This window comes from Streptomyces sp. CC0208 (assembly GCF_003443735.1).
Classification (GTDB): domain Bacteria; phylum Actinomycetota; class Actinomycetes; order Streptomycetales; family Streptomycetaceae; genus Streptomyces; species Streptomyces sviceus.
On record NZ_CP031969.1, the window covers coordinates 1 to 228,901 of the forward strand.

The window sequence follows — 228,901 nt, forward strand, 5'->3', positions numbered from 1 at the left end:
CCCCAACACCCCACTGACCAGCACCAATACACCAACCACCCGACCACCAACACCGACTCTCACCACCACCGACCCCACACCGAAAGGCCGCAATCAGCGCACCCACGGCCAACGCCGCCGGCGACACATCCGTCATCACGGTCGTCCCCGCACACCGTCCTTCTTCCGAGTCCACCGAACATCTCGTCCAGGAAATCCGCAAAGAGACCGAACACAACGTCCTGGTCACCGGGACCACGGCCCTCAACATCGACTTCTCACAGAAGATGAACAGCGCACTGGTGCCCTACCTCGCGCTGGTCGTAGGGCTGGCGTTCATCCTGCTCATGATCGTATTCCGCTCGGTCCTCGTGCCCCTCAAGGCAGCGCTGGGCTTCCTGTTGTCGGTGACCGCCGCACTGGGCGCCGTCGTGGCCGTCTTCCAGTGGGGATGGCTGGGCTCCCTCTTGGGAGTCGAGCAGACCGGGCCCATCGTCTCGATGATGCCGATCTTCATGGTGGGCGTCGTCTTCGGCCTGGCCATGGACTACGAAGTCTTCCTGGTCACCCGGATGCGCGAGGCCTACGTGCACGGCGAGCAGCCCCACACGGCGATCGTCACCGGCTTCAGACACGGCGCGCGGGTGGTCACAGCTGCCGCCGTCATCATGATCGCTGTCTTCGCCGGCTTCATCGGCTCGGGTGAGCCCATGATCAAAATGATCGGTTTCGGACTGGCCATCGCGGTGTTCTTCGATGCCTTCGTCGTCCGCATGGCCATCGTTCCCGCAGTCCTGGCTCTGTTGGGCCAGAAAGCCTGGTGGCTGCCCCGTCGACTGGATGCGCTACTGCCGGACATCGACATCGAGGGAGCAAAGCTCTCGAGCTCGTTCGCACCCCTCACATCTACCGACCTTGACGCGACAGTCGACGAGCGCCCAAAAGTCGATCAACGCGTTGCTTCGTGAAGCCGAAGACTTAAGTCCGGCTACCGGCCATGGCCATAGCCGATCCGGAACCACAAACGGGGCCTCTGGCAGACGGGTTCTCGACAGACCCGGACCGGCCGGAGGCTTCGCTTGTCTGTCGCGTCGGGCTCTGATGTGTCCGCATTCACTCCGTGCTTCTCGCGGTCCAAGTCCAGCGCAGAAGTGCTGAACGGGGACGATCGTCTCCTCAGTACGGTCAGCCGCGACGCGCATCGCACCGGCGCCATCTGGCCCCACCGTGTCGACGGCGCCTGCCCGGCGAGGAGCGTCATCCTCGACCATCGCCTCCGGTGAAGCCTGCCGATCCACGGACTCGCATCGTGAAGCGGTGCACCCGGGTTTGCCGAATGGGACCGACGGCTCTGCCGGCGCATGGCGAGGGAATGAATTCACACGCGAGGTCAGCGAGCGTAAGCAACCAGGCCTATCCAGGCGACGGTTGGACTCACATTCATCCCGCCTACCTTTCGAGCGTTCTCCCACTGCCAGACCTGGCTTCGGTTTCTTCCTTCAGCCTGTCGCCGCCGTGAGGTCGGTCAGTCGCCTCAGGAGGTTCTCCACGGCATCGAGGAGCGGGTCGCCGTCTGTCCCGGTGTGACGGGTCAGGGCGATCTCGACCTCCGGGAGGGCGGGAAGTTCATCGGTCGCCGTCCCCGGTTCCACGTTCGCCGGGAGCAGCGCGGTGGCGCCGAGGCCGGCACGCGCGGCGGCTTGCACTGCGCCCAGAGCCGTGCTCTCGAAGACGACGTCCCATCGGATCCCCGCGGCTTCCAGGGCGTCGAACACGGGAATCCGCCAGCGGCACGGCTGGGAGAAGAGCACGAGCGGCAGTGGGTCCTGGCGCAGGTCCAAGGTCCGCGCAGCCGACCAAGCCAGCGGGAGGCGTGCCGTCCAGCGAGGCGCCTCGGCCAGGTAGAAGGGGTCGCACAGGGCCAGTTGGATCCGCCCCTCGGCGAGGGACTGCTTCATCAGGGGTCCGGAGCCTGTCACCAGTTCCAGCTTGGCGCCCGGGTGGAGGCCACTGAAATCGCTCAGCGCCTCGACCAGCGACGGCGTCACGAAGTCCTCCATCAACCCCACACCACAGTGTCCGGTGACGACCGGGCCGGCCGCCGCGAGCCCCTGAGCGGACAGGGCGAGGATCCGCTCGGCATAGGGCAGGAAGATCTCTCCGGACTTGGTCAGGGACACACCGGTCGTCCCTCGGTGCAGCAGCCGCTGGCCCACGGTGCGTTCGAGCCTGCGCAGCTGGTTGCTGAGAGCGGGCTGGCTGTGACCGAGGGCCGCGGCGGCCCGGCTGATGCTTCCGGACCGCACGGAGCTGACGAATGCGCGCAGCAGTGCCGTTTCGAGATCGTGGGCCATAACGACATGCTATGCCCCCTCTGTTCAGGGGAAGGGTTCCGCTCGTTTCGCCCCATCGGTAGCTTCGCTCTATGCACTACTTTCATGTCGATGTCTTCAGCGGAACGCCTTTCAGCGGGAACAGCCTTGCTGTTTTTCCCGGTGCAGCAGGCCTGAACGGATCCCAAATGCAGCGGATCACCGAGGAAATGCGCCACTTCGAATCCATCTTCCTGGATCAGAAGAATGAGGCGGGCGACGCATGGCGGGCACGGGTGTTCGATCTCAGTGAGGAGCTGGATTTCGCCGGACATCCGGTCATCGGGGCGGCAAGTGTTCTGCATGCCATGGCGGGCGGCGACACCAGCCGTACGTGGTCGCTGGAGCTGAAGGCGCGCACGGTGGAGGTGGTCAGGGAGCGCCGTGGCCACGGGAGGTACGCGAGCGTTCTCGACCAGGGCCCTCCGCAGTTCCTCGGGCGGCCCGTGCTGAACGACCTGTCCTCCTGGTTCTGCCTGGACGAGGAGGACCTCCACGCCGAACTGCCTCCCGAGATCGTCTCGACCGGGCTGCACTATTTGATCGTTCCCGTACGGACGGGAGCGCTGAAGCGGGCCAGGATCACGTCCGACATCACAGGACCACTGGGCCAGGTCGGAGCGCAGTTCGCCTACCTTCTGGACGCCGACGCCCTGGAAGGACGGCACTGGAACAACGACGGCGTCGTCGAGGATGTGGCCACCGGCAGCGCCGCAGGGTGTGTGGCCGCCTACCTCCGCCGGCACGAACGGCTCGGGGACGGCGACCAGCAGGTGCTGCGCCAGGGCCAGTTCTGTGGCCGCCCCAGCGAAATGACGATCAGCGCCCACGGCGGTCCGCAGGCCATCACCTCCGTCCGCGTCGGCGGAGAGGTCGCCGTCGTCGCCCAGGGGCGCCTTGAAGGGCTGCCGCAGTGACCGGCGGACCCGCCTACTTCGGGCCGCACGAGATCCGCAGCACGGTCGGCTACGCGGACGTACTGGAGCCCGTCGCTGCCGCCCTGCGTGACTACAGCCGCGGGCTCGGGGACGCACCGGCCGCCGTGTTCGCCCCTGCCGGCCCCGACGGCGACGTCCACGTGAAGTCGGCGTGGCTGCCGGGCCGGCAGGTCTTCACCGTCAAGGTCGCCTCGTGGTTCCTCGAGCGTGCACGTCGCGCAGGAACGCCCGCGAGCGGCGTCATCGCCGTTTTCGACGCGACGACCGGTGACCTGCGTGCGCTCCTGGACGACGAGCACCACCTCTCGGACATCCGGACGGCCGCCGCAGGAGCCCTCGCCGCGCGGATGATGGCGCGGCGCGACTCCCGCGTCCTGGGGGTCATCGGCACCGGCACTCAGGCTTACCTCCAGACGCTCGCCGTGGCCGACGAACTCCCGCTGCGCGAGGTACGCGTGTGGGGACGGCGCGCGTCCCATGTCCAGTCGCTCGCGCCCGCGTTGCATGCCAGGCGGCCGGATCTGCGCGTCATCGGTGTGGACAGCGCCCAGGCCGCATTCGACGGCGCCGACGTAGTGGTGACCGCGACCTCCAGCACCGAACCGCTGGTGGGCGCGTCATGGCTGACACCCGGACTGCACATCAACGCGGTGGGCGCCGACGATCCGACGAAGGCGGAGCTGACGTCCGACAGCCTGAGGCGTGCGGACCGGATCGTGGTCGACAGCCGTGAACTCACCGCCATCCACGGCGATCTGTCACGGCTTGCGGAAGAGGACCGCCGGGTCTACGCGGAACTCGGTGAGGTCCTCGCCGGAACGGCACCCGGCCGGGAGAACGACGAGGAAATCACCGTCTGCAAGCTCATCGGCCTCGGCGTCCAGGATCTGGCCGCCGCGGAAGTCGCTCTCAACATGCTCGGCGCACCCCGGCGTTCCCCAGAGATTCCTGCCCACGCGCGGGAGGTTCACCGGCAGACGGCGGAGGCGGGCACGCCAGCGGTCACCTGAACTCCTGCCGGCGAACTCAACGCGGCCTCCTGGCCGGACAGGTGCGAAGCCACAGGTCTGGTGTCCTGGCACAGCGACCCCGGGCAGCCAGCAGTGGACGCACCTCATGGACGGCCCGGGCGATCGTTGAGCGGTCCACGCCGTAGAGAACAGCCGGAGCTGTATGAAGAAGCTGGAACCGCAGGGCGATCAGGGTGGCGATGATCCGGTCGGTGAACACCCACTGATGGTTCGCCCCGGCTCCGACTGCCCTCGGACGGCCGCGACCCCTGCGGTTGTGCCTCGGATGCCATCCACGTATGAGCCAACTCGCCGATCAGCGGGCCGAGTCAACCGTGATGAACGCCGGTGAAGACGGGATGGGACAAGGGCCCTGCGGCCAAGGTGTTGCGTGATATGAACACCCAACCCGCACGGCCCCCATCACGTCACGGCGCACCCGCTGCGACTGCCGCGCAACATGCCGTCGATCTACTCTCCCTCGCTTGCGGTTGCGGCGACGCGGGCGGCTCAGCAGGTGTCGAGCGCGCCCACGGCCGCACGGACGTGGGCCGGCCCGAGACGCGGCCGCTCTCCGGCGCACCACCAGGAGAGCTGCCCCTCCACCTCGCGCGCATGCATGCCCAGGTTGTGTTCGACGCACAGGGGCCAGGCCTGCCCCAGACGCTCGGCGACGGTATCCTGCGCGGCGTCGGCGACGATCGCCAGGGCATGAGCGAGGTCTTCGGCCGCCTTCGGGTACAGGTGACCGCCGTGCCACTCGCCATTGGCCAGCGCAACGTAGACATACTCCGGCTCGCCCGCCTCGTAGGAAGGCTGGGCCAGCAGTTGCAGGGGCCCCTGCTCAGGAAGAGTCACTGCCAAGTCCCGGTGCAGGAGCGCAAGAGCCTCGTCCCACAAGGGGTACTCGCCCAGCCGGACGCGACGGAGCCCGGGACTGTCGAAGAGAGCATGCATAGGGCCATCCTCCGCTACGGATGGCCGACCCCAATCGCGCACCAGGTCGTTAGGGGGGACACACCGGCCCCCCTTTCACCGACACCGCCGACCGGCTTTCAGCACGGCACGCCCTTGCGGCGGGCATTCATCTACGGAATCAGAACGATCTTCCCCGTGGTTCGACCCTCCTCGCCCAGGCGGTGGGCGTCGATCACCTGATCAAGAGGAAATGTGCGATCGATGTGGACCGTGAACCGACCTTCTTCGGCGAGAGAAGCGAGGGCTTCCAGGTCGGCCCGATCAGGCTCCACCAGCATGAAGTCAGCTCGGAGACCGTTCTGCGCGGCCCATTGAACTGTGTCCGCATCGGCGCCGTTGAGTGCGACGACTCGGCCACCGGGCACCAACACCTCAGCCAGGTCCCGGATCTGCCCGGCGATGGTAGCCAGAAGGATATCGACGTCTCTCACCTGGGAGCTCACTTCAGAGCTCCTGTAGTCGATGACCTCATCGGCGCCAAGGCCCCTGACGAAATCGTGCTTTGCTCCGCTAGCGGTCGCGATGACGTAGGCACCGTGAGCCTTGGCGATCTGAACGGCGAGGTGGCCGACGCCTCCCGCCGCGGCCGGAATGAGCACCCGCTCTCCCGCAGCGACCCCAGCCACCGCCACCAGCGCCTGCCAAGCGGTAAGACCCGCTAGGGGAAGGCCCGCCGCTTGGACATGGCTCATGCTGGGCGGCTTGAGAACAAGGTGTCTCGACGGAGCGGTCACGAACTCCGCGTACGCTCCTGCCTCGGCCGGAAACCGTGGCATTCCAAAGACCTCGTCTCCCGGCCTGAAGCGCGTCACACCGGCTCCGACGGCCGCCACCACTCCTGAGACGTCCCAGCCGACAGAGAAGGGCGGTTCGCCCAAGCCTCCCCCGGTGCGCACCTTCCAGTCGACCGGATTCACGCCGGCGGCCTTCACCTCGACCAGGACCTCTACCGGCCCAGGTTGCGGCACATCAACCTCGACAACCTCGAGAACATCCGGACCACCCAATCTGCTCTGCATTACTCGGCGCATGTATCCATCGATATCAGGCCGACACCGCGGACAGGTGAGTAGCACATACTCAACATCCGCCTCCGCCAGTCCTTCAGATCATGCCGATCCCAGGAAGAACACTCCCGTCGGAAACGTCCAAGGTCGCCAGACGCGTTGCGTCTGCGGCGATGGAACCCGCTGTCCTGCGGGTTTACTTCCGGATGAGCGGTGACTCAGGTGCACTGAGGGGCCCGACCACAGGATGAGCGCGTTGACCGAACGGGCCAGGAGCGCCGTCGAGCCGGGGGGCCGCGGGCGCGGCCGCGTGAAGAAGGACTCCCTCGTCCCGGACCGAAGCACTACTAGAGCGACGGCTACGGCGCGTCCGTGCGCGCATGCTGGCCGCTCTGGCGCCTTGACTGCCCCGCCCGTCGGAAGGCGGGCGGGGTGCCGGCAGGAACGGCTCCTTCGCCAGTGTGAGGCGGTGGCTTGGGGGGTTACGGCGGGCCGGTGTCATTCGGCTCTGATGTTGTCCACGTACACGGTGCCCTTGGTGGCTGCACCGCTCCCGTGGACGAGGTAGAGATTGAACGCGGTCACCTCGGCGAGGTGAGCCGCATCGAGCACGGCTCCGGTGTGTTCGGTGTCCCAGGGAGCGGGTGTGAATTCGCTGAAGGGTGCCCGGACGTCCTGCCCGCTCGTGTCGGACAGCGGTATCTGGTACCAGAAGTCGACGCCGTCGGCGACGATCTGGAGTGCCCCGCCGTTTGCGGAGCCGTCGCCCCGCAACCACAGCGCAAGGGACGTGAAGGCGGACCAGTCAGCGTCGAGCGGCTTGCCTGCGCCGGTGTACTCGGAGCCGGTGAAGTCGTACGCGTAGGCCAGTCCGTAGGAGCCCGAGGACTTGTGGTCGGCCGACAGGGTGAGGGTGTGGGAGTTGACGTGGGTGTACGCCTGGCTCAGGGCGGTGTTGTCTGCGGCGTATCCCTCAAAGTCGTCGACCCAGCCGACGGGCAGGGGTGTGAGCTCGCCGAGGAGGACCACGGCTGAGTCGGTGAGCGTCTTGCCGTCCAACCGTGTGCTCACGGTGAGGGTCACTGAGCGGTTGTTGCGCAGGGCCGGGTCGATCGTCCAGTCGCCCGAGTAGAAGCCGTCGGTGTCGAGGCACAGTTTTCTGGCGCGTCCGCCGTTCACGGAGTAGGTGACCTGGCTCGCCCTCGCGGGTGTGACACGCACGCGGATGGTGGTCCTGGGGGCGGCTACGCGCTGACGGTCTGTAGGGGTCACGAGGTGCAGGAAGGGGGCGTTTTTGACAGCGGTGGTGTGAGCGGAGTACACCCCCCGGAGATCGGCTGCGAACAGGGTGTAGGGGTCCTGTTCGTACTTTACGAAGTCCGGGAACAGGAGGTGGCCCGGGTACGGCACATAGGCGCGCTTGGTGCCTCCGAAGTTGGCCCAGGTGAGCATGTACGTCACCTGGCGGGCGAGCGGGTCCGCCTCGATGGCTTGCGCCAGCTGGGTGAACCACTGCTGGTTGCGGACCTCGGTGCCGCCCTCCCCGAACTCGGTGAAGGCCGGGGCCTTGCCTCGCTCGTTCGCCAGCCGGACCACCATCGCCAGATCCTTCACCACTGCGTCCAGCCAGGGGGTCGGTCCGGCGTTTTCGTCGTACGAGTCGAAGCCGAGGACGTCGACGAATCGGTCGCCGGGGTAGGTCTTCAGGTAGTCGGCCGGGTCGCCTGCGAAACTCGAGTTGGGCGAGTAGGCGTAGAGCAGGTTGTGGACGCCCCTGGTGTCGCGCAGGTACTCGACGGTGTAGCGGAACAGCTCGATGAACTCGGCCGGGGTGGTGTGGCCGGCGCCCCACCAGAACCAGGCTCCGTTGTTCTCGTGGAAGGGGCGGAAGACGACCGGGATGGCGGTGCCGTCCGGGCGCAGTGCGCGTTTGACTGCCTTTGCGATGCGGTCGAGGAAGGCGTTGAAGTGTGCGTGCTTCGCGCCGCCGGGAAGGATCTGGCTGACCACTCGGCCCGTTGTGTCGTGGAAGTTCTTGCCGGTGACGAAGTTCGGCATGTGAGCGCTGAGGGTGTTGATCCCGCCGCGTGCGTCCCCCTGCCGGATGCACCGGCTGAGCGCGGCGATGTTCTCGGCTTCGCTTGCGCCCTCGGCGCCGGGACGCTCGTCGCCGTCGAGGATGAGGGTGTCCCAGCCGAAGACCGCGGGGTAGTCACCCACTCCCGCTCGGGTGTCGGACGCCCTGCCGTTGGGGGTGGTGAAGGTGAAGCCGTAGGTGAGGTCGTGTTGGTGGCCGAACAGGATGCCTTTGCCCTGCTGCCGCTTCAGATACGCGAACAGGGCGCGGGTGGCGGGGGTCGCCTCGTCGTCGACGATCCGGACCGGTGTTGGCGTGCCGGCGAGCGGCGTGGGGGAGGTCGCCGCGGCGGCTACGGTTGTTCGGGTGCCGGCTGCTGCGGCGACCGCGGCTCCGAGGAGGATGAACGTGCGACGGTTCAGGGGAGAGCTGGGCATGTATGTCTCCGTTTGACGTGGCGGTCTCTCGCCGAGGGGAGGTGATTCCCGGGGGGCCGGGGTGCACCGCCCGAGGGGTGTCGTGGGCTGGCCGCGTGTATCTCGAACAGCCTTGGGTTTGCAGGGTAGTTGGGAGGGAAGCTCCAGCGCTTCGAGCGCCGCCGGTTCATGCTCTGCGCCGGTCTGTCGCGCGCGACAGTGTGGACAGTGGCCGGGGCCGGCGCCCCTTTGACCGGTCGGGTCGTGGTGGCCGGGCGGGGCCCGGGCGAGGGTGGTGGTCATCATGACCGGCGCGGCCGACCGGATCGGGTACGTCACCCGGCAGCGTTGCGCACAGTTCGTCACCCGGGCGTAGGAACTGATCGTGCAGGTTGCGAGGCGCAGTTCGCTCTGGGGACATGGCGTTGGAGATCGAGCCGATGAGGTCGGTGGGCGGTTCGATGCGGAACGGCACGGATGACCTGATCACGGTGACGGGGTCGTTGCAGATGTTCGCGGACGGCATCGGTGCCGAACGTCGGGCGGTGGAGGGCTGTGGCACTGGTCGACAGCATCAGGGCAGGGCCCACCGCCGTGGCCGGCGAAATGCGTTGGTGAAGGGAAAACGGTCATAGTCATCGGAAAATTGGCCACCTGCACCGTCCCCTGCACGGCCGCGCCCGCAACGATCTACAGCGAGATCGGGCTGGGCAGCAGGGGACAACGCGTCCCGGTCACGGTCACGGCCGGCGCCGGAGTCCACTGGGGCTTGTCAGTTGGATGGCGCGCAGGGCACAAGCCGCCGCTCTGGCCCACGCCCTTCGTCCAGGTCGGCAGAAGGTCGACGGCGGCGCCGGCGTGGCGGCCGCGTGCGGTATCCCGATTCAGGCCGTATCACTGCCGGCGCGGCCTGAACGGCGGGAGGCCGCTGTTGTCGTGGGGTGGCTGTGACGGCCGCAGGCGTGTCAGTCACCGCCAGGTCGTGATCGGGGGTTGTCCGGTGGTGGGCGCGGGCGTGTTCCAGTACTTCCTCTACGCCCTCAACGCCTTTCGCGTGCTCCTCATCCGCGGCGCCCACGCCCCCTCCCCCCTCCGCGCGTCCACACCACGGGCCCCACTACCCGCCATTTCCTCGACCAAGTCATCCACGTGAGTTGAAGAGCACCGCCCTACAAGCAGCGGTCCTCGAGTCCGCGGGCTGATCCGGTGCGGGTCTCCGGCCGGGCGCTGCAGAACGGGAAGCCGAGCGGTGGAGCGTGGGAGGGCGAGTCCTGGCGGATCAGACGCTAACTCAACAAAGCCAGGGTAACTATGCAGAACTTGAGCCTTCTATAGAGAGTTGCTGGTAGTGTCACAGGAACTCGATAAGAGGGGGAATCTGATGAAGGTGACCGTGTTCCAGTTCGAGGGGACTGCCGAGGAACTGGATGCCTCGCAAGTACTGAAGGAACTGACCAACCAACGCCGTGGCCCCGTTTCGACAGCCCCCGAAGGCGGCCACGACAGCCAGACGCTGCCGGCTGGGATTCCAGGAGTGGCCGACGAGGGCCAGGAAACGGTGCGTCAGTTGCTGGGCCGCAGCCCGGCTCCAGGTCTGTTCATCCGGTTCCTTAAGGAAACGACCCGGTGGGACAACGTCGGTGTCTACGGCATCAAGCGCAAGAACGCGCTCCCCGACGCCCCGCTGGACTACAGCCGCTACCTGCGCCTGCGCCGGCAGGGGTCACAGTTTGGCGGCTTCGCCTACGTCTACGCGGAGTACAGCACCATCAACCTCCGGCTCAACTACAGCCGGCAGCAGCTCGACGACCTCGGCATCAAGTCCGCCCGGACCCTCACCACCGGCCACCGGGAGTACCGCGTCAGCGTCGACCTCACCGACGAGACAAGCCTGGCCGACGCCCTTCAGCTGGCCGAGCTGGCCTACCAAGCCACCTAAAACCAGACCCTCCACGGGCCGAGACCGGCAGGAAGCCGTCGGGAAGTGCAGGTGGCCTGCCCGGATTCCGGTACACCAACGGCAGTGCAGGGCCCGTTCGTGCAGGGCCCGTTCGTGCAGGCCCGGAGTCCGAAGCCGGAGGGCGTGGACAGAGCGCCGGCGTGCTGCTGGTCGACGGGCTTGCGCCGCTGACTCTCCGTCCCGGCACAGTGCCGGCCATCGACATTCCCGCTCTGCGGCTCTGCTCCACTTGGCCGCAACCCCCGGGGGTTGACGATGCTCTCCCCGCCGTGTCCGCCTGCTGCACCCCCGGAGTATCGACGATGACCGCGCCCCGTTTCCCCGGCGTCCTCGGCATGACCGCCGCGGGCCTGACAGCGTTCGGCGATGCCCCGGTGCGGGTCGCGTTCACCTTCGCGCTGCCTGGCCTGCTCACGGCCGTGCCCCGGAGCATGGGCGAGGTGCTCGCCTGCATCTCCCGTTTCCGGTCAGAACCTGTTTTCCGGCCCGTGGGCTGAGTTGGACGGGGCGGGCGTACTGATCAGCCGCCCGTGACGGCCAACAGGAGTCCGGAGGCGATCAGGCCCGCCTCGACGAGGAGGACGAAGATGTGGGCGGGCAGCCGGTCGACGATCTTCTTGCCCGCCCAGGCACCCGCCGCGCCGGCCGGGGCCAGGGCCAGGCCGATGGTGGCGCTGGTGGCGGTGAGCACGGCGGCGGCGCTGAAGACGACGAGTTTGGTCAGGTGCATCACCACCGCGGAGGCGGCCTCGGTGCCGATGTAGGCGCCGCGTATCAGGCCGCGGGCGAGGAAGAACGGGGCGACCATCGGGCCGACCGAGCCGACCAGCGCGGAGCCGAACCCGGAGGCGGCACCGACGGCGGCGAACGCTTTGTCGTCCAGTCGGGCGGCGTGCGGTTTCCAGCGCCGCCAGGCGACCATGACCAACAGGAACACGCCGATGAGGTGGGTGAGCGCGGGCAGCGGGGCGGTGGCGAACAGCGCCGCCCCGGCTGCGGCGGCCGGGGCGGCGCCGATGGCGAAGATGCCGACCAGGCGCCGGTCGATCTCGGTCCGGTTGAACCACACTCGGCTGCCGTTGCTTGCCAGCTGGGCGACGGTCAGCACAGCGACGGCATCGCGGGTGCCGAGGACGGCGACGAACACCGGCAGCAGCAGCACCCCGCCGCCGAACCCGGCCACCGCCGACAGGGCCGCGGTGGCGAACGTTGCGGCGACGATGGCGATGGCCTGTAGTGCTTCTCCCATGCCGGTGATTGTTCCGTCAGCCTGAGCGGCGGCGGGAGGCGGGGCGAGAGAGCAGAACCGGGTCGTCTCAGGCGGCTTGCGCGAAGGGGGGCGCCGTTGTGGCCGGCTTGGCGGGACGGCTCTGCCGACGCGTGAGCCGCCTGGTCATGAGGGTGATGGCGGCCCAGGTGCTCAACATTTCGGAGTGCTGGACGAGCCGTTCGTAGTCGCGTGCACGGCGGCGGGCGTGCATGATCCAGGCGAGCGACCTCTCGACGACCCACCTGCGGGGCAGGACGACGCACCCGGTGGTGTCCTTGGGGCGGCTGACGGTCTTGATCGTGAGGTTGAGGTGCTGTTTGGCCCAGGACACGAGCTTGCCCGCGTAGGCGCGGTCGGCCCGGACGATGGTGATCTCGGGGTGCATGAGGCGCAGCCGGAAGAGGACTTCCCTTTGCCGGGGCGGAGTCGTGCAGGTCGGCCGGGGTGACCATGACCGGCAGGGGCAGTCCGCGAGTGCGGTGCCGACCACGAGGTGGCGCTTGCGGCCGGTGATCTTTTTACCCGCGTCGTAGCCGCGGCTGTCCTTGCCGACGGTCTCTGCGGCCTTCACGGACTGGGAGTCGATCACGGTGGCGACTGCCCGGGAGCCGTTGCCCGTCTCGCGGCGGATATGTCCGGCGAGCGGGTCGCGGATCTGGCCGACGACACCGGCCGCGGGCCCAGCGGGCCAAGAAGCCCCAAACAGTCCGCCAGGGCGGGAAGCCAGCGGGTAAGGCCCGCCATTTGCAGCCGGTGTCCACGACATGGCGAATCGCGTCGACGACCTCGCGGCGGGGATGCTCCTTTGGCCTGCCGCCGCGGCTGGTCTCGCAGGCCGGGGCGGGCAGCAGCGGTTCGAGCAGGGCCCGTTCGGTGTTGGTGGTGTCCGGGGGGAACGGCGAGGGCGCATGGCGGGGCCTTCGAAGGGCGCGGTGGGACCGCGCACCGACAGACGGCCCCAGCGCAGGTCAGGAGCTGACGACGAGGTCGAGGGCGGATTCGATGGAGTTGAGCCGCACGGTGATGTGCTCGACCCACTTGCCGCCCGGGTAGGCGCCGGCGTGCGGGGCGATGGTGCCGGTGACGAGCCGGCGGAACCCGGCCGGCTCCTCCCTGACCACAGCCCGTTCGCAGGCTTCCAGGGCGGCCCGCTCGGCACCGCGCTGACAGCCGTTCGCGCGGGTCCAGACCAGCGGCCGCCATCCCTCCTCCCCCGCCCGGTCCTTCAGCAACGCGAATCCGGACCGCACTAGGCCGGCAGACAGATCGCCCGCGCATACCCGCTGAGGGAACAGCAGACCGGCGGGTCCGGTCTCGAACAGCACGAACCGGACGGTGTCCCATGTGCCGCCGGGCGGCATCACCTCGCCGCCGCGAGGCTCGGTGTCGGCGTACGCCTGAATGTGCTCAGTCGCGTACAGGTGAACGTGTTCACTGTCCTTGCAACTGAATCAGCTTTCCCGCCGGTACGCGCCGGGGGCCAGCCCGTGCATGCGCTTGAACGCGTTGGCGAAGGCGAACTCGGAGGTGTATCCGACCTGGGCCGCGATCGATCTCAAGGGCGCTTCCGTCGCCCGTAGAAGGCGGGCTGCCGTGGTCAGTCGCCACCAGGTCAGGTAGCCGAGGGGCGGTTGACCGATCATCGAGGTGAAGCGCCTGGCGAACGTTGCCCGCGAAAGGCCGGCTTCCGCGGCGAGTTTCGCCACGGTCCAGGGCGCTGCCGGGTCGCGGTGGACGGCGTGGAGGGCGGCGGTGACCGCCGCGTCGTTGAGTGCTGCAACCCAGCCTGTGGTGCTGTTGCGGGTGGGCTGTTCGGCAAGCCAGATGCGCAGGATGTACATCAGGAGCGTGTCCAGGAGCGCGGGGACGGTTGCGCTGGTGCCCAGGCGCGGATTGCCCACCTCGGCAGCCAGGAGTTGCACCGACGCGTGCAGCTCGGGGTGGCGGTCCCGATCGGCAGGCAGGTGGATCAGGTCGGGCAGGGTCAGCAGCAGGGGGTGGGTTCGGGACGGATCGAGCCGGTAGGCACCGCAGAGCACCACGGTGGCCGGGCCACCCTGACCGAGCCGGTCGACGCTGTCCGACGCGTAGGGCCCGGCCAGCTCAGCGTCGTCGGGGGTACAGGCAGGGGCAGTGACCACGGTTGCCGGGCCGTCGGCCAGGGTGTGCCCGCTGCCGTGCGGCAGGAAGAGCACATCGCCCGCACCCAGTTGGACCGGTGCGGCGTGCGGGGGCAGGAGCCAGCAGTGGCCCTCCAGGATCACCTGGAAGCCTGCCGAACCCGGTACGGACGCGAACTGCTGTCCCCAGGGTGCATGCCATCGCACGTACGCCGACCGGGGCCGGCCGGTCCGCGCCACCGTGATCACATCGCTGAGCACATCCATGGGGCGAGCGTACGCATGAGACGCACACGCATGAACAGGTCACCCTGACGCATGGATCGTCTCCGTATGCGGCCCGTAGGTTCACTCCATGAAGATGAAGACCGCGCGTATCCACGCGTTCGGCGATGCGTCCGTGATCCGTTACGACGACGTTCCGCAGCCTCGACCCGGCGCCGGTGAAGTGCTCGTCCGCGTCGCGGCGACTTCGTTCAACCCCACCGAGGCCGCGTTGCGCGCCGGGCTGCTGCAGGTGTTCCTTCCCGTGGATCTCCCCTACACGCTGGGCTGGGACGTCGCCGGCACGGTTGCCGAGATCGGCCCGGGGACCGAGGGGTTCGCCGTCGGCGACCGCGTCATCGGGCGGCTGGAGGGTGCCGGTGCGGCCGCCGAGTACGTTCGGGCGCCGGGTGAACTGCTGGTCCCGGCACCGGCGTCCGTTCCTCTCACGCACGCCGCAGCCGTGCCGGTGGCGGGCCTGACAGCCTGGCAGGCGGTGTTCGAGCACGGAAAGGTGACCGCCGGCCAGCGGGTCCTGGTCAACGGCGCGGGAGGAGGGGTCGGCGGCTTCGTGATACAGCTCGCCAGGCACACCGGGGCCGAGGTGATCGCCACGGCCAGCGCCCGCAGCGCCCAGGCAGTCCGGCGACACGGGGCGAACCACGTGATCGACTACACCGCCGGGCCGGTCGCCGCAGCGCTCGACGGCCCAGTGGACACCCTGCTCAATCTCGTTCCGCTGAGCCCGCACGATGCCGCTGCTCTGGCATTTGCGGTACGGCCGGGCGGGCAGATCGTCTCGATCGCAACACCTGTCGAACCGCCTGCCGACGCCGGGGTGAGGGCGATGCACATGGTCGCCCGCAACGACGTGGTGCAGCTGGCGGCACTCGTGGAACTCGTCGACGCGGGTGAGGTCGCACTCGACATCAGCGCATCACACCCGCTGGCCGACCTCGCGGACGTCCACCGCCTCGGTGAAGCCGGCCGGATCCGCGGCAAGGTCGTCATCATCCCCTGAGCCCGACGCCGCACCCTGTAGCCGCCTCCCCAAGCCACAACTCGGTGGGCACGTTCACGTGTACGCAGCTGAGCACATTGGCGAGTACGCCGACACTCGGGGCATGCCCGAGGCTCGGGGCATGCCTGCTCGCCTTCACCATGCGGGCCCGCACCACCTCGACGATGCCGGCCTCATCGACGTCACCCGCGTCGTCCTGGACACCGCCCCCGTCCGGGCAAAAAAAGGGGGGTCGAACACACAGGCCCGAGCCCCGTGGACCGGGACAACCCGGCTTCCAGGATGCGTCCTGTCGGACGCGAACGGACCGCCCCTCCTCGTCGGCGTCCCGGCCGGCAACACCCACGACAGCAAAGGGCTAAGCCCATGGCCGAGGGCCACCAAACGCAACACGACCCCTACCGCGGACGGCACTTCACGCCACAACGGCTGCACGCGGACAAGGCCTACGACATTCCCCACCTGCGGAGATGGTGGTGGGGCAAGCACATCAGCGTGCCCATGGCCCGCAAAAGAGTCGCGTCCAGCGAACGAAGAGAGCACGCCGGAGATGGGCGATCGAGCGCACGATGTCGTGGCTGTCCCGCTACCGCAGACTCAGCCCCCGCTACGAGCGCGACCCCCGCAACTGCCTGGCCTTTCCCGGACTTGCCGCCGCACTAAATCGCGAGGCAGCCGACGCAGATAGCAACCGGGCTGGCTCTGGTCACCTGTGTGCGGTCCAGGCCGGGACCGCCGGGCGTTGTGCGGCCGACCCTTCAACCGGACTACGTCAGGACGAGAGGCACGGTGATGGTGAGGTGTTCGTCGGCGGTTGGCAAGGCGGCGGCAAGAGCGTTCATACGAGCTGCGAGGTGGCCGATCACCCGCCTGGTCAGTTCCTCGTCCCACTGCGCTGTGCCTTCCGGCGGCAGGCACATCTCCTCCCTGGCAGGGGGGTTGTCACCGAGATAGCGCGCGGTATCCATGTTGACGACCCAACAGGCCAGCGCGATCTTCACCTGCCCGGGTGCCGCCCACTGCGCCCGTATGTGGGCGCACATGCTGAAGTCGTCCCCGCCGAATGTGACCGTCGTGGAGAACGACCTGCCACGGGGGTACTGCCGTATCAGCTTGAGTATTGCTGGTTCCACAACGGCTCGCGCCATAGGTTCCGCATACACCGTCTGCCCCCCCCTGCCGAGCCTGGCCTTCAGCATCCCAGACGGGGCCTGCGACGAACAGATCGGCTGCCGTCCCGACCGTTTCCCCTCCACGGGAACGCTGTGCACCTCGTGGGCATGCAACCGGCGCCGCACGCTGCGGGATGGCTGTTGGCCACATTCGGGACATGGCGTGACGTCGGTCTTCAGGTCTGGCCCGGGTGGCCGGCTGCTGCGCAACAATCGCGGGGCAGCCCGCTAGAGTTCGCGGCGACCTTCGAACGAAGCGCATTCGCCAGGCGCCTGGCTGCGGCCGGCTACCCCTGGCAGCACCTCGTCCTCACCAACGTGGCCGCGCTCGCCCTGTCCGCCGCGGCTGTCTCGGCCTACGCCACCGCGCTCTCGTTCCTGCCGACGTGCGCGCCATACCTCCAGCCGACCCCGGTAACCAGCCTTCGCCTCCCCACCCCTCACACCTATGCCCCACGCTGGCGGCCATCGTCACCCAGCGCGCACCACGGTGGAGTCCACCCAGCGGACGGTGTCCGGCATCGCCACCACAGCCAGGCATGGGAGTGCCGCAACCGGAACAGCGCGTCGAGCGTCGCGGCGCGCGGCCGCGTTCGCCGATCCGCTTCTGCCGCGAGCGAGGCCCGCGTGACCGCCCGGCAGGGGCCGGCGCCGCCCTGCATTCTGGAATCGCCGCCGCTGCTTGCCCAACTCCTGCCTGTTCACCGCCTTGGACTTCAGCTTCCGGGGCCGCATCCAGATCAGCTGCCATCCCAAAGGCTCATCGGGCTCGGGCTCGGGCTCCTGGTCCTCGTTGAGCGCGGCAGCCATCCACGCGCGGGCCACGCGGGCGCGTGCGAGTGCGTCGCCGGGATTGGGGCTTCCGGGGTGCTCATGCGACTCCCCCTGTGGTCCGGCCCGGTGTGTGCTGGGTGCCGGGCTGGCGGGTGTACGGCTACCCGGCTGCCGCCGGGGGTGGGCGGCGGCCGTGGCCGGGGGCGCGCTCCCGCTTGCCGTCCTGGATTCCGGCGGCCAGCCGAGCGGCGGCTTCGGGGGTTCGGCGGGACTGCTCCAGGGGCGCCTGGCGAGCCCGAGCTACGGCTGCGCTGCACCCCGAGCCTGATCCGCACCCAGTTCGGCGGATCACCGAACACCCGCTGATACGTCGGCCGCTGACGCTCGTTCATCTCGTCGAGCGCCTGCGGATGCCCCCGCCACAGCAACTCCAGCGTGATCACCGCGTACGAGTGCCTTGTGTCTGCAGAGGCCGTATGCGGATGAGCCAGCGTGCGATTGAGGAGGTGCGTCGGTGGGGACACTTTCGTGCCGCACATAGCCGGGCGGGTTGCATCCCGGAGAGTCGATATGACCAAGCTCACCTCGCTGGTGCCGGAGGCAAGGCATCCGCGATCATGGAGCTCACAGTGGCGACCCGATGAGCCAGATCGCTGGCAGGGACGTCGATGAGCTCGTAGCCAAATGCGCGATAGCTCTCTTCGTGGATCTTTTCGAAAGCCAGTGATTCCTGAAAACTGATCCGCCGGGCTGCGGTCGGCTCGCAGAAGCCCACATTGCGAACGAAGAACACTTGGCGCTCGTAGACCCCTTCCGAGGTGATCCGTTCGAGTTCCGCGGCCAGCGCCGGGGACACCGGCCACCCCAAGTAGGTGGTGAGGGCGTGGGTGCAGACCGGTGATCGGTCGAAGACCTGAAGAGAACCGGTGGCCTCCAACTGTCGCTGCCGCTGCAGAGCCACGATCTCGTCGATGAAGGACGGGCGTGTCCATGGCTGGTCGTCGCCCAGCGCCTGTGCTCGTGTGATGACTGCCGTTGCTGCCTCCTCGACAACCCCGTATCCAAACTCGTCCAGGCACCGCAGGATTGATGTCTTGCCCGCGCCCGGCGTGCCGGTGAGAACGTACCGCCGCATGATTCGAGAACCCTTTCTTGCAGGTCGGGACAGGCTCACTGGTCCGATTTGGCCTCTGGCCGAAGGCAGCAAGCACAGTGGAGTCCTGGAGATGGGGTGGGGGACACAGGCGGATCCTCGAACGGCTGATGTGCCGGAGACGCCTCTGAGAGCCGAGGCGATGAGCAAGGCGACCACGGCCAGATTGCTCAACGTCCTGCTTGGTACCAGTACATCCTGTCGGCCAGCGTCTCGGCAACCGTCGCTGGTACGCCGTGGTCGCAGCGCAGTACGTGACTTGGTCCTCGTCATCCCGCCGGGTGGCGCGATGACTTCGGGAGCCGTCCCGCCGGGGGCGGTCACGACTGGCTTTGGCGTGGGTTTCGACACCGCCTGTCGCCCAGGGACGACACCGCCCGGTGCTGGCGGAGAGTAATAGCGACGAGATTTGACATCACTTCGGGGCTTGCGATGGGAGGATCGGTGTGCTCCTCGTAGTGAGGGGGCGCCGATGCCGCCCAAGACCAAGGTCGATCACTACGCGGCCATCGCCGACCGCCTTACCTTCGGCGGCAACCTCACCCAGACCGGCACCGACTCCTACCGCCTCGCCATCACCCAAGCCGCCGGGCACAACGCCGGCAGATGAGCTGCGACCTCTCCGTCCATGACGGATGCAAAGGAACTGGTGCCTGTCGGGGTCGTGCAGCCGGGTTACAAGGTCGACTCCTGGCGGCCTGCGCCACTGTCGTCCAAAAGGCCGAACATCGGCAGACAGGGCGGCAGCCCGACGACCGACACCGGGACATGCTGGTGCACCTGCCAGCGGGCTCGCGTCAGTCTCAGCCGCCGCATAATCGCAGGTTGGCCACGCACCACATGCCGCTCGACCCCGTCGAGTTCGTAACCGTGTTTCATGGATACGGTGAACGAGGAGGCGTTGTCCTCGAAAGCACCCGACATCGCCTCGAGTGCGTTCAGGCCGACAAAGGCCAGGTGCAGCACTGCGGCACGCATCTCCGTACCGATCCCTTGCCGCTGGAACGGTGCCCCGAGCCAGGAGGCAGTGCTCACCTCCCGCAGCATGGCAAAATCCCGGGCCGCGATAGTCTGCAGGCCGACGACCTGGTCTTTTTCAAAGACAACGAGGTTCAGGGCCCAGTTCTCAGGTGACCAGTTCCCCCTGCGCAACCAGTGGTGCTGCACCACCGAGCGCGCCCGGTCCGCTGGAGGCAAATCGGTCCACGGCACGAGGAAGGGCATGCGGTCCGGCTCGTGGACGCCTTCTGCCGCAAGCTCACCCAACTCGGCAAGCTCATCCTCGCTGGGCAGTCGCAACTCCAGACGCGGGGTACTCAGACGCAGTCCTACCAAGGGCCAGTGGTCAATCAGCATGCGTCATTGTCGAAGACGAGCGCAGCCCCGGTCATCTGAATTCCACGCGCGGCCAGACACGAGGTTCGGCCTGTGAGTCACCGGCTCGGCGGGCGACGCACACCCAAGTGGTGTCAGTTCCGAGACTCTGGCTCAATTTCCGTGATCGCATGGCTGTGAGTGACACCGGTTGGGTAGGCAGCGACGCTTTTCCGTATGCGCGCCCGGATTTCGACCCAGAGCTGCTGACAGACAAACGAGTCTCAGTCAGCAAGGTCTCTCGCTTCGTAGCTGGCCAGCCCCAGGGCAAGCAGGGGCGGCACCAGTGCGTTCAGATACCAGGCCATGTCCGTGAGGGCTGGTGCTCCGGAGAGGCTCCGCCGGTCGATCGTCGGGATGAAGGAACAGTGCGATCGGCCAGCATGAAAAAGTAGTTGGCCGCCGGTTTCTGCAGTTGATTGATAGATGCAGACACCGACGTGGTGGTCGACGTTGGTCGGTGAATCAACCAAGGTCAGGACCTCAGCTGCCTGGTCGGTTGAAGCCGACTGCCAGTCGAACAGGCCGTCGTGGTTGACCACGTAGGAGATACCAAGCGGTTCCTGCAGCGACCACCCCTCACTGGCCAGAGCTCGCAGCACGGCGTCTACGGTGACGGCGCGTGCGAACACGAGATCGATGTCGGCGGTCCTGGACATTCGCGGCTCCTGCGGTGGGGTTGATCGCTGTCGGAAGCATTTCACCTGTTGGCATCCGTCATGGAGCGAGGAGCACTCGTTTCCGCAGGGTGCGAAGCCGGCTCGGCCGAACATCTGGCGCTGGAGCATCTTGATGCAGTTAACGTGCCCTTCCACGACGCCCGAGCTCCAGGGCAGCGTGAGCCCGGCGGTGACCGCAGCCCCGTCACGATCGATGCCGGCGGCGAGGGTGTGGAGACCGGGCAGGTCGTCCTGGCGGACTGCGTCGAGCCAATCGGGCAGCCGTTGGCCCTGCCGCTCGGTGAGGATCTGGGCGAAGGAGCGGACATGTCCGGTGAGGGCTTCCAGTTCGGGACAGTGGGCCAGGACGGCCTCGAGCCGCAGCTGATCGACCTTGGAGAGGGAGTCGGGGTGGCGCAGGATCCAGCCGGCGACGGTGCGGGGTGAGGGCGGGGGTGCGTTGCCCGGATCGGCCGAAAGGCGTTTGGTGCGGAAGTAGGCGCGAACTCGCTGGTAGCTGGCTTTGTAGCCTAGTGGCACGATCTCCTCCCATGCCTTCCATGCGTTGGTGCAGCCTTGGTTCCAGCGGTCGTCCAGGTAGGGCTTGTACTCGTCGAGGACGGAGGGGCGGCCCTGCCGCTGGCCGTGGAAGAGGTCTTTCGGGGTGGTGGCGTCGGCGAGGAGCTTGACCGGGCGGTAGGTCATCCCGAGCTGGCGTTGGATCGCGCGGCGGCTGTGGCCGGCCGCCAGCAGGGCGTGGACGGCGACATGGTTGGCCCGGGTTCTGTCGGCGAACCGGTGGCCGGTGGGCCACGGCGAGCCAGAGGGGTCAGCTAGTTCATCTGCTTCCTTGACCTGTTGGGATGGCTCAAGTGCGGTGCCTCGAAGGCAGCCCCGCTGGTCGGCGACGCACCGTTCGGCGGCTTCGCTGAGGTTGTGCCACAGGTGCCAGCGGTCCGCGACCTGCACTGCCTGCGGTGCCCCGACGGTGGCGCGTTCGGCGAAGAACGGAGCCCGGTCCCGGCAGACGACCTCGATCCCTGGCCTCTTGGCCAGCCAGGTGGCCAGGCTGGATTCCTCCCGGTCTGGCAGCAGGTCCACCGGCCGTCGCGTTTCGACGTCGACCAGCACCGTGCCGTAGTGCCGGCCTTTGCGCGTCGCGTACTCATCGACGCCGACCACTCTCGGGGCTGGCAGATCCGGTTCGGGCAGCGCCTCGACGAGCCGCAGTACGGTGCTGCGGCTGACGGACACTCCAATGACGCCAGCCATCCGAGCTCCCGCCCGGCCGGCCAGGGCCAGGCCGACCGCCGCGATCGTCGAACGCAGACGCTCGGTCCACCGGCCGTACCTCCGGGTCAGTCCCGGCACCTGCTCAACGAACGTCCGTCGCCCGCACGAAGCGACCGGGCAGGCGAAGCGGCGGACCGCAGACAGAGCACCACCCGGCGCCCCGCGCTGGGAACATCCGTAGGAAACCGCAGATAGGAGCTATGAACCCGGATCGACCAGTTCCCGCAGCCGAACACGCCGAACCGGCCGTTGTGCTGCGGGCCTCGACTCGTATCGTCTAGTTGCTCACGTCCACCGACACCACCGGCACGTCCGCGATCGACGGAAACAGCAACTCCTCCAGCCGGAGGACCACTTCTTCCACGGTCCGGAACTGTCAGGTACCCGAGGTCACCACTGATCATTTTCGGGCGACTTTCAGGAGCCCAACACGACCATGAACCGTGACTCAGCGTGCGCAGGTCACGGAAATTGAGCCAGAGTCAGTTCCGATGGACATTCACGGGCGCGTTGATCAACAAGCGGTCGCCGAACTCACCGACAGGCGGTGTCGCTGTCATCCATGTCGGATCGGGCGCCAATCCGCGTCCGTCCTGGATCCTTGGTCCTGGCCCGGCTTGCGGTGGTGAGTGTTCCGGGCAGTTTCGCCCGCAACACTCACGACACCAGAGCAGCAGCCGGCTTACCGGGCGAGTTCAGTCGGTTCGTCCAGTCTCGTCAGCTTCCGCGGGTTTCTGACCAGGTAGACCCGGGTGACCTGCCCGTTCTCCACCACGAGGCTCACCGCTGTGGCCAGCTCGCCGTCGATCTCGATCCGGCCGGCAGGTGCGCCGTTGAGCCACACGGCCGTCGTCGCGAGCGCGGCCACTTCCACCCGGTTCGTGCGCGCGAGCACCTTCGCCACGAGCTCGACCCCGTGGATCGGAGCCAGAGCGGCGGCCGCCAGCCCGCCACCATCGGCGATCAAGACCACGTCCGGCGCCATGACCTCCACCAGCTCCTGCAACTGCCCGGTGCGCAACGCGAGCAGGAACCGCTCCACCACGGCCCGCTGCTCCGACCGGCTCACCTGGACCCGCGGACGCCGGGCCGCCACATGCTCGCGTGCTCGCCGCGCGATCTGCCGCACCGCGGCCGTGGACTTCCCGATGGCTTCGGCGATCTCGCCGTACGGCAGCTCGAAGACCTCGCGGAGCACGAACACCGCCCGCTCCGTCGGCCCGAGCGTTTCAAGGACGGTCAGCATCGCGATCGAGACGCTCTCCGCGAGCTCTACGTCCTCGGCGACATCAGGGCTGGTCAGCAGCGGTTCCGGTAGCCACTCGCCGACATAGTCCTCGCGGCTGCGTGCCAACGTCCGCAGCCGGTTGAGCGCTTGCCGCGTGACGGTCCTGACGAGGTACGCCCGCGCTTCGCTCACTCGCGACTGGTCGACCTCGGCCCACCGCAGCCAGGACTCCTGCAGCACGTCCTCCGCGTCTGCCGCGGAGCCGAGCATCTCGTAGGCGACCGTGAACAGCAGGCTGCGATGGGTGACGAACGGGTCCTCGGTCATACCGTCGACGCCACGCCGGACGTCTCAGGACGCGCGGCCAGCGGGATCTCGCAGGCATCGGAGTAGCCCTGCGAGGTGATCCCATGCGCCGTGTTGCACCTGGCCGCCAGGTTGGCGAAGCCGATGAACACGGTGAGTTCGACCAGCGCCGCCGGGCCGAGCCGGCCGAGCAGACTCGCCGACAGCTCATCGGTGACGGTCGTCGGCGTGTTCGTCATGGCCTCGGCGTACTCCATCACCTCCCGCTCCAACGGCGTGAACACCTCCGACTCCCGCCAGCGCGGCACCTGGCTCGCCTTGGCCAGGTCCAGGTTCTGGTTCAGTGCCGCGAAGTAGTTGATGTCGAGGCACCAGCTGCAGCCGACCTGTGCCGCGACGGCCATGTGGGCGAACGTCTTGAGGCTCGCGTCGGCCGCGTCCCAGGTGCCCACCTTGGCTGAGAACTCCTGGTTGGCCTCGGCGAGTTTGGGGTTGTTCCACAGCACCTCGTGGGGCTCGGGCACGCGACCGAGCTGCTTGATCAGGTTTTCGCGAAGCTCGGCGGGGAGCTCGGCCTTCGGGACGCGTAGCGCCATGGTGTTCTCCTTGGACGTTTGCCTGTGTGGCATGAAGACACCACCGGGCCCGCGAATGTGACACCCATCATCGCCACTGCTCATCGATCGTCAGCGCGCACAGGCCGACCCGCAGTCACTACGTCAGCAGGAATCTTCGCGGCAAGCCGCAACCGGTCGGCCCCCGCCCGCCGTCGGCCCGTGCCGTCACGCGCTGGCTCCTCGCCCACCCCGACGCCCTGCCCGAAGGCGACTGACTCCAGCCGCCGGTTGGAGCTGGTGCTGAGCGTAGTAGTTGGTCTCGTGCTCGTGGTAGCGGCGGCGACGGGAAGCAGCGGGCATGGCGGGCTCGGCAGAGGTGATCGGCGGGACGAGTGCTGTTTGGAGAGTTGGGCGAGGGTGGCACGGACACCGGTGAGCTGGGCGGTGGCGAGCTGTGCCCACTCGTCGTCGGGGTAGCGGGCCAGGTGCGGATCGAGCGTGCCCGTGATCACCCGGGTGAGCCGGCCGAGGATCTGCCGGAACTGCCGCTTGTCGTTGCGGGCTGGTCCATCGACTCGCGGCAGGCCCCCTCTCGGAGCCAGCGCCGTCCTCCCACAGCTGGAGGGGACCGAGACCTCGGCGGCGACGGCGGAAGCCCTCCGTGGCAGCCCGCACATCCCGCGTGCCCTTCCGCTCCTCCTCGTACTCCGGTCCCGGTGGTGAGGTGAGGGCCGTGGAGAAACTGAGTCTCCAGTGCCCGTATGAGCAGTGGAGAAACCAGGGAAATCGACCGTGTGTTCTCGTATTCGCCGGGCACGAGGAGCAGCGGAGGTTGATAACTATGGTTCCCCTGCTTGTCGTTCTTCTGCTGGCCCTAATCCTCTTCGGCGCGGGCTTCGCGCTGAAGGCCCTGTGGTGGCTCGCGGTCATCGTGCTGGTCGTCTGGCTGCTGGGCTTCGTCATGCGCTCCGCTGACACGGGCGGCCGCAAGGGCCGCTGGTATCGCTGGTAACCCACCACTCATCAGCGGCACGTCTGTGGGCTCCGGAGGTATCCGGAGCCCACAAGCATGTCCCGGATCAGAACATCTCATCGGTGAAACCCTGCGCCTCCGAAACACCGGACCTCAGCTTCGTCACCGCGGAATCCGACGGGCTGGCAAGGGAGCAACGTTCACCTTGCGCCTGTCTCTGGGAGACGTCTGCGGAGCCGGCAGGTCTGCGTCCTCCGCTGAACTCCATCGCCCTATCCCTGAGCGGCGGTGATGAGCAGGTCGCGGTCGCGAAGGACGCCGAGACGTGCGCTCAGTGTGCGTCGCCCGCTCCCGAGACGGCGAGGGGAGGTTCACCGACGGTCGTCGGGCCCTCGTGCATGCTCCTGCTTGTCATTTTCCCCGCGCCGTTCAACATCCAGTGAATTCGGCGGCGAAGAGCGACTCCGGCGAGATGCCAAGAGCCCTGCCAGGACCGCGCGTCGGCCGTGCGCCATCGGGGCGGCTCGGACCCTCCGGTCCAGACGTACGTCGCGGCGCACGGCCGGCCACTACCGCAAGCTCGGCACGGACGTTCGCATCGGTGCGGTGGTCCGCGTCCAGGGGGCGAAGCTCGTCCCCGCGTCGTGCGTCTCCTCCTCGTGGTGGATGGGTCTGCCCGACCCGGTCAGGGGTGTGCCCGTTCCGCCCCGTCGGGTGGCGATGATCTCCGCCGCGATGGACAGGGCCGTCTCCTCGGGTGTGCGGGCGCCGAGATCGAGGCCGATCGGCGACCGCAGCCGGGCCAACTCCCCGTCGGTCAGGCCCGCTTCACGCAGCCGTCGTTCCCGGTCGGCGTGCGTACGCCGTGAGCCCAGCGCGCCGACGAACGCGGCCGGCATCCGCAGGGCCGCTTCCAGCAGGGGCACGTCGAACTTGGCGTCGTGGGTGAGCACGCACAGCACCGTGCGCGCGTCGGTCGCGGTGCCGCGCAGGTAGCGGTGCGGCCAGTCGACGACGACATCGTCGGCCTCGGGGAAGCGGGTCGTGGTGGCGAAGACGGGGCGGGCGTCGCACACGGTGACGTGGTAGCCGAGGAACTTGCCCACCCGTACGAGTGCCGCGGCGAAGTCGATCGCCCCGAAGACGATCATGCGGGGCGGCGGCACACTCGACTCGACGAGCAGGGTCAGTCCGCCGGGGCAGTGCGAGCCGTCCGCCGACAGCTCGACCGTGCTGGTGCGGCCGGCGTCCAGCAGGGCGCGGGCTTCACCGGCCGCCGTACGGTCCAGCTCCGCGTGCCCGCCGAGTCCGCCTTCGTACGAGCCTGCCCCGGACTCCGCCCGGGAGGGCCGGGAGGGCTCCCCCACCGCTTCGCTCGGCCGCACCAGCAGGGCTGTGCCGAGGAGATGGGCGGGACCGCGTACGACGCGGGCGAGGGCTGCCGGCTCGTCCCGGACGGCTGCCGACAGGGCCGACCGGAGCACCGGCCGCGCGGGCGCGTCCGTGCCGACCGGGGTGACCATGATGTCGATGATCCCGCCGCAGGTCAGGCCGACCGCGAAGGCGTCCTCGTCGCTGTATCCGAACCGTTCGACGAGCGTCTCGCCGTCCTGCAGCGCCTGGACGCACAGGTCGTACACCGCTCCCTCCACGCAGCCGCCGGAGACGGAGCCGATGACCGTGCCCTCACTGTCGACGGCGAGGGCTGCGCCGGGGCCGCGCGGGGCGCTGCCGCCGACGGCCACGACGGTGGCGACGGCGAACGCGCGGCCCTCCTCCATCCAGCGGTGCAGTTCCCCGGCGAGGTCAAGCACGGACACCTGCCATCAGGACGCGGTCGGGGCGGATCGGCAGGTCCCGGTGGCGTACGCCGGTCGCGTGCCAGACCGCGTTGGCGACGGCCGCGGCGGCGCCCACGATGCCGATCTCCCCGATGCCCTTGATGCCGACCGGGTCGTCGGGGTCCGGGTCGTCGATCCAGTCCGCCTCGATGGCCGGAACGTCGGCGTGGGAGGCGACGTGATAGCCGGCGAGGTCGGCGCCGTAGTGGCTGCCCAAGGCACGGTCACGGACCGCCTCCTCGTGCAGGGCCATGGAGATGCCCCAGGTCATGCCGCCGACGAACTGGTTGCGGGCGGTGAGCGGGTTGACGATCCGGCCGGCCGCGAAGATGCCGAGCATCCGGCGCACCCGGACCTCGCCGGTGGCGGGGTCGACGGCGACCTCGGCGAACTGGGCGCCGAAGGAGTGCCGTTCCGCCTGGGCGAGGGCGCCGATGGCCTCCGTGGTGTCCGAGCGCACGGTGATCCCCTCCGGCGGGATGTCGGCGCCGAGGGCAAGCCGCTCCCGCAGTTCCCTGGCGGCGATCGTGACCGCCCAGGCCCAGGAGCGGGTTCCCATGGAGCCGCCGGCGATGAACGCGGGGCCGAGGTCGCTGTCGCCGATGCGCACCCGGACGTGTTCCGTCGCGGTCTGAAGGGCGTCGGCGGCGATCAGGGTGAGCGCGGTCCGGGCGCCGGTGCCGATGTCGGCGGCGTTGATCCCCACGGTGTAGGTGCCGTCCGCCTCCGCCGTCACCGCCGCCGTGGACGGGCCGGCGCCGGCCGGGAAGGAGGCGGCGGCCGTGCCGGTGCCGAGCAGCCAGCGTCCGTCGCGGCGCAGACCGGGGCGCGGGTCGCGGTCGGCCCAGCCGAACCTCCGGGCGCCTTCCCGGAAGCAGGCGATGAGGTTGCGGCCGCTGAACGGCAGCCCGGACACCGGGCCCGTCTCGGGGTCGTTGCGGGCGCGCAGTTCGATCGGGTCGAGGCCGCACTTCACGGCGAGTTCGTCCATCGCCGACTCCAGCGCGAACGACCCCGGTGCCTCGCCCGGCGCGCGCATGTACGTCGGGGTCGGCACGTCGAGGCGTACGAGCCGGTTGGCGGTGTGGTGGGCGTCGGCGCCGTACATGGTCCGGGCCGGGCCGGCGGCCGACTCGACGAACTCGTGCACGGTGGAGGTGGCGCTGAGGGAACGGTGCTCCAGCGCGCGCAGTCGGCCGTCGGCGCCGGCGCCGAGCCTGAGGCGCTGCCGGGTGGGGCTGCGGTAGCCGGTGAGGGAGAACATCTGACGGCGGGTCATGACCACGCGGACCGGGCGCTGCAGTTCGGTCGCGGCCATGACGGCGGCCACCTGGTGGGCGCGGATGCCCTTGCTGCCGAAGCCGCCGCCGACGTGTTCGGAGCGCACCCGGACGGCGGACGGGTCGAGCGAGAACATCTGCGCGAGTTCGCTCGCGACCCAGAAGGTGCCCTGGTTGGAGTCGACGAGTTCGAGCCGGCCGCCGTCCCAGCGGGCGGTGGCCGCGTGCGGCTCCATCATGGTGTGGTGCTCTTCCGGGGTGGTGTACTCGGCGTCCACGACGACGGCGGACGCGGCGAGTTCGGCCTCCAGATCGCCCTTCTCGATCACCGCCGGCATGTGGCTGTCGATCGCGTAGGCGTCGGGGTGCTCGCCGGTGAAGTCGACGTCGTGCGGCTCCTGTTCGTAGTGCACCACCAGCGCTTCGGCGGCCTCCCGGGCCTGTTCGGAGGTCTCGGCGACGACCAGCGCCACCGGCCAGCCCGCGTACGGCACCCGGTCGTGCTGGAAGACGGTCGCGGTCGGGTCCGGGACGCCCAGCAGACCGACGTAGCCGGTCTCGACCCGTGGGGCGTTGCCGTGGTGCAGGACGGCGACCACGCCGGGCATGGCGAGGACGTCGGCGGTGTCGATGGAACGGATACGGCCGCGGGTGACCGTGGACAGCACCAGCCAGCCGTGCGCGAGGTCGGCGAACGGGATCTCACCGGCGTAGCGGGCGGCTCCGGTCACCTTGTCGCGGCCCTCGACGCGGGTGTGCGCGGTGCCGACGGCGTTCTGGCGTGCCGTGGGGGCGGTGGTCATCGGGCGGCCTCCTCGGCCAGTTCGGTCAGCACGGCCACGACGAGATTGCGCATGAGGGTCACCTTGTATGCGTTGTGCGGCAGCGGTTTCGCCGCCGCGAGTTCGGCGTCCGCGGCGGCGGCGAAGGTCTCGGCGTCGGCAGGCGCCCCGGTCAGGACGCGTTCGGCCGCCGTCGCCCGCCACGGCCGGGACGCGACCGCCCCGAAGGCGAGGCGTACGTCGCCTACGACGCCGTCCCGGATGTCGAGCGCGGCGGCGATGGAACCGATGGCGAAGGCGTACGAGGCACGCTCGCGCACCTTGCGGTAGCGGGATCGGGCGGCCACCGCAGCAGGCGGCAGGGTGACGCCGGTGATCAAGGCGCCCGGCGGCAGCGCGGTCTCGCGGTGCGGGGTCTCACCGACCGGCAGGTAGAAGTCGGCGAGGGGCAATGTGCCGGGGCCGTCGGCGGTTTCGTACGACACGACCGCGTCGAAGGCGGTCAGCGCGACGCCCATGTCCGAAGGGTGGATGGCCACGCAGTGCTGGGAGGCACCCAGGATGGCGTGGTTGTGGTGCTCGCCCTCGATCGCGGGGCAACCGCTGCCGGGCACACGCTTGTTGCAGGGTTTGGTCACGTCGGTGAAGTAGCCGCAGCGGGTGCGCTGGAGCAGGTTGCCTCCGACGGTGGCCATGTTGCGCAGCTGACCGGAGGCGCCGGCCAGTACCGCCTGCGCCAACGCCGGGTAGCGGCGGCGGACCTCAGGGTGGGCGGCGAGGTCGCTGTTGGTGACGGTGGCGCCGATGCGCAGGCCGCCGTCCGCCGTCACCTCTATGCCGTCCAGGGGCAGTTCGCGGACGTCGACCAGGCGGGCCGGCCGCTCGACGCCGGCCTTCATCAGGTCGACGAGGTTGGTGCCGCCGCCGAGGAAGCGGGCGCCGGGGTCGGCGTCCAGCAGGGCCAGAGCCCCGGAGACATCGACGGCCCGGTCGTATGCGAACTCCCTCACGCTGCCGCCTCCTCGGTTTTCGCTTCCGCCGCCTGGGCCACGGCCTGGACGATCGACACGTACGCGCCGCAGCGGCACAGGTTCCCGCTCATCCGTTCCCGGATCTCCTCGGCGCTCAGGGGTGGTGGTCCGGCCTCGGGGCGGACGTCGTCGGTGACGGCGCTGGGCCAGCCGGCCGCGTGTTCCTCGATCACCGCGATCGCCGAGCAGATCTGGCCGGGTGTGCAGTAGCCGCACTGGTAGCCGTCCAGATCGAGGAACGCCTGCTGCACCGGGTGCAGCCGGTCGCCCTCTGCCAGGCCCTCGACGGTGGTGATCTCGCGTCCTTCGGCGGCCACGGCGAGTTGCAGACAGGACACCGTCCGGCGCCCGTCGAGCAGTACCGTGCAGGCGCCGCACTGCCCCTGGTCGCAGCCTTTCTTGGTACCGGTCAGGTCGAGCCGCTCGCGCAGGGCGTCGAGCAGGGTGGTGCGATGGTCTACGGGCAGAGTGCGCTTCTCGCCATTGATGTTCAGGGTGATGTCGCTGGACGTCGACGAGGGGGCTGGGGCCATGTTCAGCCTTCTTTCACGTGTCCCGGACACGTCGGGGCGTCAGTCCGACGCTAGAGTGAGCTCAAGCGGACAGCTGTCCGCTATTGGTTCGAACGTAGTGGACAACTGTCCGGTTCTCAAGGACCGCTTTCGGACACGAGCCGCCGAGGAGGACGAGTGCCGCAGAGGAACGACCCGCGCCTGCGCTCGGACGCGCAACGCAACCGCGAGCGCATTCTGGAAGTGGCCCTCACCGAGCTCTCCCGGGCCGCCGACACTCCGCTGAGCGCGATCGCCAAGAAGGCGGGCGTCGGCCAGGGCACGTTCTACCGGAACTTCCCCAACCGCGAGACGCTCGTCCTCGAGCTCTACCGGCACGGAGTACAGCAGATCGCCGACACCGCGTCCGTGCTGCTGGAGACCATGGAACCCGACCGCGCGCTGCGGGCGTGGATGGACCACCTCGCCCGGTTCGCCATGACCAAGGCGGGCCTGGCGGAGGCGATCCGCCAGGCCCTGAGCACCTCGTCCGGGAAGGCGGCGAAACCGGGCCACACCCCGGTGACCGAGGCCGCCGACCTCCTGCTCCGCGCCTGCGAGGAGGCCGGCACGATCCGTCCCGGCGTCACTCCCGACGACTTCATGCTGGCCATCGCCGGCCTGTGGCAGCTCTCCCCGCACGACGACTGGCAGCCGCAGGCGACACGCCTGCTGGACATCGTCATGGACGGACTTCGCGCGGGGGCGCCCGGACGCCGGGGCCTGTCCGGCGGATCAGGCCGGTTGTAGGCAACAGCGCCTCGTGACACGGGTGAGCGGAGCCCGGTGCCTCCAGCCGCGAGGCGGAGGAGGCAGGCGGAGGAGACAGGCGGAGGAGGGAGGTCCGCTACGAACCACGCGCCGACCTTCACCAGGGTCTGCTCGGACTGACCTGCAGCCTCATCTGCCCAGACTCTCATTGTCCCGTGCCGGCGGCCTTCGGCCGGTCGGGCCGCGCGTGGTCGGCGGCCGACGCCGGCAGCGCCACCGCCCCCCGATCGCGGCAGCCGCGAGCGCGGCAGCGGAGTAACACGGGCGGTCACCGTGGAAGAAGACACAAGGCCCCCACGCTGTACGGGCACCGCCCGTCCCAGAGCCCCGGCAGCGGGGCGGGTGGGAGGGGCTGCTGGGAGGGGCTGGTGGGAGGGGCTGGTGCGGTGTGCGGGTAGCGGCCGGTCGGCCGCACACCCACACCATGACCGGGCTGTGCAGGTCGTGAACCCCGATACGAGCACTCCGTTACTTTTCGCCCACATTGCTGCAACTCTCGCCTGTAACCTCAAATCATGCGGTGTATGCATAAAGTTGACGCCCCGCCATGCAGAGACCCCGTACCGGGCTTGGCCGTCCCCCGCGACCGCCAGGACACGCCACCCCAGCCATTGCGGGGCCCTCACCCGAAAGTGCGTAACAGCCCCGATTCTGTGACGGTGCCGGTGCCTACGGGCGGCTGATCACACGCGGCGGGCTTGCAGTTGTATTGGTCGGAGAAGACGATGAGCCGCCGATGACGCCGTCGGCGTGACATCGCCCGGCAACCGCAACCACCTGCGGCCATGCGCGGCTCTCCCCCTGCACATCCATCCGCTGCTGAAGGAGACCGACGTGAGCCTCGCCTTCGACCACCACACGCCGCAGACCTTCGTCGACCCCTACGCCGCCGACCCGGAGGAAAGCGCCTGGCCTCCGGCCGCCGGGCAGGACACCGACTGCCTGCTGCCTCCGCCCAACCCCGCCGAGCGCCTCAGCATCCCCATCACCCCCCGCGACCAACGCCGCCTGGCCCTGCACGCCGCACTCACCGCCGCCGGCATCCCGCCCCGACCCGAAGACCGCGACGCCATCGACCAGCTCAGCACCCTGTCCCCCAGCATCAACACCACCCTGCAACGCTGGCTGAACCACACGTCATGAAAAGGTGGGCTAATGGCTGGCGCCAACTCGTGGTCACAGTCATGGCGTCGCGGGCTCACGTCTGCAATCCACGCCCGTACGCGGCCCGCAGCGCCGTGACCGCCTGCTCGTAGGTGTCGGCCTGGGTGTCGATCGTCAACTGCACACCCGGCCCGCTCCCACTACCGGAGCCGGTGCCGTCCTCTCGTAGCCGGAAGGGACCGAGACCCAGGCGGCCGCGGCGGAAGTCGTCCGCGGCGGCCCGCTGGGTGAGGGTGAGTTGGCCGCCCGATGGCCGTTTGAAGCCGGTCGTGACCCAGGGGCCGGCACCTTGGTAGGCGCGGTCGGCGAGGATGGGGATGCCCTGACGCTCGCAGGTCCGGATGATGCGATGGGTGCGGGCCGCGGTCAGGTCGTGGGCGCGGCCCGGCAGTGCGGGCGAGATCCACAGCACCTCGCCAACGGGGTCGGTGACGATCTGGACGTTCACGCCGTGCCGACGGTGCTTTGCCGAGCAGTCAGCTCGGCTGTCGCCGACGCGGTCGCACTCGGCAAGGGTCCCGTCCAGCAGGACGAACTCCGGATCATGCTCGCGCAGAGTTTTGAGCAGGCCCGCGGCCCGGTCGGCGAGCAGGCCGGTCACGGCGGTGACGTACGCATGGGCGGTGCCGACGGATATCCCGAAGCCGGATGCGATCCGAGTGAGGGTGTCATGACGGCGTAGGTACACCAGAGCCACGAGCGCCCGCTGGTGCGGCAGGAGTTTGCACCGTCGGCCACCCTCACGGGTGACGATGAGCATCGTGACCCACTCGACCAGAGCGTGAGGCAGGTCGAGTGCGGCAGAATAGGGAACCAACGAGGCTCCTGTGCCGGTGGGATGAGACTTCGAACACCTCCCCCAACGGCACGGGAGCTTTGTACGTTGCGGCCCTCACCACAGCCTCACAAGCGTCACCCGATCAGTGGCCACGCTGAAAACCCTCCGTGAACGGAAAGGGAACCGAAGCCCACGGGGCGGTGGCCATACGGGCGAGCGGATCGCATTCCGCCCAATGAAGCTGTGTCGAGGGTATTTTGAGCGGACTCCAATCCGATCTTCTCAGGGGGTAGTTACTCATGCGCAGAATCGTGAAGATCAGAACCATAGGGATGTCAGCCATCGCCATGGCCGCCCTGGGAGCGACCTACGCGGGAGCCACTGCGAGTGCCTCGCAAAGGGTCGCCTCCGCGTCCGCCGCTCCGGGCGATGTCTACAAGGCGACGGCAGTGCACTCCATCGGGACGACGGACACGCAGGTCGTCGCTCTGTCGCTTCCTGCTGGGACGTACACCCTGACCGGTTCCGCCTTCCTCATCTACGCCGACAAGGCGAATTGCAGGGTCACCGGTGGCCCCAACATGACCACGCCTCGCGGCAGCGGCTACAACGAGGCTTCGCTGAGCGCGACGGGGACGGTCACCCTGGCGGCGGCGGGAAAGGTCCAGCTGCTGTGCAACAGTGAGAAGGTCCTTGCCGCGCCACAGGATCCCGCGGCCAACGGCACGCTCGTGGCCGCCAGGGCCGGGCTTTTCGTAGATCAGGGAACCGGCGCGCAGTAGTCCCCGGGCGCCGCAGCCACACTCCAGTCACAGTCAACGCTGGCGCGGCGCTGTCCCCCGGCGGCCGGCGCAGCAGGGCCAGACAGACGCCGGCACTGCCGGGCCACACCCACGGCCTGACCACGGCCCGCACCCATCACATCATCCGGACCTGCGAGCGTCAGGGCATCCCCATCCTCGCCGACCGCGCCTACCAGGGCGCTGGCCACTGGGTCACCAACGGCTTCAAACGGCCATCGGGCTGTCAACTGACATGCCACGGTGGAAGTCCTGGCAGATCTTCCGCAGATCCCACCTCCGCCCCAACGGCATGACCGTCATCACCAAACCTGTCCTCACCCTGGAGAGCCAACGCTGAAAAGGCTCAGCGTGTCCCCTCCCCGAACCAGGTCATGAAGCGGGTGTGCTCTTGGCCGCACCGGTCGGCGCCGGAGGTTTGGGCACGGCTCGGGCTGAAGGTGGAGCCGTACGGTCCGGAGGTGAACGCGCAGGCTTCCCGCACAGGTTGGAGGGCGTAGTAGCCGAATGCGGCCAGTGCTGCGACCAACAGGGTCGTCAGCCAGTAGCGGCGCGCTATCGGGGAAGGCATGCGGTGATGGTAGCGGCGCGCTTCGCGCGGGCTGAGCATGCCCACTGGTCGGCGCCCTCCCAGGCTGCCCGCCCGTCTGAACACCGATGCCGTGCTTTCACCGGAGCGCCTGCGCAACGGGCCATGCGCACCTGGCACGCAGCAGGCTTCGAGGTCGGGCTGAGCACGGTGTACCGGCACCATCACGAGGGGCTGGCACCCGCTGACCGAACTGCCTCCCCCTCGAAGACGCCGCCCGAAGCGTGTAGCGCAGGGCGGTGCGCTGCCAGGGCGGCCAAGACGGCGAGTTTCATGTGCGTCTGAGGGTGGGCTGGCCGACCAGCAGGCAGGACAGCGGGGAGTCCTGGTCCATGCCCTGATTGGTGAGCATGCGGATGGCTTCCAGCTGTTCGTAGGACATCAGGTGGGCCTCGTCGACGACGAGGACGGGAGTGCGTGCGCGTTCCTCGCGTTCAGCCAGCAGGACCTTGCCGGTCTGGACGGTCAGACGGGATCCCAGGTGGGAGGGGGTCTGACCGAAGGTGTTCACGATCACTTCGTGGATGCCGCGGACCCCGATCATCGGGTTGGGGATGTAGACGACGCTGTATTCGACGGGTCGAGGGCGTCGAGGCAGGTGCGGACGGAGACGGTCTTGCCCGCGCCGACCTCGCCGGTGACCACGCCGATGGAGCGTTCGGCGATGCACCAGGAGATGCGGGCGACGGCCTGGTTGTGGGAGTCGCTGGTCGGCGGCATCGAGGAGCAGCTAGCCGGTCAGCTGCCAGGCGGTGCGCTGGGCTCCGTCAGTGGGCGGCGGGCGCTCTTGAAGTCGAGCAGCAGGCCGTCGACAACGAGGTCGGCGTCGGCGGTGATCTGGGCGCCGGCGAACGTCGGCCCGCCGGCGCAGTTCTCGGGCAGCAACTCTTTGATTTGCGGCCGTACTGCGTTCACGGCGCAGCAGCACTGTCAGCCACGCTGCACACCGGCCGGGCGTTTTTCGGGGGCTATCTCAGCCCGCCCCACGAGAAGATCGACAGTCACGCTGCGTACGCGACCACACCAAGTGGACCAGAGGCCGGGAAGTGACAGCAGATGTTCACCACTTCGGGAGGCACCTGGTGCGCCTCCGGATCGAACTGCTTGAGCCTCGTGACATCGTTGTGATGCCTTCGCGGCAGGCGTCACACCACGTCAGGTGCGCTCTTCTGGGCGGGATCCTTGGATGCCGGGTGATCCGGACCGCCGGCCGGGTCGGTGGCACGCAGGGCCGCTTCGACTCGGCGGTTGTTGGTCATGGACGCTGTGACGGCCGTCATCGACAGGAGAAGGACGGCGGCGGCGTAGAGCAGGGTGCGGATGTCGTAGGCGGTGGCCAGCCAGCCGCCGAGGAAGGCCCCGATGGGGGCGGCGCACATGGCCAGCATGCGGGAGGTGGAGGCGACCCGGCCCATGAGGTGGGCCGGGACGATCGCCTGGCGGAGGGAGGGCCCGAGCACCATCGTGGCGCCCATGCCGGCCCCGCAGACGGCGAGCGCCAGCCCGGCCACGTACGGGTTCGGGGCAGCGGCCAGGCCCAGGATGGCAAGCCCTTCGACGGCGGCTGTGCAGGTCAGCGCGGTGCCGGTGCCGAGTCGTCGGCCGAGGTAGGAGGCGATGCCTGCACCGAGCAGGCCGCCGGTGGCCTCCGCCGTGAGGAGCAGGCCGAAGCCGTAGGTGTCGATGCCGAGGCGGTCGTGCGCGAAGAGGGCGAGGACGGTCTCCACAGCGAGGAAGGCGACGTTCCCGACCGCCGGGCGGAGCGCGAGCCCGAGCAGCAACCGGTCCCGGAAGACGTACGAGGCCCCGGCCCGCGCCTGCCGAAGCAGCGACTCGTGGACCTTCGGCACGGGCCGCGGCATGGCGGGAAGCGACCGTACGAGCAGTGCGGAGAGCATGAACGACACCGCGTCAGTGAGCAACGGAACCGCCCGCCCGAGCGCGAGCAGCGCACTGCCCGCAGGCGGCCCCGCGAAGCCGGACATGGCGGTCTGGGCTCCGCGCAAGCGAGAGTTGGCTCGTTCCAAGAGTGCGGGGTCGCGGCCGAGTAGATCCGGCAGATAGGCCGTGGCGGCCGTGTCGAAGAAGAGTCCGCCGAGGCCGAGCAGGAAGGCGACGGCCGCGAGCAGCGGAATGCTCAAGCCGTCGAGCGCTGCCGCTGCCGCCGGTATCGCGAGCAGCACCGCACGCGCCGCGTCCATGACCCACATCGTGCGCCGGCGGTCCCAGCGGTCCACCAGCGCACCGCCGAGCACCCCGAAGAGCAGCCACGGCAGCGTCCCGGCGGCCGTGACGACGGCGAGCGCCATCGGATCCCGCGTCAACGTCAACGCGAGCAGCGGCAGCGCGGCATGCGACACCCCGTCACCGAGCGAGGACACCGTCTGCGCAGTCCACAGCCGTCCGAACCCGGTCGGCAACTTCCGAACGCCTGAGGTCACTTGGCGCCCCCCTCAGCCTGCTCACGCCGCGCCGGGTGAAACAGTGCGAAGACGAGTGACGCGTCCGGCAGTGACGGATCGGACAGCTCCCGGTACTCGTCCGCCAGTGCCTGCAGCTGCGCCCCCAGCTCCGCGAACTGCTCCTCGGTGAGCCGCAGATGCGCCATCCGTACGTGCCGCTCGCCATCCACCGGCGACGCCTCCAGGTCCGCCACCGCATGCCGCATCAGCACATCCGGCCCTCCCTCGCCCGGATCCGGCAGCACGATCGACCGCGCGGCCATCGCGTAGTACCGCTCGGTGACACCCCGCACCTTCCGCGTCCGCACCACCTTCACCAGGCCGGCCCGCTCCAGCAGCCGCACGTGATAGCTGGAACTCCCCTTCGCAAGGCCCACCCGCTCGGCGAGCTGCGTAATCGTCGCCGGCTCGAAGCGAAGCACGGCCATGATCCGGTGGCGCGTGAGATTGGAGACGGCGCGCAGCTGCTCGTCCGTAGTGACGTGAAACGTCTCGGGAAGATCATCGGTAGGCATGCGAGCAATGGTCAACGATCCTTGACCATTGCGCAAGGGGATTTAACGCGACCCTCCAGAATCTGCTGTCCGGCGCGCGAGATCTTCTGTCGAAGCCCCCACACCCGCTGCCGATCCGGGCGCTGTGGCAGATCAGACCGAGATCAATCTCAGCGGCACGTCCGTTCCTCAACATGCCTCGGCAGAAATCGAACGACCGCTGGCAGTCGTGCCTCCCGAAGCGAGGTTCTGGCACAACTTCTGTGCTGTGGGGCTGTTGCGGAGCGTGACTGGTGACGGGCCCCGGTGGCGTGCGCCGGTGAGCGATCGTGCAGGTTGGAGACATGGCCAGTCGCGTTGAGAAGTACCTCGCCCATCTTGATCGACTTTCCGGAGGAAGGGAGCCCCGCTTCTTCCCTGTCGAGTCGACCAAGCAGGGGCTGCGGGACGTGACGGAGATCGTTTACGACAATCTGCCGGACGGGCTTCTCACGGCGCTCACCTACGGCTTGTCGCTGGCGGAGCATCCCGATTGGCAGCACGGCTCGCCGGAACTCTGCCTCAGCGTGAACTCGACCAACGTGATCTGGGCCCACGCCGTGGGCTTCCTCGCCGAGCAGCTGCGTGGAACCTGCCCATTCAGTTACGGCAGCACGATCAACTTCGGTGAGCGCATCGTGCCCGAGTCAGAGATGACGGCATTCTGCGTGTTCGCGCCACTGGTCCTCGACAGACACGACTACCTGGGCATCGACGTCGGCATTCCGGGACACGAGGGCCACGACGTGATCAACATCCAAGGGATGTACCCCATCCACGAGGTCGAGCGGCAGTTCATCAACGAGTACGGGCTTGAAGCCTTCTGGAAGAGCGACTGGGAGCCCACCAACGTGCTCCGGCGCCCCGCGATCTGATCCGGGGAGGGCAGCTGGTGGACAGCATCAGGCGAGCAGGACTCGCTTGCGAAGGAGCGCGAAGCCGGCTCGGCCAAACATCTGACGCTTGAGCATCTTGATCCGGTTGACATGCCCTTCGACCGCGCCCGAGCTCCAGGGCAGAGTGAGTCCGGCGGTGACGGCGTCGAGATCGCGGTCAATGCCGGCGGCAAGGGTGTGGAGGCTGGGCAGGTCGTCCATCTCTCCTCTCCCGTCTCTCCCGTTGTTCGGCGTGCCGCTCGCGGCGGCCCTGCGAACGCTTGAGGGGGTCGTCGACACGGTCGCGTACGCCGTTCTTTCGCTCATCCCCACGCAGGCCGTTTTTCCGCTCATCCCCAGCTAGTAAGCCAAGCCATTATGCGAAGCGCTCCGGAGGTAACAGATCCCGGGGCGCTTCGCGGCCTTCCATCAAGGTCCCCACGGCGCGGTGGACAGACGGACCAGCGGTTTGCGTCGCCAAGAGGTGTCACGTGACGCGAGGCAAAGTGCGGCGGCCATCACACAGTGTCATAGTCGATCACACAGAGTCCCACAGAGGAGCCGTGCCGTGTCGAATATTCCTGACAGCCTCATGTTCACCGCGAACCACACATGGGTCCGCGACGAGGGCGGGCTCGTGACAGTCGGCCTGACTGACTACATCGTGCAGGATCTCTCGGACGTCGTGTTAGTAAAGGTGCCCGAGGAGGGCAGGACCGTCCGGGTCGGGGAGACCATCTGCGTTGTGGAGTCGACCGAGGCTACCCACGAGGTCTACTCCCCGTTCAGCGGTGAGGTAATCGGGACGAACGTAAGCCTCGAAGCGTATGCCGACTGGGTGAATCATTCCCCCTACGACCAAGGATGGCTGTTCAGAATCAAGCCGATGGATGGTGCCCCCACCCTCAACCTCCTCGCCGCCGCCGAATACGAGAGACTGGTCGGCTGACCACCCTGCCGCACAGCACCCGCCGCCCGACGCCTCAGGTTCCAGCGTCCTCTCCGTTGGGGCCGGTCCAGCACGGCGAGCGGGTCGACGTCGGCAGTGCCGCGCCGTACTCCAGCTCCATCCAGTCGCCAGCTGGCCCACGGAGTCCAGCAACTCGGCCAAGTCCCCAGGGTGACGTCATCCGCCGACCCGCTGCCAGACACCCGCGGCGTACGCCGCTTACTGGCCCTGGCGCCCGATGGCCTTGTGGTCCTCGACGTGGATCGCGGCCGCGCTCATCGCCGTGGCGTGCGCATTCCGCCGCGACAACGACTGGCCCGAGTTCGCCGCCCTCACCGCAGTCACCATGCCGTGGACCGTGTCTTTCCTGACCAGCTGGATCCCCGAGCGCATCAGATTGACCGAGGCAAACGATCGGCCCCGGACCTCCTCCATGGCACCATCCATTCGGCGAATACCGACAGTGCCGCGATCTCGGCCAGCCGCAGACGTCCGGCCCGGAGGAAGTCCTGCGCCGGTCAGCTCCCCCCTGCGACAACTCCCCGTACAGCGCCCCGGTCCCGGGTTCCACGGCCGACCCCACCGCGTCGGTCTCCTGGGCGCCGGGCCTGCCGCCGCGCACGTCCACCGCGGCGCCGGCACCCCCCTCGGGCTCCAGCACCACCGCGGCGCCGGTGAGCCATCCGTCGCCGGTACGCGTCGCGTGACCCACCCGCAGCCCTCGTCCGGACCGGGCCGGTCAGGCGACCGGCGCTCGCACCGCCGTCTCCCGCTCCCGGGCCGTCGTGCGCGCCGTCAGTGTCTCGCCGGTTGCCACCGTCAGCGCGCAGACGAGACCAGCTGAGAGCACCGCCCACTCGCCCAGGAACATGCAGCAGATCACCAGCAGGGCCGCGGTCGGCAGTACCAGCTGCTGGGCGATGCCCACCCTGAAGTAACGCGAGTGCAGTGCCCAGACGGTGAGCAGATACAGCGCCGTCGGCAGGGTCACGGCCGCCGACGCGGACAGCGTCGAGATATGCGCCTTGCCCACGGACTGCTCGACCGCCACTTCCAGACCCGCACCGATAGCGGCCGCCGAGGCGAAGACGATGTAGTGGCCGTAACCCCACAGGAACGCCTGCTTGTTGGATCTCAGATGACCGTGGATCGGCACCGCGAAGTAGATCCACCAGGCGGCGAAGATGATCAGCAGCCCGCCCGCGGCGATCGGCAGCAGTTCGCCCAGCGCGTCCTGCTCGTCGATGCCCGTCTTCACGGCGACCGTGGCAGCCGCGATGGTCTCGCCGAGCACGATGATCGTGAACAGCCCGTACCGCTCGGCGATGTGGCGCGGGTGCCAGGACGTGGGCTGGACCTTCTCCGCGTACGCCGGCACGCACATCTCGAGGACCGCCATCACCACGAACACCGCGACCAGGGTGTCCTCGGGCAGGACCACGAGGCTGAGCCAGCCGATTTGGCACAGCACCACCCCGCCGGCGTACCGCAGGGCCACCCTGCGCTCCCTGCCCTGACTCGACCTGGCCACGCGCAACCATTGGGACACCGAGGCGAGCCGCATGATCACATAGCCCGCCACCCCCGCCCGGTACTCGTGGTCCTCGAACGCCCGGGAGACCGAGGCCGCGAGCACCAGCACACCGGCGATCTGGATCAGCGTGACGACCCGGTAGAGCACGTCGTCGTTGTCGTAGGCCGAGGCGAACCACGTGAAATTCATCCACGCCCACCAGATGGCGAAGAACACCAGCGCGTAGTTGAGGATGCCCTCGCCCGCATGACCCTCGGCGACCGCGTGCACCAACTGGATGCCCGCCTGGGCGATGGCCACGACGAAGCACAGGTCGAAGAAGAGCTCCAGCTGGGTGGCGGATCGGTGTACCTCACCGCGGTCACGGGCGGAGAGCCTGCGCAGTGGGCTGCGGTGCGCGGGCGATCGGGGGGAGTCCGGCGCGGGAGTGGAACTTGGCGTCATGAAGTCAAGCACAGCAGATGAGGCACTTAATCTCTTGCCCAGCGTGGTTTTGTTGGTGGGGTTCTGGCAACGCTTGAGGGCCTGCGGTGGGAGCATGGACGTGCACTGCGGGATGAGGCTGCGATGGCGCCACCGAAATCCAAGACCGAAGCGACCTCCGGCTTCGCCAACCAGCGCCGCCGCCCAGAGCGACAACGACCAGGGAGCCGAGGGCGTACACAAGGCCGACATCGCCACCGCCGCCGAACTCGGCAAGCGCGTCGTCGAGGTCGCCCGCGTCTACGCCACAGGCCGCACCGCCCTCGCCTGGCCGGTGTCGGATTCAGGACGGCGCGGGCGTGCTGCGGGCGGCGCCGCTGCGCAGGGCGTCGTTTTCGAGGGCCGGCCGGCTGATGGCCTCCGCGTACAGGTGTTCCGGCGGGCCGACTTCTCCCCACACGCCTGCCGCGTCGGCATCAGGTACCGCTCCAGGTGACGCACCCGCAGCACCCGCAGCTCCTCCACCCATCGCGGCGGTTCCGTAGGCCCGTTGACCGTGGACACCTCACGGTCCCAGCTCGTGTCCTACAGACGAGGTCCACACTCGTCGCGACGACGCCACCACCCGTACGCCGCCCGGTCATCCATGGACGCGTCGCGCCAGTCCCGCCGGCCTCGCGCGAACCACAAAAAGTCGAAGTACGTACGCAGATCCCGGGCTAACCAGATGACTACAGCTTTGGCCAGCTGCCCAACGCGAGATTCGCGACTTGCAGCAACTCAGGGCGGGAACTACCACTCGCGGCCTGGACGGCTATCCCATTGGCGACCGTTCTCAGGTAGAGCGCAAGCAGATGAGGATCTGTGGAAGGCGGAAGGTCACCGGCGTCCATCGCCTGTTGAAACCGGCGCGTCAAGTGGGCTATCCCCTCCTCACGCCATGCGATGAGTGCGTCTCGGACCGGGCGGCTCTCATCCCCGGTAGCCAGCGCACCCAGCACGCCAAGACAGCCCGCGGGCAACCCCGGCACGGTCGCCGCCTCGACCGTCCCGTGCAGCACGGCGGTGGCCACTGCTCGACTGGTGGGCTCTGTCAGAGCTTGAGCGAAGTAGGCGGTCAGGCCCTCGGTGTACCGCTCCAGCGCCTTGTAGAAGAGGTCTTCTTTGTTGCCGAACGCCCGGTACAGGCTGGGGCGGCTGATCCCCATCGCTTCGGTGAGGTCGTCAAGGCTGGCGCCCTCGAAACCCTTTGACCAAAACACCAGGACGGCACGATCGAGCGCCTCGTCGATGTCGAACGCGCGGGGCCTGCCAGGAGGGGTCGGTGTCGTCGAGGTCATTTCTTCATCCTACCCCTTCGGTACCGATCGGTACGGATGTGCTAACGTGTTGCGTACCAATCGGTACGCAATAACGAAGGGTGGCATCGTGTCACAGATCGTGCTCATCACTGGCGGAACCTCAGGCATCGGCTTGAGCCTCGCCCAATCCTTCGTGGAGCTCGGGGCGTCCGTCGTCGTTTGCGGGCGTTCGCAGGCAGCGCTGGACCGATTCGCGCAGGCACACCCGCAAGCGCTGGCCGTGCGGGCTGATGTGACGGACGCAGCTGACCGGGCAGCGCTGTTGCAAGCAGTCGCTGATCGCTTCGGGCGTCTGGACGTGTTGGTCAACAACGCCGGTACGTTCGAGGAACGCGACTACGCCGCCGGCGAGAACCCCAATGCGACTCTCGATGCCGAGGTGGCGTTGAACCTCACCGCCCCCATCCACTTGACGGGTGAAGTGCTCGAGCGATGGCCATCGCCCGACGCGATCGTATTCATCACCTCGGGGTTCGCTTTGGTCTCGCCCACTCGCGCGCCTACCCACGGCGCGGTGAAGGCCGGCCTGCACGGCTTTGCGGATGGCCTGCGCCGTCAACTCGCCCCGCAGGGCACCCATGTCCTCGAGGTCCTCCCGCCATCCACGGACACGCCCATGAACGCCGAAGCCACGGGAAAGAAACTGACTCCCGCACAGGTGACGGCGGTCACGATGAAAGCCCTTCGACGCAGGCGGAACATGGCATTCCCCGGCCAGACGAAAGTCATGCCCGCCATGCTGCGCATCGCGCCGGGCACACTACGACGCGTCGTCGCCGAGCTCTGAACCCCCATGGAAATCCTTCCCCCGGCAACACCTCACCGAGTGGGCCGAATGGACTCCCGTCTCCCGCGAAACCGGAGGCAAGCAGCCGTTTCAGCCTAACGACCTCGTGCACGGTTGGCCGTGGCACGTCGAGGTGTGTGGCGTTGTCGGTGTTCAGGCTCGAAGGCCGTAATCGGGGGTGGCGGTCTGCTGGTGCGAGAGCAGTCCGGCGACGGCTTGGACGATGTCGCTCATGTGCTCGCGTCGGCCAAGGTGTCGGGCCAGAGCCCGCCAGTTCTTGAGGTGCGCGATGCCGTGCTCGACGCGGATCCGGCGTGAGGAGTGCGCTTTGCGCGCGAGGTCGTGCCGTTCCTCGTACCAGGCGGGAGCGTCTTTCTTGAACTTGCGATGTGGTGGCGTCACCACCCGCTCGCCGCTCTGTGCTCCCATACCCTGATAGCCGGCATCCGCGAGGATTTCCATGAACTCCGTCGGCCAAGAGCTGGACCAGGCCCAGCTGCTGGGCCTGGGTGATGTCACGCCTACGCCTGCGTGGCTGGCACCCTGGGCGGCGATGCCCTTCTCGACAGCCACCTCCCCATGCTCGACCTGATCGAGCAACTGGCGAACGACTACAAAGCCATGGACCCCTCCGACTCCCGCTCTGCCGGCCTGGCATACGCGCTGCGAGTCCTTGGCCAGTCATACGCAGAACACCCCGCCTACCAGCAGGAATGGCGCCCGTAGCCTTTCAAGGAGACAGTCCCTAGCACCCCTCTTGGCGGGGGCCGGTGGAAGCCAGGGGCTTTCCGCCAGCCCTGGACCCGCTTCCATCGGCGCTCCGCGACGCGCACCGTCTCACTGCGGGAGGCGGGCGGCCCGGTGCAGGTCAGCGGTCGGCGAGCGGTTGGGGCTGGACGCCTAGGTACACGGCAAGCTGGAACCTTTGCGGGCGAAGATGACCAAGCTCGCCGCCCGGGGCTGGCTGCACAAGCAAGGTGACGGGCGGTTCACGGCACGCCCGTAGGCGCGCGGGGTGGGCCCGTAACTGACGGGCCCCCGACGGCAATGGGGATCGCCCTCCTGCTGGAGCACTAACGGCCGCTGAAGAAGTCGGTGAGGGCGGTGGCGACGGCCTCGGGCTGCTCCTCGGGGATGTAGTGACCGGCGTCGGGCACGATGGTGCCGGTCACGTTCTCGGCCCACGGGCTGATGGAGGCCGCCATATCCGGGATCGAGCCGTGGCTGCTGGAGATTCCGAGGACGGGCGCGGTCAGTCGCCGTTGCTCGAGCGCCGCGTGGTTCTTGCGGGCGGACTCGGCGGCATCGCGGTAGTAGGCGAGGCCGGCGCGCAGGCCGCCATCGACGGCGAGGGCCGCGCCGTAGTGGTCGAGCTCTGCTTCCTCGAACGCGTCGGGCGCGAGGGACTTGGTCTTCAGGAACCAGCTGATGTACTCCCGCTCGCGGCCTGCTATCAGCGTCTCGGGAAGATCGGGCACCACGTGGAACGCGAAGTGCCAGGTCTTGAACGCCAGAGTCGGGTCGAGGGGGATCGCTTCCGGCATGGTGATACCGGGAATTCCGGCGTCGAGCAGCGCGACCCCGTGTAGTCGGCTCTCGTAGTTCAGGGCGAGGGAGAAGGCGACCCAGGCGCCGATGTCGTGCCCGGCGAGCCAGTAGTCCCGCACACCGAGAGCGTTCACAGCGGCCTGGATGTGCGCGGCGACCGTGTGCGTGTCGTAGCTGAGCTCCGGATGCTCGGAATTGCCTTGGCCCGGCCGGTCGATCGCTATGACCCGGAACCGATCGGCGAGAGCAGGCATGACCTTTCGCCAGGCCCACCACGTCTGCGGGAACCCGGTGAGCAGGACGACGGCCGGCCCGTCCGGCCGACCGCCTTCGACGGCGTGCAGGCGGACGCCGTCGGCGTCGACCCAGCGGTGCGTGAATCCGGCCAGGTCATGCAGGGGCAGGGCGGGGACGGGGTTGGTCATGGGAATCCTCCATCGAGGCGGGTGGACCGTGATTCGACGCTAGCACGTCTTGAACTGATCAGTTCAAGATGGGAGGATCGGCGGCATGGCAGGCAAGAAGCAGTTCGACATGGACACGGTGCTCGACGCCGCGATGATCCAGTTCTGGCGCTCCGGCTACGCCGACACCTCGCTCGACGACCTGTCCCGGGCGACCGGCCTGAACCGCAGCTCGATCTACTCCTCGCTCGGCGACAAGGACACGCTCTTCCTTCGCTGCCTGGATCGCTACGCCACGCGCTACGGCGACAAGTTCGAGGTCGCCCTCTCGTGCGCGGCCGAGGACCCCGTCGCCGCCGTCCGTGCGTTCTTCGATGTCACCCTGAGGCGCATCGCCGACCCCGCCGTGCCCGACGGATGCCTGATGGCCCAGTCGGTCATGGCGAGTCCGGCGCTGAGCCCAAGCGTCGCAGAGCATGCCAAAGAGTTGTTCGGCCTGCAGCGCCCGCGCCTGCGCACCGCGCTGAAGGCTGGCGGAATGTCCGACGAGAACGCCGAGGACTTCGCCGCACACGTAGCGGCCGTGAACCAGTCTCTCGCGGTGATGGGGAGGGCCGGGGCGAGCCCGGAGCAACTCCGGGCGATCGTCAGTGTGACTGTCGACGCGCTCGCGCGGGCGCTGCACCGATGATCAAGGTTCTCGAAGCCTTTGATCAGGACAGGGGTCGCGTTCGCGTGCCATCGCCCCTGTCGGTGTGCTGCAGCGCCACTGCCAGGGCCTCAACTCCGCCTGCCCGGATCCGGAACCACAGCAGGACCTCCCTGGCGGGGACGTTGAGCCGGATACCCGATCCCCGCCGGGTCCGCGGCCGTCGCTACCACCTGGGCTCCCTGCTCGCGCTGTGCCTGGTCGCCGTGCTCGGCGGAGCCAGGTCCCTGGCCACCATCGCCCGCTTCGCCGCCGATACCAACTCCAGCCTGCGCGAACAGCTCGGGCTCGCCTCCAGCACACCGAACGCCTCCACACTGGGAGGACTCCGCGCCAACTTGAAAGACGAATGGGTCCGCGAGTTCGGCTGAATGCTCGACGACCTCGGCGAGGATGCTAAGGAGCAGGAACGCACGAAGGCGGGCTCCTCACAACTGCGCCAGGCTCTTGACCAGACCAAGTACCAAGTGCGGGAGTGCTACGGTCCTCCTCCTTGCCCCGGACTCGCGGCCAGTGTGCCGACGGCCGGTCGCCCTGGCCGATCACCTGGTCCAGGCCGGGCTGCGGCTCGTTGCCAGAGTCCGGAAAATCGGCGAAGTTCGCCCCATCTCATCGCCGTGATCGGGCCCGGCACTGCCACCGGCGATGAGCTGTCTTTCGTGTGCCTTCGGTCAGACCGGAATTCACCTCTCTGCGCGTGCGACCGCTTCCGCGAGCAGCGCGGCGATTTCGTCGGTGTGGGAGAGGTGGGGGGAGTGGCCGGAGGGGATGTGCAGGCTGTGGGCGGCGTTGAGGGCCCACTGCTCCTGGACGGCGGGCGGCAGCGCCGGGTCCTGGGTGGCCACGACATAGGTCAGGGGGACGTCGGTGGGTGCGGCGCCGAGTTTCTCGGTGAAGGCGTGCAGGCCCTGCCAGTTGAGGCGTTTGACGGCCTCGGCGGTCAGGGCGGGGTCGACCCCGCTGAAGATGGACTGCTCCGCGTCTCCGGCTTTGACGGCGAGACGGTCTGGGGAGTGGATCCAGGTGGGTGGGAAGTCCCCGCCCATCCACTCCATCATTGAGGTGCCGGGCTCCAGCGCGAAGGCGGCGATGTAGACGAGTTCGGTGACCCGGTCCTCTTCGGCGGCGGCCCAGGTGGCGGGGACCCCGCCGTAGGAGTGCGCGGCGAGCACGACGGGGCCGTCGACGGCCTTGATCTCGGCGCGGACCTGGGCGACGTCCTCGGCAAGTCCCTGGGCGGCGGCGCTGTCGGGGTTGCTGCTGGGCAGTTGCACGGCACGGGAGGCGATGCCGCGGGCGGTGAGCCGCTCACGCAGCGGGTCGAAGATCCACGGTGTGTGCATCGCGCCGTGGACGAGTACGACGGTCGGGTTCATCAGGAGCATCCTTCAGGTACGAGCGGTGGTGCCGGGTGGGGCGTTTCAGACGTTCATGGCGTCGCGGACGAGGGCGGTGTCCACGAACTGCTCGAAGCGGACGATGAGTCCGCCGCGTACGACGAAGTGGTGCGCGACGCGTACGTCGATCGCCTTGCCAGTGGCCTTGTTGACGGCGGTGTAGCGGGCGAGGACAACAACGTTCTCGCCGTCGACGACGTAGGTGTCGTCGTGGGCGGTCCAGCCGTCCCAGTCCTGGCCGAGCTGTTCCATCACGTTGGCGGTGACGCCGTCGGGGGCGCGGTAGGTGCCGGCCAGCGGGAAGCCGGCCATCTCCGTCCACTCAACATCAGGGGCCAGCGTGGCCCGCAGGGCTTCAAGGTCGCCCGCGGCGGAGGCCAGGTACTGCCGGCGTACGACGTCGGCGGGGGCCGTGGAGGTCGCGAAGTCGCTCATGGTCAGCCCCACTTCATCTCGCCCTTGGCGACCTTCGCGCCGATCTGGGCGGCGATCAGCATGCCGTTGTCCGGGTAGCGCTTGACCAGTGCTTCGGTCAGGGTCGCGCCGTCGGCGGCCTTGGCGAGTTCCTCCTCGAAGGCGAGGAGGTAGTCGCGGGTGGCGGTGATGGCGGAGGCGTCGGCGGCCGTGCCGGGCAGACGGTGGCCGGGCACGACCAGCTGCGGGTCGAGGGCGGCCATTTCGTCGAGCAGGTCGATCCAGGCGGTGCGGTCGTCGGGGGTGGGGGTGTCGGCGACCCAGACGTGCTCCTGCTGGAAGAGCAGGACGCCGCCGAGCAGGGCGCCGTGCTCGGCCTGCCACAGGTAGTGGCGGTCGGGCAGGGCGGCCGGGCCGCCCTTGAGCTCGAAGCGGTGGCCCTCCAGGGTGAGGTCGCCGGTCAGGGGCTGAAGGTCGACCAGGCGGGTGGGCAGGTTCGCCCCCAGCGCCGCCCATGCCTTGAGCTTGCCCTCGTAGGAGTGCTGGATGTGGTCGATGACGAGCGGGGTCGCGACGAACCTCGCCTCCGGGAAGGCGTCGGCCAGGACCTCGGCGCCGAAGTAGAAGTCGGGATCGGCGTGGGAGACGAAGACGGTGGTCAGCGTCTTGCCGGAGTCGAGAATCTCCGCGACCAGGCGGTGGCCGTCGGCGCGGGTGAAGGCTGCGTCCACCAGCAGGGCCTCCTGCTCGCCGGTGACGAGGGTGGCCGTCTTGTTCCTGCTTCCAGCCGGGAAGTCCAGGTCCAGGACCTTGAAGGACAGGGCGCTCATGCTCGGCTCCTTGCAGGGGTCGGGGGCAGTTTCAGGAAAGAGCCGCGGATCGGCAGCGGCAACCTCAGCTAAAGGTCCAAACACCGATGGCTTTGGGCAGGGGTAACCCGTAGCGTCTTTCCGGAACGATCTCCACCCTTTCCTTCGAGCCCATGCCCTGCAAGGTGGAAGGAGGACAGGCTGTGGTGAAACGGCGACAGCCTCAGGCGCCAACCTCGGCGCCCTGCGGAGGGTGGGGAAGACATGGGTCAGTTGGTCATCGGGCCCCTCAGCGACACCCTCGGCAGGCGCCGTCCCCTCCTGACCGGCCTGACCGTGTACGTCGCGGCGAGCCTCCTGTGCGCCGTCGCCCCCAATCCCACGGTCCTCATCGGCATGCGCCTGGTCCAGGGCCTGGCGGGCGCCGCCGGCATCGTCATCGCCCGGGCCGTCGTCCGCGACCTGTACGACGGACTCGCCGCCGCCCGCCTGCTGTCCTCGCTGATGCTCGTCTCCGGCACCGCGCCGATTCTCGCCCCCGTGCTCGGTGCCCAACTGCTGCGCCTGACCTCCTGGCGCGGCGTGTTCGTCACCCTCACCCTGCTGGACCTGGCCATCCTCGCCACCACCGCGACCCTTCTGACCGAAACCCTGCCCACCGACCAGCGCCGACGCGGCGGGCTCCCCGACACCCTGCGCACCACGCGCGATTCCTCCTCTTCGCCCTCAACTCAATCGGCATGGCCGCCACATCCGGGTTGATGAGACGTCAGAAACTGAGGCAGGAAAGCGAGTTGGTCATTGAGGGGGGCTGACGCGGAGACAGGCGCGACTTCCAGCGATCAGGAGATGTCGAGTCCCTGATCACCACGGCGGAAGACCGCGCCTGCCCGCTCATCCTTGCTCTGGCTGACGTACGGCAGGGTTATGGCCGGTCGGAGCCGCCACAGCCTTGCCGTACGGCTGCTTGGGGCTGCTCAGTAGCCGACCTGGAAGGTGGCGTCCTGTAGTTCGGTGGCCGTTGAGACCGGGTCGATGCGCAGGGTGAAGTCCGCCGTGTGCCGGATGTAGCGGGTCGGGTAGTTGTACGAGCGGAACGACGCCCAGGAGGAGTCGGCGAGCCCGGCCGTACGGTAGAAAGTCGCGTCCGCGGAGAAAATCGACGTGCCGTCGTTCTCGTCGAGGCGCAGGGCAAAGTAGGAGTGCCGCAGATAGCGGGCTGGGTAGTTGACCGACTGGAAGGACACCCCTGACGGGTCGGCAAGGCCCGGCACCATCTTCCACTGGGAGTCGGGGAACGGGTCGAAGGGATACTCGTCTATCCGGCCGGCGAAGTTGATGTGCCGGACGTAACGCGCCGGGTAGTTGTACGACTTGAGCCGGTTCCAGGCGGGGGTGCCCCACTTGGCAATGAGGTTGTCGTACTCGGTCGGGGTGATCGGGCGGATGCCGCTGTGGTTGGAGTTGAGCGGCTGGGTGTAGAGCTTCTGGTCCACGGGCGTCCAGGTGCCGGAGGCCAGATCACTGCTCTGCCAGGCATAGGAGACGCCGCTCGGCGTGTACGTGTGGCACCACAGGTACCAGGTGTTGGACGTCAGGGACTTGAAGACCGTCGGGGCCTCGGTGCCGCCGTGGCTCACCGCTGTGCTGAACGGGGTGAAGCTGCCGGGGCTGAGGCTCGTCGAGCGGGCGCCGACCACGGTGCCGTTGCCGTTCCTTTTGTAGTACAGGTAGTTGACGCCGTTCACGCCCACGGTGAGGTTGCCGTCGATGACGTCGAAGCCGGGATCGAAGAAGACCTGGGGGTTCGTCGTCGTAAGGAAGTCGGTCGTGTAGCTGACCATGATGACGTTGTGGCCGCTGCTGTTCACCGACGAGTAGAGGATGCCGTACTGGCCACGGGAGGCGTCCCAGAACGCCTCCGGGGCCCAGCTGTGCGTGTTGGTCATGTCGTGCAGCTTCAGCAGTCGGTAGCCGGTGAAGGTGCGCAGGTCGGTGGAGTCCCAGACGTGGATGTAGACGCTGTTGCGGCCAAAGTCAGCGCCTTTCAGGTCGGTCGCGACGACGACGAACGTGCCGTCCTGCTTGCGCAGGAGGAACGGGTCGCGCAGACCGCCGGAGCCGAGGGTGGGGATGGCGACGGGGGCGTTCTGGTTGAGCGGCGTCCAGTGCAGGCCGTCGGTGCTGAGGGCTAGGTGGAGGTTGTAGTCCGCCTCCAGCAGGGTGGTGGACTCGGTGAAGTAGACCATCGCGTATGCCGAGTCGGCGGCGTGGGCGGTCCCTGCTCCGAGCGTGAGCGCGCCGGTCGCGGCGAGCGGGACGGTTGCCGCCATGCCGAGGACCTGTCTGCGGGATGGGTGGGTCATTGAGGCTCCTGGGGGATGAGGCCTTTGGTGGCCTCCTCGGCGGGGTAGGGAGGTTCGCCACAGAAACTGTCTGCGCAAGGTGGGCCCGGAACTGCCCTCGCCGGCAGCCGGCGGCGCTATTGGCCCTCCGGGGCGGTCTCGACCTTCTCTGCATCGAGCACGAACGCAGCTTGCAGCAGCTCGTAGACGTGCCTCTCTGCTGTGTCCCTCATCCGCACGGGTGAGGGACACAGCAGACAGCGAGACAGACAACGGTGGCGAGAAGGACGAGGGCATTCACGAGCCTGAGCGCAGGCTGATGCTCCACGTGCACGTGGTTGCGTGAGGAGACTCAGCAGGTCAAGAGGCGGTGCGCTGTTGGAACTGCTGGTTGCTGCCGGTGCCGCAGGGCCACTGGATGAGGCGGGCACCGTTGGCGGTGGAGCCGTTCTCCACGTCCAGGCACTTGCCGCTGTGCCGGGCCACGAGGTGGTAATAGCCGTTGCCCTGGTCCTGCAGGAGCCACTGCTGGTTGGTGCCGGTGGTGCAGTGGTACTGCTGCACATAGGCGCGGTCCGCGGTGGAGGCGCCCGCAACGTCCAGGCACTTGCCGCTGTGCTCGGCGATGACCTGGACATAGCCGCCGCCGGCGTCCTTGAACCGCCACTGCTGGTTGAGGCCGCCGTTGCAGTCCCACTGCAGCACGTCATAGCTGTCGGCGGCGGAGTTGTCCGCGACGTCGAGGCATCTGCCGCTGTGCCGGGCGACGAAGTTGTAGTACGGGCCGCCGCCGACGCCGGTGACCGTGCCGGCGGCCGGGTCGATGGCGACTTGCGGGTACCAGGGCAGGTTCATGGTCCGGCTGGTGGGGAAGGTCAGCGGCAGCCAGACGTACTGCGAGTCGTTGACAGTGCCGCCCATCGAGTTGCCCCAGCGGTCGCCCATGTACAGGTACGAGGTGCTCGAGGTGCCCTGGATCGGCAGGACGTAGGCGGTCTGGGAGTCGTAAGCCGTCGCGTCCCCGACGTCCCTCATGGCCGTCCACGGGCCGGTGAGGCTGGTGGCGGTGGCGTACTTCTGCTGATTGGGATTCCAGCCGCTGGTGCCGGAGGTGAGCATGAAGTAGACGCCGCCCCGCTTGAACAGTGCGGGTGCCTCACGGTAGTTGCCCGGCCAGGGGTTGGCGACCAGGGTGTCGTAGCCGGTGTAGTCGGCGGTGAGCCTGTAGATGTGCAGGTCGGCATTGCCGGCAGCGGCGGTGATCTGGTACGCCGTGCCGTCGTCGTCCTTGAACAGCGTCTGATCCCGGGACGTCGTACCGGACGGCGGGCGGAAGCTGCCCTTCCACGTGTAGTCGCCATCGACAGTGTCAGAGACGGCGACAGCGGCTCGGGCCTCGGTGTAGTCGCTGCCGTTCTCCTTGTGCATCCACATCACGAACTTGCCGGTGGTGCTGTTGTAGATCACCTTTGGCCGCTCGATGTTGGCGACAGCCAGCTCGGGATCACTGGCCGGAGTCAGGACGTTGTTGCGGAACTCCCAGGTCTTCAAGTCCGCGGACCGGTAGACCGAGACGGCCTTGAAGGTGTTGTCGGGGTGGCGGTTCTCACCGAACCAGTAGTAGTACGAGCCGACCTTGATCACACCGCCGCCGTGGGCGTGGACCACGGCTCCGGTGATGTCGGTGAACTGGGTCGCGTTGGTCACGGTGACGGAAGCGGCCTGCACGGGCGCACCGGCAGACAGGAGCCCGGCCATACCCAACAGTAGGGCGGACATGAACAAGCAGGCACGACGGAGCATACGGTCCGTACCTTTCGTGTGGCGCTCGGCCACTCAAGCAGGGTGTGCGAGGCGATAGAAGAGGGTGACCAGCCGTCACGGCCGCCGCAGGCCCCAAGGCCTCAGCACTCAGGGGGCTTTCTGAAATGTAAGAAGCCGTGTGTTTCCGTTGAAGAAGGTAGGGGCACGCCAGGAACCCCGTCAACACTTCGATACATCCAATGTCTGAACCATGCGACCAGAGTCCGCTTGGACGGTCTGTCGAGCTCACGCAAAGAATCGCGTCACAGGGCTAGACAGAGACATCACCCATGTTCGTTAATCCATCCGATGTATCAGTTTGCAGCAGGCCATTGGTCTGAGGCTCTTACGGGCCTGTCCCACTGCCTGAGCCGCACTGCTCCTCCCCCATGCCCACAGTCGCCGATACCAGGCGGGGTTCGGACGAACGAACAGGACACCACGGTGCCGGAATCCATCTCACGCAGATCAGTTCTCGCCGGAATGGCGGCCATGACGGTGGCCGCCACGGTCGGTTCAGCCGCGCTGGCGACGCCCGCGTACGCGGCAACTGCCCCCACCCCCCTGCCGCTGCTTCCGCTGCGGATCCCCCAGGTCGACCTGGCCCTCGAGCAGCAACCGGACTCCAAGATCCAGTGGCTGATGGACGCCAAGCTGGGCATGTTCATCCACTGGGGACCGTACGCTGGCCCGGCCAAGGGCGAGTGGTGGATGCACAACGGGCCCGTCACGCCGGAGAACTACCGGAAGTACGTCACAGACGCCACGAGTGAGCAGTTCACCGCGGACGCCTACGACCCGGCGGCCTGGGCGCAGCTGGCCAAGGACTTCGGGGCGAAGTACACGACGCTGACCACCCGTCACCACGACGGGTTCGCGCTGTGGCCGCTCAACCACCCCAACGCCTGGAGCTCCGGGCAGGCTCCGCTGAGCCGTGACTTCGTCAAGGACTACGTCGCCGCCGTCCGGGCGGCCGGGCTCAAGGTCGGCCTGTACTACTCCCCCATCGACTGGCGCTACCCCGGCTACTACGACGTCACCGGCACCAACTGCGCGACCAACCCCTGGGGTTACACCACCGATCCCGCGCACAAGGAGAACGCGCGGATCATGAAGACCGAGGTGTACGAGTCGGTCAAGGAGCTGGTCACCCAGTACGGCGTGATCGACGACCTGTGGTGGGACGGTGGCTGGATCGCCGAACAGGGCAGCGACGCGGACGGCGCGTTCTTCTGGGAGCCGGGCCAGTTCCGTGACACCGCCAACCAGTGGCCTGTGGACGCCACCTACGGCGAGACGGACGCCAGTGGCAAGCCGCTGGGACTGATGGGCATGGTCCGCAAGCACCAGCCCGACATCGTCGCCACCTCACGCTCCGGCTGGAAGGGCGACTACGACAGCGACGAAGGCCCCTCGGTCCCGAGCGGGGCGATCCGCACCGGCAGGCTCGTCGAGAAGGTCTTCACCGTCGGCAGCACGTGGGGCTACAACTCCAACGGCAGCGTGATGAGCTATGGCACGGCCATGAACATCCTGGTGAACTGCTGGATACGGAACATGACCGCGATGGTCAACGTCGGCCCCGACCGGCACGGCACCGTGCCCTCCGGCCAGGCGAGCCTGCTGAGGCAGATCGGGACCTTCATGACTGCCTGCGGTCAGTCCGTCTACGGCACCCGGGGCGGCCCCTGGAACCCGGTCGACGGCCAGTACGGCTTCACCTACAAGGACAACACCTTCTACGCTCACCTGCTGCCAGGCTACAGCGGCACCACCTTCACCACCCCCTCCATCGGCGACGCCCAGGTCACCCGCGTCTTCGACGTACGCTCCGGAGCCGGCCTGACGTACTCGGTGGCCGGCGACGGCCGGGTCACTGTCAACGGCATCGACCGCACCACCCACCCCCAGGACAGCGTCGTCGGCATCACGCTGGACCGCTCCGTGCAGCCGGCCGACATCGCCGCCGGCAAGACCGCCACCGCCGACAGCGAGGAGACCTCCAAAGGCAACACAGCCGCCAAGGCCCTCGACGGCTCCACCGCCACCCGCTGGTGCGCCAATGACGGCCAAACCGGCCACTGGCTCAAGGTCGACCTCGGTTCCACCCGCTCACTGACCGGCACTCGGATCGCCTGGGAGCTGGACAAGACCAACTACCGCTACAAGGTGGAGGGCTCCACCGACAACAGCACCTGGACCCTGCTCTCCGACAACACCGCCACCACCAGCACCAGTCAGGTCCAGACGGTGGCGTTCCAGGCCCAGGCACGCTACGTCCGCGTCACCGTCACCGGGCTGCCTTCCTCGGTGTACGCGTCCATCCGCAACCTGGAGGTCTACGACCGGCCCTTCACCGCGGACCTGGGCACTTACAAGATCATCAACCGCAACAGCGGCAAGGCCCTGGACGTCGAAGGCGCCTCCACCGCCGACGGCGCCCAGCTCCTCCAGTGGCCCTACGGCGGCGGGACCAACCAGCAGTGGACCCTCCTGCCCAACACCGACGGCTCCTACCGACTGGTCAACGTCAAGAGCGGCAAGCTCCTGCAGAGCCCCGACTCCACCCAGGGCTCGATCCTGACCCAGGGGACCGACACCGGCAGTGACAACCAGTGGTGGAAGCTGGTCCCCTCCACCACCAACGGCTACTACCGACTCGTCAACGCCCGCACCGGATGGTGCGCCGACGTCGCCGGCGGATCGACCGCCGACCGCACCAACATCATCCAGTGGCCCATCACCGGCGTCGCCTGGCAGGACTGGCAGATCGTCAGCCTCTGACCAGCCACTCAGGTGCCGTGCCGCCGGGCGGCACGGCACCTGGGAGCATCTGGATCAAGAGCTTCTTTTTCAGGCGGTCAGGCGTCGACGAGCGCCTTGGTCACGTCCGCCAGCACGCGACGCGACGCTTCGACAACAGAGCCTTTTGCTCCTCCCGAGACGACAACGGCGAGCTACCAAGAGGCCTTTCTGTCATACTCCGCACCGGCCAGCTCACCCGATCCAGCAACCCGCTCGAAGCAGGCCGAGTATCCGAACGTCGGGGCCCCGTTCTGCCCTTCGTACCGTCGGCCCCACCCGGTGAGGATGGCCGCGACCATGACGAGCGTCAGGCAGAGCGGTAGAAAGCGGTGGTGAAGATCGACGGTGCGGACACGGACGGAATGCCTGGATAGCTCTGCGTCAGGGTACTTGCGATCAGCAGAAACGAGTTGGCGACAGGGAAGATGACGCCGAGCCCGAGGGTGAAACAGTCCATGATGTTGGCGCGCCGGTAGGGATGGAGCCCGACGTCGGCTCCGATCCGGTCGGCGAACTGACCGAAGAGCGAACGAGTCATCAGCGCCACGATGTCGTCGAAGACGCCTGCGGACTCCAGGACTCCGATCATCGCGAAGATGACTACCGCGAGCAGGATGAGCGGCAACATCCCGCTCACCCCCGACACGAGGAAGCCGGTCGGCTTGCCGTCGGTGACCGACAGGACGTCCTTCACCGACATCAGGCCGGCGGCCAGCGCCACCAGCGTGCCCGTGACGAGTCCGACCAGGGCGGTCAGGAACAGATCACGCTTGACGAACGCGACAATCAGCAGCACCAGCACCGGGACCGGGACCGGGACAAGCATGACCAGGCCTCGCGGCGAGACATCACCCGCAGCGGCCGCCGCCGCGTGCGTGCTGCCTAAGAACATGTTGTCGGCCCGCATTCCGGCCAGATAGAGCAGCACCGCAGCGAGCAGCGCGGCACTCAGCGAGTAGGGGGCCCGTGCCCGGACCACACCGCCGACCTCGGCCAGCCCATTACGCCGGCGGTAGCGCTGCGAGGACGCCGAGATCACGGTGGTGTCCGAGATGGGGGCCAGGTTGTCACCGAACAACGCGCCCGAGAGCAGTGCGCCGGCCAGCAGTACCGGCTGCGCACCAACCGCCACCCCGGCTGGGTAGAGGATCGGGAAGACCGTGAACATGGTGCCGATCGAGGAGCCGGCTGCCATGGCGATGACGCACACGACCAGGAACGCGACCGCGACGTACGCTCCGCCGCTCCGGTTCAGCTCGATGGCCGCCACACGAATCCGTTCGATATGCCGCTTGCCTTGATCATCGCCGAGACGAGGCTGATCGAGAGCAGGAGAAGGAGCAGAGTCGCGGAGTTCTTCGAGGCGACGCCGTCGATGGCCCGTTCCCAGCAGGTCGAGAAGCTCCGGGCGAACACGGATCCCACGAACAACGCCATCAGGCCGACGACCCCGAGAACGGTTAGGTCAAAGGTGCCTTATCGCGAGCGACGGCCTCCCCAGTTCGGGCCCCGCCCCTGTGTCTGCGTCGACGCCTGGCCTGATGCCTGGCGGAGCGTAACCGCGCTCACACAGGCAAGCGCAAGTGAGGTAGCGGAAAAACTTCACCTTTTGAGAAACCTCCACTGTCAACCAGATCGCTTCTGCCTTGTGCATGCTTAAGTCAGCCTCTACGCTGCGCTCAGTCGACCCCTTACCGACCAGGGTTGATCATCCGAATGGAGCAGGAATGGCCAAGACACGAGCGGGCCGCCCCGGTGGCCTGGTGTGCCCAGTGATCACACCGGTGACGCCGCACAACGGGCTGAACGACGACGCACTGTCCCGCCACATCGACGCGCTGGTTCCGCACGTCGACGGCGTCTTCGTGCTGGGCTCCTCCGGTGAACACCCGTGGCTTCCTGCGGATGTCGAGCGCGAAGCGGTCGCGGTCGCAGGGAAGCAGCTGGACGGGCGAGCCGCGCTCTACGTCGGCGCCGGGCAGTCAAGCGTCGATGCGACCCTGCGTACCTTCGACCAGTACGCCGACTCGGCGGCCGACTACCTGGTGGTCACTCCGCCGACCTTCTTCCCGCTCTCCGACGCCGAGACCATCGACGCGTTCGTGACCCTCGCCGATCACGCACCCCGGCCCGTCGTCCTCTACAACATCCCCCAGTTCGCCGGGAACGGCATCTCCGCCGGAGTTCTGCGTGAGGTCGCACAGCACCCAAGGATCGTGGGCGTGAAGGACAGCAGCGGGGACCTGTCCTTGGTAGCGGCCTTCCTCAAGGCCCGCCCGTCCGACTTCGCCGTGCTGCAGGGCCGCGACCATCTGATCGCGGCCACCCTGCGGCTCGGCGGGGACGGCGCCGTAGCGGCACTGTCCAACATCGCCGCACCGCTCCTGGCCGAGCTGGTGACCGCCGGGCAGGACACCGCCGGACACACCCGCCTCGACGCTCTGCAGGACGAGGTCGACCGCCTCGGCGAACTGCTCGCTTACGGCCTCGTGGGCGCGCTCAAGGCGAGCCTCGAACTGCTCGGGTTCCCAGTCGGCGCACCCCAGCGCCCCGCGCGCACGGTGTCCGCTGCCGAGCGGGACCAGATCGCAAAGATCCTCCACACCTTCGACGGACGCCTGCTCGCAGCGTTCTGACAAACCCACCCCACCAACGGACCCAATAAAGAGGAATCCCAGATGAGCACCCACACCGAACTGGACGCCACCGTCGATCACGAGGAGGTGGTCATCCGCCGCGGCGAGCGCACCGGCCAGCCCGTCATCGTCGCCGTCCACAACACCAAGCTCGGCCCGGCCCTGGGCGGCGTCCGCCTGACGAAGTACGACTCCCCCGTCTCCGCAGTCGTCGACGCCCTGCGGCTGAGCCGCGCCATGACGTTCAAGGCCGCCGCCTCGAACAACGGCACCGGCGGCGGGAAGTCGGTCGTCCCGCTGCTGCCCGGCGGCCCCGAGCGGGTCGACGGCCAGTTCCGCACCAGCCTGCTGCTTGACGTCGCCGACGTCGTCCACTCGCTGGGTGGCCGCTACATCGTCGCCCCCGACGTGGGCACCGGACCGACCGAGATGCGCACCATGCGTATGCGTACGCCCTACGTCGGCGGCTACACCATCACCCCCGAGGGCATCCCGGCCACCACCCACGGCACCGCCGGTGGTGTGGAGCGGGCCCTGCTGGCCACCGCCCAGCACCTGTGGGGCACCACCAACCTCGACGGACGCACCGTCGCCGTGATCGGGTTCGGTGCCGTCGGCCGCTCCCTCACCGAGAAGCTCATCAAGCGGGGCGCCACGGTCTCGACCACCGACATCGACGAATCCCTGCGTGAGCCGGCCGAGGCAGTCGGCGCCACCTGGATCCCCCTCGACACCGCCCATGAAGCCGAGGTCGACATCCTCGCCCCCTGTGCGCTCGGCGGCACCCTCACCCCCGCGCTCGTCCCGCGGCTGCGCTGCAAGGCCATCGTGGGCTCGGCCAACAACCAGCTCAGCACCGACTCCGTCGCCGACTCACTCCGCGAGCGCAACATCATCTGGACCCCGGACTTCATCGCCAACGCCGGCGGCATCCTCTACGCCAGCGGCATCGAGCTCCAGCACCTTACCCCCGAGCAGGCCGACCACCGCCTCGACGAGATCGCGGAGACGACCACCCGGGCCCTGGAGCGCAGCCACCGGGACGGCGTCACCACGCTCGCCGCCGCCTACGACCTAGCGCGCGAGCGGCTCGCCGCCGCCGAGACCAACAGGCCGTGACAAGCGGGCCCCGCTGGGGTCCCTGACTGCCAATGCCGACGGAACCGGCTGGCGTACCCATGCACCATCGTGCACGCCACGCCGGTCTCCCGGCGCACTGACTACCGATGCGGTTGCCGGCCTATGGGCCACCATCAGAGAGCACGACCGGCACCCTCGCCCCCGCCAATAGGAGTTGGCTCTCAGGAACGCCAGAAGTCCCCCGGCACGTCTGGTCGTTGGGGGCCCAGTCAAAACCGTATGAGGTCCGTCGAACGTCGACATGCACGCGTGGGCCAGGGCACCACGATCCGAGGACGCCACATCGCAGCCGCCGTCAGGCCTCAGGCAGATAGCGATCGCCTGCTCACCGGCCGCACTCCTCGCATGGAATCGGTTGACAGCCCTCAGTCGGCAGGGAGGATGACCCCGCTCGGTTCTTCATCCGTCCATCAGGATCTGCCCCTCGGACGCATGGCATCACGGGGGCCTCTCAGTATCCGGGCAAGCCAGGTACATCCAGGGGCTCAGACGGCTCCAGGCTCTTGGAGCGGTTCGGTGCTGACGATGGCTGGGCCAGGCACCAACTCGAGATCGTCCGGCGTGACGGTGTGTCCGACATTGCAGTGCAGTTCCGCGCGCACACCCGCGCCGCAATCTGCGTGGCGCAGGCGTACGGCGCCCCCGTCCGGGGCCAGGTGCCGGTCGCCCCACTGCATCAGGGCGAAGAACACCGTCATGAGCTGGTTACCGCGGTCGGTGAGTACATAGCGATCACGGGAGCGCTGGCCGCGCACTTGGTAGGAGACCTTGTTGAGAAGGCCGGCCTCGACCATTTCCGCCAGACGCGCGGATGCCGTGGGCTGACTTACCTTCGCCTGACGGGCAAGATCCGTGAAATGCGTCGTGCCGTAGTAGACCTCCCGCAGGAGAATCCACGTGGACTGGTTGGAGACGAGCTCCAAGGCGAGGCGCCCTGAACAGGGAACGTCGTACCAGCTGTCGCGGTCGGTGAGGGAGTCGCGAAGTGGAGTCGGCATGGTCTCACTATACGCTTGTGCACCTCGATCGAGAATCCGCAGTGGCTGCTGACTTAAGGCAGCGCACTACAGATCGCTGCTTCGATCGCGCCGAGCGTATCGACGGCCAGAGTGAGAACGTCTGACGACCTGATGCTCGTGAAATGCTGCGGGCAGAGGAGCCGCCTTCCTCCCCGTCGTAAGAGAACACGCCGAGGCGGCCGCCTGCGAGCGATCCCGGTACCCGGCAGTGCAAGGGTCTGTCGCTGCTGCTCTCTGACTCAGGCAAGACAGGTGCGCCGCGCAAAGACAGTGATGGGGTCGGAAAGCAGGGTTGTGGGCTGCCGCGGAGCGTGGGGGGGGAGCTGCGATCGGCTCGTGCAATTGGCCGGGGAGCAGGTCCCCTGGCGGTGGCGGACGTAGGCCAGGGCCTGTTCCAGGGAGAGGTTGTGGTTGAAGCCTTTCTTGACAAACTCCAGCCGCTGCTTGGCTTCTCGCAGAATTTCGGACCGCGTGCGCCCCGGCCGCCCGGACGCCGGCGTGCTCGTATTGAGTGGGTTCGCTGTACCGGCCCTCGCCGCTTGCCCGCCTGACGGACAGCCGTTACGAGCCTCTCCTTGACCGAACGGGCGACAAGGTAGACGGCCGTCGCAGGTGACCCGGCCATCAGTCCACGTCAGAAGATGGCTCGCGAGAGCCGCCGTGATCTGGGCGGCGGCGTTGGGTTCCAGGAGCCCGTTGAGGCACCTGACCTGCATCTCCCCAGAGCGCAACCTTCGTGCCCGTGCGTTCCGCCTGGCGACTGCGCGTCGATGGGCCACGCGGTCCGCCGACTGATCTCCGACTCGGTCGAGAAAGGCCCGCAGGCGTCCCGCGACCGGCCTTTCCGTGGAGCGGACGCTGCCGCCTGTCGGTCGTGCCGCCGACTCGCTTGTCGGAGTTGCCGACCTACTTGACAGGCAGTTCGCGCCTTCTCCGGAGTAATGCCGTCGCCGTTGTCGGCAACGGCCATCCTGTCCACGCCTGTGGTGTTGGATCGCTCGATGGTCACATCGACCTCGGTCGCGTCGGCGTCGGCGTCGGCGTCGGCGTCGGCGTCGAGGGAGTTCCACACCAGATCCAAGACGGCCCTGACGGCCCCCCGCTCATGCGAGGGCTCACATACCAGGTCGCCCCGGGCTTCCCGGAAGTACGTGATCCGCCACGACATCGCATCCTTCCTCCGGAGATCCGTCGACAGGAGCGGGCGAGCCTGTCCGAACAGCACAGCTAGCCGCTCTCCGGGGGCGATGCGATCACATGCAACCATCCTTGACCCGCCCTTTCAGAAGAGCCGGTCAAGCTGTTACTTGAAACATCAATCACCCTTGCTACGCTGCGATCAGCTTCAAATTTGAAGCACTTCAGGAATCTCGCGCCAGGAGTAACGATCATGAACAAGAAGACCTTCACCGGCATCGCCACTGCCTCGGCCGCCCTCGTCGCCCTGTCCGCGCTGCCAGTCTCCGCCGCCGCCCAGGCGCACCACCACGGCACCGCCCCGGTCACCGAGAGTGCGACCGCCAAGCGTGAGAAGCAGGAGGTCCTGAACCTCCTCTCCGCTTACCGCACTGGCGACCAAGCCGCGTTCAAGGTGATCAACCCGAAGAAGTTCATCCAGCACGATCCCGCCGTCGCGGACGGAGTCGCAGGCCTGAGGTCCTGGCTGACCGCCGCACCGAAGGGGAAGATCTCCGTCCACCCCGTGCGCGTACTGGTCGACGGGTCGTACGTGGCCGTCCACTCCGAGACCGACCTGCCCACCGGCACCACCGTCTCCTTCGACGTCTTCCGTTTCGAGCAGGGCCGCATCGTCGAGCACTGGGACAGCCGACAGGCCGTCACCGCCCCCAACGCCTCCGGCCACACCGAGCTGGACGGCGCCACCACCGTCAAGGACCTCGGGAAGACCCGCTACGACAAGGCCCGGGTCGACACCGGCATGCAGGAGGTCTTCGTCCAGCGGCAGCTGTCCAAGTTCGGTGAGCCGATCTGGAGTTCCAAGGAGTACCGCCAGCACCACTACGGCGACGTCCAGGACGGCGTCGCCGGCGCCAAGCCCGTCCTGGACGCGGTCGCCGACGGCAGCCTCGCCTACACCAAAATCAACAAGGTGCTCGGGGAAGGAAACTTCGTCCTCACCATCGGCCAGGGCACCGTACAGGGCACTCCTACCGCCTACTACGACCTGTTCCGACTGGACAAAGGCAAGATCGTCGAGCACTGGGACGTCCTGACGCCCCTCACCGCACCGGCCCAGGCGAAGAACGCCAACGGCGAGTTCGACTTCCCCCAGGACCAGCTCTCCACGAACGCCTCCTGACCCACCCCCGCAGGAACCGCGCAGCGCCACTGATCACGGTCAGCCCTGGCAGTCACCAACCGGCGCGCAGGCGACCGCCTCGAGCACGCGCTCACCGCCGTCGAGCACGCAGATGCGCAGACGGCGGCTCTCCTCGCCGAGCCAGATCCCGTGTCCAGCACGCTGAACGCCTCCCGACGCCGCCTCGGCGCCGCGTTGGTGGAACTGCGCGCCTCGGCCGACACCGCAGCGGCGAGTGGTGGCAGCGCACCCTGCCCAGCGACAGAGTCGTGCACGACGAGCAGTCCGGACACCAGACGCCGGCCGAGGCGCTACAACGTCAGAGGTCGACATCCTGGGCCAGGACGCGGGCATCCCCGGGCAAGACACCCGGGCATGACCGGAACGAGGAACCCGACGAACCGTCAGGGGTCTGTCACCCACCGAGCGGCCGGCGTTCCGGCAGCCGGGGTTTAGCCGAATTTCTCTGCGCTGGGCACGACCACGTACTGCCGCAAGTACAGATCGCGGAAACTCACCGGCCCCCGCGGACCGGGGACCCGGTCGATGTTGATACCGGTCTCTGGCAGTCGCAGCAGCTTGAAGCCGTCGAGAAGTCGCGTGGGGGAATTCCAGAAAACCCCGGAGCCGCCATAAGCATCGATGAACCGGGCAGCGGCGGCCGGGTCGTCGGTCGCGATCGCGGCGGCCAGCCCGGACGTCTCTTCGTTCGCGATCCGAGCGGCGTCCGACGGACCGTCGGCGGCGTCGATCGTCACGGTGGCCGCACGCTCCGAGTCGAGTGCCCACTCGTATCCGCGCGGATGGGTGTGCGGGGGAAGCGAAGCGGTGATGCCCAGGCGGTGCAGGAGCTGAAGAATGCCGGGTAGCCGCTCTTCGTACACAGGCCGGTCGATGAGCAGCAGATTGAGGCGGTTGCACACGCCCAGGCGGTCGAGGCTGTCGGTGATCAGCTGGTGCGCGGATTCTTCGACGGCGGCCGAGTCCACGTACAGGACTCCGCCGCCATCGGCGTGGGCGAGGGTCCGCACACCGTGACGTGCGCCTTCCCGGCCGAGGTCGCGGGTGCTGTCGCCACTCCCGCGAAGGATGACCAGCGGGATGAGCTCGGGCAGGGCCACCAGCGCGTAAGCCGCCGAGCGGTCTTCGCTGGGCACCAGCTGGATGGCATCCGGATCCAGCCCCGCCTCGGCGAGCGCTGGTGCGATCACCAGATCCACCAGGGCCCGGGACGAGCCGAGCGCAGCCGAACCGGTGCGCAGCACACCCGCATTGCGCGACTTTAGGAGCTGGGACGCGATGTCGAGCGTGACGTTCGGACGAGCCTCGAAGTTGGCGCCGATGACCCCGACCGGACGCCTGCGCTCCACCAGGGTGAGGCCGTCGGAGCGCACCTCCACGACCCTGTCCCTCGGCTCGTGCGCGGTGTCCGCCAGCGTGCGCAGCTCCGCCGCCATTGCCTCCAACCGCGGCGCGGTCAGCCGCAGGCGATCCTGCAGCGCGGGCGACATGCCTGCGGAGACGGCAGCCGCGAGGTCCTTCTCGTTGGCGACCATGAGAGCCCACCGCGCCGATCCCAGACGCTGGGCCATGCCACACAGCGCCGAGTCGATCCCGACGTCCGAGGCGCCCATGAGCGCGATGCCACCCTGCTTGGCTCGTACGGCGCAGGCGCGCACGACATCCAAGGAGGCGGGTGCTTGGTAGTCCTCGTCACTGGTCACGGGCTTCCTCTCACTGTCCGAATACCGCGGCACCCTGAAAGCAAAGATCGTAGCATCGTTCAACAATCTTGCTCACGCCTGCGGACCGGCGGTGCCGGGGAACGCGGGAACACAGCTCGGCATAGATCACGGGAGGCAGACGGCGCCCGCTCCGCAGGCGGGCAGGTGTGGGCCTTGCCGCTCGTGGGTGACCGAATGCTCGGCGCGATTGCGATGTCGAGCGAGACACAGGACCGAGCCGACCGCCAACGGCACTGCGGCTGCCCTCCTGAAGCGTGAAAGAGGCGGGCTTGGGTGCGACGTCGTCGGCGTCGATCGAAAATGAACTCCGCGAAGCCCCCGATCCGCAGGTCGCGCGGACGGGCATAGACCTCGTCGCCGACTCTGAGGCCGCGTACGGCGGAGCCGACCCGCGTCACGACGCCGGCCACGTCGTGGCCGAGCGCGAACGGGGGCTTGTACTTCAAAAGCAGCTTGAACTCCCCGTTGCGGACCATTTGTCCAGCGGGTTGATGCTGGCGGCGCTCACTCTGACCAGGACGTCGCGCTCTCCGACGGTGGGTTCGGGTACCTCTGCGGCGCGTGCGCCGTTCCTGCCGTACATCTCGACGACGAATGCCTTCATGGCGGCCGGCTTTCTGCGTGGGCGTCTCGGTGTCGATGCGACTCTTCGCGCCGGGCCCTCTGCGCGCCCGTTTCTCGTCTGCGGCCGGGTCGGCGTGGCGGCCGCGTGATCATGAACTGGCAGAGGCCGCCGCATGGGACGCCCGCAATGAGACCTTGTCGATCTTGCCGACCGCGTTCTTGGCGATGGCATCCACCACGACGTAGGAGGTCGGGCGTTTGTAGCCAGTGAGGCTGCGCGCGCAGAGGTCGATGAGCGCAGTCGAATCGACGGTGCGGCCCGGTCGTGGCTGGACGTAGGCGACGACCACTTCTCCCCATTTCTCGTCGGGAACGCCGATCACGGCGGCTTCGAGCACCGACGGGTCGCTGACGAGGACGTCCTCGATCTCCTTGGGGTAGATGTTCTCACCGCCACGGATGATCATGTCTTTCGAGCGTCCGACCAGGGTCAGGTATCCGTCGGCGTCGAGCCGGCCCACGTCGCCGGTGTGCAGCCAGCCGTCGACGAGGACTTTGGCTGTTTCGTCGGGGCGGCCGAGGTAGCCCCGCATGACGTTGGGGCCCCGCACCACGACCTCTCCGTCCACCCCCGGCGGCACCTCGCTGCCCTCGGCGTCGAGGATCCGGATCTCCTGGCCGGGGAAGGGCAGTCCCACGGTCCCGGCGCGTCGTGGGCCGGCGACGGGGTTGATGGTGGATGCGCAGGTTCCCTCGGACAACCCGTACCCCTCGATGAGCGGGACCCCGTAGCGGGTCTCGAACCGGGTCAGCAGGTCGGCGGAGGCGGGTGCCGCGCCGCAGACTGCGAACCGCAGGGACGAGGTGTCGGGGCGGACCTGGTCCGGAAGCGCCGCGAGCATGCTGTAGATCGTCGGCACGGCGCTGAAGAAGGTGGGGCGCTCGCGCTCGACGACGTCGAAGAAGGTCTCGGGATTGAATCGGTCGGCGATGGTGACGCTCGCGCCCGCCAGCAGCGGCATGAGGGTGCTGACCACGATGCCGTTGACGTGGAAGAGCGGCAGGATCAGCAGGCACCGGTCGGCCGGACCGACCTCGAGCGCCCGACGCCCCATGTCCGCCATGGCGGCGATGTTGGCGTGGTCGAGCATGACGCCCTTGGGAACGCCGGTCGTGCCGCTGGTGTAGATGAGCAGGGCCAGCGCGGACGGATCGGTTGGAGGTACTTGATCCTGCTCCACCGCTCCTTCGCGCAGTTCGCCGACGGCTAGTACGGCGATGCCGTCCGGCGCGGGGGCCTCACTGTCCTCGCCCACCAGGAGGCGTGCGCCGGAGTCCTCGAGCTGTCGGGCCACTTCGACGTCGGTCATGCTCGGGTTGACCGGCGTGATGGTGGCGCCGAGCCGCCAGGCGGCGAACAGCAGGAGCACGAACTCCACGCGATTGGTGAGCTTGAGAGCCACGACATCGCCGGGGCCGATCCCGAGATCCTGGAGGTGACGTGTGGCCGCCTGGACGCGACGCAGCAACTGGACGTTGGTGAGGGCCTGGCGGCCGTCCGAGACCGCGGCCCCGTCGGGGTCGAGGGCCGCGCGGCGGTCGGGCAGAGATGCGAAATTCATGGCGAGGGCGTACCTGTCTCGGTGTGATGCGATCCGGTCACGCAGCTGACGCGGCGGCTGCCGGGTTCAGCTGGCGGGTGAGGAACTCGATCTGGTCGCGCACCAGTACTTCGAAGGTCTCGCCGGTGTAGAAGTCGAAGTGGCCGGCGTCGTACCTCTTGATCTCTCCCTTGGGTGCGGTGCGCGCGTAGCGGAGGGTCTGGGCCGGAGGCGTGACGGAGTCGGTGTCGCTGACGCAGAAGAGGATCGGGATGGTGATCTTCTTGGCCGCGCGCCCGGGCCGGTAGGTGAGGATGGTCGGGATAACTCTCGCTGCCACCTCGTTGCGGAACGTCGTTCCCGGAGGCTGCAGGGCCTGGTATCCGGGCAGGGCGTCCGAGGCGTTCATGAGGGCCGACGAGCCGGGGGTGGCGGCGATCGGCACCATCACGGGCGGCTTTCCGCGGCCTCTGGCCGCCAGATCGCGGGCTACCACGGGGAGGACCTTGAGCGAGGCGGCAGGGCCCAGCGCGAGCGCCGAGGCGAGGCCGTCGGTGAAGGGGCACTGCGCGATGGCCGCGCGCAGTTCGGGGTGGCGGGAGGCGACGGTGATGGCATGGCCGCCGCCGAAGGAGCTGCCCCATACGGCCATGCGGGTGCGGTCGACGTCCGTGCGTGCCTTGACGTAGGCGATTGCGGCGTCCCAGTCGGTGAGCTGACGCTTGATCGACAGGAGCTGGCGAGGGTGGCCGCCGCTGTCGCCGAAGTGCCGGTAGGTGAAGGCCACCGCGGCGATGCCGGCCTGCGCGAAGCGCTCGGCGAAGGCGTCCAGGCGCATCTCGCGGACGGCGCCGAGGCCGTGCCCGAGGATGACGACGGGCGCAGACGTGACGCCCGCGGGGAGGTAGAGCCAGCCGGCACAGGTGCTGTCGCCGGAAGGGAACGTGATGTCGTGACGGGTGAAGGATTGCGCAGTGGTCATCGTCGGTTCACCGCTCGTTCGTCGCGCGACGGCCCGGCACGCTGCCCGAGGCGAGGGCCTGGGCGTAGGTTCCCGGGGTGTAGAGCGGGAGTTCGCCGGTGGCTTCGGTGGTGGAAATGTAGTCGAGCGTCAGCTTCTGGCCTTCCTTCGACAGGATCCGGGTGAAGAACTCGGCGCGTTCGACATGCAGTCCGTCCTCCAGGGACATGGAGCCGCCGAAGTACACCGCTCTCTTGGCGGACGCGACCGTGTCCTTCGACCGCTTTCCGAAGTGCTCGGCGAGTTCGACCGCCTGCGCGACCACCTTGTCCTGCGTGACGACCTTGTCCACCGCCCCGTTGGCGAGGGCCTCCTCGGGCGTGAACGGCTTGCCTTCGAGGATCGCGGCCAGGGACCGGTGGGTGCCGATCAGGCGGGTCAGCCGCTGGGTGCCGCCTCCGCCCGGGATGATGCCGAGGAGGATCTCCGGCTGGCCGATGAAGAAGTCCCCGTCGGCCATGACCCGCAGATCGCACGCCCAGGCGAACTCCGCGCCGAGACCCAGAGCGGAACCGTTGAGGGCGGCCACGAAGAGGACGCCACTGCGGTTCATCCGGAGAAAGGTCGAGTGCAGACGCTCCAGCTGGAGGGCCCCCCGCATCGGGGTCCTGCGCAGCACGGGCCCGAGGAGACGGGACCGGTCCACGTGCTTCGCCATGCGTACGACGGCCGCGGCACCGCGCCGGCCGACCCGAGGGCTACCGGCGCCCTCCTCCTGCAGCCACCGGACCGCGGCATGGCTGACGAACCGCTCGGGATGCGCCCCGGTGAAGACGACGGCACGGACGTTCGGATCACGGTCGACCCGTTTCACCAACCGGTCCAGCTTGTCGGCGAGGTCAACGCCGAACTCCTGGTGCGGTCCACCGTCGACCCGGACGACCAGGACCTCTCCCCTGTCCTCGATCGCCAGATGGCCCTTGTCTTTGTATGGCATGAAATCTGCTCCCGTGCTGAGTTCAGAGGGGAAGGTGCGTGGAGACATCCGCGGATGCGAGTCGCAGCGACGGGGTCGGGGTTGCCCCGGCGGGCTGTGTCCGCACAGGCGGCAGGAGACTGGAACAGTGCGTTGGCGTGTCCATGGAGGCACGCCTGTGTCCGAGCCGGCACGGCGGGCGCGATGTGTACTATTGCCGTGACGAGTTAGATAACCAAGTTATTTCAAGCGTGTCAACGGTGGAGGCGTACGAGAAATGGCAGGGCGGGCGAAGCTCGATGACGTACCGGAGCGGCTTGTGCGGGCGACCGTCGACCTGCTCGCGGAACAGGGACCGTCAGCCATCAAGGCACGCTCGGTGGCCTCGGCGAGCGGACTGTCGACGATGGTGGTCTACAGCCACTTCGGCGGGATCCCCGAACTGATGAGCGCCGTTGCCGACCATGGGTTCAAGGAACTCGGCAGGGCCTTTGCCCTGGTGCCGGTGACGGAGGACCCCATCGCGGATCTCTTTGCGATGGCCTTGACCTGCCGTCGGCTGGCCAGCGACAACCCTCACCTCTATGACCTGATGTTCGGACTGTCCACCCGCGCGACGTACCGACCGTCGACGGGCGCGAACCCTCGCCTCAGTGGCCATTCGCCGGCCTTCCGAGAGGCCCACGTCCATATCACCGCGGCTTGCGAACGACTCGTGCACTCCGGCCGGGTCGAGCAGCGGGAACCCGAGGTCATGGCCGCGCAGTTGTGGAGCATGGTCCACGGCTACATCACCCTTGAGTTGGCCGAGCACTTCGTCGAGTTTGAGGACGCGGTGGCGCAGGTGCTCCTGCCGATGGGCGTGAACTTCGCTGTCGGGCTGGGTGACCAGCGGACACGTGCCGAGGTCTCCCACCAGGCCGGCGCGCGCCTTTACGGCTCGATCACAGAAGGCCATTGAAGGTGACGGTGAAGGCTGGGGCGCTCGGGTGTTGGTCCATGCGCGGCTAGGACGACCCTGTCTCCGCCGCGCGCGCATCGCCGCCCGGCGTAAGTTGGTCCTGCCTGCCCAGCGCCGCGACCTCCCGTTCGAGCGAAGGAACCGCCCGGGCTGCGAAGCGCCTCGCCCAGGGCCACGCCAACGGCGAATTCAGCACCGCCTTCGCCCAGTTCACCACGACCACCGCGCGCGGGATGTACACGCGGCTGCGTCGGCGTACGAGCCCATTGACGATCGCGTCGGCCGCCCGGTCCGCGCTCGTGGTCACATTGCCCGGGTAGGGCAGCTTCTCCCGGAAGGCCGCGAACGAGGGGATGTCCGCCTCGCCCCCACGGACAAGATCCGTGTTGATCCAGGAGGGGTGTACGAGGCCGACCGTGATCCCGAGGTGTGCCACTTCCTGGCGGTAGGTCAGGGCGAGGAGTTCGGTCCCGGCCTTGCTCGCGCCGTAGGAGGCCATCCCGGGGAACGGCATGAAGGACAGCGCGGACGCCACGACCAGCACATGACCGCGGCTGCGCTCCAAGTGGGGCGTCACGTACTTCAGGGTGCGGAACACGCCGTTCACATTGATGTCCAGGACACGCTGGAACGACGCCTCGTCCGTCTGCCGCACCGTCCCGTACCCCACCACACCGGCGTTGGCGACCACGAGGTCCACGCCACCCATGGCCTCCGCGGCCTCGTCGATCGCCGACCGTAGGGCGGCGCCGTCGCGCACATCAGCCTCCTTCCAGGACGCACCGGGGCCCAGGTCGTCAGCGAGGGCGTGCAGCCGATCGGGCTCCAAGCCGATCACCGTCACTCGAGCCCCGCGGGAGGCGGCCAAGCGTGCCACTTTCTCGCCTATGCCGCGCGCCGCTCCTGTGACGATCAGCCTTCTGTCCAGCAAGTCACGTTTCATGGCGGCAACATAACTTCGTTATCGATAGAGTACAAGGCGTCTCGCGCATCCGTTCCTTCCAGACATGTGGGTTACACAAGCGGGCGAACCTGTGCAGCGCCACGAGGCGGACTCCTTGGGCAGTGGCCATGCTCGAGCGCGTGGGGAGCTCATACCTGTCCGGAGGCCGGTAACGCCCTCCGACAAGGTCTCCCCTGTCGGGCGAGGCCCCTGATTGGTCTGCCGCGCAAGCACATACGGGGACCGGGACGGCGGCGAATCATTGTGGACATAGGGAAGATGACCGCGCGTCCGCCACCTACGGCAAGGTGGCCGATCAGGCCGGCCTGGACCGTACGGCGTCTATGTCGCTCCCGGCACCGGCTACCGCGACAACAGCACGAACGGTGTCGCCAAGGGCGATCAGGCGGAGGGCATGTACGCCGTTCTGGACGGCACGCACTACAACGGCGGCTGCTGCTTCGACTACGGCAACGCCGAGACCAACAGCCGCGACAACGGCAACGGCAACGGCAACGGCACCATGGAGGCCATCTACTTCGGCAACATCAAGGTCTGGGGCTACGGCTCCGGCAACGGCCCCTGGATCATGGCGGACCTGGAGAACGGCCTGTTCTCCGGCGTCAACCAGCGCTACAACGCGGGTGACCCGTCGATCACTCCCGGGGCCGCTCTTACTGTTGCCCCTGATGGTTTTGCCTGAAAGCACCAGGGGTTTCACCGGCGTGGCGGGTGAAGAACTTGCCGAAGTTGGTGGGTTCGGGAAAACCCAGGCGGCGGGCGATGGTCGCCACCGGTTCGTCGGTGTGGGCGAGCAGACGCTGCCCTTCCAAGGCAACGCGGCCGTCGATGACGTGTTTGACGGGCTGCCCGGTGGCAGCCATGCAGGCGCGGGTGAGGGTCTTGACGGTGTAGCCGAGGCGGTGTGCGTAGTCGGCGGCGCGACGGGTGGTGGCATAGGAGCGTTCCAACTCGGCGCGGAAGCGCGCGTAGACCTCGCCGCCCGCGTGCGGATCGCTCCCGCCGTCGGGTTGGGGCAGTCGGTCGATGTGCAACAGCACGGTGGCCAACAGGAGTTGGAGAATCTCCGCCGAGATGGTCGGCTTCGGGCGGTCGTACTCGGCCCGCAGCTGGCCCAGCAGGGTCGATAGCCCCGCGTACGCGGGGCTCGCGCCGAGCTGCCAGCACGCTGATCCGTACCACTCGTTCACCAGCCGGTCGGCGCTGCTGCTTTGCGGGGGAAAGGCCGGCGTGAACAGCAGATGCGTGCCGTTGGCCGTGCCGGGCTGGACGAAACGCTGGACCTGGCCCGGCCGGACCCACAACAGGGTTCCGGGGCGGACGGGGTAGGTCACGAAGTCGATCGCGTGCTCCCCGCTGCCCTCCGTGATCAGGGTGAGGGTGTGGAAGTCCACCCGGTGCACAAGGTCGCGCCGTCTCCCCCGCCGTTTCCGTCGCTCGTGCAGGGTGGCGAGATCGATGATCTCGAAACCCGGGACCCGCTCCTCGGGCGGGTTGAAGTCGAGCCGCAGGATGGCCCCGTCCGAGACAGGGTCCGCGCCGCCAGGATCCCTGTGAATCACCACGGTCTCCAAATGTCCTCGATTTACCATGCCGCGTCTTCAGCGTATCTCGTCTGCCTGCGGTTTCACGACGAGAGTAGAGGTCGTCAAGGCGACACGAAGCCGCCTCAATCTCAAGGAGCATCCAAATGAACGGCACGGTCACGATTCTCGACAAGGGCGCGGTGCGCATCCACAGCTACATGTCGCCGGCAGACACCTTCCACACCACCACCCAGCTGATCGAGACCCCGGCGCGCATCATCGCGATCGACGCCCAGCTGCTGCCCGCCTACGCCGACGAAGCCATCGCCTACGCCAAGGGGCTCGGCAAGCCGATCGACCGCCTCATCGTCACCCACGCCCACCCGGACCACTACAACGGCGCCGCCCGCTTCGGCGTCCCCGTGCACGCCCTGGTCCAGGTGCGCGAGCAGATCATCGCTCGCGGCGACAGCCACCTGCCGACCGGACAGGTCATCTCCCTGACCGACTTCACCCCGTCCGTGGCCATCATCCCCGGCACCGAGGTCATCGATGGGGTTCCGTTCGTCTTCGAGGCCGTCTCCGGCGGCGAGGCCGCCGACGAACTCCTCATCAAGCTGCCCGAGCAGGGCGTCCTCATCGCCCAGGACCTCGTCTACAACGACGTCCACCTCTACCTGGGCAACAACGACATCACCGGCTGGCAGCAGGCCGTCGACGCCCTGGCCTCCGAGAGCGGCTACGACACGATCCTGGCCGGCCACGGCCTGCCCACCGGGCCTGAGGTCTACGCGGATGTCCGCCGTTACCTCGAAGACGCCCGCGAACTGCTCGGCGACGACGGCGACGCGTACAAGAAGGCGATCGTCGACAAGTACCCGGCCCACGTCGGCCCCTTCATCATCGACATCGCCAACCGGTCCCTCTTCCCAGCCGGCAACTGATCACCGTCGCCGCTGTACCGTCCGCTGCCGCGCGGATCCGGGGCAGTTCGCGCGGCCCGCTTCCCCTCTGCTCATCGCCTCGGGTTGTTGGACTACTTCCTTTTTCAACTCACGCATCACATACGGAGATCCGTCATGTCTCACACCCGCCTCCCCCGTTCCCGTGCCGCCGCTATAGCAGTCGCGTCCCTCCTCGTGCTGGGTGGCGCCGCCCCGGCTCTGGCCGCCCCCGGCGCCGACCTCCACCACACCACCGGGACTCACTACCGAGAACCGCTACCGACCAGTTACACACTGCCCGGCGACAAGACCTACCCCGAGGGCATCGCACGCCAGCAGGGCACGCCCTACTTCTACGTCGGCAGCACCAGCGACGGCACCATCTACCGCGGCGACGTCCACCAGAGTGCGACCCAGGTGTTCCTGCCCGGCGGCCAGGACGGGCGCGTCTCCGTCGCCGGCATGAAGACCGACCGGGCCGGACGGCTCATCGTCGCCGGCGGCGCCAGCGGCAAGGTCTTCGTCTACGACACCCGCACCCGCGCCCTGCTGCACGTGTTCGACACCGGCCGCACCGACACCTTCCTCAACGACGTGGCCCTCGCCCCCAACGGCGACGCCTACATCTCCGACTCGATCCACCCCGCGCTGTGGCACATCACCGCCGCCGAACTGAAGAGCAAGCAGGTCCAGCAGCCGCTGGACGTGGGTGTGGACCTCACCAAGTCCCCGATGGTCTATGACGACGGTTTCAACGGCAACGGCCTGGTGGTCACCGACAACGGCCGCTACGTCCTGCTCGCCGACTACAACGACTACGCCTTCTACCGCGTCGACCTGCGCACTCACCAGGTCGTCCCGATCGACCTCGGCGGCGCCAAGGGCGTCTCCGGCGACGGCCTGCTGCTCCAGGGGGACACCCTGACCGCCGTCACCGAACTCGACCACCCCGAAGGTCAGATCAGCGTCCTGAAGCTGAGCCACGACTACACCAAGGCCACGCTCGTGCGCACGGTCCACGGCCACGGCATGCACAGCCCCTCCACGGCCGCCGTCGACGGATGCGACCTGCTGATCGTCAACTTCCAGTTCCAGATCGCCGACCCGGTGCTCCCGTTCAACGTGGTGCGGGTCCACGTCTGACCGCGGTCAGGCACAACACAGGAAAGGACACCACTCTCATGAAGATCACCATCGTCGGTGCCGGCAACATGGCCCGCGGCATAGCCACCCGGGCTCTGGCGGGCGGCCACACGGTCACCATCACCGCCAAGGACCCCGGCAAGGCCGTACGACTCGTCGACGAACTGCGCGGGCATGCGACCGGCGAAGGCCGGATCGCCGCCGCCGACGCATCCGCCGTGGACACCGCGGACATCGTGGTCCTCGCGGTCCCCTTCGACGCCGCCAAGCAACTCGCCGCCGCATACGGAGAGCGGCTGAGCGGCAAGGTGCTGGTCGACATCAGCAACCCCGTCGACGCCTCCCTCGACGCACTCGTCGTCGCCCCGGGCACCTCGGCCGCCGAAGAGATCACCGAGGCCGTCGCACCGGGCACCCGTGTCGTGAAGGCGTTCAACACCACGTTCGCCACGACCCTGATCGCCGGCGAGGTGAACGGCACTGTGCTCGACGTCTTCATCGCCGGTGACGACGAGGCCGCCCGTAAGCAGGTCGCCGACCTGGTCACCTCCGGCGGGCTGAACCCGGTCGACGTCGGCGCGCTCAGGCACGCCCGCGAGCTGGAGGGCTTCCAGCTGCTGCACATGGCCCTACAGATCCGCGAAGCGGGCCACGGCTGGGCGAGCACGATCAAGATCGTCGCCCCTGAGCCGTAGCAGTAGCAGTAGCGCCCCATCGAGCCCCACTGCCGGCCCGCAACCCCCACGGGCCGGCAGTGGACCGTCAGCAGAAGCCCACCAGGAGAACCACCCCATGCACGTCCGTACCTCCCTGACCACCCTCGCCGCGACCGCGGTCCTGCTGGCCTCCGCGGCCACCGCAACTGCAGCGACCCAGCCCCTCTCGGCGCCGCACATCACCAACCACTTCCAACTGGCGGCCTCGCAGCAGCCCGAGAACATCACTGTCGACCGCGCCGGGACTGCGTACCTGACCTTCTCCTTCGCCCGGCAGATCGTCCGCGTCACTCCGGGCAGCCGGCCGCACGTCCTGGCCACACTGCCCGCCCCCGCCAAGGCGAACACCCCCAACCTGGGCAAGGCGTTCGTCGGGGGCATCGCCCGCGCCGACGACGGCACCCTGTACGTCACCTACGCCACCGGCACCGCGGACCTCACCGGTGTCTGGGTCGTACGTCCCGGTGGCCGCCCGCACCGCATCGCCGCCCTGCCCGCCGACGGACTGCCCAACGGCCTCGCCCTCGACCAGCACACCAACAAGCTCTACGTCACGGACTCCGTGCACGGCGTCATCTACCGCCTCCCCGCGTGCGGCGGAAAGGCCACCGTCTGGGCCAAGGGCACGCAGCTGGAGCCCACCACGTTCGCCGGCGCCAACGGCCTGAAGCTGCACAACGGTTCCGTCTGGGCCACCAACCTCGACCGAGGCACCGTCCTGCGTATCCCGGTCACCGCCAAGGGCACCGCCGGTAAGATCCAGGTCCGGGCCAGCGGCATGCCGTCCATCGACGACTTCGCGTTCACCGGCCACGGCGACACCCTGCTCGCCGCCCGCGACGACAACCAGGTCGACCTCGTCCGCCCCGACGGCACCCACACCACCGTCCTCACCCCGGCCGACGGTCTTCAGACCCCCACGTCCATCGCGGTCCACGACAGCAAGGTGTATGTCCCCAGCGCCGCCTACATGACCGGCAAGGACCCCAACCTGCTCATCGCCCGCCTCGGCCGCTGACGCAGCCGGCAGGACGCATCCCACCGCGCTGGTGCCGCGCCGACCGCGCGGCACCGGCCCGTGCACGACCGGCAGCACAGTGGTCCGCACGATCCGCTCTCCCCGACAGCCCTGGAACCGACATGTCCGAACCCTCCCCCACCAGCAGCGCCGGGACAGCAGGCACCCTCCACGCCCCGTCCCCGGACCGCCATCCGCGCCGTCTGCCGCTCGTCCTTATCCTGGGCTCCCTGACCGCCCTCGGCCCGCTCACCATCGACCTCTATCTCCCGGCCCTCCCCCAGGTCAGCGGAGATCTCCACGTCTCACAGGCCGTCACCCAGCTCACCCTCACCGCCTTCATGATCGGGATCGCCCTGGGTCAGTTGGTCATCGGGCCCCTCAGCGACACCCTCGGCAGGCGCCGTCCCCTCCTGACCGGCCTGACCGTGTACGTCGCGGCGAGCCTCCTGTGCGCCGTCGCCCCCGATCCCACGGTCCTCATCGGCATGCGCCTGGTCCAGGGCCTGGCGGGCGCCGCCGGCATCGTCATCGCCCGGGCCGTCGTCCGCGACCTGTACGACGGACTCGCCGCCGCCCGCCTGCTGTCCTCGCTGATGCTCGTCTCCGGCACCGCGCCGATCCTCGCCCCCGTGCTCGGCGCCCAACTCCTGCAACTGACCTCCTGGCGCGGCGTGTTCGTCACCCTCACCCTGCTGGGCCTGGCCGTCCTCGTCGCCACCGCGACCCTTCTGACCGAAACCCTGCCCACCGACCAGCGCCGACGCGGCGGGCTCCCCGACACCCTGCGCACCATGCGCGACCTCGTCAAAGACAGCCGCTTCTCGGGCTATCTGCTCACCGGCAGCCTCGGCTTCGCCGCCCTGTTCGCCTACATCGCCGGCTCCTCCTTCACCCTGCAAGAGGTCTACGGCGCCTCCCCGCAGACCTACAGCCTCCTCTTCGCCCTCAACTCGATCGGCATGGTCGCCACCGGACAGCTCAACGGCAAACTGCTCCTGGGGCGCTTCCCCTCGCACCGCATCCTGGGGACGGGCCTGGCCGTACTCGCCACCGCGGGCACCGCCCTGGTCGTCCTGGCCACCCTCACGCACGCGGGCCTGCCCTGGATCGCCACCGCGCTCTTCCTCACGGCCTGCCCGGTCGGCATGATCCTGCCCACCACGACGGCCCTTTCCCTCCAGCGGGCCCCGCACGCTGCGGGCAGCGCCTCAGCGCTCCTGGGCACCACGCAGTTCCTCATGGGAGCCCTCGCGCCGGCCCTCACCGGTCTCGGCGACCAGGGCACCGCCCTGCCCATGGCCCTGTCGGTGCTCGGTCTCGCGCTGGCCGCGACGGTCTGCTTCTTGGCCCTGTGCCTCCCATGGCGTCCCACTCCGGACCCGCTGGCCCAGTAAGCCCGCGCAACAGGCCAATGCCGTCGCACTCGTTCACGCACAGGGACCCCTTAAGGAAACGAGCCTGCCCCCATGCAAGAAATCCCCACCGCGACGGACATCCGAGCCTACGAAACGGTCGCACTGTTCGGCCGCCTGCTCGAGACCGCGGTGAACCGTGTTCTGCACCAGAGATTCGACATCGCGTGGGAGGAGTACGCGGTCCTGTCCGCACTCCATCGATCTCCCCACCAATTCCTCCACATGACCGAGGTGGCCACCGCACTCGGATTCTCCAGAAGCCGCGTCACCCGGGCCATAACCCGACAGGAACTTCAAGGACGGGTCACCCGCTCGGCTTGCCCCAGGGACGCACGCGCGACCCACGCCGCGGTCACCGCGCAGGGCACGGCCCTCCTCGACCGGATCAGCGACACCTACGAGGCCGCCGTACGCGGCAGCCTCACCAGGCTAAGCATCGGAGCGGAACAGGTGGAGGGGCTGGTGAAGCAGCTCGAACCGCTCTCCGGCCTACGGGCCCGGTCGAAGTCCGCCATCAACTGCGCGAGGCGCCGACGTTCCGGCGCGCCAAACTCGTCGGGATAATCACCCAGCGACGAGTTACCGGCCCGTCGCGTCACTGAATTACGACCGGTCGCGCCTTTCTGACGGTTACACGCGTCGCAACAGGAACTCGCTTGTCGATACCCTCCGCCCAAGTGGGGCCTCAGCCCGCTAAATTGATCACCGCGCCGCCGATACGGAGTAAGGCGGATCCCGCACTCTCACCGCGACGACTCACGTACATATTCAGCGGAGCGTCGTGCAGGTCCCCGGAAACCGCAGCGGAGTGGTCCGCGTCCGTTCGGCAACTCCGGGTCAACGACGCCGACGGAGCCGCCCGCGCGATGCGCGAACACATCGCCCGGGCATGAGCGAGCCGCCGACCGACCCCGCAACCGTGACGGAACCGACGGGCCCCACGCCCGTCGGCACCGACAGATTGAGTACATCCGGTCATGCCGCCGACCGATCGGCACAGGGCGCAGCGAGCGGGTCGAGCCGAGGCCGGGCTTGAGTCACCAGGGGGCTGTCACAGGGTGATGAGTCGTCGGCCCGATCGGCGCTACCGGCGACCGGCCACTCGATGACCAGGGCGCTTCGCATGTGCCGGCACAACGCTCAGCCAAACAGACGTCGCTGGATCTCTCGTCGGTAGTCTTCCAGCGTCCGGTCGAGGTGGACGGCGGTGGCCTCGGCGGCCTCGTCGGGGCGGCCGTCGCGAATGGCGCGGTAGATCGTCTCGTGCTCCTCGACCGCGGCCGCGGTGCCCTCTCCGAAGGAGTCGTGAACGATCGCGCTGGACTGGCGCTGCAGCCGACGGGCGTCGCGCACCGCGCTGCCGAGGAAGGTGTTGTGCGAGGCCGCGGCCACCGCGGCGTGGAAGTCGTCGTCCCCCTGCGCGAAGACGTCGACCTCGCCGTGGACGTACCCGTGCCGGCACTGCTGCATGGCGATCTCGATGGTGCGCAGTTCGGCGGGCGTAGCCCGGGTGGCCGCGAGCTTTGCGGCAACGGTCTCCTGAACCCTGCGGAACTCGAACAGCATGAGCACGTGATCGAGGTCCACGGGACGGAAGAAGCCGCCCCAGCGACCGCTGATCAGCATGCCGTCGTCGTCCGCGACGAACAGTCCGCGTCCCTTGTGCGCCCGGACCCGGCCGAGCGCCGAGAGGATCTTCACGGCGTCTCGGACCACACCCCGGCTGATGCCCAGCCGCTGGGCCAGGTCGTTCTCCGTGGGGATCCGGTCGCCGGGGACCAGGTTCGATTCGGCGATGAACTCGAGGATCCGCTCGGCCACGATCTCGTATCCGGGCCGGTAGTCGCGCCGCTCGTGCGCGCCGTTCACCACTGCCGCCACGGCGGGCGTGTCTTTCATGTGTCCTGCCTCCGGCTACCGCGACGACGACTGATCAGCCTTGAACTGAGTTCATCGTAACCCAGTCAAACAAATAAGTCGTACTCATCTGGGCTCTTGATCGCGAATCCGCGCACAGATCAAGGCCATTCGTGCCCTTTTAACAGCGTATATGACTCGCAGTAGTCACCTTGACATGCCCGCAGAATGTCGAGAAAAGACCTACACACCCCTTGACTGGCCCTCCAGCATGGCGGCTAATTTCTTCCGCGGCGGTTACGACAGAGCCGTCAGCCTCACGCAAACCGAGTGGAGTCGCTCATGTCCGTCAACAAGCCTTCGGCCGCCCGGGAGACAGGGACCAGCAGGAGACGTGCCGCGTTGCTGGCGGGCGCTGCCGCCACCGTGCTGCTCACCGTGACCGCCTGTGGCGGCGGGGGCGGCACGAGCGGCACGACCAAGGACGGATTCGCCCAGGCCGCCCAGAACGACGGGGCGTTGACCGTCTGGGTGGACGCGACCCGCATGGACGCCGCGAAGCAGTACCAGGCGTCGCACCCGGGCGTGAAGATGGACATCGTCAGCTACGACGGTGACGCCAACGGCTCGAACTACCTGCAGACGAAGGTCCAGCTGTTCAACCGCACCGGCAAGGGCTGGCCGGACGTCGTCTTCAGCTCCCAGAACAACGAGGCCTCCTGGGCGGTGGACGCGGGCTTCGCCGCACCGCTCAACAAGGGCCTCATCCCGGACGCGACCCTGGGCGGGTTCGCGAAGGGCGCCAACGACGTCTGCACGGTCGGCCGGACCCTGTACTGCCTGCGCAACGACCTCTCCCAGGCGGTGCTGTGGTACAACGCGCCACTGCTGAAGAAGTTCGGCTACACCGTCCCCACCACCTGGGAGGACTACCAGGCCCTCGGCGAGAAGGTCGCCAAGGAGCACCCCGGCTACCTCGTGGGTGATGCGGGTGACTCCTTCACCCCGGAGATCTACCTGTGGGCGAGCAAGTGCGGCGCCAACCACATCACCGGCCCCAAGGCCGTCTCCGTGAACACCACCAGCGAGGCCTGCACCAAGATGGCCAAGCTCCTGGACGTACTGATCAAGAACAAGTCGATGTCGATCAGCGGCGTCTTCAGCACCGACTTCGCCAAGAACGAGGCCGACAAGGTCCTGCTCATGCCCGGCCCGGCCTGGTACGGCGGCGCGGTGTTCAAGGACGGCCTCAAGACCCCGGCCAAGCAGATCGCGGTGGCGCCCATACCGCAGTGGCAGGGCGACACCTCACCGTCCACCGGCAACGTCGGCGGCGGCACCTGGCTGCTGTCCAAGCACTCCGCCCACATCAAGGCGGCCACCGACTTCCTGAAGTGGGTCACCACCGACAACGCCTACCAGGGCGAGAAGGCCCCCGGCTTCCCGGCCTACGCGCCCGCCGCCGAGAACTGGCTCAAGGCACAGGCCGCCTCCGGCTACTACGCCAGCGACCTCAGCGCCCTCAAGGACGCCTCCTCCCAGGTGTGGTCCGACTGGGGCTCGGGTCAGTTCAGCCAGGAGGCGATCTGGGCCGCCACCGTCAAGCCGGGCATCACCCAGGGCAAGACCATCGTCTCGATGCTGCCCGCCTGGCAGGACTCCATCACCAAGTACGCCAAGTCCAACGGATACAAGGTCTCCCAGTGAGCCTCACGCACTCCTCGGCCGGCTCTGCCACCCGGCGCCCTCGCGGCACCGCCCGGCAGAGCCGGGCCGGCGTCGCCTTCGTCGCCGGCTACGTACTGCTGCTGATCGCCTTCGGCGTCCTACCGACCTGCTACGCCGTCTACTTCGCGTTCACCGACGCCGGAGGCACGTTCACCGGCTTCAGCAACTTCGTCACCACCGCACAGGACTTCCGCTTCGTCGACTCCCTGGGCCACGTGGCCCTGTACCTGGTCTTCTGGCTCCTGTCGCTCGTGGTGTTCGTGGTGGTCCTGGCGCTGCTCCTGCACAAGCTGGCCTCCGGGCCGCTCAGCCAGGCACTGCGCTTCCTCTACTACATCCCCGGCGCGCTCGCCGGCGCCGCGAGCGTCCTGGTCTGGCTGTTCATGCTCGACCCGACGGTCAGCCCGGTCACCTCCCTGCTGGAGACGCTGGGCTTCCACACCTTCGGCGAGGTCATCGCGCCCGGAAACCTCGCGGTGCTGTTCACGATCATCGCGTTCTGGACCGGAGCGGGCGGCTGGATCGTCGTCATGTACGGCGCGCTCAACAACATCCCCAAGGACGTCATGGAGGCCGCGCGCATCGACGGCGCGAACGGCTGGCAGACCGCCTGGCGGGTACAGATCCCCATGCTCCGCAAGTGGATCGTCTACATGGTGATCCTGGCCTTCGCGGGCGGCGCCCAGCTCTTCGTCGAGCCGCAACTGCTCTCCCTCGCCAGCACGGGCGTGGCCGGCCGCGACTACTCGCTCAACCAGCTCACCTACGACTTCGCCTTCCAGATGAACAACATCAACGGCGCCGCCGCCGTCTCGGTGGAGCTCCTGGTCGTCAGCGTGTCGGTCGCCGGTGTCTTCGTCGCACGATCGGGGTTCTTCGATGCCGACTGACACACGATCCACTCCTCCAGACGCCGCTCCTCGCGTGAAACGGGATCGAACGGCCAAAAACGGGCGGGGGGAACCGCGGCGGCGCAGCCGTTCCCCCCGGCACGTGACCTCCCGGCTGCTGGCGGGCTCGATACTCACCGTCTTCGTGGTGTTCTTCGTGCTGCCGGTGCTGTGGCTGCTGCTGGCGGCGACCAAGACCGACCAGCAACTCGTCCACAGCAACCCTCTGTCCTTCGGGTCCTGGCACGCGCTCACGGCCAACTGGCACGCGCTCACCGCGTTCCAGGACGACGCCATCCTGCTGTGGCTGCGCAACTCCGCCCTTTACGCCGCGATCTCGCTCGTCATCACGCTCTGCCTGGCCATTCCGGCCGGATACGCGCTGGCGATGACCGAGTTCCGCGGCCGGCACACGCTCCTGATCGCGACCCTCGTCGTGATGCTGATGCCGAACGCCACCCTGGTGGTGCCGCTGTTCCTGGAGATCAACGCGGTGCACCTGATCGGCACCATGTGGTCGATCATCCTGCCGTACTCCTTCTACCCGTTCGGCGTGTACCTGACGTACATCTACTTCACCACCGCCGTGCCCAAGGACCTCCTGGCGGCGGCGCGGATCGACGGCTGCTCCGAGTTCGGCGTCTTCCGCCACGTGGCCCTGCCGCTCGCGACCCCCGTCATCGCGCTCGTCGGGTTCTTCAGCTTCGTCGCCAACTGGACCAACTACTTCCTGCCGTACGTGATGCTTCCCGACAGCACCCAGATGCCCATCCAGGTGGGCGTCGGAAGCCTGCTCAGCAACGTGCCGTCGTTCAACCCGACGGTCGGCAGCCTCGCAATCCAACGCCCGCAACTGGCACTGGCCACGCTGATCGCCATCACACCGGTACTCGTCGTGTTCCTGTTCGCCCAGCGCTTCCTGGTCAGCGGAATGCTCGCCGGCGCCACCAAGGAGTAACAGCTCTCATGCCCCACAGCCTCGACCCCCACGCGTCCGGAGACGACACCCCGGCCTCCGACCGGCCCGCACCCGGCATCTCGGCCGGGGTTCCGTTGCTCGAACCCCCCGGCTGGGCCGTCGCCCAGCGCGCTCTGTTCGACCTCCTCGACCACGCCTGGCGCCGCTTCGCCCGCGACTTCACCGGCCCCGACGGACGCCTGAACTACACCGGCCCGCTGACCACCCGCGACGGCGTGGACGACTTCTACGAGGTGTTCTTCAACTGGCCCCAGCTCTACCTCCTCGGCGGCGCCGACGACCTCCTGCCCGCCAGCGAGAAGCACTGGGAGGGCGTCACCAAGCAGCTCACCGAACTGGACATGCTGCGCGACGAGTACGAGCGCGGCTACGACTGGTTCCACCAGGGCGAGAGCCTGCTGCTGCTCTACTTCCTGTGCATGGCCGCCCCCGACCGATGGTCCGAACGCGCGCTGCGTTTTGCCGAGTTGTACGTCGACCCCGCCAAGGGCAACTACGACCCCGAGCACCGCATCATCACCCGCCCGCACAACGGCAGCGACCCCGAGCGCACCGGCCTGTTCGACGGCGACGTCTACCCCTGGCTCCTCAAGGAGGCGGAGACGTACGGCTATCCGCTCGAGTGGATTCCCGAGGCCCAGGACGGCCCGTACCCGCTCTCGGCGGACCCGCGCCTCGGCGACCAGATGCGGGACCGGATGGGCGTCGGCGACACCGCGACCAACCTCGCCGCGGCCGGACTGGTCCTCAACGCCTGGATCCTGTCCGGCGAGGAGCGCTACCGCGACTGGATCGTCGAGTACGTGGGCGCCTGGCGCGAGCGCACCCGCGAACAGGGCGGCCTGATCCCGGACAACGTCGGCCCGGACGGCGTCGTCGGCAGCCTGCTGGAGGGGCGCTGGTACGGCGGCCACTACGGCTGGTCCTGGCCGCACGGCTGGCACAGCCTCGGTCACGCGGCCTGCGTGGCGGCGCTCGCGGCGGCCACGGTCACCGGCGACGACGACTACCTCTCCATGGTCGCCACCTCGCTCGACACCCTCATAGGCCACGCCAAGGTCATGCCCTACACCGAGGCCGACTCCAGCCTGCCCTCCAAGTGGGCGGTCGAACTCGGCCCCGACGACGTCCACACGCCCACACCGCACCTGCCGTTCCGCCACAACGACTCGGGCTGGTTCGACTACAACCCGGCCACTCCCCCCGTGCCGGTGGCCCTGTGGCACCACACCTCCTCCCAGGCCGACCGGGCCCGGCTGGAGGGACTGCGCGAAGCGGACGGGATCGACTGGCGCACCGTGCGGCCGTTCCGGTCCAAGGAGGACTCCGGTCACGAGAAGGCGTGGTTCGCCTTCCTCGCCGGCGACGACCCCGGCTACCCGGAGCGGATCCTCGCGGCCGCCCAGGCCCAGGTCCGCCACCGGCTGCGGCGCATCGACCGCTACCGCGACTTGGACGTGCCCGAAGCCGACATTCACGTGTGGCAGCTGAGCAACCCGGTGGTCACCGAGGCCCTCGTACAGCTGACCTGGGGCGGCCCCCAGGTGCTGTACCAGGGCGGTCTGCAGCAGGCGAGGCTGCGCTACCACGACGCCGACGCCCGCCGGGCGGGCCTGCCCGCAGACGTCGCCGCCCTCGTCACCTCCATCGACCCCGAGGCGACCACCGTCGAACTGGTCAACCTCTCCCCCGGCAGCGACCGCACGGTCATCGTCCAGGCAGGCGCGTTCGCCGAGCACACCATGACCGCTGTCCGGTACACGACCTGCACGGACGACGGCTGGATCGGCGACATGTACGACTACGGCCACACCGAGCCGGTCGTCTCCGAGATCGAAACCGTCTGTGACGGCCCGTTTCTGACGGTCCGCCTGCCCGCCTCCACGCGCATCCGGCTCACCCTGCGGCTGGAGCTGCGCACCCGTACCCCCAGCTATCGCACGCCGTTCGACACGGCGGTTGACGGGACCAACTCCACGGCCACGGAAGGAGAATCGGCGTGAAGCGCATCGCCCAGACCATCAGGCTCCGCCCCGAACACCGCGAGGAGTACCTCAGGCTCCACTCCGCCGTATGGCCCGGAGTCGAAGCCGCCCTGCACCGGGCGAACATCCGCAACTACAGCATCTTTCTCCATGGCGACGTGCTGTTCGCCTACATGGAGTACCACGGCGAGGACTTCGAGGCGGACATGGCGTCCATCGAGGCCGACCCCGAGACCCAGCGATGGTGGAAGCTCACCGACCCCTGCCAGGAACCCTGGCCCGACCGGGGCGAGGGCCGCCAGTGGAGCGACCTCCCCGAGATCTGGCACCTGAGCCCCCCAGACGACGACGCCACCGCCTGACCCGGCCCGCGCCCGCCCGACACGACTTGGATCACCTCGTGAACGCACCCGTGCTCGTCGACGCCCACCACCACCTGTGGGACCTCGCCCACCGTCCGCAGCCCTGGCTCGACGACCCCGATGTGGCATCGATCCGCCGCACCTTCACCCCCGAGGACCTGCGCTCCACCGCCACGCACCCCATCGCGGGCCGACGGCTGCACAGCACGGTGGTCGTCCAGTGCATCGCGGAGGTCGCCGAGACCGAGGACCTTCTCGCGCTGGCCGAACGGGAGCCCCTGATCCAGGCCGTGGTCGGCTGGGCCGACCTGACGTCCCCGGCGATCGGGGACGTGCTCGATGAGCTGATCGCCGGGCCGGGCGGCGGGTACCTGCGCTCCCTGCGGCACCTCGTCCAGGGCGAGACGGACCCCGGCTGGCTGCAACACTCCGATGTGGAAAGCGGGTTGAGGGCAGCCCGGGATCGTGGACTGCGCTACGACGTGCTCGTGCGCGACCACCAGCTCGGTCAGGCTATCCGGCTCGCGGAACGCTTCCCGGACCTGCCCCAGGTGCTCGACCACGCGGGCAAGCCGGACATCGCCCGTGGGGACATCGCCGAGTGGGAACGCCGGATGCGGCAGCTCGCCGGGCACCCGCAGGTGGTGTGCAAGGTCTCGGGGCTGATCACCGAGGCCGACCACACCCGCTGGACCACGACCGACATCCGCCCGGTCTGGGAGGTGCTGCTCTCGGCCTTCGGCCCCGAGCGGCTGATGTTCGGCTCGGACTGGCCGGTCGCCAACCTGGCGGGTGGCTGGAACCGGTGGGCCGCCACCGTGGACGAACTTCTCACCGGCTGGAGCGAGAGCGACATCGACGCGCTCCTCGCCGGCACCGCGACCGCGTTCTACGGCCTGGCTTCCGTTTTCACGAAGGGCGACGCGACCGCCCGGAGGGCCTGACCCGCTCCGGCTCCGCGACGAGACCCACTGCCGCGGAGCCACATCCCATGACACGGACTCACACGAACTCGCGCGAAACCAGCGCCGGACACATAGCCACGGACGCCGAGCCACTCGGCATCCGTAGGCACCGGTCCGCACCGAAGGGACCCTGCCCCCATGACACTAGCCGCCCGATACCTCTGCGCCCGCACCCTGGACACGGCCCCCGCCCACAGCGCGCCGCCCGGCCCCGGCGAGGTGGAACTGGCCCCCGCCTACGTCGGTATCTGCGGCACCGACCTGCACATCTTCCACGGCGACATGGACGCCCGGGTCAGCGCACCGGCCGTCCTGGGGCACGAGATGGCCGGGCGCGTGGTCCGCTGCGGGCCGGACGTGACGGACTGGCGGCCAGGCGACGCGGTCACCGTGATGCCGCTGCGCTGGGACGACACCTGCCCGGCCTGTCAGGGCGGCAGCACATCTGCCAGCACCTGGATTTCATCGGCATCGACTCTCCCGGCGCGATGCAGCAGCGCTGGACGGTACCCGCCGCCGTGACATCGGCGAGTCTGACGTGACCTGTGACCTCAGCCTGCCGGTGACGTCGTTGGGACGCGGCATGATCGCCGTCACCGTCGTGCCCGCCGCATGGACGTCGACCCGCACGTCCACCGACAGCTCCCGCACCAGATGCCAGCCACGAACCCGCCCGGCCTGGTGGCGTCCAGCGGCATCGGGCGCGGCGGGACGGTGCTGGCGTCGGCGGTATTTGCACGCGGACGGCGAGTTGGTGACACCTGGATCATTCAACTACCAAAGGAATGTATCGATCTGTGCGGCACACCTTGTCAAAGGTCAAACGGACTCTTACAGTCCTGCGACAAGTGGAGCGTGGGACCGCTCCCACCACTCTTCGTTCATCCAAGCAATGGAGCTGCGATGACCGCGATGCCCCCTCCATCTCGCAGGCCGAGCCGCAGACGCATACTCGGTGCCGCAATGGCTGTACCTCCCGCGCTGATACTGGGTGCGCAGACTGCACGGGCCGCATCCTGGGGTACCCCGGTGACCGTCAACTCCTGGAACAAGATCAACGCAAGGTGGACCGCCAACAACGAGCTGCAGACGTACCGGCCGGACTGCGTCTGGTACGAGGGCAACACTCTGGTGATCAAGGCGTTCAACGCCGGGGGCGGGGTCTACTACTCAGGCCGTGTGGAGTCGACGGCGCGGTACGGGTACGGCACATACAGCTTCACCGCCAACATGCCCAACGGACGGGGACTGTTGCCGGCGGTATGGGCGGCGTATCTGAATCCGTGGCTGCCCGAGTTCGACGCCGCTGAGATCGTGGGACAGAACCCGGGTGTTGTCTACCAAACGTCCCACGACGTCAACAACGTCCAGCAGCAGTTCTCGCGGACGAACTCCTCCGGCTGGACAAACTCGTACCACAGATACTCGTTCAGCTGGTTCCCGGACCATATCGACTTCGCCGTGGACGGCGTCATCACGGGCACCACCTGGTACAGGACACCTGCCGGCACGGGCCTGCGCTTCATCGCCAACATCGCGGTCGGCGGTGACTGGCCCGGCAACCCAGACTCCTCCACCTGGGCCACAGCTGACGGCGCCCGCTACCTCAAGATCTCCTCCATCACCCACACGCCGTACAACCCATAAGGTGAACCCCGCCAAGCCCCCTGAGCGGTAGGCGGATTCCAGGGGAATCCGTACGCCCCCCGCCCCCGCTCCCCGCCCTCGCGCTCACCGACGTCGGCATCGTCATGCGCGCCCATTCCTCCGACGTCGCGCTGGAGACCGCCGGCCTCACCGCAGGTGTCGGCGGCTCCTTCCAACCCCGTCCTGGCCGCCCTGCTGCACAACACCAGCAGCATCGCCGTCGCCGCCGACTCCGCCCGACTGGTGCGACACACGCCGCACCTGCCGCGCGACGCCGCGCACGGCTGCGGGCCGCACCGCTGGAGGAGTGGCGCGTGATGAGGACAGTCTTGTCGGTGAAACGGTTCATGCCAGTGCTCCCGTCAGGGTGCGCGTGAGGTGGTCACTGAGGTGGGGCAGCCAGTCGGGCCGCGCCTATGGTGGGAGCCATGGATCTCGACGTGGCGCAAGTACGTGCCTTCGTGCGCACCGCCGAGGAACTGCACTTCGGACGGGCAGCCGGACAGCTCGCCATCTCCCAGCAGGCGCTGTCCAAGAGGATCGCGCGGCTGGAATCTCTGCTCGGCACCGAACTGTTCCAGCGCGGCGGCAACGGCGTACGCCTCACCGAGGCCGGACAGCGTTTCCTCCTACCGGCCCGGCAAGCCGTGGCCGCCGCCGACGCCGCCGTCGCGGCAGTGGTCGTCACGGATGATCCGTTGCGCGTAGACGTCTGGGGTCACCTCTACGCGCCGATGCGGACACTGGCCCAAGTCGCCGGACGGGCCGGAAAGCTGACGTTGGGGCACGGGCGCGATCTGCCGTCGGTGACGACGGCACTGCTGCGCGGCGACATCGACGCGGCCTTCGGCCGGGTTCACCCCCCGCTGCCCGTCGGACTTGCCCACCGCCTCGTCCGCCTCGAGCCGGTGGATGCCGTACTGAGCGAGGACCATCCGCTCGCAGCCGAACCGGCGCTGCGACCGGACCAGCTGCGCGGCAGCATGCTGTGGGCGCCCGGCCCGCTGAACCGACTCGACTTCCTCCACCGGTTCGCCGACCGGTTCGCCATCCAGAACACGGCGACGAGCGTCAACCTGGGACTGGCCCACTTCCTTGCCGAGGTGACGGAAGAGCCGCGACGCTTCTCGCTGGTACCTGCGGATGTGCCACTGCCGGAGGTCCCCGGACTGCGCTCCGTCCCCCTGGTCGATCCCACGCCGCTGTACGCCTGGTCACTGCTGTGGCGCACCGGCAACGGGCACCCGGGACTGAACAGCCTCACCGCCGCCTGCGCGGGAGAAGCTGGGCGCAGGCGATGGCTGGAGTACGACCCGGCTCACGACTGGCTGCCCGAACCACCCACAAGCGATCCTGGCTCCGGATCAGAATGACCTCGTTGCAGACAGCGCCAGTCTGTTTCACAGGTGGTCGCTCGTGAAACACAGGACCGCGCGGCGGTCCAAGGACCCGCTTGCCGCCCGAGGCCAGCTGTCCGATCAGGCGAGAGACCCGTCGGGTCGGAGGCCACCGGCCCGAATACGGTCGGCTCAGCCCGCAACAGGGCCACGTCGGCTAGGCAGTTCCCGCCCAGCGCGAGGGCAAGCGCCACATCGAGCAGGATCTTTCCCGGATCGTGCACCGCCCGCGGCTTGCGCCACCGCTCAAGCGCCGCCGACATCGCCGCATCCAGACCGGTCTTGCGGGCCGTCTCGACCAGCAGCACCGCACCGGCCTGCGAAACCACGCCGCGACCACCGCCCTCGGCGCGGACACGCCGAACAGAACCCGATACGCTCCTTCACCTGGAAAGTGCCTCCGGCGGTGGCGGGAACAAGGACCTCAGCGATCCTCATTCTCGCTGGTCCGAGGCGCTTTCTACGTTCATCACCAACAGATGGACAGCCCACCTCGGAAAGCGCGAGGTTAGGAAGCGCCCTTGCGCAAAGACGCGAGGAGGCGGTCGAGGTCCCCGCGGGCCGTGTACGTACGGATCGGGTCGATGTAGTCGCGAGACTCGATGATCTGACCGTCCCGCACACGCATGACGAAGACGCAGGGCACCTTGGACCTGGAATCGTCCGGCAACGTGAACTCGTAGGCGAACTCGGCGACGATCACTTCAGGATCGGCGGTCTCGTGGACGACGACATCGACGACACTCCTCTTCGGCAAGGACTCCCGCATTTCCGGCGGCACGGTGAAGTGCTCCCGGAGCGCACGCCGACTCGTCAACGGCTCGGACTCCGGCGTCGCCATCGGATGCCGGACATCCGTAACCTCGCCGTACAGGTCAGGCAACTCGCTTGAGTTCCCGTCGGCGACCCCATGAACAAGGCGGAGAAACACCTCACGCGGACTCAGACTCACAAGACCCCCCAAGTGATATACGCACAGGCAGCTACGATCATTATCGCCTGATGCGAGCCGGTGTTGCGGACTGTCTCGGCCAGCAGCACCTCACCTGTCTGATTCCAAGGGCCGACGCGCTGGACGCCACATGCAGATACAGGTCAGCACTCTTCATCCGAGAAGTGCGCTTCCGCAGCAACGTCCAGGACCCTCCACAGGTCCCATCTGTTCAGTCCAGGAGCGCTCCTCGCCTCTCTGATCAACCGGTAGACGGCACTGCTCGTGAAAGCCCGAGGTTAGGGTGACGAAGTCCTCCGAAGTGCTGTCACAGAGCCCCCATAGGTACTCACGCCGCGGCCACCCACTGGTCGCCCGTCCATGCCTGCCGAACTGCTCCCTGTGCCCGAGTGCGGACCCGGGCTGCTCTTTTAAGACGCCATTTCACTTGGCGTGATCTTGCGGCAGTCTGGGGTGGTGACTGCTGCGCTTGTCGAGCGGATGGCGCCGGAAGAGTTGTCCGCCGATTGGCCAAGTGAAATGGCGTCTAATTTCTTCCACGTGAGGGTTGGAACTTCAGGCACGTGTGACCTCGTCAGTTTCCGGGAAGAATGGCTACGTTCACGCGGTCGTGGGGGTGGCAGGTGGATTCGGGCACAGTCATAGCTGTTGCGGCGACGGTCATAGCGCTTGGATCATTCTGGGTCAGCTACGCGCAGGCTAGAGCCACACAACTGCACAATCGTCAGTCCGTCCGGCCCATATTGCAGCTGCGTCACGTCAAGGCGTATGAAGATCACGCGGCAGGCATTCGGATCATCAACGCTGGCCTTGGACCGGGCATCGTGACGAGGGCGACCGTGTGGCTAGACGGGGAGTTAGTTGGGCAATGGAATCTTGAGACTTATCGTCGTGTCGTGGCATCTCTGCCAGTTAGGCCGAAAGTGCACTCATTGCATGTAGGCAGCGTCATTCTCGCTGGCCAGTCGATCTACCTGTTACATCTTGAAGAGTTTAGTGATGCGCGGCACGACTGGTTTTGGGATCTCATCACCCGGCGATTCGTGATCGAGGTCCATTATGAATCAGTTTATGGTGGCGAGGATTTCAAAGTAACGCTAGATAATTTGCGATAAGACGCCATTTCACTTGGCCAGTCGGCGATGACATACGAGGGTCGCGGGGATGGCTGTGAAGGCAAGGAAGTGTTCCGGCTTGTGCTCGTAGCTGCGGTGCAGGCGGCGGCAGCCGAACAGCCAGGACATGGTCCGCTCCACCACCCAGCGGTGCCGGCCCAGCCGCCGGGACGACTCGACGCCCTTGCGGGCAAGGCAGTGCTGGATGCCGTGGGCGGCGAGCCATCGCCGCAGGTGGCGGTAGTCGTATCCCTTGTCACCGTGCAGCTTGGCGGGCCGCCGGCGTCGCGGGCCGCGACGTGAGCGGATGGGTGGGATGCCACGGACCAGCTGGATGAGTGCCCGGCTGTTGTGGAAGTTGGCGGCGGAGATGCCGATCGACAGAGGCAGGCCCTGACGGTCGACGATGAGGTGGATTTTCGATCCCTTCTTATCGCGGTCGGTCGGATTCGGTCCCGTCAGCTGCCCCCTTTGAGGGCCCGGACAATTACCGAGTCGATCGCGCACCGCGACCAGTCCAGCTCCACTCGGGCACCGATTCATCCAGGGCCAGGCGATGAAGCTTGGCCCACACCCTGGCCTCGGTCGGTGAACCGGCGGAAGGCCGTCACCCCGACAGCCCGAAGCCTGGTGGCAGTTGGTTCCAGGTGCAGCCTGAAGTGGCCACGAAGACGATGGCAGCCAACACCTCGCGGTCCCCTCGCCGCCGGTGCCCTCCACTCTGAGGCCGGACCGGTGCCGGCGGCACCACCCGTTGGAACAACGTCCACAACTCTTCCGGCGCCATCCGCTCCACAAGCGCAGCAGTCACCACCCCAGACTGCCGCGAGTTCTGCTGGGGCGCCGGCCTGGAGAGTACGGACACCGGACACGGGCCTCTCCATGCCTTCGACGATGACACCTGGGAGGAGCTCACCGCGGTCGTCGCAGATGTCGAGTACGCGCGGCTCCTATTGCAGTCCTCCGGGACCGCCGTGCCTGCCGACAAGGTGATCCATGTCCTGCGTGACTGGCCGGATCTGCGTCCCGAGTCCGACACTGTCTGACCCTGCGAGCACATGCAGCGGAAGCACCACCCGTCGTCCCAGACCGAACTCCTCGGCCTCGTCGTTACTGAGGACCGCAACTGCTCCTGCAGGGACCCCGGGCAGCGTGGCCACGCGGGACGCCACTGCCAGCAGATCCCTCTCACCGGCTCCGGTGACGAAGAAGACGTAGAGGTCCCCGTCCTCCTCTCCCTCGTCGAAGACTTCCACGTCACCTTGGTCTTCGAGACCGGACAGGAAGTCCTCGACATCCTCGATCCAGGGAAACGGGTAGGAGCCGTCCGGCAGGTCCGGGGTCGGCAGCAACGGCACGTGGATCTCAACAACCATGGTGGGCAGGAAGGCATCCTGCCCTCAGAGACTCTTCCCTGCCCAGCCGGGGGCCGGCCGCGTCAGCAGCCCTGCTGAGGTTGAAAAAGGCTCAGTGCCGTGTCCACGGTTCGGGGTGAAGCCCCCACAACGCGAAGCCCCCACAGGCCGAAGCAACGCCTCGGCGGCGACATTACTTTACACTCCTGAAATAGTCGACGCAGACCTAATATCGACACCAGTCGCGCCAACCCATTCAAACTGGGCCTGGAGAATCCAGACGAAGTCCGGTCGGCTGGCTCGACCGCGAGGTGTGATGTCGGAGGCACCGACAGCCCTGGTCAGGCCACCGGCTCGACGCCTCTGACCAGCACCGGAAGCGTGGAAGCGGTGGCGCACGGTGCTCCGGGACGCGTCACGCGATCCTCCGGGGGCCAGACCCCCGGAGATGGACCAAGCCTCGGCAGGACGTCTTTTCACGCCAGTTTCCGAAAATAACCTCTTGCGGGGCACTCCCACCTATAACTACGATCTTGCGGCAGGGGGTCCACGAAAACTATTTCGTGACGTGTCGATTGAGGTGAAGATTTGAATCGCTGCGCCCAGGTCGCGGCGGACCCTCTCGGCTGTGAATTGATTCACGTTTCCACATTCGAATCCCAGTGGCAACACCAATAATAGACATGGGCATGTCGGGGGATCCTTGAACATCGGGAGTGCATCCATGCAAACAAAAGAATACGTACTTCTGCTCGGAGCCGACCAGTATCTTCGCGAACGAGCCTTCTCGGGAGCAAAACAGGCCGTTGATCTCCCCGTCTGGGCAGCCACGGAAGACTCCGTACGCAAGCTGAACCGCACGTTCGACAACATGCTGTCCGCCGATCCCAAGGACTCGGATTCCCTGCTGAGGGCCATTCACGCACAATCCGCACAGGGCTGGCACCCCAGGATGGTCATTCCGCTCAACGACTGGACCGTCGATTCGGCGAACACCGTGAACCGCGTCCTCGGACTGGGCGGACTGGACGCCACGACGGTGACCAACGCGCGGAACAAGTACGCGATGAAGCAGGCCTTTCTGGCCGCCGGAGTGCAGGCTCCCGACTCCCGACTCGTGCAGTCGGAGCAGGAGTTGCTCGACGCCATCGAGTCCGTCGGTCTGCCCGTGGTCATCAAGCCGTACGACTTCGGCGGCAGCGGCGGAGTCGTCCTGGCCACCACGCGCGAGGAGGCGGTCGCCGGTCTCGCCGAGTCGAAGGCCGTCATCGCGCAGTACGGATCGTCGTTCAACATCCTCGGCGACAAGTATCTCGTCGAGCAGTTCATCGACTCCGACGACGAGGTGTCCGTCGAGGTCCTCTGCGGCGCCGGCCGCGCACAGGTGCTCGCCGTGACCGAGAAGTACCTGTCCCCCCGCCCCTGGTTCGCCGAGGTCGCGCACCTGGTGCCGAGCCACCGCACCGGAGACCCGGTGCTGACCGACCTCGCAGTACGGGCCTGTACCGCGCTGGGCATCGACCGGGGTCTCGCCCATGTGGAGATCAAGTTCGACGCGGACGGGACGGCCTGGGTGATCGAGGTGGCCGCCCGGCCGGGCGGCGACGGGATCATGGACCAGGTCGAGAGGGCGTACTCGCTCAACCCCTACCGACTGCACGTCGGCTCATATCTCGGCTCCGACCTCCTTGACGTCGCCGCCGGCGCGGTGCCCACCAGAACCTCGGCGATAGCGTTCCTCAAGGCCGCGCCCGGACGTATCGAGGACATCCTCGACGGGAAGCCGCTGCCGCCCGAGGTGCGGAGCATCAACATCAGTGCCAAGCGAGGGGACATCTCCCAGGCCGCCAAGAACTGGAGCACCAGGGAAGGCCTCGTGGAACTCGAATGGGACGAACTGTTCAGCGAGAAGACCCAACTGCCAGTGACCATGGCGAACGAGCTGTCCGACCAGATCTTCGTGAGCGGTGAGACGGTCGGCAAGTGACGCGGTACACGCTCTACTCCGGTCTCTACCGGTTCTTCAACGGAGTGGTGCTGCTGCTCCTGAACTGGCACATCGCCTCCTCTCAGGGGGGCGGCTATGACGCACTCGCCATCTCGACGGCGCTCTCCTTCGTACCCGCCGTCTTCGTTCCGCCGCTGATCCGGTTCTGTCCGATCGCCGGCGGGGCCAGGATGACCGCCGCCGGCCTCGCCGGGGTCTCCCTGACCCTGCTCCTGATCGCGGCCGGCTACGACCACGTGCACGTGGTGGTAGCCCTGAACTTCGTTCTGTGGATCTTCTTCTTCTTCCTGGAATCGACCTGGGAGGTCTGGTTCAACGACGAGGCGTCCGGGCTCGACAACGTCGTCCTGCGCAAGCACAGCTCACTGACGATGACCGTCAACCAGGTCGCGCTCATGGTCGGCCCGCTGTTCGCGCCGCTGTTCACGCGCGCGATCCGGGCCGAGGGGGTAGTGGTCGTCTGCGCCGTCCTGTTCGCCGCTGTAGCCGTCATGAGCCTGGGATCGCACCGGACCGCCGCCGCCACGGAACAGACGCTGCAGGAGGCCGACCCGAAGAGCCAGGGCAGCCTCAGCGTCCTGTACCTCCTCGCCTTCATGCTCGTCTGGCCCGTCCTGGGAACGTTCAACCTCATGCTGCCGTTGCAAGCCCTTTCCAACGGCAGGAGCATGCTGACCGTCGGAATCATGGACATGTTCCTCGGCATCGGAATGGCTGTCGCAGGAACCTTCCTGCACCGTCTGACGAAGAGCCTGGGGTCCTGGGTACTGGTGGGAGCCGCTGTTGCAGTGGCCGGGGCGATGGCGCTCTGGTTCTCCGTCCCGGGGTTCGGAGCGCCGCAGATGGTCGCCATCTTCGCCCTCGGATGCGCCTTCGGCTCCATGCGGGTGGTCCTTCGCGCGGAGGCGGCATCGGCTTTCTCGCCACGACAGGTCGGTGCGATCGTGGCGAACGCCAACGCCTCCTCACTCGTGCTGCTGGCCGCGGTCCTGGCGGGCGGAAGGTACTTCTCCTCCCACATCTGGCTGGCCCCGTTCGCACTGACACTGCTGCTTGTTCTCGTGTTCCAAGGAATTCGCAAGGTCCAGAGCAGTCGACTCATATCGATCGAGGTGTCCGAATGACAGTGCTCACCGATTCCCGAGGCGTTCCGCATCTTGTCGACCAGCCGTCGGACATGGAGCTCGTCGAGAGGGGGATCGTCCAACTGGTCTCCATGAAACTGGACCACGAACGATGTCGTCCGTCCGCTCGGCCCACCCCGCCCGTCGCACTCCAGTTGATGCTCGCCGTAGACCTTCTGAGCTCCATGGAGCGGTCAGCGGTCATGCAGGCCGCGACGATCCACGCCTCCCTCGTCAAGACCGGCCTGACTGAACCCCGGACCAGGGCGATGCTCTCCGCCATCGGTTCCTGGGCCGTGGGAGATCTGGTCGGCGCCCGAGACGGCTTCCAGAGCATCCTCGACACGTATCCCGGGGATGCCGTGTCGGTCTTCACTGTGCACATGCTGGACTTCTACCTCGGCGACGCACCGCACATGCTGGCGTCGACGGCGGAGGTCATCGAGGCCTTCACGGCCGACGATCCGGTCGTCGGCTACCTGAACGGGCTGTACGCGTTCGCACTTGAGGAGAACGGTCTGATCCCGGCCGCGATCGAACGCTGCCGGACCGCCCTCGCACTCAACCCCGACGACATCTACGCGATGCACGCGATGGTGCACTGCCTCTACGAGACAGGTCGCCACGAGGAGGGCTCCCGCTACATCCGGGAGTACATGCGCGGCCGGGACGGCTCGACCCCCATGCGTATCCACATCTGGTGGCACTACGCGTTGTTCGAGCTCTACGCCGACAACATCCAGGAAGTACTGGCGTGTTACCGCGTCGGCATCCGCAGGAAAACGTCACTGCGGTCGCCCGAGGACCTCGACGCCGTCACGCTCCTGTGGCGTCTCGCCCTCGTCAGGCCCTCGCTGGACCTCTCCGCCTACTGGCGGTCGCTCTTCCAGGACTGGAAACCCTACCTGGAGGAGAGCTGGTACCTCTTCAACGACTTCCACGCGTACATCACCTACTGCCAGGTCGGGGAATACGGCCGTGCCGACTCCCTGCTGACAGCGGCCCGGACCCGCGACAAGGAGATGTCCGAGGAAATGGTCGACATATTCCTCGGCTTCCGGTCCTTCACGACCGGCGACTACGCCGACGCCTCGGCCCGGCTGGCCAGGTCCTTCCGTCGCGCGTATCCGATGGGCGGCAGCAACGCTCAGCGCGACGTCATCGAACTCACCGGGATCGAAGCCGCTCTTCGCTGCCAGAACTACGAAGTCGCGCAGCACATTCGCGACTTCGGCCGGATCTTCCGGCATCAGGGCCCGGTAGTCCAGGCGTACGAAGACCGTCTGGCGGCTCTGCGCACACCCGAACACCACACGCAGCACCACACACAGGGGGTACTGAAGTGAGCTACTACCAGGCGATTCTCGACGAAGCCGCGCCCGAGGGTACGCAGCTGGCCGAGATCAAACTCGCCGACCGGAACACCGTCTGGCAGCTGGACAGCTCGTCCGGCTTCGCCGCCAAGGTGACCCAGGGACGAGCAGCGGTCTTCATATGTGAGAAGACCGCCGCGCTCACACTGGACACGCTGAAGGAGTGTTGTGCGCCCTTCGGGGTCGGCGAGCCGGTCGAGTGCAACGAGTCGCAGTACATTCTGGCGATCGGACTGCTCGACGACACCACGCTCATGGTGCTGGGCGCGGAAGCGGACGTCGTGGCCTCGCCGGTGGAGTTCTCGCCCACCAGCGACGACGTACGGAGCATCGTCGGCTCGATCGGCGACTACTACTACGGCTACGAGGACCGCTACCGGACCGTGTACGAGAACGGCGCCGAGCTGTGGGAGTCGGCGGAGCCGAACGCCTCGCTCCTCCAGATGATCCGGGAGCGCCCGGACGTCTTCTCCGGACAGATCATCGACCTGGGATGCGGCGAGGGACGCGACTCCCTGTACCTGTTGTCGCAGGGACACGACGTGGTCTCGGTCGATGTGTCGCACTCGGCTCTGGCTCGCGCGCGTGAGCTGGCCACCGCCGCGAACCTGGATGCCTCGGGGTTCGTGGAGCGCGACATCATCTATCTTCGCGGCTTCGGTGAGAGCAGCTTCGACCTCGCCATGAACATGGGCTGCCTCCACATGCTTGTTGACGAGGAGCAGCGAGGCAGTCACATCTCCCGTGTCTTCGACATCCTTCGCCCGGGCGGCCACTTCATCGTGGACCACTGCGCGAGCGAGTGGGGTAAGGGTTTCTTCTCCATTCCGGACTACACGGAGGTCGCGGACGAGCTGGTTCCGGGCCGGGTGATCTCCAGGAGGATCCGGGTCGCGGACGGCGAGAAGAACATCGGCCTGGAGGTACTCCCCTACTCGGAACGCTCCGGTGACGCCCTGGCCGAGGAGATCAGCCGGTACGGCTTCAGCCTGGTGAGCAGCACGCACACCGACACCGAGGCGTTCGGATCCTCGACGATGCTGCTGTTCCAGAAGCCGGAGGGCGGGGAGCGGACTTCCTGATCCGACATCGATTGCCCGCGGCGGTCGGCCGGTTCCCTCCGAGATCCGAGATCCGGGAGCCGGAAGGCCGCCGCTTTTCGGTCACGGCCGGCAGGGCGCCATGCACGGTTCACGCACCGGCTGAGAACCTTTTCCCATGAGTACACCACCGGACGGCTTGCCCATCTACCGTGTCGTAACCGGCCCGGACGACGCCGCCTTCTGTCACCGAGTGAGCGAGGCAATCGACCTCGGCTACGCACTGCACGAAGGCCCCGCTATCACCTTCAACGGCGAGAACGTCATCGTCGCCCAGGCGCTGGTCTGGCGAGCGCTGCCGTAGCGGTCCGCCGAGCAGCGGTGGTCATGGCCGGCCCGTGACACGAAATGGCCCCTTCAACCCCCTCAACGCCAGGGCTCTGTCGGGGCGCTGTCACGCTGTTGGGCGCGTGAGTGCCTGACAGCGTGTTGCAGCGTGGTGGGGCCCGGCTCCGGGCTGTGCTCAGGCCGTGGCGGAGAAGCCGGCGACCTTGGGTGATCTGCTCCCAGATTGCGAAGCGGTCGGTCATCTCGGTGCGGTAGTGGTGTGCGGGCATCAGAGGGCCTCTGGCCTCTGCGCAGGCCCACCAGTGTCGACGGGCGGCGGGCGGTTCCAGCGCGGGCCGCAGCGCTTGATGGAACGCTCAGCGCGGTGGTCGAGGGAGGCGATCGCAAGGTGGACCTCGTTGCGGGCCTGTTTGGTCTGGCTGCCCGTGAGCGGGTCCCGGTCGGCCAGGGTGCGGAGCCGGCGTTCTATGTGCCAGGCGGCGAAGAGCTCCAGGAGCTTGCGGTGCTCGGGATCGCTGACGGTCAACAGTTGCTCGGCGAGCCACCGCTGGAACAGGAGCAATACTCAAGACCTGTGGATCGGTCTGTCGGGTTGAACGCGGAGGGCGTACCTTCCCGAATGATCCTGCGATGGTCACCGAGCAGACCCGCGTTCGCAGCGCGACAATCCCGCGCCGATCACCCGGCACCAGCGGCTCGCGCTACTGCGACAGCTCGTCAACCGCGACGACGTCCCACTCCAGGACCGCGTGGCCGCCACGGAATGCTGCTGGACTACCTGGGACAGCGGCCGAACACCAGGACCGCGACCAACCCCGGTGCCCGATGGCACTTCCCCGGTCGCCGGGCCGGACAACCCATGACCCCGGAAGCAATGGCACCCAGGCTCCGCCATCTCGACTTCCTGACCCGGCCAGGACGAACAGCGGCGATCCGCCAACTCGTGCTCCAAGTCCCGGCCCCAGTGATCGCACGGATGCTCGGCTACAACGACGACCACACCACCCGGATCGCCGAAGAGGTTGGAGGAACCTGGCACCACTACGCCCCCGGCGACCACACACGGTGACGACCTGGGACCTGGCCTATGAATCCCCGCGTCATGCGGCGGCGGTCAAGGCGTCAGCGGGCCGGCAAGAGCGGCTGCTCCCGCCGCGCGGTCTCCGGACCACGAGATCGACGCATCGTCAGTGGGCAACCGGCCCCAGAGCATGAGCAGCAGCCTCTCCGCCGTTCCGGAGATCTCGGCCACCGGCTCGCCCGGACCGTAGGTCCAGGACTGGCCGGTGTCCGTGGTCCGCAGTCGCAGCGCATGGCGCGGTGGTTCAGCCCGTCCGAGCTTGACCTGACGCGGCGCCATCGTGTCGAAGACCTCCGCTACGCCGTCTGCCGCGAATTCTGGGCTGAAAGGGAGAGCCTCTCCTAGGGCGTTCTGCGCGTCCCAGCGGTGGATCAGCATCTCCTGAGCGCGCCGCCGCTGCCAGAAGCCCACCGTGTGTGGCGGGTAGAAGGTCCACGCCTCGATGGCCGGGTCCGTGTCCAGCACGGCGAGCAACTCGTCTGCCGAAGCGTTGAACCAACCACGCACTTCGGCGTCGACGCGCGGTGCGGGCGGCGCCTCGTAGTCGCCGCGCTTGTCGGTGACCGCCGCGGCGGCCCAGCGGTTGCCTCGGCCCATGTGCTCGGCCAGGTCACGCAGCGTCCAGTCCCCGCAATGCGGCACGGGCAAACTCAGGTCGTGCTCGAGGCAGGCGCTGAATGCAGCGGCCTCCTGGCGCAGCAGCTGGAGGTAGGGAAGCGAAGCCATGGGCTGACAGTATCCAGCCTCAACCCGTGGTCCCGCGCCCTCCCAACACGTCGGCTACTACGCCAGCGGGCGCCACGCCCCCTTCCGGTTCCCCGCGGTTCGACCCCGAGCATCCGCGAACCCGTCGGCTTGGCACCCGGCCGACTGGAAGTACGTGGAGGCCGCCGGGTGGATCACGCCCGCGGCCGCCTACGAGCGCGAGGTCGGCCGGCAGTGCCCCGTCACCGCCGCGCTTGTGCGCGCGGTGCGGGACATGCCAGTCGTGGACGGGGAAGCGGCGCGGGGCCTGCCCAAGGGCACAGTCTCGCCGCTGCCCGAGTAGGCGGCCCTCACCCCCACCCGGGCCGCCGTGGTGAAGGCATTCGCGCAAGGACTGGCGGACCGGGCACTGTACGAGGTGTGGGCGTGGAACTCCCCGTACTCCGGGGGCGGGGAACTGGACTGGGAGCGCGTCGACGGCTTGGTCACCCGCGCGGCACTCGCCGCGCCGTTTGCGTTGTCCGTGCGCACCACGCAGCACGGGCGTTCCATCTTCCCGGGGGTCTTCTCCTGGGCGGCGGTGAACCTCGCACCGCCCGAAGTCCGCAAGGATCGGCACTGGTTTGACCTGGGCGTCGGCTTGGACTGGGCCGGTGAACGGATTCAAGGGCGGATTCACGAGATTGACGGATTGCTGCGTCGTAGCCCGGGCGGCGTCCGCACTCCGGCGCCTGCTTCTGAGAGGAGAATTCCTCCCCAGTCGATCACCGACAGACAGGCTACCAACGGGTCCCGTCACCAAGTGCGAATTGATGGGATCATCTTGGCAGTTACACGTGTCAAAGGATCCGTCACTTTGTCGGCCTTCCCACAGCCAGGCCGGTTACCAGCCCCCTAGATTGACGCCCGCACCGAAATGAACCCGGGCGGGACCCGCTACCTCATTGGCGGCATACATCCCATCTAGGCCTTTCAGAAAGGCCTTTTCCGGGAGCCCGGGAACCGTGGCGGCTGAGTTGCGCTGCTTCCACGCTGTCTCACCCCATGCTGATCGGCATTTCGGACCCCCCAAACAACTGAAAGTGCACCAAGTGATGAGATTCCTCCAGCGTTTCGGCCCCGGACTGGCCATCTCTGCTGCGGCGATCGCGTTGAGCACGCCCGGACCGGCCATCGCCGACGAGGCGACCAACGGCAAGGACGCCACGTATTACATCTCGCTCGGCGACTCCCTGACCACGGGCTACCAGCCGGACGTCGACAAGGACACCGACCTCGCCTACACCGACCAGCTCTACGCGCAGCTCAAGCAGCGCACCCCCGGACTGAAGCACATACGCCTCGGCTGCACCGCTGAGACCACCGAGTCTCTGATCAAGGGCGGCAAGTGCGACTACCCGAACGCCAAGTCCCAACTGGACGCCGCCCTGCAGGCCTTGGCCCAGCACCGCGGCAAGGTCGCCTACGTGACCCTCAGCGTGGGCGCGAACGACATCCTCCTCAACTGCGTCAGCCCGGCCGGCACCCTTGACGGGGCGTGCCTGAACAGCCGGAGCCAGACCATGGCGAAGAACATCGCCCAGGTCGCGGGCGCGCTCCGCGAGGCGGGCACGAAGAACACCCAGTTCGTGGGCTCGACGTACTACAACCCGTTCCTGGCGACCTGGCTGCTGGGCGCCGCGGGCCGGCAGGCCGCCAAGGAGTCGGCACCCCTGGTCGGGGCCGCCAACACGGGCATCACCCAGGTGTACAAGTCCACCGGCTTCAAGGTGGCCGACCTGGCCGGGGCCTTCTCCTCGGACGACTTCACCACCCAGGTCAACGTGCCCGGCGCGGGTGAGGTGCCGGCCAACGTGGCCAAGATCTGCCGGCTGACCTGGGCGTGCACGAAGAAGGACCCCCACCCCAACGCCGACGGCCACAAGCTGATCGCCGGCGCCGTCGCGGCGCAGCTCGCCGACAACGACGTGCCCGGTGCGAGTCCGTCCCCTACCCCCGTCCCTGACGACTCGGCCACGCCCGAGCCCGGCACCAGCACGGGCAGCGGCAGCGGCACCGGCAGCGACACGGGAGCAAACCAGCCGTCCACGAACGGAGACCTCGCCGAAACCGGCGCGTCGAGCAGCACCCCCGTCCTCGCGGGTGCCGGTCTCGCCGTCGTGGCGGTCGGCAGCGCCGCGGTCTACTTCGCGCGCAGGCGCCGTACGACCAACGAGAGCTGACAGTCAGTCAGTAAATCCCAGGACGGCAGCAGGCTGCCCGCAATGTCGCGGGCGGCCTGCTGCCCGCCTACGGACGACCGGGCAACCAGGAGGGCGGGCTCGCCCTGCTGCGCAAGGCACAGCGCGCTGGGCACGGTCACACAAGGGTGCTCTCCATCCCCCGCTCCTACGCCCACCAGCTGCTGGCCGATGTGGGGCCGGTGAAGAAGGCCCGCGTTTTGAACTGAGAGGTTTCACATGACTGAACCAGCCGCAGCAGTTCTGGCCCGCTTCAGTGAACAGGCGCTGGGTCTCCCCCTGCCTGTGGGAATCCGCCTCTGGGACGGCAGCACGGCCGGTCCCCAGGACGGGCCGGCCTTCGTCCTGCACAACCGCGAAGCCCTGCGGCGTCTGCTGTGGCGGCCCGGCGAGCTGGGGCTTGCCCGCGCCTGGGTGGCCGGAGACCTCGAGGTCGACGGCGACCTGTACGAGTTGCTGAAACGCATCTCGACGCTGCTGTGGGAACGGGAGGAGTCCGGCGGCCGCACGGCGGCGCTCCGCGGAGCGCTGAGTGTGCTGACCACACCCGGCAGCCTGCGTACGGTGAGTCGGGCGCTCGGCCTCGCGGGGGTCGGGCTCCCGCCGGAACCGCCCGCCGAGGAGGTGGTGCGCCGTCGCGGTCCCGCGCACAGCATGCGCCGGGACAAGGCGGCCATCAGCCACCACTACGACGTGGGCAACGACTTCTACGCCCTGGTCCTGGGCCCCTCGCTCGTCTACTCCTGTGCCTACTGGCAGGGCGACCCGTCCGTCGGCTCCGACAACACTCTGGAGCAGGCCCAGGAGGCCAAACTGGATCTGGTCTGCCGCAAGCTCGCTCTGCGCAAGGGTCAGCGTCTGCTGGACGTGGGCTGCGGCTGGGGCTCGATGGCCCTGCACGCGGCCGGACGCTACGGCGTACAGGTCGTGGGGGTCACCATCTCGGACGAGCAGGCGGCACTGGCTCGTGAGCGTGTTGCCGCAGCGGGGCTTGAGCACCTGGTGGAGATCAGGGTGCAGGACTACCGCCAGATCGACGACTCCCCCTTCGACGCGATCTCCTCGATCGGTATGGCCGAGCACGTGGGCGGGAAGCGGTACCGAGAGTACGCGGACATCCTGCATCAACTGCTGAAGCCCGGCGGGAGGTTGCTCAACCACCAGATATCGCGGCGTCCTGTGCGGGACGAAGGGAAGTACCGGATGGACCCCTTCATCGACCGGTACGTCTTCCCCGACGGCGAGCTGGCTCCCATAGGCTCCACCGTGTCGCTGCTGGAGGAAGCGGGCTTCGAGGTGCGCGACGTCGAGTCCCTACGCGAGCACTACGCCCTCACGCTACGTGAGTGGGTGGCCAACCTCGAAGCGCACTGGGACGAGGCGGTCAAGCTGACCTCGCCCGGGCGGGCGCGGGTCTGGCGCCTGTATATGGCGGCGTCGGCGGTCGGGTTCGAGACCAACACGATGGGCGTCAACCAGGTGCTGGCGGTCAGGACCGGCGGTGACGGCCGGTCCGGCATGCCGTTGCGCAGGGACTTCCTGGGGGCCTCGACCTGGACCTAGACCTAGACCTCGACCTCGGCGCTCGCCTGACGAGGCGTCGGTCCGGTGCCGTCGGTGGGTGGGAGCCGCAGCCCGCCTGACGTGCTGCCTGCTGACACGGTCTTGCTCAACGGTCATGTCTTGACCGTGGACACCTGCGGCAGGATCCAGAAGACCGTCGCGATCCGCGCGGGCCGGATCGTTTGTGTCGGTACCGACGCCGGCGCGAGCCTGTACGACGACGAGCAGACCGAGACGTGCACGTCCGTGCGTCCTTGCAGGAGGACGGGCTGCTCGGGCTCGGCTTCCCTCCCCTATCAGCCGTACACCGTCCCGCAGTTCCTCGTCCGTGGTCAGGGATCACCTCACCAAGACCGCAGAGTCCGAGCCGGACAGCTGGGTGCCAGGCTCGAACCGGGTGCGCCGCGCCACCGACGGCGGGTGCGGCTCTCGCGGAATGAGATCATCGTCGATGATCACAGCCCGACCGATCGGTGCACCGTGACTCCCGTAGATCGAGGTAGAACGCGCTGGTTCCGGCCGCAGCATGACGGTTCATGCGTTGCCGAACGTGGTGCTGCGTGGCGGGGCCGATGATCCCGCTGACCGCGATCCACACCCGTGACGGGGCCTCGGCCAGCACCCGCATCCTCACGATCACCGTCCCCGTCTGCTGCTCCCCGTCTTGCCCGACCAGGCAGTGAAGCCGCCGGTGTGGGGCTTGTCCTTCGCCACCTGTTCGGACGCCACCGTCCCCCACTGCGGCATGAAGTTGCTGAATATGCCGGGAGGTACGGCCAGCGGCGGACCCCCGCGACCACGAGATCACAGATTTTGACGATCTAGAGGCGCCGAGTGGCGGGGCGACCGCGCCAATGTGGTGGCGGCCTGCTTCAGGCCGGGCGTTCGGTGGTGAGGGTGACGCGGCCGTCTGTCCAGGCGGGTAGACGCCGGGCGAGTTTCTTCAGTGACGGGCCCCGGACGTGGTGCAGATGGACCACGAGTCTCGTGCCGAACAGCGCCTGGAAGTGGGTTCCTAGGCCCCGTCCCGTGCCGGTGAACATCTCGTCGGCCGGGACGTCGGGCTGTGGTGGTTCGTTGATCCGGTACACACACAGGGCCTGTCGATCCGGGACCGGTCCGGGGAGAACAGCGACTGCGCGGACCGCCGGCCAGCCCAGTTTGATCACGGGATCGTATCCGAATGCCTGGTGGTACGCGACTCCTTAGGGATGGAAACGGACAGCCGGGTCGTCGGGGCGGGCCGGTGTGGGCCCGCCCGTGTACGCGCGGATCGTGGTCAGCAGCGTGCTTCCGGGCCGGTAGAAGAGTGACTGCCGGTAGAGCTCTCGGTAGTGCGACGACTCGTGACCCACCTCGCGGCTCCTTCACAGGCTCGTTCGTAGGACTGATAGTCGCATCAACTGCTCGCTGGGGGCGTGGTGGAACGGACGCTTGAGATCCCGCTCCAGCGCCAGGCGTCCAGCAGGAAATGACGACGATCCTGACCGATCGTCATGAATGGCGCCGGCGAGCGCACGCTGCCCGCCGGCGAGCGAATCGTCTTCGACCTCACTATCGACGCCTCGGGTCGTACGGGGCCGGCGACATCTGCCGCGTCGTCGAGACGCTCATCAACCGCCTCACACAGTGGCGCGGCCTGGCCACACGACGCGACGAACTCGCCATCGCCTACCAGGCCCCACTCCACCTCGCCGCCATCCCCATCTGGGCAAGTCGCTAACTAAGAGGTCACGCTGATAGGCGGCGTCGCTGAGTCGTGTGCACTCCGTGCGGGCCAACACCCCGTTCGGCCTCCAGGTACACCTCGAGGCCGCCGCCGGCCGGACGGCTTGACCTTCACGCATGGGTCAATCCCTAGCGTCGTCGGCATGGACACATCTTCGAAGAGCACAACGCTCTCCAGCCGCTCCGGCATCTGCCGTACCGGGCTGGAGGCTCGGCTGGTCGCACGGCCTGATGGCCTGCCCGCTCCCGGGAACTTCGAGATCCTCGAGGTCGCTGTTCCCAATCCCGAACCGGGGCAGGTACTGGTCCGCAATCTGTTCATGTCGCTCGACCCCGGCATGCTCATGCTGATCACGGGCGAGTCCGGCCTGCCGATGCCTCGTTATGAAGTCGGCGAGGTGATGTACGGCGATGCCATCGGTGAAGTGGTCGCCTCCGCGGATTCGTCACTCGGCGAGGGCGACCTGGTGATGCACCGGCTTGGCTGGCGCGAGTATGCCGTGGCGCAGGCCGGGCTGTTCCGCCGCGTCGACCGGGACGCCTACCCGACGCCCTCCACTTACCTGGGCTTCGGACTGGTCGCCTACGTCGGGCTCATGGACGCGGCGGAGCTACGGCCCGGCGACACCGTCTTCGTCTCCAGTGCGGCGGGGGCGACTGGGAGCATGGCCGGCCAGATCGCCCGGCTCAAGGGAGCGGCCCGGGTGATCGGCAGCGCCGGATCGCGGCACAAGGCCGCCTATCTGACCGGGAGGCTCGGGTTCGATGCAGCCTTCGACTATCACGACGGACCGATCGTCGACCGGCTGCGCGAGGCCGCCCCCGAAGGCATCGACGTCTACTTCGACAACGTGGGTGGCGAACAGCTGCGCGCCGCGATCGAGATCATGAACCCACATGGCCGCATCGCCGTGTGCGGAGCCCTCAACCGGCAGAGCAAAGCCGGTCCCGACGGCGGTCCCGGCGACCTGCTCAGTGTCCTCGGTAAGCGACTCACCATCCGCGGCTTCACCGTGGGCGATCACCTTGAGCGTGCGCCGGAGTTCGGCGCGCAATTCCGTACGTGGCTGCGTGAGGGCGCGATCGTCTATGACGAGACGGTGATCGATGGGCTGGCCAATGCACCGCAGGCTCTCCTCGATATCGTGAACGGCGCGTACACCGGGAAGACGGTGGTCCGGCTCGGGAGTTGACCTTGACGTATAGGTGAAGCTTTATGGTCGGACTCGGAGGTGGCTGCAATGCTGATCGGTGAACTGGCCGCGGAGGCCAGGACCACGACCCGTGCCCTGCGTTACTACGAGGAGCAGGGCCTGCTGGAGTCCGACCGTACGACGGCGGGTTATCGCCTGTATGAGCCCAGCGCGGTACGCAGGGTCCGGAACATCCGTGAGCTCTTGTCCTGCGGGTTCACCGTGGACGATGTGAAGTCCCTCCTGGCCTACCTCGACGCCGATCTACCCGAGGTGTTCTCCTACTCACCGCGGTGCGCCGACGGCTACGGCGTCGGCGCACAGCGGGTGGCCCAGCTAAATGAGCGAATCGCGATCCTCACCGAGCTGCGCGACAGCCTCGTCCACCGAATGCCGTGGCTGGCGGCACCCGGCGGCACCGCAGACGAGAAGGCCGCTTGATTGTGAAGTGCCGCGGCCTTTTCGGCCGGACGAGCAATCCATCCAACGTGCCGCGCAAGGCGGCCCGGATCTGCTGCCTATACGAGGATCGTCCGTGCCTTATCAACGCGTTCTTCGACCTTGCCGACGCGATCATCGCTCTCCGTGGCCTCATCCGTCGAGCCTGGGCCACTCACCGATGGGAAGCTCGGCCACAGCGCCGCCCATGAGGTCCCCCTGCCAATTTGCGCGAGTTCTAAAGAGACAGAACCTCAGGTCGGTGGCATGAGGCCGGCGACTTCGAGACGCTGCACGGCATCCTGCTCGCCGAGTTGCACGCAGCCGACGCCCTGGACTGGACCCGGGCCTGCGTGGATGCCTTCCACATCCGCGCAAAGAACGGGGGCGAGGCGACCGGCCCGTCACCGGTCGACCGCGCAAAGACGGGCAGTAAACACCTCTGATCTGCGACGGGAAGAACACCCCGATCAGGTCACCACCGCGGCCAACGGACCGCCTTCCGGCCTCGCGTAAAGAAGAGCTGCTCGCCCGGCGGCATGTTGAAGCGGTCGAGAGATCCGTTCAGCCGATGGTGAAGCGCTGGTTCTGGGCGCCTCGGTCGCAGCGGGCAGTGCGGTAGTAGCCGTCGTCCTGCTGGTAGAGGCAGCGGCCGGTGCCGACGCTTTGGAGCATGACGGCGCTGCGGGCGGCGGGCTGGACGGTCCGCCACTTCTGGTATGAGCCGCCGTTACAGCGCAGGGGGTAGACGTCGCCCCGGTCATTGCTGTCGAGGCAGCGGCCCCAGAAGTTGTTCTTGAGAGTGGTGTTGGTGTTGAGGCGGCCGTTCCACTGCCACAGGAGGCTGCCGCGTCCGGTGGTGCAGCGGTCACCCTTGAGGCCGGATTCGGAGCTCTCGCGCAGGCAGTCACCGTAGCGGTAGTTCGCGAAGCGGCTGGTGGTGTCGGCAGCCGAGGCGGGTGTGGAAGTGAGGAGGGCGAGGCCGACTGCGGCGATGAGGGCGGCGAAGGCTTTCCGGGTCGGGCGGCGCACTGGGGGTCTCCTTGCAGTGGTTTTCAGAGGTACCTCGACAGGATCCCCGAACACCACCGTTTACGCCTGAAAAGCGGGGAAAACCCCCGGATCGAGCCGCTCATGTCGGCCGCTCCGGTCCGGGGACGGCGGTGGGCCGATCACCGCGGCACGCTCGAGGCCGTCGCCTGCGCTGACGTGCCTCCATGAGGGCGTGCGGTGCTGCCACCTCTGGCACCGGTCGGATGCTTCTCCTTGCGGGCAGCGGCCGCCCGTCCCGGGGCAGGACGGTGTGGGCGACGGGCCTCGGAGCGGGTGGGAGGTGAAGGGGATCAGGCGGCCAGTGCGACGCGGGCCGGGTAGTCGTAGGCTGCGCTGTCGCCGAGGCTGAGTGCCTGAGAGGGGCCGACGAAGCGGGCAAGGAAGCGGATCGGACGCCGCCGCGCCCCGGCGCCGGGCACCCTGAGCCCGGCGCCGGGATACCCCAAAGAGTTGGGGTTCCGGACCCGACTCGGTGTGCCGAGGATTTTCTGTATGGACACCATTGAGCAGAACAAGCAGACCGTGACCGCATTCATCGACGCGCTGTTCACCAGGGGTGACCTGTCGGCCGTCGACGTCTACCTCGCCGAGGACTTCGTCAATCACGACCCGCCGGTCGGCGTCAGCCCGGACCGGGAGGGCATGAGGGCCGCAGGCGCCCTTTTCCGGCAGGGGTTTCCGGACTGGCACTCCGACCTGGGTTTCCTGGTCGGCGAGGGGGAGCTGGTGGTCGAGCAGTTCACCGCCTCCGGCACCCAGCAGGGCGAGGTGATGGGCGTCGCGGGTGACGGGCGCACCGTGGTCCTGAAGGGGATCAACATCTTCCGGGTCCGGGGCGGCCGGATCGTGGAGCGGTGGGGCCGTCTGGACGACCTCGGACTATTGCGCCAGCTCGGGCTCGTGCCGACGCCGACCTCGGCGTAGCGTCGACATCATGGCCACCGGCATCCCGGAGCGACGCGTCGAGCGGCTGATCGACCGCTGCTACGCAGGCCTGGACCTGCCCGAGCTGACCATCGAGGTGCTACGCCGTCTGCCGGACATCCTCCCGGTAGAAGCCGTCTTCTTCGCGTCCGTCGATCCGGCGACCCTGCTGTTCACCTCGACGGCGGCCCAGGAGCCCTTGGACGGCGTCAGTCCCCTCTTCCTGGACAACGAATACGGGCGCGAAGACGTCAACAAGTTCACCGCGCTCGCCCGAGGGCCCGACAAGGTCACGTCGTTGGACCGGGCCACCCGGGGGCAGCGCTGCGAGAGCGCCCGCTACCGGGAGATCATGGCCGGTCTGGGCCTGGGCGATGAGCTGCGGGCCGCTCTGACCGCCGGGGGCGACTGCTGGGGCGTGCTGTGCCTGCATCGGGCCGACGGGGAGGCCGGCTTCTGCGGCCAGGACCTCGATGTACTGAGGAAGCTCGCTCCGCACCTGGCCGAGGGCCTGCGCCGTACCGTCGTCCAGGAGACGCTGAGGCGAAAGGGGCCCGCACCACCGGGCACCCCCGGAGTGATCGTGCTCGACCAGGAGCTCGCCCTCGTCTCGATCAGCCCGGACGCTGAGCAGTGGCTCGCCCGGCTGCCCGGCCCCCGGATCGTGGGACTGCCCGTACCCGTGTACTCCGTCGCCGCGCACCTGGCCACACCCGATGACGTGCCGGGGTCGGCCGCGGCGGACCGCCACGGATCCGTCCGGCTGCGGACGAGCGATGGTCAGTGGCTGTCGCTGCACGCCACCCGGCTGCGGGGCCCCACAGGGGAGCAGATCGGCGTGGTCGTCGAACCTGCCCCCGCCGCCGAGATCGGATCCCTCATCCTGGCCGCGCACGGCCTCACCCCGGCACAGAACCGGGTGACCGCCCTTGTACTGGAGGGCTGCTCGACCCGCGAGATCGTGGAGCGGCTCCACGTTTCCGCCTACACCGTCCAGGAGCACCTGACAGCCGTCTTCGCCCGGTTCGGCGTCCGCAGCCGACGGGAGCTCATCGCCGCGCTCCTCTCCTCGCACCGGCCGAGCCAGGAGGAGTAACGCGCAGGCCTTCCCGGCGGTGAACTGCTTGATCCGGTTCACGAGAGGCGGGCCTCCCAGGTCAGCGACAGGCACCACCCGGCGCAAAGGCACGCTCGGGGCGACGTCCATCGTGGGCGTGCAAGAGTCGCCTCGCAACATCATGTGGCTGTCGGCCTACTGGATCGTTGGTGCGGTCGAGGGAAGAGACAGTCGCGGCCGTGGATCGTCTCGGATGAACTGTGGTCGCTCATCGAGCCGTTACTGCCAGAGCCTGGGCCGAGGCAGGTCGAGAGTGCCGGACCGGCAGGCGTTGTGCGGGGTCCTGTTCGTGCTGCACACCGGCATTCAGTGTGAGCACCGGCCAGGAACAGGGCTTCGGCTCGGGGATGACCTGCTGGCGGCGTCTGGCGATGTCTGGCGGCCTGGAACGAAGCGGGCGTCTGGGACCACCAGCTGCACGTGCCGGCACTGGAGAAACCGCGGTCGAAGGCAGGTGGTGCGGGCGGCCCGGCCGACCGCACCGGCTTCCTGCCGGAAGGCGTCACGCGGTGAGTTCGTCGATGAGGTGGGGGCCGTTGTTGCGGACGTGGTTGACGGCGGTGGAGACTGGCCGGGCCTGAAGGTGGCCTTCGGCCGGCTGGCCGAGCAGGGCCCGCAGCTCGTCGGGATCCTGGTGGCCGGGGTCGAGCCAGGCGTCGTAGTGGTCGGGGGTAAGGGCGAGCGGCATGCGGGGATGGACGCGGCCGGCTGCGTCCGTGGCTTCGGTGGTGATGATGGTGCAGGTCATCAACCAGGCAGCCGGGTCGTCGTCCTGCTGGACGGCCGGGTCGCGCCAGTACTCGTACAGCCCGGCGAGTGCCATCACCTGCTCTTCTTCAGGGTGGATGAAGTACGGCTGTTTGCGGGCCTTTCCGGTGGCCGGGTCCTTCGTCTGTTCCCACTCGTAGAAGCCGTCGGCGGGCAGCAGACAGCGACGCCTCATGAACGCGCGGCGGTAGGCGGGCTTCTCGTGCACCGTCTCCACCCGCGCATTGATCATCCGTGCGCCGACCTTCACGTCCTTCGCCCACGACGGCACCAGCCCCCAGCGCAGCGGCCGCAGCTCCCGCTGCACCACGCCAGTGTCCTCATCACCCCGGGGTGCGCGCTCGAGGACCGCCCACACGTCGTCGGTCGGGGCGACGTTCCAGCTCGGCGCGAGCGTCTCCTTCGCCGGGACGTCGGGCACCTGAAAGAGCGGAGCCAACTCCTGCGGGCTGCGAGTGGAAGCGTATCGACCGCACATACCGCCACTCTCGCACCGTCGCGGCACTGCGCAAAGGCGCCCGCGCCGCCGCGCCGAGGTGGCAGTCGCCGGGAACGACGTACGAAAAAGGCGCCCCGGAAGGGCTAGAACGAAAGCCCGTTTCAGCAGCTCACAGGGTATGGCGAGATGGCTCCCGAAACGCTGTACCCCCAGGTCCGGGAACTGCGTCCGTTCTGCTCGGGAGCTTCGACCGGCACGAGAGGGCCGACGGCCACCAGGGCGCGGGCGGTGTCGGCGCCGCGGGAGTCCGGCGCTCTGCTGCGGGCAGCGCGGCCGGGACCAGCCCAGCGGCGTACGCCAGAGCGCGGTCGACGTCGCGTGCTCTCGGTGGATCCCGCCCTCCGATGCCCGGGGGGAGTCTCTTTTCAGCCACGCCTCTGGAACGTCCCTGCACGGAAAGGTACTTCCGTACAGGAGCATGCACCTGACATCTTGCTCCCACCACTCGTTTCGTACGGCCCGGCCGGTGCCCTCAGCACGGCCGGGCCGTCTCCGGAGGACGCATTGATACCCCACATATCCAGCCGCCGCCCCAGACGCACGCTGGTGCTCGCGGCCACGCTCGGCGCCGCCCTCGCGTTCGGCGCCCCGGGCGCCTTCGCGGGCACGCTCCCCGTCGTCCCCTCCAGCGCGCTGGCCGCCAAAGCCCAGGCTCCTGCCGCCGCGCCGGCATCGGCATCGGCATCCCAGAGTGCGGCCTGGGTGGCAGGCACGCGCGCCTACCTCGTGATCACCGCCCCCGGTGACACTTCGGCGGTCCGCTCGGCGATCACGGCCAACGGCGGCACCGTCTTCTCGAACTTCGACGCCATCGGCGTGATCGTCGCCCACTCGGCGTCCAGCGGATTCGCCGCCACCATGCGCGGCGTCACCGGCGTGCAGCAGGTCGGCGCCACGCGCACCTCGGACGTCCCGGCCGACGCCTACAGCCCGGCGCTCCCGGCCAATCCGGCCCAGGCCTCGACCCCGGCCGGAGAACCGGTCCGGGCCGACATGAGCCAGATCAAGGCCGACCAGGCCTGGGCCGTCAACCCAGGCTCCGCCTCCGTCACGGTCGGCATCCTGGACACCGGTGTGGACGACCAGCACCAGGACCTGGCGCCCAACTTCGACGCGGCCGACTCGGTCTCCTGCGCCTACGGCAAGCCCGACACCCGTGCCGGCGCGTGGCGGGACGTCGACACGCACGGCACCCACGTAGCGGGCACCATCGCCGCGGCCAAGAACGGCAAGGGCGTCGTCGGCGTGGCACCCGGGGTGAAGATCGCTGCGGTCCGGGTCGCCGAGCCGGGCAACTCCTTCTTCTTCGCCGAGAACACCATCTGCGGCTTCGTCTGGGCCGGCGACCACGGCTTCAAGGTCACCAACAACAGCTATTACACGGACCCGTGGCAGTTCAACTGCCCGGACAACATCGACCAGGCCGCCATCATCGAGGGCGTCAAGCGCGCCCAGGAGTACGCCGAGGGCAAGGGCTCCCTCCAGATCGCCGCCGCGGGCAACGAGAACTACGACCTCGCCCACAAGACGACCGACTCCGCGAGCCCGAACGACTCGACGCCGGTCACCCGCACCATCACCAACGCCTGCCTCGACATCCCGACCGAGCTGCCGGGCGTGGTCACGGTCGCGGCCAACGGCACCGGCGTCACCAAGGCCTCGTTCTCCAACTACGGACAGGGCGTCATCGACGTCGCGGCGCCGGGCAGCAACGTGTACTCCACCGTCCCCGGCGGCGGCTACGGCAGCAAGAGCGGCACCTCGATGGCCACCCCGCACGTGGTCGGCGTGGCGGCACTCATCGCCAGCGCCAACCCGGGCATCACCCCGGCGCAGATCCGCGCCAAGCTGGCCGAGCAGGCCAACGACATCGCCTGCCCCTCGGACAGCCGCTGCACGGGCACGACGGCCAACAACTCGTTCTTCGGCGAAGGACAGGTCGACGCCCTCAAGGCCGTCGGGGCCACCCCGCCGCCCGGCAAGTACTTCGAGAACCTCGCGGACTTCGCCATCAACGACAACGCGACCGTCGAGAGCCCGATCACCGTCACCGGTGTGACCGGCAATGCCCCGGCCACCCTCAAGGTGGGTGTGGACATCAAGCACACCTACATCGGTGACCTGAAGGTCGACCTGGTCGCGCCGGACGGCACCGTCTACACGCTGCACAACCACGCCGGCGGCAGCGCCGACAACATCGCCCAGACGTACACCGTGAACGCCTCCTCGGAGGTCGCGAACGGCACCTGGAAGCTGCGCGTCAACGACAACGCCGCCTCCGACACAGGCAAGATCGACGCCTGGAACCTGACCTTCTAGCGCAGGGCCCGGCAACGCCCGTGTACAGCAGGCACCGTGCCGGCGAGAGCTCCCCGGCGGCGGTGTACGCCGCGGTGGGGCCGCCATGCCGGAGGCGTCCAGGAAGGCCGCGGACGGCCTGGAGGCGGTTGCCGGCTCACCGTGCGCCTCCCTGACGAGCTGCAGGTTGTGTCCGCGCTGACCGTACGGGCAGCGCGGACGCAACCCGAGAGGTGCCGGCCCGCTCGAGCAGCGGGCGCCGGGCCGACAACGCCCACCGGGAGCGAGGCGGCGGCCACGGCGGCCAGGGCGCACGGCAGGAACCTTCGGCGGCTCTGAAGTCTGACGCTGCGCATGGACCACTCGCGGCGGGGATGCCGGCGCCTTCCCCGCCGACGGGTGGGCGGCGGGGAAGGGGTCGCCCCGTGAGAGCGCCGGCATCCCTGCCGGCGCGGGTCAGCTCGTCACGCGGAAGGTGGCGTCGCTGCGCCCCGTCGCGGTGGTGATCGGGTCGAGCTTGAGTTCGTACGCGTAGTGGCGGATGTACCGGTCGGGGTAGTTGTAGGACTGGAACGACGACCACGTCGCGTCGGCGAGCCCGGCGACCTGGCGGAAGCTGGCGTCCGCGGCGAACCCGGCGGTGCCGTCGTTGTAGACGAGCTGGAAGTCGAACGCGGAGTGCCGCAGGAAGTATCCGGGGAAGTTCACCGACTCGAAGGAGACCGTGCCGGTGCCCGCCAGGCCGGTCCGCATCCGGAACTGGGAGTCCTCGCTGGTACTGACGTTCTGGTCGATGCGCACGTCGAAGTTGGTGTGGCGCACGTACCGGTCCTGGAAGTTGAACGACTGGAGCCGGTTGGGCGTCGTGTTGGGCCAGCGGGCGAGGACGCGGCTCTCCTCGGCGGCCGTCAGGTTCATGATCCAGCCGTGGCGCTTCTTGGTGCCGCCCATGTTGTAGCTCGTCGACGCCTGCTTCTGGTAGGCGGCCGGGTTGGACGGGTCGGTCGTCAGGACCGGCATGTAACCGCCGCTGGTGGCGTACTGGTCGAGGTAGAGGGCCCATTTGTTGCTGCCGTTGAACTTCATCCACATCGGGCCCTCGACCTGGGAGCCGCTGAGGCCGACGCCGGACAGGTTGCCGAGGGTGGTCCACGTCCCCAGGATCGAGTTGCTGCCTTCGAGCGTGATCTGACCGTCGCCGGAGGCGCGCACGTAGCGGTAGTTGCCGACGCCGGACGGCACTTCGATGATCTGGGTGTCGATGATGCCCTGGGTGCCGGGGCGGTCGATGTAGACCTGCGGGGTGGTGATGGTGCGGAAGTCCGTCGTGTGGGCGTAGTAGATGCGGTGCTTCGTCACGCCGTTCAGCGGCGCGTTCGTCGCCCAGTACAGGACGTAGTCATTGCTCGCCGGGTCCCAGATCGCCTCGGGCGCCCACGCGTCACCGGCGCCGGAGATCGGGTCGGCGACGTTCAGGAGCCGCGGCTGCGACCAGGTGACCAGGTCGGTGGACTCCCACACCACCAGGTTGCGGCTGCCGCTGGTCTGGGCGTCGCCCCATCCCTGCCCGCAGCCGATACACAGGTCGGTCGCGATGATCCAGTACTTGCTTCCGTCAGGGGACCTCACGAACGCGGGGTCGCGCACCCCCTTCGTACCGACCGTGGAGCGCAGGACCATGCCGCCGCCGTTGAGGTCGTTCCAGTGCAGACCGTCCGTGCTGTGCGAGAGGTACATCTGCTGATTGGTCGACCCCTCCCCGGTGAAGTGCACCATCAGGTAGCCCGGGTCGGCCGCGGCGGCCTGCTGGGCTGTGGTCAGCGTCTGGGAGGCGAGAAGCAGGCCGACGGCGACCAATATCGCCGCCAGCCGTGCGAGAAGAGCGCGCATGTACGTTCTCCGGTCTTTCTGCGGGTGCCCTGATCGGGCGAAGACGGGGCAGAGGGGAAAGCTCGCGGTCGCTGTGCCTGCGAGACGGGGCCCGCTGACGCGTGACGTGGAACGTCGCATTGGGCCCGGCTACGGCCGAGGAGCCGGGGTCATCGCCCGGGCGGGGCGGCGACGGAGGGCAACGCAGCGGCGGGCTGGGGGACGAGTGAAGCAAGCAGGGCCGGCAGAGGAACCATGAGAGCGAACCAGTAACGGGTGCGGTACAAGGACGTCCCCTTTGACGGCCAGTGGGTTCGACATTTCGAACGCCGTGCGTAACTTCGACAGGAAGATAAGTTTCAGCCAAGAGCACGTCAATGGAACGGGCTGAATCCACTGACAAATATCCTGCGGGGGCACCGGGCGCACCGGGCGCCACGACGCTCAGGTCGGAAGGGGCCCGCTCGCCCCTCGCCCTTCACCCGAGCCCAGGAGGTGTGCGGGACTGTCTTCGGGGCCACCTCGCCCGGTGTCCTGGCAGACCGGCCTGATCGCTCTCCCCGCGGTGATCCTCGCCATCGCAGGCGGCATCGAGGCGAAGGCGGGTGGCGCGAGCTTTGAGGTCACCGGCGCCGGTTCCGCCGGACGGCGGGGGCCGCTACACCGTCGCTCGGCGCTCGGTCGCATAGCGTGGCCGTATGTGGAAAGCGATGCGGCAGGCCGGGCGGGCCACGGTCCAATGCCGCGCACCACGTGCCGTAGCTCGGCGAGGGCCTCCTGGGCATGGTCCTGGGCATCGGCGAGCAGCATGCGAGCGCTCTCGGGGTTCGATCACAATCCGGTGTTTTGGCATGACCTGGCTGACGTGACCGCCGCCCGAGTCGGATCAGGAGCGCTGGCGTTGGAACGATGACGACCTCGCAGTGCATGCCGGATCGATGGTGCGACTGTGGACCGCCTTCGTGGCCTGCATGCGTTCAAGCCGACCGGCAGCGTGCCCGCGGGAGAGCGCCCCGTCCCAGACGAAGAACGCCGCGGCACGGTACCGGGGCGCAGGTATCCTCGACCCGTTCACCCACTACGTGCAGCGCCGTTTCCAGGCGGCCTGCACGAGCTCGATGCAGCTCTACCGCGAGTTGATCGGTCTCGGCTATGCCGGCAGCTATCACCGTCGTGAACCGGTCCGTGATCGCTATCAGGAAGGGCACCGCGGCCCCCGCCCAGACAGTGACGCCCAGCCCATGCACGATCACCTCATGGATCATGCACCCGCAGGAAACACTCCGGCCCTCAAAGACCGCGCAACTGGAAGCCGCACGGAACGCCTGCCCGGAGATCCTCGCTGCCTGCGACCTCGCATGGGAGTTCACAGACATGACCCGCCATCGTCAGGGCCACCTGCTGCGGGACTGGATCCCGAAAGCCGGGGTGAGTGGCCCGGAGGCCATCGGCATCTTTGCCGGGTTGAGGGGCACGCCAACAGAAGCAAGACAATCAAACGGCAGATGTACGGCCGAGCCTCCTTCACCCTGCTCAGAGCCCGCATCCTCCAGCAGCCGCCGCCATCACGGGAGAACGATCACAACCCGTCAGTTGGCCACACTGAGCAGCACAGTTGGGCACAAGGCGTAGGAGCTGGATCACGACATGAGGATGAAATTGCTCGGGCATCAGGACTTGTCTGTGACCCGATGCGCCAACGCACCTTGACCCACCACACCAAGAAGGTGCTGGTCGACCAGCTCAGCGACGGACGCGGTAGCGGATGTGAGTGGCCTCCGGTGTGTCGATCACCCGGATGATCTCCAACTCGATCTGCGACGACAAGACGTCGAACAGGCGACGGCCATCACCGAGCAGCACCGGGATCTGATGGATCTGCACCTCATCCAGCACCCCGGCCTCAAGCGCCCGTTGCGCCGTGTACGCGCCACGCACCTGCACGTCCTTGTCCCCGGCGGCGGCCTTGGCCTGTGCCATCGCGCTTTCGATCCCGTCGGTCACATAGGTCACCAACGGATAGCCCCAACGGGCGGCAGGGCCGGGCGGGCGGTGACTGGGCACGAAGATCGGGAGACCACCGTGATCACCGCCCCAGTGATCCATGAGCTCGGCAGTGCGTCGTCCAACGAGCACCGCACCGGCTGTGTTCCATTCGTCCTGGAATTGCGCGGCCGGCCCGGACGGCGGGCCGGACTCGTCCCCCGGGTCGGCCCACTTGTGCAGTCGTTCGCCATCGTCGCCGCCTAGAAAATCGTTTGGATCGGCGATATATCCGTCGAGTGACATCGACATGTCGAGCACTGATGCGGACACTTCGACCTCCTGTGCTTTCGATCCAGACTGGCTCAGCTGTGCTGTAGACCCGGCATGGCGGCATTACTCATCGGGCATCGCAGCGGCAACAGCTCACGTGAGCCTGCTTGCCTCTTGAGTCGCCATCGTCGTCCAGGCGGGGCGAGATCCAGACGGCTGCCCGCGCAAGCGCCGTCGAACACGCGGCGACCGTCCGGCTGACTGCCTACCCTATGTATTCCGTCACCCCATGAGTCGCATTTCGTCGCTTCCCCCTGGCGGCCCGTTCGTCCGGCAGCTGCGGCATGACCTTGACCGCGAGTTCCTCCACCACCCGCCGTACCGCATGCCGCATACCCCCGTGTGATCGACTCGGGCAACAGCGTACGAAGGAACCGCCGATCACGTTCGTGCCTGTGGATAACCCTGATCGGGCGGCGAGGGGATGGTCCGTGAGGAACAGCAATGCCGCGCCCGGTCCGACTTCCTCGGAGGCTGGGGCGCGGCGGAGAGCGTGGCTGCGGCAAAACCGTTGCCCACGTCGCAGTCGACACGGACATCACGTTCAAGATCGATGACGTCGTGGAAGCGGTGGAGCGCTAGTTGTCGATCGGCTATCCCGAGCGACGACCGGTGAGATGACGAGGGTGAGGTCATCACGCAGATGGCGCAGGACATTCTGAACGGGAGATGCACGAGGACGTGTGATCCGTTCGGGGGACGGTCACCGTGACCGTCCCCCGACCGCCTACCCACGCTCCCATAAGGACTCGCTTGCCTATTCAGGGCATCGAGAAGCTGTGTCACATCCTCTTCTGCCGGTCACGATATTGGGTACTCCAGGACACCGTGACCTGCAGAAGCGAGATGAAAGCTTCTCAGAGAGCGGGGCATGGGCTGATAGGTCAGGAGGGGTTGAGACGGATCGAGTTGTACGGGGTCAGGTCGTAGTCAAAGTAGGTGTACGGCGGGGTCTTGCCGGTGCAGTTGGTGCCGTCACTGTTGACGCACAGCTGTGACGTGGCGCTACCGGTCTGGTTGTTGAATATGCGGTGCTGCCCGTACTCGTTGTACAGCTTGTGGACCCCGTAGGTGTAGTAGGTGTGCTCCGGAACGCCGTTGTTCCAGCTGGCATTCGGGTAGATGCACACGTAGCCGGTAGGACAGCCTTGGTAGTCCTGGGTGCCGGTCTGTGCTGCATGCGCGGTAGTTGAAGAGGCGAGGCTGAGGCCGACCAGGGATGAGGCCGCGGCGAGGATGACGCCGAGTCGACGGATGTGCTGCATAGGTCCTCCTGAGGTGCAGTCTTGGTTCACAGCAGGGACAGCGGTGGATCCGAGCGTCGGATTCTGCGAATTCAGGGCTCCGCACAGCGTGCTGATGTGCCGTGCAGGCGGACAAGTCACGAACCCTTCACGTGTGACGACTGTGCAGGGCTGACGCCCGCAGTCGTCATGACGAGTGCGCCTACACCGAGGTTGCTGATGACCGTAGGCGTAATCTGCGCGCCAGGAGCACCAATGTGCGCACGATGACTCCCCAGTTCGTGCATGGTGCGCGATACGGCTGTAGGGTTCCGTGCGCACGGAGGGTTGGGGGCGCATCGGCATGACAGACCGCAAGGGTTCCCACTTAAGAGGAACCGAGTCGTTCGAGGCAGTTGCCTCGACCTTGTTCGCCCCGTTGCGGGTGACCGATCCCGGCCCGCAGGGTTTCGAAGCCGTGGTGGACCACACAGCCTTCGGACCCATGGTCGTCGCTCGTGTCCAGGCCTCCGCTGCAACGGTGACGCGGGACGACCGCAGCATCACCTCCAGCGACGTGGAATGGATGCACTTCACTCTGCACCACCACGGCGCGGTCACAGCGATCCAGGGTGACCGGACCACGACGGTGGAGCCCGGTGAAGTGTTCGCCTGTGACAGCACCCGTCCATACCGGCTCATCGGTGCCGACAGAAGTGACATGACCGTGCTCTGCGTGCCCCGGGCAAGTCTTGGCAGGCACGCGAACTCCATAAGCCGGCGCACGGCGCTTTCCATACCGACTCAGGGCGGGATCGGCGGGCTCCTCGGCCACGCTCTGTCCGAGGTGGGTGAGGACCTCCCCTGCCAGGGTGTGGCACGTACCTATCTGGCCGACGCGCTCACCGCACTCCTCCTCGCTGCCTTCGCCGACACCACCCCCGAGCGGGCTGGCGTCGCCAGCGACCTTGCCGACCGTATTCGCGCCCACGCACTGGCCCACCTCGGCGACTCCCGCCTCAGTGCGGAACAAGTCGCACGCCAGCACCACATCTCGGTCCGGCACCTTTATGCGCTCTTCAAGGGCAGCGACCTGACCTTCGCCGCGTGGGTACGACATGAGCGCCTGTTACGAATCCGTCGCGACCTTCTCGACCCCGCCTCCGCAGACGTCTCCACAGCCACGATCGCAGCACGATGGGGAGTGCACGACACCAAACACCTTGGCAGGGCTCTGAAACGCGAGTTCGGAGAAACGGTCAACGACCTACGCCGCGGGGAGAAGGATTGAGCGTGTCCTACCGTTTTGGCGCGGGCCCACGCCGGTCACAACCGCTCATGGGGATATGCGACTTGACCGCTGTGCAGGACAGATTTCACCGGATCAGCTCATCAAAGAGACAGCAGTTATGAAGGCCATCGTTTTCGACAGTGCCGTCACTGCCGCCGACGGCCATCCAGGTGCCGTCCCGGGAGACCGCCACCGCTTCTAGCATCTTCACGTATTCGGTCGAGGTGGCGGTGGTCCGTCCGGTGGCCACTTCCCAGATCCGCACCGTGCTCGCCATCGTGGCCGCTGACTGCACCAGCCGCTACAAGACGCGGCTCGTCCCGGACGCCGTACGTCCCCGTAGGCCACCGCATGACGACCCGCCACCGCACCCGCCCCAGGGGACGATCCTCGCCACATACGGGAGGTGCAGGAGGAGAGTCTCCTCGCGGACCCTGTGGTCGCTGGTGCGTCTGCCCCGAAGGGAGCCCTCAGCGTGTCGGCGGAGGGGTCGGGCCAGGCCTTCAGGGAAAGGACCGACACAGCCGCTCGTGCGGAACCGTGACCGGCACGGTCTTCGCGACCGGACCCGCCATGCCGTTCCGGCCTCCCGCTCTCCACGGCCACCGGCATCGGCGGGGAATGAACGCCGACCTTGATTGTTGAAAGCGGTATGAAAAACATCGGGTTCCTGTCTTTCGGGCACTGGACGCCGTCGCCGCACTCGCAGACCCGCTCAGCGGCGGATTCTCTCCTCCAGGCGATCGATCTCGCGGTCGCCGCAGAGGAGCTGGGCGCCGACGGCGCGTACTTCCGTGTCCATCACTTCGCGCGGCAGTACGCCTCGCCGTTCCCCCTGCTCGCCGCCATCGGCGCACGTACCAGCAGGATCGAGATCGGCACCGGCGTGATCGACATGCGCTACGAGAACCCGCTGTACATGGCCGAGGACGCTGGAGCCGCGGATCTGATCTCCGGAGGCCGACTGCAGCTCGGCCTGAGCCGGGGATCCCCGGAGCAGGTCATCGACGGCTGGCGCCACTTCGGACATCTGCCCGCCGAAGGGGCCACCGACGCCGACATGGCACGCGCCCACACCGAGCGGCTCCTCGACGTGCTGACGGGCGAGGGATTTGCGCAGCCCAACCCCAATCCGATGTTCTCCAACCCCCCGGGGCTGCTGCGCATCGAGCCGCACTCCGAAGGCCTCAGGGACCGTATCTGGTGGGGATCCGGCTCGAACGCGACCGCGGCGTGGGCGGCCACGCTCGGGATGAACCTGCAGAGCTCGACCCTCAAGGACGACGAGAGCGGCGAACCGCTGCACGTCCAGCAGCGCAAGCAGATCGAGGCCTATCGTGAGGCCTGGCGAGAGGCCGGGCACACCCGCGAGCCGCGGGTCTCGGTCAGCCGCAGCATCTTCGCGCTGGTCGACGACCGTGACCGCGCCTACTTCGGCCGTGAGGGCAACTCCAAGGACCAGATCGGCTACATCGACGCCAACACTCGCGCGATCTTCGGCCGTTCCTACGCCGCCGAGCCCGACGTACTGGTCAAGCAGCTCGCCGAGGACGAAGCGGTCGCCGCCGCCGACACACTCCTCCTCACCGTGCCGAACCAGCTCGGAGTCGCCTACAACGCCCACGTGATCGAAAGCATCCTGACTCACGTCGCTCCGGCCCTGGGCTGGCGCTGAGCATGGCGAGAGGTCCTGCACGGGCAGCGGTGAGCCCGCCGCCCCCACGCCCCTGATCCGTCGCCGTCACCCGCGCCCGCCACCGCCTGGACCTCGGCGGCCTGTCCTGGATCAACAACCGGCCCGCAACGGCCACAACGCCAAGCAGCTGAACAGCAACCGGTCCGGCGGCGCGGGTAACGGTGTGCGCCCACAGCCGCCGCAGCAGTACCGGGCGCAGCAGTGGATCAGGGCGCGGGCTCGTAGGCGACCTCCCAGCCGTCTCCCAGCCGTCGCATTCGTCGGCAAGGCGGACCACGGCGGCGCGTTCGGTGTCGTCGAGGGTCAGATTCCAGCGGAGCTTGGTGGCAGCCCAGCCGGTGACGCAGGTGCAGCGGGCGTCCGCAAGCAGCAAAAGCCACTCGGCTGGTTCCTGATCGCCTTTCGAGCGACTGGTGTGCGCGGTCACCGCTATGAGGGAGCGCTCCGCATCCAGGTCGTTGGCACGGTCCTGCCGCCACTGCGCAGTCCAGGATGACGCACCCGAGTCCCCCGGCTCCAACAAGGGGGACCGTATGGTCGACGGCAAGGCCACCGAGCACCGTCACCATGACGCCGTCGTAGTAGGAACGCCACTCTCCGGCAGTCCACTTGCAGCCGGGATCGAGCGTCGGCGCTACGAGAGACTCCGCGATCAGCAAGGTCCTCGACGGTGGCCGCCATGGCGTAGTCGTCGTACGTGGTGGCGACGGTGCGCGCACAGTCGCGTGGAGCGATGCCGCTGGTGATGTTCCTGCGTGTGTGGGGGTGGTGGTGCGGACGTGGTAGGCCTCCTTTCCGCGTACGGCTTTGTGCTGGGTGGCGGTCCGCTTCAACGAGGGGTCGTTGATCGTTCCGGTGACCTCGGAAGCGCCGTCGTAGGTGACCGACTCCCGGACGAGACCGGCGTACTGCTCGGCATCCGTGATCTTGCCGGCCTTGATGCCGGACACCTCGACGCTCTTGCGGGCGTTCGCGTCGGGTGTCTCTCCGGCCGCGCCCAGGAGCTGGTCACCGTTCATGCTCCGCAAGTAGACCGTCACGGTCTTGAGCTGCTTGGTGTCGCTGTCGCCTGAGCGGTGGGTGAGCTTGCCGAAACCCCGCCAGATGGGCCGGATTCGTTCCTTGGCCGGGGTCATCGGGTCGTGGTTGTAGTGCCAGGCGCCGTCCTTGGAGTACTGATGGCTGACGGGCGCGGTACGGACTGACCAGCGGAGTCCATCCGTTGTCCAGTGACCGGCTCCTCCCGTCGGCCTGGCAGAACTCGCCCGACGGGAGGACCGCCCGATGTTCGCCCCGTGCCCGGACGGTGTGCGGATCCGATGCCACGGACCGGGTCGACCATCACGATCGGGCGCCCCTGCGATCAACGGGCTCTCCGGCGGTCGGCTGCCGGCCTGCGACCGGACGCGGTAGCGTCGCCGTGATCATCATCTGACTGCGCGACACCGTCCAAGAGCCGTCAGAAACGTCGTAGCGGAAGGACCTTCGAGAGTGACCATGCACGATGACCAGGTGGACGTGACCACTGACATCGTTGCGAGCTTGATCCGGGAGCAGTTCCCTCGGTGGAGCGGCAAGGAGATCCGACTCGTGTCGTCGACCGGGACGGTCCACGCCATCTTCCGTATCGGCAACGAACTTTCCGCGCGTTTCCCCCTGCGTCTGGCCGACGCCGCCGAGACGCTGGCGGTTCTCGAACAAGAGGCGCAGGCGAGCGCGGAGTTGGCGCAGGTGTCACGGTTCCCCGTCCCGGAACCCGTCGCCCTGGGCAAGCCCGGAGCGGGTTACCCCATGCCGTGGTCGGTGCAGACGTGGCTGCCGGGAACGATCGCCTTTGACGCCGATCCCAGTGGGTCGGAGGCTTTCGCGGAGGACCTCGCGGCCTTCATCGCGGCCCTGCGGGGCGCCGAGACGCGGGGGCGGGTGTTCAACGGCGAGAATCGTGGCGGCGTCCTCACTCACCACGACGACTGGATGGCGAAGTGTTTCCAGGAGAGCGAAGGGCTGCTCGACGTGCCCCGACTGCGCCGGACATGGGGCCACTTTCGGGAACTGCCCCGCACGGACGCTGACGTGATGAGCCACGGTGACCTGATTCCCGGCAATGTACTGGTCACAGGAAACCGGCTCGGCGGCGTACTCGACACCGGCGGCTTCGGCCCCGCCGACCCCGCGCTGGATCTGGTCAGTGCCTGGCATCTGCTGGAGTCGGGTCCCAGGCAGGTGCTGCGGCAGACGCTGCGCTGTGACGATCTGGAGTGGGAGCGCGGCAAGGCATGGGCGTTCGAACAGGCCATGGGTCTTGTCTGGTACTACCTCGAGAGCAATCCGACGATGAGCAGCATGGGGCGCCGGACACTCGACCGCATTCTGGAGTCGATGAAGTGATGTCGTCCGGAGACGGGCGCCGACGCGCGAGTTGTGCCTGGCCCGGGGCGACGGCGGAGAAGTCACGGAGTGCGAGGTCCGGTGCGGCCGCCAGCCCTGCCGAGGGGGTCAGGTCGTACCACGGACCGTCAAGCTCGGTGTCAGCACGATAGGGGGTGGCAGTTCGCCGGCCAGGAGTTGGTCGACTTGGTGGATGGCCAGTTCGCCCAGCCGTCGCTTGTCGATGTGGAGCGTGGTCAGTGGCGGGTCGACCAGGTCGACGACGCTCAACCCGTCGTAGCCCACCAGCGCACAGTCGTCCGGTACTTGGATCCCGGCCCGGCGGGCAGCCCTGAGCGCGCCGATCGCGACCAGGTCATTGAAGGCGACCACGGCTGTGAGCTCCGGGTGCGCGGCACGCAGCGCCTCGAACGCGGCGGCACCGCCGGCCGGGGACTGCTCAGCCATGACGACCCAGTCCTCGTCGACGGGAAGCGCGTGTTCGCCGGCGACTTCGAGGAAGGTGCGGTGCCGGACCATCGGGGCGCTGAGGCACTCGCAGTCGATCAAGCCGATCCAGCGGTGACCCCGGTCGATGAGGTGCTGCATCCCTGCCCGGATCGCGGGCGCGGTGTCGATGTGGACCACCGCGTGGTTCGACGACTCCATCCCGCGATCGACCACGACCAGCGGCATGGTGCCCACGTACGGCTCGAGCTGCGCATCGGTATGGCTGATGTAGCCGACAAGAGCGTCGACCTGCTGGCCGAGTGAGCGGACCAGGGCCAGCTCCCGGGACCGGTCGTTCTCGGTGCTGGCGACGAGCACCTGCCAGTCGCGTTCGTCCGCGGCCGCGATCACTCCGGCCACGAACTCCGGGAAGAAGGGATTGACCACGTCGGGGACGATGAGCCCGACGGAAACGACATCCGGGCGGCTGAGCCCCCGGCCGAACCGGCTGGGCCGGTATCGCATCTGCTTCGCGACGTCGAGAACGCGTTGCTGGGTCGCCGGGTCGATCTCCCCCTTGCCGTTGATCGCCCGGGAGACGGTCTGATGAGACACGCCTGCCGCCTCAGCCACGTCGCGGAGCGTGACGCGCTTGACGGTTCTCAGACCTCGCGCCCTCTGATCGTCCGTTTTCCGCTGTCCGGCCACGTCGTCAACTCACTTCTGTTCTGGTCGCCCGATGCCAAGTCAACCAGGTTCACCGTCCTGCCGTGCCCTGGGCCGTCCGGCGGCGGGCGTTGACGGAAGCCGCGCCTCTGAGTCAGAATCACGTTAACGGTCACGTTAACGGTAACGGACCAGCGAAGGAGATCGCAGTGGCTTCTGCGAGGGGCCCTCTACCGCACGAACCTCACCCGACGCTCCGTGGCGTGTTCAGCGGCTGGCAGGCAAAGGCCGGCGTCTTCTCGGCGCTGCCGGACGCACCTGTGCAGCCGGATGATCCGCAGCCCTGGTGGCACCAGCTGAGAGCTCGACTGCAGAAGCCGAGCAGCGGTGCACCTTCGCTCAGCCGCTCCACGGCGACCCGTCCCCGGGGTCCAGAGTTTGCTTGTCGAAGCGCTTCCGTCCTTGGGGCGTCAGGCGCGGCGTCACGCAAGCGGAGAACGCCCGGCTCCAGTGGGTGAAGCGGGTGCTGGTTCGCCGCTCCCGGGCGTCAGCTTCGACCGTCCCCAGTGGACTCGATTCCGGTTCCATGCGGATCAGCCCGTTCTCTCCGTCGTCAGGTTGCGCTAGGCTCCCGCCCCGTGTCGAAGCGCTTCGACGAAGACGTCTTCGGCTCGGGGAAGGCCTTTCGACTCAATGGAGAGTTCCATGCCGAGCTCAACCGGTTTCACTCGTCGCCAGGTCATGACGACCTCCGCGGCCCTCGCCGTCACGGCGTTGTCCATCCCGACGGCCGCCCAGGCCGCTGCCCAGCCCACTGGTTCCGCCGCGTCGGCGTCCGCGCTGGACGTAGTCGCACACATGCAGCCCGGCTGGAATCTGGGCAACAGCTTCGAGGCCATCGGCGCCGACGAGACGGCGTGGGGCAACCCGCGGGTGACCCGGGCGTTTTTCCGCAGGCTGAAGGCGCAGGGCTTCCGAAGCATCCGGATCCCGGTGACCTGGGGCCAGCACGAGGGCCCGGCTCCGACCTATACCCTCGACCCGGTGTTCCTGGCCAGGATCAAGCAGGTGGTCGACTGGGCCTTGGCCGATGGTTTTCACGTTCTGATCAACATGCACGGCGACGCGTGGCAGTGGGTGCCGAACATGCCGACCCGGCATGACGCGGTCCTGGCCCAATACACGGCCACCTGGCAGCAGATCGCGGCCACCTTCCGGGACGAGCCGCGCCGACTGCTTTTCGAGAGCATCAACGAGCCCTTCTTCACCGGCAGCTCCGGCGACGAGCAGAACGCCGTTCTGATGAACGAGCTCAACACGACCTTCCACTCCGTCGTGCGCGCGACCGGCGGAGGCAACGCCGACCGCCTGCTCGTCATGCCGACCCTCGGGGACACCCCGGATCAGCCCAAGATCGACACCCTGCTCGCCACCTTCTCCGCGCTCGGCGACCCCAACCTCGTGGCCTCGATCCACTACTACAGCTTCTGGCCCTTCAGCGTGAACCTCGCCGGCTACACGACCTTCAACGCGGCCACCCAGCAGGACCTGACCGACACGTTCGACCTGCTGCACAGGTCCTTCGTGGCCAAAGGGATCCCAGTCATCGTCGGTGAGTACGGGCTGCTCGGCTGGGACTCCGGCCCCGGCACTGTCGAACAGGGTGAGACGCTCAAGTACCTCGAGTATCTCGGCCACTACGCGCGCTACCGGGGCTTGACCACGATGCTGTGGGACAACGGCAGTCGCTTCAACCGCCGCACCCTGCAATGGAACGACCCGAGCCTCTATGCGCAGATACGTTCCAGCTGGACCGGACGCTCCGGCACCGCGTCCACCGATCAGCTCTTCGTGCCCAAGGGCAAGACCCCGACGGACGCGACGATCACGCTGAACCTCAACGGCACCAGGTTGCTGAGGATCGATGTCGGCACCCGCCCACTGATCCGGGGCGTGGACTACACCGTCAGGGGCGACACATTGACGATCGCAGCGGCGACGCTCGGCCGGCTGACCGCATCACAGGAGTACGGCACGAATGCCGTCCTGTCCCTCCGGTTCACGAAAGGAGTTCCTTGGGCCGTCAACGTCATCACCTATGACAAGCCGGTACTGACGAGCGCGACGGGTACGACGACCTCGCTGGTGATACCCACCGCGTTCAACGGCGACAAGTTGGCGACCATGGAGGCCGTCTACGCCGACGGCACCGCCGCCGGTCCGCAGTCCTGGACGACGTACAAGCAGTTCAACGTGGCCTTCACACCGGACTACACCGCAGGCACGATCACCTTGCCGACCGCGTTCTTCGACGGTGTCACCGACGACACCACCGTGACCCTCACCTTCCACTTCTGGAGCGGGGCGATCCTGACGTACACGCTGACCAGGTCCGGTACCGCAGTCACGGGCACCTCTGCCTGAAAACGGGCCATCAGGACTGAGGCGATATCTCAGGCGGTGAGTTCGGAACGTTTCTTGTAGCAGGTCAGGGCGGCGGCGAGGCCGAGGAAGGCAAGAAGGTGGCTGCCTTTTCGTTCGTACCGGATGGGTGAGGCGGCGGTGACCGAACAGCCGGGAGACCGCTCGATCTCCCAGCGATGCCGCCCGCGCCGTTCGGAGGACTCGATGCCCGGCCGGGCGATCCGGCTGACGATGTCGCGTTCGCGCAGCCAGGAAGGGATGTCGGCGGAGTGGCAAGCCTTGTCGGCGCGGAGTTCGGCGAGGTGCTTGCGGCGCGGTCCACGCCGGGACCGCCGCTGGTCCCCCTGTCACCAGAGGCTGGAGGGCCAGGCTGTCGTTGGTGGCCGCGCCGGGGCGCGAGCGTCGCGGTGGGTGGCGGCGTTGCCGGTCCGGCCCTGCCTGGCGCCGGGCCGACGGGATTCTCCGGCGGCGCCGGGTCCATCGGCTCCGCGCTCTGAAATTCATCGCCGGGACGCGAGGCGTCTGCCCTCGCCTCCCCCGGCAAAGGAGAATCAGGTGAACGGATTCGGTCTCGTTGTACTGATCGTCATCGTGGCAGCGGTGGCTGCGGTGAGCATGTGGCTGCAGGGCACGGGATTCCGTGACTATCTGCGTCGTCGGCGTGGAGAGCGGTGAGGAGCCGACGCGACACGTCTACGAAGCGGGCGCTCGGCCATTGATCCGGTACCTGGCACAGGGTGGTGGGGCCGCATGGCCGACGGGTCTACAGAGCAAACTGGCCGCCTCCTGGCGAGGACTGCCCGTCACCTACGCGCGGAGGCGACCACTTCGCCACGGTCGGCAGGCCGGGCCTTCAGAAGCCGCTGAGCAAGATCCACAGCGCCGCCGGGTTCTCCGCAGGAGGAGGCGCGACGGCGCTGGCGGTTCGGATCAGTGGGCCTGTTCCCTACTCGGGTTCGATGCCCGAGTTCGGTGACTGAGGGAGACAGGCGTGGGCGTCAACTCCTGGCCCACTGCTGGTTGGTGCCACCGTTGCAGTACCAGACGTCGACCGACGTGCCGTTGCCGGTGCCCGCTCCGGCCGCATCCAGGCAGAGCGCCGGGTTCGCGACACTGGTCACGGAGAGGTCCGCGTTCACGTTCCACTGCTGCGTCGCCGCGCCGGTGCAGTCGGTGATGATCACGGGGTCGCCCGCCGTGGCGCCACTTCCTCCCACGGTCATGCACTTGTTGCCGTAGACGGTGAGTTGCTTGTCCGCGTTCCAGTTCCAGGACTGGTTGCCGCCGGCGTTGCAGTCCCAAAGGTCGAGCTGGGTGCCGTTGGCCGTGCTGAAACCAGGTACGTCGACACAGCGGTTGGAACCCACTCCGCGCAGGACCTCACCGGGAGGTGCGGGCGGCAGGTTGTTGACGGGCGGGGTCTTGCCGAAGCCGTAGCCCCAGCGCAGCAGTGCCACGCCGGTGGCGCTGTTGTCGACCAGGTTGCCCTGGGAGTCCAGCGACTCGATCGAGTAGGCGTCACCGAAGCGCAGCCCCGGCCAGTACACCAGTCCCATCCCCTTGCTGCGGGCGGTGTTGGCGACGGCCGCCAGGTAGGAGGTGTAGATGTTGCCGTTCCACGCGCCGTAGTTCAGACCGATGGTCATCGGGGAACCGGCCTCGTCGATGATCGTCCGCCCGGCGTACTTGCCGATCCTGGCCTCTAGGTCGGCGGTCCAGTCCGACTGCTGGGTGTAGCTGTTCCAGAATCCGTAGAAGTGCAGGGACAGCAGTGTTCCCCGCAGGGCGGGCGCCGCACCGACACCGGTGACGTTGTCGTTGTAGCCGGTACCGCTGATCACGACACGGCCGCGCGGGACGTCCTTGTGCTGGGCCAGCCAGCCGCTGGTGACGGACACCCACTGGTCCAGGGTGTAGCCGTGGGGCTCGTTCATGGGCTCGAAGTAGACCCGCGGGTTGTGCTTGTACTCCCGCACAACCGTGTTCCACATCGTCTTCCAGGCCGCCGTGTCGTCGACGAGGCCGTCCTTGCTGGAGTCGGCCTCCCAGTAGCTGACGATGACCTTGTCACCCTGGGCCGTGGCCGCGTCGATCGTCGCGCGGTACGACTTCCACCAAGTGGTGCCCACACTTGCCGGGTTGATCGGCAGTCGCAACGTGTTGGCGCCCAGGTTCTTCTTGAAGCCGCTCACCATCTTCTGCGTGGTGCGGTACACGGTGCGGTAGTTGTCGTTCACCGACAGTCCGCTGGGCACCACGGCGTCACTGGCGTAGTTGTCGCGCGGGTCGGCCCAGTTCACTCCGCGGAAGTCACTGGTACGGCCCTTCGAGGCGGGCTTCACCGCCGCGTGTGAGGTGGTTGACGCCTCGGCGGCCGGCTGGGCGAGGGCGGGAGCGGGAGCGGCGGCACCCAGGAACATGAGCGTCGCGCCGAATCCGGCCATGAGCACACTGGCCAGTCTTCTCGACCTGGTCGGGGGTTTCGTCATGTCGTCTCCAGTGACGGGGAAATCGTGGAGGGCGGAGTGCGGGTTCGTCACCTGAGCCGAGGCACTGATGAAACAGGGTCCGAATAAAGCCACTTGGACCCCTTTTTTCGGGCCATGGTTACGTAACCATGGCCGGACATTGACACGGCACCCGCACTGGCGACAAGACCCGTGACAGTTCTGAAATACGCCGGACCCATGCGCTGGACGCTGTGGGACGCCTGTACGGCGTCGAAGATCGTCGTGGCCGGGTCGGCTCCTGCGTGGCTTCGCCGCGTACCGGAGACGAAGAGCACGGCCTGGCGCCAGGCCACCACCTACGCGCCCATGGCACCCCTCGGCATACGCGCCTCCTCCTCCGCTCGCACACCTGAAAGCCGGCGGGACGGTGGAGTTCCCGGCCCGCACCCGCACCCCCGCACCCCCGCACCCCCGCACTCCATGCTTCCGGGGGCCGTTCCGGGACCCCTCCCGACGCTGTACCGGTAGGCATTGCGTCAGACTCGTGAAAGGGGAAGTGCATGGTGGGAGCACGCGCGGGGGCGTTCCCGGCCGTCGGCCGTCGTAGCCCTGGTCGCCGTACCACTGTCGGCGTGTGGCGCGGCGGCGCCGCAGACGTCGCGGGAGGAGTTGTTCCAGGCGTACGTCGACTCGACCCACGTGAAGAACGACTGGTTGGGCGATGAGGGCGGGACGAGTGCGGACCGGATGGCGAACTTCGCCTCTCGCAGCACGGCGACCGCATTGCTGTCCCCACTGCTGTCCGCCCGGCGTTCCGGTCAGGAGTCAGAGCGAGTCGCTGGAGCTGATCACGCTGTACGTGGCACACACATCCGGTAAGGTCACGGCGCTCTTCGCCTCCCATGGCAGGACCTACGCGGGTGACCTGGACAGCTCCCGCCATCACAACGACCTGCTCGGTTCGGACTACGTGATCCTCACGCCGGCCGACCTCACCTCCGTATCGGGTGCAGGACCGGTCGTCGCGGTCTCCGGGCACACGGCCACGGACGGGCAGCCATGGCTCGTCGGCACGACCGTCGTGGTGCTGGGGCTGGTGCTCGGAGCCGCTATCGGCGCGCGGGCGGCCCACCGGCGTACCGCGGAGGTACACCCGTGACCGGCTCGCCGAACGACCAGGGCGCGGCGGAATCCCTGCCCGAGGAGGAGAGGGAGGGGGACGCCCGCAGACCCCGCGTGATCACCATGGCGTTCTGGCTGCTGATCGCGGCCACGGTGCTCTGGATGTCCGTCGTCGGGGGCGGTGACCCGGCCGGCATACAGCCGGACACTCAGATACTCACCGTCTACCTCGTGTTCGCCGTACGCATCCGTCGCAGCCGGTGGAAGGCCAGGGTCGCCGTCACGGCCGCCGCGGTCTGGCTCTGCGTCGTCCTGGGGGCCCGGGCGCGGGGCTTCACGGCGCCGGAGTATCCGTACGGGCGGGAGTACGCCATGTTGGACATCATGGCGGTGTTCCTGGCCGGCACAGGCGTAGCCCTGCTCTACGGCCGTCGAGGCAACACGTACTTTCGTCGGCGGCCGAGGTGACGGCGTCAGGCGGCGTCGATCAGAGCCAGGTCCATCGGTACGAGCGTGGTCGACGCCAGCAGGGCCCGGATCAGGTGGTCGTTGAGCGCGTTGCCCACCGGCTCGCCGAGCTCCTCGCGGGTCAGCCAGGGCACCCCGTCGCGGGACAGCCGGGTGCGCACGCCGTTGACCAGGTGCTCGACGCGCTTGTCCGTCCAGCCCGCGTGCGGCTGCGCGTCGGCGAGTTCGGCGGCGGTCTGCCGCCAGGTCAGCGGCTGTGGCCGGGGTTCGTGCAGCAGGTAGCGCCGGCCGAGGACGACGAGGGCGAGCTTCTCCTGTTCGGTGAGCGCCCACACCCGGGGCGGGCGGGTGACATCCTCGTGCCGGGGTGGCGGCCGGTCGCCCTCGGGACCGGTGACGAAGACCTCCAGCAGATGCTCGCGGCCGCGCGAACCGCCGACGAACAGCGGGGTGTAGCCGGTGTCGAGCGGCAGTGGCTCCTCGTCCCGGAACAGCAGCCGGCCCCCGGCACATCGGATCGGCAGCCGCCCGGAGTTGCTCACCCACCAGCGGCCGTTCCGGTGTGTGAGGGTGCCCTGGTGTCGACTGACCTGCGGGTCGTCCTCCCCGAGGCAGACATGCACCTCGGGACGGTTGCGGCCGAACAGGACCTCGCGGCCCTCCCCCGGCCCCAACGTCATACCGCCGGTCAGCGCGAGCGCGAAGACGGTGCCGGGCAGCGGTGCGGACGCGCCCCGCGCGAGGCTCCCATGGGTGGCGGGCAACCGCCTGGCACCTGTGCTGTCGTGAGACATCGGCTCCGTCATGTCACGTCTCCGCCAGTCGCTTCGCGATGTTCCGCACGACGTCGGCGGCGAACTCCGTCGCGTTGTCGCACAGTTGCCGGTCCGGCTGCGGCGCGTACACGGTCAGCTGGACCAGTTCGGTCGTGCGGCCGCCGACGGAGTCCGTGTACGTACGGTGCGGTGTCCGTACGGTGCAGCTGTCGTCCTCGGCCTCGTCCGCCACGTAATAGCTCCGCGTCCCGGCGACGTCCACCGCCGTTCCGTCGTCGGAGTCCAGCGAGTTGTCCTGGCTGAACTGGATCTCGACCTCGCGCTTGCCGTCGTCGCTGGACCAGTCGCAACTCCAGGAACCGAAGCCGCGGTCCCGGTTGTCCGCGTCGACGCCGGGAAGCCGTTTGAGCGCGGTGGCGTCGAGCAGGGTGCAGGTGTCCAGCCGGGCCAGGGAATTCGAGGCCGGCAAGGACGAACGCCTGGGCACCGGGCCGTAGGCCAGCACACCGACCACGTGGTCGGTGGCGGCGTCGGCCATCTGGCACGGGTCGGGCGCCACTTCGCCCAGTTGCTTCCCGATGACGCGGACCTGCTTGCCGTCGGCGGTCAGGACGGCCCGTTCGCAGACCCTGCCGTCCCGTTTGAGGGTCACGATCGTGAGTCCGGCGGTGAGGTGGGTGGACTGGATGTCGTCGAAGTCGTCCCGGTCCGAGTCGAGGTTGACCTGGACGTCCGCGTTGTCGTCACCGCTGCTGTTGCGCACCAGGACGTCACAGCGGTCGAACTCCCCGTAGTACGGGTCGAGTACGGTGCCGCCGAAGCGGCTCAGCGAGGCGGCGTCGAGCAGACCGCAGGGGTCCGCCGTACGCTCGTCGCCGATGGCCCCGGCCGGTGCCGTGGCCGAGGGTTTCGCGTCACTCGCGCCCGTACGGCTGCCCTGGTCCCCCTCGTCCTTGGAGGCCGCCCACGGGCCGAAGAGGAGCAGTCCGGCCGTGGTCGTGCCCGCCGCGGCCAACGCCACCGCAGTGATCGCCAAACGGCGTCGGCGTAGGGGCTGTAGCCGCTGCGACACGAGGGGCGTGGAGCCCTGTGCGCGGCGCATGACTCGCCGCAGCACGAGTGTGGGGGACGTGAGGTCCCGCCTACGGCTGTCGTGCAACTGCTCCGCTATGTGCGGGGGCGGTGGTGCGGCGTGCGTCAGCAGCCTCTGCGCCCTGGCGGCGTCGGGCCGGCGCCGGGGCTCCACCTCCAGCAGGGCGGTGAGCGGCCCCTCCAGCGGGCCGGCCCGGTGTGCGGGCTCGATATGTCCCTCGACGGCCCGGGCCAGGTAGGCCGCGGGGTGTTCGACCTCGCCGTACGGCGACCGGCCCTCGACCGCCATGAACAGGGAAGCGCCGAGGGAGAACACGTCGGACTTCTCCCCCGCGGGCAGCCCCTTGGCCAACTCGGGGGCCAGATACCGGGGTTTGCCGCCCACACTGCCCGTCCCGCTGTGGGTGACGTCGCTCCACAGAGCCCGCGAGATGCCGAAGTCGGTCAGCCTCGCCACGCCTTCGTCGGTGACGAGGATGTTCTCCGGTGTCACATCGCCGTGCACCACACCCTCATGGTGGGACTTCGCCAGCGCGGCCGCGATCTGGCAGCCGATCGACCCGGCTGCCTCGGGCGTGAGCGGACCGCTCTCCGTCAGGATCTGTGCGAGGCTGCGGGCGGGGACGTACTCCATGATGATCCAGCAGGTGGCGCCCTCGTCGACGAAGTCGAACACGCCCACGATGTTCGGGTGGTGCAGCCGCCCGGCGTTGCGCGCCTCGCCCATGAGCCGTCGCGCGGCCCGATCGTCGTCCAGGCGTGCGCACTTGACCGCGACCCGCCGTTCGAGCCGCTCGTCCCAGGCCAGCCAGACGACGCCCATCCCGCCTCTGCCGATGGACTCCTGCAAGAGGTACCGGTCGGCGATCTTGTCCCCGGCCTCCGGCGTCACCAGCACCGCCCCGCCCCTCGCCCACCGCCAATGGTCCTGCCAGACGACGGATTGTACTCAGCGCGTACCTGGCGGTGATCTCTTTCACGGGACTTCGCGCGGACCCGCCCACAACCCCCACAGCACGCCGGTTCACGGTCCGTCCCGGGACCCCTCCCGGGAACGAAGCCGCACCATGCGGGCACCGGACCTGTTCGTGACCGAGACCGGGGGAGATCAGAATGAGCGACCCGACATACGCCCTGCCCACCACGCCAAGTTCCGCGCCCGACGAGGCCGGGACTTGCGACTCCACGGCCGTCGCCCTGGGCAACGCCTCGCTGCTCGGTGTCGGTTATCTGATGCTGCGGCGGCGCGGGCTCGCCCTCGCTGCCGTGGCCGGTGCCGCCGGGCTCGTCTCCGGACTCGTCACGACCGCCTCGCCGTCGTACGAGGTGGCCGTGCTCGTGTGGTGGGCGGCGGTGGTCGCCCACGGGTGGTTCCTGGCGCGCAGAGGCGGCGGCCGAAGCACCGTGCGCAGACAGCGCCTGGTCGCGCTTGGCATCACGCTGCCGGTGCTGCTGGCGGTGGGGCTGATGCGCTTCGACGCGTTCAGGATCGGCCGGAGCGTGACCGAGGCACGCGAAAGCGGCGACTGCGCACGGGTGTTGACCGCCCAGGACAGCGTGTGGTTCGGACACCGCCTCGCCGACGCTCCGCTCACCGCCCGCGGTGACGAGGCCGTAGCGGCGTGCTACCGGCTGCGGACGGCCGGGGCAGAGCTGAGCACGGCGCTGACCGGGGACACCGAGGCCCTGGCGGACGGCTTCGGCACCCTCGCTTCCGTACTGGCCGAGGACGGCAACGGGAAGACGGTCGAAGCGACCTTGAACGGGTTCCTCGGCAGGCTGCCCGCCAAGGACCCCTGCGACACCGCCGCCGTCACCGACTGGCTCCGCGACCGAGGGCGGAGCCACGACGTACTGGACCGGGCCGCCGACACGGCCGCGCTGACCGCGCCCGCGGCACTCGTCGGATGCGGTGACGACCTCCTGGCGGACGAAAGTTGGGAGGAGGCGCGCACGTACTACGAGCGGCTGCTCGACCGGTATCCCGGCAGCGGCCTCGCGGACCGGGCCCGGAAGGGAGCCAGGAGGGCCACCCTGAGCATCGAGTTGGCGAACGTCAGCAACCTGCTCTCCGGAGAGAGCGGCACACAACCCGAGTACTGCACCAACCCGGCGAAGTACAGCGGCGCCAAGCCCATGGGCAAGGGCACCAACCCCGCGCTGTTCTACGCCTCCGACGAGGCCGGCAGCGCGTCCGGCTACCCGAAGCAGTTCCCCCGCTCCTGGAAGGCGGACGATGCCGCCGACGCGGTGCTGGTGGTCTGCATGGGCGAGGACACCTTCGGGGATTCCGTCGAGACCTGCCCCTACCGGAGCGAGTCGTCCGGCGCCGTCGGGTACGTGAGCTTCCACAGGATCAAGATCCCGGTGAAGGTCTACGAGCTGCGCACCGGCAGGCTGGTCGCCCACCGCGAGATCCAGATCAGCGGTACGAGCTGCCCCCCGACCATCTTCACCGCGGAGAGCACGGTCTCGATGTACGTCGATCCGTCCACGTCCGATGTGCGGTCCGCCTTCCGCCCGCTGGTCGTCCGGTGAGCGGCGGCGCGGACCGTGGCTTCGGCGGGGTCGTCGCCGGGCGGTACCGGCTCCAGGAGCGGCTGGGTTCCGGCGGTGGCGGACACGTGTGGCTGGCCGAGGACGAGCACCTCCAGGTCCGGGTCGCGATCAAGGAGATCGCCGTTCCGTACGAGTCGGACGGACCCGGCGACGACCCCCTCCACCGCGGGCGCAGGGAGGCGCTGAAGGCGGCGCAGCTGCGCGAGCACCCGAACGTGATCACGGTGTACGACGTGGTGGAGGACGACGAGCGCCCGTGGATCGTGATGGAGTACCTGCCCGGCACCCGGGATCTGAGGGCCGTGGTGGAGGACCGCGGGCCCCTGCCGAGCGAGGAGGTGGCCGCGATCGGGGCGGCCACCCTCGACGCGCTGTCCGCCGGGCACCGGCTCGGCATCATCCACCGGGACGTGAAACCCTCCAACGTCCTGTTGGCGCCAGACCCGTCCGGTGCCGCCGATCGACGGGTCCTGCTCACGGACTACGGCATCTCGCTGTGGCCCCGGGAGACGCGGGTCACCCGGAGCGGCATGGTGGTGGGCACCCCGGGCTACCTGGCGCCGGAACGACTGTCCGGCGGCGAAGCGACGGAAGCGACCGACCTGTTCTCGATCGGTGCCACTCTCTACTTCGCCGTCGAAGGCGCCTCCCCCTTCGAGCGGGACACGCTCGACGCCTCCCTCATGGCGGCGCTGACCGCGGAACCCGCCGTACCGCAGCGGGCGAGCGACCCGCTGAGCCGCGTGATCATGGGACTGCTGGCCAAGGATCCGGCGGAGCGTATGCGGGTGCAGCGAGCGCGTGAGCTACTCGCGGAGGCCGGGGGAACCGGGGGAACGGGGGGAACCGGGGGAACCGGGATCCCTCGTACGCCGCTGCCCGTGCTTGCCGGAACCGCCGGGGAGAGGGCCGATTCCGCCGCTGATTCCGCCGCCGCGACCAGCTCCGGGAGCGTGTCGGGGAGCGCCTCGGGCGCCGCTGGTCGGATGCCCGGCCGGCGAACGTCCGTGCTGCTGACGCTCGTTGCCGTGCTGGTGGGGACCGGCGGATTCGCGCTCGGCGCCGCCACGTACCCGGCGGAGAGGGTCGGGGTGAAGAGGCCGGCGGTCGGCACGAAGGTGGCCGCGAGCCCTTCCCCGACCGTGACCCGAAACGCGTACCCGTACGGCCGGCAGGCGGGGCTGCGCGAGGAACTCACACCGGGACAGTGCGTCGACGCCGACTGGAAGGAGGGGAAGTTCAAGGGGCTGCCCAAGGTGAAGCTCGTCGACTGCTACGACGACAATCCCGACGGCCAGGTCATCACGACCGTCACAGCCGACGGCGCGCGGGCGGCGCGCGACGAGTGCTCCCGGCGCACGGCCAAGCTGCGGACGACGATGGCCGACCCGGTGCTGTACGTCCTCGCGCCCGGGGCCGGGCAGAGCGAACCGCCGCCCTCGGCCTGCCTGCTCTTCGTGAAGAACGCCACCGCAGGCGGCCCGCTCGGCAACTTCCGCAAGTTCGGCAACGAGGTGTACGTCACGCAGCTGGGCCCGGGTGACTGCATCGACACGCGGAAAAACAAGGACGACACGTACACCAAGACTCTGGTGAACTGCGGCGGACCGCACGACCAGCAGATGGTGGGCTGGACCCGGGCCTCGGGCGCCGGCTCGGCGGACAGTGTCGACGCGGGAGACCTCTGCGACGAGAAATACGGCGTCAACTGGGCCCGTGGCCAGGGACACGAGATGTGGGGCTGGTACTCCTCGGACGAGGAGTGGGACGCCGGGTTCCGGTGGGTGCTGTGCGGCGTGGGCCGGGGGGACGGGAAGAAACTCGCCGGAGGAACGCTGAAGTCGGCGTACTGACTACCCGCGCGATCACCGGCGCCATCGATGCCGCTCGACGGCAGACGGGGGCCGGGACTCTTCCAACCGGCCCCCGCCCGCTCGAGGTTGCTCCCCGGAACCCGCCGGAGCCCGACGAATACGTACCGTCCGTGCCGGGCTGCCGCGAGGACCGCGACGCCGTTGGAGGAGGACTCCACCGTCGTAGCCGTCGTCTCGGTGTTCGTCCTGTACTGGTCAGGGCCAGCGTCCTCCCGCCCTGTCCGGAGGATGGCGCCCGGCGGTCGTGCCGGCGGACCGGGCCGCTCAGCTGCGCGACTGACTCGCGAATGCGGAAGCCGAAGGGGCCCGCCAGACGGCGGCCGCAGCGGCGGGCCGTTGCACGGCGCGTGGCAGGGCCTTGCCACCGTCGGTGCGCGGGCGGGAGGCATACCAGTGCCACCTTCGGCGGCCGAACACGTCGGAGAGGCGCCGAAGCGGATCGCAGCCGAGGTGGCGCTGCAGCGCACTCGATACACGCTGCACACACGTGTTCTGCCTCACTATCGAGGCCGCTGGGCAACCCTTCCGGAGCAAAAATCTTCTCCTTGGGGTGAAGATCCTGAAGAGACGGCCTCGCCTACTCATACTCCTGACCCTTGCCGTGGTGGCGGCCGTGACGGTGACCGTCGCCATGGCCATTCAGGCGAACAAGTTGGAAACGCTCTCCCCGCGCGAGGAACGTGACCGGGCCGCGTCCGGAGCGGTCGTACCGTCGGGGCAGGTGGACTGCCGGAAGGTCAAGTGCATCGCGCTCACCTTCGACGGCAACCCGGGCGAACCCACCGACCGCCTGATGGACCTCCTGAAGGAGTACAAGGCGCCGTCGACGTTCTTCCTCGAGGGCCGGCGCATCCACAAGTTCCCGGAGGTGGTGCGGCGGATCGCCACGGACGGCCACGAGATCGGGGACCACACCTGGACGCACGCGGTGCTGACCGATGTCTCTGACGCTCAGATCCGCGACGAGCTGCATCGCACGGCACGGGCCATCTCCAGCATCACCGGCAGTGAGCCGACGCTGATGCGCCCGCCCCAGGGCCGCACCGACGACCGCGTCTCCAAGGTCTCGAAAGAACTGGGGATGGCGCAGGTGCTGTGGACGGTGACCGCGAAGGACTACGAGACGGACGATACCGCGCTGATCACCAAGCGCGTGCTCGCAGGCGCCGACCGCGACGGGATCATCCTGCTCCACCCGCTGCACAAAGGCACCGTGCCGGCCATGCCTTCCATCCTGAAGGCGCTCAGCAAGCAGGGCTACACCTTCGTGACCGTCTCCCAGCTGCTCGCTCCGGCCAAGGCCGAGCCCGGCAAGATCTACAAGTGACAGACGACGCGCGAAGCGTCCGGCGCCCGTTCTTCACCTCGGCCAAGCCGCGCTCGTTCGCGGCGCCTTCACGGGCCACGAGCTTGTTCGCCTCCTTCTGCGCGGCGTGGTCAGCCGTCAGCCGTCTGCCGCGGGCGGCGCGGCACACGGTGACGATCACCGGGTTGGCCGCGCCGGGCGGCCAAGACCCAGGCCCAGCCCCAGACCGAGACCGAGACCGAGACCAGATTGGCGCGCTCTCGTCGGTGAAAGCGAGGACGTGGACCGAGAAGAGCGACGAGGCCGCACGCGACAGCGTCAGTGTCCCGGTGCCGTACCACCAGTTCGGCATCGGCGACGAGGACGGAGCGACCGACCCCGACCCCGACCCTGAGTGCGGGCACCACGGACTGGTCCGGGTCGCCGGGAAGGCCGGGAAGAACGCCGCCTTCAGACGGCTCACCCTCGAGGCACGCACGGCCCCGCTGACCGCTCAGTCGGTCAGTCCGTCAGTGGTGCGCAGTGCACGTTGTTCGCTCCGCCGCTCTGGCCGGAGATCCGTCCCCAGTAGCTCACGCAGTGCCCCGGGTGGCCGATGTACACGGGACCGGCGTAGGTCCTGTAGAGACCGTCATCGAACTCGGGGTCTACATCTTGAGCGTCCGTGAGCGCTGCAAGCATGGACACGGCGGCGCCGGAACGGGCACGCACGGTGACCACGCAGTCCTGTCCCGTGGACGGGTTGTACGTCAGGTAGACCGTGCCCGCCGTACCGACCGGTGCCGAGTCGACCACCGTGTAGCCCGCCCCGCAGACACCGTTGTACTTCGCCAGGGGTGTCGCCGCACCCGCCTGCGGTGCGACGGTCCCCATGACGCCGACCACGGCGGCTGTGACCGCTCCGACCGCTGCGGCACGCTGAATGATGTTCATGTGGATCCCCCGTTTCGTCGACAGCTCCAACAGCTTGTCGACCTCGAAGGGATTGACCGTCGTCACCCGACCAGCGTTGTAGGCCACCGCCATCGGTTACGGAACCCGGACACGGAGTGAACGGGTCCGTGGCTGCGAGAAATACCAACTGCCCTTTCAGCGGCCGGCGTCCGGGCTCCTGCACGCCAGGGACGACGGGACGGTTCCGCGTACGCGGCAGCCCCGACTGGCGGTTCCCGCAGGCACAGCGGGTGGCGTTCGGAGACCGGCCGGACAACTTCCACTGAGAACTGGACTCTGACGGAAATTCATCATGGCAGGTACATGGCGAACAGTGATGGCAGGGCATACCATCGCAACGCCCCGGAGGGGCGGTCGACGGTGCGTCCGGCCCCCACCGGACACCCCATGCCGCTCCTTCGCGTACCCGGCCCCGCCGGGGCCGGATTCCCCCCACGGATGAAGGAGCAGCAATGCCCCTCGGCACTTGGCTCAAGGCAGGCACTTCCGCCACAGCGCTCGTCCTCGCCATGGCGGGCGCCGCAACCGCCGCTCCCGCCCCCGCCCCCGCTCCCGCTCCCGCTCCCGCGGGTGAATCGTCCGCCGCGCAGGCGGCAGCGGTGACCCTTCGCTACGACGACTCCCGTGCCGCAGGCTGGGAGGCCGCGATCGCGGCCGGAGTCGCCTCGTGGAACGCGAACGTGAGCAACGTCCATCTGGTGGAAGCGGCGTCCGGCACCGTGGCCGAGATCGTGATCGTCGCCACCACGGGCTGGCCGCAGGCCACGCTCGGCCCCGTTCGTCCGGGCCGTCAGGTCCGCGTCGAGCTCGGCAGCCAGGCCGTGGACCAGGGTTACAACAAGACCCGGATCGCCGCTCACGAGCTGGGGCACAGCCTCGGCCTGCCGGACACCAAGCCCGGGCCCTGCTCACAGCTGATGTCGGGGTCGAGCGCCGGCACGGCCTGCACCAACGCCACACCGAACGCCACCGAGCGCTCCCGCGTACAGTCGGCATACGCAAGCGGAATCGCCGCGCTCGCGCCCGCTGACGGCCGGATGCTCATCGACGCGCCCTGACCACACGCCCATCAAGCGGACGTGCGTCCCGGGGATCTCGTCGAGATCTCCGGGCCGTAGTGAACAGTCCTGGGCCAACGGTGGTGGGTTCATGCGCACCTCCGGTGAGGCGTTGCGGGACCCTTCCCTGTCCCGGCGGCGGGCGGAGCGGCCGGCGGCTACTCCGGGGGAAGCGGTGACTGCGCGCGTCGACGGTTCCTCGGCCGGAAAGGTGTGCGCGGTTGGTGCCCTGACTGGCGTGTTGTCCGGAGGCGCTGGCGCTGTCAGCAAGAGTTGGAAGGCCCCCCCCCGGGGGCGTGACCTTGCCTCTCCGGATCCGGCTCACGTGAGTCAGGTGACGGTTTCTACTTGTCCTTCTTGAGCTTGCGCTCTCGCCACATCCAGACCGATCCGCTGATGGCGATGACCACGATGATCATGATGACGCCGGTGGGCCAGAAACCGCCGCCACCATCGGCGGCCAAGTCGAGGCGGTCCACGGGATAGCCCTTTCTCGTCAGCAGGTGCTCAGGTCCAGTCCCAACCGCCGATCGCGGCTCCTGCGACGTAGCTGCCCACCTGTCCACTTACCGTATCGGCCAGCTGACGCTTCGAGCACCACAGGGGTCACGAACCACGCCTCCCGCATGTAGCTCCGACCCCCCGGCGGCGGTAATTCACTTGAACAACAGTGCGGTCGACGTGGCAGGCTTGGGCGGTGATTGTCGAGCTGGCCCCCCGTTTTCTGACCTGGGACGATGTAGATCCCGCCCGTCATTCCTTCGACAGCGCGTCGGCGCCGCAGGTGGTGCGGTCGCTCGGGCCCGCCCAGAGCGTGCCGAGCCGCCCCGACACCTCTAGCGGCAACCCGGCGTCGCATGCCTGGAGCTGGGACGAGGGACGGCCCTGGGCCGACGCCATGTCGCACGCACTCGCCGAGCACTACGGCCGCTGGACCCTGGGCTGGCGCTGGTCGCACGACGAGGGCGACTTCGACGGAGGACCCGTCGGGAACTGGTGCTGCGCGCAGGACTCCATCACCACACCGCAAGAGACACTCGGCCGTGTCGTCGCGGCACTGCGCGAGTGGCGCGAATGGCTGGAGAGTCTCGCCGAGTGGTTCGACGCGTACCCGTTGGACCTGACCGAGGTCGAGGACCAGCGGATCCTGTGGGAGCGTGCCGCCCGAAACCTGATCCTCCAGGTGACCGACCGCACCGGCTGCGGCAGCGGTTGGCACGGACACTGCCGTCAGGTGCTCACCTGGTTCCTCAGCCGCTGGGGCATCACGCCCGACCTAGCGCAGGAGCTGGTCGACGAGGCGGTCGGCGGGCGGTTCGCGAGCTGGACCGCCCCCGACAACGTGCTGGTCGATGACGTCGCGGAGCGGCTCGCGCTGTCGCTGCGGGCGGACGAGGGAACACGAGCCGCTGGGCCCGCGCCGGACCACCTCGAGCGCTGGCTGGCGGTGCGCGAGACCGTGCCATGGCACGAGGCTCCGGACGGCGGAGGGGACGAACCGGTGGCGCCGTCGCGCGACGGCGCGGCGCAGGACATACGCACCTTCGACGGCGCCTTGGATCCCGCCCGCGCACGGGGCCTGCTTACCGCACTGCGGCTGCTCCGGGCCGATGCGGCGCGCGGCGCCTGCCTCGACTTCGAACTGCTCCAGCGCTGGCAGCAGCATGTCCTTGGCACACCGCAGCCGCCGCCGTTCCGCGACCTGCCGGCCTTCGCCAAGGGGGGCCGGGAACGCTACGGCATCGGCCCGGACACACGAGCCCGCCTCGACGCCTGCCTGGCCGAAAGCGCGCGCCCTACTGAGCAGTCCCTTCCCCTCACTGCCCGGGCCGCACGCGCCTATCTCGACGTGTGCTTCTTCCACCCGTTCGACGACGGCAACGCCCGATGCGCCTTCCTCGCCCTCGTCTTCGTCCTCGCCCGGGAGGGCGTCGCCCTCGACGGGGTCAACCTGCTGCGTCGCGTCACCTTCCAGGCCGACGAGCCGCAGGACGCGCTGATCCTCACCCGGTACATCGACATCCACCTCGCGGAGACCCGACGCAACACCGCCTCCCCCGACTCCTGACGGTCGGGCATGGAGGCGCCGGCGAGACCATCTGGCGGCAACTACCGTCCCCCGCCGTGCTGAAGTGAACCTTCCCAGAGCGGAACCTGTCCGTCAGACGACGGCCGCTTGGGCGCAACCTTTCGGTCTTCTGACGTGTCCCCACAGTGTGCTGACGATACGTAGAACCTGGCGGACAGCGGCGGCCGCCGCTGTCGCGACTGCCGCCCTGGCGGTTGCAACCCCGGCCGCGCACGCCGCCGGAACGACGCTTCTCCTGGATGCCCAGGAGAACTACTACCTCCCCACGGAGGGCGAGGGCCCGAACCTCGGCCTCGGCATCACCGCCTCGGGCGGGGATGCCCATGACGTCTCGGTCGCGGTCGACGCCTCGTCCCTCGCCGGGAAGGCGACGATGGTGGTCACGGGGGACTGCGTGAGCACCGGCACCCTCAAGGTGCGATGTGACGTGGGCCCGCTGTCGGGCGGCGAGTCGATCGACCCGTTCCTTTTGAAGCCCACCGCGGCCGCCAAGGCGGGCGACACCGGTGCCATCACCTACACCGCCACCGCATCCGACGCGCCCACCGTGACCGGGAAGACGGACGTCCTGGTCGGCGGACCGAAGCTCGTCAGCCGCCCCTACCCGGCGCTGGATGACATCGCGCCCGGCGCCGTCTTCGAGCGCACCCCCGCCTTCGCCAACACCGGCGCAGCCCCCGCCGACAAGGGCGTCATGCTGCTGGTGCAGGACTCAGAAGGCGTCTCGCTCGCCCGTGAACACTCCAACTGCCACTACGCGGGCCAGCCCGACGTCGGCGCCTGGTGCCGGTTCGACACCCCAGTCGCGCCCGGCGCGGCCTACGAGACCGACGCGCCGCTGCGCTACACCGCTGCCACGGACACGATGTACGGCTACAACTCCTACGTCGTGTGGCCGGTCGGCGGCACCGTGCCCGACTCCTTCGATCCGTCCGCCTTTCCCAAGACGGGCACCGGCGCGCCGCTCGGCCTGAAGTCCGTCGCCTCCGGCCCCGGCTTCACCGGCTCCGGGTACGGCACCTTCGCCACCACCCAGCACGCCGACTACCAGGCGCTCGGCGACACGGTCGAGGGCAAGGTCGGCGAGACGGTGAGCATCACCGTGGGCGTGCGGAACAACGGGCCGGGCCGGATGGGCTTCCGGTGGACGGACGCCGACAACTCCGGCACCTTCGTGGTGACCCCGCCCGCAGGCACCACGATCACCGGCGCCCCCGACCCCGGCGAGCAGGGCGACCCCGGGCCGCTGTGGAACTGCACACCGCGCAAGGCCGGCGAGAAGAGCTACACCTGCGACATCGGCAGCACTGACTTCGGGCCGGGCGACTCCGTGACCCAGGAGTTCACGGTGCGGATCGACCGAGTCGTCCCTGACGCGCGGGGCAGCGTGAAGGCGGTGGAGAACCCCGACTACCCCAACCATGACGAGAACGCGGCGAACGACACCGCGGTGATCGCGGTGAAGGCCACCGGCTCGGCGACGTCCAGCCCATCGCCCAGCACCCCCGCTTCCCCGTCAGCCACGGCTACCGTGAGTCCGTCGGGCTCCGGGGCGGGAACCGGGAGCGGGACGACGGTCGGCGGCGGGCTCGCCGCCACGGGAACGGACGGAGTTCTGCTGCGGGCGGGTACCGCCGTCCTCCTGGTGGCGGGCGGCACGCTGGTGTTCGTGACAGCGCGGAGGACACGGCGGCAGAGCGGCAGCTGACGCCGCCACCCCCGCGTGACAAGGCGTCGCGGCCGACGAGGGTCGTCGGCCGCGACGCCCACCCGGGGCCTGGCGAGGGCTTGTTGCTACCGCTCTCGTCCTGTGCATCCCGACCCAGAAGTCGGACCCCGTCACCCGAAGGTGGGTAACAGCCCCTCCCGGCACCGCGCGCTCTGGAGCGCCGAGGCTTCGCCGACCGCGGCTACGACCACGACAAGTACCGCCAACTCCTGCGCCGGCGCGGCATCCGGCCCGCGATGGCCGAACGCCGACACGCGCACGGTCCCGCCCTGGCCACCTTCCGCCGGGTCGTCGAGCGGACCATGCCCGACCTCCTGGCTGCAAGGCTTCCGCCGCCTACGGATCCGCTGGGAACGTGGGCCCGTCCGGGGCGTTCCACGGCAGTTGTGGCCGGATTTCGTCACCGGTGGGTCACAGGTCGGAGTGCCGAAGAACTGCCGGCTCCACGGTGCTGTCTGGTTCGACGGGGGCGGCGAGGCGCCGTTCTCCGGACAACTGGGACTCGGGGGACAGCATGCGGTACGTGAACGGAATGCGCGGTTCGGCGCTGGCGGTCGTTGTGGCTTCGGTGGCGCTGGCGGTGGCGGGATGTCAGCCCGGCGGGGGCGGTGCGGACACCGGGGACGGCGGCGTCACCCCGTCCGAGGCCGCCGGCTCACCGGCCTCCTCCTCCACGCCCGCCGCCCCGAAGGCCGGTAGCTCCGCCTCCGGTTCCTTCACCCCCTCCGGCCCCTCGACGCCCTCCGCCTCCCGGCCCGCGTCCTCCACGCCCGCCGCCTCCGCACCTGCGTCTTCCGCACCCGCTCCGGGCGGTCCGGCGGCGACCTGTTCCGCGGGCAGTCTGAAGGCGACCGCCCGTCAGGCCGCCGAGCGGCCGGACGGTACGGGGACCGGGGCGGCCGTCGTCGAGTTCACCAACGTGTCCGCACGGACATGCGTCCTCAAGGGGCACCCCACGGTGGCCGGCGCCGGAAACGGCTCTCCCGAGATGAACGTGCCGCTCACCGTCAAGCCGACCGGAGCCGCGGCATCGGTGAAGGTGGCCCCCGGCGGCAAGGCGTGGGTGAAGCTGACGTTCGTGCAGGTGCAGGGAGAGGGCGACGGGTACTGCGTGTCCGGTTCGGCGCCCGTGGTGTATCCCACGATGGTCGTCCGGCTGCCGGGGTCGGGGGCGCACCAGGTGGCTCTGGACGACGGGCAGTTCGCCGAGTGCGACGACACCGTGACCGTCACCGCCGTATCGGCGGTCAGGCCCTCTTGACCGATTCCCCGCGCACAGGACGTCAACGCCATCAGGACACGCGGGGTCACCGCACCGGAAGTGAACCACCGCACCAGTGTCGCCGAAGCGTGAACGAAAGCAGAGGCGGCTTCCAGAGTCTGCGGCACAGTGCCACCCGGCCCACCCGGCCGGGAGGTCTGCCCCTCCCCCAGCGCACGCACCATCGCCTCGGCCGGCACAGTCCATCCTGCTCCCAGCGTGGTGGTCGGCTTTCGCTTTGCGTCGCGGATCACGCGCAGCATGGTGCCTATCGTCGGGGGCGAGGCCAATTCGTGCAGGAGGCTCACCCGGCCCCGTAATCACATCGTCCCCCGCACCTTTTCGCGCGAGTTTGTTGGCCCATCCGGCCCTGTGTCGTACACCTGCCCGGGCCGCGCGGTCGCAGTGGCGGCACCCTGGCAGCATGCAGCCAGGGACAGGGACCGGAGGAAAGCGTCCGGACCGTCCGTCACGCCGGACAGCTCTGCGGGAGCGTGCGGCCTCGACACGGTCCCGGCTGTTGGAGCTGCGCAACCGGGCCGAGAACCGGTTCCCCGTGATCACGCATCTGCTGTCGCACCTGATCTCGGTGAACGTGTTCGACTCCGCGACCCGGCTGGCTGCCCAGACGTTCCTCACGGCCGTGCCGCTGCTGTTCGTGGTGGCCTCCATCGCCCCGCAGTGGCTGCGTGACCAGTTCGTCACGTCCTTGCACGAGGCCTTCGGACTGACCGGAAGCGCGAACGCCGAGCTGAACAAGGTTCTCAAGGGCACGGATGACCCGTCCGACGAGCTGCGGCAGACCACCGGCGTCGTCGGCGGGCTGATGGTGCTCCTTTCGGCCACCGCGTGCAGCCGCGCCATGCAACGGTTGTGCCAGCGCGCGTGGAGCCTGCCCAAGGCGAGTGCGCGGGTGGCCGCCTGGCGCTGGATCGCCTGGCTCGCGACCTGGCTGGCCATGTTCGCCGTACAGGGGAGCCTGCGCACCGGCTTCGGCCTCGGGCTGTGGCTCGGCGTACCCCTGCTGCTGATCGCGGAGGTCGGCATCTGGTGGTGGACGCAGCATCTGCTGCTGGTCGCGCGCGTGCCCTGGCGACCGCTGCTGCCGGGTGCGCTGCTGGCCGGGACGGCCCTGGCCGTCCTCACCTCCACCGCGTCGCTGTACGTTCCCCGGGCCCTCAACCACAGCCTGGCGAAGTACGGCTCTTTGGGTGCCGTCTTCACGCTGTTGTCCTGGCTCATCACGCTCTGCGTGGTCACGACCCTGTGCCTCACGGCCGGCGCGGTCATCGCCCGCGAACCCTGGGCCGTCCGCCATCTGGGCACACCTGAACCGCCGGGCCCGCCGCCAGGCGACACGCCGACGGACGGTACTCCACACGACAGCTCACCACCGTGATGACCTGCACTTTTGAGGAGTGCGGTCAGGACGTGCGGTACGGCCGACGGTCAGGTCGGCACGTGGGCATCGCGAGGTCACCCGGCCGGAACGGGCTTCAGTGAGTCGTCCGATCGGTCGGTTGCTCACCGCTCGCAGGGACGCCCCGGCCCTGCGGCAGCCGCTGGACGAGTACGAAGGACACGAGCGTGGCCGGCACCACCAGCGCCACCGTGTCCACGTAGCCCAGGAGGAGCACGACCAGGACGACGCTGCTCTCGGGCAGCCGCAGGGCCGCGGCCACCGAGACCGCCATCCCGACCGCCCCCGCCGGGACCAGCCCCAGGCCGGGCGGCTGTGCCGGCAGCACACCGGCCACCCGCCCAGGAACAGAGCGGGGAAGACGGGACCACCGCGCAGACTGCCCAGAGAGCACCGCGGCGACCAGTACTTCGCTCAGCGTTCCCGCCGCACGACGCACAGGCCCCAGATGACGAAGGCGTACATCGCGATCAGGGTGAGTGACCAGACGGGGTAGTACGGGATCGACAGGAAGTTGGCGATGATCGCCAGTCCCGCGATGCCGACCCCGACGACCCGGGCCCAGGTGGCGCGCGTGAAGAGACCCGCGCTCACGCTCATGGCGATCACTCCGAGGACCAGCTGGATCCAACCCCAGCTGGTCAGGTCGAACTTGAAGACGTAGTTGGGGGTGTTCACGAACACGTCGTCGTTGGCGATGGCCATGATGCCCCGGAACAGGTCCAGGACACCGGCGATGAACAGCAGGACAGCGGCGAACACTGTCAGGCCGCCGGCAGTCGCCTCGGCGGTTCCCGAGTGGCGGTGCGTCGTGGTGGTGGCCATGGTCGATTCCTCACTTCCCGGCGAGAGGCAGCACTCAGCGCCTCACCTGCGAGCATGCGGAGTGATCCGGCGCCGGTGATCACCCGTGACGGGTGAGGTTCGGGAGGTCGGTTCGCTGGTGGTGGACGGCCGCGGGTTCACGGGTGCCTGGATCACGGGCATCGCCTTCGGTGGCTTCCCTGCGCTGATCTCCGCCGCCGCACGCTCACCCCACCGCCCTCCGGAACCGGCGGTGGCCCTCGCGTGTGTCGGCAGTGGGCGCCGACTGCCCACAGTGGCGCACAGGTAGCGGAGGCCCCTCTCCGGGCGGACAGGTCGCACCGATGCCCACTCACCCGCGCCGGGTGGGGCTGGACGGGCAATCCGTGGCCAGCGGTGATGGGCAGTCGGTCAGGACCCGGAGCAAGCCATGGTCGCAAGAGGACCTGGAGGACGGGGCGAGAAAACGAACAGGCCCGACGGTGCCGTACGTGCCCGGCGAGGCGGACACCTCGTACCTGCTCAACGTCGGCGCCGCCGACTAAATCGGCGTACCCCTGGAGAAGATCCAGGGCACCCTTGTCGCCATCGCCCCCGTCGTCGGCAGCGCCCGCGTGGTGGCAGGTCGTCCTGCCGTTCCTCGGTGTGTTCGTCTACGTCCTGGCCCGTGGCAAGGGCAGCGGCATCAGCTGCCGAGCTTTCGGCGATCCGCGCCGAGGGCGACATCAACGAGGCCGAGTTCCAGCAGGCCAAGGAGAAGACCCTCCGGGTGCTGTCTGTGCCTCGTCAGGCGGCCTCCGTCGGCAGCCTTCCCGCGCTGATGGCGTCGACGAGCGCCTGGTGATCCCGTTCGTTCTGGTCGGCGTAGCGCTCGGCGAACGTGACCAGCGCCCGGTCGAAGGAGTCGCCGCCGCCCAGGTACGCGGCGATGGCGATGCGGTCGCCGGACCTGGCGTGAGCGCGGGCCAGGGTCACCCCGCACAGAGCGCCGAACGTACGCATGCCCCGCGGCACCATGTCCTCGGCCACGGCGACCCACTTCCAGTCCCGCAGCTGCCGTACGTAGAAGTCGCGGCGTCGGCCGTCGAGCCCTTCGACCCGTTCCCAGCCCAGGAAGATGTCGCTGGTGGCCTGCATCAGCCGCTGCCCGGACACGACCCTCTCGCCCTGGGTCGGGTACGCGGTGGGCCCGACGTGCGCTGCCAGCACCGACTCGTCGGCCTCCTTCGCCTGGAGGAACAGGGGGTCCTCGTCGTCCCGCCCCAGCAGGAGCACGATCCAGCAGCGCGTGCCGACACTGCCGACCCCGACGACCTTGCGCGCCATGTCGGCCACCCGGTACTGGTCCAGCAGGAACCGCCGGTCCGATTGCAGGGTCTTGCCGTAACGCTCGATCAACCGGGTTATCTGCTGCTCGAGCTGGCCGCGCCGCTCGTCCGGCAGCAGGTCCTCGAGGCGGGTGATGAGCGGCGGATCAGGGGTGATACGGCGCTTGCCGTCGACGACGACCGTGAGTTTGTCGAAGACCTGGAGGGTGTCGTGCGAACGCGCCTTGGCCAGGGCCTGCGTCCAGCGGTCACGGCCCCGCGCGGAGACGTCCTCACCGAACCGCTCCTCCACCCACTTCTCGTCGAACTGGGCGTACCAGACGGCCAGGTTGCCCATTCCGGCGAAGGCGCGCATGTTCTCGCGGTAGGAGCGCACGGTGGCCCGTACGATCGCGGCCCGCTCCTTGGTGCTGAAGCCGTTCGCCCGGCCGGCGATGACGAAACTGGCGGCCAGGCGTTTGACGTCCCACTCCCAGGGGCCCGGCAGCGTCTCGTCGAAGTCGTTGATGTCGAACATGAGGCGACGCTCGGGTGAGGCCAGCAGCCGGAAGTTCAACATGTGCGCGTCGCCGCACAGTTGGGTCCTGAAACCCGTCCTCGGCGTCTCCGCGAGATCCGACGCCATGATGGCGGCTGCTCCACGGTAGAACCGGAACGGTGACTCGGACATCCGCCCGTAGCGGACCGGTACGAGCTCGGGCAGCCGCGTCGCCGACTGCTCCCCGATGATCTCCAGCGGGTCCGGTCGTTTGGGCCCCGGAGCGAACTCGGCGTGGCTGGAGCGTGGGACGGCGGCCCGCGCCGCCTTGCCCAGCGCGGCCCGCTCCTGCGGGGTGCGGTGCCGCAACTCGCGGCCGTCCAGGTGGTTCTCTGTCATGACAGCGGCTCCCGGGGATGGCCGCCTCCGCGCCTACGGGGACGACGGGCAGTCAGTTGTGGGATGCCCGCTCCGAAGTGCCCGCCGACCGCGTGCCGTGTGGTGGCCGGAACCGCGGCCGGCGCAACCGGGCACCGTTCTCGGAGCGTGCGACCAGCGCAACCGGGCACCGGCTTCGGAGCGTGCTCCGTCCTCGCCGTGCTCGCGGTCCTTGTGCTCGCGGTCCTTGTGCTCGCGGTCCTTGTGCTCGCGGTCCTTGTGCTCGCGGTCCTTGTGCCTGCGGTCCTTGTGCCTGCGGGACGGCCGGTTCACGGGCTTCCGCATTCAACGTATCCCCTGAGGAGGCACCCGGCGAGCCGAGTCAGGGGCGGCTGGACACCCGACGAGCCCAGTCAGTGCGCGGCTGCGGCCCCCGCGTCCGCGCCGGAGGACCGGGTGGAACCGTCGTGATCCAGGAACTCGCGGATCGCGAAGGCCGCCAACGTGATCACCGCCGTCCACACCACGACCGCCGTGGTGGGGTAGGTCCAGGTGAACAGGACGATCGCCGCCACCACCAGGATGACCACTCCGATCCAGCGCTTGAAGCGATGGACGAACCGGCCGACCGCCCCGAGCCGAAGGCCCGCCGAGGTTGTCACCTCGCGCAGCGCGCCGATGCTCCTGCGGCAGCCCGTGCGCGTGACGACGGCGATCCGGGACGGGCCGGCGAGGAAGGCGCCGACAGCGGTGAACAGGGCGACCGCGGCGAGGGCACGGATACCGGCCCGCAGGAACTTGACCAGGGCGTCGTACACGGATCCCGCGGCGGCCTCGGAGACGCCGGACGGCAGATGATTGAGGTAGACGTCGCGGAAAACGGTGAGGCCGATGCCGAGGATCAGCATGGCGGCGAACACCGCCAGGGCAGCCCCGATCAGCGCGTGCCGACGGTTGAACGCCACGTACACCCCCGCGGCCGCGATCAGCAGTGCGATGACGGGCAGCCAGCCGCCGAGGATCTCGAGCACTCTCACATAGGTCCTGATCTTGCCGATGTCCTTCGACGCGAACACCACGAAGTTCGTGTGGACGGCCGGGATCTTGGCTGCGGGCGTGAAGCCGGCGGCGACCAGCTGGTCCTTGACCTCGGCGACGATCGGACCCAGGTCGACGACGACCTGGTTGTTCTCCACCTTGACCGTGCCGTCCGCCTCGCCGGTCAGGGCCTTGTCCAGCGCCGCGTGCGCCCTGCGGTTGCCGTTCACCCAGACCGTCTCGAAGGCACTGCTGGTGACCACCCGCTCCACCGTGCCGCTGACCAGCTGCTTGAGGCCGCTCTCGATCGGGCCGTCCAGATTGCCCAGCAGCTTGGCCGCCTGCGGCGGAACACCCTTCGCCGAGGCCGCGTCCGTGAGCTGTTGCACCAGCGCGTCCACGTCGATCTGGGCCAGTACGGCGGCGCTGATCCGGTTGGTGGCCGCCTTCTGCACATCCGGGTCACTGGCCAGCGGGCCGACGGTCGCCACGTAGCGGTCCGTGTCCTGCACGATGCTGTTCGCCCACACCGCGACTACGGACAGCATCGCCAGCAGCGCGGCGAGCAGGATCAGCACGACCGAGCCGAGCGAACGGAACGGGTGGTGCCGCGGCGCGCGGGGCGGCCCGGCGCTCTCCAGGGCGTGGACCCGCTGGCGCAGTTCGGCCAGTTCACCGCGCTCTTTGGCCGAGAGCTGTTCGTCACCGCTAGCACTCATGGTGACCAGCACAGATGCCCGCCGTGGAGCGCGCCACCCGGGTGAACCGGGCGGGTGAAGGGCGCACCGAGGTGCGAGGGCCACGCTCCGGTCTGCAAGTGGGACAGGGGAGCTCCGAGGGTGGCAGCCACGCGAGGGAAAACAGCCACGAGCACCAGAGGTGACACCGTGAGCGACGAATTCGAAGACGTGGGCACCATCGTCTATCTGGTCGTCGTCGAGTTCCCCGGTAAGTGCCCGTCCCTGATCCCTGCCGAGAGGTGTGTCGTCATCCGTAGCCTTGCGTGGTGGCCGGAGTCGGCGGCAGACGGCTCGGGCGGATCTGCCCGCACGAGGTGGCCGGCTGAGGCCGGATACCGTGCGGTGCGAAGTGGATTGCTGGGTCGGGACGCCGCTCGGATGCGGTGTATGGCTCGCCGCGATGCCGTACGAGGGCCTGGCGCGAAACGGCGGTCGGCGGTCGCGGAAGGGTCACCCTGCCGGCTGCGCGAACGCCTCACCAACATCTTCTGAAGCTGCATCAACTACCTTGCCGTAAGCCTTGTTTGGCTGGCATCCAGAGATCCACTCATCGTCCTGCCCCAGCGCTGGGTGGAGGGTAGGGCACAAGAGGGCCGTGGAATGCCGGGGACGTTACGGAAGTTGATCACAGCATGACTCAAGGACCAGCGCCTCGCTCCCTGTCCAACGAAGCCCTCTCCGATCTGCTCGCCAGGCAGCAGTTCGGGACCCTCGCCACTGTCAAGCAAAGTGGCCATCCACACCTGACCACAATGCTCTACAGCTGGGACCCCGAGGCCCGCATCGTGAGGCTGTCCACCACGGCCGACCGCATCAAGGTCAAGCACTTGCAGCGCAACCCGCGCGCGGCGCTGCATGTGCAGGGTGACGACGTCTGGTCGTTCGCCGTCGCCGAGGGCACGGCGGAGGCTTCCGAGCTCACTACGGTTCCAGGCGACGCGGTCGGGCGGGAACTGCTCGCGATGATCCCGACGGCCGCGAAGCCGGAGGACGAAGATGCGTTCCTCAACCAGTTGGTCGCCGAGCGCAGGATCGTCATTCGGTTGAGGGTGGAGCGGCTATACGGGACGGCCTTGGATATCAACGGCTAGGAGGCGACCCTGCTCGTCATAGCCATTCGTTGATGGCTGCAACCAGCACGGTCGCGTGGTAGCGGAGCCTGTTCCAATGCCGGTGCCGGTGCCGGTGCCGGTGCGCACGGCGTGCAACAAGTGGCCGCAGTTCGCGACCTCCCCCGGTTCTCGACCGTGGTACGCGCCGCCGACCAGCTCCGACCCACCGTGACCGCCCCGACCATCGGTTACGGGCAAGGCTCGGCGCGCCGCAAGACACAGCTCCATCGCGGCGCAGCACCTGCTGGCCCACCTCAGAAGGAGATCCCCGACACGCCCCCACGTGGGCGTCTCCGCCGAAGCACCTGAACTCCCCGTCGCCGTGACGTGACGCGATGAGACGAGACGAGAATTATGTCGAGTGGGCCGCGCAGAGCCGCGGATCTGTCTTCTCCTCGCGTTCGGTCAGAACCTGGAACAGGAGCTCACCGACCCGGCGGGCCAGCTCCATGCAGCCCAACTCGTTTGGGCCGAGGAGATCGACGCGCCCGTATCGTGCGGTGGTCGTGGCAAGGAAAGCCACCCCGGCACCGGCAGCAGCGGCCGGATGGCAGCCCATTCCACATCTCCGCGAGTCCCGCTCATGGTCATACGCTTCCCATGCTTCCCATGCTTCCCCTGACCTGTGCCTTTCGTGCTCGCCATGACGAGGTGGCCCTGCTGACGTCCGGAGGTTTCGCGTCCGCCTTCTCCGGAGAGGGCATCGAGGCCCTGCCGCAGGCCGTGAACTCGGTGAGCTGACGGAGAGGGTGATCGCCCGTACCGGCGCTGTGACGAAGCCCTACCAGGGTGGCGCTGTCAGGTGAGGGCGCGCAGGAGGCGGCTGCCACGACAGTCGCACACTCAGCGATCGCAGGCACGCACGCCGTCTGGCGCCAATCCATTCACATCCCACAGTTCTCAATATCAGAACCAACATCTGTTGGATTTCTAGATCGGCCATTTCTAGAGTGAGCACGCGACGTCACAGTGCACCGCGCACTCGCCAAGGCGTCCGGGAGGAGGAAACTCGTGCAGCATCGCATCCTCAGCGACCCGACCGTCTCCGCGATCGGCCCCGGCCGCCGACTTGGCGTCGACGCGGTCGATTGGCCCACACATTGCTCGGCGGTCGGCTCGTGTCGGTGCGGGACCAGTTCTCGCCCGCCTTCCTCTCCAGCCGGCGAGAACTCGAGCACTGCACCAAGCTCGACCTCGCCTTCCTCCCCTGGCGCCCGCTCGACGGTATCGCGAACGCGATGGGCCTCGCGGAACGTCACCGCGCGATCCAGCAGGCCGCCGACGAGACTGGCACCAGTGTCACCGGTGTCCACCGAGTAACGCACGCCCGGGAGCTCGCGCTCGCGCCCGTCGCCGCCCCGCCCCCCAGTCACAGCGAAAGAGTCACATGAAGACCTTCATCCTGCCCGGCACCGACATGGTGGTTCCCAACGTCGTCCTTGGGCTGATGCGTATCCAGGACATGACCGACGACGCGGTGCGCACGCTCGTGAACACTGCGCGCGACACCGGCATCACGTTCCTCGATCACGCCGACGTGTACGGCTCGGACGACCACGGTTGCGAGCGTCGGTTCGCTGAAGCCATGAAACTCAGCTCGTCGGAGCGTGAGCAGTTCGTCATTCAGTCGAAGGCCGGCATCGTCAAAGACGGGCCGTACTTCGACTTCTCTCATCACCACATCATCGAGTCGGTGAACGGTTCCCTCCAGGCACTGGGCACGGACTATCTCGACATCCTGCTGCTGCACCGTCCCGACGCTCTCGTCGAGCCGGAGGAGGTGGCCCGCGCCTTCGACGAGCTGTCGGCGGCCGGCAAAGTACGTGCCTTCGGCGTCTCCAACCAGACCCCCCGACAACTCGATCTGCTGCGCAAGCACGTGACGCAACCCATCGTGGCGAACCAGCTTCAGCTTTCGATCACTCACGCCCCGATGATCGCGCAGGGCGTCGCCGCGAATATGCAGGACCTCGATCAGTCGGTCGTACGAGACGACGGAATTGTCGACTACTGTCGCCTGCACGACATCACCATTCAGGCGTGGTCGCCTTTCCAGGCCGGATTCTTCGACGGCCCGTTCCTCGGTTCCGAACGCTTCCCCGAGTTGAACGCAGTGATTGACCGGCTCAGCGACAAATACAGTGTGCCGGCCGAGGCGATCGCGGTCGCCTGGATCACCCGTCATCCCGCGCAGATGCAGGTCGTGCTCGGCACGACCACGCCGGAACGCGTCACGGCCGCCGCACTCGGTTCCGACATCCCGCTCACCCGATCCGAGTGGTACGAACTGTTCCGCGCGGCCGGATACAAAGTGCCCTAGCCTCTGCCCCTTCCTGATGACCTTTCCGTTCGGTTGTCACGCCTGACAACACCGGATCCCCGCGTCGACGCCGTGGCCATGAGTGGCCCTGTGATTTCGTGGGGCTCCGGTGCACTTCTCGTGACCCGGTCCCCTTCTCTACGGCTCCTGGCCGGCCGCGCGGCCGCGCCACTGCGTCATGCGAGCGCGAGGGTGGGCGAATGACGCAGGCCTCCGTCGGCGCAACCTCCCGCCGGTTCGGCAGTCTTAGTTCACGGGGTGCGCATGACGACGGAACATCAGGTTGCCTTCTTCCTGAGGGAGCTGGAGACGGGCGACACCTGGCGACGTGCGGCAGCGGCGAAGGGGCTCGGCAAAACGGGAGCCGCCGAGCACGCGGTGGTGCTCGTCCGGGCGGCCACCGACCCCGCGCCCGAGGTGCGGGAAGGCGCGGCGGTGGGCCTGGGCAGGCTGGGGGTCTCCGCGGGCCTGGCGGAGACCCTGTCCACGCTGATGGACGACGACGATCCGTGGGTACGCAGGAAAGCCTCTCTGGCGTCCATCCGGCTCGGGCTGCGCGATCGCGAGGTCGTCAACGCCTATGGACGACTGCTCGGCGATCCGGACTATCACCTGCGCATCAACGCCTTGGAGGCGTTGCGAGAGCTGGGCGTGCCCGGTGATGGTCCCGCGCTCGTACGACTGATGGGTGATCCGATACCTGGCGTCCGGGATCGGGCGCACGCCATGGTCTTGGAGTTCAGGGAGGCCCCGGACATCGAGGCGGAGGTGGTCCGGACGGCTCTGTGTGGCGAGGACGATGCCCGCGTGCTCGCCCTGTGGATGCTGCCGGACCAGCACGTCGACCGGCTGCTGCCGTCGCTGCTGAAGGATCTGACCGGCGGCCCCTCCACCGAGGTGCGCTGCGCCGTGGTTTTCCGACTGACACGCGTGAAGCGCCCAGAGGTGCGAGACGCGCTGTTCGCTGCCCTGGAGGCGGAGCGGGACCCGAAGGTGGCGTCACACCTGCTGTTCCTGCTCCAGCGATCGCGTGACGAACGGCTGCTCGGTCCGGCCTCGCGCTGGCTGAGCGACGAGCGGGCGGGACCATCAGCCGCCGCTGCTCTGGCGGCTGTCGGCGGCAAGTCAGCCACGAGGCTCCTGCGGGCTCAGCTCACCGATCCGACAACGGCCCCCGGTACGCTCGCTGCAGCAGCAACGGCCTACGGCGATATGGGCAGATGGGATGCCGTGTGGCTGCTGCTGCCCCTGCTGGACCATGCCCGGCCCGAGGTGTACGAAGGTGCGCTGCGCGGCCTCGACGCCCTGGCCGACGCCGGGTTCCGGCCGTGGGAACGCGCGGCAGTCGCCCGGAGGCTGGTGGCCCGCCTCGGCCTCAACAGCACCCTGGTCGGCGTGGCAGAAAGAGTCCTCACGGGCCTGACGGAAGCCCTGCCCGGTCTGCGGAAACTGGTGGACCGGACCACCTCACCCATGGTCCGAGCCGCCGCGCTCGCACTCCTGGACCCGCACAACGCGACGGACGCCGGCACCCCGCACGATCTGCCGCTCTTCGTGCGGCACTTGGACGACGAGAACACGTGGGTGCGCAAGACCGCCGCCGAGGGGATCGCCCACTGGGTGGAGGAGACGGGCACACTCCCCCCGGGCGAGGAGCGGCTGCGCGACCGGCTCACCGCCCTGGACTCGGATCCATCCGAATTCGTACGCGAGGCGGCGGCCCAGGCGCTGCGGGCCCTGGACGACTGGTGCGGGGCTGCGGGCGGCGGACCCAGGGGATGTCATCCTCCGGGTCCGTGACCCGGCCCAAGCTTCGGGCTTGCTCGCCAGGGCGACCACCACGCACTGCGTCTCCGGCAAGAAGTCGCACGACAGCACCCCGTCGCGCTCCGACAACCCACCACCGCCTGGCCGAAACCGCATGGTCGGACGTCAGCCTCCATAGCTCTGTCCGCGCCGTGCAAAACCTCGGACACACGCGCCCAGCGGGCCCGTCATCCCGGACTGCGGGAGCTCCGCTCCCCGCACCCACCACCGATTGTCAGTGATCGCCGCTAACGTTCCTCACATCGTCGCACTGACGCCGGGGCGTAACCGGCTGAACTGTGCTTTCTTCTTGCTGACTTGATGGCGAAGGCGGGGACTCGTGGGTTGGCTCTCGGCGGGTGAAGGGTATGAAGTCGCCCTGGTGGACGGGCGGGTGGCGGCGCGTGCCACAGCGGGCCGGGCAGCGGGGCGGCAGCTTAAATCTCTGCCGCGCGCGCTGCGCGACCATCCTGAGGTGGACCGGTTGCGGCGGTTCGCCGAATGGCTGGATCGGCATGCCACGGCGTGCGTCGCTCAGGTCGACTCCTGGATGGTGTCGTCCCTTCCCGTCCCCACCGGTCTGCTGGCCCGGGTGTGGCCGGACGAGGCCTGGCAGTCGGCGCTGCGCGACCTCGCCGTCGTGGGCGACGACCCCGACGAGGTCGGTTTCCTGCGCGGGGCCACCGAGGACGGCGAACTGCGCGTGGTGAACCTGGACGGCGAGACGGTACGGCTGTCCCCGCGCACGGTCACGCTGCCGCACCCGGTGCTGCTCCCGGACCTCGACGACATCCGCGAGTTCGCCGCGGAGCTGGGCATCGTGCAGCGCGTGGAGCAGATCCACCGCGCGACGTGGCAGCGCCCCGACGACCTCGACCCGAAGGCCACCGAGATACGGGAGTTCAGCGGAGGCTCCTTCCGTTCCCGCTTCGCCCTTGCCGCACGGGCGAGTTCGCTCGGCTACCGCGTTTCGGGGGGCTACTCCACGGCCCGGGTCCGCGACGGCGACCGCACCGTGGAGGCCAGTGTGTGGATCGGCGAGCCGTACTGGGAGGACACGGTGGAGACCGGTGGCCTCACCTGGCAGGACGACAACGGCCGCGCCCTGCCGATGCGGGAGGTGGGCCCGGTGGCCTGGTCGGAGGGGATGCGGATGGCTGCGGCGCTGTACGCCGGGCGCACGATCGAGGAAGGCAAGAACGCATGAGCGGGGGGACGCAGGTGTCGTACGAGGAACTGCTGACGGCGGGCGCGGTCCTGCCGCCGGACATTGAGGAGGCCGGCGAGCGGGCGGTGCCGCTGACGGCACGCTCCTACCGACACCCGGGCCTCGACGACCGTGTCGTGGTCCGGCTGGTGGCCGGTGAGCTGGGCGCCGCCGAGGACCTGGCGGCCGGTTTCCTCGGCCTGGAACCGGCCGCGGAGCCGGCCGTCGTGGGCCTCGGACTGCGGCAGTCGCTGGGCTTTCCCGAATGGGTGCTGGTACACCACCCCGAGGACGGCCACCACGCCCTGGGCGTCGTCCCGGACCTGGAGCGGGCGGCCCGGCAGGCCAAGTCCCGCCCGAAGGCCGCGCTGGACGCCTACCTGGAACTCGGTGGGCGGCTGGCCGCGTCGGTGCCGCACTTCCTGCCGACCTTCTACGAGCAGGCGGGCCGGGTGTTTCTCGCCGAGGAGAACGCCACCTACGCCGCCCAGTTGTTCACCCGCGCCCGCAAGGCGGAGGCGGAGCACGGACTGGCGGTGGAGGAGGACCGGCTGGACGCGGTGTTCCTGGAGTTCGCGCTGGCCGGCGCGCTGCCGGTGAAGGTGCTCTCCGCCTACGGGAAGGACCTGGCGGGCCGGGTCTCCGCCGAGGAGGCGCTGGAGCGCTTCACCCGTCTGTGCCTGCGCCGCACCGCGGGCGGCCTGCCGCCATCCGCCCAGATGGCCAATGACCTGCGGAAGCTGGCCCGCGGCGCCGGCCGGGACGCCGACCGGGCCGAGCAGGACTACCTGGCCGAGCTGCTCGCCCTGCCGGCCACACTGCGTGCCACGGGCGGCTGGTGGAAGGGCCACCGGGCCGCACTGGTGGCACTGGCCGAGCGGGAACCGCGGGTGCGGGGCACCCTGCTGGACATGCTCCCCGCCGGCCCGGACGCGGACATGCCCGCGATGTGGCTCGAGGTCTTGGAGACATCCGGCGCCACGACGGGACTGTGGGACGACTCCCTTCCCGCCCAACAGCGGCCGAGCGACGGCACCGTGGGCTGGCTGGAGCGCTTCCTGGCGTTCCGGGAGCGGGCCCGGTCCTGGCGCAGCTCCACTCGGCTGCCGGAGCTGTACCCGCTGGTGGAGCGGGTCGCGGCCCTGCTGCGCGCCGAACTCACCGCGTCCGGGCGCGGGTTGAGGGTCACGCACGACATCGACCTGATCGACCTGCTGCTGTCCCTGGACGTGCCGGTCGCAGCTCCCGGCAAGAACCAGGAGCTGCCGCTGACGGCATGGGCCATCGGGGAGGGACAGCGGGAGCTGAGCTTCCTCGGCGCCGACGCGCGGTTCCGCGACGCGTTCCTGGACGGCGCCGACCGTTTCCACCAGGGCGACCAGGCGCTGCGTGCCCTCCGTCTGCTGGCGGCCTCGCCCGGCGGCCGCCCCTGGCTGACGGAGTGGGTCAGCAGGGTGGTGCGACAGTTCACTGTGGTGGGCCTGCCCGGACTGCCCCACGCGCTGAACCGGCTCGGGTGGCTGCCCGCCGAGGCGCTGGCGCTGGCCGAGGACGACGTCCGCGCCGCCGTCGGCACCGACCTCGCGCCGGTGCTGGCCCGCACCCTGCAAGCCGGACTCTTCGACGAACTGAGCTGGCCGGCCTGGGAGGAGGCGACGGCCGAACTCGTCGCCAAGGACCGGGTGGAGGACATCGTGGTCGCCGACGCCTGGCCCCATCTCGTGGTGGCCGGCACGACCCAGGCCCGTGTGATCGGCGCCGACGGCACGCTGCTCACCCACGACCTGCGTCTGCCGGCGAACGACGTCTCGGGCGACCCGGGCTTCCATCACGTGGACGGCGAACTTCTCGTGTACTGGAACTCCCGCAGAGACGGCCTGCGCGGGTACTGGCACTCGCGCGCCGACCGCGTCGAGTCCCTCAAGGGTGCGCACGCCACGCGCGGCACCGAGATGGACTGGTACCGCGGTGACTTCCCGATCACGCTGCCCCTGCCGGACGGTGGCCGGACCACCGGTCGCGGAGTGGTGCACGCCGGGGACACCACCCTGCCCGACGAACGGCCGCTGCTCTTCGACGGATCGTCCTACTGGGTGTGGCATGCGGACTCCGAGGACCGGGCGGCGCACGGCTGGTACGAGTACGACCCGGCGACGAACGAGCGCGGGCGGATGAGCAAGCCCGCCTTCCTCGCCGACGCCCTGCGCGACGCTCCCGCGGGAAGCAGTTACGTGGGCGGCAGACTGCGCCTGTCCCCCACCACCGACACCACCCCCACCTGCGCTCCCGTGGACGGTCTGGTCGGCCTGCGGATGATCGAGCTGCCCGACGGGTCACATCGGGCGGAGGACCTCGCCGGGCGGTGCCTCACCCTGCCCGCCGAGGCCGGTGTGCCCGACGCGCTGGTCGTCTTCCCGGGCGCGGACCGGGCCACGGCCGTCGTCCGCGACAACTGGCAGCTCCGCCTGGTCGACGCCGACGGCGTCCACACCGCCTGGGCCAAGACCGACCGTACCCCCGGTGACTTCGGCGAGGGCACCCTGCTGTTGCCTCCCGTGCAGTTCTGGGAGTGCCTGACGGCCCGTGACCCGCAGGCGTCGAAGGCGCTGCGGACCGTCGACCGGGACACGGCCGCGGCCCTGCTGACCGCCGCGGCCGACGAGGACGCACAGGCGCTGACCGACGCCATCCGCACCCTCCTCCCGGTCAGCCACGACGCGCTCGTGAAGGGCATCGCCGGAGTCGCCCGTTACGCCGCGGCCCAGCAGGCGGTGCTGGACGCGGCGGCCACGCGGCTGACCCGCGCTCTGGAAGGCGGCCTGGAGGAAGAAGGGCCGGCAGGACCGGCGGACACCAAGCTCATGGCGGCGATGAACGGGCTGGGCTCGTCCCGCAGCTACTGGTGGAACAGGGACGACGAGTCCGACACTGTCTTCCGCGCTCTGCGTGTCCTGGCCCGGGCCGTCGGAGTCGCCGACACCGCCCTGCCCGACCTCGCGGATGTCCGCCTGCACCTCGACGGTCACCCCCTGCCCTCCGGACAACCCGACCTGGCAACCCTGCTGGAGAGGACGACCGCACTGGCCTTCCGGGCCGCCTGCGCCACCACCGCCCAGGAGGACCGCGAGGTCCTGTGCACCCTTCTCGCCGAGTTCGACCGTCTCGGTCTGACACCGGACGACTCCACCGCCTGGCGCAAGGTGCACCTGCACCTGGAGGCGGCGCAGCTGCGCACGGCGACGGGCGGATGGCGCGACGGCGCCTGGAACGGGGTGCTCCCACTGGCCGACAGCGCTTTCATCGCCGTCACGAGCCGCAACTCGCTCGACGACGACGGCGCCTGCTTCACGGGCTACTTCCATGACCCGGCCGGACGGTTCGAGTCACCCCTGCCCTACCAGGTGCTTCGGTCGGGGCCACTGGGCGAGAACCCGGTCCCGGGCCGGATCCGGACGTTCCTCGCCGAACTGGCCGAGCGCGGCCCGGCCCCCTGGTTCCCCGAGGCCGCCGAGGAGTTCGCCCGTCTGACCGGCGTGACCGAGACGGTGGCCCGGCTCGTCGTGGCCGGTCTGCCGGGGATCGACGTCTACGAGCGCAACTTCCTCACACCGGGGGCACGCACCCTCATCGGGGTGAAGGTGGCCCCGGCGGCGGTCGCCAAGGACGAACTGCACGGCGTCGACAGCGCGGTGCGGGCCGCCGTCGTGGGCGCCCTGCTGCCCGCCGAGCCCGGCCGCCTGTGGACCGAGGGCCCGGACGTGGCAAGCGCCGCCGCGGTGTGGAACGCCAAGGTGGGCAAGCGGGTGGCTGTCCCGGAGGCATTGCTCGGTGACGCGATCCGCGCGTTCCGCCACCCCTCCTGGCCGATCCGGCAGGCGCTGCCCGCACTGCTGGACCCGGCCGCCTCGCCCCGGCTCAGCCGGGACCTCACCTGGGCGGTCAACGGCGACCGGGCAAAGCCCGTCGGTGACGACACGGACGGGTTCACCGCGGAGACATTGGTCGGCGCGGTCGGTCTGATCGTCTGGCTCGCCCACCGGCTGCCCGCAGGCGACCCGGTCCGCGCCGCGCTGCCCCCGGCCCTCACCGCCGTACGCGAACGGCTCGCCCACCCCGGACTGATGCTCGACCTGGGGCGCTACATCAGCCTCCCCGACTTCCGGAAGACCGCCGGCACCCCCACGGAGATCGGCCCGGGCTTCGAGCGCTACGGCGCCGTCGTCCTGGCCACCCACGACGACCAGCCCGCCCCGGCCATCCGTGTCGACCTCCTCGACGAGGCAGGCCAGGACCCCTACCTGCCGGCGGTGCGCGTCGACAACCAGCGGCCCTACGACGCCGAGGTGGCCCTGCGTCTGGTCCGCGACCGGAAGCTCGCGGCCCTGCTCGCCGACCCCGGTGAGCCGATCGCGGGCAACCGGGGCAAGGACGCCACCTGGTGGCCGCAGGACCCCAGTCGCTCGGATCCCGATCTGGTGACCGAGGTGGCCAAGGAGTACGGGCTGGGCGAGGACGCCGCCGCGCTGTATCTGATGCTGCTGGCCATGCCCGACCCGACCGACCGCATGACGGCGCGGTGGACGGGCTGGAAGCCGGCCCGGCTGAAGGCGGCGCGCGTCGAACTCGCCGCCACCGACCTCGTGGTGGAAGCCATCCGGACCCGGGCCGGCCGATCGCTGTTCCTGCCCGGCGGCTGGGTGGAGCAGTCGGCCCCGCGCGTGCCGCTGGAACGCTGGAAGCTGCCCTTGTTCGGCGAGATGAGCGACGAACACGCCCCGTTCGGCGTCATCGTGCCGTTCGAACCGGCCGCGGACCTGTTCCGCAGAGCGTGGCAGCGCGTCCAGGACGGCGACGCTCCCCGGTTCGAGGAACTGAAGGTCCGGCGGGGCCGCCGCCGCTGACGTATCACCGGCCCGGGGCGCCGCCCACCGGCGGCGCCCCTCCCCCACCCGGAACTCCCCCACACATCGACACCGACCGAGCTACCGAGCAAGGACCTCCATGCCCCTGACCGACACGGTGACGGCCCTTCCGGCCCGGCAGACCCTGCCCGCCGAAGAACGCTTCGCCACCGAACTCGCCTTCCTCGCCGCCCACGACGACGGCCCCCGCCCACCCGGCTGGCTGCTGACGCCCCGTGCCGTGATCACCTTCGTCTGCGGCAGCGGCGGCGAAGCCCTCAAGCTGCCCGAGGCACCCGAGGGCCTGCCGGACGAACTCGTCGTGGCTCCGAAGTTCGTCGGTGAACGCGCCCTGGTGGAGCGGTGCGTGGTCACCCTCGCCGGAGAGCGCGGGCTGCTGCTCGTCGGCGAGCCGGGCACCGCCAAGTCCATGCTGTCGGAGCTGCTGTCGGCGGCCGTCTGCGGCACCAGCGCGCTCACCGTGCAGGGCACCGCCGGCACCACCGAGGACGCCCTGCGCTACGGCTGGAACTACGCCCTGCTCCTCGCCCAGGGGCCGACCCCGCAGGCCCTGGTGGACTCACCGGTGCTCGCCGCGATGCGCGGCGGGAAGGTGGCCCGCGTGGAGGAGATCACCCGCTGCCTGCCCGAGGTGCAGGATGCCCTGGTGTCGATCCTCTCGGACCGGCGGATGAGCGTCCCGGAGCTGTCCGGCACCAACGACGCCCAGGTGGCCGCCGCTGCCGGCTTCACCGTCATCGCCACCGCCAACCTCCGCGACCGCGGAGTGTCGGAGATGTCCGCCGCCCTCAAGCGCCGCTTCAACTTCGAGACCGTGCACCCGATCGCGGACGTCGAGGCCGAGACCGAGCTCGTCAAGCGGCAGGCCACGGCCGCCGTCGCGCGGGCGGGCGCCGCGTTCGGCGTCGACGACGCGGTGCTCGACGTCCTGGTGACCGTCTTCCGCGACCTGCGGGCCGGACGCTCCGCCGAGGGCTGGGACGTGGAGCGCCCGGGCACCGTGATGTCCACCGCTGAGGCGGTGCAGGTCGCCGTATCCCTGGGAGTGGCCGCCGCCTATCTCCCCGGAGGGGACTCGCTCGACCTGGTGCCAGGCCATCTGCTGGGCGTGGTCCGCAAGGACGACCCGGCCGACCACGCGCGACTGCTCGGTTACTGGGACGGCCCGGTACGCCGGCGCGCCGAGGACGGATCGGCGACCTGGCGGCGCCTGTGGGACCTGCGGGAGAACCTTCGGTGACCCTGGCCCTGGAACCGAGGGCGGCCCTGACCGTCCTCACCGACTGCGCCGCCCCGTACCTGCTGGGCGTACGGCACCACAGCCCCGCGCTCGCCGCCGCGGTGCCCTCCCTCCTGGACGCCGCCCGCGCCGAGGTCGTCTGCGTGGAACTCCCCGCCGACTTCCAGTCATGGCTGCCGTATCTCGCCGCGCCCGGCACCCTCGCGCCGGTCGCGCTGGCGGGGACCGGCGAGGGGGGCCGACTCGGCTTCTACCCCTTCGCCGACTTCTCGCCCGAGCTCGCGGCGATCCGCTGGGCACGCGAGCACGGTGCGGAGGTCGTCTGCTGCGACCTGCCGATGTCCGATCCTCGGTGGAACGCCGAGGGGCCCGCCGCGGCCGACGACGGACAGGTCCGGTCCGGCGAGGCGCCCACCGCCTTCGCGGCGGCGCTGACCGCGTCCGGGACCGGCCGCGACGGCGACGACATGTGGGACCGCAGCGTGGAGGTCCTCGCCCCGGGCTGCGCCCCCGAAGCCATCCGCCGGGCCGCACTGGGTGTCGGCTGGGCGCTGCGCCGTGACGCCGAGTCGGCGGGCGGCGTGCCCGCGGTCGACCTGGCGCGCGAGGCCCACATGCGCGAGGCGATCGCCCGCGCCTCGGCCGGCGGTCAGCGGGTCGCGGCCGTCGTCGGAGCCTTCCACGCCCCCGCGCTGACCACGTGGGAAGCGGCCGAGCCTGCTCGGCCGGTCGATGCCGGGGACCAGTCGGCCGTGGTCACCTCCCTCGTGCCGTACGCCTTCGACCTGCTGGACTCCCGTTCCGGCTATCCGGCGGGCATCCGCGACCCGCGCTGGCAACAGGCGGTGTTCACCACGGGCGGTGACCCCGAGCGGCTCCACGACGCGGCCGCGCGGGCCGTCACCGACGTGTGCCGCGAACTGCGGGCGTCAGGACACGTCGCCGGCACGGGCGAGGCCCGCGAGACCCTGCGGGTCGCGTGCGACCTGGCCCGGCTGCGCGGCCTCGCGGCACCCGGTCGCGGCGAGGTCCTGGAGGCGCTCACCACGGTCATGGGGCAGGGCGAACCGCTCGGCCGCGGCCGGGCGCTGGCCCGGGCACTGGAAACCGTCCTGGTCGGCACCGACCGGGGCCGTGTCGCCCCCGGCACTCCCCGCTCCGGTCTCGGCCCCTGCGTCGAGGCCGAACTCGCCTCACTGCGACTGCCCGGCCCCGACGACCCCGCACCACGCGAACTGCGGCTCGACCCGCTGCGCTCGGCCCTCGACGCCCGCCGCGAGATCCTCCTCCGCCGCCTTGCGGTGTGCGGCACCGGGTACGGCGAGCCGATCCAGGTGGCGGGTACCGGCGACGCCACAGCCCTGACCACCCGGTGGCGGCTGTCCTGGACGCCGGCGGTGCCGGTCCGTCTCGACCTGGCCGGAATCCGGGGCGTCACCGCGGCCCTGGCCGCCGAGGGCACCCTGCGGGAGACCTTCCGCAAGGAGGCGGCGGAGAGCGGAGCCACCAGCGCCCTGGTCCTCACGGGACTGCGTGACGCGGCCCGCTGCGATCTGCCCGCGCTGGTCTCCGAGCGGCTCGCCGACGCCGCCGAGGTCCTGCCCACCAGTGCCACCCTGCCCGAACTCCTCACCGCCCTGGACCTGTTGGAGGCCCTGCGGCGCGGGCATCTGCCCGGTACCACACCCGAGAGCCGGCAGGGCGCCGCAGAACTCGCCACGGACCTGATGGAGTCGGCCGTACGGTCTCTGCCGGGCCTGGCGGGCAGTGACGACCCGCAGGACGCGGACGCCCTCGTGGCACTGGCCACACGGGCGGGCGAGCACCGCCTGGGTCTGCGCATCGACGACGCCCTGGACGACCTCGCGCGCCACGGGTCCCCGCTCATGCAAGGTGCCGCGCTCGCCGCCCGGGTCATGCTCGATCTGGACGACGCCGACACCCTCGGCCGCCGCGCAGCGGGCTGGATCGACAACGCCACCGAGCCTGACGCCCGGAAGGCGATGAGCCGCCGGCTCACGGGACTGGTCAGCGCTGCCGCTCCGCTGCTCCAGTCGGCGCCGACCGCCCTGGACCCGCTGCTCGACCGGGTCGACACGCTCACCGACCAGGGATTCCTCGACCGGCTGCCCGCCCTGCGCGGCGGCTTCGACACCCTCAGCCCGGCCGGCCGCGACCGGCTGCTGTCCACGGTGACCGAGCGCCTCGGCGACCGTCTCGACCTGTCGCTGAGCGCCTCGCCGCAGCTGCTCGCCCTGTGGACGGCCGCCGACACGGCGGGCCGGGCGGCCGTGACCTCGCTGCGCCCGCCGCTGGGAACGGGGCTGAGCAGCAGCGCGGGCGCCCTGGAGGACTCGCGGCGGGACGAACCCGGACCTGCCGAGGCACCGGCCGGCCCCGCCCCGAACCTCACGCCGACCGACCGCTGGCGTCTGCTGCTCGGCCGGGAGAGCGAGAGACTGCCGAAGAGCGCCCGCCGTCTCGCCCACGCGCTCGACGAGCTGTACGGCACCGGCCGCGGCGAGGGCTCAGCGGACCTCGGCCGGGAGAGCGGCCAGGGCGGCGGCCAGGACGCCTCCTTCCCGACCGCCCGTGAATGGGCGCAGGAACTCGACGCGCTGTTCGGCTCCGACGTCCGCGAGGAGGTCCTGGCCCGGGCCGCCGACCTGGGCCGCACCGACGTTCTGGCGGAGCTCGACCCCAAGGCGGTACGCCCCTCGGTCGACCTGCTGACCTCCGTGCTGTCCCTGGCCGGCGGGATGCCCGAGCAGCAACTCGCCAAGCTGCGCCCGCTGGTGCGTCGCCTGGTCGACGAACTGGCCAAGGAACTGGCCACCCGGCTGCGCCCGGCACTGACCGGACTGGCCACCCCGCGTCCCACCCGCCGACCCGGAGGACGGATCGACCTGCCGCGCACCCTGCGGGCCAACCTCGCCCACACCCATCGCACCGACGACGGCCGCACTCTGATCGTCCCGGAACGGCCGGTGTTCAGCACCCGTTCCCGCCGGGAGGCGGACTGGCGGCTGATCCTGGTGGTCGACGTGTCCGGATCGATGGAGGCGTCCGTCGTCTGGTCCGCGCTGACCGCTGCCGTCCTGGGCGGAGTGCCCACGCTGAGCACGCACTTCCTCGCCTTCTCCACCGAAGTGATCGACCTGACCGACCGGGTCGACGACCCGCTGTCGCTGCTGCTGGAGGTACGGGTCGGCGGGGGCACCCACATCGCCGCCGGCCTGGCCCAGGCCCGATCGCTGGTGACCGTACCCAGCCGGACCCTGATCGTGGTGGTCAGCGACTTCGAGGAGGGGTATCCGCTCGGCGGACTCCTCGGCGAGGTACGGGCCCTCGCCGGCTCCGGAGTGCACCTGATGGGCTGCGCCGCCCTGGACGACACCGGCACCCCTCGCTACTCGGTTCCGGTGGCTCAGCAGCTCGTCGCGGCCGGCATGCCGGTCGCCGCCCTCAGTCCCCTCGCCCTGGCCCGCTGGGTGGGCGACCGCCTCCGCAGAGAGAACCGATGAACACCGAACTTCCCCCTGTGGCACCCGAGGTGGTCGCCACCGCCGTGGAGCAGCTGACGTCCCGGCTGCGCAAGAAGCTGGACGCCGCGATCGAGGCGTACGCGACGCTGCCCGTCACCGCGGACGGCACGGTACGGCGCGTGCGGTGCGGCGAAGATGCCGAAGTCACCCTCGCCCCCGGCCCGTCGGGGGCGGTCACGGACGCCGCCCAGGCGCAGTGCAGCTGTCTGCTGGCACCGCGGTGCCTGCATCGCGCGGCGGTCCTGGGGGCCGCTCCGGTGGCCGACGCCGACGCGGCGACCGAGGCCGCGGGCGAGCCGTCCGAGGGCGGCGCCGAGGCGACCGCACCGGATGACGGCACCCAGGAGTCCGGGACGCCGGTCACCGACGTGACCGCCGGACCGGCGACCGATCCGACCGGCCCGACCGCGGCACAGGTCGCCGCCGCGGCCGAGATGTGGGCCGCGGCGGCGGCAGTGCTGGCCGCCGGCGTGCCCGGGGCGGGCGCCGTACCGCAGGCGGAGGTGCTGCGGGCCGCGCACACCGCCCGACTCGCCGGCCTGCACCGGGCCGAGGCGGCCGCCCTGAGGGTGGTCCGCGCACTACGCGCCGCCCGGGCCCGCCACGACGGCCACCGGCTGGCCGACCTGGTCGCCGGGCTGCGGGAGCTGCTGCTCACCAGCGGCCTGCTCGCCGCCTCCGATCCCGACCCGGCCCTGGTCGGCACCGCCCGGCGCAACTACCGCCCCGGCGGCAGTCTCAAGGTCCACGGGGTGTGCCGGGAGCCGGTGATCTCGGCCACCGGCTACGGCGGGGTAGTCACCCATGTCCTGGCCGACGACGGGCGCTGGTTCTCCGTGTCGGACGTCAAGCCCGGCGGACCGGCGCGGGCGCGCGGCGCCGCCACCGCCACGGTCGCGCTGGGTTCCGGCAGTGTCGATCATGCGCAGCTGTCCCGGGGCGGCCTGCTGATCTCAGGTGCGACGCTCTCCCCGGACGGTCGACTCGGCGCCGGCAAGGGGGTGCGGGCGACCCCGGTCCCGGGTCTGTCCTGGACGTCGGGGCCGCTCGCCCGTCTGTTCACCCGACCTCTCGCCCAGGCCGCTGCCGCACGGCTCGCCCCGGGCGACGACGCGGAACAGGCCGGGCCTCAGGCCGGTGAGCTGATCGGCTGTGACGTGGTGGTCGTGGGCGCGGCCGAGGACCACCTGTTCGTGCGGGAACTGACTCCCGACGGAGCCGACTCCGAAGGGCTGTTGATCCGAATGGTGCCGGCCAACGGCCACCCGGAGCTGGCTCATGCGGCCAACTTCCGCAAGCTTGCCTCGCGGCCGGGGCTGCGACTGCGCGTCGTGGGCCGTCTCGACCTCGACCGCGCCGCGACCCTACGGCCGCTGGCGGTCGGCCCCGTCCCGGACGGTACGGCGACGCTGATGCTGCCGCCCGAGTGGGCGGGACACGCCGATCTGGGGTACGACCGACTCGAAGGGGCCCACCTCCCACAGACCGACCTGCCGCCGGTGGAGGGTCCGACCGCGCTGCCGCCGGATCCGGTGGCCGAGGCGCCCCTGTGGCGGTTGCGGCGGCTGGTCGAGGTCGCGGTGTCCGGTGGCCGCCGGGCCGCTGCCGAGCCCGCACGGGACGGTGCCCGGGCCTCGGGCGCGGCGGCGCTGCGGCGCAGCGGCTTCCGTACGGCAGCGGATCTGGCGGAGGCCCTCGCCGCGGAGGCGGACCGGCGGGGCCGCGACGTGTTCGGCCGCACCCAGCAGGCCGATCCGGACGGATACGCGCGGGTGTGGCTGAGCGCGGCCGTATACCTGTCCGGCACCGAGCGGGCGCTGGTCGGAGCGACGTGGCAGCCATCGGCCGCGGCCTGACCTTCGCACGGTTCCCTCCTGACGCCCCCGGGTCCGGCAGGAGGGAGTGACCCGACCGACGCGGTGGTCCTTGGCCGTGGACCACACCGGGAGCACCCCGGTCACGATGCTGGTCACCGAGACCGCGTCGTACGGCGCAACAGGCCTCAGCCGACGTTGAAGTCGAGGTTGGTCACATACCAGGAGTCGTTGATCCTGCTGGACTCGACGTTGATGTCCAGCTGATCCTGCGTCACCCCGGTGGAGTGAGCCCGGACGATCTTGTCGAGGGCCTGGCCGTTGACGTTGATCTTGGCTGCGGGAACCGTGACCTTGCCACCGGTTCCGGGGGCCTGCGTGACCTCCACCTTCGGGTCGTCCGAGGGCGGTCGGGGGTGAACGACTCCTTGAACTGTCCGAGGGTCGCCTCCATCCGCTTCCGCTCGGGCGCGTCGTCACCGCACGTCTTCTCGCTGCCGACCCGCGCAGGCGTGGAACCGTCCGCCGGTTCCGCCATCAGCAGGCACTCCTGCTCGATCTCGCCCTTGATGAGCGCCGCGACCCAGCCGGCGACGGCCTTCTCGGCGGAGGACCGGTCCACACCCGAGGTCGGTGACGAAGCCGCGTCGGCCGGCTCGCTCGGGTCGTCAACGGGGGAACCGCTCGCGGACTGCTCCTGGCCCTCGCCGGGCTCCGTCTCGTCCGAGCAGCCTGAAAGACCCACGATCGTCGCGCCCACAACTCCCGCGATCGCTCCGACCCGTCTCGTCCTCTGATCCACTAACACCACTTCGACAGCCCTGGTTGTGTTTTGAACGGTCGATCACCCAACCGATCGCTGGTGGTGGGCATCGCAGGCGGTCACACGCCGAGCACCCGTCGGGTCTCGGCGGCGATCTGCTGCGTCTCGCCGGTTGCGACCACGAGGACCGGGACACCTCCCCCCGCCTGATCGATGCGTCGGTGGCCTTCCCTCCTCAAGCGTTCCAGTTCGGGGACGAGCAGCCCGCCTCGTATACCGAGAACAGGCAGGGCCGCGCAGATCTCCTCGCGCACCTCGGGTTGGTCCTCGCCGATCTCCCCGGTGAAGACCAGCGCGTCCAGCCGGTCCAGCGAGGCGGCCATCGAGGCGATGCCCCTGCGGCAGCTGAGTGTGAACGCCGCCAGCGCCGACGCGGCCGCGGCATCACCCTCCGCGCGGGCGCGCACCAGGTCCCGGGTGTCTCCCGAAGTACCGGAGAGGCCGAGCAGACCGGAATGCCGGTGGAGTGCGTCATCCAACTCGTCCGTGCTCAGACCGTGCCGCCGCTGCAGCCACAGCAGCGCGCCGGGGTCGAGGCTGCCGCTGCGCCGGCTCATCACCAGGCCTTCCAGCGGCGTGAGGCCCATGGTGGTGTCCACGCTGCGTCCGTTCCGGACGGCGCAGGCCGAGCAGCCACCGCCCAGGTGCACGAGCACGACCTGAAGGTTGTCGACGGGTCGGCCCAGGGCCCGCGCCGTCCTCTGCAGTGCCCACGCGTAGGAAAGCCCGTGGAAGCCGTACCGGCGCAGTCCGTAGTCGGCTCGCCATCGCTCCGGCACGGCGTACGTGCGCGCCTCTGGCGGCAGATCCTTGTGAAAGACAGTGTCGAAGCAGGCGACATGAGGCACGTCAGGCAAGAGTTCTCGTGCGGCGTCGACGACAGGCAGGGCAGGGGCAACGTGCAGCGGCGCGAGATCGGCGACGTCCGCCAGGAGAGCCCGTACGCGTGCATCGATCAGCGTATGTCCACTCAAGTGCGGACCGCTGTGGACGATGCGGTGACCGACCGACGCAGGAGCGGGCACCTCGCTGAGGAAGTTCCGCAGTTCCACCACCGAAGCAGGCCCCGGGGGCTCCGAGGCGTCTCGAGCCTCCACCGTTTCACCGTCCGCCGCGAACAGAGCGATGTGCAGGCTCGAAGAGCCGGCAGCGAGGACCAGTACGTGACCACCACGGCTCTCGTGGGAGCGGTCGGCACTCATCCCACACCTCCAGTGCTCGCGTCCTCCGGCACGGTGCGCCCGCCACGCAGCAACGGGCCCAGCACGGGTTCCCCGCCCTCGCTTCGCGCCCTGGGGCAATGCAGAGGCTCCGCCATTACTCCGGGTAGGCCTCGGTGATGTCGCGCGCCGCTTCCCCAGGCTGCCACCGCGGAGAGGCATCCGCTCGTCCACCCGTTCGGCGGCACGCCGCGGGAGACCACTTCCCGCTCCAGGAGGTGCGGCGTTCCCCGTCGCCGGAGCAGTCACCCACCCCGGTGCGCGGGTCTTGCTCCGTCACCTTCAGCCACGGCCGCCCGCACCCGTTGCTCCTCGCGAGCGGAGCCGACGTCCCGTTCCAGGGGTGTGCGGCTCACGGCTGTCGTGAGGTCATCCAGGGCCCGCTTCTGCAGTTCCGCCCCGCGCCGTAGCACCGGGTTCCGCTCCCCGGCTGCGGCTCCGTCCCACGCATGCAGCGCTTGCTCCACGCGCCCCCAGTCCGGATTCCTGTGCTCCCGCACGTCGACTGCCGCCTGCGCGGTGGCCGCCTCCAGGGCCTCGGCGAGCCGCTCCGCCTCGGGGGTGGAACGGCTGTCGGCCTGCGGCACATGGCTCTCCATGAGCATCGCCGCCCGGTCGAGTTCCTCGAGTGCGTCCTGCGCCTGCTCCGCCTCGCGCGATGTCAGACCTCTGGGGCGAACCGGTTCCTGCTTTGCCTGGTCGTACGCCTTCTGCCAGGCGGCACGTGCCTCCCTGCTGGCCAGCAGGGCCCTGCGCATGTCGGCGAGATGCTCCCGGGTCGGTTCGGCGTGGCTGCGGAGCACTGCGGCCGCGTAGCGGCCGTCGGCGGCGAGCCAGTCCGCGAGCCGGCCCGGCAGCCGGGGGGTCTCCCATGCGGGGAACACCACGTACGCCAGCATGGCCAAGGCCCCGCCGAGCAGGGTGAGCACCACCCGCTCCGGGACCGTCTGCTCCCATGCCTGGCCGCCCATGCCGAGCAGGAAGACGACGTACGCGGCAGTGAAGCACTGGGAGTAGGCGTAGCCGGTACGGTTCAGCGTGTACGACAGGGCCACCGAGACGACCGCCAGCGCGCCGAACACATGGGCGTCCGGGCCCAGAGCCCGCACCATCGCGGTGGCGAGCGCCACCCCCACCAGGGTCCCGGCGAAACGGCCCACCGCGCGCGCATACGTCCGGTGGAAGTCGGGCCGCATCACCATCACCGAGGCGATGGGCGCCCAGTAGCCGTGGCCCACGGGTAGCCGGGAAGCGATGAGATAGCCGAGCGTGGCCACCGCCGCCAGGCGGACGGCGTGCCGGAACACGGGCGAGTCCCGGCGGAGCTCACGGCGGACCGCCCGGACGACGACCGGGAGCAGCCGGAACATCGTCGGGCGCACCCGGAAGTGGGCGCTCGCGGGGCCGGACGGCGTAGGCGCCCTGTCGCGCGCGCCGCCGCTCCCGGCGATCTCCAACGCCTCGGCGAGCAGTTCCACGAGCCGTTCGGCGGCCTGCCGGGCGGGCCCCTCCAGCACTTCGTGCTCCTCGTCGACGCGCAGGGCGTCCGCGCTCCCGGGCGGCACCTCGACGGGAGTACCCCGGCGGATCGAACGGGCTGCCGCGTCCAGTACGTCGGCGGCCGTGTCGAGCAGCTCTCGCGCGCGGTCCCGCTCGGGTCCCTCCGCCGGGGCGCCGACGTCCGGGTCGGCGAGCGCGGCGAGGACCGGCAGAATACGCTCGGCGAGGCCCCGGGGGCCGTGGAGGACCGGGGGACGGGTGCGGGCCTGTGACGGCGTCACGGCGGCCGCGTCCCGGGCCGTCATCAAGGGCACCGGGTCGAACGGGGCGGCCGGGTCCTGCCTCAGCCGGCGGGCGTAGTCCGCCACGGCGGCCAGGGCGTCGGCGAGCGCGTCACGATGCGCCCCCCAACGGCGGATCGGGAACAGCAGGATCAGCACGGCCTGCGCCACGCCTCCGAGCGCGATGACCCCGGCGTGTTCCAGGGCTCGTCCGACGCTCGTCGGCAGGGTGATGGTCACCAGCATGCTGCCGACCGTCGTCGCTGCGACGATGCCGGCGGTCGAGCCGAGGGCCCATGCCATCCCCGCGGCAAAAGCCCATACGGCCAGCAGCGGGAGGAACGTCACGAGGTGCCCCGCCGCCAGGTAGCCCACGAAGGTGCTGAGTGCCAGACCCGCGCCCGCACCGAGCGCGATCACTTTGCGCGGACGCCACGTGCGCTGGAACGTGGCCCCACCCGCGGAGTAGGCACCGAGGGCGGCGGACGCGGCGTACGCAGGGGAAACCAGCCACAGCGCCGGCCCGATGACGATCGCCACCCCCGCAGCCGTGCGGAGCGCGAGCAGGGGCTCCAGCCGCGTCTCCTCGATCGTGAGCCCGGATCGCACGACCTCCCTGAAGGCCCGCAGCCACCTCACCCATGTGAGCCTAGCCGGAACGCCCTGCCGGGGCCCGTCGGCCGCTCCGCCGCCTCGTGACGGCCCCCGCGCTCCGACGCCTCGCTGCTCGTCGTGCCGGTAGTCGGTTCACTTCGAGGGCTGATCATCGTGATCTTGGAGCATGCGACGACGTTCCTGTTCGCGCTTCGAGTAGGCGGCTGCCCGGATCGCGTCGTCGCTCTCCAAGCCTGATCCCAGCGCGCCGCCCACGGTGGCGACCGAAGCGACGAACCAGGACAGCGTCACGTACTCGTCGGCGTGCAGGGGGGTTCGTGTCACGGAAGCGAACAGTTGGTCGTTGAGGATGAACAGCGCCCACACCCAGTTGACGACCATCAGACCCACGTAGCAGACGAGCACACCGATCCCCACGGTCACGACCGTCGAGGCGTTGTAGAGCCGCGCCCTCTGCCTCGCCTCCGGCGAGCTCTCCGGTGATCGATGCCACAGCTCCGCGTCCACGATCAGCCAGCCGATCATGAGCGCGACAGATCCGACCGTGGCGATCACGAGGCGTGGCGTGCTGAGGAACGCGGCCAGGCTCCAGACGGTGGAGTTCACGGTGGCCACTGCTCCCGTGGCGAGTGCGGCCGCCAGGGCTTTCGACAAGCCCGGCACCAACCGCCACGGCCGGTTGGCGCGGACCATACCGACGAGCACCCGCAGGTACCCGCGCGGCCCGCTGACGACGTACCGAAGATCGTCGGTCTCCTTCTCACCGGGTGGGTCCGGATGAACAGGCGCGAGACGATTGACGAAGGGCCCCGGACGCGGCTGACTTCGCGGAGGTACTTCCGCCCCGGTGGTCCGCGGAGCCGCCAAGCGGAGCACAGCTTCTTCGACGGCCCGACGGGCCCTCACCGGCAGCCGCAGGCCTCCCAGTGAAGGAAGAGAGAGCAACGCCAAGCCGTGTTCGTGATTCAGATTCACAGCGAGTCTGCGCCCGTGTGCGTGCAGCGGAAGGTCCGTGAGGGCCACGACGATGTCCCAGTTCTCCGCACTCCCACGGTCCATGATCCGGCGCATCAAGGTGGGCGGGTCCTCCGTCCCCGACGTGAAGGGCTCACTGACCACCTCGACGTCGAACCGTCGCCTCTGGCCCGACTTGTCGGCGAGCCGAGCCGGAAGAGTCCGGGCCATGCGCTGCGCGATCTCCGTCGGCGCGTCCGGATCCGCCAGGAGAGCCACGACCGTAACGTCCTGCGACGACTCCCGCATGGCTGGACCCTCCTCGTCGGCTGTCCCGCGATCCCAAGTGCCCACAGACGCCGCCCAGGTAACGTCGACGCCGCGTGACACACTGGGCCCCGCCGGCAGGTGCAGGCCGTACGGCCGGATCACAGGGCCTGCTCCCACCACCGGGCCACGATCGCGTCCCCACCGCGAAGACCCGCTCAGGCAGCACCCCGGCACGCACCGCACGCCGCGCCGGCGACCACCACCCGGTTCAGTGTCCGCCCGGGAGCCGGAGTCCGGCAAAGCCCTGCGACGCCAATGGGTGGGGTGGGCCGCGGCAACCGGCCCTGGCTGCCGTTCACCGGCCTCTCCCGAGCGCTCTCGGCCCCGCTGTCGGCCCGCACGCCCGTCCGACCACCCGGGCAGTCGAACGCATGGGCCTGGCGCTGACTGGGAAGCCCCGACTCCGTGACATCCGCCAGGGGTGTCCACACGACTGCGCGAGCGGCACCTCCCACCGGCGTCGGACGGGTGTGGCCATTCCCCTCGCCTCCTTCTCCTTACTCGTGATGTCGTCGCCCGCTGGGTGTCATGCGAGCCAAGCGGACTCCTTGGGACGGGTGTTCGGGGAGCTGTCGGTGCCGCCGGCTGCGGCCGTGTGGCCCAGGTAGCGGTGCACGAAGTGGATGCTCATCGCGCCTTCGCCGACCGCGGAGGCCACGCGCTTCACCGAGCCGCTGCGGACGTCGCCGGCGGCGAACACGCCGGGCAGGCTGGTCTCCAACGTCAGGCAGTCGCGGCCCTGGCTCTGCCACAGCTCGGGAACCGAGCAGACCTGCGCCTCCGCGCCCGTGAGCACGTAGCCGCGCGCGTCGAGAGCGAGCGCGCCGGACAGCCAATCGGTGTGAGGGTCCGCACCAGTGAAGACGAACAGGGCCCGCGCGTCGAGGCGACGGTGCTCGCCCGTGCGGTGGTCGACCACCATGACCGCCTCCAGCACCTTGTCGCCGAGTGCCTCGGTCACCTCGGTGTGCAGCAGGACGCGCACCCTCGGGTGGCGCTCGATCTGATCGATCAGGTAGCGGGACATGTGCGCCTCGAGGCTCGGCCCACGGACCAGCAGATACACCTGTGGTGCGTACCCGGCCAGGAACAACACGGCCTGGCCCGCGGAGTTGCCGCCGCCGACCACCGCCACCGGGTCGGCACGGCACTGCTGGGCCTCGTAGACGGTCGCCGAGTAGTGGACGCTCGCGCCCTCCAACGGCTCGATGCCGGGCACTTGGAGGCGACGGTAGCGGGCGCCGGTGGCCAGGACGACGGTACGGGCAGTGATCTCGCTGCCGTCTGCGAACCCGACGGCGTAGTGGCCGTCCCGCCGTTCGAGCCGGGCCGCCTCCGCAGGAAGGCTGATCCGGGCGCCGAACTTGTCCGCCTGGAGCACGGCGCGTTCGGTGAGTTCGGCGCCGGAGATGCCGGAGGGGAAGCCGAGCAGATTCTCGATGCGGGACGACGTGCCGGCCTGGCCGCCGGTGGCCATCGCCTCGACCACGGTCGTGCCGAGGCCCTCCGAGGCGGCGTTCACCGCGGCGGCGAGACCGGCCGGACCGGAGCCGACGATCAGGACATCGCCGCGGCCGTTGCCCGATTCCAGGGACGGCAGGCCGATCAACCGGGCCAGTTCGGCGTTGCTCGGATTGCGCAGCAGGGTGGTGTCCCGCCAGATCACCAGCGGCGTCTGCTCCGGACCGACCCCGAAGCGGCGCAGCAGAGCCTCGGCCTCCTGGTCCGTCTCCAGATCGATCCAGCGGTGCGGCAGCCGGTTGCGGGCGGCGAACTCGCGCAGCCGACGGGTGTCGGGCGAATAGCGCGAACCGATGATGCGGAAACCGGCACCCTGCCCGACGAGCAGAGCGCGGCGGCCCAGGCAGGCGCGCAACACCGCATCACCGAACGTGGAGTCCCGGCTCACCAGGTCGCGCAGCTGATCCATGGACAGGGCGAGGATCTCGCCGGGATCCCTGACCACGGCGGTGTAGAAGGCCACCTGTCCGTTCAGGAGGCCGAGTTCGCCGATGAAGCGGCCGGGACCGTGCACACGCAGCAGACGTTCGCCGGGTGTGCCGTAGCCCTCGACGACGGCGATCGAGCCACTGAGGACGACGTAGAACATCTCGCACCGCTCGCCCTCCCGGATCAGCACGTCACCTGCCTTGGCGGCGCGCCGTCGGCCATGCTGCGCCAGGCGGGCCATCTGGTCGTCCGACAGGCGGGGATAGGCGCCGTGGATGTCGGGAGTCTCGAAGGGGACGCTCCCCTCCGCCTCGTCGGGCACCGGCGCCGCGCCCGGTCGCGTCTCGTCGCCGGACATCACACGAACGCCTCGTGGACGAAGCACCACCGCCAGTCCTCGCCGGGCTCCAGTGACGCCGCGATCGGATGGCCGTCGGCGGCGGCGTGGCGGCGGGCGTGCCGGTTCGGCGAGGAATCGCAGCAACCGACGCGGCCGCAGGTCAGGCAGAGCCTGAGGTGGACCCACGGAGAGCCGAGCTGCAGACACTCCTGGCACCCTTCGGGGGTCAGTGGCTGGACCGGCCGGACAAGCGCGAGGTGGGGGTCGGTTCGTACGGTCATGGCTGATCACCCTTTCCCGGTCGGTTCGCGGCCCGCGATCGACTGCTCCACCCACCGCCGCAGGGCAGGGGCAGGTGCGGCACCCGCCTGCCGGGCGATGGTCTGTCCTTTGTCGAGGACCAGCAGGGTCGGTACCGCCTGGACCTCGAAGCGCTGCGCCAGGCGCGGGTTCTTGTCGATGTCGACCTTGACCAGCTTGATCTTTCCCGCGAGGTCGGCGGCGACCTTCTCCAGTGCGGGGCTGACCATGCGGCAGGGGCCGCACCAGGTGGCCCACAGGTCGACGACGACGGGCACAGTGGCCTGCTCGACGACCTCGGTGAAGTCGTCGTCGCCCGCGTCGGCCGTCCACGGCAGAGGCTGCTTGCAGTTGCCGCACGTGGGGCGGCCCTCGGCGGCCACGGGTACCCGGTTGGTGCGCCCGCAGTGCGGGCAGGTGACGTTGGTGGCTTGCACGGTACTCATGCCGCCCTCGCTCCCTTCACGTCCTCGGGCTGGTCGTAGGTGACCACCAGCTCTCCGTGCTGGGCGTCGACGCGGACGTTCGCGCCGTCCTGTACGTCGCCGCGCAGCAGGGCGCGCCCGACCAGCGTCTCGACCTCGTGGGAGATGTAACGCCGCAGCGGCCGGGCCCCGTAGACCGGGTCGTATCCCTGGTGGGCGATCAACTCCCGTGCAGCGTCGGTGAGTTCGATGGTGATACGGCGTTCGGCGAGGCGGCGGCGCAGTTCGTCGAACTGCAGCTCCACGATCCGCTCGATCTGGCGCTCACCGAGCGGCTTGAACAGCACGATGTCGTCGACACGGTTGAGGAACTCCGGGCGGAAGTGCCCGCGCAGCTCGCCCATCACCAGGGCGCGGGCGTCCGGCTTGATCTCACCCTCGGCGGTGGCGCCGTCAAGGAGGTGCTCGGAGCCGATGTTGGACGTCATGATGATCACGGTGTTGCGGAAGTCGACCGTGCGGCCCTGAGCATCGGTGATGCGTCCGTCGTCGAGGACCTGCAGCAGGGTGTTGAAGACATCGGTGTGCGCCTTCTCGACCTCGTCGAACAGCACGACCGAGTACGGCTTACGGCGTACCGCCTCCGTGAGCTGGCCGCCTTCCTCGTAGCCGACGTATCCGGGCGGTGCGCCCACGAGCCGGCTGACGGTGTGCCGCTCCTGGTACTCGCTCATGTCGAGGCGGACCATGTTCTCCTCGGAGTCGAACAGGGCCCGGGCGAGGGTCTTGGCCAGCTCTGTCTTCCCGACGCCGGTGGGGCCGAGGAAGATGAACGAGCCGATGGGGCGGCGGGGGTCGCGGATGCCGGAGCGGGCACGGATGATGGCGTCGGCGACGAGCTTGACGGCCTCGTCCTGACCGATGACGCGCTCGCGCAGGATGTCGTCGAGGCGCAGCAGTTTCTCGCGTTCGCCCTCCTGGAGGCGGGAGACGGGGATGCCGGTCCAGGCGGCGACGATCTCGGCGATCTCCTCCTCGGTGACGACCTCGCGCAGCAGCCGGTTCTGCCCTTGTTTGGAGGCCAGTTGTTCCTCCTCCGCGGCGAGTCGACGCTCCAGGTCCTGGAGGCGGCCGTAGCGGAGTTCGGCGGCGCGGTTGAGGTCGTAGGTGCGTTCGGCCTCCTCCGCCTCGTGGCGGACCTGCTCCAGTTCCTGGCGCAGTTCCTGCACGCGGCGGATCGCCTGCCGTTCGGCCTCCCACTGGGCGTGTTTGGCGTCGGCCTCGCCGCGCAGGTCGGCCAGTTCCCTGCGCAGTTCCTCCAGGCGGGCCTTGCTGGCGGGGTCGGTCTCCTTGGAGAGGGCGGCGTCCTCGATCTCAAGGCGGGTCACCCGGCGGGTGATCTCGTCGAGTTCGGCGGGCATGGAGTCGATCTCAGTGCGCAGCCGGGCGCATGCCTCGTCGACGAGGTCGATGGCCTTGTCGGGCAGGAAACGGTCGGTGATGTAGCGGTGGCTGAGGGTGGCAGCCGCGACCAGTGAGGTGTCCTGGATCTTGACGCCGTGGAAGACCTCTAGGCGTTCGCGCAGGCCGCGCAGGATGGAGATGGTGTCCTCCACGCTCGGCTCGTCGACCAGGACCTGCTGGAAGCGGCGTTCGAGGGCGGCGTCCTTCTCGATGTGCTTGCGGTACTCGTCCAGGGTGGTCGCGCCGATCATGTGGAGTTCGCCGCGTGCCAGCATGGGCTTGAGCATGTTGCCCGCATCCATGGCTCCTTCGGCGGCCCCCGCGCCGACGACCGTGTGCAACTCGTCGACGAAGAGCAGGATCCGCCCGGCGGCGGCCTTGACCTCGCTCAGCACGGCCTTGAGGCGTTCCTCGAACTCGCCGCGGTACTTGGCGCCCGCCACGAGCGAGCCCATGTCGAGGGCGAACACCGTCCTGTCGCGCAGTCCTTCGGGCACGTCACCGCGCACGATCCGCTGGGCCAGACCCTCGACGATGGCGGTCTTGCCGACGCCGGGGTCGCCGATCAGGACGGGGTTGTTCTTGCTCTTGCGGCTGAGGATCTGGGTGACGCGGCGGATCTCGGCGTCCCGTCCGATGACGGGGTCGAGCCGCCCGGCCCTGGCCTCGGCGACCAGGTCACGGCCGTACTTCTCCAGGGCCTCGTAGGCCACCTCGGGGTTGGCGGAGGTCACGCGCTGGTTGCCGCGGATCTGGGTGAGCGCGCCGAGGAAGGAGTCGCGGGTCACGCCGTGCTCCTTCAGCAGGCGCCCGGCGGCGGTCGCCGAGCCCTCCTCGGCCAGCGCCAGCAGCAGGTGCTCCACGGACACGTACTCGTCCTTGAGGCGTTTGGCCTCCCGCTCCGCCTCGTCCAGCAGCCGGGCCAGGCGCTGGGTGACGAAGACCTGGCCCGGCGCCGCGCCCGGGCCGGTCACCTTGGGCCGGCGCGAGAGCTCCTCGCGTACGGCCGCGCGCAACTCCTCCGGCTCGGTGCCCGACTGCTGCAGCAGCCGCGGGATCAGGCCCTCCTCCTGGTCGAGGAGGGCGAGCAGCAGATGTTCGCCGTCGACCTCGGTGTGGCCCAGGCGGCCAGCGGCGCTCTGGGCCTCCTGCAGGGCTTCCTGTGACTTCTGGGTCAGGCGGTTCATGTCCATGGTGGTAGATCACTCCTCATGCCTGCACGCCGCAGCGCGGCTTCGAGCAGGCTGATGCGGTCGAGCAGGTCGAGCACCAGACCGAGGGACGCGTAGTTCAGGCACAGCCCGGTGCGCAGCCGCTGAACGCGGGCCAGGGCGGCCGGGGCCGTGGGGGCGAACATCAGCCGTCCGGAGGCGTCAGGACCGGCGTCCACCAGTCCGAGGGCGACGAACCGACGGATCAGGTCGGGATGGAGGCCTGAGCGGCGGGCCACGGTCTCCAGGGAGAGCATGGGCACGGGCACGATCGCGTACTGCACGCCCACCTCGGTCGTTCGTGCCTGGGGTGGGCGGGCCTTGGCCGGTCGGTCGGTCATCAGGTCCTCCTGGGGTCGAACGAAGAGACAGCGGCAAGTTCCTCCAGCAGCTCGCGCTCCCGGTCGGTCAGCCGGGGTGGCACCATGATCCGCAGCTCCGCGTACAGGTCTCCGTCAGCGCCGCGCGGGCTCGGCATGCCCTCGCCGCGCAGCCGCAGGCGCCGTCCGCTGGAGGACCCGGCGGGCACGGTCACCTTCGCCGTGGCACCGCTCGGGGTGCGCACCGGCACGGTCGCGCCCAGCGCGGCCTCCCACGGGGTGACCGGAAGCTTCACGTGGACGTCCCGGCCGTCGAGGCGGAACTCGGGGTGCGGCTGGATCCGCACCCTCAGGTACAGGTCGCCTGCGGGAGCGTCGTCGCCGCTCCCGCGCCCGCCCTCACCGGCCAGCCGGATGCGCTGCCCGTCGGTGGTGCCGGGCGGTACGTCGACCTGGTAGCGCCGCTGCCCGGCCGGTCCGGCGAGGGTGACCGTACGGCGGCCGCCCCGATAGGCCTCCTCGACGGTGAGCGGCAGTTCGGCCTCCTGGTCGGCGCCGGGCACGCGCATCCGCCCGGCACCGCCGAACAGCGAGCCGAACAGATCCTCGACGTCGACCCCCTCGCCCCCGAAGCCTGATGTGGAGTACCGCACCCGGGGGCCGCCGCCGGTGCTCCACCGGGAACCACCGCCGGCGCCGGCGACGACCTGCTCCTCCCAGTCCTCCGGGATCTTCCGGAAGTCCTCGCCGAAGCGGTCGTAGCGGGCTCGCTGCTCCGGATCGGACAGGACGCTGAAGGCCTCGTTGATCTCCTTGAACCGCTCCTCCGCCTGAGGGTCCTTGTTGACGTCGGGGTGGTACCTGCGGGCCAGGGTGCGGTAGGCCCGCTGGATCTCGTCCCGGTCGGCGGTGCGCGGAACGCCGAGCACCTCGTAGAAGTCGCGTGCCATGGACGGTCACTCCCGCTTGGCGACGGTCACGGCGGCAGGCCGCAGCTGCCGCTCGGCCTCCCCGTAACCGGGTCGCAGCACTTGGACCACGGTGTTCGGATCGGCGTCGGGATCCTGGACCACTCCGACCACCTCGTGCCGGGCCGGGTCGAACCGCACACCTTTCTCCGCGTGGCGCGGGTAGCCCAGGCGCTCCAGGACGTTCACGGCCTGGTCACGCACGGCCCGGACACCCTCGACGATCGCACCGGGGTCGGCGGCCCCCGCGTGGCTCAGGGCAAGTTCCAGGTTGTCGATGACGGGCAGGAAGGCCGCAGCCGTACGGGCGCGTTCGGTCGCGGCCACCCGCTCCAGCTCCCTGGCATGGCGTTTGCGCAGGTTGTCGAGGTCGGCCAGGGCGCGCCGCCAGTTGTCCTCGGCCTCTCGCAGCGCGGCCGCGTATTCGTCGTCGGGTGCAGGGCTGCCGGTTGCTGCGTCGGGCCCTGGCTCGGCCTCCTCGGTCCGCGGTCCAGGCTGCACGAGGTCCCCGCGCGGCGGCTGTACGGAGCCTTCCGGCGGCGGGTCGGGCTCTCGGCCCCGGGGTGGGATGGACATGGCGGGCACCTCAGCCCTTGTCGAACTCGGCGTCGATCACATCGTCGTCGCCCCCGGCTCCGTCCGGCGTGGCCCCGCCGGGGCCGGCTCCATCCGGTGAGCCGGTGCCCGCGGGACCGCCCGCGGCGGCTCCCGCCTGGTGGGCCGCGAGGCCCGCGAACACCTGCTGGAGTTCGGAGGCCAGCGGCCGGACCTTGTCCACTCCGGCCTCGTTCTTGACCGCATCGCGGGCCTCGGCCACCAGCATCTCGGCGCGGGCCTTCTCGTGTGCGGGCGCGGCGTCGCCGAGCTCCCCGAGGCGCTTTTCGACCTGGTAGGCGATGGCATCCAGTTCGTTGCGCGCGTCGACTGCCTCGCGCAGGGCCTGGTCCTGTCCGCGGTTGCGTTCGGCCTCCTGGACCATCCGCTCGACTTCGCTGCCGTCGAGGTTGGAGCTCTCGCTGATGGTGATGCTCTGTTCCTTTCCGGTGTCCTTGTCCCGCGCGGTGACGTTGAGGATGCCGTTGGCGTCGACGTCGAAGATGACCTCGATCTGCGGCTCGCCGCGCGGCGCGGGACGGATGTCGGTGAGCTGGAAGCGGCCCAGGACCCGGTTGTCGGCAGCCAGCTCACGCTCGCCCTGCAGGACGACGACGTCGACGGCGGGCTGGTTGTCCTCGGCGGTGGAGAAGGTCTCGGTGCGGCGCACCGGGATGGTGGTGTTCCGCTCGATGATCTTCGTCATCACTCCGCCGCGTGTCTCGACGCCCAGCGACAGCGGGGTGACGTCGAGCAGCAGGACATCCTTGACCTCACCCTTGAGGACCCCGGCCTGGATCGCGGCGCCCTTCGCCACGACCTCGTCGGGGTTGACGCTCATGTTGGGGTCCTTGCCGCCGGTCAACCTGCGCACCAGGGTCTGGACGGCGGGGATGCGGGTGGAGCCGCCGACAAGGATGACCTCGTCGATGTCGTTGTCACTGACCTTGGCGTCGTCCATGGCCTGCCGCACCGGGCCGAGGCAGCGCTCCACCAGGTCGCTGGTGATCTGTTCGAACGTGGATCGCATGATCGTCGTGGTCAGATGCTTGGGCCCGGAGGCGTCGGCCGTGATGAACGGCAGGCTGACCTGCGTCTGGGTCACCGTGCTGAGCTCGGTCTTGGCCTTCTCCGCGGCCTCGAACAGACGTTGCAGCGCCTGGGGGTCCTTGCGCAGGTCGATGCCGTTCTCCTTCTGGAACCCGTCGGCGAGCTGGTCGACCAGGCGGCGGTCGAAGTCGTCGCCGCCCAGATGGCTGTCGCCCGCCGTGGACCGTACCTCCACCACGCCGTCGCCGACGTCGAGGATGCTGACGTCGAAGGTGCCGCCGCCCAGGTCGAAGACGAGCACCGTCTCGTGCTGCTTCTTGTCCATGCCGTAGGCGAGGGCGGCCGCGGTCGGCTCGTTGATGATCCGCAGTACTTCCAGGCCGGCGATCCGTCCGGCGTCCTTGGTGGCGGTGCGCTGGGCGTCGTTGAAGTAGGCGGGCACCGTGATGACCGCCTCCGTGACCTTCTCGCCCAGCTGTTTGGAGGCGTCGTCGGCGAGTTTGCGCAGGACCTGTGCGCTGATCTCCTCGGGAGCGTAGAGCTTGTCGCGCACCTTGAAGCGGGCGGCGCCGCCGTCTCCCTCGACCACGTCGTACGTGACGGCCTTGGTCTCTTCGGAGATCTCGTCGAAGTGCCGGCCGATGAACCGTTTGGCCGAGTAGATGGTGCCCTTGGGGTTGAGGATCGCCTGGCGGCGGGCCAGCTGGCCCACCAGGCGCTCGCCGGTGTCGGTGAAGGCCACCACGGACGGTGTCGTGCGGTTGCCCTCGCTGTTGGGTACGACCGACGACTCGCCGCCCTCCCAGACGGCGATCACCGAGTTCGTGGTGCCCAGGTCGATGCCTACTGCCTTGGCCATGAGGAACTCCTTTCACGACGGGCGACCCCGTTCGTCCTCGGAGACGCGCCCGGCTTTCCGCACTCGCTCAGGTGACGGCGGGTCCGCTCCGCGGGCCGCCGCTCTTCCAGGCCCCGCTGCCGGTGCTGGTGCCGGTCCCGCTGGGCAGTTCGGTCAGCAGCCGCACCGCCTCCTCGGCGACCGCTTCGTCGGCGACGACGTCGTACTGGCTGGGCTGCATGAAACTCACCGAGGCGAAGTCCCGGCGGCCACGCTGGGCCGCGTGCACCACCAGGCCGAGCAGAGCACCGACGAGGGCTCCGAAAACCAGCCCGAACAGGGCGAGCAGCAGTCGTGACACGACCGGGTCCAGCCAGTTCAGCAGCCCGAAGATCCACCCGATCAGTGCTCCGGCCAGGGCGCCGCTCGCCGCACCGTGCAGTGCGGCCCCGCCAAGTCCCATGCGGCCCGTCACCTGCTCGACCAGGCGCGCGTCCTGCCCGCTGATGGCCACCCTCTCCACGGGAAAACCCCGAGGCGAGGTCCTGCGGGCCCGCTCGTTCATCAGCCAGTCCTCCCTGCCAGGCCACCAGTGCGCCCGGCGAGCCCGACACGCCCAGGGTGGCAAGGGAGCAGCGCGCTCCGCCTGCACCCGACAGGTCAGAAATCGACGCAGTCGGTCGGTCCAGGAGAGCAAGGCCAAAATCCAGACAAGTCGGATGACGTTGCCTAGGCTGGCGCTCGGGGCTCGCCCAGTCGTGGATCCCACGACTCGCTCGATCGCCTCCGACGACCGGAGGAGAACGGAGTGATCCATGGCCTGCCATCCGTCGCGGAGGCTGCCCCCTGACGTGTCCGACCAGCAAGTGACCCGCCGACCGAGCGACACCGCGGGCACCGGACGGCACGACCCCAGCCCGCTCGCGGCGCTGGACCCACACGGGCTGCTGGTGCTGTCCCACGCCCTGTTCGCCTGCGCCGAGCAGAGTGAGATCGTGCGGTTGGCCATGGGGCACGTCAGTGCCCTTGGTCCCTACCACGCCGAGGCCGGATACCTCGTGACGAGCGACGGTTTGGCCCGCGTCCCCGGCCACGACGCGGGAGCGCCGAAGGCCGACGACGCACGGATGAAGGACCTGGGCGAGGCCGACGGCTCCGTATCCCTTCCGGAACGGTCCTGGGCCTGGGCGTTCGGCCTGCGCGGGGCCGGCGGTCTGCTCGGCTACATCCTGGTCTCCGCCCGCTCCGGGCCCGACGAGCAGGGGCGTTTCCTCCTCTCGACCCTCGTGGGGCTCGCGTCGGCGGCCCTGTCACTGACGGTCACGCGTGCCGCGCGGCACGACGAGGCCGGTGAACTCAGCCAAGTCCGCACCGAACGGGACACCGCGTTGGTGCAGCTGGACATCATGCGCTCCGAACTGCACCTGCAGAAGACCGTGCACGAGGCCCTCGCCCGTGTCGCTGCCCGGGGCGGCGGCGAGGACGCCCTCACCCAAGCGCTGTACGAACTCACCGGGCTGTCGGCGCTCGTCGAGGACCGGTTCGGCAACCTGAGGTCCTGGGCGGGTCCCGGCCGCCCCGATCCCTATCCGGTGCGGTCCTCGACCCATCAGGAAGAGATGCTGCGGCAGGCCGCGCGCGAGCCGGGCCCGGTCAGAGTCAAGGACCGGCTGATCGCCCTGGTCCGCCCGCGCGGCGACGTCCTCGGCGTACTCGCCCTCGACGATCCCGAGGCGACGGCCGACGAGCACACCGTGTTCGCCCTGGATCACGCCCAGCGGTCGCTCGCCCAGGAGCTCATGCATATGCGCGAACTCGCCGAGGTCGAACTGCGGCTGCGCCGCCAGCTGATCGACGACCTGTTGGAGGGCACTGAAGAGACGAGCGCCTATGCCCGGGCTGAAGCCGTCGGCCACGACCTGCAACGCACCCATTACGTGGTCGTGGTGCACTGGCCGGGCAACGCCCCTGACGACTCCTTCACCCGTGCAGTGGAGCAGGCGACAGCCATCTCGGCGACCCGTCCGCTGATCACCCGTCGCGGGGACCGGATGGTACTGCTGACCGAAGCGAGGCCCTACGACGATGCCGTGTACACGGCGCTGGCCCATGAGCTGGGAACGCCCGGCGGAGCGATCGGGGTGAGCACCCGCTGCGACTCCCCGGACGACATTCCCCGCTGTTACCAGGAGGCATTGCGGGCCCTGGATGTGCGGCAGAACTCCCGCCAGCGCAGCGGGACGACGTTCTTCGACGACCTCGGGCTGTACCGGATCCTGGGGCCCGGAAACGATCTCCGGGAGCTCGAAGACTTCGTGCGAGAGTGGCTCGGCCAGCTGATCGACTACGACGCGGAGCACGACACCGAGTTGGTGGAGACGCTCGCGCGCTACTTCGACTGCGGAGGCAACTACGACGATGCGGCCGCCGCGCTGACGGTCCATCGCAGCACCCTGCGCTACCGGCTGCAGCGCATCCGTGAGATCAGCGACCGCGACCTGGCGGACGTGGACACCCGGCTCAATCTGCAGGTGGCAACGCGCGTCTGGAAGATCATCCTGGGCGGGCGGCGCTGACCGCGGGCGCCTGGTGGGCAGGCGCTTCGGGTCAGCCCGGCACTTGTTGTGGCCTGACCGTCTATCGCCCAGCCCCTCCGAGCTGCGGAAGCTGCCCGCACATGAGGTGTGTTGCCGGGTACCGTCCCGCTCACTCTGCCTGAACCGCCCCGAGGGAGGCTCCAAGCACCCTCGCGTCGGCGAGGGGCCGCGACCTGACCGCGGCCACCGGATCATCCGGATCTGCGAGCTACTGGGCGTCCCCATCCTGGCCGACCGTACCCATCAAATGCGGCTTGGCACGACAGCACTGAAAACGCTCATCGAAGCAAGCCTGGTGAACACCGCAGGACGGGGTAAGCGGATTCCCGCAAGGTCCCCCGCACGTAAGTGATGCCTACCCCCATGGCGCAGACACGAGACGTCGTTGAACTCATATGCGCAGCGTCGAAGCCGACCAGGCTACCGTCCTTCGGGAATTCTCCGATCTGCTGATCGCACACGCTCTGGCGGAAGAGGCGAGGTCTATCCCGCCCTGAAGCGCTACAAGAACATCGACGACGATGAGGTGGAACACGGCGAGGAGGAGCACGACGAGGGCAACAAGGCGCTCCTGGAACTCCTGGAAGTCGACGAGGTCGGCCCCGAGGAGTGGGATGAGAAGCTGGAAGAACTCGTGCCGGCCGTCACGCACCACGCCGACGAGGAGGAGCGCACCATCCTGAACGGAGCGCGCAAGAATGTCGCCATGGAGCGCCGCCAGGAACTGGGCGAGGCGTTCATGGAAGAGCGCGAACGGCAGCTCAAGGCAGGCTGCGATGCCGTCGACATCGTGCGACGCATCGTCAGCTCCTGACCACTTTCCGTAGCCGCGCCCTATATGTCCCTGCTTCGGAACATGTCTGTGGGCCCCTCAAGAAATCCGAGCAGTCGGACGACCAGCACGACCCTCACCGCGCTTGCCTCGCTCAGCCCAGGCCGCCATTCACGGTGCCGTGAAAGTCCGCTATGGCCTTCTTTCGGCCATGCGGCATAAGATGCTGTGCACCTCTGCCGGGACCGCGGCTCCCAAGCCGCGTTGACACCTGTGCCCTGGACGGACCGCGGAGGTGCGGTATGGCTCGTACACCCTCGATCGAGAAGCATCGTTCCGCCTGGCGCCTCCGGGCGCTGTGCGTGGGCGAGGACCCCGAACTGTTCTTTCCTCTGGTGGAGACGGACACCGCGACGGCGCGTGCCCGGGCCGTATGCCGCCGGTGCCCGGTGCTGCTCGCCTGCCGGGACTGGGCCGTCCGCCACGGTGAGGCGGACGGCGTCTGGGGCGACACGACCGCGAGCGAGCGCAGAGCGATCCGCGGCGCCCTCCTCGCAGATCGTCCATCCGGATCCGCTTGAGCAGCTCGCCGACGTGAGGGTCGGGCGCCGATACGGCACGTAGGGAACCGACCCGTCAGCGACTGGGCACCGTCGGCTGCCGCGCCCCCGGCGCTGTCTCGCGTCGGTTGTCGGCGCCCAGGGCGCGCAGGATCTCCTCCACGCTCTGTTTGGCGTCGCCGAACAGCATGCTGCTGTTCTCCCGGAAGAACAGGGGGTTCTGCACACCCGCATAACCGGAGGCCATGGAGCGTTTGAAGACGACGACCTGCTCGGCTTCCCAGACCCGCAGCACCGGCATCCCGGCGATCGGGCTCGCCGGGTCGTCGGTCGCGGCCGGGTTGACGGTGTCGTTCGCACCGATGACCAGCACGACCGAGGTGCCGCCGAAGTCGTCGTTGATCTCGTCCATCTCCAGGACGATGTCGTAGGGCACCTTCGCCTCGGCCAGCAGCACGTTCATGTGACCGGGCAGGCGCCCGGCGACGGGATGGACGCCGAAGCGGACCTCGACGCCCCGCCCGCGCAACTGCCGGGTCAGCTCCGCGACGGGATGCTGGGCCTGGGCGACGGCCATGCCGTAGCCGGGGGCGATGATCACCGAGCGGGCCTGCGCGAGCATCTCGGCCACCTCCGCGGCCCGCACCTCGCGGTGCTCCCCCTGCTCCTCCGCGCCGCCGGACGCCGCCTCGATACCGAAACCGCCCGCGATGACGGAGAGGAAGGACCGGTTCATCGCCTTGCACATGATGTACGACAGGTAGGCGCCGGACGAGCCCACGAGCGCGCCGGTGACGATGAGCAGGTTGTTGTCGAGGAGGAAACCGGCCGCGGCCGCCGCCCAGCCCGAGTAGCTGTTCAGCATGGAGACGACGACGGGCATGTCGCCGCCGCCGATGGAGGCGACCAAGTGCCAGCCGAGCGCCATGGCCAGCGCGGTCACCGTGATCATCAGGGGCAGGCTCGGACTGATCGTGAACCACACGGTCAGCGCGACGAACGCCACGAGCGCCCCGACGTTCAGGGCGTTCTTGCCCGGCAGCATCAGCGGCCGGGACTTGATGCGCGCCGACAGCTTCAGGAACGCGACGATCGAGCCGGTGAAGGTGACCGCGCCGATGAAGAGGCCGATGAACACCTCGGCGTGGTGGATGCCGAGCAGGTCGGCACCGATACGGTCCTGCGCCGCGCCGTGGGACTCCACCTCCAGGTAGCTGTTCCAGCCCACCAGCACCGCGGCCAGGCCGACGAAGCTGTGCAGGACGGCGATGAGTTCGGGCATCTGCGTCATCTCGACGCGCCGGGCCCGCCACAGGCCCAGCCCCGCGCCGAGCGCCATCGCCAGCACGATCAGCGCGACCGCTCCGGCGCTGATGCTCTGCGCCGCGACCACCACGGTGGCCACCAGGGCGAGACCCATGCCGGCGATGCCGTAGACGACGCCGGCACGGGAGGTGCGGTGCTGGGACAGACCGGCCAGGCTGAGGATGAACAGCAGGGCGGCGACCAGGTCGGCCGCGTGGGAGGCGGTCAGGGAGGTCATCTCGGCTCAGCCTTTCGAGAACATGGACAGCATGCGGCGGGTGACGGCGAAACCCCCGAAGACGTTGACGCTCGTCAGCAGGATCGCCACGACCGACAGCGTGGTGACGATCCAGCTCTCGTGCCCGATCTGCAACAGGGCGCCGATCACGACGATCCCGGAGATCGCGTTGGTCACCGACATCAGCGGGGTGTGCAGCGCGTGGTGCACCTTGCCGATGACGTAGTAGCCGATCACCACCGCCAGTGCGAACACCGTGAAGTTGCCGGCGAGTTGGGCCGGAGCGAAGGCCACCAGCAGGAACATCGCGAGCATTCCGAGCCCGATCAGGCCGAAGCGCCGGGCGGGCGTCAGTCCTGGCTGGGTCGGTGCGGGCGCCTCGGGTGCGGCCGCGGGCGGTGCGGCAGGGACTGCCGAGACCGCGACGGGCGGCGGCGGCCAGGTCACGGCACCGTCCCGCACCACGGTCACCGCCCGCTGCACGACGTCGTCGAAGTCGATCGTCAGCTGCCCGTCCTTGCCTGGGGTCAGCAGTTTCAACAGGTTCACCAGGTTCGTGCCGAACAGCTGCGAGGCCTGGGCCGGAAGCCGGGAGGCCAGGTCGGTGTAGCCGATAAGGGTCACCCCGTTGTCGGTCACCACGATCCGGCCCGGCACAGTGCCCTCGACGTTGCCGCCCATCGCGGCGGCCATGTCGACGATGACGCTTCCGGGCTTCATCACGGCCACGTCCTCGGCCGTCAGCAGGCGCGGCGCGGGCCGCCCCGGGATCAACGCGGTGGTGATGACGATGTCCACGTCCCCGGCCTGCTCGTGGTAGAGCTCGGCGGCGGCGCGGTCGTAGTCGGCGGAGGTCGCCTTGGCATAGCCGTCGGTGCTCGCTTCCTGCGCGGCGTTCACCGGCAGATACTCGCCGCCCAACGACGTCACCTGGTCCGCGACCTCCGGACGCGGGTCGGTGGCGCGCACGATCGCCCCGAGGCTGGAGGCGGCGCCGATCGCCGCGAGACCGGCCACGCCCGCGCCGGCCACCAGCACCTTCGCCGGCGGCACCTTGCCCGCCGCGGTGACCTGACCGGTGAAGAACCGTCCGAAGACGTGCGCGGCCTCGATGACCGCGCGATAACCGGCGATGTTCGCCATCGAGGACAGCACGTCCATCGACTGGGCCCGCGAGATGCGCGGCACCGCGTCGAGCGCCAGGGCCGTCACCCCGGCATCGGCGAGCGCCTGGAGCGACTTGGGATTCTGCGCCGGGGCCAGCAGGGCGACCACGACCGCGCCCCTCCGCAACCGGCGGATCTCAGCCGCGGTGGGGGCGTTCACCTTCAGGACGACGTCCGCCTCCCAGGCCTCGGCAATCCTGGCGCCGACGTCGGCGTACGCCTGGTCGTCGAACCCTGAGGCCTCGCCGGCCCCGGACTCGACGACGACCTCATAGCCGAGGCCGAGCAGCAGCCGTGTCGTCGCCGGGGTCGCCGCGACCCGTGTCTCTCCGGAGACGGACTCGGCCACGACGCCTACGCGGCGAGGAGGATGGTGCGCGCTTTCTGCAGCAGACATGTCCTGTATCTCTCGTCAGAGGAGGTGCGAAAGGGAGATCTGCGGTGCGTGGGTTACGACGTCCTGCCCCGTGATCGCCGGTACCTAACCCGCCGGTCGAGTACGGGCCGACAGCACGTGGCGGCGATGTTCTTCGCCCTGTGCTACCGAAGGGAAAACGCGGCCGGCCGCGGTGGCTGGCCCGGCGATCCGGCAACCCGCGACGACCGCGTCGCGCTCGATCACGCCCTGAGCCACATCGACACCGACATGACCACTTACGCCCAGGGACTCCATCTCGAGCGCAGCGCAACGCAACGCAGCGCAGCGCAACGCACGCCGCATCCGCACCCCGAGAAGGTGTCGCTCACGAGACCGGATCGACCGCCGCCGCTTCAGCAGTCCAAGATCGCCGATACGACCTCGCCCTGATCGACGACTTGTCCGGGCACCCACCCGCCGAGGCCACCGGCCTGTCCGTCCGTCGTCCGCGCCGCGCGGACATCGTCCTGGCGATCCCCATGACCCACCCGCTCGCCACCCACCTCGGCCCGGCAAATGCCGTACAGCTGCGACAGCCCGTCCGCAACCAGCCCTGGCTGTCCGCCTCCACCGGCCACCCCGCCCGAGCGCATTCGTCGCCAGGGTGCAGGCAGCGCCTTCCTACCCACCGGCCTCGCCCAGGAGCACGCAGGCGTGGCCGCGCTGCGGCCGCGCCCCCACATGCAGCGACGCGTCAGCTGACCCCAAGTCCGACCGCCAGCGTCAGTTCAAGGACCCGGTCCGGCGATGCGAGATCCGGAAACAGCTCCCGCAGCTGAGACATCCGGTACCGGACTGTCTGGGGATGGACGAACAACGCCGCCGCCACCTCCTCCCGCCTGCCCTGGTGCAGCAGCCACGCCCGCAACGTCTCCTCCAGCCGCCGTGCGGTCGCGACCGGCAAGGTCCGCAGCGGTGCGAGGGCTCGGGCACGCAGGTCTGCGAATGCGTCCACGTCGGCGCTCAGCACCAGCTCGGGCAGGTGGTCCTCGGTGTCGCGGATATCGCACGAGAGGGAGCGCGCGCGTGCGGCTCGTGCGTACGAGGCGGACGCACGCGTCCATGGCCGGGCCGGGCCGACCACGGCGGTGCGGTCGGTCAGCTGCCGCAAGAGATGGGATCGGTCGGCATCGGGGACGAGCAGCACGCCGAAGGCATCGGGCAGATCGTCGAGGACGAGGGTGCTCGGGTCGAGCGTGCGGTAGGCGGGCCGGGCCTGGGCAGCGGGCAGCAGGACCGCGGTCAGCGAAACCGGAGGCTGCCACCCGGCGCGTTGCGCGGAGGCCAGCAGCACGTCCGGGCTCGCGCCGGCGAGGAGGTCGCGGGCCAGGTGTTCCAGGTGGCGCTCGTGGGCCCGGCCCTGGGCGGCCAGTTCGTCGGCGTGGCCTGCGGCGCTCGCGGCGGAGAGCTCGTCGATGTAGGCGAAGGTCAGCTCGGCGAACTTGGCGACCTCGGCGGCGGGCAGACCTGCGGGTACGGCACCGGCTGCCAGGCATCGCCAGGCCACGCGGGCACCGACGCGGTAGGCGCTGAGCAGGGCGTCCATCGAACGGCCGTCGCGGACCTCGCCGCGCCCCAGCTCGTAGGCTGCGTCACCGGCGTCGACGCCAGTGGCGTTCCCGCTCGCGAGGTCCAGGTAGTGTCCGAGGGCGGTGCGGACAGCTCGGCGGATGGTCGCGCCCATGCTGCCCGACAGAGCGTTGGCGTAGGAAGGGACCTCGTCGATGATCGCCTGCACGACCTCGTCGGCGGTGGTCTTCAGCTCGGCCCGCAGTGCGGTGACCGTCGTCTCGTCCAGGGCCAGTTCGCTGGCTCTTTGGATTGCATGGCTCATGTTTTGTTCCCTGCGAACAATTCAGCCGACCAGATTTACGTCCTGCGGTCAGGACTTTACGCCTTGGGGCACAGCAAGCTGGAGTCATGACGAGTGTGGCCCTGCGCAGCAGGGCGTGGAAACTGCTGGAGATGGTCACGACGCCGCTGCTGCCGTCGGACTACCTCGACCTGGTCAGCCCGCTGCGGGCGGGCGCTGACCTGCGGGGGCGCATCGAGGCCGTGCACCCCGAGACGGGTGACGCCGCGACCGTCGTGATCAGGCCGGGACGGGGCTGGCGCGGCCACACGGCCGGACAGTACGTGCGGATCGGGGTCGACGTCGACGGGGTGCGCCTGTGGCGTGCCTACTCCCTCACCTCGCCGACAAACCGCCAGGACGGCCGCGTCACGATCACCGTGAAGGCGATCCCGGACGGCAAGGTCAGCAACCACCTGGTCCGCAGGGCGAAACCGGGCACGCTGATCCAGCTCGACCAGCCGACCGGTGACTTCGTGCTGCCGCAGGCCAAGCCCGCCAAGGTGCTCTACCTGACGGCCGGCAGCGGCATCACGCCCGTGATGGGCATGCTGCGCGACACCGAGTTCGACGACGCGGTCATGGTCCACTGCGCGCCACGGCCGCAAGACGTGATCTTCCGCAACGAACTGCATGACCTGGTCGCCGACAAGAAGCTGCGGCTCACCGAGGTGCACACCGACACGGACGGCATGCTCGACATCGCCCGCCTCGACGAACTCGTGCCCGACTGGGCCGAGCGCGAGACCTGGGCGTGCGGGCCCGCCGGCCTGCTCGACGCCGCCGAAAAGCACTGGGCCGAACACGGCGTCCCGGAGCGCCTGCACACCGAACGCTTCCGCCCCGGCATCGTCGTCACCGGCGACGGCGGCGAGGTCACCTTCAGTGCCACCGGCAAGAGCGTCGACGCGGACGGCGCCACGCCGTTGCTGGACGTTGGCGAGGAAGCCGGCGTCCTCATGCCCTCCGGGTGCCGCATGGGCATCTGCTTCGGCTGCATCACTCCGCTCAAGGCGGGCGCCGTCCGCGACCTTCGCACCGGCGAGATCACCGAAGCCGAGCCGGGCGTCCTCATCCAGACCTGTGTGTCCGCCGCGGCGGGCCCGTGCAGCATCGAACGGTAGGAGCACTTTGACCGCCATCGACCCCACCGCCCACCTGACCGCAGAGCAGATCGAGGAGCTCGGCCGCGAGCTGGACGCGATCCGCGACGAGGTGATCGCCGGCCGCGGCGAGAAAGACGCCGCCTACATCCGCAAGGTCATCTCGGCGCAGCGCAAGCTCGAACTGGTCAGCAGGGGCGTGCTGCTGTTCTCGATCTTCCCGCCCGCGTGGCTCATCGGCACCGCCGGGCTGTCCGTGGCGAAGATCATGGACAACATGGAGATCGGCCACAACATCCTGCATGGCCAGTGGGACTGGATGCGGGACCCGAAGATCCACTCCACCACCTGGGAATGGGACCACGTCTCGCCGGCCGACCAGTGGAAGCACTCGCACAACGAGCTGCACCACACGTACACCAACGTGATCGGCAAGGACAACGACCTCGGCTACGGCATCATGCGCGTCGACGAGGACCAGAAGTGGCACCCCTTCCACCTCGGCCAGCCGCTGTGGAACTTCCTCAACGCCTGCTTCTTCGAGTACGGCATCGCGGCGTACGACCTGGAGCTCGGCAAGAACCTCAACAAGCGCCGCCGCAAGAACCCTGAGTTCCGCGCGCGGGCCAAGGCCGTGGGCCGCAAGATCCGCAAGCAGGTCCTCAAGGACTACGTGATCCACCCGCTGCTGTCCGGCCCGTCGTTCCTCCCCACGCTCGCCGCCACGTTCACCGCGAACCTGGTCCGCAACATCTGGTCCCACTCGGTGATCATGTGCGGGCACTTCCCCGAGGGCGTGCAGGTCTTCGAGCGCCGGTCGATCAAGGGCGAGACGCGCGGCCAGTGGTACCTGCGCCAGATGATGGGCTCCGCGAACATCAGCGGCAGCAAGGCCATGCACTTCATGACCGGCAACCTCTCGCACCAGATCGAGCACCACCTGTTCCCGGACCTGCCGAGCAACCGGTACGCCGAGGTCGCGGTGAAGGTGCGGGCACTGTTCGAGAAGTACGAGCTGCAGTACGTCACCGGGTCGCTGCCCAAGCAGGTGTTCTCCGCCTGGCACAAGGTCTTCCGGCTCTCCCTGCCGAACAAGAAGCCCGCGGTCACCATCCCGGGCCGCGAGCAGGAACTCGTCGCGGCCTGACTCACGGTACGGGTTCGGTCTGCCGACGGGCCGGCCGGGCGGGAAGCATGGACCTGTGACGTGGACACTGCCGGAACCCATGGAGGTTTGCTGCCGTCCGTCGTCCACTGCGGGCATGGGTCAGGGCCCTCCTGTGTGAAGGACCCTGACCCTCCGGGCTTGCGATGCTGCTCCGCGCGGCGATGCGGAGGCCACCGTGTCCGGGGCACCCACGCCGCTAGTGCCGCTCGTCGAGGCCTCCGGTGACCTGAACCCCCGCGTGCTGTCGTGCCGCGCCCCTCGGCGATGACGTCTTTTCAGGTCATGCGCTCTCGGCGGCCAGCGTGGGGTAGTCGGTGTAACCGCGGTGGTCGCCGCCGTAGAAGGTGGCCGCGTCGGGGGTGTTGTAGGGGCCGCCGGCCGCAAGGCGGGCGGGCAGGTCCGGGTTGGCCAGGAACAGCGCGCCGAAGGCGACGATGTCCGCGGTGCCGTCCTCGATGTGGGCTAGAGCGCCCGGGCCGGTGGTCTCGGGGTGGGTGAAGGGGTTGAGGATGAACGCCGACGGCCAGTCCTTGCGCAGCCGGGCGGTCAGGTCGCGGTCCGGGCTCTCGACCAGGTGCAGGTAGGCGAGGTCAAGCCGGGCGAGTGCGGTGATGAGGGTGGTGTAGGTGGCCAGCACGTCGGCCGGGTCGGTCTCGGCGATGTCGTTGTAGGGATTGCCGGGAGAGATGCGGAAGCCGGTCCGGTGGCCGCCGATCGCCTCCGCGACGGCCCGGGCTACCTCGATACCGAAGCGGGCCCGGTCCGCGGCGCCGCCTCCCCAGCTGTCGGTGCGCAGGTTGGTGTTGGGGGCGAGGAACTGGTGGATCAGGTAGCCGTTCGCGCCGTGGATCTCCACACCGTCGAAACCGGCGGTGATCGCGTTGCGCGCGGCGTCGGCGTAGTCGGCGATCGTCCGGGTGATGTCGTCCTGGTCCAGTTCCTTCGGCGTGACGTAGTCCTGGGGGCCCTGGTAGGTGAAGACCTGGCCCGCCGCCGCGACCGGGGAGGGAGCGACGGGGCGCAGGCCGCCGGGCAGCAGGCTGGGGTGGCTGATGCGGCCGGTGTGCATCAGCTGCGCGAAGATCGTGCCGCCCCGGGCGTGGACGGCGTCGGTCACCTTCCGCCAGGCGTCGACCTGCTGGGCGGAGTGCAGGCCCGGGGTGTTGGTGTAGCCCTGGCCGGCCGCCGACGGCTGGATGCCCTCGGTGATGATCAGGCCGGCGCTCGCGCGCTGGGCGTAATAGGTGGCCATCAGTTCCGTCGCCGTGGCGGCGGAAGCGTCGGCGCGGCTGCGGGTCATCGGCGCCATCGCGATGCGGTTGGCGAGCGTCTTGCCGCTCAGGTCGATCGGGTCGAATGCGGTGGTCATGGCGGCTTCCTTCGAAGAAGGGGTCGGGTGGAACAGACAGGGTGGAAGAGACAGGCGGCAGCATGGATCTGGCGCGATGCCGGGGGCCGGGACCTCAGCAGGTCTCGTTTCGGCTGGTCAGGGGCACTTTCTGCGTTGCCGTCACCAGTCGGGCAGCCTGCTCCGGGAGAGCGCGGTCTTAGTTGAGCGGTACGTCCGCGACGGCCTTGAGGTGGCTGAACGTCTCGAGGGAGTACCGGCCGTGGTATCGGCCCATGCCGCTTTCTCCGACGCCTCCGAAAGGCAGGCCGGGCATGAGCAGTTGCATCACCGGCTGGCCCCAGGCGACGCCGCCGGAGGACGTCTCGTTCACCAGGCGCGACTTGACGGCCTCGGACGTGGTGAAGGCGTAGAGAGCGAGGGGCTTGTCGCGTTCGTTGATGAAGGCGATGGCGGCGTCGAGGTCTTCGACTTCGACGACGGCGAGGATCGGACCGAAGATCTCCTCCTGCATGACGGGCGACGCGGGGTCGACATCGGTGAGCACGGTCGGTGCGATGTACAGGTCGTCGCGGTCGTGCCGGCCTCCCACCGCCACCTGGCCGGAGTCCAGCAGAGCGGTGAGCCGGTCGAAGTGCCGCTCGTTGATGATCCGGCCGAAGTCGGCTGAGGTCTGTGGGGTGGGGCCGAAGTGGGCGTCGACCGCCGCGCTCAGGGCGGGGACCAATGCGGCGGCGGTGGTCGCATCGGCCAGTACGTAGTCGGGGGCTATGCACTGCTGGCCCGCGTTGCCGAACTTGGCGCCGACCAGCCGCTTCGCGGTCTCGTCCACGTCGGCGTCAGGCGCCACGAAGACCGGTGACTTGCCCCCGAGTTCAAGCGTGACGGGGGTGAGGTTCTTGGCTGCAGCAGCCATGACGATCCGGCCGACCGCCCCATTGCCGGTGTAGAAGATCTTGTCGAATCGCTGCGCCAGCAGGGCCGTGGTCTCCTCTGCGCCCCCCTCGACCACGGTGAGCACATCGGCGTCGAAGTACTCTCGCAGGAGGCGCGAAGCGACCGCCGAGGTGTGCACCGACATCTCGCTCGGCTTGGCCACCACGGTGTTCCCTGCGGCCAGCGCGCCGATGATCGGGTCGATGAGCAGGTGCAGCGGGAAATTCCACGGAGCGATTACCAGGACGACCCCGAGCGGGTCGTACGTGGTGTAGGCCGTGGTCGTGGGACCGAAGTGGGCGGGAACCTCCACCGGGCGAGGTCGAAGCCAGTCTTCGAGATTCGCCAGTGCCTCGTCGATGTCGGCGACAGTGAAATCGATCTCCTGCGTCTTCGCCTCGGCGGCGTTCTTCCTCAGGTCCGCCCAGAGCGCCTCGAGCAGCTCCTGCTCGTTCTCCACCAGCAGGGCCCGCAGGCGCTGCAGCTGGCTGACGCGCCAGTCCAGCGGGCGTGTGACGCCGGTGTTGAACGTCGCGCGAAGGCGGCCGACCACCTCCGCAGCCGTTTCCGTCCGGTGCGTCCTCGACTCGATCCCCTGTGTTGCGGTCATGGGATGTACTCCGTTCTTGATGCACGCCACGCCCCGGCCGCCTTCCGGCCGGGCACGGTGACGAGCGTCCCGGAGGGGCCGGCATCCACCCAGGCCACGGCATTGCGTACGCGCGCTGTGCCTACCACTGATTGGGGCAGGCTGGTGTGCGTGCGACCGTGGATACTCGGAGGCATGGACGAACACTCCGAATCGGTGCACGAGCCCGCAGCCGGCGCTCTGGACCCGCGTGCCGAGCTCAGCGAGTTCCTGCGCACCCGTCGGGCCCGGCTGAAGCCGGATGACGTGGGGCTGCGGGGCTTCGGACGGTACCGGCGGGTGCCGGGGCTGCGCCGCGAGGAGCTGGCACAGCTGGCCGGGGTGTCGGTGGCGTACTACACGCGGCTGGAACAGGGCAACGGGCGGACCGTGTCGACGGAGGTCCTCGACGCCATCGCCCGCGCGCTCAGACTGAGCGACGCCGAGCACGCCCACCTCACGCACCTGGCGAAGCCGAAGCGGCACAAGAAGAAGCCGGCCGGCCGCACCCAGCAGGTGCGGGGCCCCCTGCGGACGCTGCTGGACACCATGGACAGTGTCCCGGCGATCCTCGTGGGGCGGCGTTCGGACATCCTTGCCTGGAACCGGATGGCCGCGGCGGTCTTCGGCGACTGGGCCGAGCTGCCGACTCGGGAGCAGAACTGGGCGCGGCTGGTGTTTCTGCGGCCCGAGTACCGCGACCTGTTCGTGGACTGGGAGCTCAAAGCCGGCGACGTCGTCTCTCAGCTGCGCATGGACGCCGGCTCCCATCCAGGCGACCCGCAGCTGTCCGCGCTGGTGGGCGAACTCTCCGTGAAGAGCGAGGAGTTCAGGCGGCTGTGGGCCACCCACGACGTCAAGGAGAAGTGCCACGGCATCCAGCGCCTGCTCCACCCGCTGGTCGGCGGACTCGACCTCCGCCTCGAGTCGTTCCACCTGGCCGACGACCGCGAACAGGTGCTGGTGACCTACCACGCCGAGCCCAACTCCCCGTCGGCGGAGGCACTGCGACTGCTGGCCAGCTGGGGCACCGACGCGACCAGGGCGGGAACAGGCACGTCGTCGGCGCGCAGGCCTTGATGAACTCCCCTTGATCATCAGGGGGGTGTCGGATTCAAGACGGCGCGAGTGGCGCGGGCGGACTCCCGCCGCTCCGGAAGGCGGCGGGAGTCGCGAGCGGGTCAGCCGTGGAACTGGTTCGCCGGGACCGGGAGCCCGTAGTGCTCGCGCAGTGTCGTGCCTTCGTACTCCTCGCGGAACAGCCCCTTGCCGCGCAGGATCGGCAGCACGTGCTCGACGAAGGCCGCGAGGCCCGACGGCAGGGCCGGAGCCATGATGTTGAACCCGTCCGCGGCACCACCCTCGAACCAGGCGATGATCGTGTCCGCGACCTGCTCGGGCGTGCCGACGAACTCGAAGTGACCGCGTCCGCCGCCGAGCCGCGAGATGATCTGCCGGACCGTCAGCTGCTCGCGCACCGCGAGATCGATGATCAGGTCGGAGCGGCTCTGCGTTCCTTCCAGCTTGGGCCTGGCGAGAATGAAGTCCGGCAGGGGCTGGTCGAGTTGGAAGACCGACGGCTCCGTCTCGAACACGGCGGCCAGCTGGCGGAGCCCGTACTCCGGGACGCGCAGCTCGTCGAACTGCCGCGCAAGCGCCCGGGCCTCCTCCTCGGTCGACCCGATGTACGGGACGATGCCGGGCAGGACGATCACGCCGTCCGGGTCGCGGCCCGCGGCCCTGGTCCGGGCCTTGATGTCGGCGTAAAAGGCGGCCGCGCGCTCGTACGTGGTGTGCGCGGTGAAGATGGCCTCAGCGTGGCGGGCCGCGAAGTCCTTGCCGTCCTCCGAGGAACCGGCCTGGACGAGCAGCGGGTAACCCTGCGGCGGGCGCTCGACGTTGAGCGGGCCGGCCACCTTGAAGTACCTGCCCTGGTGGCCGAGCCGGTGCAGCCGCCCGGGGTCGGCGTAGCGTCCGGTGGTCCGGTCCGCGACGACGGCCTCGGACTCCCAGCTGTCCCACAGCGACTTGGCGACCTTCAGGAACTCGTCAGCCCTGGCGTAGCGTTCGGCGTGCCCAGGGCGGTTGTCGAGGCCGAAGTTGGCCGCTTCGTCCGCCCCGGCCGAGGTGACGATGTTCCAGCCGGCGCGGCCGCCGCTGACGTGGTCCACGGACGCGAGTCGACGGGCGAGGTTGTACGGCTCGTTGTACGTCGACGACACGGTCGCGATGAGGCCGATCCTGCTGGTCGCCTGGGACAGCGCGGTCAGCAGGGTCAGTGGTTCGAGCTGGCCCGGCGGCCGGAACTCACCGGTGCCGATGAGGGCCGGGCCGTCCGCGAGGAACAGCGAGTCGAACTTCGCGCTCTCCGCGAGCTGCGCCAGCTCGATCCAGTGCCGCAGGTCGAAGTCCGCCCGGGGATTGCTGTGCGGGAGCCGCCACGCCGCCTCGTGGTGGCCCGCTTCCATGAGGAAGGCGTTGAGATGGAGCCGCCGTGGCGCGCTCATGAGGTCACCTGCAGCTGGGAACTGTCGTAACCGGCCGGGAGAAGGTTGTCGGTGATCGCCTTGACGTCGACCTTCTTGGTGATCTGACCCGCCTCTAGGAAGGCGTCGGCGAGCTTCTGCTCCAGCTCGATGTCCGACTGCTCCACCGGGGTCACCCGGTTCGAGTAGGCGGCCAGGGACGCCTTGGCATCGGCCAGGGGGATGCCCTGCTCCTTCGACAGCGCCTGCGCGTACTTGTCGGGGTTCTTGACGGCCCAGGCGAACTCCCGCGACAGCCTCTTCAGGACGTCCGTGAGGGCAGCACGCCTGGTCTTGTCCTTCAGCGACGCGTCACTGGCGACGTAGTAGCTGCTCGTCTGGTCGATGGGCGGGAGCCCCTTCACCAGGATCCGCGCCCCGTTCTTGACCGCGATCGCGGACTGCGGGTTCCAGATCGCCCAGGCGTCCACCTTGCCCGTGTTGAACGCCGTCGCACCGGCCGCCGGGTCGAGGAAGGCCAGCTTCACGTCCTTGGGGGCGAGGCCGACGCTCTTCAGCGCGTTCAGGGCCAGGCCGTGGGCCGAACTGCCCTGCGGAACGGCGATCTTCTTGCCCTTGAGGTCGGCGGCCGTCCTCAGCTTCGAGCCCTTCGGCACGACGATGTTCTCCACCGCCTGGTCCGGCGTGAGCGAGCGGTTGACGGCGACGACCTTGAAGCCGTACTCCTTCGCGGCACCGGTGATGGGCGGCACGTCGCCGACGCTGCCGAGGTCGATGTCGCCGGAGGCCGCGGCCTGCACGAGCGGGGGGCCGTAGGTGAACCGGGCGAACTTCACCTTGTAGGGGGCGTTGTCGAACACGCCGGTGACCTTGGCGAGTTCCTGGCTGCCGTCACCGCCGTTGTCGCCGATGGTGAAGGTGTACTTGCTCCACTCGGTGTGCTTGGCGTCGCTCGCGTCGGCGGCGTTGCTCAGCGGCGCGGCGGTGTCCGACGACGACGATCCGCAGGCGACGAGGGTGCTCGCGAGGGCGAGCGAGCCGACGACGCCGATGAGTCTGCTGGTTCTCTTACGCATGGGATGTGGTGTGCTTTCTGTGCCGGGTGAGGGTGTGTGCGGTTTGGTCAGTGCTGGTCGGCGAGGCCGAGATCTGCCAGGAGCCGGGCGCGGAGTTTCTCGCGTGCGACGCTTCCTTCGCGGTCCGCGGCGCAGAGGTGCACCTCGTGCGAGGTGCCGATGCGGCCGTTGCTCATGACGACGATGCGGTCCGCCAGGGCGATCGCCTCGTCGACGTCGTGGGTGACGAGCAGCATGGCCGCGTGATGCTTTGTCCGCAGGGCCCGTACGAGGTCGTGCATGCGGAGCCGTGTGATGGCGTCGAGGGCCGCGAACGGCTCGTCGAGCAGCACGAGTTCGGGCTCCGAGACCAGGGCCCGCGCGAGCGACACCCGCTGTGCCTCGCCGCCGGAGAGCTCCTTGGGCCATGCCTTCTCGCGGCCCGCGAGTCCGACCTCGGCGAGCACGTCCCGGGCTCGCTGTTCCGCGTCGGGCCCGTGCAGACCGAGCGTGACGTTGCGCAGGACCCGCTGCCACGGAAGCAGCCGGTCGGCCTGGAAGACGATCGCACGCCGGGCCGGGACCTCCACACGCCCTCCGTCGGGCCGGTCGAGTCCGGCGAGCAGACGCAGGAGGGTGCTCTTCCCGCAGCCCGAGGGACCGAGCAGGATCACCAACTCCTCGTCGGCGATGGTGAGGTCGAGGTGGTCGAGCACCACCCGGTCACCGAACCGACGGACCACCTGCTCGACGACAACCCCGGTGTGCCGGCGGAGCTCCGTCTCGATCGTGCTGCTCATGACGCCTCATAACTGGGACGCCACCGCAGCAGCACCCGCTCGAGAACCCGGACGAACTGGTCGGCGAGCAGACCGAGGAGCGAGTAGATCACCAGCCCCACGAAGACCTGGTTGGTCTGGAGGTAGGTCTGCCCCTGCGTGATGAGGAAGCCAAGTCCCTTGTCGGCGTTGACTGTTTCGGCGGCGACCAGGCCCAACACGCTGTACGCGAGAGAGAAGCGCAGGCCGACCAGGAACCCCGGCAGAGCTCCGGGCACCAGCACGCGCGTCACCAGGCGCCAGGTGCCCGCGCCCGTGGTGCGCGCCATCTCGATCAGCCGCTGGTCGACGCCCCGGATCGCGGCGAACAGGTTGAGATACATCGGGACACCGGCACCGAAGGAGATCAGCAGCACCTTGGTGAGCTCGTCGATGCCGAACCACACGATCATCAGCGGCAGCACCGCGAGGAGCGGGATGGTGTTGAGCACCTGCACGAGGCCGTTGAACAGGTACTCACCGCTGCGCAGCAGCCCGCCGAGCACACCGGTGAGAATGCCCACCGTCAGACCGATCGCGAGGCCGATGCCGGCCCGCTGCAGCGAGATGGCCAGGTCCGGCCCGAGGACGCCCTGTTGCCACAGGTCGGCGGCGGACTTCACGATCGACGTGGGCGCCGGAGCGTAGGTCTTCGACACCACTCCGGCCCGGGCGAGGATCTCCCAGGCGACGAGAACCACGACAGGAGTCGTATAGACCCCGAGAGGCCAGCGCAGGCGCTCGCGGAGCGTGCTGAGCGGCGTCCTGCGGCGGGCATCGCGCGGCAGGAACACCTCACGCTTGGGCGCGCTCCTCGTCTCGGCGTCCGGGCCATTGGTGACGGCAGGCGCTTTGAGGCTGAGTTCGGTCATGCCGCCACCGCCAACGCGCTGTAGTGCGAGGCGTCACCGACGAGTTGCTCGCTGCGGCGTCCGTCGACGCCGGCCGGCACCTCTCCCGCGACCGTCACCCGGTTGAGGCGGCGCGGGTGGTCGTCGTAGTTGTCCACCGCGTAGTGCTGGGTGATCCGGTTGTCGAAGATCAGCAGCTGGTTCGGAGACCAGGTCCAGCTCAGGATGTTCTCCGGACGCGTCACGTAGGACTGGAGGATGCGCAGCAGATCCGCCGAGTCGCTGCTCGGCAGACCCACGATGCGCTTGGCGAACCCGCCGATGAACAGGCCGCGTTCGCCCGTCAGGGGGTGCACCCGCACGACGGGGTGCTCCGCCTCGTACGGCGTCGACACGAAGGCTCGGTCGTACTCCTGCCGCTGTGCGGTCGTGGACGCGGGACGGGCGTAGTCGTACTGGTTGGTGTGCACGACGCGCAGCGTGTCCGCGAGGGCGCGCAGCGGTGCGGGCAGGTCCCGGTACGCCGCGGCGGCGTTGGCGATGAGCGTCTCTCCGCCGTACGGCGTGGTCACGATCGACCGGAGCGTGGTGAGCTGCGGCGGATTGATCACGAAGGTGACGTCCGTGTGCCATTCGTTGGCCTTGGACGTCTCGCTGTCGACGGCGAGCACGTTCGTCGTGCCGTCGGTGGCCGGCACGTTGGGGTGGGCGGTGGTCAGTTCCCCGAACCACCGGGCCACGCGCTCCTGGCCGGCGTTGTCGAGGTCGACGTGGTCAAAGACGATCGCCTTGTGCGTGTTGAGGGCGTCACGGAGCGCCGTGACCGTCGAGAGATCGGGGGTCGCCGTGAGGTCGACGCCCTCGACGACCGCGCCGATACGGCCGGTGAGCTTACGGATGGACGGAGGCATGAGGGGTCACTCCCGGACGGGTGGGCGCACATCAAGGGGCGCGCGGAAGGCCGGTTGAGCAGGCCGGAGAGACAGAACGTGTGGTCGCGGGACCGCTGCAGCCGCGTTCTCAGCGACCGCCTCGGCGTGCGCGGACAGGCTCCCGGCTCGTACAAGTACGAGTACGAGTACGAGAAGGAGGTGAGACGGGAGCCCTCAGGAGGTGGACGCGACGATCCCTCGGGGAGCATCGCAGCGCGGGCGGCTTCGCACCGCCGCTGCCCCGGCGCGCGCGATGGGCGCACACCGACTGCTGCCGGGGAGTACTTGCGAGGTCAGCGACAACAAAACGCGCTGGAGACGTGCGCCAGATCGATGTGGCGCCGCCGAGTGAGGTCCACGCGCGGGGTCATGGAACGGGAGTTCAGCAGAGGTCCACCACGTTGGTCAATAACTTCCCGGACAGGTCTTGCATTGCGGACACAGAGAACTTCTTGTGTCGCCGCCCCTGAGGGGTTGCCCGGCCCCGCACAAGTCCTGGCCCGGAACCGGTACGGATGGCGCGAGCACGCGCTGGTGGCCGCACCGAACCGCACCCCGGTCGGCGATGCGCTGCCGGACCCGGTCGCTCACCTGTCCTCGGGGCCGGACGCCTACGGCGCGCTCATCCGGTTCGCCGGCGCCCGGCGACCCGGCCTCCCCCGGCCCTGGCGTCGTCCCGGAGCGATCGACGGCTTAAACGTCACGCCGTACCTCATCCCCCGACGGTCTCGACGGTCTCGACGGTCTCGACGACATCGTCGATCTGCTCGTCCCGGAACTGCAGGAGCGCGGCATCTACCGCACCGAGTACACCGGCACCACCCCGCGCGGGACCGGCGGCAGGCGGGCTGATCACCTCACATGACTGACATGAAGCTGTCACACGCGGGCCGGAATGCACCTCACCTCAGCGCCGGTTCTCACTGTCATGACTCTGGCCGACTGATCAATGCCCCCTCAAGGCCGTACTTCCCTAGCAGAAGGAGCAATCATGACCACCGAAGCGACGGCATCGGACCTCCACGCCTTCACCGAGCACTGGCTGGAGTGGTACCACGCCCAGGAGGCCCGGCTCGCCGCCCCGCACGGATTCCTGGCGATCACCGGCCTGCACTGGCTCGACGACCGGCCGCAGCGCTTCCCGGACGCGCCCGGCGAGTGGCGCACCGGACCCGACGGAGTCGTCGTCGACCTCGACGACGGCGAGGAACTGGTCGTCGACGGAACGCCGGTGCGCGGTGAACACCGCTTCGGCGTGCTTCCCGAGCGTGGCGGCGTCGACGCCGTCTGGGGAGACGCGGTCATCGAGGTCGCCAAGCGCGGCGGCAACGACATCCTGCGCCCCCGGCACCCGGACGCACCGCTGCGCACGGCCTTCACCGGAACGCCCGCCTACGCCCCCGACCCGCGCTGGGCGGTGACGGGCCGTTACATCCCCTTCGACACGCCACGGCCGACCACCGTGGGCGCGGCCGTGGAAGGCCTTGAGCATGTGTACGACGCTCCCGGCAGGATCGAGTTCGAGCTGGACGGCCGTCAGCTGTCCCTGACCGCGTTCCCCGGCCCTGGTGCGGGCCGGCTGATGGTGCTGTTCACCGACGAGACCTCCGGGGTCACCACCTACGCCGCCAACCGGACCCTCGCCCTGGAGCCGCCCGCCGCCGACGGTACGGTCGCCCTGGACTTCAACCGCGCCGCGAACCTGCCGTGCGCCTACACGGACCTGGCCACCTGCCCGCTGCCCCCGGCCGAGAACCGGTTGCCGGTGGCGATCGAGGCCGGTCAGAAGATCCCCCGCGAGCGCGGCGGCTCCTGAACGTGCCTGAGCCCGACAAAGTGCCGGTCCAACTGCCCCCGCAGGGCGTCACTTTCCGGCATTGACGTACGACAAGTACCCTCCGTACGATCACGAACGGCATTGAGTGTCAGCGTCAAGCCCTGGCTCGCTGACCGGCAACCCTCCCCCGCGGTGGGGTGCTCCAGGTGAAAGCCCGGCGGGATCACCGACGATCTCCGCAAGCGCGTGGCCCCGTGGCCGGGGCCGGAAATGTGGAGGACCGACATGCCGCACGGTGGTGACCCGAGCGCCCGCCTCGCCGGCGCCACCGTGTTCTCCCGGCTCTCGCGTCGGCGCCACATCGACCTCAAGCGCTCGACCAGCTGTCTCTGTCAGGCCTGACGGGCCCTTTCGCCGCCGGTCGCAGTCCGGCACGCGCCGGTCGTCACCGCACCCGCCTGCGGCTGACCCTCGCTCCCCCCTGATCCCTGTCTCCACAGCGCTTCCCCGCCACCGGTCCGATGCCGGCCGGGGCCGCACACCCCTGCACGGACGTGCCTTGTACGGCGCCTCCATGCCTGGTGACACGAGTAGGAGAACCCTCCGTGAACGCACTTCCGGCTCTCAGAGCCCCCCGCTGGGCGCCCCTCGCCGCCCTGCTGACCACCAGTGTTCTGCTGACCGCCTGCGGTTCGGGCAACGACTCCAGCAGCGGAAGCAACCGGCCCAAGTCCGGTGGCACCCTGACCTTCGCGGTGGGTTCCGACGCCGGCTGTGTGGATCCACAGCAGGTCGGCAGCAACGAGAGCATCTACTCGGTGCGCCAGACCGTGGACTCCCTGACCGACCAGGACCCCAGGACCGGCAAGATCGTGCCGTGGCTCGCCAAGAGCTGGGACATCAACGCCGACGCCACGGAGTTCACCTTCCATCTACGCTCGGGCGTCACCTTCAGCGACGGCTCCCAGCTGACCGCGCAGGTGGTCAAGGACAACTTCGACGCGGTGCCGAAGCTCGGCGCCCTCGGGGTCCTCGCCCAGGGCTATCTCAGCGGCGTCAAGGGCACCACCGTGGTGGACCCGCTCACCGTCAAGGTGACCTTCGGAAGGCCCAACGCGCAGTTCCTCCAGGCGACTTCGACCCACTCGCTGGGCATCGAGTCGTCCGCGAGCGTGAAGAAGACCCCGCAGCAGAAGTGCAGTGACGGTGTGATCGGGTCGGGGCCGTTCGTGCTCAAGCAGTACGTCCAGAACCAGTCGATCACACTGGCCAAGCGCACCGGCTACGACTGGGGCTCCTCGCTGTGGTCCAAGAAGGGAGAGGCCTACCTGGACAAGCTGGTCTTCAAAGTCGTTCCCGAGGCAGGGGTGCGGGCCGGCAGCCTCCAGTCCGGGCAGGTGGACGCGATCAGCAGCGTCGGCAGGGCCAACGAGGTGGCGCTCGGGGGCGGTCAGGTCACCCTGTTGAGCCGGGCCAACCCCGGTGTGGTCTTCGGACTCGGCGTCAACAACGCGCGGCCGTTGCTGAAGGACGTGAAGGTGCGTCAAGCGATCCTGGCGGCCATCGACCGCAAGCAGATCGCCGACACCGTGTTCCCGACCGGCACCCAGCCGGCGACCAGCGTCCTGGCGCACACCACGCCCGACTACACCGACCTCTCCTCGGACCTCGCCCTCGACGCGGCCAAGGCGAAGTCCCTGCTGGAAGCGGCCGGTTGGAAAGCCGGCAGTGACGGCATACGCGCCAAGGGCGGCAAGAAGCTGCGCCTGACCATCAGCTGGTTCCCCAACGCCGCCACCAACCAGCCTGCCTTGGAGCTGGTCCAGCAGCAGCTGAAGGCCGTCGGGATCGACGTGGTGCTCAAGCAGGGTCAGGTCAGCCAGTTCGCCACCACGCTCCAGGGCGGTGACTTCGACCTGGTGTGGAGCAACGTGACCCGCTCCGACCCGGACATCCTGCGTACGTCCTTCTCGACCCAGCTGGCCAACTTCTACCGCCTGCCCGCCACTTCCCTGGACACGGAGCTGTCCGGCCAGGCCGCGACCACGGACACCGCCAAGCGCGAGCAGCTGGTGGAGAAGGCGCAGAGGCTGATCGTGCGGAACGCCTACAACGTGCCGGTGGTGGAACTCCAGACCCAGCTGGCCGTGGCGAAGAAGGTGCACAACCTCGACTTCGACTCGGGCAGCCGCATCCAGTTGCACGACACCTGGATCGGCTAGCGCATGCGCCGCTATGTGATCAAGCGACTGGGGCAGGCGGTCGGGGTGCTGTGGGCGGCGTACACGGTGTCGTTCCTGGTACTGAACTGGCTGCCCGGGGACCCGGTCACCGCGATGGCCAGTGCCGGGATGGACTCGGGGGACGTCGATCCGACCCGGCTGGCCGCCCTGCGGCACGAGTACGGCTTCGACAAGCCGGTGCTGGTGCAGTACGCCGAGTACCTCGGCAGGGCGGTGCGCGGGGACTTCGGCGACTCGGTCGCCACCGGCCGGCCGGTCACCTCGACTTTGGCCGACGCGCTGCCGCAGACCCTCCAGCTGACCGGCGCGGCACTGCTGCTCGCGGTGCTCCTCGGCGGCGGACTGGCAGTGGTGGCGACGTACACCTCCCAGCGATGGGTGCGGCAGCTCCTGCTGTCGCTGCCGCCGCTGGGGGTGTCGGTCCCGACGTTCTGGGTGGGGCTGCTGCTCGTCGAGACGTTCTCCTTCCGGCTGCGCTGGTTCCCGGCCTTCGGCAACGACGGCCTGAAGGGGCTGGTGCTGCCGGCCCTCACGCTGGCGATCCCGACCGGCGCGCAGGTCGCTCAGGTGCTCGCCAAGAGCCTGCTCACCGCACTGGACCAGGCGTATGTGGAGACCGCCCGGGCCAAGGGCGCCGGCAGATGGCGGGTCCATCTGCGGCACGCTCTGCGCAACGCGTCCCTGCCGGCGCTGACGGTCGTCGGCCTGCTGGTGGGGCAACTGATCGCCGGTTCGGTGGTCGTCGAGACGGTGTTCTCCCGCGACGGCCTCGGCCGCGTCACCGCGGCGGCGGTCACGGCCCAGGACATCCCGCTGGTCCAGGGGGTGGTGGTGTTCGGGGCGCTGATCTTCGTCACCACCAACCTCGTCGTCGACCTGGTCTATCCACTCCTGGACCCGCGGATCGTGGTGGCCTCGGGCAGAAGGGCGGCACTCGCATGAGCCAGAGCCTTGTCGACGACCCGGCCGAGGCGGCACCGGGACTGGCCCGCCCGGTCAGGTCGGGACCGGGGCCGGAACCGGGACGCCGCGTGGACGTACGGCGACCGCTGCGGTTCGTGGTGCGCCGCCCGGGTCTGCTGCTGTCGGTGGTCGTCCTCGTGCTGGTCGTGCTGGCCTCGTTCCGGCCCGGCCTGTTCACCTCGCAGGACCCGCTGAAGGGCGTCCCGTCGCAGAACTTCCGCGGCCCGAGCGGAAGTCACTGGTTCGGCACCGACGAGCTGGGCCGCGATGTGTTCTCGCGGGTCGTCCACGGCGCCCAGCTGTCCCTGAAGGCCACGCTGATCGCGGTGCTGGTGGCGTTCGTGGTCGGCGGTCTGCTCGGGGTGGTCGCCGGGTTCGTGGGCCGCTGGGTGGACGACGTCCTCATGCGCTTCGTCGACGTACTTCTGTCCATCCCCGCGCTGTTCCTGTCCCTGGCCCTGGTCACCGCGCTGGGCTACGGCACGGTGAAGGTGGCGGTCGCGGTCGGCATCGCCAGCGTCGCCGCGTTCGCCCGGGTGGCGCGCGCGGAGGTGCTGCGGGTGCGGCAGGCGGTGTTCGTGGAGGCGTCACGTGCGAGCGGGGCCCGCTGGTACTCGGTGCTTGGCCGGCACGTGCTGCCCAACGCGGCGGGCCCGGTGATCGTGCTGGCCACCCTCGACTTCGGCTCCTCCATCCTGGCCGTGTCGGCCCTGAGCTTCCTCGGTTACGGCGCTCCCCCGCCCGCCCCGGAGTGGGGCACGTTGATCTCCGACGGCCGCAACTACCTCGCCAACGCCTGGTGGCTGACCGCACTGCCCGGCCTGGCGATCGCCGCGACCGTGCTGGCCACCAACCGCATCGCCCGGGCGCTGGACGGCGAATGGTCCCGGCAGCGATGACCCACGAACCCGAGAACGGCGAGAACGGTGACGACGTGAGCACCCCACTGCTGGAGATACGCGGCCTGTCGGTGTCGTACCGCACCCGGGGCGGCACGGTCGAGGCCGTCCGGGGCGTGGACCTCGACGTATGGCCGGGACAGATGACGGCGGTGGTCGGCGAGTCCGGCTCCGGCAAGAGCACCACCGCGCACGCCGTCACCCGGCTCCTGTCGGCGAACGGCCGTATCGACGCGGGCACGGTCCGCTTCGGCCGGCACGATCTCGCCACCCTGTCGGAGGCGGAACTGCGCACCGTACGCGGAGCACGGATCGGACTGGTCCCCCAGGACCCGACCGTCTCCCTCAACCCGGTCAAGCGGATCGGCGACCAGGTCGCCGAGGTGCTGCGCATCCATGGTCTGGCGACCCGCCGAACGGCCCCCGCCGAGGCGGTCGCCGTGCTGGACCGGGCCGGGCTGCCCGACGCGGCCACCCGTGCACGGCAGTACCCGCACGAACTCTCGGGCGGGATGCGCCAACGTGCGCTGATCGCCATCGCCATCGCCGCCCAGCCGGAGCTGATCATCGCCGACGAGCCCACCAGCGCGCTCGACGTGACCGTGCAGCGGGTCATCCTCGACCATCTCCAGCGCCTCACCGAGGAGTCGGGCACCGCGGTCCTGCTCGTCACCCATGATCTCGGGGTCGCCGCCGACCGGGCCCACCGACTGGTCGTGATGTCACAAGGCAGGGTCGTCGAGGCAGGCCGCACTCATGACGTCCTCGCCGATCCGCAGGACGCCTACACCCGCCACCTGCTGGCCAGCGCCCCCAGCATGACCACCGCCCGGACCCGCACCCCGGCCTCCCACCCCGAGCCGGACACGGCACCCCTGGTCGAGGCACGCAACCTGGTCAAGGAGTTCAGGCTGCCCCGCGCCGGGGACGGGCCCCGCACCCTGCGCGCCGTCGACGACGTCAGCTTCACCCTCCACCGAGGCCAGACCCTAGCCCTGGTCGGGGAGTCGGGCTCGGGCAAGTCGACCACCGCCCGCCTGGTACTCCGGCTCGCCGACGCGACCGCCGGACAGGTCCTCTTCGACGGCACCGACGTCACCACCGCCAAGGGCGCCCGGGCCAGGCAGCTGCGCCGCCGTGCCCAGCTCGTCTACCAGAACCCCTACGCCTCGCTCGACCCCCGATTCGCCATCGGCGAGGTGATCACCGAGCCGCTGCGCGCCTTCAAGGTCGGCGACCGCGCCTCCCGGCTCGCCCGGGCCCGTGATCTACTCGACCGGGTGGCCCTTCCGGCCGCGACGCTGGAGCGCCGCCCGGCGGAACTGTCCGGTGGGCAGCGGCAGCGAGTGGCGATCGCCCGTGCCCTCGCGCTCTCCCCCGATCTGGTGGTCTGCGACGAGCCGGTCTCCGCGCTCGACGTGTCCGTGCAGTCCCAAGTCCTGGACCTGCTGGCCGAGTTGCAGGCCGACACGGGCGTGGCGTACCTGTTCATCTCGCACGACCTGGCCGTCGTACGTCAGATCGCGCACCAGGTCACCGTCATGCGGGCCGGCCGCGTCGTCGAGACGGGCCCGCCGGAGGAACTGTTCACCCGCCCCCGCGACGAGTACACCCGACAGCTGCTCGCGGCCATCCCCGGCGGCCGCGTCCCCGCCCCCGCCGCCGAGACCACGACGACTTGAGGACCACGGTCGCATGAGCCCACCCGTCCTCACCTCGACGGCCCTTCTCACGCCGGGCAACTTCGCCGACGACGACCCGTACACCGGCCTGGAGCGGCTGGCGCGCCGCCTCTCCGGCGGTTCAGGAGGCAAGCGGCGTCGGGGCGGGTCCCCTCGACGGCGTCGATGAGCTGCTGCTTCGCGGATACGGCGAGGGCTTCCTGGAGTGCCTGCCGGCTCGCGAATCGTCGGTGCCCCGTGAGCCTCCTGGTCAACCCCGCGGCCTCGGCGATCTGCTCCCTGGAAGCTCCCGCATCCTGGGCGAGGACCTGCTCGGCCGCCTCCGGAATCGCGCGCCCGCTTCGCCATCGAGACCACGGCCGAACTCTCACTCCCGCCAAGCCCTGCCTGATGCAGCTCGGTTGCCCCTCGGCGGCCGTGTCGACCTCACGCCGGATCGACCACCCTGCTCACCACCCACGCATGCTTGCCGACCTGCCGACCGCGCGTGAACCCGAAGTCTTCGAAGAGTTCGACGGTCGCGCTGAACAGGAAGCGCCCCTGCGCCTCGCGCCCGTCGGTCACCTCCGAGACGGCTTCGACGAGGCCGCCACCGGCTCGGGCGATCTGGTCGAGGGCGCCTTCCAGCGCCGCCCGCGCAATGCCCTGTCCGCGGTGCTTCCGGTCGACGTAGACGCAGGTGATCCGCCAGTCCGGCCGCGGCGGTGCGTCCTTGTCGTACGCGCGCCGGTTCTTGATGTTGGGGAGTTCCTCGGGGCTGCCGTACTGGCACCACCCCTGCGCGACGCCCTCCTCGTCGAGAACGAGCGCCGCGTGGGCGCGGCCGGTGCGCACAAGGTCCTCCTTGGCCTCCCGGCGGCTGGTCCCGTCGCGGTCGGCCTTCGGGTGGTAGCCCATGCACCAGCACCCGCCGAAGATCCCGTTGTTGCGCTCGACGAGCTCCGCGAAGGCGTCCCAGGTGGACGCGTCCAGCGGGCGGACCTCGTACGGCCCGGGCTCAGACATCGGCGGCCGCCGCGGCCAGCAGCCGAGCGAGTTCGACCGGCTCGGTGAACATCGGCCAGTGGCCCGAGCCGATGTCGACGAGGTCCAGGTGCCTCGCGCGGGCCGCCTCGGGCACGTCTCCCGCCTCGATCCAGTCCCGGGCCTGGGCGGGGGTGAACTCGGGGCACACGAGCAGCATCGGGACGTCGAACCTCCGCTCGTCCGCCAGCCGCACCGTACCGTGGGCCACCTGCTCGGGTACGGGGATCGCCGCCGAGGCGATGCGGCCGCGCGTCTCCTCGTCGAGGTCGGCGGAGTCCGGTCCTTCGAACGGGCCCCAGCCGGGAAAGGGCATCACGCCGTCCTTTGTCTCGAAGAAGTCGGCGTACGGCTGCCCGTCGGCGGACGGGAAGCCTCCGATGAAGGCCACGTTGGCGACCCGCTCCGGCCGCGCGTCGGCGGCAAGCCAGGCCAGGGTGCTGGCGGCGGAGTGCCCGACCACCATGGGCTTGCCGGGCGCCGCGTCCACGGCGGCGACCACCGCCGCGACCTGGTCCTCCAGCGTGGCGGACCCGGCTCCGTCACCCTGACCCGGCAGGGTGAGCGCCACGGGGCGGTGGCCGAATTCCTTGAGCGCGGGCACGACGTCGTCCCAGGCGGATCCGTCGAGCCACAGGCCGGCGATGAGCAGGATGTCCATGGATCAGTTCTCTTCCCGTGAAGCCGTGAGGTCGGTGCCCTCACGCTATGACTGGTTCCGGACAATCCGCTTCCGGTATGTCTCGTGACCATCTAATCTGCTCGGGTGCCGACTGAGCTCAGCCCCACCGCGCGGGCCCTGCGCACCCTTGAGATCCTCCAGTCCCGTACGGCGGGAGTGACGGCCGACGAGCTTGCCGCCTCCCTGGGTGTCACGGAGCGGGCCGCGCGCCGCTACGTCGCGATCCTTCGCGAGGCGGGCATCCCGGTGCACTCGGCCCGGGGCCCCTACGGCGGGTACCGACTGGGGCGCGGGGCGCGGCTGCCGCCGGTCGTCTTCACGGAGCCCGAGGCGCTGGGCCTGGTCATGGCGGTCCTCGACGGTCAGCCGGCGGCCGCCGACCCCGATGCCGACGACCTGGTCGGTACCGCCCTGGGCAAGGTCATCCGGGCGCTGCCCGAGAGCGTCGGCCGGCAGGCGGCCGCCCTGCGCGAGCACGCGTCGGCGGCGCCCGACCGTCACGCGTCCCGTCCGGATCCCGCCCTCACGAGCGCCCTCGTCGCGGCGAGCGCGGTGCGACGCCGCGTGCTGGTCAATTACCGCAGTGAGTCCGGCAACGAGTGGGAGGCCGAGGTGGATCCCTGGGCGGTCGTCGTCCGCTACGGCCGCTGGTACCTCCTGTGCCACTCGCACCACGCGGACGCGCTCCGCACCTACCGGATCGACCGGGTCCGCGCGGTCCGGGAGACCGCCCACCGCTTCGAGATGCCCGACGGCCTCGACCCGGTGGCGGTGCTGGAGGAGAACCTGGGCCAGGGGTGGGCGTTTCCCACGCGGGTCGTGTTCGACGCCCCGATGTCCGAGGTGCTGCCGTCGATCCGACCGCCCATGGGACGGCTCGAACCGTCGGGAGAGGGGTGCGTGCTCGTCGGCAGCACGCGGAATCCGACGATGTACGCGCAGGAGTGGCTGGCGCAGCTACCGCTCGCCTTCCGTGTCGAAGGGGGGCAGGAACTGCGCGCGGCGGTGGAAGTGCTCGCCACGCGTTTCACCGCCGCCGTGACGGACGAGCCCTGAGCGTTCATCGCGAAGGCTGAGTGCCCGGTGTGCGGCCGGTCCTGGACGGTGGGGTGGAGCGGTCGAGGGCGGCGGTGTATCGCTCGGACCGTTGCCGGGTACGGGCTTGTCGTCAGCGGCGGACGTCACGGAACGGCGTGACGGAAACGCCATGGCCGAACGCCTCGCGGGAACCTCGAACACCCCTTGCCTGTCAGGGTAGTTGACGGGGACCACCGAGCGTTTCGAGCGCCCCGGGTTCACGCTCTGTCCCGGCGTGTCGCGCCCGCGTCACGGTGGACGGTGACCGGGGCCGACGCCCCGTTGACCGGTCACGTCGTGGTGGCCGAGCAGGCGACGCCGGTGCTCCGACAGATGGACGACTATGGGGCGTGAGCCCTCGCCGACTGCATATCCGGCAGCGGCCCGGCACCGCGAGGGCGGTACCGGGCCGCTGAGGTGCTGCGCAGTGGCGTCAGCCTTGGCGGGCCTTGAAGCGGGGGTCCTTCTTGTTGATCACAAAGGTCACGCCACGCCTGCGCACCACCTGAGCGCCGGGTTTGGCCTTCAGCGAGCGCAGGGACTTACGTACCTTCATAGCGGCCTCCTTGCCGGGCCTTGCAGGGGTCGGACGGCTCGGGCCGTCAGGGACGGACGGCAGCGGTACGGCCGTAGCGGCGCTCGAAGCGCTCCACTCGACCCGCGGTGTCCGCGACCCGCGAAGTACCGGTGTAGAACGGGTGACTCGCGGACGAGATGTCCACGTCGACGACCGGGTACGTTGCGCCGTCCTCCCACTCCACCGTGCGCTGTGCGTCGAGGGTGGAGAGGGTGAGCAGTTGGAAGCCCGCGGCACGGTCGCGGAAGACGACGGGGCGGGAGACGGGGTGGGTGCCGGACCTCATGGGTGGTGCCTCCTTGCGAAGCCTCGGTCGACGACCGAGGCGGGTGTCATCGTTCCTCGCGGAACAGAACGTGCTTGCCGGCCGCCGGGTCGTACTTGCGCACGACCAGCCGGTCGGGGTGGGTGAGACGGTTCTTGCGCGTCACGTAGGTGACTTTGGTGCCGGCCGTCGACCTGAGCGTGACGACGGGCCGCGTGGTGCTGCGTGCCATGAGGACTCCTTCCACCACCACCGAGTGCTTTGACTCGGTCATGTCATGCAGTGGTAGTAACAAGGCCGCCCGGCGCGTCATTCCCGATGACCGGTTACCACAGCGAGCAGCGGTGCGCGACTGCTTTGTCGCGCTCACTCATCGCTGCGAGCGACCGTCCACAGCCCCACGGTGATCGGCCGCACCGTCCCGCACCAACGTTGCCGAGCTCGCGGTCGGGTATCGGCCGCGCATCAGCCCTGCCGCGATGGTCGAAGGCCGCAGGCCGGGAGCCGACGACGGTCTCTACAGCCGGATCAGGTGCGACGGTCACAAGATCGACGGCCTTGGCGCCCGCCACCTTCCGCAGCGTGTCGACCATGTCGGCCACCCGGACGGTCACGGCGGCAGCGGACACCGCCGCCTGCAGAGAGACAGCGAGCTGTCGCGCCGCGCACCAGCCGGGATCTGCGGGATCTGCTCGGTGAAGGCCCGGCGCGGGCAGCGGGCCTCGCGGCACCACCGTCGGCTTGTGCCAGCGGAACTCCAATCCGCTCTCGCCGTACGGGGGATCGCGCGGCCGGGTCACCGCCGAGCCCTTCACCCGCTCGGCGAATCCCCCGCAGTCCGGGTAGGCCCGGTGGCCGGCGCCGGGTCCGCCGTGCAGGACCACCAGCGGTGTCCTGCCCCGTTCGCCCGTGATCCGGTACCAGGCGGGGAGGGTGCGGGAGCGGCGGTCTGCGCCTCGGCGCCGCCGGTCCTGGCGGGGACCGCCCCGGCGGCGAAAGCGATACGCCCGGAGGAGGCGTGTCCGTCCCCCGCCCTGGCCCTGGCCCTCTCGTCCGCCGTGACCAGGTGAACTCGACGCCTCCCATCGGTCAGCCGCTCAACCCGCGCGACGGACACCCCGTCGAGGTCGAGCGGCAAAGTCGTCTCATCGATCCGGCGATTACGCAGGTCCACGGGCGCCCTGGACCCGGGGCCGTGCGAATGCGTCACGACAATCGGCCAGGGTGTGGTTCGCTGCTGGGATGACTCAGGACCTGGAGATCGTCGCGTTCGAATCCGCCGAGGCATTCCAGGCATGGCTCGGGGAGAACCACGCCGTCTCGCCCGGCATCTGGCTCAAGCTTCGCAAGAAGGGCCCCGGAATCATCACGCTGGACTACGCCCAGGCGCTCGACGTGGCACTCTGCTACGGCTGGGTCGACGGCCAGAAGGCCAAGTTCGACGACCAGTGGTGGCTCCAGCGGTTCACCCCGCGCAAGCCGCGCAGCAAGTGGTCCAAGACCAACCGGGACAAGGTGACCGCCCTGGTCGAGCAGGGCCGGATGCGTCCGCCGGGGCAGGCCGAGGTCGACCGCGCCAAGGCAGACGGCCGCTGGGAGGCGGCCTACGACGGCGCGAAGACCGCCACGGTGCCGGACGACCTCACGGTGGCCCTGACCGCCGACCCGTCCGCGGCGGCGTTCTTCGAGACACTCGACCGACAGAACCGATACGCGATCCTGTACCGGATCCAAGACGCCAAGAAGGCCGAGACCCGAGCGCGCCGGATCGAGAAGTACGTGGCGATGCTGGCGAAGGGCGAGAAGCTGTACCCGTAGTCACAGAGAGGGATCGTGGCCGTGTGGTGGCTGCCCTCGCCGAGCGCGACGAATCGCCAGAAACCCTGAGCAGGCGCTCCGCTCAAGATCGAAGACCCACTTATACGCGACCACTGTTCCTGAAACACTGCGCTTCGGGTGGGTCGATATCTATGGCCGCGAGGTGAGGGTTTGCCACGTCACACGGAAAGTGTTTTTGCTGCAATCAGCAGGACGGGGCCATTTACCGCACCCAGGCCGCCATCTCATGCTACTGTCGATCTCAGTTGCAGTTGCGACTCACTAAAACTTCAAGCGTCTTCATCGGCATTTTCGGCCGCTGGCGGCGTTTTCGCATTGCCCGTCGTGTTCCGGACGGCGCATCAGCGCGGGTCCCGGCGTACCGCCCAAGAGGAGATATGACATGGCGTCAGGCACTGTGAAGTGGTTCAACGCGGCCAAGGGTTTCGGCTTCATCGAGCAGGACGGTGGGGGCGCCGACGTATTCGCCCACTTCTCGAACATCGCCGCCCAGGGCTTCCGCGAGCTGCTCGAAGGCCAGAAGGTCACCTTCGACATCGCGGCGGGCCAGAAGGGCCCGACGGCCGAGAACATCGTCCTCGCCTGACGCTGACTCGCACTTCGTAGCTGGGGCCCGCATCCCTCGGGGTGCGGGCCCCAGCTGCGGATATTTCCCGCAGTGGTGCGACCTGCGGAACGAGAAGCGTCACACCCAGGATCTCACGCCCATACGGCGTCGGAAATTCTTCGATGCAATCCGCATCAGATGTACTGCACTCCAGATTCTTTTTCGCGTCCATTCGGTCCGTTCTTGTGATTCCCCGCGCTGCTTCGGCTGCGGGAATTCCTTGATACGTGCCGTATCAAGGAAGGTTCTCAGTGAACTCCGCACGTACCCATGACCGCTTTTCCCGCCGCAGCCGTTTCGGATCATCCGCCCCGAGCCGTTCCGGGGGTCCCAGCCGTGCGGGCGGCTACGGCCGGCGGCCCGCAGCGGTGCAGGGCGAGTTCGCCCTGCCGGAGACGATCACTCCCGCGCTGCCCGCGGTCGAGGCGTTCGCCGACCTCGACATGCCCGAGCCGTTGCTGGCCGCGCTGACCGCACAAGGCGTGAGCGTCCCGTTCCCGATCCAGAGCGCGACCTTGCCCAACACCCTCGCGGGCCGCGACGCCTTGGGACGCGGGCGCACCGGTTCCGGCAAGACCCTCGCCTTCGGCCTGGCGTTGCTGGCCCGCACCGCCGGACAGCGCGCCGAGCCCCGCCAGCCGCTGGCCCTGGTCCTCGTGCCGACGCGCGAACTGGCCCAGCAGGTGACCGACGCACTCACCCCCTACGCCCGCTCGGTGCAGCTGCGTCTTGCCACGGTCGTGGGAGGAATGTCGATCGGCAGGCAGGCCAATGCGCTGCGCAGCGGTGCCGAGGTCGTCGTCGCGACGCCGGGACGGCTGAAGGACCTCATCGACCGCGGGGAGTGCCGGCTGAACCAGGTCGCCATCACTGTCCTGGACGAGGCGGACCAGATGGCAGACATGGGCTTCATGCCCCAGGTCACCGCACTCTTGGACCAGGTCCGCCCCGAGGGCCAGCGGATGCTGTTCTCCGCCACCCTCGACCGCAACGTCGACCGCCTGGTCCGCCGCTACCTCACCGATCCGGTCGTCCACTCCGTCGACCCGTCCGCGGGTGCGGTCAGCACCATGGAACACCACGTGCTGCACGTCCACGGCGCGGACAAGCACTGGACGACGACGCAGATCGCGGCGCGCGAAGGCAGGGTGATCATGTTCCTGGACACCAAGCACGCCGTCGACCGGTTGACGCAGGACCTGCTCAACAGCGGAGTGCGGGCCGCCGCCCTGCACGGCGGCAAGTCACAGCCGCAGCGCACCCGGACTCTGACCCAGTTCAAGACCGGGCACGTCACCGTGCTCGTGGCCACGAACGTGGCGGCCCGCGGCATCCACGTCGACAACCTCGACCTGGTCGTCAACGTCGATCCGCCGACCGACCACAAGGACTACCTGCACCGCGGCGGCCGCACCGCGCGCGCCGGCGAGTCGGGCAGCGTCGTCACCCTGGTCACCCCCAACCAGCGCCGCGACATGACCCGTCTCATGACCGCCGCCGGCATCATGCCCAAGATCACCCAGGTCCGCTCCGGCGAAGAGGCACTCAGCCAGATCACCGGCGCCCAGACGCCCTCCGGCATCCCCGTGACGATCACCGCGCCGGTCGCCGAGCGACGTCCGCGCAGCACGTCGTCCTCACGCGGCCGACGCAGCCCCGCCTCGGCCACCCGGCGCAGGACCCGGCAGTCCGCGTTCAACGCGGCGGCGTAAGGACTTCGTGTTCAGGTTCAGGACGCCGGCCCACCTCTGCAGGAGGCACGTTGTGACGATGGTTCAGATGCAGCCCCGCTCGACGGGCGCCGCCCCCGTTCCCAGGACAGTGGCCGACGCCATGCAGACGGCCGGACCGCAGGTCTGCGACGACATGAGCGTCGAGGTGGCCCTGTCCGTCATGGCGAGCGCCCGCACCGCACACCTGCTCGTCTGCGACAACGACGGCGTATGCACCGGACTTCTCACCCAGGCCCAGCTCACCCTGGTCCGCGACAGCTCCGTACACACCGACCGGATCCAGCTGCGGGACATCCTCGTCGTCCCAGGGCCCTTCGCCTCACCCGTGACCACGATGACCGAAGCCGAGCACGCGATGCGCTACCGCCGCCTCGATGCTCTGCCCGTGGTCGACGAACACGGCAACGCCCTGGGCATCCTCGCCCTGGCCCGCTGAACCGCCTGGCCCGCCTGGCCCGCCTGGCCCGCCTGGCCCGCGGCAGAACCATCCCCTCGTTCTACTCCTGTGAGGCATCATGCGCTGTGTCATCGCCCGCTTCCCCTTCGATCTCACCAAGAGCGGCGTCCTGGAATCGATGAAGGGCGTCAAGCCCGAGAAAGTCGTCGGGCCGTCCGTGATCGTCGGCCGCCGCACCTACCCTGCCAAGCAGGTCGGGCAGGTCGTCACCCGCCAGGACCGCCGCGACTTCAGCGCCGGAGAAGTCCTGCGGGCCATGACCCAGCTCGGCTTCACCTGCCGCGACCATTCCCAAGCCGCTGCACCCACACGCACGCTCAGCGCGTTCCAAGAGGCTTCCGCGATGCTCGGGGCCCCCGCAACCGTCTGACCGACGGGCAGGTGTGAGCCGCGACCTCAGCAGCAGCGAGCTTCGCCGCCGTCACCGTGCACTTCAGCACCATCCTTCTGGCGCCACCGAGGAAACCGGGCCACCGCGGCAGCCATGCCGGTCGCCCGGGTCCCCGCCGGCGCGACGGCGACCCGGGACGACCTGCCATCAGGTGCGGGTCCAGCGTTGGTTGCTGCCGTTCGAGCAGGAATAGAGCTGGATCAGGGTGCCGTTGGCGGTGCCGCTCGCGACGGCGTCGAGGCAGAGGCCGGACTGGACGCCGACGATGGACCCGTCCGAGTTGAGGCGCCATTTCTGGTTGTCGCCGCCCCAGCAGCTGTAGATCTGTACCTTGGTGCCGTTGCCGGTGCCGGCGGCGTCCAGGCACTTGTTGCCGTAGACCCTGAGCTCGCCGGCGGCGGTGGACGTCCACTGCTGGTTGGTTCCGCTGTTGCAGTCCCACAGCTGGAGCTGGGTGCCGTCGGCGGTGGTGGCGCCGGGCACGTCCAGGCAGCGGCCGGAGCCGACGCCCTTGATCTGTCCGCCGCCCGCAGGAGGTGTGGTGGTGCCGCCGTTGAGTGCGTTGAGAACGGCGGTGTAGGCGGGCTTCTTACTGCCGTCGCCGTTGAACAGCAGCGGCGTCTGATCCGATCGCCAGGAGTCGGTGTCGCGTACACCCCAGACGGTGATGCCGAGGCAACGCGAGACGGCCAGACAGTCGTTGGTCACGTTGGCGTACGTCGAGGCCGGGGCGCCCTGGATGTCGAGTTCGGTGATGGCCACGTCGACGCCGAGGGCGGCGAAGCTCTGCAGGGTGGTGCGGAAGTTGCTGTTGTAGGGGCTGCCGCTGTTGAAGTGCGACTGGAAGCCGACGCAGTCGATCGGCACGCCCCGCTGCTTGAAGTCCCGGACCATGGCGTACACGGCCTGGGTCTTGGCCCAGTTCCAGTCCTCGACGTTGTAGTCGTTGTAGCAGAGCTTCGCCGCCGGGTCGGCGGCGCGCGCGGTGCGGAAGGCGACCTCGATCCAGTCGTTGCCGGTGCGTTGCAGGTTGGAGTCCCGCCGGGCGCCCGAACTGCCGTCGGCGAACGCCTCGTTCACGACGTCCCACTGGGCGATCTTGCCCTTGTAGTGGCTCATCACGCCGTTGATGTGGTCGATCATCGCCTGGCGCAGTGTGCTGCCGCTGAGGCTCTGCATCCAGCCGGGCTGCTGGGAGTGCCAGGCCAGGGTGTGTCCGCGGACCTGCTTGCCGTTCTGCACGGCCCAGTTGTAGACGCGGTCGCCGGCAGTGAAGTTGAACTGGCCCCGCTGCGGCTCGGTGGCGTCTATCTTCATCTCGTTCTCGGGCGTCACCATGTTGAACTCACGGCCCGCGATCCCGGTGTAGGCCGAATCACCCAGCCTGCCCGAGGCGATGGCGGTGCCGAAGTAGCGGCCGCTCTGCGCGGCCGCGGCGCCGAGCGTGCTTTCGGCGGCGTGTGCGGCGGGCGGCGTAACCAGTGCGGCGACCGCGCTGACGACGCCGATAAGCACCGCCAGCAGCAGACTGCGGATTCTCCACCGGACACCATGTCCGGGAAGGGCATACAAACCCATGGCTGTGCCTCCAAAGTAGACATCACGGAATGGCTGAAGCGCAGGGGGACGACGTCTGCCGCTCCCCCTCGGCTGACGGACGGGGCCGCCCGGAAGCCGGGCAGCAGGGGATGACCGGGCGCCCGGTCGTCAGACCGGGACGATTTGGCCGACACGCTCGGCACCCGCTCGGCCGTTGGGCGACATTCGGCGGGCGACGCGCTGTCTCGGCACGGGCACGGGCACGGGCACGGGGGTACTCCATCGCGGCTCAGCCGGGGCCGTCACGCGGCGTCGCGTACCTCCTCCCACTGCACGAAGAGCCAGCTGCGCTGGTGCGGACCGCACCGGAACGAACGGGGTGGCGCAGGTGCTGTGGTGCGTGGATGTGCCCTGCAGTTGTGCGCGGATCCGTGGTGCAGCACCTTTGCGCATGGCCAACGCGGTTCGAGATCTCGGACCGCGCTCGGCCCTCGCTGAGGGATGATTGATGCATTGACGGTGGCTCGTCAATGCATTCTGCGAAGAAAGTTTCCTTCTCTTCTACGAAACATTCGAAGACGCGTCAGGCCGGACAGCGGGCCCCGGGCAAGGCCCAAGCCGCGACCAGAGCAAGTACGCGAACACCGCCGCCCGACCCTCCCGCCCCTGTTCAGACCCCTTCGACTGCAGTGAGATACCGCTTTCTTCCCCGAGCGTTTCCGTCGTTGTGGCAGCCCGCCACGCCCCGCAGGAGAAACTGATTTACAGGCAGAACAGCGATAGGCCTTGACCAAGGGACCCTGCATTCCTAGCTTGGCCGTCGAACGAACCATGAACTTCTCGAATGTTTCGACAAGGAGGAGCCCCTCAGATGGGCTTACCGGTGAGTGATCAGGCAGACGGCGATTCCGAGGAAGGCTTCGTGGATGTCGTCGCGCGTTCCCAGCGGATGCGGACGGGACCGAAGCCGTGCAGCAAGGAAATCGTCTGCTCGACACCCGGCGGAAGGTGCCCAGGCCGGTCCCCGGAATCCTGTCCAGCAGTGGCAGCGGTCGAGGGACGTCGTTGCGGTTGCCGCCGGTCAGTGACACCGCGAGCGGGAGCCCTGACCGGAGGTGATGACGTGATGTCTGCTGCCCGGGCGTGCGCGATCGACCGGGCCGGATCCGCGCGTGGGCCTCTGCGAGCTGGTACGGCTGGTCCCACACGCCAGCTTCGTCGACTGTTCGGGGTTAGGCAGCACGGCTCGTGCAGCGCGGAGAGTGTGAGGTGAGGACGACTTCGAGCGAGCCCTCGCCTCATCAGGCGGCCATGTACTCGAAGGCGAACAACCCGGCCGTCGTCCCCGCGAACAGGACCCGGCCGTCCGCGGACCAGGAACACGACCACACGGCGCTGTCGGTGCGCATCATGGTCAGGGCCTCCCCGCTGGCGGGGGCGTGGATCCGTATGGTCTCATCCGCTCCGCCGCTGGCGAGGCAGGAGCCGTCGGGGCTGAAGGCCACCGCTCGCACCGGTCCGCGATGACCGCTCAACATGCGCACCATGGCCCCGGTGGACGCATCCCAGAGCCGCACCGTCGTATCGCTGCTGCCGGTGGCCAGCAGCCGGCCGTCCGGGCTGAAGGCCACCGTGTGCAGCTGGTCGGTGTGGCCGACCAGGGAGCGAACCACGTCGCCGGTGGACGGATCCCAGATCCGCACCGTTCTGTCGTGGCTGGCGGTGGCCAGGAACGTGCCGTCGGGGTGGAAGGCGAGCGCACGCACCGGCCCTCGATGGCCGTTCAGGATGCGCACCATGGCCCCCGTGGAGGGGTCCCAGAGCCGCACCGTCGTATCGCTGCTGCCGGTGGCCAAGCGCGCGCCGTCCGGGCTGAACGCCAGCGCATGCAGCTGGTCGGTGCGTCCCCGCAAGGTGCGTACCGTCTCGCCGGTTTCCATGTTCCACAGCCGCATCGTCCTGTCGCTGCTGCTGGTCGCCAGGCGGGTGCCGTCCGGGCTGAAGGCCACGGCCAGCACCGCGCCCTGGTGTCCCCGCAGGCTGCGGGTGACGTCGCCGGTGACGGGGTCCCAGATCGGCACAGCGGTGTCGCGGCTGCTGGTGACGACGCAGGAGCCGTTCGGGCTGACGACGACCGCGTGCAGTTGCTCGGCGCGGCCGGTCAGGGGCACCGGTGTGCTGCCGGCCGTCGGTTCCCACGCCAGGGCGATGCGGTCGTTCCCGCCGGTGACGAGGCGAGCGCCGTCCGGGGCGAAGGCCACCGTGAGCACCGCCCCCCGATGCCCGGTCAGGCTGTGCACCACTTGGCCGGTGGCGGTGTCCCAGATCCGCACGAGGGCGACATGGCTGCCGGTGGCGAGGCGGGTACCGTCCGGGCTGAAGCCCGCGGCTCGCACCACCCCGGACAGATCGTGTACGGCCACCGCTCCACCGGGCCCCCAGATCCTGAGGGTGCGGTCGTTGCTGCAGGACAGCAGGCGGGACCCGTCGGGGGTGAACGCCAGCGCGCGCACCTGCCCGCGGTGCCCGGTGAGCACGCGCGACGCCCGGAGAGCGCGGGGAGGGCCGTCGCCCGGTCTGCGGTCGGGACCGGGAGACGTGAGGTCCCAGAGGCGTGCGGTCGTGTCCGCGCCGCCACTGGCCAGACGTGAGCCGTCCCGGTCGAACACCACGGCGGACACGAGGCCTCCGTGACCGCTCGCCGTGTGCAGCACCTCACCGGTCGCCGGATCCCAGATCCGCACCGTCGTGTCGCTGCTGCCGGTGGCCAGGAGAGAGCCGTCCGGGCTGAACGCCACGGCAAGGACCGGCCCGTCGTGCCCCCTCATGGTGCGCACCGGCTGGCCGGTGGTCGCGTCCCAGATCCGTGCGGTCGCGTCACGGCCGCCGGTGACCAGCAGACGGCCGTCGGGGCTGAAGGCCACAGCACGTACCGGTCCTTGGTGTCCGGTCAGGGTGTGGAGCGCCTCCCCGGTGACCGAACTCCACATCCGTACGGTCGTGTCACGGCTGCTCGTGGCGATACGCACGCCGTCCGGGCTGTACGCCACCGCGTGTACCGGCCCGCGGTGACCGGTGAGCGTGCGCATCAGGGCGGGATCGGGCAGGTCCGGAGGAGGCCAGCGGTCGATGAGGGCGGGTGTGCCGGCGGGCAGCGGGCGGGCCGGCCAGTGCGGGGCATCGGTGATACGGCTGCGCAGGACCGTGTCGAGGGCGTGCGGCGGGGTGGTGGGGGTGAGCAGGTGGGCGGCTTGGGCCAGTTGGCGGGCGAGAGGCTGGGCCGGGGCTCCCAGGCGGTCGAGGTCACGCCAGGGGGCAGTGGGACCCCGCTGGTGCAGACGTGCCCGGATCCACCGGAAGTCCCCTGCGAGGACGAGCGCAGGTGCGGCTCGGCCGGCGTCGAGGAAGTGCTCGATGAGATGATCCAGCAGGTATCCGACCGTGATCTGCCACCACGCCACCGATCCGTCCTCGGCTGCGGGCAGGGATGCCTCGACGGCGTCGAGCAGAGCGGCGTTCGCGGTGCTCAGCCCCGCGGGTCCCAGTTCCGTACGCAGGTAGTCGCGGACGACGTCATGGACGGTGACGGCTCCGCCGGCCACGGTCGTCTCGATGGTGAGCAGCGACAGGTCGGCCATCTGCTTGCACAGGGCGCGGGAGTCGGTCTCGTCCAGGTTGCCGGTGGCCTGCCACAGCGTCGCCACCAGGTCGATGGGCACACTCTCGTCCTCGGCGAAGACCCCGAGTTCGTTGAAGCGCTGCTCTGCCCCCGCGTGCGGCAGGAGGGTCGAGGCGGCGCGGATGCTGGCCCGTACGGCGGTGTTGCGCTGGTCGGGGTCGTTGAGGTCGAGGGTGCCGTCGGGGTCCTGGACGGCGGGCCCGTCGGCACGCAGCCGCCGCAGGAGCGTTCTGGCCGCGTCGGTGGGGTCGGCTCCGGTGGCCGTCTGGTCGAGGAGGAACTTGTTCGCGATGCCCAGCAGCAGCGCCCAGCGTCCCGTCGCCTTGACCAGTTCCTCCACCACCTCGCGGCGCGGCGGGGTGGTGAGGCGGTGGGTGAGCAGGAGTCGGGCCTGATCACCCGTCATACGGTCCACTTCGATGCGCACCGCGGCGGCCGGGAGCACATCGGCCCTCCGCGTGGTCACCAGCCGGACACAGGAGCGCTCGGCACCCAGGAGGAACGGGGTGAGCTGCTCGCGTTCCCATACGTCGTCGATGATCAGCAGGGTGCGCGGCCGCTCGGCGAGAAGGGCACCGAGATGGGCTCCGGCCCGCTCGGGGTCGGAACCGCTCTCCGTGGTGTCGCCGGTGAGCAGCCGGGTTTCCTCCACGACCTTCGCCGCGATGGCCGCACGGCCGCGCACCTCCCGGCCCATGGTGATCAGGTGTACGCCGCCCGGGAAGCGGCGCTGCACCGAACGCTGGGCAGCCACGTATCTCGCCAGGCTGGTCTTGCCGAACCCGCCGGCCCCGTGCAGACCGGCGGTGATCGCCACCGGGGCGCGGTTC

General features: G+C 69.1%; 195 protein-coding genes, 23 pseudogenes and 1 riboswitch (1 of these 219 cut by a window edge). Of the genes and pseudogenes, 109 read left to right on the plus strand and 109 right to left on the minus strand.

Annotated features, from left to right (window positions below):
• Window positions 1–89: 89 nt before the first annotated feature.
• Window positions 90–947 (plus strand): annotated as a pseudogene (locus D1369_RS00005) (MMPL family transporter); the annotation flags it as partial.
• A gap of 531 nt (window positions 948–1,478) precedes the next feature.
• On the opposite strand, the gene D1369_RS00010 reads toward D1369_RS00005, so the two are convergent.
• Window positions 1,479–2,333, minus strand: a complete 855-nt coding sequence (locus D1369_RS00010; protein WP_007387203.1) for a LysR family transcriptional regulator — start codon at window positions 2,331–2,333, stop codon at window positions 1,479–1,481.
• A gap of 71 nt (window positions 2,334–2,404) precedes the next feature.
• Between D1369_RS00010 and D1369_RS00015 the strand changes: the two genes are divergently transcribed.
• Both D1369_RS00015 and D1369_RS00020 read left to right on the plus strand, forming a co-directional pair.
• Window positions 2,405–3,268 carry a PhzF family phenazine biosynthesis protein gene (locus tag D1369_RS00015; protein WP_007387202.1) on the plus strand — a complete coding sequence of 288 codons (864 nt, stop codon included), beginning with the start codon at window positions 2,405–2,407 and terminating at the stop codon, window positions 3,266–3,268.
• Window positions 3,265–4,299, plus strand: a complete 1,035-nt coding sequence (locus tag D1369_RS00020; protein ID WP_007387201.1) for an ornithine cyclodeaminase family protein — start codon at window positions 3,265–3,267, stop codon at window positions 4,297–4,299. The genes D1369_RS00015 and D1369_RS00020 overlap by 4 nt, the downstream gene beginning before the upstream one ends.
• Before the next feature lie 16 nt (window positions 4,300–4,315).
• Here the strand turns inward: D1369_RS00020 and D1369_RS00025 are convergent, their stop codons facing one another.
• The 4 genes from D1369_RS00025 to D1369_RS00040 all read right to left on the minus strand — a co-directional run bounded on the left by D1369_RS00025 (window position 4,316) and on the right by D1369_RS00040 (window position 8,798).
• Window positions 4,316–4,519 carry a transposase family protein gene (locus D1369_RS00025; RefSeq protein WP_007387200.1) on the minus strand — a complete coding sequence of 68 codons (204 nt, stop codon included), beginning with the start codon at window positions 4,517–4,519 and terminating at the stop codon, window positions 4,316–4,318.
• A gap of 290 nt (window positions 4,520–4,809) precedes the next feature.
• The gene (locus tag D1369_RS00030; protein WP_007387199.1) at window positions 4,810–5,256 is read right to left on the minus strand and encodes a hypothetical protein; all 447 of its coding nucleotides are present in this window, start codon (window positions 5,254–5,256) and stop codon (window positions 4,810–4,812) included.
• 131 nt (window positions 5,257–5,387) lie between these two features.
• On the minus strand, window positions 5,388–6,308 hold the full coding sequence (locus D1369_RS00035) for an NADP-dependent oxidoreductase (protein WP_007387198.1): 921 nt from the start codon (window positions 6,306–6,308) through the stop codon (window positions 5,388–5,390).
• Between the two features lie 474 nt (window positions 6,309–6,782).
• On the minus strand, window positions 6,783–8,798 hold the full coding sequence (locus tag D1369_RS00040) for a glycosyl hydrolase (protein ID WP_037902664.1): 2,016 nt from the start codon (window positions 8,796–8,798) through the stop codon (window positions 6,783–6,785).
• 1,360 nt (window positions 8,799–10,158) lie between these two features.
• Between D1369_RS00040 and D1369_RS00045 the strand changes: the two genes are divergently transcribed.
• Both D1369_RS00045 and D1369_RS00050 read left to right on the plus strand, forming a co-directional pair.
• Complete coding sequence (locus D1369_RS00045; RefSeq protein ID WP_037902660.1) at window positions 10,159–10,716, plus strand: hypothetical protein; 558 nt, start codon at window positions 10,159–10,161, stop codon at window positions 10,714–10,716.
• A gap of 323 nt (window positions 10,717–11,039) precedes the next feature.
• Window positions 11,040–11,234 (plus strand): hypothetical protein, encoded by a 195-nt coding sequence (locus tag D1369_RS00050; RefSeq protein ID WP_037902658.1) that lies wholly within the window; start codon window positions 11,040–11,042, stop codon window positions 11,232–11,234.
• Between the two features lie 23 nt (window positions 11,235–11,257).
• Here the strand turns inward: D1369_RS00050 and D1369_RS00055 are convergent, their stop codons facing one another.
• The 5 genes and pseudogenes from D1369_RS00055 to D1369_RS00070 form a co-directional block, all read right to left on the minus strand.
• Window positions 11,258–11,986, minus strand: coding sequence for a TSUP family transporter (locus D1369_RS00055; protein WP_007387193.1), 729 nt, complete (start codon window positions 11,984–11,986; stop codon window positions 11,258–11,260).
• Between the two features lie 67 nt (window positions 11,987–12,053).
• Window positions 12,054–12,596 (minus strand): transposase, encoded by a 543-nt coding sequence (locus D1369_RS43565; RefSeq protein WP_240436025.1) that lies wholly within the window; start codon window positions 12,594–12,596, stop codon window positions 12,054–12,056.
• Window positions 12,526–12,969: a transposase gene (locus tag D1369_RS43570; RefSeq protein WP_082319523.1), complete on the minus strand. Its 444-nt coding sequence runs from the start codon at window positions 12,967–12,969 to the stop codon at window positions 12,526–12,528. The genes D1369_RS43565 and D1369_RS43570 overlap by 71 nt, the downstream gene beginning before the upstream one ends.
• A 6-nt stretch (window positions 12,970–12,975) precedes the next feature.
• Window positions 12,976–13,351 (minus strand): annotated as a pseudogene (locus D1369_RS00065) (RacP protein).
• A gap of 107 nt (window positions 13,352–13,458) precedes the next feature.
• Entirely contained in the window at window positions 13,459–14,394 is a 936-nt protein-coding gene (locus D1369_RS00070) for an AraC family transcriptional regulator (protein WP_007387190.1), read from the minus strand.
• A gap of 88 nt (window positions 14,395–14,482) precedes the next feature.
• Here D1369_RS00070 and D1369_RS00075 point away from each other — a divergent pair, with 88 nt between their 5' ends.
• Window positions 14,483–15,412, plus strand: a complete 930-nt coding sequence (locus tag D1369_RS00075) for an NADP-dependent oxidoreductase (protein WP_007387189.1) — start codon at window positions 14,483–14,485, stop codon at window positions 15,410–15,412.
• A gap of 112 nt (window positions 15,413–15,524) precedes the next feature.
• Window positions 15,525–16,074 (plus strand): annotated as a pseudogene (locus D1369_RS00080) (transposase); the annotation flags it as partial.
• A 105-nt stretch (window positions 16,075–16,179) separates the two neighbouring features.
• On the opposite strand, the gene D1369_RS43575 reads toward D1369_RS00080, so the two are convergent.
• The gene (locus tag D1369_RS43575; RefSeq protein WP_237557723.1) at window positions 16,180–16,413 is read right to left on the minus strand and encodes a hypothetical protein; all 234 of its coding nucleotides are present in this window, start codon (window positions 16,411–16,413) and stop codon (window positions 16,180–16,182) included.
• A gap of 1,525 nt (window positions 16,414–17,938) precedes the next feature.
• Window positions 17,939–18,493, minus strand: coding sequence for an AAA family ATPase (locus D1369_RS00100; protein WP_007387185.1), 555 nt, complete (start codon window positions 18,491–18,493; stop codon window positions 17,939–17,941).
• A gap of 490 nt (window positions 18,494–18,983) precedes the next feature.
• On the opposite strand from D1369_RS00100, the gene D1369_RS00105 reads away from it, so the two are divergent.
• Window positions 18,984–19,121 carry a hypothetical protein gene (locus tag D1369_RS00105; protein WP_237558100.1) on the plus strand — a complete coding sequence of 46 codons (138 nt, stop codon included), beginning with the start codon at window positions 18,984–18,986 and terminating at the stop codon, window positions 19,119–19,121.
• Window positions 19,122–19,186: 65 nt separating this feature from the next.
• On the opposite strand, the gene D1369_RS00110 is transcribed toward D1369_RS00105, so the two are convergent.
• From D1369_RS00110 to D1369_RS00130, 4 genes are all read right to left on the minus strand, one after another.
• Window positions 19,187–19,867, minus strand: coding sequence for a GNAT family N-acetyltransferase (locus D1369_RS00110; RefSeq protein ID WP_037902655.1), 681 nt, complete (start codon window positions 19,865–19,867; stop codon window positions 19,187–19,189).
• Window positions 19,868–20,109: 242 nt separating this feature from the next.
• Entirely contained in the window at window positions 20,110–21,915 is a 1,806-nt protein-coding gene (locus D1369_RS00120) for an ISL3 family transposase (protein WP_007387182.1), read from the minus strand.
• A gap of 604 nt (window positions 21,916–22,519) precedes the next feature.
• Complete coding sequence (locus D1369_RS00125; RefSeq protein WP_007387181.1) at window positions 22,520–23,392, minus strand: RNA polymerase sigma-70 factor; 873 nt, start codon at window positions 23,390–23,392, stop codon at window positions 22,520–22,522.
• Window positions 23,389–23,967: a carboxymuconolactone decarboxylase family protein gene (locus D1369_RS00130; protein ID WP_037902650.1), complete on the minus strand. Its 579-nt coding sequence runs from the start codon at window positions 23,965–23,967 to the stop codon at window positions 23,389–23,391. The genes D1369_RS00125 and D1369_RS00130 overlap by 4 nt, the downstream gene beginning before the upstream one ends.
• A gap of 802 nt (window positions 23,968–24,769) precedes the next feature.
• Between D1369_RS00130 and D1369_RS00140 the strand changes: the two genes are divergently transcribed.
• Complete coding sequence (locus D1369_RS00140; RefSeq protein WP_020121623.1) at window positions 24,770–24,940, plus strand: hypothetical protein; 171 nt, start codon at window positions 24,770–24,772, stop codon at window positions 24,938–24,940.
• A gap of 530 nt (window positions 24,941–25,470) precedes the next feature.
• Here D1369_RS00140 and D1369_RS00145 read toward each other — a convergent pair.
• Genes D1369_RS00145 through D1369_RS00160 form a run of 4 tightly spaced genes read right to left on the minus strand, consistent with a single transcriptional unit; the run spans window position 25,471 to window position 30,368 of the window.
• Window positions 25,471–26,715 carry an XdhC/CoxI family protein gene (locus D1369_RS00145; RefSeq protein WP_118083098.1) on the minus strand — a complete coding sequence of 415 codons (1,245 nt, stop codon included), beginning with the start codon at window positions 26,713–26,715 and terminating at the stop codon, window positions 25,471–25,473.
• Window positions 26,708–28,825 carry a xanthine dehydrogenase family protein molybdopterin-binding subunit gene (locus tag D1369_RS00150; protein ID WP_118082186.1) on the minus strand — a complete coding sequence of 706 codons (2,118 nt, stop codon included), beginning with the start codon at window positions 28,823–28,825 and terminating at the stop codon, window positions 26,708–26,710. Before D1369_RS00150 ends, D1369_RS00145 begins: the two co-directional genes overlap by 8 nt.
• Window positions 28,822–29,814 carry a xanthine dehydrogenase family protein subunit M gene (locus D1369_RS00155; protein WP_007387174.1) on the minus strand — a complete coding sequence of 331 codons (993 nt, stop codon included), beginning with the start codon at window positions 29,812–29,814 and terminating at the stop codon, window positions 28,822–28,824. Before D1369_RS00155 ends, D1369_RS00150 begins: the two co-directional genes overlap by 4 nt.
• Window positions 29,811–30,368: a 2Fe-2S iron-sulfur cluster-binding protein gene (locus D1369_RS00160; protein WP_037902648.1), complete on the minus strand. Its 558-nt coding sequence runs from the start codon at window positions 30,366–30,368 to the stop codon at window positions 29,811–29,813. The genes D1369_RS00155 and D1369_RS00160 overlap by 4 nt, the downstream gene beginning before the upstream one ends.
• A gap of 156 nt (window positions 30,369–30,524) precedes the next feature.
• On the opposite strand from D1369_RS00160, the gene D1369_RS00165 reads away from it, so the two are divergent.
• Window positions 30,525–31,136: a TetR/AcrR family transcriptional regulator gene (locus D1369_RS00165; RefSeq protein WP_007387172.1), complete on the plus strand. Its 612-nt coding sequence runs from the start codon at window positions 30,525–30,527 to the stop codon at window positions 31,134–31,136.
• A gap of 855 nt (window positions 31,137–31,991) precedes the next feature.
• Window positions 31,992–32,300, plus strand: a complete 309-nt coding sequence (locus D1369_RS00170; RefSeq protein WP_162951063.1) for a hypothetical protein — start codon at window positions 31,992–31,994, stop codon at window positions 32,298–32,300.
• Between the two features lie 241 nt (window positions 32,301–32,541).
• Here D1369_RS00170 and D1369_RS00175 read toward each other — a convergent pair.
• Window positions 32,542–33,138 (minus strand): annotated as a pseudogene (locus D1369_RS00175) (transposase family protein); the annotation flags it as partial.
• A gap of 293 nt (window positions 33,139–33,431) precedes the next feature.
• On the opposite strand from D1369_RS00175, the gene D1369_RS00180 reads away from it, so the two are divergent.
• Both D1369_RS00180 and D1369_RS00185 read left to right on the plus strand, forming a co-directional pair.
• Window positions 33,432–33,881: a hypothetical protein gene (locus tag D1369_RS00180; protein ID WP_237557722.1), complete on the plus strand. Its 450-nt coding sequence runs from the start codon at window positions 33,432–33,434 to the stop codon at window positions 33,879–33,881.
• An 86-nt stretch (window positions 33,882–33,967) separates the two neighbouring features.
• Window positions 33,968–34,239, plus strand: a pseudogene (locus D1369_RS00185) (IS5/IS1182 family transposase); the annotation flags it as partial.
• Window positions 34,240–34,245: 6 nt separating this feature from the next.
• On the opposite strand, the gene D1369_RS00190 reads toward D1369_RS00185, so the two are convergent.
• The 6 genes from D1369_RS00190 to D1369_RS00205 all read right to left on the minus strand — a co-directional run bounded on the left by D1369_RS00190 (window position 34,246) and on the right by D1369_RS00205 (window position 37,465).
• The gene (locus tag D1369_RS00190; protein WP_158680198.1) at window positions 34,246–34,470 is read right to left on the minus strand and encodes a hypothetical protein; all 225 of its coding nucleotides are present in this window, start codon (window positions 34,468–34,470) and stop codon (window positions 34,246–34,248) included.
• A 289-nt stretch (window positions 34,471–34,759) separates the two neighbouring features.
• The gene (locus D1369_RS00195; RefSeq protein WP_342364934.1) at window positions 34,760–35,032 is read right to left on the minus strand and encodes an AAA family ATPase; all 273 of its coding nucleotides are present in this window, start codon (window positions 35,030–35,032) and stop codon (window positions 34,760–34,762) included.
• Window positions 35,029–35,208: a hypothetical protein gene (locus tag D1369_RS43585; RefSeq protein ID WP_237558099.1), complete on the minus strand. Its 180-nt coding sequence runs from the start codon at window positions 35,206–35,208 to the stop codon at window positions 35,029–35,031. The genes D1369_RS00195 and D1369_RS43585 overlap by 4 nt, the downstream gene beginning before the upstream one ends.
• 18 nt (window positions 35,209–35,226) lie before the next feature.
• Window positions 35,227–35,403 (minus strand): hypothetical protein, encoded by a 177-nt coding sequence (locus D1369_RS42715; RefSeq protein WP_158680197.1) that lies wholly within the window; start codon window positions 35,401–35,403, stop codon window positions 35,227–35,229.
• Window positions 35,404–35,633: 230 nt separating this feature from the next.
• Complete coding sequence (locus tag D1369_RS00200; RefSeq protein WP_007387166.1) at window positions 35,634–36,929, minus strand: MFS transporter; 1,296 nt, start codon at window positions 36,927–36,929, stop codon at window positions 35,634–35,636.
• Entirely contained in the window at window positions 36,926–37,465 is a 540-nt protein-coding gene (locus tag D1369_RS00205) for a winged helix-turn-helix domain-containing protein (RefSeq protein WP_007387165.1), read from the minus strand. Before D1369_RS00205 ends, D1369_RS00200 begins: the two co-directional genes overlap by 4 nt.
• 323 nt (window positions 37,466–37,788) lie before the next feature.
• Between D1369_RS00205 and D1369_RS00210 the strand changes: the two genes are divergently transcribed.
• Window positions 37,789–38,358: a suppressor of fused domain protein gene (locus tag D1369_RS00210; protein WP_007387164.1), complete on the plus strand. Its 570-nt coding sequence runs from the start codon at window positions 37,789–37,791 to the stop codon at window positions 38,356–38,358.
• A gap of 27 nt (window positions 38,359–38,385) precedes the next feature.
• On the opposite strand, the pseudogene D1369_RS00215 reads toward D1369_RS00210, so the two are convergent.
• Window positions 38,386–38,550: pseudogene (locus tag D1369_RS00215) on the minus strand (ISL3 family transposase); the annotation flags it as partial.
• Between the two features lie 376 nt (window positions 38,551–38,926).
• Between D1369_RS00215 and D1369_RS00220 the strand changes: the two are divergent.
• On the plus strand, window positions 38,927–39,307 hold the full coding sequence (locus D1369_RS00220) for a glycine cleavage system H protein (RefSeq protein WP_007387162.1): 381 nt from the start codon (window positions 38,927–38,929) through the stop codon (window positions 39,305–39,307).
• Between the two features lie 219 nt (window positions 39,308–39,526).
• On the opposite strand, the gene D1369_RS42720 is transcribed toward D1369_RS00220, so the two are convergent.
• On the minus strand, window positions 39,527–39,742 hold the full coding sequence (locus tag D1369_RS42720; RefSeq protein ID WP_037902646.1) for a hypothetical protein: 216 nt from the start codon (window positions 39,740–39,742) through the stop codon (window positions 39,527–39,529).
• A 304-nt stretch (window positions 39,743–40,046) separates the two neighbouring features.
• Entirely contained in the window at window positions 40,047–41,285 is a 1,239-nt protein-coding gene (locus D1369_RS00230) for a low temperature requirement protein A (protein WP_037902645.1), read from the minus strand.
• Between the two features lie 175 nt (window positions 41,286–41,460).
• Here D1369_RS00230 and D1369_RS43590 point away from each other — a divergent pair.
• Window positions 41,461–41,592, plus strand: a pseudogene (locus D1369_RS43590) (NADPH-dependent FMN reductase); the annotation flags it as partial.
• Window positions 41,593–41,995: 403 nt separating this feature from the next.
• Here the strand turns inward: D1369_RS43590 and D1369_RS00240 are convergent.
• On the minus strand, window positions 41,996–42,604 hold the full coding sequence (locus tag D1369_RS00240; RefSeq protein ID WP_007387159.1) for a TetR/AcrR family transcriptional regulator: 609 nt from the start codon (window positions 42,602–42,604) through the stop codon (window positions 41,996–41,998).
• 88 nt (window positions 42,605–42,692) lie between these two features.
• On the opposite strand from D1369_RS00240, the gene D1369_RS00245 reads away from it, so the two are divergent.
• Entirely contained in the window at window positions 42,693–43,412 is a 720-nt protein-coding gene (locus tag D1369_RS00245) for an SDR family NAD(P)-dependent oxidoreductase (protein WP_050789830.1), read from the plus strand.
• Window positions 43,413–43,565: 153 nt separating this feature from the next.
• Here the strand turns inward: D1369_RS00245 and D1369_RS00250 are convergent, their stop codons facing one another.
• Window positions 43,566–43,985: a transposase family protein gene (locus tag D1369_RS00250; RefSeq protein WP_240436026.1), complete on the minus strand. Its 420-nt coding sequence runs from the start codon at window positions 43,983–43,985 to the stop codon at window positions 43,566–43,568.
• 6 nt (window positions 43,986–43,991) lie between these two features.
• On the opposite strand from D1369_RS00250, the gene D1369_RS00255 reads away from it, so the two are divergent.
• The gene (locus D1369_RS00255) at window positions 43,992–44,138 is read left to right on the plus strand and encodes a DUF6221 family protein (RefSeq protein WP_162950989.1); all 147 of its coding nucleotides are present in this window, start codon (window positions 43,992–43,994) and stop codon (window positions 44,136–44,138) included.
• A gap of 347 nt (window positions 44,139–44,485) precedes the next feature.
• Here the strand turns inward: D1369_RS00255 and D1369_RS00260 are convergent, their stop codons facing one another.
• Entirely contained in the window at window positions 44,486–45,385 is a 900-nt protein-coding gene (locus D1369_RS00260; protein ID WP_007387156.1) for an alpha/beta hydrolase, read from the minus strand.
• 85 nt (window positions 45,386–45,470) lie between these two features.
• Here D1369_RS00260 and D1369_RS00265 point away from each other — a divergent pair, with 85 nt between their 5' ends.
• Window positions 45,471–46,055, plus strand: a complete 585-nt coding sequence (locus D1369_RS00265) for a TetR/AcrR family transcriptional regulator (protein ID WP_007387155.1) — start codon at window positions 45,471–45,473, stop codon at window positions 46,053–46,055.
• 143 nt (window positions 46,056–46,198) lie between these two features.
• Entirely contained in the window at window positions 46,199–46,444 is a 246-nt protein-coding gene (locus D1369_RS42725) for a transposase family protein (protein ID WP_037902644.1), read from the plus strand.
• Between the two features lie 312 nt (window positions 46,445–46,756).
• On the opposite strand, the gene D1369_RS00275 is transcribed toward D1369_RS42725, so the two are convergent.
• From D1369_RS00275 to D1369_RS00285, 3 genes are read right to left on the minus strand one after another with little or no spacing between them, the layout of a single operon-like run.
• A complete protein-coding gene (locus D1369_RS00275; RefSeq protein ID WP_106433560.1) occupies window positions 46,757–47,449 on the minus strand; it encodes an alpha/beta hydrolase in 693 nt (230 codons plus the stop codon).
• A 45-nt stretch (window positions 47,450–47,494) separates the two neighbouring features.
• A complete protein-coding gene (locus D1369_RS00280; RefSeq protein ID WP_007387152.1) occupies window positions 47,495–47,905 on the minus strand; it encodes a nuclear transport factor 2 family protein in 411 nt (136 codons plus the stop codon).
• Window positions 47,906–47,907: 2 nt separating this feature from the next.
• Entirely contained in the window at window positions 47,908–48,714 is an 807-nt protein-coding gene (locus tag D1369_RS00285; RefSeq protein WP_007387151.1) for an MBL fold metallo-hydrolase, read from the minus strand.
• Between the two features lie 243 nt (window positions 48,715–48,957).
• Between D1369_RS00285 and D1369_RS00290 the strand changes: the two are divergent.
• Window positions 48,958–49,395: pseudogene (locus tag D1369_RS00290) on the plus strand (MFS transporter); the annotation flags it as partial.
• Window positions 49,396–49,670: 275 nt separating this feature from the next.
• Here the strand turns inward: D1369_RS00290 and D1369_RS00295 are convergent.
• Complete coding sequence (locus D1369_RS00295; protein ID WP_037902641.1) at window positions 49,671–51,059, minus strand: glycoside hydrolase family 43 protein; 1,389 nt, start codon at window positions 51,057–51,059, stop codon at window positions 49,671–49,673.
• 339 nt (window positions 51,060–51,398) lie between these two features.
• Window positions 51,399–52,796 (minus strand): RICIN domain-containing protein, encoded by a 1,398-nt coding sequence (locus tag D1369_RS00300; RefSeq protein WP_237557721.1) that lies wholly within the window; start codon window positions 52,794–52,796, stop codon window positions 51,399–51,401.
• Between the two features lie 489 nt (window positions 52,797–53,285).
• Here D1369_RS00300 and D1369_RS00305 point away from each other — a divergent pair, with 489 nt between their 5' ends.
• A complete protein-coding gene (locus D1369_RS00305) occupies window positions 53,286–55,625 on the plus strand; it encodes an alpha-L-fucosidase (protein WP_037902639.1) in 2,340 nt (779 codons plus the stop codon).
• A gap of 328 nt (window positions 55,626–55,953) precedes the next feature.
• Here the strand turns inward: D1369_RS00305 and D1369_RS00310 are convergent, their stop codons facing one another.
• Window positions 55,954–56,916 (minus strand): Na+/H+ antiporter NhaC family protein, encoded by a 963-nt coding sequence (locus D1369_RS00310; protein ID WP_037902637.1) that lies wholly within the window; start codon window positions 56,914–56,916, stop codon window positions 55,954–55,956.
• Window positions 56,898–57,083 carry a hypothetical protein gene (locus tag D1369_RS42730; RefSeq protein WP_037902635.1) on the minus strand — a complete coding sequence of 62 codons (186 nt, stop codon included), beginning with the start codon at window positions 57,081–57,083 and terminating at the stop codon, window positions 56,898–56,900. The genes D1369_RS00310 and D1369_RS42730 overlap by 19 nt, the downstream gene beginning before the upstream one ends.
• Window positions 57,084–57,373: 290 nt before the next feature.
• On the opposite strand from D1369_RS42730, the gene D1369_RS00315 reads away from it, so the two are divergent.
• Both D1369_RS00315 and D1369_RS00320 read left to right on the plus strand, forming a co-directional pair.
• Window positions 57,374–58,282: a dihydrodipicolinate synthase family protein gene (locus D1369_RS00315; RefSeq protein WP_007387145.1), complete on the plus strand. Its 909-nt coding sequence runs from the start codon at window positions 57,374–57,376 to the stop codon at window positions 58,280–58,282.
• Window positions 58,283–58,324: 42 nt separating this feature from the next.
• Window positions 58,325–59,401, plus strand: coding sequence for a Glu/Leu/Phe/Val dehydrogenase dimerization domain-containing protein (locus D1369_RS00320; protein ID WP_007387144.1), 1,077 nt, complete (start codon window positions 58,325–58,327; stop codon window positions 59,399–59,401).
• A gap of 506 nt (window positions 59,402–59,907) precedes the next feature.
• Here D1369_RS00320 and D1369_RS00325 read toward each other — a convergent pair.
• Complete coding sequence (locus D1369_RS00325) at window positions 59,908–60,420, minus strand: helix-turn-helix domain-containing protein (protein WP_007387143.1); 513 nt, start codon at window positions 60,418–60,420, stop codon at window positions 59,908–59,910.
• Window positions 60,421–61,831: 1,411 nt separating this feature from the next.
• Between D1369_RS00325 and D1369_RS44450 the strand changes: the two genes are divergently transcribed.
• Window positions 61,832–62,761: a nuclear transport factor 2 family protein gene (locus tag D1369_RS44450; RefSeq protein ID WP_050789828.1), complete on the plus strand. Its 930-nt coding sequence runs from the start codon at window positions 61,832–61,834 to the stop codon at window positions 62,759–62,761.
• A 452-nt stretch (window positions 62,762–63,213) separates the two neighbouring features.
• On the opposite strand, the gene D1369_RS00340 is transcribed toward D1369_RS44450, so the two are convergent.
• The 5 genes and pseudogenes from D1369_RS00340 to D1369_RS00360 all read right to left on the minus strand — a co-directional run bounded on the left by D1369_RS00340 (window position 63,214) and on the right by D1369_RS00360 (window position 68,629).
• A complete protein-coding gene (locus D1369_RS00340) occupies window positions 63,214–64,485 on the minus strand; it encodes an aldehyde dehydrogenase family protein (RefSeq protein WP_007387140.1) in 1,272 nt (423 codons plus the stop codon).
• Window positions 64,486–64,734: 249 nt separating this feature from the next.
• Window positions 64,735–65,110 (minus strand): annotated as a pseudogene (locus D1369_RS44690) (alcohol dehydrogenase catalytic domain-containing protein); the annotation flags it as partial.
• A 109-nt stretch (window positions 65,111–65,219) separates the two neighbouring features.
• The gene (locus D1369_RS00350; protein ID WP_007387138.1) at window positions 65,220–66,692 is read right to left on the minus strand and encodes an AMP-binding protein; all 1,473 of its coding nucleotides are present in this window, start codon (window positions 66,690–66,692) and stop codon (window positions 65,220–65,222) included.
• Between the two features lie 37 nt (window positions 66,693–66,729).
• Window positions 66,730–67,653 carry an alpha/beta fold hydrolase gene (locus tag D1369_RS00355; protein ID WP_007387137.1) on the minus strand — a complete coding sequence of 308 codons (924 nt, stop codon included), beginning with the start codon at window positions 67,651–67,653 and terminating at the stop codon, window positions 66,730–66,732.
• A gap of 7 nt (window positions 67,654–67,660) precedes the next feature.
• Entirely contained in the window at window positions 67,661–68,629 is a 969-nt protein-coding gene (locus D1369_RS00360; RefSeq protein ID WP_007387136.1) for an enoyl-CoA hydratase/isomerase family protein, read from the minus strand.
• A gap of 256 nt (window positions 68,630–68,885) precedes the next feature.
• On the opposite strand from D1369_RS00360, the gene D1369_RS00365 reads away from it, so the two are divergent.
• Complete coding sequence (locus tag D1369_RS00365) at window positions 68,886–69,569, plus strand: TetR-like C-terminal domain-containing protein (protein WP_007387135.1); 684 nt, start codon at window positions 68,886–68,888, stop codon at window positions 69,567–69,569.
• Between the two features lie 46 nt (window positions 69,570–69,615).
• Here D1369_RS00365 and D1369_RS00370 read toward each other — a convergent pair whose 3' ends face one another.
• Window positions 69,616–70,512, minus strand: coding sequence for an SDR family oxidoreductase (locus D1369_RS00370; RefSeq protein ID WP_007387134.1), 897 nt, complete (start codon window positions 70,510–70,512; stop codon window positions 69,616–69,618).
• A 334-nt stretch (window positions 70,513–70,846) separates the two neighbouring features.
• Here D1369_RS00370 and D1369_RS00375 point away from each other — a divergent pair.
• Window positions 70,847–71,170: pseudogene (locus tag D1369_RS00375) on the plus strand (arabinofuranosidase catalytic domain-containing protein); the annotation flags it as partial.
• A 16-nt stretch (window positions 71,171–71,186) separates the two neighbouring features.
• Here D1369_RS00375 and D1369_RS00380 read toward each other — a convergent pair.
• Window positions 71,187–72,098, minus strand: a complete 912-nt coding sequence (locus tag D1369_RS00380) for a helix-turn-helix transcriptional regulator (RefSeq protein ID WP_240436027.1) — start codon at window positions 72,096–72,098, stop codon at window positions 71,187–71,189.
• 125 nt (window positions 72,099–72,223) lie between these two features.
• Here D1369_RS00380 and D1369_RS00385 point away from each other — a divergent pair, with 125 nt between their 5' ends.
• The 6 genes from D1369_RS00385 (at window position 72,224) to D1369_RS00410 (ending at window position 77,862) form a co-directional block, all read left to right on the plus strand.
• On the plus strand, window positions 72,224–73,003 hold the full coding sequence (locus D1369_RS00385) for an MBL fold metallo-hydrolase (protein WP_007387131.1): 780 nt from the start codon (window positions 72,224–72,226) through the stop codon (window positions 73,001–73,003).
• 135 nt (window positions 73,004–73,138) lie between these two features.
• Entirely contained in the window at window positions 73,139–74,146 is a 1,008-nt protein-coding gene (locus tag D1369_RS00390) for a superoxide dismutase (RefSeq protein ID WP_158680195.1), read from the plus strand.
• Window positions 74,147–74,184: 38 nt separating this feature from the next.
• Entirely contained in the window at window positions 74,185–74,841 is a 657-nt protein-coding gene (locus tag D1369_RS00395; protein ID WP_007387129.1) for an NADPH-dependent F420 reductase, read from the plus strand.
• A gap of 97 nt (window positions 74,842–74,938) precedes the next feature.
• Window positions 74,939–75,880 carry a hypothetical protein gene (locus D1369_RS00400; protein ID WP_037902634.1) on the plus strand — a complete coding sequence of 314 codons (942 nt, stop codon included), beginning with the start codon at window positions 74,939–74,941 and terminating at the stop codon, window positions 75,878–75,880.
• Between the two features lie 122 nt (window positions 75,881–76,002).
• On the plus strand, window positions 76,003–77,277 hold the full coding sequence (locus tag D1369_RS00405) for a multidrug effflux MFS transporter (RefSeq protein WP_118082187.1): 1,275 nt from the start codon (window positions 76,003–76,005) through the stop codon (window positions 77,275–77,277).
• Window positions 77,278–77,349: 72 nt separating this feature from the next.
• A complete protein-coding gene (locus tag D1369_RS00410; RefSeq protein WP_050789826.1) occupies window positions 77,350–77,862 on the plus strand; it encodes a MarR family transcriptional regulator in 513 nt (170 codons plus the stop codon).
• A 576-nt stretch (window positions 77,863–78,438) separates the two neighbouring features.
• Here D1369_RS00410 and D1369_RS00415 read toward each other — a convergent pair.
• On the minus strand, window positions 78,439–79,197 hold the full coding sequence (locus tag D1369_RS00415) for an FCD domain-containing protein (protein ID WP_007387126.1): 759 nt from the start codon (window positions 79,195–79,197) through the stop codon (window positions 78,439–78,441).
• Window positions 79,198–79,497: 300 nt separating this feature from the next.
• On the opposite strand from D1369_RS00415, the gene D1369_RS00420 reads away from it, so the two are divergent.
• The 10 genes and pseudogenes from D1369_RS00420 to D1369_RS00460 all read left to right on the plus strand — a co-directional run bounded on the left by D1369_RS00420 (window position 79,498) and on the right by D1369_RS00460 (window position 89,084).
• Entirely contained in the window at window positions 79,498–80,862 is a 1,365-nt protein-coding gene (locus D1369_RS00420) for an extracellular solute-binding protein (protein WP_118082188.1), read from the plus strand.
• Window positions 80,859–81,773 (plus strand): sugar ABC transporter permease, encoded by a 915-nt coding sequence (locus D1369_RS00425; protein WP_037902632.1) that lies wholly within the window; start codon window positions 80,859–80,861, stop codon window positions 81,771–81,773. The genes D1369_RS00420 and D1369_RS00425 overlap by 4 nt, the downstream gene beginning before the upstream one ends.
• 103 nt (window positions 81,774–81,876) lie before the next feature.
• Window positions 81,877–82,731, plus strand: a complete 855-nt coding sequence (locus D1369_RS00430; protein WP_037902631.1) for a carbohydrate ABC transporter permease — start codon at window positions 81,877–81,879, stop codon at window positions 82,729–82,731.
• 8 nt (window positions 82,732–82,739) lie between these two features.
• A complete protein-coding gene (locus D1369_RS00435) occupies window positions 82,740–84,755 on the plus strand; it encodes a hypothetical protein (protein WP_007387122.1) in 2,016 nt (671 codons plus the stop codon).
• Window positions 84,752–85,099 (plus strand): L-rhamnose mutarotase, encoded by a 348-nt coding sequence (locus D1369_RS00440; protein WP_007387121.1) that lies wholly within the window; start codon window positions 84,752–84,754, stop codon window positions 85,097–85,099. The genes D1369_RS00435 and D1369_RS00440 overlap by 4 nt, the downstream gene beginning before the upstream one ends.
• Before the next feature lie 38 nt (window positions 85,100–85,137).
• Window positions 85,138–86,043, plus strand: a complete 906-nt coding sequence (locus D1369_RS00445) for an amidohydrolase family protein (RefSeq protein WP_037902629.1) — start codon at window positions 85,138–85,140, stop codon at window positions 86,041–86,043.
• Window positions 86,044–86,202: 159 nt separating this feature from the next.
• A pseudogene (locus D1369_RS00450) lies at window positions 86,203–86,579 on the plus strand (alcohol dehydrogenase catalytic domain-containing protein); the annotation flags it as partial.
• 514 nt (window positions 86,580–87,093) lie between these two features.
• Window positions 87,094–87,711, plus strand: coding sequence for a glycoside hydrolase family 16 protein (locus tag D1369_RS00455; protein ID WP_240436028.1), 618 nt, complete (start codon window positions 87,094–87,096; stop codon window positions 87,709–87,711).
• A 156-nt stretch (window positions 87,712–87,867) separates the two neighbouring features.
• Window positions 87,868–88,029: a hypothetical protein gene (locus D1369_RS42735; protein WP_007387117.1), complete on the plus strand. Its 162-nt coding sequence runs from the start codon at window positions 87,868–87,870 to the stop codon at window positions 88,027–88,029.
• A gap of 110 nt (window positions 88,030–88,139) precedes the next feature.
• Window positions 88,140–89,084, plus strand: a complete 945-nt coding sequence (locus D1369_RS00460) for a LysR family transcriptional regulator (protein ID WP_037902626.1) — start codon at window positions 88,140–88,142, stop codon at window positions 89,082–89,084.
• Between the two features lie 119 nt (window positions 89,085–89,203).
• Here D1369_RS00460 and D1369_RS00465 read toward each other — a convergent pair.
• Window positions 89,204–89,437: pseudogene (locus D1369_RS00465) on the minus strand (transposase); the annotation flags it as partial.
• 179 nt (window positions 89,438–89,616) lie between these two features.
• On the minus strand, window positions 89,617–90,060 hold the full coding sequence (locus D1369_RS00470; protein WP_346426724.1) for a nuclear transport factor 2 family protein: 444 nt from the start codon (window positions 90,058–90,060) through the stop codon (window positions 89,617–89,619).
• 590 nt (window positions 90,061–90,650) lie between these two features.
• Here D1369_RS00470 and D1369_RS00475 point away from each other — a divergent pair.
• Window positions 90,651–91,175 carry a hypothetical protein gene (locus D1369_RS00475; RefSeq protein WP_106433557.1) on the plus strand — a complete coding sequence of 175 codons (525 nt, stop codon included), beginning with the start codon at window positions 90,651–90,653 and terminating at the stop codon, window positions 91,173–91,175.
• Between the two features lie 9 nt (window positions 91,176–91,184).
• Here D1369_RS00475 and D1369_RS00480 read toward each other — a convergent pair.
• Both D1369_RS00480 and D1369_RS00485 read right to left on the minus strand, forming a co-directional pair.
• Window positions 91,185–91,986, minus strand: a pseudogene (locus D1369_RS00480) (IS5 family transposase).
• Window positions 91,987–92,125: 139 nt separating this feature from the next.
• Window positions 92,126–92,551: a hypothetical protein gene (locus D1369_RS00485; protein ID WP_237557717.1), complete on the minus strand. Its 426-nt coding sequence runs from the start codon at window positions 92,549–92,551 to the stop codon at window positions 92,126–92,128.
• Window positions 92,552–93,401: 850 nt separating this feature from the next.
• Between D1369_RS00485 and D1369_RS00490 the strand changes: the two genes are divergently transcribed.
• The 5 genes from D1369_RS00490 to D1369_RS44455 all read left to right on the plus strand — a co-directional run bounded on the left by D1369_RS00490 (window position 93,402) and on the right by D1369_RS44455 (window position 98,439).
• Entirely contained in the window at window positions 93,402–94,517 is a 1,116-nt protein-coding gene (locus tag D1369_RS00490) for an ATP-grasp domain-containing protein (RefSeq protein ID WP_240436029.1), read from the plus strand.
• A complete protein-coding gene (locus D1369_RS00495; protein WP_007387111.1) occupies window positions 94,514–95,662 on the plus strand; it encodes a hypothetical protein in 1,149 nt (382 codons plus the stop codon). Before D1369_RS00490 ends, D1369_RS00495 begins: the two co-directional genes overlap by 4 nt.
• Window positions 95,659–97,008, plus strand: a complete 1,350-nt coding sequence (locus tag D1369_RS00500; RefSeq protein ID WP_007387110.1) for a hypothetical protein — start codon at window positions 95,659–95,661, stop codon at window positions 97,006–97,008. The genes D1369_RS00495 and D1369_RS00500 overlap by 4 nt, the downstream gene beginning before the upstream one ends.
• The gene (locus D1369_RS43605; RefSeq protein WP_240436030.1) at window positions 97,005–98,117 is read left to right on the plus strand and encodes a class I SAM-dependent methyltransferase; all 1,113 of its coding nucleotides are present in this window, start codon (window positions 97,005–97,007) and stop codon (window positions 98,115–98,117) included. The genes D1369_RS00500 and D1369_RS43605 overlap by 4 nt, the downstream gene beginning before the upstream one ends.
• A 136-nt stretch (window positions 98,118–98,253) precedes the next feature.
• Window positions 98,254–98,439 (plus strand): DUF1737 domain-containing protein, encoded by a 186-nt coding sequence (locus tag D1369_RS44455; RefSeq protein ID WP_007387108.1) that lies wholly within the window; start codon window positions 98,254–98,256, stop codon window positions 98,437–98,439.
• Between the two features lie 252 nt (window positions 98,440–98,691).
• Here D1369_RS44455 and D1369_RS00515 read toward each other — a convergent pair whose 3' ends face one another.
• On the minus strand, window positions 98,692–98,985 hold the full coding sequence (locus D1369_RS00515) for a hypothetical protein (protein ID WP_007387107.1): 294 nt from the start codon (window positions 98,983–98,985) through the stop codon (window positions 98,692–98,694).
• 312 nt (window positions 98,986–99,297) lie between these two features.
• Here D1369_RS00515 and D1369_RS42740 point away from each other — a divergent pair, with 312 nt between their 5' ends.
• Complete coding sequence (locus D1369_RS42740; protein ID WP_158680194.1) at window positions 99,298–99,492, plus strand: hypothetical protein; 195 nt, start codon at window positions 99,298–99,300, stop codon at window positions 99,490–99,492.
• 45 nt (window positions 99,493–99,537) lie between these two features.
• On the opposite strand, the gene D1369_RS00520 is transcribed toward D1369_RS42740, so the two are convergent.
• Window positions 99,538–100,230: a maleylpyruvate isomerase family mycothiol-dependent enzyme gene (locus D1369_RS00520; protein WP_007387106.1), complete on the minus strand. Its 693-nt coding sequence runs from the start codon at window positions 100,228–100,230 to the stop codon at window positions 99,538–99,540.
• A gap of 154 nt (window positions 100,231–100,384) precedes the next feature.
• Between D1369_RS00520 and D1369_RS42745 the strand changes: the two genes are divergently transcribed.
• The 3 genes from D1369_RS42745 to D1369_RS00540 all read left to right on the plus strand — a co-directional run bounded on the left by D1369_RS42745 (window position 100,385) and on the right by D1369_RS00540 (window position 104,012).
• Window positions 100,385–100,552, plus strand: coding sequence for a hypothetical protein (locus D1369_RS42745; protein WP_162950991.1), 168 nt, complete (start codon window positions 100,385–100,387; stop codon window positions 100,550–100,552).
• 751 nt (window positions 100,553–101,303) lie between these two features.
• A complete protein-coding gene (locus tag D1369_RS00530) occupies window positions 101,304–102,431 on the plus strand; it encodes an SGNH/GDSL hydrolase family protein (protein WP_050789825.1) in 1,128 nt (375 codons plus the stop codon).
• A gap of 237 nt (window positions 102,432–102,668) precedes the next feature.
• Window positions 102,669–104,012 carry a cyclopropane-fatty-acyl-phospholipid synthase family protein gene (locus tag D1369_RS00540; protein WP_007387103.1) on the plus strand — a complete coding sequence of 448 codons (1,344 nt, stop codon included), beginning with the start codon at window positions 102,669–102,671 and terminating at the stop codon, window positions 104,010–104,012.
• Window positions 104,013–104,884: 872 nt separating this feature from the next.
• On the opposite strand, the gene D1369_RS00545 is transcribed toward D1369_RS00540, so the two are convergent.
• Together D1369_RS00545 and D1369_RS42750 are read right to left on the minus strand one after the other, a co-directional pair.
• A complete protein-coding gene (locus tag D1369_RS00545) occupies window positions 104,885–105,103 on the minus strand; it encodes a hypothetical protein (RefSeq protein ID WP_158680192.1) in 219 nt (72 codons plus the stop codon).
• 114 nt (window positions 105,104–105,217) lie between these two features.
• Entirely contained in the window at window positions 105,218–105,367 is a 150-nt protein-coding gene (locus tag D1369_RS42750) for a hypothetical protein (protein WP_158680191.1), read from the minus strand.
• A gap of 245 nt (window positions 105,368–105,612) precedes the next feature.
• Between D1369_RS42750 and D1369_RS43375 the strand changes: the two are divergent.
• The 5 genes and pseudogenes from D1369_RS43375 to D1369_RS43620 form a co-directional block, all read left to right on the plus strand.
• A pseudogene (locus tag D1369_RS43375) lies at window positions 105,613–105,735 on the plus strand (IS5/IS1182 family transposase); the annotation flags it as partial.
• Window positions 105,736–105,883: 148 nt separating this feature from the next.
• Window positions 105,884–106,933: an NADP-dependent oxidoreductase gene (locus D1369_RS00555; protein WP_007387101.1), complete on the plus strand. Its 1,050-nt coding sequence runs from the start codon at window positions 105,884–105,886 to the stop codon at window positions 106,931–106,933.
• A gap of 48 nt (window positions 106,934–106,981) precedes the next feature.
• Window positions 106,982–107,374, plus strand: a complete 393-nt coding sequence (locus tag D1369_RS00560; RefSeq protein ID WP_007387100.1) for a MerR family transcriptional regulator — start codon at window positions 106,982–106,984, stop codon at window positions 107,372–107,374.
• An 80-nt stretch (window positions 107,375–107,454) separates the two neighbouring features.
• Window positions 107,455–107,583 (plus strand): annotated as a pseudogene (locus tag D1369_RS43615) (IS5/IS1182 family transposase); the annotation flags it as partial.
• A 120-nt stretch (window positions 107,584–107,703) separates the two neighbouring features.
• A pseudogene (locus tag D1369_RS43620) lies at window positions 107,704–107,814 on the plus strand (IS5/IS1182 family transposase); the annotation flags it as partial.
• Between the two features lie 121 nt (window positions 107,815–107,935).
• On the opposite strand, the gene D1369_RS00570 reads toward D1369_RS43620, so the two are convergent.
• Window positions 107,936–108,403: a hypothetical protein gene (locus D1369_RS00570; RefSeq protein ID WP_037902619.1), complete on the minus strand. Its 468-nt coding sequence runs from the start codon at window positions 108,401–108,403 to the stop codon at window positions 107,936–107,938.
• A gap of 513 nt (window positions 108,404–108,916) precedes the next feature.
• Between D1369_RS00570 and D1369_RS00575 the strand changes: the two genes are divergently transcribed.
• From D1369_RS00575 to D1369_RS43625, 3 genes and pseudogenes are all read left to right on the plus strand, one after another.
• Window positions 108,917–109,348 (plus strand): ester cyclase, encoded by a 432-nt coding sequence (locus D1369_RS00575; protein ID WP_037902617.1) that lies wholly within the window; start codon window positions 108,917–108,919, stop codon window positions 109,346–109,348.
• A gap of 10 nt (window positions 109,349–109,358) precedes the next feature.
• The gene (locus D1369_RS00580) at window positions 109,359–110,444 is read left to right on the plus strand and encodes a LuxR C-terminal-related transcriptional regulator (protein ID WP_007387096.1); all 1,086 of its coding nucleotides are present in this window, start codon (window positions 109,359–109,361) and stop codon (window positions 110,442–110,444) included.
• Between the two features lie 159 nt (window positions 110,445–110,603).
• Window positions 110,604–110,885: pseudogene (locus tag D1369_RS43625) on the plus strand (transposase); the annotation flags it as partial.
• Between the two features lie 82 nt (window positions 110,886–110,967).
• Here the strand turns inward: D1369_RS43625 and D1369_RS00585 are convergent.
• A complete protein-coding gene (locus D1369_RS00585) occupies window positions 110,968–111,711 on the minus strand; it encodes an SOS response-associated peptidase (RefSeq protein WP_007387095.1) in 744 nt (247 codons plus the stop codon).
• A gap of 567 nt (window positions 111,712–112,278) precedes the next feature.
• Between D1369_RS00585 and D1369_RS00590 the strand changes: the two genes are divergently transcribed.
• Window positions 112,279–114,051, plus strand: coding sequence for a S8 family serine peptidase (locus D1369_RS00590; protein ID WP_118082190.1), 1,773 nt, complete (start codon window positions 112,279–112,281; stop codon window positions 114,049–114,051).
• A gap of 435 nt (window positions 114,052–114,486) precedes the next feature.
• Here D1369_RS00590 and D1369_RS00595 read toward each other — a convergent pair whose 3' ends face one another.
• From D1369_RS00595 to D1369_RS00615, 3 genes are all read right to left on the minus strand, one after another.
• Entirely contained in the window at window positions 114,487–115,920 is a 1,434-nt protein-coding gene (locus tag D1369_RS00595) for a glycoside hydrolase family 43 protein (RefSeq protein ID WP_007387093.1), read from the minus strand.
• Window positions 115,921–117,642: 1,722 nt separating this feature from the next.
• Complete coding sequence (locus tag D1369_RS00610) at window positions 117,643–118,215, minus strand: dihydrofolate reductase family protein (protein ID WP_007387091.1); 573 nt, start codon at window positions 118,213–118,215, stop codon at window positions 117,643–117,645.
• An 884-nt stretch (window positions 118,216–119,099) separates the two neighbouring features.
• Window positions 119,100–119,480: a hypothetical protein gene (locus D1369_RS00615; RefSeq protein ID WP_007387090.1), complete on the minus strand. Its 381-nt coding sequence runs from the start codon at window positions 119,478–119,480 to the stop codon at window positions 119,100–119,102.
• A gap of 322 nt (window positions 119,481–119,802) precedes the next feature.
• Between D1369_RS00615 and D1369_RS00620 the strand changes: the two genes are divergently transcribed.
• The gene (locus D1369_RS00620) at window positions 119,803–120,729 is read left to right on the plus strand and encodes a helix-turn-helix domain-containing protein (RefSeq protein ID WP_037902615.1); all 927 of its coding nucleotides are present in this window, start codon (window positions 119,803–119,805) and stop codon (window positions 120,727–120,729) included.
• A gap of 85 nt (window positions 120,730–120,814) precedes the next feature.
• On the opposite strand, the gene D1369_RS00625 is transcribed toward D1369_RS00620, so the two are convergent.
• The gene (locus D1369_RS00625) at window positions 120,815–121,006 is read right to left on the minus strand and encodes a hypothetical protein (protein WP_158680190.1); all 192 of its coding nucleotides are present in this window, start codon (window positions 121,004–121,006) and stop codon (window positions 120,815–120,817) included.
• Between the two features lie 375 nt (window positions 121,007–121,381).
• Here D1369_RS00625 and D1369_RS00630 point away from each other — a divergent pair, with 375 nt between their 5' ends.
• Both D1369_RS00630 and D1369_RS00645 read left to right on the plus strand, forming a co-directional pair.
• Window positions 121,382–122,404, plus strand: a complete 1,023-nt coding sequence (locus tag D1369_RS00630; RefSeq protein WP_007387087.1) for an LLM class flavin-dependent oxidoreductase — start codon at window positions 121,382–121,384, stop codon at window positions 122,402–122,404.
• 1,518 nt (window positions 122,405–123,922) lie between these two features.
• Window positions 123,923–124,813, plus strand: coding sequence for an aminoglycoside phosphotransferase family protein (locus tag D1369_RS00645; protein ID WP_037904087.1), 891 nt, complete (start codon window positions 123,923–123,925; stop codon window positions 124,811–124,813).
• Window positions 124,814–124,921: 108 nt separating this feature from the next.
• Here the strand turns inward: D1369_RS00645 and D1369_RS00650 are convergent, their stop codons facing one another.
• Window positions 124,922–125,950, minus strand: a complete 1,029-nt coding sequence (locus D1369_RS00650; protein ID WP_007387084.1) for a LacI family DNA-binding transcriptional regulator — start codon at window positions 125,948–125,950, stop codon at window positions 124,922–124,924.
• Window positions 125,951–126,613: 663 nt separating this feature from the next.
• Between D1369_RS00650 and D1369_RS00655 the strand changes: the two genes are divergently transcribed.
• Window positions 126,614–128,332 (plus strand): cellulase family glycosylhydrolase, encoded by a 1,719-nt coding sequence (locus D1369_RS00655; protein WP_007387083.1) that lies wholly within the window; start codon window positions 126,614–126,616, stop codon window positions 128,330–128,332.
• 29 nt (window positions 128,333–128,361) lie between these two features.
• Here the strand turns inward: D1369_RS00655 and D1369_RS43630 are convergent.
• Window positions 128,362–128,556: pseudogene (locus D1369_RS43630) on the minus strand (IS5/IS1182 family transposase); the annotation flags it as partial.
• Between the two features lie 774 nt (window positions 128,557–129,330).
• Window positions 129,331–130,821, minus strand: coding sequence for a ricin-type beta-trefoil lectin domain protein (locus D1369_RS00660; protein ID WP_037902611.1), 1,491 nt, complete (start codon window positions 130,819–130,821; stop codon window positions 129,331–129,333).
• Between the two features lie 820 nt (window positions 130,822–131,641).
• Between D1369_RS00660 and D1369_RS00665 the strand changes: the two genes are divergently transcribed.
• Window positions 131,642–131,941 (plus strand): hypothetical protein, encoded by a 300-nt coding sequence (locus tag D1369_RS00665; RefSeq protein WP_037902608.1) that lies wholly within the window; start codon window positions 131,642–131,644, stop codon window positions 131,939–131,941.
• The gene (locus D1369_RS00670) at window positions 131,938–132,372 is read left to right on the plus strand and encodes a hypothetical protein (RefSeq protein ID WP_037902605.1); all 435 of its coding nucleotides are present in this window, start codon (window positions 131,938–131,940) and stop codon (window positions 132,370–132,372) included. The genes D1369_RS00665 and D1369_RS00670 overlap by 4 nt, the downstream gene beginning before the upstream one ends.
• Window positions 132,373–132,377: 5 nt before the next feature.
• Here D1369_RS00670 and D1369_RS00675 read toward each other — a convergent pair whose 3' ends face one another.
• Window positions 132,378–133,136, minus strand: a complete 759-nt coding sequence (locus D1369_RS00675) for an FHA domain-containing protein (protein ID WP_106433655.1) — start codon at window positions 133,134–133,136, stop codon at window positions 132,378–132,380.
• Window positions 133,137–133,179: 43 nt separating this feature from the next.
• Window positions 133,180–135,138, minus strand: coding sequence for a serine/threonine-protein kinase (locus D1369_RS00680; RefSeq protein WP_007387077.1), 1,959 nt, complete (start codon window positions 135,136–135,138; stop codon window positions 133,180–133,182).
• 215 nt (window positions 135,139–135,353) lie between these two features.
• Between D1369_RS00680 and D1369_RS00685 the strand changes: the two genes are divergently transcribed.
• From D1369_RS00685 to D1369_RS00695, 3 genes are all read left to right on the plus strand, one after another.
• Complete coding sequence (locus D1369_RS00685) at window positions 135,354–136,778, plus strand: hypothetical protein (protein ID WP_106433556.1); 1,425 nt, start codon at window positions 135,354–135,356, stop codon at window positions 136,776–136,778.
• On the plus strand, window positions 136,775–138,652 hold the full coding sequence (locus D1369_RS00690; protein WP_037902603.1) for a serine/threonine-protein kinase: 1,878 nt from the start codon (window positions 136,775–136,777) through the stop codon (window positions 138,650–138,652). Before D1369_RS00685 ends, D1369_RS00690 begins: the two co-directional genes overlap by 4 nt.
• Window positions 138,653–139,223: 571 nt before the next feature.
• Window positions 139,224–140,000 (plus strand): polysaccharide deacetylase family protein, encoded by a 777-nt coding sequence (locus tag D1369_RS00695; RefSeq protein ID WP_007387075.1) that lies wholly within the window; start codon window positions 139,224–139,226, stop codon window positions 139,998–140,000.
• A gap of 480 nt (window positions 140,001–140,480) precedes the next feature.
• Here D1369_RS00695 and D1369_RS00700 read toward each other — a convergent pair whose 3' ends face one another.
• Window positions 140,481–140,912 (minus strand): hypothetical protein, encoded by a 432-nt coding sequence (locus tag D1369_RS00700; RefSeq protein ID WP_037904081.1) that lies wholly within the window; start codon window positions 140,910–140,912, stop codon window positions 140,481–140,483.
• A gap of 473 nt (window positions 140,913–141,385) precedes the next feature.
• Between D1369_RS00700 and D1369_RS00705 the strand changes: the two genes are divergently transcribed.
• Complete coding sequence (locus tag D1369_RS00705) at window positions 141,386–141,991, plus strand: snapalysin family zinc-dependent metalloprotease (RefSeq protein WP_007387073.1); 606 nt, start codon at window positions 141,386–141,388, stop codon at window positions 141,989–141,991.
• A 344-nt stretch (window positions 141,992–142,335) separates the two neighbouring features.
• Here the strand turns inward: D1369_RS00705 and D1369_RS44460 are convergent, their stop codons facing one another.
• Window positions 142,336–142,470, minus strand: a complete 135-nt coding sequence (locus tag D1369_RS44460; RefSeq protein ID WP_272920832.1) for a hypothetical protein — start codon at window positions 142,468–142,470, stop codon at window positions 142,336–142,338.
• Between the two features lie 218 nt (window positions 142,471–142,688).
• On the opposite strand from D1369_RS44460, the gene D1369_RS00710 reads away from it, so the two are divergent.
• The 5 genes and pseudogenes from D1369_RS00710 to D1369_RS00725 all read left to right on the plus strand — a co-directional run bounded on the left by D1369_RS00710 (window position 142,689) and on the right by D1369_RS00725 (window position 148,469).
• Window positions 142,689–144,059, plus strand: coding sequence for a Fic family protein (locus tag D1369_RS00710; RefSeq protein WP_037902601.1), 1,371 nt, complete (start codon window positions 142,689–142,691; stop codon window positions 144,057–144,059).
• Window positions 144,060–144,207: 148 nt separating this feature from the next.
• A complete protein-coding gene (locus D1369_RS00715; RefSeq protein ID WP_118082191.1) occupies window positions 144,208–145,788 on the plus strand; it encodes a hypothetical protein in 1,581 nt (526 codons plus the stop codon).
• Between the two features lie 188 nt (window positions 145,789–145,976).
• Window positions 145,977–146,166 (plus strand): annotated as a pseudogene (locus tag D1369_RS43635) (IS5/IS1182 family transposase); the annotation flags it as partial.
• Window positions 146,167–146,341: 175 nt separating this feature from the next.
• Window positions 146,342–147,070 carry a DUF4232 domain-containing protein gene (locus D1369_RS43640; RefSeq protein ID WP_240436165.1) on the plus strand — a complete coding sequence of 243 codons (729 nt, stop codon included), beginning with the start codon at window positions 146,342–146,344 and terminating at the stop codon, window positions 147,068–147,070.
• Window positions 147,071–147,590: 520 nt separating this feature from the next.
• Complete coding sequence (locus D1369_RS00725; RefSeq protein WP_037902598.1) at window positions 147,591–148,469, plus strand: YhjD/YihY/BrkB family envelope integrity protein; 879 nt, start codon at window positions 147,591–147,593, stop codon at window positions 148,467–148,469.
• Window positions 148,470–148,566: 97 nt separating this feature from the next.
• On the opposite strand, the gene D1369_RS00730 is transcribed toward D1369_RS00725, so the two are convergent.
• Entirely contained in the window at window positions 148,567–148,818 is a 252-nt protein-coding gene (locus tag D1369_RS00730) for a hypothetical protein (RefSeq protein WP_237557714.1), read from the minus strand.
• A gap of 86 nt (window positions 148,819–148,904) precedes the next feature.
• A complete protein-coding gene (locus D1369_RS00735; protein WP_007387065.1) occupies window positions 148,905–149,315 on the minus strand; it encodes a hypothetical protein in 411 nt (136 codons plus the stop codon).
• Window positions 149,316–149,638: 323 nt separating this feature from the next.
• Between D1369_RS00735 and D1369_RS43645 the strand changes: the two genes are divergently transcribed.
• The gene (locus tag D1369_RS43645; protein ID WP_007387063.1) at window positions 149,639–149,839 is read left to right on the plus strand and encodes a hypothetical protein; all 201 of its coding nucleotides are present in this window, start codon (window positions 149,639–149,641) and stop codon (window positions 149,837–149,839) included.
• A 241-nt stretch (window positions 149,840–150,080) separates the two neighbouring features.
• Here D1369_RS43645 and D1369_RS00745 read toward each other — a convergent pair whose 3' ends face one another.
• The 3 genes from D1369_RS00745 to D1369_RS00750 all read right to left on the minus strand — a co-directional run bounded on the left by D1369_RS00745 (window position 150,081) and on the right by D1369_RS00750 (window position 153,235).
• A complete protein-coding gene (locus D1369_RS00745) occupies window positions 150,081–151,499 on the minus strand; it encodes a DUF2252 domain-containing protein (protein ID WP_007387061.1) in 1,419 nt (472 codons plus the stop codon).
• 33 nt (window positions 151,500–151,532) lie between these two features.
• Entirely contained in the window at window positions 151,533–151,823 is a 291-nt protein-coding gene (locus D1369_RS42755) for a hypothetical protein (protein WP_007387060.1), read from the minus strand.
• Between the two features lie 68 nt (window positions 151,824–151,891).
• A complete protein-coding gene (locus tag D1369_RS00750) occupies window positions 151,892–153,235 on the minus strand; it encodes a hypothetical protein (RefSeq protein ID WP_237557713.1) in 1,344 nt (447 codons plus the stop codon).
• Window positions 153,236–153,888: 653 nt separating this feature from the next.
• On the opposite strand from D1369_RS00750, the gene D1369_RS00760 reads away from it, so the two are divergent.
• Entirely contained in the window at window positions 153,889–154,347 is a 459-nt protein-coding gene (locus D1369_RS00760; protein ID WP_007387058.1) for a PPOX class F420-dependent oxidoreductase, read from the plus strand.
• A gap of 409 nt (window positions 154,348–154,756) precedes the next feature.
• On the opposite strand, the pseudogene D1369_RS00770 reads toward D1369_RS00760, so the two are convergent.
• Window positions 154,757–154,873, minus strand: a pseudogene (locus D1369_RS00770) (AAA family ATPase); the annotation flags it as partial.
• A gap of 95 nt (window positions 154,874–154,968) precedes the next feature.
• On the opposite strand from D1369_RS00770, the gene D1369_RS43385 reads away from it, so the two are divergent.
• The 9 genes and pseudogenes from D1369_RS43385 (at window position 154,969) to D1369_RS00810 (ending at window position 171,264) form a co-directional block, all read left to right on the plus strand.
• The gene (locus tag D1369_RS43385) at window positions 154,969–155,109 is read left to right on the plus strand and encodes a hypothetical protein (protein WP_205574451.1); all 141 of its coding nucleotides are present in this window, start codon (window positions 154,969–154,971) and stop codon (window positions 155,107–155,109) included.
• A gap of 338 nt (window positions 155,110–155,447) precedes the next feature.
• Window positions 155,448–155,606: pseudogene (locus D1369_RS43650) on the plus strand (aldo/keto reductase); the annotation flags it as partial.
• A 149-nt stretch (window positions 155,607–155,755) separates the two neighbouring features.
• A complete protein-coding gene (locus tag D1369_RS00780; protein WP_118082192.1) occupies window positions 155,756–156,688 on the plus strand; it encodes an aldo/keto reductase in 933 nt (310 codons plus the stop codon).
• Between the two features lie 264 nt (window positions 156,689–156,952).
• Entirely contained in the window at window positions 156,953–158,488 is a 1,536-nt protein-coding gene (locus D1369_RS00785) for a HEAT repeat domain-containing protein (RefSeq protein ID WP_037902593.1), read from the plus strand.
• Window positions 158,489–158,834: 346 nt separating this feature from the next.
• Window positions 158,835–159,701 carry a DUF4132 domain-containing protein gene (locus D1369_RS00790; RefSeq protein WP_037902590.1) on the plus strand — a complete coding sequence of 289 codons (867 nt, stop codon included), beginning with the start codon at window positions 158,835–158,837 and terminating at the stop codon, window positions 159,699–159,701.
• Complete coding sequence (locus D1369_RS00795; RefSeq protein WP_205574452.1) at window positions 159,698–164,602, plus strand: DNA-binding protein; 4,905 nt, start codon at window positions 159,698–159,700, stop codon at window positions 164,600–164,602. The genes D1369_RS00790 and D1369_RS00795 overlap by 4 nt, the downstream gene beginning before the upstream one ends.
• Before the next feature lie 100 nt (window positions 164,603–164,702).
• Window positions 164,703–165,863, plus strand: coding sequence for an AAA family ATPase (locus D1369_RS00800; protein ID WP_007387053.1), 1,161 nt, complete (start codon window positions 164,703–164,705; stop codon window positions 165,861–165,863).
• Window positions 165,860–169,387 (plus strand): DUF5682 family protein, encoded by a 3,528-nt coding sequence (locus D1369_RS00805; RefSeq protein WP_118082193.1) that lies wholly within the window; start codon window positions 165,860–165,862, stop codon window positions 169,385–169,387. The genes D1369_RS00800 and D1369_RS00805 overlap by 4 nt, the downstream gene beginning before the upstream one ends.
• The gene (locus D1369_RS00810; protein ID WP_118082194.1) at window positions 169,384–171,264 is read left to right on the plus strand and encodes an SWIM zinc finger family protein; all 1,881 of its coding nucleotides are present in this window, start codon (window positions 169,384–169,386) and stop codon (window positions 171,262–171,264) included. The genes D1369_RS00805 and D1369_RS00810 overlap by 4 nt, the downstream gene beginning before the upstream one ends.
• 146 nt (window positions 171,265–171,410) lie before the next feature.
• Here D1369_RS00810 and D1369_RS00815 read toward each other — a convergent pair whose 3' ends face one another.
• The gene (locus D1369_RS00815; protein WP_050789821.1) at window positions 171,411–171,611 is read right to left on the minus strand and encodes a hypothetical protein; all 201 of its coding nucleotides are present in this window, start codon (window positions 171,609–171,611) and stop codon (window positions 171,411–171,413) included.
• A 27-nt stretch (window positions 171,612–171,638) separates the two neighbouring features.
• On the opposite strand from D1369_RS00815, the gene D1369_RS00820 reads away from it, so the two are divergent.
• Window positions 171,639–172,019, plus strand: a complete 381-nt coding sequence (locus D1369_RS00820) for a hypothetical protein (RefSeq protein ID WP_050789820.1) — start codon at window positions 171,639–171,641, stop codon at window positions 172,017–172,019.
• An 85-nt stretch (window positions 172,020–172,104) separates the two neighbouring features.
• Here the strand turns inward: D1369_RS00820 and D1369_RS00825 are convergent, their stop codons facing one another.
• From D1369_RS00825 to D1369_RS00880, 12 genes are all read right to left on the minus strand, one after another.
• Complete coding sequence (locus D1369_RS00825; protein WP_346426749.1) at window positions 172,105–173,427, minus strand: acetate/propionate family kinase; 1,323 nt, start codon at window positions 173,425–173,427, stop codon at window positions 172,105–172,107.
• Window positions 173,428–173,510: 83 nt separating this feature from the next.
• The gene (locus D1369_RS00830) at window positions 173,511–175,685 is read right to left on the minus strand and encodes an FUSC family protein (protein WP_118082195.1); all 2,175 of its coding nucleotides are present in this window, start codon (window positions 175,683–175,685) and stop codon (window positions 173,511–173,513) included.
• A gap of 108 nt (window positions 175,686–175,793) precedes the next feature.
• The gene (locus tag D1369_RS00835; protein WP_050789819.1) at window positions 175,794–176,924 is read right to left on the minus strand and encodes a hypothetical protein; all 1,131 of its coding nucleotides are present in this window, start codon (window positions 176,922–176,924) and stop codon (window positions 175,794–175,796) included.
• Between the two features lie 547 nt (window positions 176,925–177,471).
• Window positions 177,472–179,253, minus strand: coding sequence for an FAD-dependent oxidoreductase (locus D1369_RS00840; RefSeq protein WP_037902587.1), 1,782 nt, complete (start codon window positions 179,251–179,253; stop codon window positions 177,472–177,474).
• Window positions 179,253–179,516 (minus strand): UBP-type zinc finger domain-containing protein, encoded by a 264-nt coding sequence (locus tag D1369_RS00845; protein WP_007387045.1) that lies wholly within the window; start codon window positions 179,514–179,516, stop codon window positions 179,253–179,255. The genes D1369_RS00840 and D1369_RS00845 overlap by 1 nt, the downstream gene beginning before the upstream one ends.
• 6 nt (window positions 179,517–179,522) lie before the next feature.
• On the minus strand, window positions 179,523–179,981 hold the full coding sequence (gene trxA, locus D1369_RS00850; RefSeq protein ID WP_007387044.1) for a thioredoxin: 459 nt from the start codon (window positions 179,979–179,981) through the stop codon (window positions 179,523–179,525).
• A complete protein-coding gene (gene clpB, locus D1369_RS00855; protein WP_007387043.1) occupies window positions 179,978–182,617 on the minus strand; it encodes an ATP-dependent chaperone ClpB in 2,640 nt (879 codons plus the stop codon). The genes trxA and clpB overlap by 4 nt, the downstream gene beginning before the upstream one ends.
• A complete protein-coding gene (locus tag D1369_RS00860) occupies window positions 182,608–182,976 on the minus strand; it encodes a chaperone modulator CbpM (protein WP_007387042.1) in 369 nt (122 codons plus the stop codon). The genes clpB and D1369_RS00860 overlap by 10 nt, the downstream gene beginning before the upstream one ends.
• Window positions 182,976–183,905, minus strand: a complete 930-nt coding sequence (locus tag D1369_RS00865) for a J domain-containing protein (protein WP_007387041.1) — start codon at window positions 183,903–183,905, stop codon at window positions 182,976–182,978. The genes D1369_RS00860 and D1369_RS00865 overlap by 1 nt, the downstream gene beginning before the upstream one ends.
• A gap of 6 nt (window positions 183,906–183,911) precedes the next feature.
• On the minus strand, window positions 183,912–184,499 hold the full coding sequence (gene grpE, locus D1369_RS00870) for a nucleotide exchange factor GrpE (protein WP_037902584.1): 588 nt from the start codon (window positions 184,497–184,499) through the stop codon (window positions 183,912–183,914).
• 10 nt (window positions 184,500–184,509) lie between these two features.
• Window positions 184,510–186,426, minus strand: coding sequence for a molecular chaperone DnaK (gene dnaK / locus D1369_RS00875; RefSeq protein WP_007387039.1), 1,917 nt, complete (start codon window positions 186,424–186,426; stop codon window positions 184,510–184,512).
• Window positions 186,427–186,493: 67 nt separating this feature from the next.
• On the minus strand, window positions 186,494–186,970 hold the full coding sequence (locus tag D1369_RS00880) for a general stress protein (RefSeq protein ID WP_237557709.1): 477 nt from the start codon (window positions 186,968–186,970) through the stop codon (window positions 186,494–186,496).
• 286 nt (window positions 186,971–187,256) lie between these two features.
• Between D1369_RS00880 and D1369_RS00885 the strand changes: the two genes are divergently transcribed.
• The 3 genes and pseudogenes from D1369_RS00885 (at window position 187,257) to D1369_RS00895 (ending at window position 190,355) form a co-directional block, all read left to right on the plus strand.
• On the plus strand, window positions 187,257–188,981 hold the full coding sequence (locus D1369_RS00885) for a helix-turn-helix domain-containing protein (protein ID WP_240436032.1): 1,725 nt from the start codon (window positions 187,257–187,259) through the stop codon (window positions 188,979–188,981).
• Window positions 188,982–189,397: 416 nt separating this feature from the next.
• Window positions 189,398–189,816 (plus strand): annotated as a pseudogene (locus D1369_RS00890) (hemerythrin domain-containing protein).
• Between the two features lie 260 nt (window positions 189,817–190,076).
• Window positions 190,077–190,355, plus strand: coding sequence for a WhiB family transcriptional regulator (locus D1369_RS00895; RefSeq protein ID WP_007387035.1), 279 nt, complete (start codon window positions 190,077–190,079; stop codon window positions 190,353–190,355).
• 55 nt (window positions 190,356–190,410) lie between these two features.
• On the opposite strand, the gene pntB is transcribed toward D1369_RS00895, so the two are convergent.
• Entirely contained in the window at window positions 190,411–191,877 is a 1,467-nt protein-coding gene (gene pntB, locus D1369_RS00900) for a Re/Si-specific NAD(P)(+) transhydrogenase subunit beta (protein ID WP_007387034.1), read from the minus strand.
• A gap of 6 nt (window positions 191,878–191,883) precedes the next feature.
• Window positions 191,884–193,440, minus strand: a complete 1,557-nt coding sequence (locus tag D1369_RS00905) for a Re/Si-specific NAD(P)(+) transhydrogenase subunit alpha (protein WP_007387033.1) — start codon at window positions 193,438–193,440, stop codon at window positions 191,884–191,886.
• 48 nt (window positions 193,441–193,488) lie between these two features.
• On the opposite strand from D1369_RS00905, the gene D1369_RS42760 reads away from it, so the two are divergent.
• The gene (locus D1369_RS42760; protein WP_007387032.1) at window positions 193,489–193,851 is read left to right on the plus strand and encodes a hypothetical protein; all 363 of its coding nucleotides are present in this window, start codon (window positions 193,489–193,491) and stop codon (window positions 193,849–193,851) included.
• Between the two features lie 304 nt (window positions 193,852–194,155).
• On the opposite strand, the gene D1369_RS00915 is transcribed toward D1369_RS42760, so the two are convergent.
• A complete protein-coding gene (locus D1369_RS00915; RefSeq protein WP_007387031.1) occupies window positions 194,156–195,295 on the minus strand; it encodes a helix-turn-helix domain-containing protein in 1,140 nt (379 codons plus the stop codon).
• Window positions 195,296–195,381: 86 nt separating this feature from the next.
• Here D1369_RS00915 and D1369_RS00920 point away from each other — a divergent pair, with 86 nt between their 5' ends.
• Both D1369_RS00920 and D1369_RS00925 read left to right on the plus strand, forming a co-directional pair.
• The gene (locus tag D1369_RS00920; RefSeq protein WP_007387030.1) at window positions 195,382–196,437 is read left to right on the plus strand and encodes a ferredoxin reductase; all 1,056 of its coding nucleotides are present in this window, start codon (window positions 195,382–195,384) and stop codon (window positions 196,435–196,437) included.
• A 7-nt stretch (window positions 196,438–196,444) separates the two neighbouring features.
• Entirely contained in the window at window positions 196,445–197,563 is a 1,119-nt protein-coding gene (locus D1369_RS00925) for an acyl-CoA desaturase (protein WP_007387029.1), read from the plus strand.
• 301 nt (window positions 197,564–197,864) lie between these two features.
• Here the strand turns inward: D1369_RS00925 and D1369_RS00930 are convergent, their stop codons facing one another.
• Entirely contained in the window at window positions 197,865–198,953 is a 1,089-nt protein-coding gene (locus D1369_RS00930; RefSeq protein ID WP_037902579.1) for an alkene reductase, read from the minus strand.
• A gap of 178 nt (window positions 198,954–199,131) precedes the next feature.
• On the minus strand, window positions 199,132–200,478 hold the full coding sequence (locus D1369_RS00935; RefSeq protein ID WP_007387027.1) for an aldehyde dehydrogenase family protein: 1,347 nt from the start codon (window positions 200,476–200,478) through the stop codon (window positions 199,132–199,134).
• A gap of 174 nt (window positions 200,479–200,652) precedes the next feature.
• On the opposite strand from D1369_RS00935, the gene D1369_RS00940 reads away from it, so the two are divergent.
• A complete protein-coding gene (locus D1369_RS00940) occupies window positions 200,653–201,576 on the plus strand; it encodes a helix-turn-helix transcriptional regulator (RefSeq protein WP_007387026.1) in 924 nt (307 codons plus the stop codon).
• 101 nt (window positions 201,577–201,677) lie between these two features.
• Here the strand turns inward: D1369_RS00940 and D1369_RS00945 are convergent, their stop codons facing one another.
• From D1369_RS00945 to D1369_RS43390, 6 genes are all read right to left on the minus strand, one after another.
• Window positions 201,678–203,003, minus strand: a complete 1,326-nt coding sequence (locus D1369_RS00945) for an LLM class flavin-dependent oxidoreductase (protein ID WP_007387025.1) — start codon at window positions 203,001–203,003, stop codon at window positions 201,678–201,680.
• On the minus strand, window positions 203,000–204,058 hold the full coding sequence (locus D1369_RS00950) for an aliphatic sulfonate ABC transporter substrate-binding protein (protein ID WP_007387024.1): 1,059 nt from the start codon (window positions 204,056–204,058) through the stop codon (window positions 203,000–203,002). The genes D1369_RS00945 and D1369_RS00950 overlap by 4 nt, the downstream gene beginning before the upstream one ends.
• Window positions 204,059–204,105: 47 nt before the next feature.
• Window positions 204,106–204,837, minus strand: a complete 732-nt coding sequence (locus D1369_RS00955) for an ABC transporter ATP-binding protein (protein ID WP_007387023.1) — start codon at window positions 204,835–204,837, stop codon at window positions 204,106–204,108.
• Window positions 204,834–205,727 (minus strand): ABC transporter permease, encoded by an 894-nt coding sequence (locus D1369_RS00960; protein WP_007387022.1) that lies wholly within the window; start codon window positions 205,725–205,727, stop codon window positions 204,834–204,836. The genes D1369_RS00955 and D1369_RS00960 overlap by 4 nt, the downstream gene beginning before the upstream one ends.
• Window positions 205,724–206,617 carry a TauD/TfdA family dioxygenase gene (locus tag D1369_RS00965; RefSeq protein WP_007387021.1) on the minus strand — a complete coding sequence of 298 codons (894 nt, stop codon included), beginning with the start codon at window positions 206,615–206,617 and terminating at the stop codon, window positions 205,724–205,726. Before D1369_RS00965 ends, D1369_RS00960 begins: the two co-directional genes overlap by 4 nt.
• Window positions 206,618–207,350: 733 nt before the next feature.
• Entirely contained in the window at window positions 207,351–207,494 is a 144-nt protein-coding gene (locus tag D1369_RS43390) for a hypothetical protein (protein WP_202477159.1), read from the minus strand.
• A 135-nt stretch (window positions 207,495–207,629) separates the two neighbouring features.
• Between D1369_RS43390 and D1369_RS00980 the strand changes: the two genes are divergently transcribed.
• The 7 genes from D1369_RS00980 (at window position 207,630) to D1369_RS42765 (ending at window position 214,371) form a co-directional block, all read left to right on the plus strand.
• Window positions 207,630–208,454: a DUF1684 domain-containing protein gene (locus D1369_RS00980; protein ID WP_007387019.1), complete on the plus strand. Its 825-nt coding sequence runs from the start codon at window positions 207,630–207,632 to the stop codon at window positions 208,452–208,454.
• Between the two features lie 98 nt (window positions 208,455–208,552).
• A riboswitch (SAM riboswitch) is annotated at window positions 208,553–208,666 on the plus strand.
• A 34-nt stretch (window positions 208,667–208,700) separates the two neighbouring features.
• Window positions 208,701–208,817: a putative leader peptide gene (locus D1369_RS44695; RefSeq protein ID WP_346426725.1), complete on the plus strand. Its 117-nt coding sequence runs from the start codon at window positions 208,701–208,703 to the stop codon at window positions 208,815–208,817.
• Window positions 208,818–209,020: 203 nt separating this feature from the next.
• Window positions 209,021–210,637, plus strand: a complete 1,617-nt coding sequence (locus D1369_RS00985; protein WP_007387018.1) for an ABC transporter substrate-binding protein — start codon at window positions 209,021–209,023, stop codon at window positions 210,635–210,637.
• A gap of 3 nt (window positions 210,638–210,640) precedes the next feature.
• Window positions 210,641–211,600: an ABC transporter permease gene (locus D1369_RS00990; protein WP_007387017.1), complete on the plus strand. Its 960-nt coding sequence runs from the start codon at window positions 210,641–210,643 to the stop codon at window positions 211,598–211,600.
• The gene (locus D1369_RS00995) at window positions 211,597–212,520 is read left to right on the plus strand and encodes an ABC transporter permease (RefSeq protein WP_007387016.1); all 924 of its coding nucleotides are present in this window, start codon (window positions 211,597–211,599) and stop codon (window positions 212,518–212,520) included. Before D1369_RS00990 ends, D1369_RS00995 begins: the two co-directional genes overlap by 4 nt.
• On the plus strand, window positions 212,517–214,202 hold the full coding sequence (locus D1369_RS01000) for an ABC transporter ATP-binding protein (protein ID WP_007387015.1): 1,686 nt from the start codon (window positions 212,517–212,519) through the stop codon (window positions 214,200–214,202). The genes D1369_RS00995 and D1369_RS01000 overlap by 4 nt, the downstream gene beginning before the upstream one ends.
• Window positions 214,203–214,215: 13 nt before the next feature.
• On the plus strand, window positions 214,216–214,371 hold the full coding sequence (locus D1369_RS42765) for a hypothetical protein (RefSeq protein ID WP_158680187.1): 156 nt from the start codon (window positions 214,216–214,218) through the stop codon (window positions 214,369–214,371).
• A 257-nt stretch (window positions 214,372–214,628) separates the two neighbouring features.
• On the opposite strand, the gene D1369_RS01010 is transcribed toward D1369_RS42765, so the two are convergent.
• Complete coding sequence (locus D1369_RS01010; protein ID WP_007387014.1) at window positions 214,629–215,207, minus strand: GNAT family N-acetyltransferase; 579 nt, start codon at window positions 215,205–215,207, stop codon at window positions 214,629–214,631.
• Entirely contained in the window at window positions 215,200–215,886 is a 687-nt protein-coding gene (locus tag D1369_RS01015) for an alpha/beta hydrolase (protein ID WP_007387013.1), read from the minus strand. Before D1369_RS01015 ends, D1369_RS01010 begins: the two co-directional genes overlap by 8 nt.
• A gap of 105 nt (window positions 215,887–215,991) precedes the next feature.
• On the opposite strand from D1369_RS01015, the gene D1369_RS01020 reads away from it, so the two are divergent.
• Window positions 215,992–216,963 carry a WYL domain-containing protein gene (locus D1369_RS01020; protein ID WP_007387012.1) on the plus strand — a complete coding sequence of 324 codons (972 nt, stop codon included), beginning with the start codon at window positions 215,992–215,994 and terminating at the stop codon, window positions 216,961–216,963.
• A 454-nt stretch (window positions 216,964–217,417) separates the two neighbouring features.
• Here the strand turns inward: D1369_RS01020 and ykgO are convergent, their stop codons facing one another.
• The 4 genes from ykgO to D1369_RS42770 form a co-directional block, all read right to left on the minus strand.
• A complete protein-coding gene (ykgO, locus tag D1369_RS01025; protein ID WP_006130958.1) occupies window positions 217,418–217,540 on the minus strand; it encodes a type B 50S ribosomal protein L36 in 123 nt (40 codons plus the stop codon).
• A gap of 46 nt (window positions 217,541–217,586) precedes the next feature.
• The gene (locus D1369_RS01030) at window positions 217,587–217,847 is read right to left on the minus strand and encodes a type B 50S ribosomal protein L31 (RefSeq protein ID WP_007387011.1); all 261 of its coding nucleotides are present in this window, start codon (window positions 217,845–217,847) and stop codon (window positions 217,587–217,589) included.
• A 46-nt stretch (window positions 217,848–217,893) separates the two neighbouring features.
• Entirely contained in the window at window positions 217,894–218,058 is a 165-nt protein-coding gene (gene rpmG / locus D1369_RS01035) for a 50S ribosomal protein L33 (protein WP_007387010.1), read from the minus strand.
• Between the two features lie 94 nt (window positions 218,059–218,152).
• Window positions 218,153–218,710, minus strand: coding sequence for a hypothetical protein (locus D1369_RS42770; protein WP_007387009.1), 558 nt, complete (start codon window positions 218,708–218,710; stop codon window positions 218,153–218,155).
• Window positions 218,711–219,068: 358 nt separating this feature from the next.
• Between D1369_RS42770 and D1369_RS01040 the strand changes: the two genes are divergently transcribed.
• The 5 genes from D1369_RS01040 to D1369_RS01060 all read left to right on the plus strand — a co-directional run bounded on the left by D1369_RS01040 (window position 219,069) and on the right by D1369_RS01060 (window position 222,832).
• The gene (locus tag D1369_RS01040) at window positions 219,069–219,644 is read left to right on the plus strand and encodes a YdeI/OmpD-associated family protein (RefSeq protein ID WP_202477158.1); all 576 of its coding nucleotides are present in this window, start codon (window positions 219,069–219,071) and stop codon (window positions 219,642–219,644) included.
• Window positions 219,645–220,047: 403 nt separating this feature from the next.
• Window positions 220,048–220,251: a cold-shock protein gene (locus tag D1369_RS01045; protein ID WP_007387007.1), complete on the plus strand. Its 204-nt coding sequence runs from the start codon at window positions 220,048–220,050 to the stop codon at window positions 220,249–220,251.
• Between the two features lie 272 nt (window positions 220,252–220,523).
• A complete protein-coding gene (locus D1369_RS01050) occupies window positions 220,524–221,984 on the plus strand; it encodes a DEAD/DEAH box helicase (RefSeq protein WP_007387006.1) in 1,461 nt (486 codons plus the stop codon).
• Window positions 221,985–222,036: 52 nt separating this feature from the next.
• Window positions 222,037–222,441: a CBS domain-containing protein gene (locus D1369_RS01055; RefSeq protein WP_037902574.1), complete on the plus strand. Its 405-nt coding sequence runs from the start codon at window positions 222,037–222,039 to the stop codon at window positions 222,439–222,441.
• Window positions 222,442–222,520: 79 nt separating this feature from the next.
• The gene (locus tag D1369_RS01060) at window positions 222,521–222,832 is read left to right on the plus strand and encodes an SCO5918 family protein (protein WP_007387004.1); all 312 of its coding nucleotides are present in this window, start codon (window positions 222,521–222,523) and stop codon (window positions 222,830–222,832) included.
• A gap of 168 nt (window positions 222,833–223,000) precedes the next feature.
• Here D1369_RS01060 and D1369_RS01065 read toward each other — a convergent pair whose 3' ends face one another.
• The 3 genes and pseudogenes from D1369_RS01065 to D1369_RS01070 all read right to left on the minus strand — a co-directional run.
• Window positions 223,001–224,431, minus strand: a complete 1,431-nt coding sequence (locus D1369_RS01065) for an endo-1,4-beta-xylanase (protein ID WP_007387003.1) — start codon at window positions 224,429–224,431, stop codon at window positions 223,001–223,003.
• Between the two features lie 838 nt (window positions 224,432–225,269).
• Window positions 225,270–225,551: pseudogene (locus tag D1369_RS43660) on the minus strand (IS5/IS1182 family transposase); the annotation flags it as partial.
• Window positions 225,552–225,693: 142 nt separating this feature from the next.
• Window positions 225,694–228,901 carry the 3' portion of an NB-ARC domain-containing protein gene (locus D1369_RS01070; protein WP_007387002.1) on the minus strand. The gene runs 296 nt beyond the window's last position, so only the last 3,208 of its 3,504 coding nucleotides appear in the window; the start codon falls outside the window, past its right edge; it ends in the stop codon at window positions 225,694–225,696.

Bases quoted from the DNA above. Each gene is read 5' to 3' on its own strand.
- D1369_RS00010 (WP_007387203.1), bottom strand. From the start codon at position 2,333: ATGGCCCACGATCTCGAAACGGCACTGCTGCGCGCATTCGTCAGCTCC.
- D1369_RS00015 (WP_007387202.1), top strand. From the start codon at position 2,405: ATGCACTACTTTCATGTCGATGTCTTCAGCGGAACGCCTTTCAGCGGG.
- D1369_RS00030 (WP_007387199.1), bottom strand. From the start codon at position 5,256: ATGCATGCTCTCTTCGACAGTCCCGGGCTCCGTCGCGTCCGGCTGGGC.
- D1369_RS00035 (WP_007387198.1), bottom strand. From the start codon at position 6,308: ATGCGCCGAGTAATGCAGAGCAGATTGGGTGGTCCGGATGTTCTCGAG.
- D1369_RS00040 (WP_037902664.1), bottom strand. From the start codon at position 8,798: ATGCCCAGCTCTCCCCTGAACCGTCGCACGTTCATCCTCCTCGGAGCC.
- D1369_RS00045 (WP_037902660.1), top strand. From the start codon at position 10,159: ATGAAGGTGACCGTGTTCCAGTTCGAGGGGACTGCCGAGGAACTGGAT.
- D1369_RS00050 (WP_037902658.1), top strand. From the start codon at position 11,040: ATGACCGCGCCCCGTTTCCCCGGCGTCCTCGGCATGACCGCCGCGGGC.
- D1369_RS00055 (WP_007387193.1), bottom strand. From the start codon at position 11,986: ATGGGAGAAGCACTACAGGCCATCGCCATCGTCGCCGCAACGTTCGCC.
- D1369_RS00070 (WP_007387190.1), bottom strand. From the start codon at position 14,394: ATGGATGTGCTCAGCGATGTGATCACGGTGGCGCGGACCGGCCGGCCC.
- D1369_RS00075 (WP_007387189.1), top strand. From the start codon at position 14,483: ATGAAGATGAAGACCGCGCGTATCCACGCGTTCGGCGATGCGTCCGTG.
- D1369_RS00100 (WP_007387185.1), bottom strand. From the start codon at position 18,493: ATGCGGCGGTACGTTCTCACCGGCACGCCGGGCGCGGGCAAGACATCA.
- D1369_RS00105 (WP_237558100.1), top strand. From the start codon at position 18,984: ATGCCGCCCAAGACCAAGGTCGATCACTACGCGGCCATCGCCGACCGC.
- D1369_RS00110 (WP_037902655.1), bottom strand. From the start codon at position 19,867: ATGCTGATTGACCACTGGCCCTTGGTAGGACTGCGTCTGAGTACCCCG.
- D1369_RS00125 (WP_007387181.1), bottom strand. From the start codon at position 23,392: ATGACCGAGGACCCGTTCGTCACCCATCGCAGCCTGCTGTTCACGGTC.
- D1369_RS00130 (WP_037902650.1), bottom strand. From the start codon at position 23,967: ATGGCGCTACGCGTCCCGAAGGCCGAGCTCCCCGCCGAGCTTCGCGAA.
- D1369_RS00140 (WP_020121623.1), top strand. From the start codon at position 24,770: ATGGTTCCCCTGCTTGTCGTTCTTCTGCTGGCCCTAATCCTCTTCGGC.
- D1369_RS00150 (WP_118082186.1), bottom strand. From the start codon at position 28,825: ATGACCACCGCCCCCACGGCACGCCAGAACGCCGTCGGCACCGCGCAC.
- D1369_RS00160 (WP_037902648.1), bottom strand. From the start codon at position 30,368: ATGGCCCCAGCCCCCTCGTCGACGTCCAGCGACATCACCCTGAACATC.
- D1369_RS00180 (WP_237557722.1), top strand. From the start codon at position 33,432: ATGTCAGCCATCGCCATGGCCGCCCTGGGAGCGACCTACGCGGGAGCC.
- D1369_RS00190 (WP_158680198.1), bottom strand. From the start codon at position 34,470: ATGCCTTCCCCGATAGCGCGCCGCTACTGGCTGACGACCCTGTTGGTC.
- D1369_RS00195 (WP_342364934.1), bottom strand. From the start codon at position 35,032: ATGATCGGGGTCCGCGGCATCCACGAAGTGATCGTGAACACCTTCGGT.
- D1369_RS43585 (WP_237558099.1), bottom strand. From the start codon at position 35,208: ATGCCGCCGACCAGCGACTCCCACAACCAGGCCGTCGCCCGCATCTCC.
- D1369_RS00205 (WP_007387165.1), bottom strand. From the start codon at position 37,465: ATGCCTACCGATGATCTTCCCGAGACGTTTCACGTCACTACGGACGAG.
- D1369_RS00210 (WP_007387164.1), top strand. From the start codon at position 37,789: ATGGCCAGTCGCGTTGAGAAGTACCTCGCCCATCTTGATCGACTTTCC.
- D1369_RS42720 (WP_037902646.1), bottom strand. From the start codon at position 39,742: ATGGAGGAGGTCCGGGGCCGATCGTTTGCCTCGGTCAATCTGATGCGC.
- D1369_RS00230 (WP_037902645.1), bottom strand. From the start codon at position 41,285: ATGACGCCAAGTTCCACTCCCGCGCCGGACTCCCCCCGATCGCCCGCG.
- D1369_RS00240 (WP_007387159.1), bottom strand. From the start codon at position 42,604: ATGACCTCGACGACACCGACCCCTCCTGGCAGGCCCCGCGCGTTCGAC.
- D1369_RS00255 (WP_162950989.1), top strand. From the start codon at position 43,992: ATGCTCGACCTGATCGAGCAACTGGCGAACGACTACAAAGCCATGGAC.
- D1369_RS00260 (WP_007387156.1), bottom strand. From the start codon at position 45,385: ATGACCAACCCCGTCCCCGCCCTGCCCCTGCATGACCTGGCCGGATTC.
- D1369_RS00265 (WP_007387155.1), top strand. From the start codon at position 45,471: ATGGCAGGCAAGAAGCAGTTCGACATGGACACGGTGCTCGACGCCGCG.
- D1369_RS00275 (WP_106433560.1), bottom strand. From the start codon at position 47,449: ATGAACCCGACCGTCGTACTCGTCCACGGCGCGATGCACACACCGTGG.
- D1369_RS00280 (WP_007387152.1), bottom strand. From the start codon at position 47,905: ATGAGCGACTTCGCGACCTCCACGGCCCCCGCCGACGTCGTACGCCGG.
- D1369_RS00285 (WP_007387151.1), bottom strand. From the start codon at position 48,714: ATGAGCGCCCTGTCCTTCAAGGTCCTGGACCTGGACTTCCCGGCTGGA.
- D1369_RS00295 (WP_037902641.1), bottom strand. From the start codon at position 51,059: ATGACCCACCCATCCCGCAGACAGGTCCTCGGCATGGCGGCAACCGTC.
- D1369_RS00300 (WP_237557721.1), bottom strand. From the start codon at position 52,796: ATGGCCGGGCTCCTGTCTGCCGGTGCGCCCGTGCAGGCCGCTTCCGTC.
- D1369_RS42730 (WP_037902635.1), bottom strand. From the start codon at position 57,083: ATGGCGTTGTTCGTGGGATCCGTGTTCGCCCGGAGCTTCTCGACCTGC.
- D1369_RS00315 (WP_007387145.1), top strand. From the start codon at position 57,374: ATGGCCAAGACACGAGCGGGCCGCCCCGGTGGCCTGGTGTGCCCAGTG.
- D1369_RS00320 (WP_007387144.1), top strand. From the start codon at position 58,325: ATGAGCACCCACACCGAACTGGACGCCACCGTCGATCACGAGGAGGTG.
- D1369_RS00325 (WP_007387143.1), bottom strand. From the start codon at position 60,420: ATGCCGACTCCACTTCGCGACTCCCTCACCGACCGCGACAGCTGGTAC.
- D1369_RS44450 (WP_050789828.1), top strand. From the start codon at position 61,832: ATGAACAAGAAGACCTTCACCGGCATCGCCACTGCCTCGGCCGCCCTC.
- D1369_RS00350 (WP_007387138.1), bottom strand. From the start codon at position 66,692: ATGAATTTCGCATCTCTGCCCGACCGCCGCGCGGCCCTCGACCCCGAC.
- D1369_RS00355 (WP_007387137.1), bottom strand. From the start codon at position 67,653: ATGACCACTGCGCAATCCTTCACCCGTCACGACATCACGTTCCCTTCC.
- D1369_RS00360 (WP_007387136.1), bottom strand. From the start codon at position 68,629: ATGCCATACAAAGACAAGGGCCATCTGGCGATCGAGGACAGGGGAGAG.
- D1369_RS00365 (WP_007387135.1), top strand. From the start codon at position 68,886: ATGGCAGGGCGGGCGAAGCTCGATGACGTACCGGAGCGGCTTGTGCGG.
- D1369_RS00370 (WP_007387134.1), bottom strand. From the start codon at position 70,512: ATGAAACGTGACTTGCTGGACAGAAGGCTGATCGTCACAGGAGCGGCG.
- D1369_RS00385 (WP_007387131.1), top strand. From the start codon at position 72,224: ATGAACGGCACGGTCACGATTCTCGACAAGGGCGCGGTGCGCATCCAC.
- D1369_RS00390 (WP_158680195.1), top strand. From the start codon at position 73,139: ATGTCTCACACCCGCCTCCCCCGTTCCCGTGCCGCCGCTATAGCAGTC.
- D1369_RS00395 (WP_007387129.1), top strand. From the start codon at position 74,185: ATGAAGATCACCATCGTCGGTGCCGGCAACATGGCCCGCGGCATAGCC.
- D1369_RS00400 (WP_037902634.1), top strand. From the start codon at position 74,939: ATGCACGTCCGTACCTCCCTGACCACCCTCGCCGCGACCGCGGTCCTG.
- D1369_RS00405 (WP_118082187.1), top strand. From the start codon at position 76,003: ATGTCCGAACCCTCCCCCACCAGCAGCGCCGGGACAGCAGGCACCCTC.
- D1369_RS00410 (WP_050789826.1), top strand. From the start codon at position 77,350: ATGCAAGAAATCCCCACCGCGACGGACATCCGAGCCTACGAAACGGTC.
- D1369_RS00415 (WP_007387126.1), bottom strand. From the start codon at position 79,197: ATGAAAGACACGCCCGCCGTGGCGGCAGTGGTGAACGGCGCGCACGAG.
- D1369_RS00420 (WP_118082188.1), top strand. From the start codon at position 79,498: ATGTCCGTCAACAAGCCTTCGGCCGCCCGGGAGACAGGGACCAGCAGG.
- D1369_RS00435 (WP_007387122.1), top strand. From the start codon at position 82,740: ATGCCCCACAGCCTCGACCCCCACGCGTCCGGAGACGACACCCCGGCC.
- D1369_RS00460 (WP_037902626.1), top strand. From the start codon at position 88,140: ATGGATCTCGACGTGGCGCAAGTACGTGCCTTCGTGCGCACCGCCGAG.
- D1369_RS00475 (WP_106433557.1), top strand. From the start codon at position 90,651: ATGGCTACGTTCACGCGGTCGTGGGGGTGGCAGGTGGATTCGGGCACA.
- D1369_RS00485 (WP_237557717.1), bottom strand. From the start codon at position 92,551: ATGGTTGTTGAGATCCACGTGCCGTTGCTGCCGACCCCGGACCTGCCG.
- D1369_RS00490 (WP_240436029.1), top strand. From the start codon at position 93,402: ATGCTGTCCGCCGATCCCAAGGACTCGGATTCCCTGCTGAGGGCCATT.
- D1369_RS00500 (WP_007387110.1), top strand. From the start codon at position 95,659: ATGACAGTGCTCACCGATTCCCGAGGCGTTCCGCATCTTGTCGACCAG.
- D1369_RS44455 (WP_007387108.1), top strand. From the start codon at position 98,254: ATGAGTACACCACCGGACGGCTTGCCCATCTACCGTGTCGTAACCGGC.
- D1369_RS42740 (WP_158680194.1), top strand. From the start codon at position 99,298: ATGGCACCCAGGCTCCGCCATCTCGACTTCCTGACCCGGCCAGGACGA.
- D1369_RS00520 (WP_007387106.1), bottom strand. From the start codon at position 100,230: ATGGCTTCGCTTCCCTACCTCCAGCTGCTGCGCCAGGAGGCCGCTGCA.
- D1369_RS00530 (WP_050789825.1), top strand. From the start codon at position 101,304: ATGAGATTCCTCCAGCGTTTCGGCCCCGGACTGGCCATCTCTGCTGCG.
- D1369_RS00540 (WP_007387103.1), top strand. From the start codon at position 102,669: ATGACTGAACCAGCCGCAGCAGTTCTGGCCCGCTTCAGTGAACAGGCG.
- D1369_RS00555 (WP_007387101.1), top strand. From the start codon at position 105,884: ATGGACACATCTTCGAAGAGCACAACGCTCTCCAGCCGCTCCGGCATC.
- D1369_RS00560 (WP_007387100.1), top strand. From the start codon at position 106,982: ATGCTGATCGGTGAACTGGCCGCGGAGGCCAGGACCACGACCCGTGCC.
- D1369_RS00575 (WP_037902617.1), top strand. From the start codon at position 108,917: ATGGACACCATTGAGCAGAACAAGCAGACCGTGACCGCATTCATCGAC.
- D1369_RS00580 (WP_007387096.1), top strand. From the start codon at position 109,359: ATGGCCACCGGCATCCCGGAGCGACGCGTCGAGCGGCTGATCGACCGC.
- D1369_RS00585 (WP_007387095.1), bottom strand. From the start codon at position 111,711: ATGTGCGGTCGATACGCTTCCACTCGCAGCCCGCAGGAGTTGGCTCCG.
- D1369_RS00595 (WP_007387093.1), bottom strand. From the start codon at position 115,920: ATGCGCGCTCTTCTCGCACGGCTGGCGGCGATATTGGTCGCCGTCGGC.
- D1369_RS00615 (WP_007387090.1), bottom strand. From the start codon at position 119,480: ATGCAGCACATCCGTCGACTCGGCGTCATCCTCGCCGCGGCCTCATCC.
- D1369_RS00620 (WP_037902615.1), top strand. From the start codon at position 119,803: ATGACAGACCGCAAGGGTTCCCACTTAAGAGGAACCGAGTCGTTCGAG.
- D1369_RS00625 (WP_158680190.1), bottom strand. From the start codon at position 121,006: ATGGCGAGCACGGTGCGGATCTGGGAAGTGGCCACCGGACGGACCACC.
- D1369_RS00630 (WP_007387087.1), top strand. From the start codon at position 121,382: ATGAAAAACATCGGGTTCCTGTCTTTCGGGCACTGGACGCCGTCGCCG.
- D1369_RS00645 (WP_037904087.1), top strand. From the start codon at position 123,923: ATGCACGATGACCAGGTGGACGTGACCACTGACATCGTTGCGAGCTTG.
- D1369_RS00655 (WP_007387083.1), top strand. From the start codon at position 126,614: ATGCCGAGCTCAACCGGTTTCACTCGTCGCCAGGTCATGACGACCTCC.
- D1369_RS00660 (WP_037902611.1), bottom strand. From the start codon at position 130,821: ATGACGAAACCCCCGACCAGGTCGAGAAGACTGGCCAGTGTGCTCATG.
- D1369_RS00685 (WP_106433556.1), top strand. From the start codon at position 135,354: ATGAGCGACCCGACATACGCCCTGCCCACCACGCCAAGTTCCGCGCCC.
- D1369_RS00700 (WP_037904081.1), bottom strand. From the start codon at position 140,912: ATGAACATCATTCAGCGTGCCGCAGCGGTCGGAGCGGTCACAGCCGCC.
- D1369_RS00705 (WP_007387073.1), top strand. From the start codon at position 141,386: ATGCCCCTCGGCACTTGGCTCAAGGCAGGCACTTCCGCCACAGCGCTC.
- D1369_RS43640 (WP_240436165.1), top strand. From the start codon at position 146,342: ATGCGCGGTTCGGCGCTGGCGGTCGTTGTGGCTTCGGTGGCGCTGGCG.
- D1369_RS00735 (WP_007387065.1), bottom strand. From the start codon at position 149,315: ATGGCCACCACCACGACGCACCGCCACTCGGGAACCGCCGAGGCGACT.
- D1369_RS43645 (WP_007387063.1), top strand. From the start codon at position 149,639: ATGCCCACTCACCCGCGCCGGGTGGGGCTGGACGGGCAATCCGTGGCC.
- D1369_RS00745 (WP_007387061.1), bottom strand. From the start codon at position 151,499: ATGACAGAGAACCACCTGGACGGCCGCGAGTTGCGGCACCGCACCCCG.
- D1369_RS42755 (WP_007387060.1), bottom strand. From the start codon at position 151,823: ATGCGGAAGCCCGTGAACCGGCCGTCCCGCAGGCACAAGGACCGCAGG.
- D1369_RS00750 (WP_237557713.1), bottom strand. From the start codon at position 153,235: ATGAGTGCTAGCGGTGACGAACAGCTCTCGGCCAAAGAGCGCGGTGAA.
- D1369_RS00760 (WP_007387058.1), top strand. From the start codon at position 153,889: ATGACTCAAGGACCAGCGCCTCGCTCCCTGTCCAACGAAGCCCTCTCC.
- D1369_RS43385 (WP_205574451.1), top strand. From the start codon at position 154,969: ATGCTTCCCATGCTTCCCCTGACCTGTGCCTTTCGTGCTCGCCATGAC.
- D1369_RS00780 (WP_118082192.1), top strand. From the start codon at position 155,756: ATGAAGACCTTCATCCTGCCCGGCACCGACATGGTGGTTCCCAACGTC.
- D1369_RS00785 (WP_037902593.1), top strand. From the start codon at position 156,953: ATGACGACGGAACATCAGGTTGCCTTCTTCCTGAGGGAGCTGGAGACG.
- D1369_RS00795 (WP_205574452.1), top strand. From the start codon at position 159,698: ATGAGCGGGGGGACGCAGGTGTCGTACGAGGAACTGCTGACGGCGGGC.
- D1369_RS00800 (WP_007387053.1), top strand. From the start codon at position 164,703: ATGCCCCTGACCGACACGGTGACGGCCCTTCCGGCCCGGCAGACCCTG.
- D1369_RS00810 (WP_118082194.1), top strand. From the start codon at position 169,384: ATGAACACCGAACTTCCCCCTGTGGCACCCGAGGTGGTCGCCACCGCC.
- D1369_RS00825 (WP_346426749.1), bottom strand. From the start codon at position 173,427: ATGCCTCTCCGCGGTGGCAGCCTGGGGAAGCGGCGCGCGACATCACCG.
- D1369_RS00835 (WP_050789819.1), bottom strand. From the start codon at position 176,924: ATGCGGGAGTCGTCGCAGGACGTTACGGTCGTGGCTCTCCTGGCGGAT.
- D1369_RS00840 (WP_037902587.1), bottom strand. From the start codon at position 179,253: ATGTCCGGCGACGAGACGCGACCGGGCGCGGCGCCGGTGCCCGACGAG.
- D1369_RS00845 (WP_007387045.1), bottom strand. From the start codon at position 179,516: ATGACCGTACGAACCGACCCCCACCTCGCGCTTGTCCGGCCGGTCCAG.
- trxA (WP_007387044.1), bottom strand. From the start codon at position 179,981: ATGAGTACCGTGCAAGCCACCAACGTCACCTGCCCGCACTGCGGGCGC.
- clpB (WP_007387043.1), bottom strand. From the start codon at position 182,617: ATGGACATGAACCGCCTGACCCAGAAGTCACAGGAAGCCCTGCAGGAG.
- D1369_RS00860 (WP_007387042.1), bottom strand. From the start codon at position 182,976: ATGACCGACCGACCGGCCAAGGCCCGCCCACCCCAGGCACGAACGACC.
- D1369_RS00865 (WP_007387041.1), bottom strand. From the start codon at position 183,905: ATGGCACGCGACTTCTACGAGGTGCTCGGCGTTCCGCGCACCGCCGAC.
- grpE (WP_037902584.1), bottom strand. From the start codon at position 184,499: ATGTCCATCCCACCCCGGGGCCGAGAGCCCGACCCGCCGCCGGAAGGC.
- dnaK (WP_007387039.1), bottom strand. From the start codon at position 186,426: ATGGCCAAGGCAGTAGGCATCGACCTGGGCACCACGAACTCGGTGATC.
- D1369_RS00880 (WP_237557709.1), bottom strand. From the start codon at position 186,970: ATGAACGAGCGGGCCCGCAGGACCTCGCCTCGGGGTTTTCCCGTGGAG.
- D1369_RS00895 (WP_007387035.1), top strand. From the start codon at position 190,077: ATGGCTCGTACACCCTCGATCGAGAAGCATCGTTCCGCCTGGCGCCTC.
- pntB (WP_007387034.1), bottom strand. From the start codon at position 191,877: ATGACCTCCCTGACCGCCTCCCACGCGGCCGACCTGGTCGCCGCCCTG.
- D1369_RS00905 (WP_007387033.1), bottom strand. From the start codon at position 193,440: ATGTCTGCTGCAGAAAGCGCGCACCATCCTCCTCGCCGCGTAGGCGTC.
- D1369_RS00915 (WP_007387031.1), bottom strand. From the start codon at position 195,295: ATGAGCCATGCAATCCAAAGAGCCAGCGAACTGGCCCTGGACGAGACG.
- D1369_RS00920 (WP_007387030.1), top strand. From the start codon at position 195,382: ATGACGAGTGTGGCCCTGCGCAGCAGGGCGTGGAAACTGCTGGAGATG.
- D1369_RS00930 (WP_037902579.1), bottom strand. From the start codon at position 198,953: ATGACCACCGCATTCGACCCGATCGACCTGAGCGGCAAGACGCTCGCC.
- D1369_RS00935 (WP_007387027.1), bottom strand. From the start codon at position 200,478: ATGACCGCAACACAGGGGATCGAGTCGAGGACGCACCGGACGGAAACG.
- D1369_RS00940 (WP_007387026.1), top strand. From the start codon at position 200,653: ATGGACGAACACTCCGAATCGGTGCACGAGCCCGCAGCCGGCGCTCTG.
- D1369_RS00945 (WP_007387025.1), bottom strand. From the start codon at position 203,003: ATGAGCGCGCCACGGCGGCTCCATCTCAACGCCTTCCTCATGGAAGCG.
- D1369_RS00950 (WP_007387024.1), bottom strand. From the start codon at position 204,058: ATGCGTAAGAGAACCAGCAGACTCATCGGCGTCGTCGGCTCGCTCGCC.
- D1369_RS00955 (WP_007387023.1), bottom strand. From the start codon at position 204,837: ATGAGCAGCACGATCGAGACGGAGCTCCGCCGGCACACCGGGGTTGTC.
- D1369_RS00960 (WP_007387022.1), bottom strand. From the start codon at position 205,727: ATGACCGAACTCAGCCTCAAAGCGCCTGCCGTCACCAATGGCCCGGAC.
- D1369_RS00965 (WP_007387021.1), bottom strand. From the start codon at position 206,617: ATGCCTCCGTCCATCCGTAAGCTCACCGGCCGTATCGGCGCGGTCGTC.
- D1369_RS00980 (WP_007387019.1), top strand. From the start codon at position 207,630: ATGACCACCGAAGCGACGGCATCGGACCTCCACGCCTTCACCGAGCAC.
- D1369_RS44695 (WP_346426725.1), top strand. From the start codon at position 208,701: ATGCCGCACGGTGGTGACCCGAGCGCCCGCCTCGCCGGCGCCACCGTG.
- D1369_RS00990 (WP_007387017.1), top strand. From the start codon at position 210,641: ATGCGCCGCTATGTGATCAAGCGACTGGGGCAGGCGGTCGGGGTGCTG.
- D1369_RS00995 (WP_007387016.1), top strand. From the start codon at position 211,597: ATGAGCCAGAGCCTTGTCGACGACCCGGCCGAGGCGGCACCGGGACTG.
- D1369_RS01000 (WP_007387015.1), top strand. From the start codon at position 212,517: ATGACCCACGAACCCGAGAACGGCGAGAACGGTGACGACGTGAGCACC.
- D1369_RS42765 (WP_158680187.1), top strand. From the start codon at position 214,216: ATGAGCCCACCCGTCCTCACCTCGACGGCCCTTCTCACGCCGGGCAAC.
- D1369_RS01010 (WP_007387014.1), bottom strand. From the start codon at position 215,207: ATGTCTGAGCCCGGGCCGTACGAGGTCCGCCCGCTGGACGCGTCCACC.
- D1369_RS01015 (WP_007387013.1), bottom strand. From the start codon at position 215,886: ATGGACATCCTGCTCATCGCCGGCCTGTGGCTCGACGGATCCGCCTGG.
- ykgO (WP_006130958.1), bottom strand. From the start codon at position 217,540: ATGAAGGTACGTAAGTCCCTGCGCTCGCTGAAGGCCAAACCCGGCGCT.
- D1369_RS01030 (WP_007387011.1), bottom strand. From the start codon at position 217,847: ATGAGGTCCGGCACCCACCCCGTCTCCCGCCCCGTCGTCTTCCGCGAC.
- rpmG (WP_007387010.1), bottom strand. From the start codon at position 218,058: ATGGCACGCAGCACCACGCGGCCCGTCGTCACGCTCAGGTCGACGGCC.
- D1369_RS01040 (WP_202477158.1), top strand. From the start codon at position 219,069: ATGACTCAGGACCTGGAGATCGTCGCGTTCGAATCCGCCGAGGCATTC.
- D1369_RS01045 (WP_007387007.1), top strand. From the start codon at position 220,048: ATGGCGTCAGGCACTGTGAAGTGGTTCAACGCGGCCAAGGGTTTCGGC.
- D1369_RS01060 (WP_007387004.1), top strand. From the start codon at position 222,521: ATGCGCTGTGTCATCGCCCGCTTCCCCTTCGATCTCACCAAGAGCGGC.
- D1369_RS01065 (WP_007387003.1), bottom strand. From the start codon at position 224,431: ATGGGTTTGTATGCCCTTCCCGGACATGGTGTCCGGTGGAGAATCCGC.